The sequence below is a fragment of the Pseudomonas sp. PDM28 genome (genome assembly GCF_019219115.1).
GTDB lineage: Bacteria > Pseudomonadota > Gammaproteobacteria > Pseudomonadales > Pseudomonadaceae > Aquipseudomonas > Aquipseudomonas laurylsulfatiphila.
This window is the reverse complement of record NZ_JAHUWG010000002.1, coordinates 459,689-690,374: the sequence shown is the minus strand read 5'-3', so window position 1 is coordinate 690,374 and position 230,686 is coordinate 459,689. Positions and strand designations below refer to the sequence as shown.

The following is a 230,686-nucleotide window of genomic DNA, read 5'->3' as shown; positions in this document are numbered from 1 at the left end:
CGGGCTGGTGTATTCGTTGGCGACCTGGCGGTCGATGTACAGCAGCACGTGGCCCTGATCGTCGAGGGCGCAGACGGTGTGACTGTCGATATGTTTCTGGTAGAGCGTTCTGGGGTTGTGCATGGTGTGGGCTCTTGTTGTCATGCGAGATCACGGAAACGTACCCACAGCATATTCGTCGCGATTCCTGCATCAAGCGTCATTAAGTGAAGGCATTGAACACGTTATGTGAATGATTGATGGCTGCCCGGGGTAAAGAAATCACCTGGAACACTGGGGGAAATGCCGTAATCGATGGGGTTCGTCTCAATACCCCGTCCACAGGGGCTGCCTTAGGCTGTGGGCTTTTGGCAATCAAGTCGGCGGAGTCGTTATGCGTTTATTTGAACTGATCACTTTTACCGTGCGGGTGCGCACGGTGGCCGATGCACTGGCACGTATCGAGAATGAGTTGGCGAAGCCGGAAGTCGGCGGGGTGTTGATGGGTTGCTGGGCTTCGGAGATCGGCCCGTTGAACCAGATCGCCGTGCTGCGTGGCTATGCCGACGAGCACTCAAGGCAGGCAGAGCGCGAGCGCTTCCTGCTGGGGGGCGGGGCGTTTGGCGTCAACGAGTTCATCACCGACCTGCGCATCGAAAACTACACGCTGTTTCCCTTCCTCGAACCCTTGAGTGCCGGCCAGCACGGTCCCTTCTATGAGTTGCGCGTCTACGACCTGGTCAGCAGCGGCTTGCAGCCGACACTCGACGGCTGGAGCAACGCCATTGAAGCGCGGACCGCCGAGCAGTATTCGCCGGTGTACGCGGCGTTTTACGCCACCGACGGCGCGCTGCCGCGCTATCTGCACATCTGGCCGTGGGCCAGCCTTGAGCAGCGCTTGCAGGTGCGCACCCAGGCGGTCGCCGACGGCGTCTGGCCGCCGGAAAACTCCGGCCCGCAACTGCGCGACATGCGCTCGACGATCTACCTGCCGGCGAAGTTTTCGCCCTTGCAATGACGACGGCTCGGCTCATGCGCAGTCGAGCGCTGCGGATTAGCGACGCGCCGGGAATGGCCCTGTAAACTGGCGGCGCAAAAGGCGCTCGCCTTACCCATTCAAGCAAGAGAACTTCCAATGGCAAACCACGACCTGACCTTTACACCTGACCTCGATGCCGACTCGATTTCCTCCGACGTCGTCGGCTTCGGCGGTGTGCTGGTCTCCACCCAGATCCCCACCCGTGCCGACGGCAGTCTGGAGCTGGGCGACATCACCCTGCAAAGCGAATGCACCCTGCAAGCGCTGAAGGTTGCACTGGAACGTGCCGGCAGCTCCATGGACCGCGTGATGCACCTGACCATCTACCTCACCGACATGGCCGACCGCGCCGCGTTCAACGAGGTCTACAAGCGCTACTTCGCCAAGCCGTGGCCGGTGCGCGCCGCTGTCGGGGTTGCCTCGTTGGCGGTGGAAGGCATGCGCGTGGAAGTGACCGCAATGGCGGCCAAAGCCTGATCGCTGCGATGCGCACAAAACCCCTTGTGGGAGCGAGCCTGCTCGCGAAGGCGGAGTGTCAGCTTGCACAAGTGTTGACTGACCCAGCGCTTTCGCGGGCAAGCCCGCTCCCACAGTTGAATGTTGTTGTGCACAAATTCTGAGTACGACATGAAATCCCCTGTGGGAGCGGGCTTGCCCGCGATGGCGGCGTGTCAGTCGACATCAATTTTGGCTGTCACACCGCTTTCGCGAGCAGGCTCGCTCCCACAGGGGATGTTGGGCGTGGGCTAGATTTTTGGTCTACGCCGATCGAATGTAGGAGCGAGCTTGCTCGCGATGAACACAAGGGCGATGCGTGCATGCAGAATGCCCGCGTCATCGTTAACGTCCATCGCGAGCAAGCTCGCTCCTACAGGGATTGAGGCGGGCCAGGTTTGCCCGAAACGCCACCGGGCAGCATACGGGTGCCGGTCGGGCGTTTCGCCGCTACAATGCACGCCTCGACCGTGAAAAGCCTGACTAAAAAAACTATGTCTTTGCCCAAACATCACCTGGAATTGCTCAGCCCTGCCCGCGATGTCGCCATCGCCCGCGAGGCTATCCTGCATGGTGCCGATGCCGTGTACATCGGCGGCCCGAGCTTCGGTGCCCGCCACAACGCCTGCAACGAGGTGAGCGAGATTGCCGAACTGGTGGAATTCGCCCGTCGTTATCACGCGCGGATCTTCACCACCATCAACACGATCCTGCACGACAACGAACTGGAGCCGGCCCGCCAGCTGATCCACCAGTTGTACGACGCCGGCGTCGATGCGCTGATCGTCCAGGATCTGGGGGTGATGGAGCTGGACATCCCGCCGATCGAACTGCACGCCAGTACCCAGACGGACATCCGCACCCTGGAGCGGGCGAAGTTCCTCGATCAGGCCGGTTTCTCGCAACTGGTGCTGGCCCGCGAGCTGAACCTCAAGGAAATCCGCGCCATCGCCGACGAAACCGACGCGGCCATCGAGTTCTTTATCCATGGCGCGTTGTGCGTGGCGTTTTCCGGCCAGTGCAACATTTCCCACGCGCAGACCGGGCGCAGCGCCAACCGTGGCGACTGCTCCCAGGCTTGCCGCCTGCCGTACACCCTCAAGGATGAAAAGGGTGGCGTGATCGCTTACGAAAAGCACCTGCTGTCGATGAAGGACAACAACCAGAGCGCCAACATCCGCGCGCTGGTCGAGGCGGGCGTGCGCTCGTTCAAGATCGAGGGCCGCTACAAGGATATGGGCTATGTGAAGAACATCACGGCCTACTATCGCCAGCGTCTCGACGACGTCCTCGAAGACCGCCCGGACCTGGCCCGCGCTTCCAGCGGCCGCACCGCGCACTTCTTCCTGCCTGACCCGGAAAAAACCTTCCACCGTGGCAGCACCGATTACTTCGTCACTGACCGCAAGATCGATATCGGCGCCTTTGACTCGCCGACCTTCACCGGTCTGCCGGTAGGTGTGGTCGAGAAGGTCGCCAAGCGTGACATGCAGGTCGTGACGCACGAACCGCTGTCCAACGGTGACGGCCTCAACGTGCTGGTCAAGCGTGAAGTGGTGGGTTTCCGCGCCAACATCGCCGAACCCAAAGGCGAATTCGAGGAAGACGGCGAGAAGCGTTATCGCTATCGCGTCGAGCCCAACGAGATGCCGGAGGGGATGTACAAGCTGCGCCCCAACCATCCGCTGAATCGCAATCTCGATCACAACTGGCAGCAGGCGCTGCAACGGACCTCGGCCGAGCGTCGCATCGCCCTGAGCTGGGTCGCTCGCCTGCGTGAAGAACAGCTGGAGCTGACCGCGACCAGCGAGGAGGGCATCAGCGCCAGCGTCACGCTGGCCGGCCCGTTCGGCGCGGCCAACAAGCCGGAGCAGGCGCTGGAGCAATTGCAGGATCTGCTCGGCCAGCTGGGGACCACCCAGTACCACGCGATCGACATCAAGCTGGATGCGCCGCAGGCGTACTTCATCCCGAACTCGCAGCTCAAAGCCTTGCGCCGCGAAGTGATAGAGGCTTTGACCCAGGCGCGGGTCGCCGCCCACCCGCGCGGCAGCCGTAAAGCCGAAACCACACCGCCGCCGGTGTACCCGGAGTCGCACCTGACGTTCCTGGCCAACGTGTACAACCAGAAGGCTCGCGACTTCTATCACCGCCATGGGGTCAAGCTGATCGACGCAGCCTACGAGGCCCACGAGGAAGCCGGCGAAGTGCCGGTGATGATCACCAAGCACTGCCTGCGTTTCTCCTTCAACCTGTGCCCGAAACAGGCCAAGGGCGTGACCGGCGTGCGCACCAAGGTCGCGCCGATGCAGCTGATTCACGGCGATGAAGTGCTGACGCTGAAGTTCGATTGCAAACCATGCGAAATGCACATTATCGGCAAGATGAAGGGCCACATCCTCAACCTGCCGCAACCGGGCAGCGTGGTTGGTCACATCAGCCCCGAAGATCTGCTCAAGACCATCCCCCGCGCACCGCACTGAGTGACCGGCGAGCGCGCCGCAACGGCGCGCTCACCTGTTGTTCAAAATCCCGTGTAATTGAAGTAGACGACTGCCACGGCAACCGCGAGGCCAAAGGCTGCCAGGGCTTTTGCCTGTGCGCTGGCCTGAAATTCACTCGACGCCTGCTCAAGGGGATGCGCGTACGCGGTGGGGTCCTGGCGGCGCTGCCGCATGGCCCGATAGCTGTAGCGCAAGCCGATCAGCAGGGACATGGCGATCAGGCCGAGGATCAGCCTGCGTATCGCCGGTCTTCCAGTGGCGGCCAGGCTGCCCTCGTGTTCACAGGCCGGACTCCCGAACTCCACCACGGAAACCGGCTGGTAGGCCGCCGGGGACTGCTTTGCATCTTGCAGCGCCGCCATCTGCTCCAGATCCAGTGCCTGATACTTCCACAGTGTCGACGATCCTTCCCGGCAGAAAGTGAACGCAACGGGGCTCGAGGCGCCAATGACGCACGCGTCACTGATGCCGATTTTTTTCAGGGTTTCGGTCGCAGACCGTGTGAAGTCCAGTTCGAGGACAGGAATGACGCCGTTGGCAGACACCGCGACCGACACCAGCAGGCCCGCCATGGCGCAGAGGGTTGATAGTTTCAAAGTTTGGGCGTCCTCGTTTGTAGTTATTTTTGTTTTAAACGCGGAGTCTGGTTACAGCCTGTTCTTGCTGGAGTCTAGACGCTGGCGACAGACCCGCAGCGGCAGTCGTTGCTATCCACAGGTCTCGAGGACGGCTTTTTCAGCTCGTTTGAATTCCTGTTTGATGTCGGTGGGGATGCGTTGCTTTTTGAGTTCCTGGCCGAGGAAGGGTTGATCGCTGCGGGAGTGGACTTCGGCGTCTTCGGCCGTTATCTGTGCTTCGATGGCGGCGGCGTGTTTGTCGATGACGGCATTGACCTCGGCTTCGTTCCTGGCCGTATCAAGTGCCAGGACCAACTGGCCGGCCTCGGCTTTTTCGGCCTCGGCATAGGCTTCGACCGTCAACCCGGAGGCCAGGGCCCGCGCCTGGGTTTCCAGGCCGTTGAGATGCTCCCGGGCGGCCCTGCAGACCGCTTCCTGTCGCTGGCTCTCGATGTGTTCCCAGGTGTTCAGTCCATAAATCGCGGCCCCGACCACCAGGATGGTTGCAAAAGTGCCCATCAGTTTGCCTTTCACATTTTGCGCCCTCAAATGGTAAAGGAGGGGTGTTGAGCAAACGATTTCCGATTCCATCCCCTAAAGGAAAAGCGTAGCAGACGTGATCGGGCCGAATGTGCGCCGAGCACTTCCCCGGGACTTGGCTGAACACTAAGCGTCTGTTTTAAAAAACAAATTGTTTTATTGGGGCTTCCCATACAAGGCAAAAGTTGGTAAATTGCCGCCCACTCTTGCACAGGCCCTCAGGGAGCCTGTCACGCAAGCCGGCAGCAGCGCTTGTTGCCACTCAGGAAAGCGAGTGCCTGGCACTCATCGCAACAGATACAGGGGCGTCGCCAAGCGGTAAGGCAGCAGGTTTTGATCCTGCCATGCGTTGGTTCGAATCCAGCCGCCCCTGCCATTTTTTCTTCTTGCTCAATCAGAAAATACTCGACCGACGGTTGTTATTCGTCGATTCGCCGGTTTTTTGCGCTCGTTTTTCATGTTCCGGATGTTCCCTCGCAAACCCGCGTGCAGCCAAGGCTCGCGCAAGGTCTTTGTGCGCGAGCCTCTAGCGAAAGCGCTCCGGGATGGCCTCGGCAAACGGATACCAGGCAAACCAGGGCCTTGCCTCGTCGATCACCCGCTTGACCGCGGGCCTTTCGGTCAACCTGTCGAAATAAGCGCTCAGGTGGCGCTGATCGTCGGCAAAGGGGACGAGGGTGCTGGCGTAGAGCAGCGCCGGGGCGGCGGCGCAATCGGCCATGCTGAATGCCGGGCTGGCCACCCAGGTTTTTGCCGCCAGTTGCCGTTCAAGCAGGCCGTATGCCGTTGTCAGCGCGGCGCGCTCGCGGGTCAGGTCGCCGTTGGCGGCGTTCAGGCGGTCAGCGACGATCTTCTGCATCGGCACCTGTACGTGGAGGTCGAAAAAGCGATCCCACAGCCGCACTTCCAGGGCGGCTTCCCAATCGTGCGGAATCAGGTGCGCCTGGCCGGCATGGAGCCGGTCCAGATATTCAATGATCACACTCGACTCCGGCACATTCTTTTGCCGGGTGTGATCGCGAAGCACCGGGAACTTGCCGATCGGCCACAGCGCTTGAAGTTCGGCCCGATCGGCGTCGTTGCCCAGGTCGATAACCCTTTTTTCAAACTCGATGTCCAGTTCATAGAGGGCGATCAGTGCTTTGTGGCAGAACGACGAGAGCGGGTGGAAATAAAGAGTCAGTGACATCCTTCCATTCCTCGGTGAGATGCAAACCGCTTCATTATCCGTCGCCATCGGCCAATGCGCGAGGCGCGCCATCATGATGTGCGGTGCGGGCTGTTCGGGTTAGAGTGCAGATCCTGGCCTGAATATCAGGCATGCCACGTTCAGGGTCATACCGCCATGCACCAGATCGGACTCATTGTTTATCCCGGTTTTCAGGTTCTCGGGCTGGCCATGTGTGCCGCCTTCGAATTGGCCAACAGTGCCGGTGACGAGCCGTTGTACCGCATTGCCTTGTTGTCCGAGCCGGGTGGCCTGGTGCAAACGTCCGCCGGTTTTGCTGTGCAGACCGAAGCGTTTGACCAGCGCGCGTTCGATACGCTGCTGGTCCTGGGCGACAACCTGATCCGCCCGACCACTGCGGGCATGCTGGCGTTTTTGCGCCGCGCCAGTCAGGGCACTCGACGCCTGGGCTCGATTTGCACGGGGGCGATTGCCTTGGCGGAGGCCGGTTTGCTTGATGGTCGGCGGGCGACCACCCACTGGGCGCATGTGCCGGCCTTTCGCAAGGCGTACCCGAACGTGAAGGTCGAGGAGGACCGGATCTTCGTCAATGATGGTCATCTGTGGACGGCGGCGGGCATGAGCGCGTGCGTGGACCTGGCGTTGGCGCTGGTGGAGCAGGACCTGGGCGCCGACCTTGCACGCAAGGTGGCCCGGCAATTGGTGGTGTACCACCGGCGTTCCGGCGGACAGTCGCAGTTTTCAGTGATGCTGGAACTGGCCCCCAAGACCGATCGGATTCAGGCGGCGCTGAACTACGCCCGGCAGAATCTAAAGTCCGCGCTGTCGGTCGAGGAGCTGGCCAGCGCGGCCAATCTCAGCCCCCGGCAATTCAGCCGGGTGTTTCATGCCGAAACCGGCCAGTCTCCGGCCAAGGCCATCGAACGCCTGCGGGTCGAGTCGGCCCGGTTGATGATGGAAACCGGCCGGCACTCCATTGATGTGGTGGCGACGGACACGGGGTTTGGTGACCGGGAGCGGATGCGTCGTGCTTTCATTCGTGCCTTCGGGCAGCCGCCGCAGGTGATTCAGCGCGCCAGTCGGGATTGATTTGTTGATGTCCTGAAAAGTGGTGTATACGACATTCAAGACTTAATATTATAAGCGTAATCTTGATCTCGTTGAAACCCGTCCCTCAGTGAGATCACCGCCATGACCATTGTCAAAGCCGCCGCCGTACAAATCAGTCCCGTTCTTTACAGCCGTGAAGGCACCGTCGACAAAGTGGTGCAGAAAATTCTCGAACTCGGCGAACAGGGCGTGCAATTTGCCGTGTTCCCGGAAACCGTCGTGCCGTACTACCCGTACTTTTCCTTCGTACAGTCGCCGTTCGAAATGGCCGCCGAGCACCTCAAGCTGCTGGACCAGGCTGTCACCGTGCCTTCGCCGGCCACCGATGCCATCGGCGCGGCAGCCAGGCAAGCGGGCATGGTCGTGTCCATCGGCGTCAACGAGCGTGATGGCGGCACGCTGTACAACACGCAGTTGCTGTTCGATGCCGACGGCTCGCTGATCCAGCGTCGCCGCAAGATCTCCCCGACCTACCATGAACGCATGATCTGGGGCATGGGCGACGGTTCCGGTCTGCGGGCCGTCGACAGCGCGGCAGGGCGCATCGGGCAACTGGCCTGCTGGGAGCATTTCAACCCGCTGGCCCGTTATGCCTTGATGGCCGATGGCGAACAGATCCATGCGGCGATGTACCCGGGGTCGTTTGCAGGTCCCCTGTTTGCCTCGCAAATGGAAGTCAGCATTCGCCAGCATGCCCTGGAGGCCGCGTGCTTTGTGGTCAATTCCACGGCATGGCTGTACCCCGAGCAACAGGCGCAGATCATGGCGGATACCGGCTGCGCCATCGGCCCGATCTCCGGCGGCTGCTATACCGCGATCATCAGCCCGGATGGCTCGGTGCTGGGTTCGTTGCAGGAAGGTGAGGGCGAGGTGATCGCCGACCTCGACATGGGCCTGATCGACAAGCGCAAACGCATGATGGATTCCCGCGGCCACTACAGTCGCCCGGAACTGCTGAGCCTGCTGATTGACCGTACACCGCACGCCCATGTGCATGAACGCAATGCGCATCTGACGCTGGCCGAACAGACCGGGATGGAAGAAGTGATGGGGTAGGTTGTTCAGGCAATTGCGGGGAACACCGATACCTGTAGGAGCGAGCTTGCTCGCGATGGAGGTCAACGATGACGCGGGGAGCCTGACACCCCGCGGTGCTCTCAGGTTTTTCGCGAGCAGGCTCGCCCCTACAGATATTTCGTGATCTGTGTGTCCCGGTGAAGTCCCCTTTTTTCAGCGACGCCAGAAGTAACGCGCCAGCAGTGCGTCGAGGCTGAGCTTGCCGGCACCGGACAGCAACAGCGGAGTGAGGGTCACAAGGTAGATCAAGGGCAGCTTGAAGTTGCCGTAACCCTTGTTGCTGATGGCGTAACCTTGGGCAAGTTCACTCAGGGTGTGCCAGTCGGCAGGCCAATGCACGGCGGCGGTGGCGACGAGGGTCACCACCATCAGGCTCAACGCCGAGAAGCGTGTTCCAAGGCCTACCAGCAAGGTCAAGGCGAAGATCAGTTCGGCCCACATCGACAGTTCCCAGTTCAGCGTCGCCGGAAGGTGGTCGAACGGAAACGGGAAGCGCTCCTGGATATCGGCGAACCAGTTCTGGCCGTGGAATTTTTCCAGGCCCGACTCGAGGAATTCCCAGGCAAGGAACACTCGCAGCGCCAGGGGCGCAAACCAGTTGCCGGCGCGGTCGAGGTTCAGGTTCAGGCCTTTGACGGCCGAGGAAATGGAGGTGTTCATGGACGATGATCTCCTTCAGGTCGGGGAGGCGGGGCAAGGGCAAGCCCCGTGAGTTGAGTGCTTTGATCGGCCAGGCCAATCGACCGGCGTATTTCATCAACGGGGTGTATCTGCGGTGTGTCGTTGGGGTGGGGTTTTGCGTGTGGGGTGTGTCCGGGGCGGGGCTGTACACACTGAGATACGTAAGCGCACAACCCGTGTGGGAGCGGGCTTGCTCGCGAAGGCGGTGTGTCAGTCGACATCAATTCTGACTGTCCTGCCGCTATCGCGAGCAAGCTCGCTCCCACAGTGGATGTTGGTCGTGGGCTGGATTTGGTCGACGCCAAATAAATGGGGAGCGAGCTTGCTCGCGATAGCGGAGTGTCAGGCGCTATTGATGTTGGATGGAATGGCCTCTTCGCGAGCAGGCTCGCTCCCACAGGGAAATTGCTATACATTTTCCGGCCGCCCCCTGCATGGTGAAACCGCTTCATGTCTCTCGCGCTCGAACGTCTAGTCGCTGGTACGCCCATCCCTTTCGCCGGCAATCGTGTCACTGTCGTCAGCCCCGAACTGGCGCAACGCTTCCAGCCCGGTGATCACCTGCTGGTGGAGCAGGTCAGCGGCGAGTTGTTGTTAATCCCCGTGGCGGACCAGCAAGCGGCCAACGTCGCGATCGAGCGCGCCCAAGCGGCGTTTACCGCGCTGTCGGCGGTGTCCGATCAAGCGATCAGCGCCTTCTTCGACCTGTTTGCCCAACGCCTGGAAACCCCGGAATGCTGGACCTTGATCGAGGCCGCCAACCTGGCCGACATCGAGCGGGCCAAGGCGCGCGGTCGCTCGACCACCCGGTTGCTGGCCGATGAGCGCATGCGTCGCGACATGATCGCCGGCCTGCGCGCGTGGCGTGATGCGGCGGCCAGTCGGGGCAAGGTGATCAGCTGCGTCGAGCACGATGGCTGGAAAGTCGAGCAAGTGGTCTCGCCGTTGGGCATTGTCGCGTTCGTCTTCGAAGGCCGGCCGAATGTGTTTGCCGATGCGGCCGGTGTGTTGCGCACTGGCAACACCGCCGTGCTGCGCATCGGCAGCGATGCGTTGGGCACCGCCCAGGCGATCGTTACCCATGCACTGAACCCTGCATTGAGCGACGCCGGCTTGCCGGCCGGTGCGGTGTCGCTGGTGGAAAGCGTCAACCACGCCGCCGGTTGGGCGATGTTCGCTGACCGGCGCCTGTCACTGGCGGTAGCCCGTGGTTCGGGGCGCGCCGTCAGCCAGTTGGGCAGCATCGCGCAGCAGGCCGGCACGGCGGTCAGCCTGCACGGCACCGGTGGCGCCTGGCTGATCGCCACCGCCGATGCCGACGCCCAGCGCTTTGCTGCAGTGGTGCGCAACTCCCTGGACCGCAAAGTCTGCAACACCCTGAACGTCTGCCTGATCCACCGCGACCGCGCCGCTGAACTGGTGCCGCTGTTCCTCGACGCACTCAAGCAGGCCGGCACCGCGCGGGGGCAGGGCTGCAAGCTGCACATCGTCGAAGGCAGCGAGTCGCATCTGCCGCAAGACTGGCTGGCTGCCACGGTGGAGGTGTACCGCGCCGAGGGCTATCAGACCGAAGCCCAGGCCGAGCCGTTGCCGGAAGATCAATTGGGCCGCGAATGGGAGTGGGAAGAAACCCCGGAAGTCAGCCTGAAAATCGTCGACGACCTGGACAGTGCCATCGCCTTGTTCAATCGCTACAGCCCGCAGTTCACCGTGTCCTTGATCAGTGAAAGTGCCGAGGCCCAGGAGCGTTTCTACAACGCGGTCAACGCGCCTTTTGTCGGCAATGGCATCACCCGTTGGGTCGACGGCCAGTACGCGTTGAACAAGCCGGAACTGGGCCTTTCGAACTGGGAGAGTGGGCGCCTGTTTGCGCGCAGCGCGATTCTCTCGGGTGATGGCGTGTTCACCATCCGTAGCCGCATGACCCAGATCGATCTGGGCGTCAAACGCTGAGGCAGCGGAACCAGTGACCGCTGCAAGGGCGGTCACTTTTTTCAACAACCGGTGGTTCCGGTCAAGCGGCTTTGATCGCCTTGGCCGATACCGCACAAGTGCCCGGATGCTCGACCAGCGACACAAAGCTGCGACTGTCGGCATCCAGCGCGTCGATCGAGCCGGTCTCGATGTCGTACACCCAGCCATGCAGGTTCAACAGGCCTTTTTCCTGGGCCAGTCGCACGCTCGGGTGCGTCTGGATGTTGGCCAATTGGGCGATGACATTCTCCCGCACCATCGAACTGACCTTGGCCGCTTCACTGGCGTGTGGCCGGGCTTCGTTGATCACTTTCGCCGACTCGGCGTGTTGCAGCCAGCCGCTGACGGCGGGCAGGTGATCCATGCAGGTGCACTTGGCCACCGCGGTCATGGCGCCGCAGTCCGAATGACCGCAGATCACGATGTCGGTGACGCCGAGCACCGCGACGGCGTATTCGACCGTGGCCGATACGCCACCGGGGTGCGGGCTATAGGACGGCACGATGTTGCCGGCGTTGCGGATCACGAACAGTTCACCGGGCTCTTGCTGGGTCAACAGTTCCGGCACGACACGACTGTCGGAGCAGGTGATGAACAGCGTGCCTGGATGCTGGGTGGTGGCCAGGTGTTTGAACAGGTCGGTGCGTTGCGGAAAGGCTTCTTTCTGGAACTTCAGGAAACCGTCGATGAGCGCTTTCATGATCGCGTCCTCATGGGTGGGCAGGGTTCGGCCCGCACGGTGCGTGCGGGCCGGTATCAACTTAGAAAGGACGCAGCGGCAGGAACTTGCCGTCGAGGGTGATGACGGCGCGGGAGCCGCCTTCCGGATCTTCGACTTTCTTCATGTCGAGCTTGAAGTTGATCGCGCTGATGATGCCGTCGCCGAACTGCTCATGAACCAGGGCTTTGAGGGTGGTGCCGTAGATCTGGATCATTTCGTAGAAGCGGTAGATGGTCGGGTCGGTCGGCACACCCGAGAGGCTGCCGCGCAGCGGGATGATCTGCAATCGGGCCACGGCGTCGGCGTCCAGTTCGAGTTTGTCGCCGACCACTTTGGCGGCGCTTTCCGGCAGCGGGTGTTGACCGAGCAGGGCGGCGGTGACGTAGGCCAGGCTCAAGCCGGTGCCATCGGCGAGGTCCTGCCACGACAGGTTCTTGCGCGCCTTGGCATCAAGGACAGCAGTGGTCAGGGCCAGGCTTGGGTCGTTGTAGGCGTGGGACTGTTGCATGGTGATTCTCCTATCGGGAGTGGCATTGCTTGGGTGTGGGGCCATCTTCTGCCGATCCATCCATAGCGTCCAAGACCGATATACAATGCAATGCATAAGCACTGCCTATAGATGGAGAGTCCGATGTTGCTTCGCCATTTGCGTTACCTGCTGGCGGTGGCCGACCAGGGCGGTTTCACGCGCGCCGCCGAAGTGCTGCATGTGTCCCAGCCGACCTTGTCGCAGCAGATCCGCCAACTGGAGGAATCACTGGGTGTGAGCCTGTTCGACCGCACCTCGCGCACGGTCAGGCCCACCGATGCCGGCCAGGCTTACATTGAATGCGCGCGGCGGGTACTGGTGGAGCTGGAGGCGGGCAAGCGTGCGTTGCATGACGTTAAGGATTTGTCCCGTGGCACTTTGCGCCTGGCCATGACACCGACCTTCATGGCTTATCTGGTAGGGCCGCTGGTGCGCGACTACGTGGCGCGCTACCCGAACATCCACCTGGAGATTTTCGAGTTGTCGATGGACGAAATCGAGGCCGGGTTGGCGGATGATTCGCTGGACGTCGCGATTGCGTTTGATCAGGTGCGCAGCGCCGAGATCGAATCGATCCCGGCGTTTACCGAAACCCTGGGGCTGATGGTCGGATGCGATCATCCGCTTTACGAGCATCAGGACGCGTTGTCCGCGCAAGAGGTGGCTCAACTTGAGTTTGCGCTGTTGACCCCGGACTACATCACCCGCACCTGCATCGATGAGTATTTTGCAGAGGCACGCATCACGCCCAAAGTGGTGATTGAAGTGAACTCGGTCAACACGCTGCTGGAAGTCATCCGGCATTCCGCCATCGCCACCATCCTGCCGGAACCCATCGCCACGCAGGATCGGGCACTGCACAAATTGTCCATGCTGGGAGCCGCGCCTGAACGCGGGGCTGCGTTATTGCGGCGCAAGAACAACTACCACAGTGCGGCGTCGGTGGCGTTTGTGGAGCTGGTGTTGGGGACCGGTTTTTCATAACCACTACAAAACCCTGTGGGAGCGGGCTTGCTCCGGGCGGCGTTCCGACGAAGGCGGTGTATCAGTTGACATAGTGTTATCTGGCACACCGCCTTCGCGAGCAAGCCCGCTCCCACATTTGAACTGTGGTGAGTCGGAATTTCCAGCATAAAAAAAGGCCTGCTCCTTATTGGGAGCAGGCCCTGTTTTTCAATAAGTCAGTGACGACTCATTCAATTAGTAGAACCGGTCAATCACCCGAACTTCGTTCTGATTCTGCATCGAGGCCCAGGCCTGTTTCAGGGTTTGCAGAACATTACCGATGAAGTCCTTGTCGGCCGCGGCCTTCTTGCCAACATAGCCCTGGCCGCGACGGTACATCTTCAGTCGGGCCAGCAGGTTCTGGTTGTTCTGGTCGAACTCTGCTTCGTGGGCGTGCGGCGACAGGCAGTCGATATGAACCTGGCCACACTTGCTGATCCAGAGAATATGGCTGTCGTGGCTGTCTTTCTTTGCAGCGAACATACGAGCCAGTTCATCGATAGTTGGTTGATTGTTCAGATTCATCATAAAGCCCCTTGACCAATTGGTGATCTTTCAAAGTTGATTCGCTAATACAGGTAGCCCATCGGTTAGTTGATCCCTGGCACCGAAACCAGGACGTCAGCGTTCGACCGCCTTATCGGGCGGGGTCCTGCGTCTGTTGCATGTAGTCTTGTTGAATAACTGCTACGCAATAGCGTCACAACGAAGAGAAGCGGCGAAAACCTTAAGGCCACTGCCGACATTTTCAGGGTCGGCCACAAGCATCATGAGGATTGCTCGCCAAGACTTCTCGCCCTTGTACTGGACGTTCAGGCCAGGTCAGCTTCTTCAATCTGCCTTGTGGGCAGCGTGTATCCGGGAAAAACAGCTCGGCGGTCAGACGAGCTTGCTCAAACGTGTTGCCTGTACTCCCGATCGGGGAGACGTCTGCATCATGCAAGGGCAAAACGGAGGCGTCAACGGTTTTGTAGTGATTATTTTCAGTCACTACATATTGTCGGACAAAGCTGTTCGGAATTAGCGGGGGGAGACGAGGGTGTGTCGATCAGGACGACAAAGGCGGACACTCAAAGCGGTAAAAAGTGCAGGGATGACCGTCTACCACCTGCTGATGCAAGTTGAGCCCGCCAACGCCGAGCCCCGGCATCACGGTGGCCCAGAACAGGCGCGCCGGCTGATTCGCCTCGAGATGGAAAATCTGCCATTGACCGGGTAATTGGCTCAAGAGGGTGGAAACGACAAATCGCGCGACACCCCGGCCACGAAAGCGTCGACTGACAAACAGATAACCGATGTTGTAGTCGGCACCGGGGAGATGAGTCCGGTTATCCACGGTCACGAAGCCGGCCAGTTCCCCGTCGACCTTGATCAGATAAGGGCGGGTGGCCGGGTGTCGCCAATACTCCGGCATGGGCAGGATGTTAAAGAATCCGGATTCACCCAGCTTTAGCGGTAGCCATTCGCTGAAGTCGTAGGTGTAGAACTGCATCAGGTTTTCGATGGTTTCCAGTTCGTCGCGTTGGGCGGCGTGCAGTTCTATTGAAGACATACGTAGTGGCTCCTGACCGGTCAAGGGACACCATAGATTATGGCCGGCGTCGCACGATCCGTGGCGAGGGAGCTTGCTCCCGTTGGACCGGTCCGCGTTCGGGCGCAGCAGGCCCATTCATTTTGTTAGGGAATGGGGCCGCTCTGCGGCCCAACGGGAGCAAGCTCCCTCGCCACAAAGGCTCAGTGTCAGGTCTATGTTTTGCTTGCCGGTTTTGACTTGCGCCGGGTGCCGCTCGCGGGTTTGCGCGGGGCGCTCTTGCGCTTTTTCTTCCAGGGGGCTGCGGCGGACCCGCTGGGCGGTGGACCGCTGATGGTCAGGCTCAGTCCGGCGCAACGGCTGACCTGCTTGCTCATCCACGTCGCCTGTTTGGTGACGAACTCCTCAAGGCTCATTTCCCCGCTTTGCACCATGTCCAGGGCCTGTTCCCAGATCGCCGTGGTGCCCGGGTCGGCGATGGCCCGCGGCACGGCGTCGATCAGGCTGAACGCGGCCGGCGTGGCGGCCAGGGCCTTGCCGTTCTTGACCAGATAACCACGGTCGAGCAGGCCCTGGATGATCGACGCACGGGTCGCTTCGGTGCCGATGCCGGTGGTGTCCTTGAGCTTTTGCTTGAGCAGCGGGTCTTCCACCAGTTTGGCGACGTTCTTCATGGCCTTGATCAGATCGCCTTCGGTGAACGGCTTTGGCGGTTGCGTCCAGAGGTCCTTGAGTTGCACGCCGGCCACTGCGCAATCGATGCCTTCGGCCAGGTTGGGCAGTGTCTGTGGCGCTGGAGCTTCGCGTCCCTTGGTCGCAGCCAGTGCCTCGGGCAGGGCGCGTTTCCAGCCCGGCTCGATGATCTGCTTGCCGACAGCGCGCAAGGCTTCACCGGCACAATCGAAGTCGGCCTGGGTGCGGTCGTATTCGTGATTGGGCAGGAACTGCGCCAGGTATCGCGCGCGGATCAGCTCGTAGACCGCGCGCTGCTTGCCTGCCAGCTTGTCGAGGTTCTTCGCTGCAGCGGTGGGGATGATGCCGTGGTGAGCGCTGACCTTGGCATCGTTCCAGGCCCGTGAGCGCCGTTGCGGATCAAGGTGATCGTGCAAGGCGTTCAACGCCGGGTCGGCCTGGCGCAACGCCGCCAGAATGGCCGGTGCCTCGCTGTGCTGGCTGAGGGGCAAGTAGCCGCAATCGCTGCGCGGATAGGTGATGACCTTGTAGGTTTCGTACAGCGCCTGGGCGATGTCGAGGGTTTCCTGGGCGCCCAGGCCGAGCTTCTTTGAGCAGACCTCCTGCAGGGTGCCCAGGTCGAACGGCAGCGGGGCCAGTTCGCGCATCCGTTCGGTGCGCAACTTGATCACCCGCGCACTGGCCGCGCCGCGCATGGCGTCTGCCGCTTGTTGTGCCAGCGCCTGGTTCAGGCAGCGGTCCTGATCGTCGCAAACATCGGATGCCGCTCGCCATTGCGCGGTGAACGGGGTGCCGTTGTGCAGCAGTTGCACATCGATGGCCCAATAGGGGACGGGCACAAAGTCGGCAATGCTGCGATCGCGATCCACCACCAGGCGCAAGGTCGGCGTTTGCACCCGGCCCACCGGCAGCACGCCTTGATAGCCGGACTGGCGCCCCAGCAAGGTGAACAGCCGGCTCATGTTCATGCCGATCAGCCAGTCGGCCCGGGAACGCCCCAGGGCCGAGTGATAGAGGCTGAACGTCTCGTTGCCCGGTTTCAATGCCGCGAGGGCCTTGCGGATGGACGCATCGTCCAGGGCCGACAACCAGAGGCGGCGGATCGGCCCGCGATAGCGGCAATGCTCCACCAGTTCCCGGGCGATCATCTCGCCCTCACGGTCGGCGTCCGTGGCAATGATCAGTTCGCTCGCCTCACCGAGCAGGCGCTTGACCGCCTTGTACTGGCTGGCGGTACGCGGCTTGACGGTCATTTTCCACTTTTCGGGAATGATCGGCAGGTCGGCCAGCACCCAGCGCTTGTAGCGCGCGTCGTAGGCATCCGGTGGTGCGGTTTCCAGAAGATGGCCGATGCACCAGGTCACCGTGACATCCGTTCCCAGCCAGCAGCCATCGCCCCGGCGCCGGGCGCCGAGGACTGCCGCAATGTCTTTGGCCTGGGAAGGTTTTTCACAGAGGTACAGCCGCATAACCACCATCGTCGATCTATGTGTCAGGGGTGCACAGAATGGCGCTTGATGGACGATGGAGCAATCTTTATCTGTATGGATGTACAGCCTGGTGTGTAGCTCCCGTTCGGCTGCGAAGCCGTCGCGAGGGTAAAACTTGGGTTATACCTGATAAACCGTGGTCTCAGGTTTTGGGGCTGCTGCGCAGCCCATCGCGGGCAAGCCACGCTCCCACATCATCGATTTGCAGGTCCATCACCGTCATGAGGAACGTATTCCATGAAAAGCTCCGGTCCTAGTCCTGTCATCACCATCGCCGAGCAGCCTGGCTGTCTGCTGGTGAGGTTTCACGGTATTCAAGTAGCCGCCTCGGCGCGGGCCCTGGTGTTGCTGGAGGCCAACTACCCGCCGGTGTACTACGTGCCGCGAGAGGATATCGACGAGAAATATTTCGCCCGCACCGACCACACCAGCTATTGCCCGTACAAGGGCGATGCGAGTTATTTCAGTCTGCAGGTGCCGGGGCATGAGAGTGCCAATGCGGTGTGGAGTTATGAGAACCCCAAGATATCGGTGGAGCAGATACGCGAATACGTGGCGTTCTACCCGGATCAGGTGAAGTTCGAGTTGCTTGACTCCGAGGTCTGATCGAGGGGATCGCCGCGACGAGGGAGTCAGCTCCCTCGTCGGCAGGCATAACCTCAGTTCTTGTCGAGATCCACGTTACGCGTCTCACGCAGGCATATCATCCCCACCACCAGGCTCACCCCGGTGATCACCACCGGATACCACAGCCCGTAGAAGATGTCCCCGGTGTACACCACCAGCGCGAACGACACCGTCGGCAGGAAGCCGCCGAACCAGCCGTTGCCGATGTGGTAGGGCAGGGACATCGAGGTGTAGCGGATGCGGGTCGGGAACAGCTCGACCATCAACGCCGCCAGCGGGCCGTAGCACATGGCCGAGATGATGATCAGCGCGACAATCAGCGCCACGATCATCGGTTTGTTGATCTGCTGCATGTCCGCCTGTTGCGGGTAGCCGGCGAGGGTCACGGCACCGCGCAGGGCGGCTTCGTCGAAACCATCGATCTTCACGTCGCCGACGCTCACCTGCACGTCACTGCCGGCCGGGGCCGCTGCGCTCTGGTACGGCAGGCCCTGCTTGACCAGGAAGGTCTTGACCTTGTCGCAGGGGCTGTCGAATTTCGCCTTGCCCACCGGGTCGAACTGGAAGGTGCAGGTGGCCGGGTCGGCCATCACGGTGATCGGTGCCTGGCGGCTGGCCTGGTCGATGGCCGGGTTGGCGTAGTGGGCCAGGGTCTTGAAGATCGGAAAGTACAGCGCGGTGGCCAGCAGCAGGCCGATCATCAGCACCGGTTTGCGCCCGACCTTGTCCGACAGCCAGCCAAAGAAAATGAAGAAGGGGGCGCCAATGGTCACGCTGACAATCAGCAAGCCGTTGGCCACGGCCGGGTCCATTTTCAGGAACTGGGTGAGGAAGAACAGCACATAGAATTGCGCGGCGTAGAAGGTCACCGCTTGCCCGGCATTGATGCTGAACAGCGCGATCAACACCACCTTGAGGTTTTCCCATTTGCCGAAGGAATCGCGAATCGGCTGTTTGCACAGCTTGCCTTCCTCTTTCATTTTCACGAAGGCCGGCGACTCGTGCAGGCTCAGGCGAATCCAGGTGGAGATGCCCAGCAGCACGATGGAAAACAGGAACGGAATGCGCCAGCCCCAGACTTCGAACTGGTCACCGGTGAAGTAGCGGCAGCCCAGCACCACCAGCAGCGAGAGCAGCAGGCCCAGGGTCGCGGTGGATTGAATCCAGCTGGTGTGGAAGCCGCGCTTGCCCATGGGCGCGTGCTCGGCGACATAGGTCGCGGCGCCACCGTATTCACCGCCCAGGGCCAGGCCCTGGAGCATGCGCAGTACCACCAGGATGATCGGCGCGGCGATGCCGATGCTGGCGTAGGTCGGCAGCAGCCCGACACAGAACGTCGCCAGGCCCATGAGGATGATGGTGGCGAGGAAGGTGTACTTGCGCCCGATCATGTCCCCCAACCGGCCGAACACCAGCGCGCCGAACGGTCGGACGATGAAGCCGGCGGCGAAGGCCATCAGCGCAAAGATGAACGCCGTGGTGTCGTTGACCCCGGCGAAGAACTGCTTGCTGATGACCGCCGCGAGGGCGCCATAGAGGAAAAAGTCGTACCACTCGAAGACGGTCCCGAGGGACGAGGCGAAGATGACTTTCTGGGTTTCCTGGCTGGTGCCCGCGCTGCGCACGGCTTCCAGGGTTTGAACATTTTCTGACATACCGGTATCCCTCACAGTGATTGTTTTTGTTGTTCCACTGTCGGCGCCAGTCTTGAGGGCTGGTGCCGCTGTTGCGATGTATCGGGCGTACTCGTTACTTGTAGGAGCGAGCTTGCTCGCGATGAACCTGAGAGCGCACGTGGGTGTCAGGTTTACAGCGTTATCGTTGACGACCATCGCGAGCAAGCTCGCTCCTACAGGGGGCGCGCAGGATTCAGAGGTGTGCGATCAGTTCCATTGTCGGTGTGGTGCTCCTTGTGGCGGGGTTGAGGATCAGCTGCGCAGCCTTCTCTGCAATCATCAGCGTCGGCGAGCAGGTGTTGCCCGAGGTGATGCGCGGCATGATCGAGGCATCGGCTATGCGCAGGCCGGGGATGCCATGGACCTTGAGTTGCGCATCGATCACGGCCTCGGCGTCGTTGCCCATGCGGCAGGTGCCCACGGGGTGGAAAATCGTGGTGCCGATGCGCGCGGCGGCTTCGTGCAGTTGTTCCTCGCTTTGCAGGCTGGCGCCGGGCAGGTATTCCACCGGATTGAAGGCGCGCAGGGCCGGCGCGGCGACGATGCGCCGGGTCAGGCGAATGGCGTCGGCGGCGACCCGCAGGTCTTCCGGGTGGCTCAGGTAATTGGGCTGGATCAGCGGTGCTTGTTGCGGGTCAGCCGAGCGGATATCCACCCGGCCACGGCTTTGCGGGCGTAGATCGCAGACCGATGCGGTGAACGCCGGGAACGCATGCAGTGGTTCGCCAAAGCGCTCCAGCGACAGCGGCTGCACGTGGTATTCGAGGTTGGCTGAAGTCTGTTCCGGCCCCGAGCGGGCGAAGGCGCCCAACTGGCTCGGCGCCATGGACAGCGGGCCGCTGCGGTCATACAGGTAGCGCAGGCCCATGCCCAATTTGCCCCACAGGCTGCCGGCCATCTGGTTCAGGGTGCGGGCATTTTCCAGCTTGTAGATCAGGCGCAGTTGCAGGTGATCCTGCAGATTGCCGCCGACACCGGGCAGTTCATGGGCGACGCCAATGCCCAGCCGTTCCAGCAGTGGACGCGGGCCGATGCCGGAGCGTTGCAGGATGCCTGGCGATCCGACCGAGCCGGCACAGAGGACGATTTCCTTGCGTGCCTTGAAGGCCTTCACCTCGCCTTGCCAGCGGGCGCTGACTGCAGAGGCACGGCCATTGTCCAGCAGCACGCGGTCGACTTCGACACCGGTCAGCACCGTGAGATTGGGGCGTTGGCGAATCGGTTTGAGAAACGCCTTGGCCGCGTTCCAGCGGATGCCGGCCTTCTGATTGACCTGGAAATAGCCGCAACCTTCGTTGTCGCCCTGGTTGAAGTCATCGACGCTGGCGATGCCGCTTTGTTCGGCGGCACTGCGGAAGGCGTCGAGAATCGGCCATGACAGGCGCTGGCGTTCGACTCGCCATTCACCCGCGTCGCCGTGAAATTCGGCGGCGCCGGCGAAGTGGTTTTCACTCTGCTTGAACAGCGGCAACACGTCTTGCCAGCTCCAGCCGGGGTTGCCGTCGGCGGCCCAGCGGTCGTAGTCACCTGCCTGGCCGCGCATGTAGATCATGCCGTTGATGGATGAGCAGCCGCCCAGTACCTTGCCGCGCGGATAGCTCAGGGCGCGACCTTGCAGGCCCGGTTGCGCTTCGGTCTTGAAGCACCAGTCGGTGCGCGGGTTGCCGATGCAGTACAGGTAACCCACGGGGATGTGAATCCACGCATAGTTGTCGCGGCCGCCGGCTTCGAGCAACAACACGCGATGTTGAGGATTGGCCGACAGTCGATTGACCAGCAGACACCCGGCCGGCCCGGCCCCGACCACGATGTAATCGTATTCATCAAGGGAAGCCTGCATCCCTGACCTCGTTTTGTTGTTCTTGTTGTCTGTCATCCTAGTTGTTAGCTTTCGTCAAAAGAATGTTAGTTTTTGCGCAGCCGCTGTGCGTTTTTAAACAGCATCCCGAACGGCAACGAACAAGGACGCTTCATGTTCGATTGGAATGACCTGCGGTTTTTTCTCGAATTGCAGCGCAGCGGGCGTTTGCTCACGGCTGCCCGGCGCTTGAACACCACCCATGCCACCGTGGCGCGACACATCGAGGCCATCGAAAAGAGCCTGGGTACGGCATTGTTCGTTCAGCATGCCCAGGGTTATGAGATGACCCCGGCGGGCGAGGCGTTGCTTAAACACGCCGAGGCGATGGAGAACGTGGCGCTGCTGGCCCAGGAGGAAATCACCCAATCCACCGCGCCCCTGGGCAAGATCCGCGTCGGGGTGACCGAAGGCCTGGGCATTATGTTCCTGGCCAGTCGCATGAACGGCTTGTTCGAACGCTATCCGGGGCTGGAAGTGGAACTGGTGGCGGTGCCTCGGTTTGTCAGCATCCTCAACCGCGAGGCGGAAATCAGCATCCACCTCGAACGCCCGGCCGCCGACATGCTGGTCACCCGCAAACTCACGGACTATCGCCTGGCGTTGTATGCCAGCCAGGAGTACCTCGATCGTTCGCCGCCGTTGCGCAGTCGCGAGGACCTGGGGCGTCATGCGTGGATCGGCTACGTCGATGATTTGCTGTTCAGCCAGGAATTGATGTTCCTCAACAGCTTCTGCCGCAACCCGCAGGTGGTGTTTCACAGCACGAGCGTGATCGCCCAGCAACAGGCTGCGCGCTCGGGTCTGGGGATTGCGGTGTTGCCGTGTTACATGGCCAGTGCCGATCCGGGACTGGTGCCGCTGTTGCCGGACGAAAGCATCCAGCGCAGTTACTGGATCAGCACTCGCCGGGAGTTGCACAAGTCGGTGCGGTTGCGGGTGTTGTGGGATTATGTGGTGGAGTTGTGTGAGCGGGAGCAGGGGTTGCTAATGGGTGGCTGACCTGATGCCTTCGCGGGCAAGCCCGCTCCCACAGGTTTTTGTGTTGTTCACACCCACTGTGTAACGCAGCAGATCCCTGTGGGAGCGGGCTTGCTCGCGAAGGCGGCGGAACATCCAATATCCATCGTGAGGTTTAAGCAAGAATCTCGAACGCCGTGCTGGCCAACCGCTCTCCATTGACCATGACATGCACCGCATGGCGCCCCGCATAATGCCGGCGGGTGGTGAGTTCCTTGATGTGCTGCCCACGGCTGACGGCTTCGCTGGCGTTGCCGGGCAGCGTCAGCGCCTTGAGCTTGAAGACCTTCGCCGAGGTGCTGCCGTTGGCCTTGACGTAATCGATGGCGTAGTCGATCACCAGGCGCTGGCTGCTTTCAACGGTGGATCTGATGGCAAACGACAGGGTGATCTTTTCCCCCAGGCCAATCACCGGCGGTTCGACTTTCACATCGACGATCTCGACTTCAGGCTTGCCGCCCGCGCCGATAATTGCCAGTGCCCGCTGGTTGCCCTGTTTGATCAGGCTGCGCAGGGCGTGCCTGGCGATCCATGCGGTGTGCCGGTTGTCCAGCGACCAGCCTTCGATCAGGTCCAGCACCCAGTCGGGGTGGTCCTTGGTGATGTCGTTGAGGTGGTTGGCCACGGATTTGCGCACGTACAGGCTGGTGTCGGCCTTGAGGTTGTCGAGGATCTTCGCGGCGAGTGTCGGGTCGGCCTGGACGGGTTCCAGGCGGAATGACCAGGGCAGGCGTGGCCGGCAACCTTCACTGGCCAGGCGGCGTACGTGTTCGTTGTCATCCAGTGACCAGTCGTGCATCAGCTCGAGCGAACGTTCGAGGTCGCTGCGCAGAAAGTGGCGGATCGCGAATTCCGAAGAGCCGAAAGCGGTGAAGTACTTCAGCGCATCCATCGACTGCTCGAACGCATGGGCGCCGTAACTGGCGACGTAGTGCGGCAGGCACATGCTGACGAAGCCGCTGTTCAGGCGCGGGGCGAGGGCGCGCAGCACCTGCAGCGATGCTTCATAGTCCAGCGGCAACACCGCGTGCAGGCATTCGCTGACCCGGGCCATGCGCTGCATGACGCTGAGGTCTGCCAGGTCGGACTGGGCTAGCTTCAGGAAGCGCCTGGCCTCGAATGGCGGATAGACCGCCGTCATTTCTGTGGCGATGTGCTGGAGGCGCTCGGTGTTGAAGATTTCCTTGAGGGCGGGGGAGGATTCGTCAGCCATGGTGGATTCCTTTGAAATGATTGTTTATCCAATGCACCGCGTCATCGTTCATCGCGGGCAAGCCCGCTCCCACAGGATTAATGGATGTACGCAAAATCAAGGACACCCGAAATAACTGTGGGAGCGGGCTTGCCCGCGATGAGGCCCGAATAGTCACCTCATTTCTTGCCCGCCTGCTCCTGCAGTTGATCCGACTCGAACAACCTGGCCAGTTCCGCCCGCGCTTCCTGCGCCGTCTGCATCACTTTCACCGCGTCGTCATACACCGCGTGCTGGGCTTCCAGCACCTCTTCGTCGTGCTGCTTGAAACGCTTGATCCGTGCATCGGCCTGGGCCTGGGTCAATCCCAACCCGATCAGGGTTTGCCGGCTCATTTCCAGGCTGGAAAAAAAGGTCTCGCGCACAGCGTGAGCATCGACGTCCATCAGCCGGTGCACATGCTGACGGTTACGGGCGCGGGCGATGATTTTCATATGCGGATAGAGCTTGCGCACCAGCTCGGCGGTCTTGATGTTGGTGTCCGGGTCGTCTGTGGCGATCACAAAAAACTCGGCTTCGCCGACCTTGGCCGCGCTGAGGATTTCCGGGCGCATCGGGTCGCCGTAGAACACCGGCACGCCACCGAAGCTGCGGGACAGTTCGATGGTTTCCACCGAGGTGTCCAGGGCCACGAACTTGATGTTCTGCGCGCGCAAAATCCGCGCAACGATCTGGCCCATGCGGCCCATCCCGGCGATCACCACCCGTGGTGCGTCGGTGTCGATTTCACGGAACTTCTCCGGTACTTCCACCGGTTGCACTTTAGGGCTGACCAGGCGTGCGCAAATCAGCAACAATAGCGGCGTCACGGCCATGGACAGGGTGATGGTCAACACCAGCAAGTCATACAGCCCGGCGGCGAACAGCCCATGGTCGCGACCGATCTTGAACACCACAAAGGCAAATTCACCACCGGCCGCCAACACGATACCCAGGCGGATCGCACTGACGTTCTTCAACCCTCCGGCCAGGCGGCCAACAATAAACAGCAGCGGCAGTTTGATCGCGATCAGCAGCAGGGTCAGGCCCAGCACCGCGACCGGCGTGCTCAGCAACAGGCTCAGGTTCGCGCCCATGCCGACGCTGATGAAAAACAGCCCCAGCAGCAGGCCCTTGAACGGTTCGATCTGGGCTTCCAGTTCATGGCGATACTCGGAGTCTGCCAGCAGCAGGCCGGCGAGGAAGGCGCCAAGGGCCATGGAAATACCGACCAGCTCCATCAACCAGGCCGTGCCAATCACCACCAGCAACGCCGTGGCGGTGGAGACCTCCGGCAATGCGGTCTTGGCCACCACGCGGAACACCGGTCGCAGCAGATAACGCCCGCCGATCACCACCACGGCGATGCTGGCCAGCACTTGCAGGCCGTGGTTCAGGTTTTCGCTGGCGCTGGTGCTGTGATCGCCACCGGCCAGCAACGGCACCATGGCGATCAACGGGATTGCGGCGATGTCCTGAAACAACAGGATCGCGAACGCCAATCGCCCGTGGGGGCTGGTCAGTTCCTTGCGTTCAGCCAGGCTTTGCAGGCCGAACGCCGTGGACGACAGCGCCAGGCCCAGGCCGAGGACGATCGCGGTGTTCAACGGCTGGCCAAACAACCACAAAGCCACCACGCCAATCACCGTGCCGGTCAGCAGTACTTGCGCCAGTCCCACGCCGAACACTGATTTGCGCATCACCCACAAGCGTCGCGGCGACAGCTCCAGGCCGATGATGAACAGCAGCAACACCACGCCGAGTTCGGAAATGTTCGCGACGCTTTGCGGGTTGTCGATCAACCCCAGCACCGACGGGCCGATGATCACCCCGGCAAACAGATAGCCCAGGACCGCCCCCAGCTGCAGGCGCTTGGCCAATGGAACGATGAGCACGGCCGCCATCAGGAACACGACAGCGGCTTGTAGCAGGTTGCCTTCATGGGGCATGGGCGAAACTCCAGGACTCGGGACAGCGGGGGGCGTCAAGGATAAGGTCGGGTTCTGTGAAGATCCACTGCGGGAGTGGTCTGTCATGTCGATTGATGGCGAATCTTGCCGGCCTCGCAGGAGATGGGAGGGGTAGATCGGGTTCTCGATAAATCCGGAAAGAATCGGCGAATGACCTGCGCTGGCGTTTCGGGACAAGGTCAGACAGCGGCAATACGCCCGGCGTGTTGCCGCTGTCCTCAGTCGCCTGTGGACAGCCCATGCTTGTGTGCGTAGGCGTACAGATCTACGCGGTTCGTCAGGCCCAGCTTGCTGTAGATCGATGTCAAATGATTGCGCAGTGTGTGCTCGCTGATGTGCAGCTTTTCGGCCACCAACTTGCCAGGCGCTGAGGGGTCGCGGGCCAGCGACGCAATGGTTTGCTGCTCGCGGCGCGTCAGCCTGGCGATTTTTTGTTGCTCCGGGTCTATATCGCGCTCGGCTTTATTGCGTGCCAGTTCAAGAAAGATACGGCTGGTCGCGTTGCGGTCAATCCAGAGTTCGCCTTCATGCACTTTTTCTATTGCTTTGAGCAATGTTGATGCGGATGCCGAATCCCGCTTATCCACCACGCCACGTGCGCCCGCCAGCACCGCACTGTCATGCAGTGCCACGTCGCTCGACCCGGTCACGACCAGAATCCTGGCTTTGGTCTGGCTGTGCAAGTCGGCGAGCGACTCGATACAGTCCTCGCTGTCCAGGTCCAGCACCACCACATCCGGCGCGTATTGGTGCGGCGAAAGCAGGTATTGCGCCACCGACGACACCGAACCCGCCAGCGCCAACTTTGGTCGAGCACTTTCCACCAGACGCTCAAGGCCCCAGGCCACGAGCGGTAGAGCTACTAACAGGACTTGAATTGGCATGCGTGTCGCTGCCCCTTTAGGCGGGTTGTGTTAGCTGATCATGATAGCAATCGTTGCAGTCCGTAGCTTTTTCCATAGCGCTTGACTCCCCCCTCCCATGACATTTGTCCCGTAAAACACTGTTTTGATGGGTGATTGACTCCCAGAAAAAAGGGGATATCGCGCTCATGTAATAAACAGCGGTGGTTTTTAGACTGCCGACATGAAAGACACACTCCGCATTGAGCCCCGTGAACACGTCACCCTGTCGCTGCAACTGATCGGCGGGGGCAACGGTGTCACCCGTGACATCAGCGCCTCCGGTTTGTATTTCGAAACCGATAGCGAGCAGCAGGTGGGTAGCTTGATTGACTTCGAGATCGAACTCGACACTCCCGGCGGCCCCATGAAGTTCAAGGCGCGAGGACAAATCGTGCGCATTGAGTCGCTGGGCGGCAGGGCCGGGGTGGGCGTGAAGCTACTGGCCAGCCGGCTGGTACCGGTGGAGTGAAGTGTTTGTGGGTTGAGCGAGGATCGGCTTGCGGCTGTTGGCGGCCCACAGCGGTTTTTTGCTCTGAGTGACATTCTTGGGAGAAAGACATGGCTAGCACCACCACTACCAGCGGCGGAACCGTTACCTCGTTTTCCAACACGCCGCAGGCGAAGGATGACGTCTTTACCACCACTGAAAATCTGCTGGGGGTTATGTATTGGGACGTCATGTCCAATGACCTCGGCGGTAACGCGAAGACACTTTGGTCACTCGACAACGCGGACAGTCTTTCTACTGCCACCAAGGCTTACGCTCCGGCCGACCTCCTGACCCAGGATACGGCGAGGGCTGAGGCGATGAGTTCTGACACCAGTAAGAATGGTGCAAAGATCTGGATCACCCCGGACGGTAAGGTCGGCTACGACGCCGCTACTTTCTCCTCTGATTTCAAGGCACAACTCCAGTCGCTTGCTGCGGGCGAGGTCCTGACGGACAGTTTTACCTATGCGATTCGTCTGGGCAACGGAACGCTCAGTTGGGCCACCGCGACAGTGCAGTTCTCGGGCGTGAATGATGGTGTGACGATCAGCCTCGGCGCGCAGGCCGGCACGGTGACCGAAGACGCCGCCACCACTGCGAGCGCGACCGACTCGCTGACGGCCAGCGGCACGATTGTGTTTACCGACGTCGACCTGAGTGACACGCACATGGCGACGTTCGCACCGGTGGCGGGCAACGCTACTCATCTTGGTACGTTCGAGCTCTCGCCGGTGAGCGAAGCTGCGAACGCGGCCGACGGTTCGGTGCAATGGACGTACAACCTGAGCAATGTGGCGGCGCAGTACCTGGCTCAGGGACAGACAGTTACCGAAACCTACGTGGTCACCATCAGCGATGGTCATGGTTCGTCGGCAACGCAGAATGTGACTATCACCATCACCGGCACCAACGACGGGCCGACGGTGACGGCAGCAGAAGTCGAAAGCGCTGCGGTGACCGAAGACGGCACCACGCTGGCCAGTGGCAGCTTCGCCTTCGGCGACGTGGACCTGGCCGACGACGCCCATGTGGCCAGCGTGAGCACGCCGTCCGGTGCGCTGGGTACGTTGGTGGCCACTGTGAGCGACGAGAGCACGGGCGACGCGGCGGGCAGCGTGGGCTGGACCTATACGCTGAACAACAGCGCGGCGCAGTACCTGGCCGAGGGGCAGACCAAGACCGAAGTGTTCACGGTGACGCTGACCGACGACTTCGGGGCGACGGTGACCAAGGATGTGACGATCACCCTGACCGGCAGCAATGACCAGCCGACGCTGACCATCGACGACACGACAGGGGCGATGAACGAAGGCAATGGCGCAGCCACGCTGAGCGACAGCGGGGCGCTGAGTTTTGCTGATCTGGACAGCAACGACGTCGTGACGGTCAGCCAGACCGCCAACAATGACATCGCCTGGAGCGGCGGCACCCTCGGTGCGGCACAGGCCGCGGCGCTGGTGGCCGGCTTCTCGGTCGATCAGGCCGGCTGGAACTACAGCAGCAGCGAGAACCTGGACTTCCTGAGTGCTGATGAAACCATCAGCTTCTCCTACACCGTGGTGGCGACCGACGACAGCGGTACGGGCAACGCCGCTTCGGCGCCCCAGACGGTGACGATCACCCTGACCGGCACCAACGACCGGCCGACGCTGAGCATCGACGACACGACCGGGGCGATGACCGAAGGCAATGGCGCAGCCACGCTGAGCGACAGCGGGGCGCTGAGTTTTGCTGATCTGGACAGCAACGACGTCGTGACGGTCAGCCAGACCGCCAACAACGACCTCGCCTGGAGCGGCGGCACCCTCGGTGCGGCGCAGGCCGCGGCGCTGGTCGCAGGCTTCTCGGTCGATCAAACCGGCTGGAATTACAGCAGCAGCGAGAACCTGGACTTCCTGAGTGCTGGTGAAACCATCAGCTTCTCCTACACCGTGGTGGCGACCGACGACAGCGGTACGGGCAACGCCGCTTCGGCGCCCCAGACGGTGACGATCACCCTGACCGGGACCAACGACCGGCCGACGCTGAGCATCGTCGACACGACCGGGGCGATGAACGAAGGCAATGGCGCAGCCACGCTGAGCGACAGCGGGGCGCTGAGTTTTGCTGATCTGGACAGCAACGACGTCGTGACGGTCAGCCAGACCGCCAACAATGACATCGCCTGGAGCGGCGGCACCCTCGGTGCGGCACAGGCCGCGGCGCTGGTGGCCGGCTTCTCGGTCGATCAGGCCGGCTGGAACTACAGCAGCAGCGAGAACCTGGACTTCCTGAGCGCCGGTGAAACCATCAGCTTCTCCTACACCGTGGTGGCGACCGACGACAGCGGTACGGGCAACGCGACCTCGGCACCGCAGACGGTGACGATCACCCTGACCGGCACCAACGACGCACCCGTGCTCAGTTTCGCAACGGGCAATGATGCCGGCTTGGTGCAGGAAGACACCACGCTCAGCCTGACCGGCCAGTTCAACTCGACCGACGTCGATCACGACGCCACGGCGACCTGGAGCATCAATGGCTCGCCAACCGGCACCTACGGCTCGATCGCCGTGGACAACAGCGGCCAGTGGACCTACACCCTGGCCAACGGCACCGATGGGGTGGCCAGTGCGGTGCAGTCACTGAAGGCGGGCGAGAGCCATGATGAGGTGTTTACCGTGCAAGTCAGCGACGGCCTCGGCGGCGTCGACACCCAGCTGGTGACCGTCACCATTACCGGCAGCAACGACGCACCCGTGCTCAGTTTCGCAACGGGCAATGATGCGGGCGCGGTGCAGGAAGACACCACGCTCAGCGTGACCGGCCAGTTCAACTCGACCGACATCGATCACGACGCCACGGCGACCTGGAGCATCAATGGCTCGCCAACCGGCACCTACGGCTCGATCGCCGTGGACAACAGCGGCCAGTGGACCTACACCCTGGCCAACGGCACCGATGGGGTGGTCAGTGCGGTGCAGTCGCTGAAGGCGGGCGAGAGTCATGAAGACGTGTTTACCGTGCAAGTCAGCGACGGCTTGGGCGGCCTCGACACCCAACTGGTGACCGTCACCATCACCGGCAGCAACGACGCGCCCGTGCTCAGTTTCGCAACGGGCAACGATGCCGGCGCGGTGCAGGAAGACACCACGCTCAGCGTGACCGGCCAGTTCAACTCGACCGACATCGATCACGACGCCACGGCGACCTGGAGCATCAATGGCTCGCCAACCGGCACCTACGGCTCGATCGCAGTGGACAACAGCGGCCAGTGGACCTACACCCTGGCCAACGGCACCGATGGCGTTGCCAGTGCGGTGCAGTCACTGAAGGCGGGAGAAAGTCACAACGAAGTGTTCAGCGTGCAGGTCAGCGACGGCCTCGGCGGCCTCGACACCCAGCAGGTGACCATCACCATCACCGGCAGCAACGATGCACCCGTGCTCAGTTTCGCAGCGGGCAATGATGCGGGCGCGGTGCAGGAAGACACCACGCTCAGCGTGACCGGCCAGTTCAACTCGACCGACATCGATCACGACGCCACGGCGACCTGGAGCATCAATGGCTCGCCAACCGGCACCTACGGCTCGATCGCAGTGGACAACAGCGGCCAGTGGACCTACACCCTGGCCAACGGCACCGATGGTGTCGCCAGTGCGGTGCAGTCACTGAAGGCGGGCGAAAGTCACAACGAAGTGTTCAGCGTGCAGGTCAGCGATGGCCTGGGCGGCGTCGACACCCAACTGGTGAATATCACCGTCACCGGCAGCAACGATGCCGCCGTGCTGTCCTCCGCCAGCGTTACGCTGAGCGAAACCAATGCTCCGCTGACCACCGGCGGCAGCCTGACCATTAGCGATATCGACAGCCCGGAAAGCTTCCAGGCCCAGTCCAACACCGCCGGCAGCTACGGCCAGTTCTCCATTGGCACCGGCGGTGCCTGGACCTACGTCGCCAACTCCGCCCACAACGAGTTCGCCGCCGGCACCACCTACACCGACACCTTCGCGGTGAGCAGTGCCGACGGCACCCTCACTTCGGTCGCCGTGCATATCCTCGGCACCAACGATGCGGCCGTGCTGTCCGCCGACATCGCCCACCTCACCGAGACTAATGCCGCCGTCGACATTTCTACCACCGGCACCCTGACCATCAGCGACGTCGACAGCGCCGCAACCTTCGTCGCCCAAACCAACACCGCCGGCAGCTATGGCCAGTTCTCCATCGGCACCGGCGGTGCCTGGACCTACGTCGCCAGCTCCGCGCACAACGAATTCGCCGCCGGCACCACCTACACCGACACCTTCGCGGTGAGCAGTGCCGACGGCACCCTCACTTCGGTCACCGTGAATATCCTTGGCACCAACGATGCGGCCGTGCTGTCCGCCGACATCGCCCACCTCACCGAGACTAATGCCGCCGTCGACATTTCCACCACCGGCACCCTGACCATCAGCGACGTCGACAGCGCCGCAACCTTCGTCGCCCAAACCAACACCGCCGGCAGCTACGGCCAGTTCTCCATCGGCACCGGCGGTGCCTGGACCTACGTCGCCAGCTCCGCGCACAACGAATTCGCCGCCGGCACTACCTACACCGACACCTTCGCGGTGAGCAGTGCCGACGGCACCCTCACTTCGGTCACCGTGAATATCCTTGGCACCAACGATGCGGCCGTGCTGTCCGCCGACATCGCCCACCTCACCGAGACCAATGCCGCCGTCGACATTTCCACCACCGGCACCCTGACCATCAGCGACGTCGACAGCGCCGCAACCTTCGTCGCCCAAACCAACACCGCCGGCAGCTACGGCCAGTTCTCCGTCGGCACCGGCGGTGCCTGGACCTACGTCGCCAGCTCCGCGCACAACGAATTCGCCGCCGGCACTACCTACACCGACACCTTCGCGGTGAGCAGTGCCGACGGCACCCTCACTTCGGTCGCCGTGAATATCCTCGGCACCAACGATGCGGCCGTGCTGTCCGCCGACATCGCCCACCTCACCGAGACCAATGCCGCCGTCGACATTTCCACCACCGGCACCCTGACCATCAGCGACGTCGACAGCGCCACAACCTTCGTCGCCCAAACCAACACCGCCGGCAGCTACGGCCAGTTCTCCATCGGCACCGACGGTGCCTGGACCTACGTCGCCAATTCCGCCCACAACGAGTTCGCCGCGGGCACCACCTACACCGACACCTTCGCGGTGAGCAGTGCCGACGGCACCCTCACTTCGGTCGCCGTGAATATCCTCGGCACCAACGATGCGGCCGTGCTGTCCGCCGACATCGCCCACCTCACCGAGACCAATGCCGCCGTCGACATTTCCACCGCCGGCACCCTGACCATCAGCGACGTCGACAGCGCCGCAACCTTCGTCGCCCAAACCAACACCGCCGGCAGCTACGGCCAGTTCTCCATCGGCACCGACGGTGCCTGGACCTACGTCGCCAATTCCGCCCACAACGAGTTCGCCGCGGGCACCACCTACACCGACACCTTCGCGGTGAGCAGTGCCGACGGCACCCTCACTTCGGTCGCCGTGCATATCCTCGGCAGCAACGACTCACCGACGATCACGTCCAACGGTGGCGGTGCGACGGCTTCGATCAATGTGGCGGAGAACACCACGGCGGTCTCGACAGTGGCGGCAACAGATGTTGATCTGCCGGCACAAACGCTGAGCTACAGCATCGTCGGCGGAGCGGATGCCGCGAAGTTCTCGATCGTTTCAGGCACAGGCGTGCTGAGCTTCATCTCTGCACCCAACTTTGAAGCACCGACTGATTCGGGACCGAACAACGTTTATGACGTGATTGTGCGGGCGTCGGACGGTACGCTGTTTGACGACCAGGCAATCGCGGTAAGCGTGACGGGCGTCAACGACAACTCCCCGGTGATCAGCTCCAACGGTGGTGGTACGACGGCTTCGGTCAATGTGGTGGAGAACACCACGGCGGTTACGACAGTGCTGGCGACCGATGCCGATCTGCCGGCGCAGACGCTGAGCTACTCGCTCCTGAATACGGCCGGGACGGACTTCAGCAAGTTCTCGATCAGTTCGAGCGGGGTGCTGACGTTCAACTCGGCGCCCGATTACGAGAATGCCCAGGATGTCGGTGGTACTGACGGCGACAACGCCTACGTTGTGGACGTTCAGGTGTCCGACGGCAATGGCGGAGTCGACACGCAGACGATTACGGTGAACGTGCAGAACGTCGTTGAAACGCCAGTTGATACCGTGGCGCCAACGGTGACAGTGACAGGGACTGCCTTAGGCAGTTCGATGGGTTCAACGTCGACGGTCACATTCCAGTTCAGTGAGACGGTGAGCGGTTTCAACCTGTCTGATGTAGCCGTGACGACAACGAGCGGAACGCCACGCGGAACCTTCAGTAACTTTACCCAGGTTGACGGCGATACCTACACGGCAACGCTGACCAGAACGCTGGGCGGCAGCATAAAAGTCGACGTTGCCGCGAACAGCTACACCGACCTGGCGGGTAATCCTGGTGCGGCCGGGAGCAGTGCAAACCTTCCGGCAGGCGTTGCCGGCGAACCCGTCAATCTGGCTCTTAACGTTCCACTGGCCGATATCAGCGGCCCCGTGACGGTGACCATCGGCGGTGTTCCTTCGGGGTGGGTGTTCAATGCAGGAACCGACAATGGCGATGGCACCTGGACCGTGCAGACCTGCGATCCCGGCGCATTGACTGTGACAACGCCAAGCGAATTTGCCGGTGCGTTGGTGCTCGATGTCAACCTGTACTGGAACAACAGCGACGGCAGCACCGCAAGCGCCTACGTGTTCAACAACGTCGAAATCTATGCCCCGGACGCACCGATCTTCGCCTTGTCCACCGACGACAACCTGACCGGCTCGTCCGGTGCCGACACTTTCGTATTCGCCCGGCCGATCGGCAACAACGTCATTTACAGCTTCGATGCGGCGGCGGACAAGATCGACTTGATCGGCTTCACCGGCGTCAACGATTTTGCGGATGTGAGTATCGTCAACGACGCGAGCGGTAATGCCGTGCTCAGCATCAGCGCCGACCAGACGATCACCATCAACGGTGTGGATGCGGCAGCGTTGAGCGGGGCCAACCTGCAGTTCGATGTGGACCCGGTCACGACCAATACGGGCACCCTCACCATTGCCGACGGTGCGATCATGCCGTTCGGTGGCAGCATCGACAACAGCGGCACCATAGCGCTCGGCTCCACCGGCAGCGAGGCCGAACTCGAGATTCTGTTCCGTGGTGCGACGTTGACCGGTGGCGGGCAGGTGGTTCTGTCCGACAGCGCGCACAACGTGATCTTCGGCGGCAGCGCCGACACGGTACTCACCAATGCCGACAACACCATCTCGGGTGCCGGCCAGTTGGGCGCGGGGCAGATGATGCTGGTCAACTCGGGCCTGATCCTTGCCAGCGGCGTCAATGCGCTGGTGATCGATACCGGCAGTAGCGCCGTCACCAACACGGGGGTGCTGCAAGCCAGCGGCAGCGGCGGATTGGTGATTGAAAGTGCGCTCGTCAACAGCGGTAGCCTGTGGGCGAACGATGGCAATATCACCATCCACGGAGAGGCCGCAGGCGCGGGAAGCGCGACTATCAGCGGTTCGGCGATGCTGGAATTCGGTGCGGCCTCCGATCAGCATGTGACGTTCGACAGCGGCGCGGCAGGCACGCTCAAGCTCGATGTGTCGACGGCGTTCAGTGGCAGCGTCAGCGGTTTTGCCGCAGGTGACAAGCTGGACTTTGGCGATGTGGCGTTCGGCGCCGATACGCAGATCACTTATGCAGCGAATGACACAGGCACCGGCGGCCTGCTGATGGTGAGCGACGGCGCGCATGCGGCGCAGATCGCGCTGAATGGCCAATACGCGGCGGCGGGTTTGCAGGCGAACGCCGAGGGCAGTGGCAGTGAGCTGGCCTACGATGCAGCGGCGGCAAACCACAGGATGCTGGGCGGTCTGGCCAACGACACGCTGGTCGGCGGTGCGGGTGACGATCTGTTCCTCGGCGGGCAGGGCGACGACACGTTCTATGGCGGTCTCGGCAACGATACCTTCATGTTTGCTGCGGCAGGCTTCGGCAACGACTCGATCCAGGACTTCGACATCAATCCGAGCGGAGGGCAGGACTTGCTCAATATTGCGGGGACGGGGATCAACAGCGAGTCGTTCGCTGCCAACGTGAGCATTGCGGCTGACGGGGCGGACACGGTGATCGGGATCGGCGTGGACTCTATTCGCCTTGTCGGGGTCAGCAGTGCAGGTATCGATCAGGCGGACTTTATCCTGGCGGTTTGATGCTTTTGCTGCCAGCCGCTCGTTGCTGTGCGGTGGCAGACCCCATCGCGGATAAATCCACGACGGGATCTGTGGGAGGTATTTTCAAGAACTTCGATGTGGGTTGACTGACTTGCTCAGCGCGTCAAGCGGTCATCCCATCGAAGTCAGCAAAGGGGTTTCGATAACCACCTCACTCAGTAGTCTGAATAAGGCTGTGATCCGGGGGCACGCTTGGCGATTACCCGGTCCTACAGACAGTACTGGCTGGTAGGCAGCACGTCGATCTTGTCGAAATCGATGAATCGGCTGCAGCTGTCCATCATCGTCGCCAGGTTACGCTGGAATTTCGCCCCGTTGGCACTGTCCAGCCACAGCGACAGGCTGGCATCGGGCAGTGGTCGGTTGTTTTCCTGGCGCAGTCCGGCTGCGGGCTGCACATCGGCATCGGACAGGTTCAATTGCACACCACAGGCACCGAGTGCCAGCAATTGCCCGGCGACTTCACTGCGCAGGCGATGGCTGAAGGTATCAGGACTGACTTGAGTATCACGCCACAGCAGATAGATGACTTTTTCCATAGCTATCAAGCGCCTCGTTGTGATTGTTGGATGAAGCAACCGTGCAGACACGTGGGAAAATACGGGCGTCATGGTTGATCAAACTCAGCCCTCGGTAATACCTCAAACAGACTATTCAACAAAAAAACAGGCGGGGAGATGCCGGCGTTTTGGGTTCGGGCGCACGTTCGACTGTCCGCTTCTGGCTGTGGATTCAACCGGTCGAGCTTCTGCTGCGCGTCATGTGTATGAGGGCCGATCGGCCGTTTCTCAACTGATCTGAAAAAAATCAAATCCCAGTGAAAATGATCGGCCCAACCCACAGCGCTTTGCATCAATTGGTTACACTCATAGAATAAGCTGATCAATCTGCCTCGTTTCCGGGTAACGCCATGGCGATCAACTTCGACCTCAATGACCTGCAAGCTTTCCGTGCCGTGGTCGAGCAGGGTAGCTTTCGCAAGGCCGCCGATACGGTGCGCATTTCCCAGCCCGCGTTGAGCCGACGGATCGAAAAACTCGAAGATGCCCTTGGCGTGCGCCTGTTCGAGCGCACCACGCGCAAGGTCAGCCTGACCCAGGCCGGACGGGGTTTCATGCCCAGCGTCGAGCGCCTGCTGGACGATCTGGACGTGGCATTGCTGGGCATCAGCGAAGTTGCTTCGACCCGGCTCGGCCACGTCACGGTCGCCTGTGTACCCTCGGCGGCTTACTACTTCATGCCGCGGGTGATCGCGCACTATCACCGGCAGTTTCCGCGGATCAAGGTCAAGGTGCTGGACTCCAGCGCCCACGACGTCTTGAGCGCGGTGGTCAATGGCGAAGCGGATTTCGGCCTGAGCTTCATGGGCACGCTGGAAGCGGAAGTGGATTTCGAGCCCCTGGTGCAGGAAGGGTATGTCGTGGCGTGCCGGCGCGATCATCCGCTGGCGGGGCGCAGCAGTGTCACCTGGGACGAGTTCTATCGGCAGGATTACATCTCGCTGGATAAAACCTCGGGCAACCGCTTTCTGCTGGATCAGGCACTGACTGGTGTGGTGCCGCAGCGGTCGAGTATTTGTGAAACCCGCCATGTGACCACCATGATTGGTCTGGTGGAGGCCGGGTTGGGCGTGGCGGCGGTGCCGTTGATGGCGATGCCGGCGGCGGATCATCCGATCCTGACGCGGGTGCCGCTGACCGATCCGCAAGTGATGCGCAGCGTCGGTCTGATCAAGCGCCGGGGTCGAACCCTGACCCCGGCGGCATTGGAGCTGGAACGGCTGGTGGTGGAGATGAAAGTCCTGCAGCCGTCGGTCAGCGACTGACCGAGTCCAGTCCGGTCGCTTTCACGTCCGGTTGGGCCTGGGTCGAGGCCAGGTATTCCAGCAAGGCCTTGGCTTCGGCCGGGTGCTGTGCCCCTACCGGGATGCCGGCGGCAAACCGGGTCACCGATTGCACGGACTCCGGAATCTTCGCCACGAAACTGACCCCCGGCACCGGCAACAATTCGCTGACCTGCTGAAAGCCCAACTGATAGTCGCCGGTGGCAACCACGGAGCCCACGGGGATTTTCGGCACCATGGTCGATTTGCGCTTGAGCTGGTCTTCGATCCCCAGGCGCTTGAACAACTGCTGCTCGATGTACACGCCGCTGGCACTGTCGGAGTAGGCCACCGATTTCGCCTCGAGCAATGTCTTTTTCAGGCCCTCGACATTGCCGATGTCCGGCTTCGGTGCACCTTCGCGCACCACCAGGCCAATGCGCGAATCCGCCAGTTCGACCCGTGAAGCAGGGTCGACCTTGCCTTGTTTGATCAGATCGTCTAGTGCGTAGCCGACCATGATCACCACGTCGGCTTGCTCACCGCGGGCCAGGCGATTGGGAATCGCTTCCGGCGCCTTGCCCATGGAGGGACCGAGTGCGGTGTCGAGGGTGTTGCCGGTGGCGGCGGCGAACTTCGGGCCGAGGATCTTGTAGGCCGCCGTGAAGCCGCCGGAGGTCATCACACGGATCTCTTCAGCCTGGGCAATACCGCTCAATCCAAGGCTGGCCACCAACGCGATGGCGGCAAAACCGAACTGTTTTTTCATGATTGTGTTCTCGATCAAGGGCAGGTTCACGACGCCACCGGTTGCAGATGATTCGAAGCGCGGCGATAGAGCATGAGCGTCGCGCACAACGCGCACAGTGCTGCAAAACTCATCCAGTAGCCTGGCGCCGCCTTGTCTCCGGTGTACTGGATCAGCAAGGTCGACATCGCCGGGGTGAACCCGCCGAACACGGCCGTGGCCAGGCTGTAGGCGAGGGAGAAACCGGCCACCCGGACTTCCACGGGCATGATCTCTGTCAGCGCCGGGATCATCGCGCCGTTGTACAGGCCGTAGATGAACGACAGCCACAACAGCACCAGCAGCATGTGGATGAAACTGGGCGCGTTCACCAGGTAGGTCAGCACCGGGTAAGTGGTGGCGATGGCCAGCAAGGCCATGGCGATCAACACCGGGCGTCGACCGATACGGTCCGAAAGTGCACCGCCAATCGGCAGCCAGATGAAGTTCGAAACACCCACCAGTAATGTCACCAGCAGCGCATCGGACGTGCTCAGGTGCAGGACGGTTTTACCGAAGGTCGGTGCGTACACCGTAATCAGGTAGAAGGCGGTGGTGGTCAGGGCGACCATCATCATGCCAGCGAATACGACCAGCCAGTTTTGCCCCAGGGTGCGGAACACCTCACCCATGCTCGGGCGGTGTTTACGGGTGGCGAACTCTTCGGTTTCTTCCAGGTTGCGGCGCAGCAGGAAGATGAAGGGCACGATCATGCAGCCGACGAAGAACGGAATCCGCCAGCCCCAGTCGGTAATCACACTCGGCGCCATCCACTGGTTCAAGGCGTAACCCAGTGCGGCGGCGACGATGATCGCCACTTGCTGGCTGCCCGACTGCCAACTGGTGAAAAAACCCTTGTGGCCGGGTGTGGCGATTTCGGCGAGATACACCGACACGCCACCCAGTTCCGCACCGGCGGAAAAGCCCTGCAACAGCCGCCCGATCAGCACCAGGGCCGGGGCGAACAAACCGATGGTTTCGTAACCGGGCACCAGCACAATCAGGACCGTACCGCTGGCCATGATCGACAGGGTCACGATCAACCCTTTACGTCGACCCACGTCATCGATATAGGCACCCAGCACCACGGCGCCCAACGGACGCATCAGAAAGCCTGCGCCGAACACGGCAAAGGTCATCATCAGCGAGGCGAATTCGCTGCTGGCCGGAAAGAACACGGCAGCGATCTGCGTGGCATAGAAACCAAAAAGAAAGAAGTCGAACTGTTCGAGGAAGTTGCCCGAGGTGACCCGGAAGATTGCGCTGGCCCGGGAGCGACCGGCAGTCGCGGGCCGTTGGATTGATGCTGTCATTGATCTGTACTCCACCGCTTTTATGACGTGCGCCGGCTGGACGCGGCGCACGGTTCTTATTGGGGCGGATAGTGGAGCAGGGGCATCGATATGTTAATTGCATTGTTGACATGCATTGATGTGCAAAGCGGATCAATGCGCGTGCTCACATAAAACAGGATATTCCGTTAACATCCTGCGCAATATTCCCGCCGCGTGAACAAGGACATCACACCATGAGTACCAACGGCATCATCCTGCTGGTCATTTTGGCCGTTCTGACTCTCTGCATTCTGTATGCGATCGGGCTCTACAACGGTTTGGTCGCCCGTCGCAACGAAATCAAAAATGCCTTCGCGCAGGTTGAGGTTCAACTCAAGCGGCGCTACGACCTGATCCCTAACCTGGTAGCAACCGCCAAGGGCTATCTGGCCCACGAGCGCGAAACCCTTGAGGCCGTCATTACCGCACGCAATACCGCGTTGGCCGGGCTCAAGGCGGCTCAGGCACAACCGGGTGATGCGCGCAATATTGCACAACTGAGTCTGGCTGATGGCGCACTCAACAGCGCCATGGGGCGACTGAACGTCACCCTGGAAGCCTACCCCGAACTCCAGGCTTCGCAGAACATGCAGCAACTGAGTGAAGAGATCAGCAGCACCGAAAACAAAGTGACGTTCGCGCGTCAGTTGTACAACGATGCCGTGCTGGCTTACAACAATCTCAAGCAGAGCTTCCCCGCCGTGCTGTTGGCAGCCCGCTTCGGCCATTCCGCCGACGCTACACCGCTGGAGTTTTCCGACACCGCGTCCATTCAACAAGCCCCCCAGGTTTCCTTCTGACGCAATTTGCCCACGGACGGTCCGATGAACTTTTTTGAACAACAGCGTCAGTCCAGACACCGAACGGCGCTACTCGTGATATTGATGATCCTGGCGGTGCTGAGCCTGATCACCATGACTTCCCTCGTTTTCAGCCTCAAACATGCCGACGATGGCAGCGGTGCTCTGGCGATCAACTGGGAAGCGGTGCAGATTACGGCATCGGTCATCACCGCCGTCGTACTGATGGGCAGTTTGTTCAAATACGCAGAACTACGGCACGGAGGCAAAGTCATCGCCGAAAGCCTGGGCGGGCGTCTGATCAATCAAGGCGCACGAACGCTCGAAGAGCAGCGCCTGATCAACGTCGTCGAAGAAATGGCTCTCGCCTCGGGCATGACCGTACCGCCAATCTATCTGCTACCGGATGAGAGCATCAACGCCTTCGCCGCCGGGTTCACTCCACAGGACGCAGTGATCGGCGTGACGCAGGGAGCGATATCGCTGCTCACACGCGAAGAACTGCAAGGGGTGATTGCCCATGAGTTCAGCCACATCTTCAACGGCGATATGCGCCTGAACATGCACATGCTGGCGACCGTCAACGGCTTGCTGGTGCTTGGCCTGGCGGGCAGTCTGATACTGCTGAGAGTGAGTCGAGTCAGTAACCGTGAGAACGGTGACAACCGTCTTAAGCTGGTGGCCCTGCTGGTCGGCGTGGTTTTGTGCATCGCCGGGTTTGCCGGGAGTTTTATGGCCAGCCTGATCAAGGCCGCCGTAAGTCGGCAACGGGAGTTTCTGGCTGATGCCACCGCGGTGCAGTACACCCGTAACCCACACAGTATTGCCGGCGCATTGAAAAAAATTGGCGGCCATGCGCAAGGCTCGCACATGAGCGCAGACCGGGCAGACGAGTTCAGTCACCTGTACTTCTGTGCGGGCGGGACTTCGTCCCTGGACCGTTTGCTGGCCAGTCATCCTGATTTGAGTGAGCGAATCTGGCGCATCGATGCGCAGTGGGATGGCGTGTTTCCTGCCGTCAAGGTGCCAGGGTTCCAGCGTAGAAAGAAGAAAGTGAGCGTTTAGCAGGAACAACGATCGGCACCGCTCGAGTGTCTCCAGTCGTGGAGGGTGTTGGGCTGTCTGTTTGCCGGGGTGATCATTGACCCTTCGGTACCGTGCCTGATCTACAAACCGCAAAGAGTCGCGAATCTTTCCGGAACTGGCGTAGTCGGACGACGCAGCCTTATTGGCTATACAACCGCACCACGCTCTCGGTGCCCAGTCGATACTGATTGTTCCCGCTGCGCTTGGCCTCGTACATCGCCAGGTCGGCAATGTGCAGCAGGCGATCAATGCTCGGCGCATGATCGGGGAACACGGCGACGCCCAGGCTGGTGCCGATGTGGCGCTGGTCGTTGCCGATGGTGATGGGCGGGGAGAGCTCGGCGAAGATGTTCTGGCAGATGCTGCGCGCTTCGTCCTGCAGGCTGTTGCCTTGGGGCAAGTCCTGGAGGATGACCACGAATTCGTCGCCACCGATCCGCGCGACGGTGTCGGAGCCGCGCAGAATGCGCTTGAGCCGTGTGGCGGTAGTGACCAGCACGCGGTCGCCGGCCGCATGGCCATAGCGGTCATTGATCGCCTTGAAACCATTGAGATCGACAAACACCAGCGCCACCCGCGTTGCGCTGGCGCGCGCCTGCTCCAGCGCCTCGGACAGGCGCTCTTCGAGCACCAGGCGATTGGGCAGGCCGGTCAGCGGGTCGAAATGGGCCAGGTGCTTGAGGTAGTTGGCCGAGGCCTTTTCTTCGGTGATGTCGCGTACCACGCCCATCATCTTGATCGTTTCGTCGTGGTCATTCTTGACCACGTTGCCGGTTTCCCGCAGCCAGCGGATCGTTCCGTCGGGCCAGACCACGCGGTATTCCTCATCATGGTTCTCGCCGGTTTCCAGGCAACGCAGTTCGCCGGCCCGGACCCTCAGCCGGTCGTCAGGATGCACGCAGGAGCAGAACAGGGCGTAGGAGGGCGTCACTTCACCGATCTTGAACCCGAACATGCCGAAAATCGCGTCGGACCAGTACAGGCGGTCGGTGTCGACATCCCAATCCCAGGTGCCGATGCGAGCGAAATACTGGCTGCGCTTGAAGCGCTCTACGTCGCCATCCTGGTGGATGTTCCGGCCTTCGGACAGGCTGTTGATGATTTCGCGGTACTGCGCCAGTTGCTTGTGCAGCGAGCGCTCGCGCCAGACCAGCGCGACGATCAGGGTGAGCGTCATTGAACCAAGGATGACGCTGGTCCAGAGCAGGATCATTCGGGCATGGCCATCAGGGCGTTGAACCGTACGGGTAATAGTTGATTATTTTAGTTCAGCCAACAGCTTTGAACGCAGCGCGAGCAGACGGCAATGGTTGCCAATCGCGGGCAAATCTGGGAAAACGGCGCCCATCAGGCCCTTGAGGGCGAGTGAGCATACGAGTGAATTCAATGAATGACGAGCTTCAGGTAATCGATCTGCAGTTGGGTGACGGAAAAGCCGCGGTAAAAGGCGCGCTGATCACCACCCAGTACCGTGGCTGGCTGGAGGACGGGACCGAATTCGATTCTTCCTACAGCCGGGGCAAACCCTTCCAGTGCGTGATCGGCACCGGGCGGGTCATCAAGGGCTGGGACCAGGGCATCCTGGGCATGCAGGTCGGTGGCAAGCGCAAGTTGCTGGTGCCGGCGCACCTGGCCTATGGCGAACGCACCATGGGCAAGATCACGCCGAATTCGAACCTGATCTTCGAAATTGAATTGCTGGAAGTGCTGACGCGGGATGATTGACCGGTCGGGGCGGGGAGAGCTACAGCAACTGCCCCGTGTCCCAAAGATGGACCAGCTCTCCCGGTGCCTGGTCCTCCGGCACTTTAAGCACCATCCGGTCTTCCTGTTCGCCTGACCGATAGTTCACCTCTATCTGGTAAAAGCGCTGGTCGCCACGCCCGGATACCGTGCTGTCCAGGGTCAGGCAACCCTCCAGTACCGAGCAGATGCGGGTGCGCTGGCTGATGTCGCATTGCGCAAACTCAATCTCCCGAGGGCGGCTCAAGGCGTGAATCGCCGCGAAACCACCCTGGCGGGAGAGGCGAACCCGGGCGTCGTCGCCCAATGCAGGCAGGGTTTTCATAGGGTCTCCGTGATTTCGATGCCCGTTTGAGCCCAGCCCTGGCGCACGGCCTCGACTTCTCGCGCACCGAAGCGTTGGGCGGCATGGTCGACGGTCAGCCGGGCGAAGGCATCGAAATCGGCGTCCGGATTCAGGCGTTTGTCGCACAGGGCGTCGTACCAGATCACCCCGGCTTTCTTCCAGGCGAACCCGCCAAGCGCTCTGGCCGCCAGATAAAACGCGCGATTGGGGATGCCGGAATTAATGTGCACACCGCCATTGTCCTCCTGAGTGATGACGAATTCACGCATGTGATCCGGTTGCGGATCCTTGCCCAACAGCGGGTCGTCGTAGGCCGTGCCCGGATGGGACATCGAGCGCAGCCCTCTGCCATTGATCTTTGGCGTCAGCAAGTCAGCCCCGATCAGCCAGTCCGCCTGCTCGACGGTGTGGCCAAGGACGAATTGCTTGGTGAGGATGCCAAACACGTCCGACAGCGACTCGTTCAAGGCGCCGGACTGGTTGGCGTAGATCAGCCCGGCCGTGCTTTCGGTCACGCCATGGGCCAGTTCATGGGCGACCACATCCAGCGAGCGGGTGAAGCGCTGGAAAATTTCCCCGTCACCGTCGCCGAAGACCATTTGCGCACCATTCCAGAAGGCGTTTTCGTATCCCTGGCCATAATGCACGCTGCCGACCAAGGCAAATCCCTTGTTATCGATCGAGTCGCGGCGCAGCACCTTCCAGAAGAAATCATAGCTGGCACCCAGTGCATCGTAGGCTTCATCGACGGCCGCATCGCCTGTGGCCGGCTGGCCTTCCATTCGCACCGGCATACCCGGCAAGAGCATTTTGTTCTGGGCGTCGTGCAGGCTGCGCTGGGCCACTCCCGGCTTTCCGGGCGGCGGCAGAATCGCCCGCTCCGGCGGCCGCGAAGGTGGCCCGGGATTGGGCAGCAGGTTTTGCACATGATGCAGGGTGAACATCGCCGCCGTGCGCTGCGGCTCTGAACCGTGGGCGATGATGCGGTTGAGAATGTAGGGCGGGATAAAACTGCGCAGTGCTGGTGAGTCGGTCATCAGTGCATCCCTGGCGTGACAGCGGTCGATACTGATGTGATCCGGGCACCCCGCGTTCGGTTCCGTACAGGGTCCTTGGGCGGGCTTGTTCGCGATATCGACAGGTCGGTCAACAATGATGTTGAATATCACGCCACCGTCGCGAGCCCGCTCGCTCCCACAGGTGTTGTGTTTGAACTCACCCGCCTTACAGGAAGCCCATGTCGCCAACCAATGAATTTCTGGAGATGGTTCAACTGCTGGATGTCGCTTACCGGCACTGGACCGGTGGGCGCTTGCCGGCTCCGCAATCGCTGAGCGAAGACGAGCGCCTGGCCTGGCTGCATGCTCGCGCGCCTTTCGCTTTGCTGGCCCATGGCACCGAGGCCGATCCGCTGTTTTATTACGCCAACGAGCAGGCCCTCGCCAGTTTCAAGTACCCGCGCGAGCAGTTCATCGGCATGCCTTCACGTTTCAGTGCATCACCGCTGGACCGTGACCTGCGCCAGACGCTTCTGGAGCAGGTCACGGCCCATGGCATTGCTCATGGCTACAGTGGTTATCGGGTGGATCGGCAGGGCAGTGCCTTCATGATTCATGAAGGCAAGGTGTGGACGCTGGTTGATCAGCAGGGTGTGCGTTTGGGGCAGGCGGCGTTGTTCTGGCCGGATGCTGCACGGGTTGGGCAGTTGGACTGAGCGTCGATCAAGCGACCGGCCAATCCCTGAACAGCGGAGTTCGTCCATTCGCGGACGGGCGATAATCCCAGGTCAGGCGATCCAGTCCCGGCTTCAGCGCCAGAATGTGCCGGACGGTAGCGCCGGCAATGCTCAACGCCAGTGTCTGCCCCGGACATTGATGGCGCCCCGCACCGAAAGTGAAACTGCGCCGGTTCGGGCGGTCGAGCAGGAGCGCGTCGGGGTTGTCGTTGAGCTGTGGGTCGCGATTGGCCGAGGCCAGCAGCACCAGGATGATGTCCCCGGCATTCAGCCTTGTGCCGTCAATCTCGCAGGGGGCGGCGACGAAGCGGCGGGTGTTCTGTACCGGCGGGTCAAAGCGCTGCACTTCGGCCAGCAGATCGTCGACATGGGGTGACTCGCTGAGTAACGACGGGTGTTGAGTCAACGCCAGCACAGTGTTGCCGATCAGCCCGGCCGTGGCGTCGAACGTCTGGGAAAACAGGCCGATCAGGTTGGCGATCAGCGTTTGCGGTACGCCGCCGGTGAAGCGCTGGCGGATGCCTGCAAGCAGACGGCTGTGGTTGTCCGGGTCGGCCAATAGCTCGACACAGTAACCGCTCAGTTGTTCGGCGGCGGCATGGGCGGCGGATAGCTGTGCCGAGGTGCTCAAGGGCGACAGGCAAGCCACGAAGTCCGCCGTCAGTTCGCTGATGATTCGGCCCTGAGCCGGGGTGAATCCCAGCAACGCCGCCAGCACGCACACCGGCCCACGGAACATGGCGTTGTACAGGCCGACGGCGTCGGCGCAGATCAACCGGGCGCTGACCAGGCTCTCGACTTCCCGCGTATCGATCACATCCAGCCCCGGCGCAATCGCCGACCGTGGGCATTGCTGGCGCTCACCCTCGTTCATGCGCATCAACTGGCCGAACACCTGGCCGGCCATGCCATCGGCAATCGCCCTGGGGACGGGCTCCTGCGCGGGGCGAACCTGGCAATCGGCATGCGCCAGCACGGCGGCCACCGCCCGGGCGCTGCTGGCCACCCACATGTTCAGCCCCGGATGAAAAACCAGCCCGCCCTCGGCACGCAGTTGTGCGTAGTAGGGATAAGGATCGGCATGGGTCGCAGCGATGATCGGGTCCATGGGTCACAGCCTTTTGTTGTTGGAAAGTGTTGCTACTATCTCCAGTCCGAAAGGGCGTTGATTCGTCCGGGAGCGAAATATGAGCGCAGAACAACACGACATGGGCGTCTCGCAGGTGGCGGCGGCCATCGCCGAGCCGGCGCGGACGAAAATCCTCTGTTCGCTGATGGACGGCCATGCCCGCACCAGCACCGAACTGGCGGCGGTGGCCGAAGTCAGCGCGTCGACCGCCAGTGCCCACCTGGCCAGGCTCAAGGAGCTGGCGCTGGTACGGCTGCACGTCCAGGGACGTCACCGCTATTACAGCCTGGCGGACAAACGCGTCGCCCAGGCCCTGGAAGCGTTGATGGTGATCGGCCAGAACACGGCGCCGCGCTTCCAGGCGCGGACCCCGGATCGCCTGCAGTTTGCCCGCACCTGCTATGACCATATGGCGGGCACCCTGGCGGTACTGTTGCATGACCGGATGCTCGAGGCGGGCTGGCTGAAGGAAACCGACGAACAGGCCTATCGCTTGAGTGACAGTGGTTCGGCAATGTTTCAGGGGCTAGGGATTGAAGTGCAGGATCTGAGCACGCTGCGCCGCCGTTTTGCCTGCCCGTGCCTGGACTGGAGCATGCGTCGGCCGCATCTGGGCGGGTCGCTGGGGGCGGCGTTGCTGCAAACGGCGCTGAAGCGCCAGTGGGTGACCCAGGATCTGGACAGTCGGGCGTTGGCGCTGACGGCGTTGGGGCGCAAGGAGATGGCGGGGCGGTTCGGGCTTGAGTTGCCGCTGCTGGTTGAAGGCAATGGCAAAGGATTACCAATCGCGGTAGCGCTGACAACACCAGGTGCATCCATTAACGATCAATAGCATTTTTCCGGTTGCTTCTGTGGTGACTGACATGCTGCCTTCGCGGGCAAGCCCGCTCCCACAGGGATTTTCAGTGTGCACAAGATCTGCGAACGACACAAAACCAGTGTGGGAGCGGGCTTGCTCGCGAAAGCGGTGTGTCAGGCAATGATGATGTCGAATCTGACGGCCCCTTCGCGAGCAAGCCCGCTCCCACAGGGGGGGACTCGTCAGTACGATGCAAACAAAAAGCCCCCCACCGGTCACCCGATGGGGGGGCTTTTGTGCGTCTGGCGTCAGGTCAGACCTTGACGATCCAGCCCGCTGGCGCTTCGATGTCGCCGGTTTGCACGCCGGTCAGCTCTTTGTAGAGCTTCTGGGTGACCGGGCCGACTTCGGTTTCGCTGTGGAACACGTGCAGGTGGTCGTTGTAGTCGATGCCGCCAATCGGTGTGATCACCGCCGCAGTACCGCAAGCACCGGCTTCCTTGAAGTCGGAGAGCTTGTCGATGAACACGTCGCCTTCAACCACTTCCAGGCCCAGACGGGTCCTGGCCAGCTCGATCAGCGACAGACGGGTGATGCCCGGCAGTACCGATGGCGAGTTCGGGGTCACGAACTTGTTGTCGTGGGTGATCCCGAAGAAGTTGGCCGAACCGACTTCCTCGATCTTGGTGTGGGTCATCGGATCCAGGTAGATGGCGTCGGCGAAGTGGGCTTTCTTGGCCTTGGAGCCCGGCATCAGGCTGGCGGCGTAGTTGCCACCGACCTTGGCCGCACCGGTGCCTTGTGGCGCAGCGCGGTCGTAGCTGGAGATCTGGAAGTTGTGCGGGGTCAGGCCACCCTTGAAGTAGGCGCCGACCGGGATGCAGAAGATCGAGAAGATGAACTCGGGGGCGGTACGCACGCCGATGTTGTCACCCACGCCGATCACGAACGGGCGCAGGTACAGCGCGCCGCCGGTGCCGTAGGGCGGAATGAAACGCTCGTTGGCACGGACCACGGCCTTGCAGGCTTCGATGAATTGCTCGGTGTCGACTTGCGGCATCAGCAGGCGGGCGCAGCTGCGCTGCATGCGCAGGGCGTTCTGGTCCGGGCGGAACAGGTTGATCGAGCCGTCCTTGCAACGATAGGCCTTCATGCCTTCGAAGCATTGCTGGCCATAGTGAAGGGCCGTGGAGCCTTCGCTGATGTGCAGCACGTTATCTTCGGTCAGGGTGCCCTTGTCCCATTCGCCATTGCGAAAGTACGACAGATAGCGCTTGTCGGTCTTGATGTAGTCAAAACCCAGCTTGTCCCAATTGATGCTTTCGTTACCCATGACACCCTCTATCACTTAACAACCGCCGAAACGGTTCAAGGCTTCTGACGTTTTTTGGATGGGGACAACAATACTTCATTCCGGGCCAATTTCGCAGCCCGGACTATCGGCTGATCGGCAGATAAATGATGTCGCCCTTGAAAATTCGCGAGCAAGCCCGCTCCCACATTGGATTCTTGGTATGCCATAGATCTTGCAAGCACCACAATCACTGTGGGAGCGGGCTTGCCCGCGAAGAGGCCAACAGTCAAGCCACCAATCGTTCTGAATCACAGATGCAGCGCATGCCCCAGCGCACGCAACGCCGCTTCCTGCACCGCCTCGCCGAGCGTCGGATGCGCATGGATGGTGCCGCCGATGTCTTCCAGCCGCGCACCCATCTCCAGGCTTTGCGCGAACGCCGTGGACAATTCGGACACGCCAACCCCCACCGCCTGCCAACCGACAATCACATGATTGTCCCGACGGGCGACCACACGCACGAAGCCGCTTTTCGACTCCAGGGTCATCGCCCGGCCATTGGCGGCGAACGGGAAGCTCGACACGATGCAGTCCAGACCTGCAGTCCTGGCCTCATCCGGGGTCTTGCCGACCACCACCAGTTCCGGGTCGGTGAAGCACACGGCGGCGATGGCGGTCGGGTTGAACTCGCGGGATTTACCGCTGATCAGCTCAGCGACCATCTCGCCCTGGGCCATGGCCCGGTGCGCGAGCATCGGTTCGCCGCTCAGGTCGCCGATGGCATAGACGTTGCGCATGCTGGTCTGGCAACGGTTGTCGATCTTGATCGACGAACCGTTCATGTCCAGGTTCAGCGCTTCGAGGTTCCAGCCCTGGGTATTCGGCTTGCGACCGACGGCCACCAGCACCTGGTCGGTTTCCAGGTTCAGGGTCGCGCCGTTCGGGGCCAGTACTTGCAATGTATTTTCTTTTGAATCAAAGCCTTGAACGCTATGTTTCAAGTAAAGCTTCACGCCGAGTTTTCTCAATTCGTCGTGCACAGGCTGGGTCAGTTCGGCGTCGTAGGCCGGCAGGATGCGCTCCTGCGCTTCCACCACGCTGACCTCGACACCGAGCTTGCGATAGGCAATGCCCAGCTCCAGACCGATGTAGCCACCGCCGACCACAATCAAGCGCTTGGGCACGGATGTCGGCGCCAGGGCTTCGGTGGACGAGATGATCGGCCCGCCAATCGGCAGCATCGGCAAGTTCACGCTTTTCGAACCGGTGGCCAGCACCAGGTGCTCGCACAGGATGCGTGTGTCGCCGACCTCGACGGTTTTACCGTCAACCACTTTGGCCCAGCCTTGAACGACCTGGACCTTGTTCTTTTTCAGCAGCGCGGCAACGCCGGTGGTCAGGCGATCGACGATGCCGTCTTTCCATTCGACGCTCTTGGTGATGTCCAGGGTCGGTGTCGAAACGCTGATGCCCAGGGCCGAAAGCTGATGGTGCTGCTGCGTCTGATGAAACTGCTCGGCGACGTGAATCAGTGCCTTGGACGGAATGCAGCCGATGTTCAGGCAGGTGCCGCCCAGGGATTGGCCTTCCACCAGGATAGTCGGGATGCCCAGCTGGCCGGCGCGGATCGCCGTCACATAACCGCCGGGACCGCCGCCGATGATCAGCAGCGTGGTGTTCAGTGTCTGCATGACTTTCTCCACAAATGCTTAATCGACAAAGAGCGTGGCGGGTTGTTCGAGCAGGCCACGAATGGCCTGGATGAAGAGCGCCGCGTCCATGCCGTCGACCACGCGGTGATCGAAGGAGCTGGAGAGGTTCATCATCTTGCGGACCACGATCTGGCCTTTGATCACCATCGGCCGTTCGACGATCTTGTTCACGCCGACAATCGCCACTTCCGGCAGGTTCAGCACCGGCGTGCTGACGATGCCGCCCAGGGCGCCGAGGCTGGTCAGGGTGATGCTCGAGCCGGACAGCTCATCGCGGCTGGCCTTGCCGTTGCGCGCGGCGGTGGCCAAACGCGAGATTTCCGCTGCGCTGTCCCACAGGCTGCGGGCTTCGGCGTGACGTACCACCGGCACCATCAGGCCAATATCGGCTTGCGTGGCAATGCCGACATGCACGGCGCCGAGGCGGGTGATGACCTGGGCTTCGTCGTCGTAGCGGGCGTTGATCTGCGGAAAGTCACGCAGGGCGACGACCATGGCGCGGACCAGGAACGGCAGCAAGGTCAGCTTGCCGCGAGTCGCACCGTGTTTTTCGTTGAGGTGCACGCGCAGCTCTTCGACGGCGGTGACGTCGATTTCCTCGACGTAGCTGAAGTGGGCGGCGCGCTGGGTGGCGTCCTGCATGCGCTGGGCGATCTTGCGGCGCATGCCGATCACCGGGATCTGCTGTTCGTCGGTGCGCTGGGTGTAAGCACTGCTGACCGTCGATGCATTCGACTGACCCTGAGCCAGGTAGGCATCCAGGTCTTCATGCAGCACACGGCCGGCCGGGCCGCTGCCACGTACCAGGCGCAGCTGAATGCCCAGGTCCAGCGCATGCTTGCGCACGGCCGGGGACGCCAGCGGACGTTCATCGGCTGCGCGAGCAACCATCGGGCCCTGGCATACAGCCGCTTTCGGCGCTGGGGCCGCGACCGGTTTGCTTTCAACCACGGCTTCGACTTTAGGTGCTGCCACTGGCGCTTCTTTCGCAGGAGCCGGTTGCGCCGACTCCTTAACGTTGCCCGCGCCTTCGACTTCAATGCTGATCAGCACACTGCCAACCGCCATGACTTCGCCCGGCTGGCCACCGAGGGCAATCACCTTGCCATGCACCGGCGACGGGATATCGACCATCGCCTTGTCGGTCATGACATCGGCCAGCACCTGATCTTCGACGACCATGTCGCCGACCTTGACGTGCCAGACCGACAATTCAACTTCTGCAATGCCTTCACCAATGTCCGGCATTTTAATGACGTGCGTGCCCATTCAGACCTCCATGACCCGTTTCAACGCCGCGCCCACTCGGGACGGCCCTGGGAAATACGCCCACTCTTGCGCGTGCGGGTAAGGGGTGTCCCAACCGGTGACGCGTTCGATCGGCGCTTCCAGGTGGTGGAAGCAATGCTCTTGCACCAGCGACACAAGTTCGGCACCGAAACCGCAGGTACGGGTCGCTTCGTGCACCACCACGCAACGGCCGGTCTTTTTCACCGATTTGACGATGGTTTCCAGATCCAGCGGCCACAGGCTGCGCAGGTCGATGACTTCGGCGTCAACGCCGCTTTCTTCAGCAGCGACTTGCGATACGTACACGGTGGTGCCGTAGGTCAGCACGGTGACGTCCTTGCCCGGACGGGTGATCGCAGCGACGTCCAGCGGCACGGTGTAGTAACCGTCCGGGACTTGCGCGGCAGGGTGTTTCGACCACGGGGTTACCGGGCGGTCGTGGTGGCCGTCGAACGGGCCGTTGTACAGGCGTTTGGGCTCGAGGAAGATCACCGGGTCATCGTTTTCGATGGAGGCGATCAACAGGCCCTTGGCGTCGTACGGGTTGGACGGCATCACCGTGCGCAAACCGCAGACCTGGGTGAACATCGCCTCGATGCTCTGGCTGTGGGTCTGGCCGCCGTAGATACCGCCGCCGCACGGCATGCGCAGGGTCATCGGAGCGGTGAACTCGCCTGCCGAGCGATAACGCAGGCGGGCGGCTTCGGAAATGATCTGGTCGGAGGCCGGGTAGACATAGTCGGCGAACTGGATCTCGGCCACCGGACGCAGGCCGTAGGCGCCCATGCCCACGGCGACACCGACGATGCCGCTTTCGGAGATCGGCGCGTCGAACACCCGGGAGGTGCCGTATTTGTTCTGCAGGCCTTCGGTGCAGCGGAACACGCCGCCGAAGTAGCCCACGTCCTGGCCGAAGACCACGACGTTGTCGTCACGTTCAAGCATCACATCCATGGCCGAGCGCAGGGCCTGGATCATGGTCATGGTGGTCGTGGTCATGGCGGTTTCCAGCTCGATATTGTTGTTGTGATCGTTCATGTCAGATCCCCAACTCTTGACGCTGGCGCTTCAGGTGCTCCGGCATCTCTTTGTAGACGTCTTCGAACATGGTCGCCGCGCTTGGAATCTGGCCGCCGGCGAGGGTGCCGTACTGTTCGGCTTCTTTCTGAGCGGCGATCACTTGGGCTTCGAGTTCGGCGCTGACCGCGGCGTGTTCCTCTTCGGACCACTGGCCGACCTTGATCAGGTGCTGCTTGAGGCGCGCAATCGGATCGCCGAGCGGGAAGTGGCTCCAGTCATCGGCAGGGCGGTATTTCGACGGGTCATCGGAGGTCGAGTGCGGGCCGGCGCGGTAGGTGACCCATTCGATCATCGTCGGGCCGAGGCCGCGGCGCGCACGTTCGGCGGCCCAGGCGGAGGCGGCGTACACGGCGTAGAAATCGTTGCCGTCGACCCGCAGGGAGGCAATGCCGCAACCAACGCCGCGACCGGCGAAGGTGGTGGCTTCACCACCGGCGATCGCCTGGAAGGTGGAGATTGCCCACTGGTTGTTGACCACGTTGAGGATCACCGGCGCGCGGTACACGTGGGCGAAGGTCAGGGCGGTGTGGAAGTCCGACTCGGCGGTGGCGCCGTCGCCGATCCAGGCCGAAGCGATTTTGGTGTCGCCCTTGATCGCCGAGGCCATGCCCCAGCCCACGCCCTGGATGAACTGGGTGGCGAGGTTGCCGGAGATGGTGAAGAAACCGGACTCCTTGACCGAGTACATGATCGGCAATTGCCGGCCCTTGAGCGGATCGCGCTCGTTGGACAGCAGCTGGCAGATCAGGTCGACCAGCGGCACGTCGCGGGCCATCAGGATGCTTTGCTGGCGGTAGGTCGGGAAGCACATGTCGTCGATGTTCAAGGCCAGGGCCTGGGCGCTGCCGATGGCTTCCTCGCCGAGGCTCTGCATGTAGAACGACATTTTTTTCTGACGCTGGGCGACCACCATGCGGTTGTCGTAGATGCGGGTCTTGAGCATGGCGCGCATGCCCTTGCGCAGGATCTCCACCGGCACGTTTTCGGCCCACGGCCCCAGGGCATTGCCCTGGTCGTCGAGCACACGGATCAGGCCACGAGCCAGGTCAGCCGTGTCAGCCGGTTCAACGTCGATTGGGGGTTTGCGCACCGTGCCGGCATCGGTCAGATGCAGGTAGGAGAAGTCGGTTTTACAGCCGGGACGGCCCGAGGGTTCGGGGACGTGCAGGCGCAGCGGTTCATACGCTTGGGTCATGGCTTCTACGCTCGATCTTGTGAGTTTCTTGTAGTGAGCTGACAGATTTCGTTCGGTAGAAGAAATCTTGTCCTACAACAATCATAGGCCCGCCCAAGAAGAATATTTCTCTCTGTTTCGTTGCGCCAAAGATCATTTGCAGATAAAAAACCTGCATAAACAAAAAAAACAGGTGGTTTTGTCTCATGCGCAAACTGGACCGTACCGACATCGGCATTCTCAACAGCCTTCAGGAGAATGCGCGCATCACCAACGCCGACCTCGCACGCTCGGTGAACCTCTCGCCGACGCCGTGTTTCAACCGGGTCAAGGCCATGGAAGAACTGGGGGTGATCCGCGAGCAAGTGACGCTGCTCGATGCCGACCTGCTGGGGTTGCACGTGAACGTGTTCATTCACGTCAGCCTGGAGAAGCAGGTGGAAGAGGCGTTGCAGCATTTCGAAGAAGCGATTTCCGACCGCCCCGAGGTGATGGAGTGCTACCTGATGGCCGGCGACCCGGACTACCTGATCCGGGTGCTGGTGCCGACCATCCAGTCGCTGGAGCGTTTCATGATGGATTTCCTGACCAAGGTGCCTGGGGTGGCGAACATACGTTCGAGCTTTGCGCTCAAGCAGGTGCGCTATAAGACCGCGCTGCCGTTGCCGGCGAATGGCCTGACCCTCGGCAATTGAGTATCAGGTGCCGTCATAGGTAGTCATATCGATAATCGAGATTAGAAGTAAAGAACGTTTGTTCAACTGTATAGGTTTGTTCCCAGGGAGCAGGTTCGTTGTCTGGATGAAAAATCAGCGTTGATCCCTCTACCCCATTGGGAGCGTTGTCTCGAGGCGAAAAGCCAGGAACATTCGGGTGCTGGTGTTTCCAGCGCTCCCATAACAGATCGAGATAGCAATGATGCAAGAAAAATATTGGGTCGTTGGACGAGGACGCTTCAGCCATATTGCCCCCTATCCAGGCATGTACCGAATTGTGCAGTTCAACTTCTGAATAGTTTTCCCAACCGCTCTGCTCCATCCAGTAGGGCGTTCTATTGAGAGCGGACACGACGGCTTCGGCCGACGGCAACACACCGATCTGCCCAAAATTGCGGCGTAAGCCTGGGTTGCCTGCTTCCGCGTCCCATACCCTTACCTCGAATTGAGAGTGTTCCCTGGAAAATGGTCCGCTTGTAACGCGATTGTCTTGTGTATTGTCACCGTTCCCGCCCATGAAGTTTGATGTGAATGGGTTGTCTGCTCCGGTGATTTTCCAGTTCCAGTAGGGCAGGGTAATGCTCGTGTCGTTGGCGGCGCCCTGCAGGGCGAGTTCGAATTGGCGAATCAAAATGCGATGCCAAGGGTAAAACAACGGGCTGCGATGCGGGCTGGGAATAAGTGGGTTGCCCAGACCCATAGAGTTTTTGTGAATCTGCACAAAGTCATCGTAGCGATTTTGTTGCCCGGGCCGCAGCACGCTGTCGACGTTGTTTTTCAGCATCAGGATGGCCCCGATGAAGGCGTCTTTCTGTTGTTGCGTCATGTCACGGTGGTTGCGACGGATATCCATATTGCAAAATCTCCATTGGTTATTTGCCCAATGAAGTCTGAGTTCCTGACGAAAGATATGCCAGTTCACCCCTATCGCCAGAGCCTGTAGGTAAACGCATTCGTGCCGAGCCGTTCGGTGCCTTTTCTTATAGGGTATTTAGCGGAATTTTTAGATAAACCACGCCGTTTTCCTCCGCCGGAGGTAAATTCCCCGCCCGCACATTCACCTGGATCGCCGGCAGTAACAGTGTCGGCATCCCCAACCCCGAATCGCGCCGGGTGCGCATTTCCACGAAGGCGTTTTCGTCGATACCGTCGCGCACGTGAATGTTGTTTTTGCGTTGTTCACCGACGGTGGTCATGCATTCGGGGGCGCGTCCTTCCGGTGGGTAGTCGTGGCAGACGTACAGGCGCACGCTGGCGGGGAAGGCCAGCAGCTTGCGGATCGAGGCAAACATCTGGTTGGCATTGCCACCGGGGAAATCACAACGGGCAGAGCCGACATCGGGCATGAACATCGTATCGCCCACCAGAATCACATCTGCGTCGATCAGGTAGGCCATGTCCGCCGGCGTATGACCGGGCACGTGCAGGGCGGTCGCCTTGAGGTTGCCGATCATGAACGATTCGTCGGGGGCGAACAGGTGATCGAACTGCGAACCGTCGACGCGAAATGATGGCTCCAGATTGAACAGTGCCTTGAACACGTCCTGGACCTTGCTGATCGACTCACCAATGGCGATTTTGCCGCCCAGTTGCTCGCGCAGATAGGGCGCGGCGGACAGGTGATCGGCGTGGGCGTGGGTTTCCAGCAGCCATTGCACTTGCAGTGTGTGGGCTCGGACGAAGGCGATGATTTTGTCAGCCTGGGTGGTCGCGGTACGCCCGGCCGCACCGTCGTAGTCGAGCACGGGGTCGACAATCGCACACTGCCCGCCATCAGCCTCGTAGACCACGTAGCTGTAGGTCGAGGAGGCGGGGTCGAGGAACGCTTCAATCAGTGCCGGCATGGACATGAACCTGAGCAAGAGGACGAAATTTCGATCACGGGTTGCAACAATATATGTTTAAACATAATGTTTACAGCTTAAGTGACGTTGAAGGCATCCTGCAAATGCAATCCAGTCTGACCGAATGTGAAGTCGCCCAACTGCGCGCCTCGGCCTCCAAGGCCTGTGCGCTGCTCAAGGCCCTGGCCAATGAGGATCGCCTGTTGATCCTGTGCCAGTTGACCCAGGGCGAGCGCAACGTAGGCGAGCTGGAAAAAATGACCGGCGTGCGCCAACCGACCCTGTCCCAGCAACTGGGGATCCTGCGCGATGAAGGACTGGTCGCGACCCGTCGTGAAGGCAAGTACATTTTTTACGGTCTCGCCAGTCACGAGGTGATCCAGGTGATGAAAACCCTCTCCGGGCTGTATTGCGGGGCGGTGCTTAAAAGCTGGGTTCAACCTTGATCTTGTTCAACACACCGAACCTGTGGGAGCGGGCTTGCTCGCGAAGGCGGTGTGTCAGTAGACATAAACGTTGGCTGACACACCGCCTTCGCGAGCAAGCCCGCTCCCACAGTAGTTTTGTGTGTTGACTGGAAAAATCCTTGCGTGCAGCAAAAGGAACAAGCAATGAACGATCAACACTGGGGCCCATCCATCAGTGCAGATATCGTGGTGATCGGCGGCGGCACGGCGGGCATAGGCCTTGTCGCCAGCCTGCTCAAGCGTAACCCGCAGCTGAACATCACCCTGATCGAACCCGACTCCCGGCACTTCTATCAACCGGCCTGGACGCTGGTCGGCGGTGGAGCCTACAACGTGGAAAACACCGTGCGGCCGATGGCGTCGGTGATGCCGCGCGGGGTCAATTGGGTGCAGGCTGCCGTGACCGGCATCGACCCTGACCATGGCCGGCTCATCCTCAGTGACGCACGCAGGGTCAGCTATCAGAACCTGGTGGTCTGCCCCGGCCTGCGCCTGGCCTGGGAGAAAATCGAAGGCCTGGAGCAGACCCTCGGCCAGCACGGCGTGACCTCCAACTACAGCTACCGGCACGCGACCTACACCTGGGACCAGGTGCAGAAACTGCGCGGCGGCAAGGTGCTGTTCACCCAGCCGGCCATGCCGATCAAATGTGCGGGGGCGCCTCAGAAAGCGCTGTACCTGTCCTGTGATCACTGGAACAGGAGCGGTGTGCTGAACAACATTGACGTCGAGTTCAATCTCGCGGGCGCTGCATTGTTCGGCGTGGCGACCTTTGTCCCGCCGCTGATGAAGTACATTGAGAAGTACAACGCCCGGCTGGCATTCAATTCGAATCTGGTCAAGGTCGACGGCCCGGCGAAAACCGCGTGGTTCGAGGTCAAGGACGCCGAGGGCAATGTCACCCGCGAGGCAAAAACCTTTGACCTGCTGCATGTCGTTCCGCCTCAGGTGGCCCCGGATTTCGTCGCCCGGAGTCCGCTGGCCGACGCCGCCGGCTGGTGTGAAGTCGATCCCCACAGCCTGCAGCATCCGCGTTATCCAGGCGTCTTCGCGCTGGGGGATATCTGCGGCACCACCAATGCAAAAACCGCCGCGGCGGTGCGCAAGCAGATAGTGGTCGTGGCCGAAAACCTGCTGGCTTTGCGCAAGCAACAACCATTGCCGCTGAAGTACGACGGCTATGGCTCCTGCCCGCTGACGGTGGAGAAGGGCAAGGTGATCCTTGCCGAGTTCGGTTATGCGGGCAAATTGCTGCCGACCTTTCCCCTTGACCCGACGACGCCGCGCCGCTCGGCGTGGTGGCTCAAGGCAACACTGCTACCGTGGTTCTATTGGAACGGTATGCTCAAGGGTCGCGAGTGGCTGACGCGTCTGTCCAGGGTCGACTGAGAACTCCCTATGTTGCTGGCAAGTCTGTTTGGCGTGGTAATGGGGTTGGTATTGGGGTTGACTGGAGCGGGCGGCGGGATTCTCGCGGTGCCGGCTCTGGTATTGGGATTGGGCTGGAGCATGACCCAGGCCGCTCCAGTGGCGTTGTTTGCGGTGGGCAGTGCGGCAGCGGTCGGCGCCATCGATGGATTGCGCCATGGCCTGGTGCGGTATCGCGCGGCGTTGCTGATCGCCGCGCTCGGTGCGGTGTTTTCGCCGGTGGGCATCTACTTCGCCCATCAGTTGCCGGAAAAAATCCTGATGATCCTGTTCAGCCTGCTGATGGTCATGGTGGCCTGGCGGATGTTGCGCCGTGAACGCAAGGACGAAGGCCCGAGCGACCACGGGCACGCCAACTGGGGCCAGAAAAACTGCATGCTCGATCAACAGACCGGGCGCTTCTCCTGGACCGCCAAATGCACCGCGACCCTCGCCGCGCTCGGAGCGGTCACGGGTGTGGTCTCGGGATTGCTGGGGGTGGGCGGCGGCTTCCTGATTGTCCCGGCGTTCAAGCAACTGACTGATGTGCAGATGCGCGGAATCATTGCCACCTCGCTGATGGTGATCAGCCTGATTTCGGCCATCGGCGTGATCGGCGCGTTCCATGCCGGCGTGCGCATCGACAGTGTGGGGGCCACCTTCATTGGCGCGAGCATTTTCGGCATGATCATCGGCCGCAAGCTGTGCGCCCGGGTGCCGGCGCGGGCGTTGCAGGTCGGGTTCGCCAGCATCTGCGTGGTGGTCGCCGCCTACATGTTGCTCAAGGCCAACGCCTAGGCGGTACCGGTTCCTGTGGATGCCAGTCGGGTCCACAGGCCTACGCCCTAAGTGGCGAGCCTCGCCGACGAGCGGTCTTACGCCATAGCGGTCACGCGCCGCCAGCCAATCCAAAGCACCTCAAAACCAGCCCCAAGGCAGCGTATGGCGCCGCCCGTCAGGTTTCGATAATCGCCTCCGACACTCAGTCCCCCCGTTTCGGAGCGCGCCATGCACAACAATAAGAACGTCACGCATCGTTTTCTGCCAGCCTTTATCGCCAGCCTGTCTGCCCTGGGCCTGGGCCTGAGCCAGGTGGCTGAGGCGGATATCATGCTGTACGACAAGGACCAGACCACGTTCTCCACCGACGGCTACATCAACGCCTTCTACGTAAACAGCGATGTCGACCGCGCCGGCGATCAGTACGACCGTCGGCAGTCGCGGGTCAAGATGGGCTTTTTGCCCAACTACCTGGGGTTCAACATGGGCAAGCAGGTGGACGATCTCAAGCTCGGCGCTCGTGCCTCGTTCTGGGTCACCATCAACGACAGCCAAACCAACGGCACCGACACCGCCATCGATGTGCGGCAGTTCTTCGGCACCGTGGCCAACCCGGAGTGGGGCGAGGTGCTGATCGGCAAGGACTTCGGGTTGTTCGCCCGTTCCAACATCCTGCTCGACGAAATGCTCGCCGGTTACGGCCAGGTCAGCGATACGTTGGGGCTGGTGGATGGCGGCGGGGTGTCGTTCGGCAACATCGGCACCGGTTACCCGTATCCGTTCCCGACCTCGCAGATCACCTATCGCACCCCGGTGATGGACGGTCTGCGCGTGGCGGTCGGCATCATGGACCCGGTGGACACCAACGACAGCAGCCCGACGGGCAAGGCCTATCAGGAAAACCCGCGTACCGAGAGTGAAGTCACCTATCAGTTCGACCTGGCCGGGGCAAAGATCTACAGCTGGGTCAATGGCAGCTACCAGACCTCGGACAACACCGATTCGACGGTCGAGACCGTCACCTCCAAGGGGGTCGGTTATGGCGTGCAGGCTAAGATGGGCGGCTTGTCCCTCACCGGGTCCGGCTTCCAGGCCAAGGGCATCAACCCGTTTTTCACCAACAATGCCGGCGAGCCGACCCTGCGCAACGTCGACAGCGACGGCTACCTGATGCAGGGCTCCTACAAACTGGGCAAGAACCGCCTGGCCTTGTCCTACGGCAAGACCAATGACGACGGCAACGGCGTGGTCGGCAGCGGTGCGGATTACGAGACCCGCGGCATCGCGTTGTTCCATGACGTGAACGACAACCTCAAGCTGGTGGCCGAGTACAACCAGTTCGAAATCAACGGCCACGACACCGATGAGCAGAACGAAGACACCGACACCTTTGCCGTGGGCGCGGTGCTGACCTGGTAGCAGGCTGGAATGCAAATAATTGTGGGAGCGAGCTTGCTCGCGATGGCTGAGTGTCAGGCGACATGGATGTTGGCTGTGATGGCCCCATCGCGAGCAAGCTCGCTCCCACAGGGTTACCGGGTGTACGCAACACCTGCGGATAACCAACACTAGTGTGGGAGCTTTATCTGTCTCATCCCATCGAAGCGGCTACCCGCTACCCAAGTAGCATTCGTCGCCCCCCACAGACTTCGTACACTCGTGCCTCATATACACGCACCCGCGGGAGGTAAGGATGCAGCAGAGCGAAGGCGTCGTCAGTGCAATGTCCCAGGCCACCGATGCCCGACAGGTCGCGCAGGAACTGGCACGACAGTTGTTGCACCCGCACCTGGGGTTCGTGCTGTTCTTCTGTTCCGCCGAATACGACTTGCAGGCGCTGGGCCAGGCCTTGCAGCAAAGCTTCGGTGGCATTCGCCTGGCGGGCTGCACCAGCGCCGGGGAAATCACCCCGCTGGGCTATGGACGCAATTGCGTGACGGCGGTGGGTTTCGACCACCGGCACTTTTCCATCTCGATCGAGCTGATCGACCAGATGGAGCACTTCAGCCTGATCGACGCCCAGCAAATGGTCGAGCGCCTGGTCAGTGGCTGTCGCAGCAACACCCTGGCCCCGATCAAGGGCAACAGCTTTGCCCTGACCCTGCTTGATGGCCTGTCCAGCCGTGAAGAAATGGTCCTGGCAGCCTTGAGTGCGGCCTTGGGCGACATTCCGCATTTCGGCGGTTCGGCCGGCGACGATAACTACCTGACCCATACCCATGTGTACTTCGATGGCGAGTTCCACAGCGGCGCGGCCGTGGTGGTGCTGGTCAATACCTGGCTGGATTTCGAAGTGTTCACCACCCACCACGTGCTGCCCCGCGCCGAAAAGCTGGTGGTCACCGGGGCCGACAGCACCTTGCGCCGGGTCTTCGAACTCAATGCCGAGCCTGCCGCCGAGGAGTACGCCCGGCACATCGGCGTACCGGTGGCGCAGCTCGATCACCGGGTCTTCGCCGCGCACCCGTTGGCAGTGCGGATCAACCAGCAATACTACGTGCGGGCCATCCAGCAGGTGCATCCGGACCTGAGCCTGAGTTTCTACTGCGCCGTGGAAAACGGCATCGTCCTCACCGCCATGACTCCGGGGCCGATGCTGCCGAACCTGCAGAGCCTGTTCGAGGGATTGCAGGAGCGCCTGGGCGATTTGCTGCTGACCATCGGTTGCGACTGTTTCCTGCGGCGTCTGGAACTCGAAGACGACGGCAGTCTTGATCAGATCGGCGGTTTTTTGCGTGAGCAACGGGTGATGGGTTTCAACACCTATGGAGAACAGTTCAATGGCATGCACATCAACCAGACCTTCACCGGCGTTGCCATTGCCCGTGGCCGTGCCCCAGGACATCGCTGAGCTGCAGGCCGAGCTGGCCGGGCTGCGCCTGGAAAACCACAAACTGCAGCGCATCAATGGCGCGCTGATCGAGCGGGTCGAGTCCGGGGGAACCCGCGGCAACGATCCGTACGCGGCATTCCAGCATTCGGTGGTGCTGGCCGAGCAAGTGCGCGAACGCACCGATGCCCTGAACCAGGCCATGGCCGAACTCAAGGCCGGTAATCATTTGCTCAGCGAAGCCCGCCTGCGTGCGGAAACGGCGCACCAACACCTGATCGATGCCATCGAAAGCATTTCCGACGCCTTCGTGCTGTTCGACGCCGAGCAGCGCATCGTGCTGTTCAACAGTCGCTTCAAGGCGTTCTGGAGCAACAGCCGGGTGCGGATCAACGCCGGCATGCGCCTGACCGAGGTCAAGCGACTGATGATGAACAACGCCCTGTTCACCGAAGAGCCGCGCGGGCATGCCGACGAAAACCTGCTTTACCGCCTGCAGAATGGGCGCTGGCTGCAAGTCAGCGAGCGGCCGACCCAGGAAGGGGGGCGGGTGATCCTGTTCACCGACATCACCGACGTCAAACTCAGCGAAACCGTACGCCGTGAACAGGCGGTGGCGCAGAAGTCGCATCTGTTGCAACGGGCGGTCGACAACCTGTCCCAAGGGGTGGCGATGGTCAGCGCCGAGGGCATCCTTGAGTTGTGGAACCGGCGTTTCCTGGAGTTGAGTGGCCTGGCGCCGGTGGCGGCCCATCGCCCGTTTGCCGAAGTGATCGCCGACAGCGAGCTGAACCTGCTGACCCCGGCCAGCCGCGATGGCAACGGACGACCGGTGCGCGAATGCGAGCAGCGCCTGTACGATGGCCGGGTCCTGGAAATCCGCACCCATCCGTTGCCCACCGGCGGTTTCGTCAACACCTTCACCGACATCACCGAGCGCTACCAGCACGCCGAGGCGCTGAGTGAAAGCGAACACTGGATTCGCCTGATCACCGATCACGTACCGGCATTGATTGCCTACCTCAATGCCGACCTGGTCTACGAGTTCACCAACAAGGTCTACGAAGAGTGGTACTGCTGGCCCCGCGGCGTGATGCTCGGCCAGAGTCTGCGCGAAGTGCACAGCGAACAGCATTACCAGCGGCTGGAGCCCTACGTGGCCAGGGCACTGGCCGGCGAGAGCGTGACGTTCGAGTTCGCCGAAACCAACGTCAACAACCAGGAGCGCTACATGCTGCGCTCCTATGTGCCCAACCGTCTGGCCAGTGGCGAGGTGGTGGGAATCTTCGTGCTGATCCGCGACATCACCGAACGCCGCCGCACTGCCGAGGCGCTGCATCAGGCGTATCAGAACCTGGAGCTGCGGGTACGCGAGCGCACGGCGGAATTGACCACCCTCAACGACCAGTTGCTGCGCGAGATCGATGAGCGTCGCCTGGTCGAGTCACGCTTGCGCGAGGCCAAGCAGGAAGCCGAGCAGGCCAACCTGTCGAAGACCAAGTTTCTCGCCGCCGTCAGTCATGACCTGCTGCAACCGTTGAATGCCGCGCGCCTGTTTACCAGTGCCTTGCTGGAAAGGCGCGAGCCGATGTCCAGCGAGACGCTGGTGCGCAACGTGAGCAATTCTCTGGAAGACGTGGAGAACCTGCTCGGCACCCTGGTGGATATTTCCAAGCTCGATGCGGGGGTGATCAAGGCCGACATTGCGCCGTTCGCCCTCAGTGAACTGCTGGACAACCTGGCCGCCGAATACACCCAGGTGGCGCGCAGTGAAGGCCTGCAATTGCACTTCATCGGCTGTTCGGCGCTGGTGCGCAGTGACATCCAGCTGCTGGCGCGGATCCTGCGCAACCTGCTGAGCAATGCGATTCGCTATACCTACAGTGGTCGCGTGGTGCTCGGTTGCCGGCGGCATCATCAGTGCCTGACGATCGAAGTCTGGGACAGCGGCATGGGCATTGCCGAGCATCGTCTGGAGGAGATTTTCCAGGAATTCAAACGCGGGGATGTGCAGCGACCCGATCAGGATCGCGGCCTGGGCCTGGGCCTGGCGATCGTAGAGAAGATTGCCGGCATCCTTGGGCATCCCATTCATGTGCGTTCATGGCCGGGCCGGGGGTCGATGTTCTCGGTCGAAGTGCCGTTGAGCGCCACCGCGCCGAAGCCGCAGCCTGCGTTGCAGATGAGCGAGCCGATGCTCGAGCGCCTGCGGGGGGCGCGGATATGGGTGCTGGACAACGACGCGACCATCTGTGCCGGCATGCGCACCTTGCTGGAGGGGTGGGGGTGTCGGGTGGTGACGGCGCTGTCGGAGGAGGACCTGGCGCGGCAAGTGGACAATTTCCACGCCGAGGCCGACCTGCTGATTGCCGATTATCACCTGGACAACGATCGCAACGGTGTCGACGCCGTGGCGCGCATCAATGCCCGGCGCGCGTCACCGGTGCCGGCGATGATGATCACGGCCAACTACAGCAATGAACTCAAGCAGCAGATCCGCGAACTGGGCCACACCCTGATGCACAAGCCGGTGCGGCCGATGAAGCTGAAGACGGCGATGAGTCATTTGCTTGCAAGGCCATGAACCTGTCGGTGTTTGTGAGGGCCTCATCGCTGGCAAGCCAGCTCCCACAGTGGATGTGGGCTGTTCACAAAACCCTGTGGGAGCTGGCTTGCCAGCGATGGAAGCGACGCGATCTTCAGTTTCAACGCCGCAAATAAGACCCGAAATCAATATCCCCGGCACTCAGGATCGCCTGCACCCGGTTGTGCACGTTGAGCTTGCGCAGGATCGCCGAGACGTGGGCCTTGACCGTGGTCTCGGCGATTTCCAGGGTGTAGGCGATCTGTTTGTTCGATTCGCCCTTGGTCATGCGTTCCAGCACCTGCAGTTGCTTGCGGGTCAGGGCCTGGAGCAGTTCGGGCGGGAAGCTCGGGGTGTCGTTCATGCGCCGGTGGGTGCTGCTTTTGGCGGTGCGGATGATGTCCGGGGGCAGGTAGACATTGCCATTGAGAATCTGCTGGATGGCATCGGTCATCTGGGCACGGGGTGAAGACTTGGTGATGAAACCCACCGCGCCGTAGGTAATGGCCTGCAGCACGATCTGCTTGTCCTGTTCGGCGGAGACAATCACCACCGGAATGGTCGGCGCTTCGTTACGCAGGTTGATCAGGCCGTTGAGCCCGTGCATGCCGGGCATGTTCAGGTCCAGCAGGATCAGGTCCAGGTCGTCGTGTTCCTGGGTCAGGGCCAGGGCGCTGTCCAGGTCGGCGGTTTCCATCACTTCGCTGCCGGCAAAACCGTCGCTGATGACGTTGTGGATGGCTTCGCGAAACAGCGGGTGATCGTCGGCTATCAGAATTTTGTACATGGCCTTTCACCTCATTATTTTGATTATGGTGTGGCAACAACACGCACGCGTAAAGCTCAGGGAAAGGGTTCGGGCCTTGCTGGCGAAACCGGCAGGTTGGCCGCTTGCCAGGCGTCCAGGCCATCGCGATACCAATACAGGGTCTTATAGCCCATGGTGGCTGCGCGCTTGACCGCATTCCAGCTCAACCAGCAGTCGGAGCGGCAATAGAAGACCAGCGGTTGCGTCGGGTCGCCGGCGGTCAGCTTTTTCAGGTTGGCGGCGAAATAGTCCTGCCATTGCGGCGTCAGCTCACCGTCACCGGTATTGGCCAGCCAATGGCTGCCGGGCAGGTTTTCATGGGGCTGGTCTTCGATGAATTGCCCCTGCAGCCACTGGCGGCGGTAGACGTCGATCAGCAGCGGGCGCGGGGTTTGGTCGAGCAGGGCTTGCAGGGCGTGGGTATCGACGATGGTTGCGCCTTGCAGTTGGTCTGGCGTCGGGCTGCGGTACAGGCCGATGCGATAGCCGTCGCTGGAGAACAGTGCGGTGTCGGCCTGCGCGGTGCTCAGCAGCAGGCCCAGCGACAGGGCGGCGAGAGTAGGGCGCAACAGGCAACGTCGGGCACGCGGCATGGGGTCAGTCCTTATAGTTATGGACCTATTACATGCCAGTCGGGGGGCGTTGGGAATGCGACGATAGACAGGGAAACCAGTACTAAAGTAGTAATTTCACCCTGCTTAATGAAGATCCCCTGTGGGAGCGAGCTTGCTCGCGATAGCGTTATGTCAGTCAATTCATTTATTGAATGTGCCGCCGCTATCGCGAGCAAGCTCGCTCCCACAGGGAATGTATTTACCCAGCCTTGCGCAAGGCCGCATGCTGCGGGTTGAAGGTCAGTACGGCGAGCAACGCGAACAGCAGCGTCAGCCCCATGCACACTGCCAGCGCCAGCGGATTGAAGCGTTCGTACAGGGCAAAACGCACCAGCTCCACCGCATGGGTGAACGGATTCACCGCGCACAGCCAGTACAACCATTCGCTGGCCTCGCGCATCTTCCACAGCGGATACAGTGCCGATGACAGGAAAAACAGCGGGAAGATCACGAAATTCATCACCCCGGCAAAGTTCTCCAGCTGGCGGATCGCGTTCGACAGCAACAGGCCCAGTGCGCTGAGCATCAACGCCACCAGCAGCAGCGCCGGCAACGCCAGTAACAGGCCCATGGCCGGTGGCCGCACGCCGTAGACCCAGGCAATCGCCAGGAACGCATACACCTGCAACAACGAAATCAGTGAGGTGGCCAGCAGCTTGCTGCACAGCAGGAAGGTACGCGGCAGAGGGCTGGTCAGCAGCACGCGCATGCTGCCCATCTCGCGGTCGTAGACCATCGACAGAGACCCCTGCATGCCATTGAACAGCAGGATCATGCAGGCCAGGCCGGGAATGATGTAGACCTCGTAGGGGATATAGGTGTCGTAGGGCTCGATGATCGCGATCCCCAGCGCCGCGCGAAAACCGGCGGCAAACACCAGCAACCACAGCAGCGGCCGCACCAGGGCGCTGAGAAATCGCGTGCGTTGCAGCACAAAGCGCAGCCACTCGCGCAGCACGATACCGCTGAAACATTGCCAGTAAGCGTTCATTGGGCAGCTCCCGATGTAGTCAGGCGGGTGAAGGCCGAACCGAGGTCACCGCCGTGCTCCAGGCTCAGCGCATCGGCCTGTCCGCTGGCCACCAGCCGGCCTTGATGCAGGATCAGCAAGTCATCGCTGGGTTGCACTTCGTCGAGCAGGTGGGTGGTCCAGAGCACGCTGATGTGCTCCTCGCGACACAGGCTGCGGATGTGCTGGTTGAGCGCCAGGCGACTCGCCGGGTCGAGGCCGACACTGGCTTCATCGAGCAGCAGCAGGCGCGGCTCATGCAACAGGGCGCGGGCAATTTCCACCCGGCGACGATGGCCGCCATTGAGTTCGCGCACCCGTTCGCGGCGGCGCTCGGTCAGGGCCTGGCGGGCCAGTTCGGCGTCGACCCGAAGGTCGGTCTGGCGCCGGGACAGGCCATGCAATGCCGCGTGATAACGCAGGTTCTGCTCGACGCTGAGGTCCAGGTCCAGGGTGCTTTGCTGGAACACCACGCCCAATTGCCTGAGCGCTGGGCGTGCCGCGCTGCGCAATGAACAGCCACCGACGCGGATCTCGCCGTGCTGCAGATCATAGAGCCGGGTCAGCAGGGCAATCAGGGTCGACTTGCCGGCGCCGTTGGGCCCCAGCAGCGCGGCGAAACGCCCGGGTTCCAGGCTGAAACTCACTTTGCGCAAGGCCTCCCGGGCGCCGTAGGCAAAGCTCAGGTCGCTGACTTCAAGGGCGTTCATGGCGTCACCACCACGCCCCAGGGATAGCGCCCGACCTTCACCGATTTGCTGACCTTGAGGCTGTCGACATCGATCACCGAGACATCGCCGCTGACGCCGTTGGTGGCCAGCAACTGTTTCTGATCCGGGGTGAACGCCATCTGCCAGACCCGTCGACCCACCAGCAGATAATCGAGAATCTCGAAGGTCTTGGCATCGATCACCGCCACATGGTTGGCCGGGCCGAGGGCGACGAAGCCGTACTTGCCATCGGCGCTGAGCTTGATGCCGACCGGCTGGACCTTGTCCGGGTGCACGCCCTTGATCTGGAAGTTCAGGGTCTTGAGCGCGGTGCGGCTGGCTACATCGAGAATGGTCACGGTGCCGCCGATTTCCGCCGAGGCCCAGAGCCTGGCGCCATCGGGGGAGAACTCGACAAAGCGCGGACGCTGGTCCACCAGGGTGCTGTCGGCCAGGGTCTGGGTGCTGGTGTCGATCCAGTGCAGCATGTTGGTGGTTTCGCTGGTGTTGACCGCCCACTTACCGTCAGGGCTGACGGCCATGCCCTCGGGCTCGACGCCGACATCGATCTGGCCGAGCACCTTGGAGGTCTCGGTGTCGATCACCGTGACCAGCGCATCGTCTTCATTGGAGACGTACAACCAGCGGTTGTTCGGGTGCAGGGCGAATTGCTCGGGGTCTTTGCCCGAGGGCAGTTCCTTGATGATCTTGCGTGTGGCCACGTCCATCACCTGGACCCGGTCCGAGTCGCTGGCGCAGATGTACAACAGCTTGTTGTCATGGGACAGCAGCAGGCCCCGGGGGCGCTGGCCGACGGGCAGGGTGTCGGTGACTTGCAGGGTCTGCATGTCGATCAGGCTCAGGCTGTTGTCCTTTTCGTTGGAGACCCAGGCAGTGCTGGCAACGGCATGGCCGGCGGCGAGCAGCAAGGTGCACGAGAGCAGGGTGCGGCGCATGGCGGATTCCTTGTTGTTGTGATGTTCGGATCAGGGAAAGCGGCAGCTGACTTCGGGTTTGTCGTAGCCCAGGCTGTCCATCTCGTTGAACGGGTGCAGAAAGCCGTCCTGGGGTGAAGTGCTGACCAGCGCCCGGGGCTGGACGATAGGAATCGGCTGGCGCAACTGGCCGTTCCACGGCCGGTAGCTGAGCTTGCGGCCCTTGAATCCGTCGAGCGGCAATTGATCACTGATTTCAAGCGTACGGATCGCCATCGGCTCGGCCTGGCGCAGTTTGCTCACGGCGCTGGCGATGCTGCGCACGGCCATCCAGGCGGCGAAATCGCGGTCATTCATCCAGCGCCCGGTCAGGGCTTCAAAGCGTTTTTGCAGCTGCGCGGCGCCGTAGGTTTCCACGGTCTTGTGCCAGCCCACCGGGGTCAGGCCCTGGGTGCCGGCGACCGGGCGTGGGTACCAGGTCTGGTAGGGCACGTATTCACCGAAATCGCCGCGTTCATCGGCCACCAGTACCACGTCGTACTCGGCTGTCTGGGTGAACAGCGGCATGTCGGCCTGGGCGCTGCGGCGTTGGTCGTTATCGAAGCTCCAGGTTTTTTCCGCCACCAGTTGCAAGCCGAAACGCTTGGCCCCGCGGCGCAGGGCGGCGGCATAGGCTTGATCGTCCGGCGTCGGGCCGACAATCAGCAGCGCCCGCTGCCATTTGCGCAACACCAGAAACTGCGCCAGTGCATCGGCGAGCATCGCCCGGCTCGGCAAGGTGTGCAGCACGTTCGGCAGGCAATCGGTGGTGCGCAGGCTGTCATCGGCACTGCCGGCGTTGAACAGCAAACTGTCGGGCAGTGCCGCACTCAATTGGCGCAGGCTGGTCGCGGGGGCATTCACCACAAACAGGCGCAGGCCTTGTTCGTGCTGAGCCTTCGCCGCTTCGAGCAAGGCTTCGGGGCTGTCGACGCTGGCGCTGACCAGGCTGTAGCCGTGGTTGAGAAAACGCCCGGTGCTGTTGCTGTCGGTGATCGCCAGTTCGGCGCCGCGCAGCCCGGCATCGGTGGGTTCGGGAATGACGTTGGACAGCAACGGGCCGGGGTCGGGGCGATAACCCAGGTAGCCGATCCGCACCTGCAAGGGCGCATCGGCAGCCTGGCTTTGGGTGGCCAGGCCGGCGGCGCAGGCAATCGCCAGCAGGTAGATCAGGGCGTAAGGGGCAAGCTGGCGCATAAGGCTCTCCATGACCGTTAGCGCCAGCATAGGAAGCCTGGGGGGCGGTGAAAATATGCAGAAAGTACCGAAGGGCCAGTACCAAGGTAGTAGCCCGCCACACACGGCGCGGTTCTAGCATGGGTAACCACGGCCACTGATCTGGAGGGGATTGACCATGCGTATCGTCAAAGCACTGCTCCTGCCGTTTCTGCTGATCCTGACCCTGATCGGCGTCGACCGGCTCCAGGGCCCGCGTCCGGTGTCCAACGATCGCCTTACGACCAAGGGAGTAGGTGGCGACCACCAAAGCAGCATGGGGTCTGGGCGCAGGGCTTTCTAAGATGGCTGCCATAGCCTCTGCCAAGAGGTTTTGCGTGCAATCCAGAGGGCATGACAATGACAACAAAATGCAACGCCTTGCTCGTGACCGGTCTATTGGCCAGTTTGATCAGCGCAGGTTCGGTCTGGGCCCACGGCAACGTGGTGCCACAGGCTGTCGCCACCCAGGGCCTGACCCCGATAAAAGATGCCGGTGTGCAGCTCGATGCCGATGGCTGGGCCGCGGTGAACCCGTATCGCACCGCCCCGGAACACGACAAGGCAGTGGAAATCGGCGCTTCGGCCTATACCCAGAACTGCGCGGCCTGTCATGGCCTGGAGGCCAAGTCCGGCGGCATCGCCCCCGACCTGCGCATGCTTGATGTCGGCGAGGCGGGCGATGAATGGTTCGTCGAAAGGGTGCGCCATGGCGCGGTACGCGACGGTCGCGTGTACATGCCGAAGATGGCCGACTACCTGAGCCAGGAAGCCCTGTGGGCGGTGCGCACTTATCTGGACACTGTGCACGTCGAGGAGTGACCCATGCGCCTGTTCGCGGTGTTGATCAGCGCTCTGTGGCTGTGCTGCCAGGCGGCGCAGGCGCAGGTTCGCAACTACGACGAAATGATCGCCGCCGGGGAGCTGAAGGTGGCGGTCTACAAGGACTTCGCCCCCTACAGCTTTGAACGTGCCGGCAAACCCCAGGGTGTCGATGTCGAGCTGGCCGAAGCCCTGGCCAAGGCGCTCGGCGTGCGCCTGACGCTGATCTGGGCGCCGGCCGGGGAAAAGCTCGATGACGACCTGCGCGATTACATCTGGCGTGCCAGTGCCTTGCACAACCAGCAACTGGCCGACCTGATGATGCGCGTGCCCTACGACCACGACTACGCGCAGAGGCGCAACGAAGTCGGTGAGCTGGTCAACGGCCATGTGGTGATGTTCGGTCCGTACCAGAACGAACAATGGCAGGTGGCCTATGACCGCCGAAGGCTGGACAAGGTCGCCAGCGTCGCGGTGTTCGAGCAGCACCCGATTGGTGTCGAAGTCGACAGCGTGCCGTCGTTCTACCTGACTTCGGTGTTCAACGGCATGCTCGCCGGCAAGACCCATCACTACCCCGGCGTGCCCCAGGCGTTTGCCGCGATGAAGGCCGGTGAGGTCGACGCGGTGATGGCCATGCGCGGCGAAATCGACTGGCAAGTGCACGAAGCGGCCGACCCGCAGCTGGCGCTGGCAGAAAATGCCTACCCGAACATGGGCAAGCAGCTCTGGGAAATCGGCATGGCGGTGCACGAAAGCAACCGGCAACTGGCCTATGCCGTGGAAGAGGCGCTCGAAGGCCTGATCCGCGAGGGCGCGGTGAAGACCATCTACGGCCGTTACGGCCTGCAATACGACGTGCCCGAGATGTATCAATAAGGAGCAGGCGATGAAATGGCGAGGGAGTTGTCTGTTGGCCTGCTGGTTGAGCCTGGCGGCACAGGCTGGCGCTATCGATCCCGGCAAAGACCCAGTGCCATCGGTGATGTGGGCTTTCTATCAACAGCAGTTTCTGGGTAATGCGCCGTTCGTTTTCGATGAGCGGGTCAAGTTGCTGGCACCGCCGTTTGCCGAAGACGCCCGGCAGGTGCCGCTGGAAATCGACGCCCGGGCGCTCAAGGGCGAGGTGGTGAGAATCCTTGCCTGGGCAGAACTGAATCCGTTGCCGAAAATCGTCGATTTCCAGCCGCTGGATTCGGTTTTGCCCTGGCTGTCGTTGCGCATTCGCATCGAACAGGCCACACCCCTGCGCGCGGCGGTGTTGACCCGCGACGGGCTGTGGCATGTCGGCTCGACCCTGATTGACGCCGCAGGTGGCGGTTGCACCGCGCCGAGTGTGGTGCGCACCCAGCCGGGCTGGGAGGAACACATCGGCGAAGTGCTCGGCGGGCGCTATCCCCGGGGCGGATTCAGCCGTTTGCGTATGCAGGTGGCCCATCCCATGGACAACGGCATGGTCAGCGGCATTCCGGAGTTCTTCATCAACCATGCCGAGCTGCGCGACCACAACGAGCACGTGCTGGCCCGGCTGGAGCTGTTCCCCGCGGTCAGCGAAAACCCCAACCTGGCCTTTGACATCGAGGGGGCAGGGCAAACGCGTCTGTTGCTACGGGACAACAGCGGCAATGAGTTCGATGCGTCGATCCCCTGACCCCAAGGAGCGTGGCATGCGCTGGATCCTGTTGATGGTGTTAAGCGTCAGTCTGCCGGCCCTGGCCGATCTCGACTACTCACTCAAGCCCCGGCAGATCGCCCGGGACACCTGGCTGCTGGAAGGCAGCACCGATAATTTCGCCAAGGCCAACGGCGGCAACATCGTCAACACCGCGTTTATCGTCACTGAACGCGGTGTGGTGGTGATCGACACCGGGCCGTCCCGGCGTTACGGCGAAGCGATGCGCAAGGCCATTGCCGCCACCACCGACAAGCCGGTGATCGAGGTCTTGCTGACCCATCACCACCCGGACCATGTGCTGGGCAATCAAGCCTTCACCGACGTGCCGATCGGCGCCCTGGCCGGCACCACCGAACTGTTGCACCGGCAAGGCGATGCCATGGCCGAGAATATGTACCGGATGGTCGGCGACTGGATGCGCGGCACCGAAGTGGTGTTGCCGACGCAGACGCTGACACCCGGCGTGAAAAGTTTTGGGAATCACGATCTGCGTCTGCTGAGCCTGGGTGGGCATACGGGCGCGGATCTGGCTATTCTCGACCAGCAAACCGGCGTGCTGTATGCCGGGGACCTGGTGTTTTATCAGCGGGCGCTGACCACGCCCAACAGTCCGGGGTTGTCAGTGTGGCTGGCGGACATCGCGACCCTGCAAGCTTTGCCCTGGACGCAGGTCGTGCCGGGCCATGGGCCGGTGGCCAGTGATCGGCAACCCTTCGAGCAGATGCGCGATTACCTGAGCTGGCTCGATCAGCTCATGCGCGACGGCGCGGCCAATGGCAGTGATATGGCCGAGATGATCCGCAGCCCCATCCCCGAACGCTTCGCCGGGATCAACCTGAGCCGTTATGAACTGATCCGCAGCGTCAGCCATCTGTACCCGCGCTATGAGCGCGAGCGGATGATGCGGGTGGATTCTGCCAGCAAATAGGCGACCACAAATCTTCTGTAGGAGCGAGCCTGCTCGCGATGGACGTTAACGATAACGCTGGCAGCCTGACACCCTGCGGTGTCCTTGAGTCCATCGCGAGCAGGCTCGCTCCTACAAAGAGGCCGGTGCCGTTCACAAAATTTCGTGTCCATCTCCTCCCACCCTGTACCAAGGAACTAGCAATCTCCTCATTGCGGGCAATTGTTGTCAGGGCGGCGGCGCCCAAGAATCTGCACCAGACCGGGAAAATTTCCGGACATAACAAAAATCCGCAGAGGAAGCCGTCATGACTCAACCCGCACGTCGCCAGCCCTTCGTCCTGAGCTTGCTGCTCAGTGCCATGCTGTTGTCCGGCCAGGCATTGGCCGGGGTTTCCGACCAGGACATTCTCCAGGACCCGAAGAACCCGGAACAGGTCGTGACCAACGGCCTTGGCGTTCAAGGGCAGCGCTACAGCCCGCTGGATATTCTCAACGTCGACAACGTCAAGGAGCTGCGCCCGGCCTGGGCGTTTTCCTTTGGCGGTGAAAAACAGCGGGGCCAGCAGGCGCAGCCGATGGTCAAGGACGGCGTGATGTACATGACCGGTTCCTACTCCCGGGTCTTCGCCGTGGATGCGCGTACCGGCAAGAAACTCTGGCAATACGATGCGCGCCTGCCCGATGACATCCGCCCTTGCTGCGACGTGATCAACCGTGGCGTCGCGCTGTATGGCGACCTGGTGATTTTCGGCACCCTCGACGCCAAACTCGTGGCGCTGAACAAGGACACCGGCAAGGTGGTGTGGAGCAAGAAAGTCGCCGACCACAAGGAAGGCTACTCGATCAGCGCCGCGCCGCTGGTGATCAACGGCAAGTTGATTACCGGCGTGGCCGGTGGCGAGTTCGGGGTGGTGGGCAAGATCGAGGCCTACGACCCGAAAAACGGTGATCTGCTGTGGACCCGGCCGACGGTCGAAGGCCATATGGGCTACGTCTACAAGGACGGCAAAGCCGTGGAGAACGGCATCTCCGGTGGCGAGGCGGGCAAGACCTGGCCGGGCGATCTGTGGAAAACCGGCGGTGCGGCCCCTTGGCTTGGCGGTTATTACGATCCGGAAACCAACCTGCTGCTGTTCGGTACCGGCAACCCGGCGCCGTGGAACTCGCACCTGCGCCCTGGCGACAACCTCTACTCCTCGTCGCGCCTGGCGCTCAACCCGGACGACGGCACCATCAAATGGCACTTCCAGAGCACACCCCACGACGGTTGGGACTACGACGGCGTGAACGAGCTGGTGTCGTTCAACTACAGCGAAGGCGGCAAGGAAATCAAGGCGGCGGCCACGGCCGACCGTAACGGTTTCTTCTACGTGCTGGATCGCACCAACGGCAAATTCATCCGTGGCTTCCCGTTCGTGGACAAGATCACCTGGGCCACCGGCCTGGATAAGGACGGCCGGCCGATCTACAACGAAGCCAGCCGTCCCGGCGCCCCGGGTTCGGAAGTCAAGGGCAGCTCGGTATTCGTGGCGCCGGCGTTCCTCGGTGCGAAAAACTGGATGCCGATGGCCTACAACCGGGACACCGGGTTGTTCTATGTGCCGTCCAACGAATGGGGCATGGACATCTGGAACGAAGGCATCGCCTACAAGAAAGGCGCGGCGTTCCTCGGTGCCGGCTTCACCATCAAACCGTTGAACGAAGACTACATCGGCGTGCTGCGGGCCATCGATCCGAAAACCGGCAAGGAAGTCTGGCGTCACAAGAACTACGCGCCGCTGTGGGGCGGAGTGCTGACCACCAAGGGCAACCTGGTGTTCACCGGCACGCCTGAAGGCTTCCTGCAGGCGTTCAACGCCAAGACCGGCGAAAAGGTCTGGGAATTCCAGACCGGCTCCGGCGTGCTCGGCTCGCCCATCACCTGGGAAATGGACGGCGAACAGTACGTCTCGGTGCTCTCCGGCTGGGGCGGCGCGGTACCGCTGTGGGGCGGCGAAGTGGCCAAGCGGGTGAAGGACTTCAACCAGGGCGGCATGCTCTGGACCTTCAAGCTGCCCAAGGATCTTGTGGCCAAGCACTGATCCCTTGTGGGAGCGAGCTTGCTCGCGATGTTCGTCAACGATAACGCTGGAAACCTGATACCCCGCGGCGTTCTCGGGTTCATCGCGAGCAGGCTCGCTCCTACAGTGATCGGTGTGAAACCTACGACCAAATAACGAGAGCCCCTCCTGCCAACGACGCATTCGTCTGGCACGCGGGGCTCTCTAGTATCGGCTCATCGCCTGTCAATACGACAGGCATCGACCCAGACAGAGGCCCACCATGATCTACGCACAACCCGGAACCCCAGGCGCCGTTATTACCTTCAAGCCGCGCTACGGCAACTTCATCGGTGGCGAGTTCGTTGCCCCGATCAATGGCGAGTACTTCACCAACACCTCGCCGGTCAATGGTGAAGTGATCGCCGAGTTCCCGCGCTCCAGCGCCGCCGACATCGACAAGGCCCTCGACGCCGCCCATGCCGCTGCCGACGCCTGGGGCAAGACCTCGGCCCAGGACCGCTCCCTGGTGCTGCTGAAAATCGCCGACCGCATCGAGCAGAACCTTGAGGTCCTGGCCGTCACCGAAACCTGGGACAACGGCAAGGCCGTGCGCGAAACCCTGAACGCCGACGTACCGCTGGCGGCCGACCACTTCCGTTACTTCGCCGGCTGCATCCGTGCCCAGGAAGGCGGGGCTGCCGAGATCAACGAGTTGACCACGGCCTATCACTTCCATGAGCCCCTGGGCGTGGTCGGGCAGATCATTCCGTGGAACTTCCCGCTGCTGATGGCCGCCTGGAAACTCGCCCCGGCGCTCGCCGCCGGCAACTGCATCGTGCTCAAGCCTGCCGAGCAAACGCCGCTGTCGATCATGGTCTTTGCCGAGTTGATCGCCGACCTGCTGCCGGCGGGCGTGCTGAACATCGTCCAGGGCTTCGGTCGCGAAGCCGGCGAGGCCCTGGCCACCAGCAAGCGCATCGCCAAGATCGCCTTCACCGGTTCGACCCCGGTGGGCGCGCACATCATGCATTGCGCCGCCGAGAACATCATCCCGAGCACCGTCGAACTGGGCGGCAAGTCGCCGAACATCTTCTTCGAGGACATCATGAACGCGGAACCGGCTTTCATCGAAAAAGCCGCCGAAGGCCTGGTGCTGGCGTTCTTCAACCAGGGCGAAGTCTGCACCTGCCCGTCCCGGGCGCTGGTGCAGGAGTCGATCTACGAGCCGTTCATGGCCGAGGTGATGAAGAAGATCGCCAGGATCAAGCGCGGCAACCCGCTGGACACCGAGACCATGGTCGGCGCCCAGGCGTCCGAGCAGCAGTACGACAAAATCCTCTCGTACCTGACCATTGCCCAGGAGGAGGGCGCCGAACTGCTCACCGGCGGCGCGGCCGAACGCCTGGAGGGCGACCTGTCCAGCGGTTACTACATCCAGCCGACCCTGCTCAAGGGCCACAACAAGATGCGCGTGTTCCAGGAAGAAATCTTTGGCCCGGTGGTGGGTGTCACCACCTTCAAGGACGAAGCCGAAGCCCTGGCGATTGCCAACGACAGCGAGTTCGGCCTCGGCGCCGGCCTCTGGACCCGCGACATCAACCGCGCCTATCGCATGGGCCGGGCGATCAAGGCCGGACGGGTGTGGACCAACTGCTACCACCTGTACCCGGCGCATGCGGCGTTCGGCGGGTACAAGAAGTCCGGCGTTGGCCGGGAAAACCACAAGATGATGCTCGACCACTATCAGCAGACCAAAAACCTGCTGGTGAGCTACGACATCAATCCGCTGGGGTTCTTCTGATAACTCAAGAACACTGAAAAACCTGTGGGAGCGAGCCTGCTCGCGATGAGGTCAGCACATTCGCCGTTGATGTCGACTGTCAGACCGCTTTCGCGAGCAGGCTCGCTCCCACATGGGGATCTGGGGTTCTGGAAATTTGCTCGGCACCCCCTACCAAATCACCCCGCCAACTCCTTCGAAAGTAGCATTCGGGCACTCAACGCCCCGTGCATTAATGGCTCTACCGGAATCACCCGGCACAAGAAGAGGAATGACCCATGTGGACTAAACCCGCGTTTACCGATCTGCGCATTGGCTTCGAAGTGACGATGTATTTCGCCAACCGTTGATTGATCACCCGGCCAGCCGATGGGTTGGCCGGGCCTGCCTCCTGGAGCATCCGTCATGCACATCCGCGTTCTCGGTTCCGCCGCTGGCGGTGGTTTTCCGCAATGGAACTGCAACTGCCGCCAATGCGCCGGTGTGCGCAATGGCAGCCTGCGGGCCCAGCGCCGTACGCAGTCGTCGATTGCCCTGAGTGACGACGGTGTGGAGTGGGTGCTGTGCAACGCGTCACCGGACATTCGCGCGCAACTCGAGCGTTTTGCACCACTGCAACCGGCGCGGCGCCTGCGTGACAGCGCCATCGCCGGCATCGTGCTGCTGGACAGCCAGATTGACCATTGCACCGGTTTGCTCAGCTTGCGCGAAGGCTGCCCCCATGACGTTTGGTGCACCGAGCGTGTGCATCAGGATCTGAGCAGCGGTTTCCCGTTGTTCAACATGCTCGGACACTGGAACGGCGGACTGCACTGGCAACCGGTCGGCCTCGATCGCCAGCCGTTCGGCATCCCGGCCTGCGGGCATTTGCAATTTCGCGCGATTCCCCTGGTGAGCAACGCGCCGCCGTATTCGCCCAATCGCGGCAACCCGCAACCGGGCGACACCATTGGCCTGTTCGTTGAAGACCTGCGCAGCGGCGCGTCGCTGTTCTATGCGCCGGGCCTTGGCCGAATCGACGATGAAGTGCTGGGCTGGATGCAGCGTGCCGATTGCCTGCTGCTGGACGGCACCCTGTGGCGCGACGACGAGATGCGTATCTGCGAAGTCGGCCAGAGCCTGGGCAGCGAAATGGGGCACCTCCCACAAAGCGGCCCCGGCGGGATGCTGGACGTGCTGGAGGGTTTCAACCGCCAGCGCAAGGTGCTGATCCACATCAACAACACCAATCCCATTCTCGATGAAGACTCGGCCGAGCGGGCTTTGCTGGAGCGGCGGGGGATCGAAGTGGCTTATGACGGCATGAGTATTGAGCTGTAGCGGCTGGCCCCTTCGCGAGCAGGCTCGCTCCCACAGGGTTTGGCAGTGTCCACAAAACCTGTGGGAGCGGGCTTGCCCGCGAAGAGGCCGGAACAGACACCGAAGATTCCCCGGAGACCCGCAATGACCGACACACCCCTGTCCCCCAGCGAATTCGAAGCCGCCCTGCGCGCCAAGGGCGCCTACTACCACATCCACCATCCTTTCCATCAAGCCATGTACGCCGGCCGCGCCAGCCGCGAGCAGATCCAGGGCTGGGTCGCCAATCGCTTTTACTATCAGATCAACATTCCCCTGAAGGACGCCGCGATTCTCGCCAACTGCCCGGACCGCGACGTGCGCCGCGAGTGGCTGCAACGGATTCTCGACCACGACGGCGCTCCCGGCAGCGAGGGCGGAATCGAAGCCTGGCTGCGCCTGGGCGAAGCCGTGGGCTTGGATCGCGAGCAGATCCTCTCTCAGGAGCTGGTGCTGCCTGGTGTGCGTTTTGCCGTGGACGCCTACGTCAATTTCGCCCGTCGCGCCTGCTGGCAGGAAGCGGCCAGCAGCTCGCTGACCGAACTCTTTGCCCCACAGATCCATCAGTCTCGACTCGACGCCTGGCCGACCCATTACCCGTGGATCGACGCCGCCGGCTACGACTATTTCCGCACGCGTCTGAGCCAGGCGCGGCGCGATGTCGAGCATGGGTTGCGCATCACCCTGGCGCACTACGTGACGGCCGAGGGGCAACAACGCATGCTGGAGATCCTGCAGTTCAAGCTCGACGTGCTGTGGAGCATGCTCGATGCCATGAGCATGGCCTACGAACTTGCGCGCCCGCCGTATCACACGGTTACCGGCGACAATGTCTGGCACCGGGGGATCGCCCTGTGAGCCTGATCGACCGCCAGCAGTCACCGGCCTTGCGTCGCGGTTTTCGTCTGCAATGGGAACCCCGCCAGGACTGCCACGTGCTGCTGTACCCCGAAGGCATGATCAAGCTCAACGCCAGTGCCGGGCAGATTCTCGACCTGGTGGACGGCCAGCGCAGTGTGGCGGCGATCATCGAGCGATTGAGCGCGAATTTCCCCGGCGTACCCGGGATCGACGAAGACGTGCTGGCGTTTCTGGAGGTGGCCCATGCGCAATTCTGGATCGAGTGAGACGCTGCCCGGACCGCCGTTGTGGCTGCTCGCCGAGCTGACTTACCGCTGCCCGTTGCAGTGCCCCTATTGCTCCAATCCGTTGGACTTTGCCCGGCACGGCGAGGAACTGAGCACGCAAGAATGGATTCGCGTATTCCGCGAGGCGCGGGACATGGGCGCCGCGCAATTGGGCTTTTCCGGTGGTGAGCCGCTGGTGCGACAGGACCTCGCCGAACTGATCAAGGCCGCCCGGGACATGGGCTACTACACCAATCTGATCACCTCCGGCATCGGCCTGACCGAGCAGAAGGTGCGCGACTTCAAGGTGGCCGGGCTGGACCATATCCAGATCAGCTTCCAGGCCGCCGACGAAGCGGTGAACAACATGCTCGCCGGCTCGCGCAAGGCCTTTGCCCAGAAACTCGCCATGGCCCGTGCGGTGAAAGCCCAGGGCTATCCGATGGTGCTGAACTTCGTCACCCATCGGCACAACATCGACCGCATCGCGCAGATCATCGAGCTGTGCCTGGAACTGGAGGCGGACTTTGTCGAATTGGCCACCTGCCAGTTCTATGGCTGGGCTGAACTCAACCGCGTCGGCCTGCTGCCCACCCGCGAGCAATTGCAGCGCGCCGAGCGCATCACTAACCAATACCGCGAACGCCTTGAAGCCCAGGGCCACCCGTGCAAGTTGATCTTCGTCACCCCTGACTACTACGAGGAACGCCCCAAGACCTGCATGAACGGCTGGGCCAACCTGTTTCTCGATATCACCCCCGACGGCACGGCCTTGCCTTGCCACAGCGCCCGACAGTTGCCGGTAGCGTTTCCCAACGTGCGCGAGCACAGTCTCTCGCACATCTGGAACGACTCGTTCGGCTTCAATCGTTTTCGCGGCGACGACTGGATGAAGGAGCCGTGCCGCTCCTGCGACGAAAAGCACAAGGACCTGGGCGGGTGCCGCTGCCAGGCCTTCATGCTGACCGGCGATGCCGCCAATGCCGACCCGGTGTGCAGCAAGTCGCCGCACCACGGGGTGATCCTCAAGGCCCGTGAGGAAGCCAAGGCGCCGGGGCTGGGGATCGAACACCTGACGTTGCGCAACGCGAAGGCTTCGCAGCTGATCTATCGCGGCTAGTCCAGTGACACTGATCCCTGTGGGAGCGAGCTTGCTCGCGATGAGGGCGGCACATTCAACATTGATGTCGACTGTGAGGCAGCTATCGCGGGCAAGCCCGCTCCCACAGGGGGGCTGCGGTGAATTCGAATGTGAGTACACCCCAGGCAGTGCTACCCATTGGTCTGATTGCATTCACAGCAGGATGGTTTAGTGTGGTTTCTACCTTCCAAAACAATAAAAACAGGCTTTCCAATGAGCCAGAGTCTCAACCAGCTGCGCAAGTTCGTTTCCCCTGAAATCATCTTCGGTGCCGGTAGCCGGCACAGTGTCGGCAATTACGCCAAGACCTTTGGTGCACGCAAGGTCCTGGTGGTCAGTGACCCCGGCGTGATCGCCGCCGGTTGGGTCGCCGATGTCGAGGCCAGCCTGCAGGCGCTGGGCATCGAATACTGCCTGTACAGCGATGTCTCGCCCAACCCTCGGGTTGAAGAGGTGATGCTCGGTGCCGAGATGTACCGGGAAAACCACTGCGACGTGATCGTCGCCGTGGGTGGCGGCAGCCCGATGGACTGCGGCAAAGGCATCGGCATTGTCGTCGCCCATGGCCGCAGCATTCTCGATTTCGAGGGCGTGGACACCATCCGCGTGCCCAGCCCGCCGCTGATCCTGATTCCGACCACCGCCGGCACCTCGGCCGATGTCTCGCAATTCGTGATCATTTCCAATCAGCAGGAGCGCATGAAGTTCTCCATCGTCAGCAAGGCCGTGGTGCCGGACGTTTCGCTGATCGACCCGGAAACCACCCTGAGCATGGATCCGTTCCTGTCGGCCTGTACCGGCATCGACGCCTTGGTGCATGCCATCGAGGCCTTCGTGTCCACCGGCCACGGGCCGCTGACCGACCCCCACGCGCTGGAGGCGATGCGCCTGATCAATGGCAACCTGGTGCAGATGATCGCCAACCCGAGCGACATTGCCCTGCGCGAGAAGATCATGCTCGGCAGCATGCAGGCCGGGCTGGCGTTTTCCAACGCCATCCTGGGCGCCGTGCATGCCATGTCCCACAGCCTCGGCGGTTTTCTCGACCTGCCCCACGGCCTGTGCAACGCGGTGCTGGTCGAGCATGTGGTGGCCTTCAATTACAACTCGGCACCAGAGCGTTTCAAGGTAATCGCCGAGACGTTCGGCATCGACTGCCGGGGCCTGAATCACCGGCAGATCTGCGGGCGCCTGGTCGAACACCTGATCGCCCTCAAGCATGCCATAGGCTTTCACGAAACCCTCGGTTTGCATGGCGTCAGGACCTCGGACATTCCGTTCCTGTCGCAGCATGCGATGCACGATCCGTGCATCCTGACCAACCCGCGCGAATCCAGCCAGCGTGATGTCGAGGTCGTCTATGGCGAAGCCCTCTGACGAGCAACAACGGGCCCTGACCGGGCTGCTGGGGCTGGGCAGCCATTCGGCGCGCAAGAGTCATTACCCGGAACTGGCCGCGCGCCTGGATGATCTGGAAGCCGAGCGCAACCGCTACAAGTGGCTGTTCGAAAACGCGGTGCACGGGATCTTCCAGGCCAGCCTGCACGACGGCATGCGCGCCGCCAACCCGGCGCTGGCACACATGCTCGGCTACCAGGACCCGCAGGAGGTGCTGTTCTCCCTGACCGACCTTGCCAGCACCCTGTTCGTCGACGGCGCGCAGGAACTGGAAGCCATCGGCGAAATCCTCAGGCACCAGCGCAGCCTGCACGGCTATGAAACCCGCTTGCGGCGCAAGGACGGCAGTCACCTGGATGTATTGATGAACCTGCTGCTCAAGCCCGGCCAGGAAGGCCTGGTGGAAGGGTTCGTCTCCGATATCACCGAGCGCAAGCTGGCCCAGCGACGCCTGCAGCAACTCAATGACGAACTGGAGCAGCGCGTCGTCGCGCGCACCGATGAATTGCTCGAAGCCAACCGTAACCTTCAGCAGCAGATCACCCAGCGTAAACAGATTGCCAAGGCCTTGCGCGATGCCCGCGATGCCGCCGAGGCCGCCAACCACAGCAAGGACAAATACCTCGCCGCCGCCAGCCACGACCTGCTGCAACCGCTGAACGCCGCGCGGTTGCTGATTTCGACTTTGCGCGAACGCAAGTTGCCGGAAGCCGAGCAGGTGCTGGTGGAACGCACTCACCAGGCCCTGGAAGGGGCCGAAGACCTGCTGACGGATCTGCTGGACATTTCCCGGCTCGATCAGGCCGCGGTCAAGCCGGACATCGCGTTGTACCGCCTCGACGAACTGCTGGGGCCTCTGGTGTCGGAGTTCCAGTCCGTCGCCCAGGCAGCCGGCTTGAACCTGCGGGTGCACATGGCCGATTACGCCATCAGCACCGACTTGCGCCTGATGACGCGGATCCTGCGCAACTTCCTCAGCAATGCCTGCCGCTACACCGATGAAGGCAGCATCCTGCTGGCGGCAAGGCGTCGGGGCGAGATGTTGCGCCTGGAGGTCTGGGACACCGGGCGTGGCATCGCCGCCGACCGGCTCGATTCGATCTTCCTCGAGTTCAACCAACTGGATGTCGGCCGAGCCGCCGACCGCAAGGGGGTGGGCCTGGGGTTGGCGATTGTCGAGCGCATCGCCAAGATCCTTGGCTACAGGATTGGCGTTCACTCGTTGCCGGGGCGGGGTTCGATGTTCAGCATCGAGGTGCCGTTATCCGATGAGGTTCCATTGCCCGTGAGCCAGGCGGTGCCACAGCCGGGCACCGGCAACCCGTTGCCGGGACGCCGTTTACTGGTGATCGACAACGAAGTGAGCATTCTCCAGAGCATGGGCGCGTTGCTCGGGCAGTGGGGCTGCGAGGTTCTGGTCGCCACCGATGAAGCGGGTGCGCTGGCGGCGTTAGGCGGGCAGGCGCCGGAACTGATTCTCGCGGACTACCACCTCGATCACGGGGTGGTCGGCTGTGATGTGGTGCGACATTTGCGCGAACATTTCCACCAGGACATTCCCGCGGTGATCATTACTGCCGACCGCACCGACCATTGTCGGCGTGCGTTGCAGCGGCTCAACGCGCCCTTGTTGAACAAACCGGTGAAGCCCGGCAAGTTGCGAGCGGTGTTGAGTCAACTGTTGGGGGCATCTGCCTGAAACGGCCGATACTGCAGGGTCAAGCCCAGTTCGATGGCTTGACCTTGCTCCAGCAAACGCAACCCCGGCCGACCGGGCAGGTGGTGCGCGTTGACCGGGTGGCTCACCGGTTCGATGCAGAAAAACTCCAGGCCCACGGGGCAGTAGAGCAGGTAGTAATCGCTGCCGGTGGCCTGACAGTCCAGTTCGTATCCGAGGTCGGGCTGGCGGATCAGGCAATGGCCGTTCCATTCGCAGAAGCCGTTGTCCACGAGCGATTCGGGCAATGGCTTGAGCTGCTGGAAATCCCATTCGACCGGCAATGCGCTGAGTTGCGTCGGTAGTTTTTTTTCGTTGCACAACCATACCTCGCGGGCCGCGGCCTGCAGTCGGGTGTTGGCGGTGCGCGGCAGATACGGATGCAGTCCCAGTCCATGCCAGGCGGCGTGTTCGGCCAGATGCGTAACGCTCAATTCGATGCTCAGCTTGCCCGCGTTCAAATGGAAACGTTGCCGGGCGCGATAAGCGAAGGGGGTTGTGCTGTCGAGTTGCAGGACCACTTCATTTTCCGACCGGGAAACCACATCCCACGCCTGCTGCCAGGCGCTGCCGTGTATCGGCAGCGGATCGGTGAGGCTGTTGGGTGTCAGTGCCAGCCAGCCATCGGGGCAGTCGAAACCGCCTTCGGCGATGCGGTTGGACCAGGGGATCAAGGGAAAGCAGCCGAGCTTGCCGGGCAGGCCGGTGTTCAGGGCGTGCTCATCGGCGTGGCGCAGTAAGGGCTGTCCGCTGTTGCGCACGGTCCAGTTGACGATGCTGGCGCCGAGTTCGGGGGCGAGTGTCAGGTGAGTGTATTCGTCTTCGAGTTCGAGAAGTGCGGGCGTCATTGTCATCACTGATCCTGAAATCGCGGTTCCGGCAAGCCCTTCACGCCAGGGTAGAGTGCGAACACGCCCCCGGCCAATGATTGCGGGTCATGGTCGTCGCCGGGGCGAATCGAGGTCACGAACAGCGTGTCCAGTCGAGGGCCACCGAAGGCGCACATGGTGGGTTTCTTCACCGGTACGGCGAGGGAACGGTCAAGCCGGCCGTCGGGGGTAAAACGGTGGATCAAGCCGGCGTCGTTGGCGCAAATCCAGTAGCAGCCATCGGCGTCCACCGCCGCACCGTCGGGTCGACCTTCGTGCTCGTTCATGTCAACAAACACGCGGCGGTTGGAAGGGGTGCCGGTTTCGATGTCGTAGTCGAAGGCCCAGATCTGCTGGACCTGCGGATGGGAGTCGGACAGGTACATCGTGCGCCCGTCCGGGCTGAAGCCCAGGCCGTTGGGCACGATGAACCCGCTCAGCCGGGAATCGAGGGGCCCGCGTTGCCCGGCGCTGTAGCGGTACAACGTGCCGTTGGCGGCGTTGGCGCCCATGTTCAGCACCATGCTGCCGGCCCAGAAGCGTCCTTGGCGATCGCAGCGGCCGTCGTTCAGGCGCATGTCGGCGCGGGCATGGTCGACGTGGGCCAAGGGTTCACTGTCGAGGCTGCCGTCGTTGCGCGGATGCAGGCGGAAGAACCCGCTTTCCATGCCGGCGACCCAGCCGCCGTCGGCATGACGCGCGATGCAAGCGAGCATCTCTGGGGTTTTCCAGGTATCCACCTGCCCGGTGTCGGCACTCCAGCGCTGTAAACCGCCGGCGGGAATATCGACCCAGTACAGAGCGCTTTCTTCAGGCACCCAGACCGGGCTTTCACCGACTGCGTTACGGGCGTCGACAATCAATTCGGCTTGCATGGCAACTCATTCCCTTGGCTTTTGTTGTGGGGATCAAGCGGGGCGCGAAGGTTCAGTCACCGAACGGGCCGGCTACGCAAAAGGCGCCGCCCTGGTACAGCCGCGCCGGGTCATCGGCGGCAGGCATCGGCTGGGCTTCGATTTTTTCGCGGAACTGTTCGGAGCTGTCCTGCGGGACAAAACCCAGGGCTGTAGCGTAGCGGTTGTCCCACCAGACGTCCTTGTTGTCGGACACGCCGTAGACCACGGTGTGGCCGACGTTCGGGGTGTACAAGGCGCGTTCGAGCAGTTGCGTCAGGTCGCCGAAACTCAGCCAGGTGCTCATCATCCGTCGGTTGTGCGGCTCGGGGAACGAGGAGCCGATGCGCACGCTGACGGTCTCGATGCCATAGCGGTCGAAGTAGAACGTGGCCATGTCTTCGCCGTAGGACTTGGACAGGCCGTAGTAGCTGTCGGGGCGGCGAGGGGAGTGGGCGTCGATGACTTCGTCCTGCCGGTAGAAGCCGATCACGTGGTTGGAACTGGCGAAGATCACCCGCTTCACCCCGTGGCGGCGCGCGGCTTCGTAGATGTGGAACACGCCGCAGATGTTGGCGCCGAGGATCTCTTCGAACGAGTGCTCGGTCGACACGCCGCCGAAGTGCAGGATCGCGTCCACGCCTTCGACCAGTTGATGCACCGCTTGCTTGTCGGCGAGGTCGCACGGCATCACTTCTTCGCGATCATCGATGGCGGGCGCAATGTCGGCGATGTCCGACAGGCGAATGACATTGGCGTAAGGGCGCAGGCTTTCGCGCAGGACTTTGCCGAGGCCACCGGCGGCGCCGGTCAGCAGCAGGCGGTTGAAAGGGGGGCGGGCGGTTGCTGTGGTCGTCATGGGAATCCTGGGTGCGCGGTTGTTGTTTTTGATTTGTTGTAGGTTGTCGTATGACTTAGGTGAAGTATCGTTAGGGTCTCCGCTGCTTGTCAACGCGGCATGGGTGGAAATTGACGGAGGGTCGTTCCTATTCGCTGAACTGAAATACCCTCCTGTGGGAGCGGGCTTGCTCGCGAAGGCGGAGTGTCAGTTAACAACATATCGACTGACACTCCGCCTTCGCGAGCAAGCCCGCTCCCACAGTGGTTCTGTGTTTACAGGAGGCTGATCGGATAGCTGATGAAAATGCGGTTTTCATCGAATTCGTTGGTGCTGAAACTCTTGCGGATACTCGCGTTACGCCATTTCACGTTGAGGTTTTTCAGCACACCGCTCTGCACCGTGTAGGCCAGTTCGGATTCGCGACCCCATTCCTTGCCGTCGGTGATGGCGCCTGTGTGCACGTTGTCACCACTGATGTAGCGGTTCATCAGGGTCAGGCCGGGAATGCCGAGGGCGACGAAGTTGTAGTCGTGGCGCACCTGCCAGGATTTCTCCCGGGCGTTGTCATAGCTGGAGTTGTAGCTGTCGTTGGCCAAGGTGCCGCCGCTGGTGCCATTGACCCGCATCCACACGTCGTCGCCGCTGAGTTTTTGCAGGCCGACATAGAAGGTGTTGCCGCCATATTTGGCCGAGAGCAGGGCAAACGCGGTCTTGTTGTCGAGGTCACCGGCCTTGGCGCTGCCGTCTTCCTTGCCGATGAAGTAGCCCAGGTTGGCGCCCAGGGTCCAGTCGCCGACGGGCTGGCTGTGGGTCAGGTTGAAGTATTGCTGCTGGTAAATGTCGCTGAGTTCCGAGTACCAGACGCCGACCTGCGTGCGCTTTTCATTGAATGCGTATTCACCGCCGCCGAAGTTGAAACGGTCTGAGGTGAACGCCGTTTTTCCGTTCATGAACATGTCTTCCATGCTCGCGTCATTGCGCGGGCTGTTTTTCCGGAATTGACCGCCATACAGCGTCAGGCCGCTGATTTCGGTGGACGTCACCTGGGCGCCCTGGAAGGTCTGCGGCAGTGAGCGGCCATCGTCGGAACGCAGGATCGGCAGCACCGGCATCCATTCGCCGACCTTCAATTCGGTTTTTGAAATCTTGCCTTTGAGCGCCACGCCCAGGCGGCCGAAATTGTCGGCCGGGCGGCCGTCGTCGTGGATCGGCAACAGTTGCGTGCCGCCAGTGCCCTTGCCGCCATCGAGCTTCTGCGAATACAGGCCCAGTACATCGACACCGAAACCCACGGTACCCTGGGTGAACCCGGACCTGGTATCGAGGATGAAGTTTTGCGTCCACTCTTCAGCCTTGCCCTGGGGGTAGGCCGGGTTGATGTAATTGCGGTTGAAGTAGGCGTTGCGCAGGTTCAGCGTGGCCTTGGCGTCGTCGGTGAAACCTGCGGCCTGGCCGGTGATGGGCAAGACGAGGGCCAGCCCGCTGCAGCCGATCAGGCTCAGGGTATGACGGCGAGAAAGGTTTAAACGCGAAGAACGGGCGGACGAATTGCGGACGAGCTTGCTCACTGTGACGCTCCCTTGTTTCTTGTTTTTATTGTTGTCATACGTCGTCGTACAACAGTGGGGGCGATATTTGCGGGATTTTTGGGGGTTGTCAATCGGAAGTTATACGATGACTTGTGGCGGGGTGGATTGGACTTTCAGCTTTCCGACAGCGGCTGTACGAAGATTCGTTTTCCCCTGTCGCCGCAGTCCAGAGCGGATGCTAGTCTTGCTCAATGCTGTTGTCGGGGACCCGCATGGGCAATCACAAGATCGAGATTCGTCGCAGTAACGTCGAAAAAATCCTGCTGGGGGCGGAAAAGGTCTTCGCTGAAAAGGGCTTCGGCAGCACGGCCATGGCCGACATCGCCGCTGAAGTGCAACTGCCGCGTTCCAACCTGCATTACTACTTCAGCACCAAGACCGAATTGTACAGCGCGGTGCTGTTCGATTTGCTGGAAGTCTGGAAGCAGGACGCGCTGTGCTTCGAGATGTTCGACGACCCGCGCGTGGTGCTCAGCAGCTACATCCGCGCCAAGATGAACCATTCCCGCAGCCGGCCTTATGGTTCGAAAGTCTGGGCCAACGAAATCATCCACGGCGCGCCGACCCTCGGCGCAGCGCTGGATGCAAGCCTGTACGACTGGGCCAAGATGAAGGAAGCGAAAATCCGCCAGTGGGTGGACGACAAACGTATCCTGCCGGTGGAGCCGTCGAGCCTGCTGTACATGATCTGGGCCTCGACTCAGCACTATGCCGACTTCGATCACCAGGTGAATATTCTCAACGACCACCAGCCGCTGTCGGACATGCAGTTTGAAAAGGCAGTGCAGACGGTGACCCGTGTGATTTTGCGGGGGATCGGGTTGGAGCCTTGAGGTTGGGTGGTGTGGCTGCTGGCCTCTTCGCGGGCAAGCCCGCTCCCACAGGGGATCTCGGTGTTTATGCGATCCCTGTGGGAGCGGGCTTGCCCGCGAAGGCGTCAGCTCAGGCGCCGCTGGCCTCAAGGGCTGACGTGATACGGATTCCTCGGATCATGATTCCAGTCCAGGAACGGCTTGCCAGTCTCCACCGGCACCATCTCGATACAGTCCTGCACCGGGCAGGTGATCTGGCACAGGTTGCAGCCCACGCACTCCTCATCGATCACCTGGTACTTGTGCGTGCCGTCCGCTTGCTTGAGGCTGGCCACGGCCTGGTGCGAGGTGTCCTCGCAGGCAATGTGGCAACGACCACAGCCGATGCACGCCTCCTGATCGATTTTCGCGATCACCTGGTAGTTGATGTCCAGGTACTTCCAGTCCGTGGTGTTGCCCACCGCGCGCCCGGAAAATTCCGCGATGCTGGCGTAGCCCTGACTGTCCATCCAGCGTGACAAGCCGTCCTTCATGTCTTCGACAATCCGGAAGCCATGCAGCATCGCCGCCGTGCACACCTGTACCGCGCCGCTGCCCAACGCGATGAATTCCGCGGCGTCGCGCCAGTTGCCGATGCCGCCGATGCCGCTGATTGGCAGGCCTTGGGTCTGCGGGTCACGGGCGATTTCGGCGACCATGTTCAAGGCAATCGGCTTGACGGCCGAGCCACAGTAGCCGCCGTGGGTGCTTTGGCTGCCGACCATGGGGTTGGCGACCATGCGCTCGAGGTTGACGCTGGTGATCGAGTTGATGGTGTTGATCAGCGACACCGCATCGGCGCCGCCACGGTGGGCTGCGCGGGCGGCGACGCGGATGTCGGTGATGTTCGGCGTGAGCTTGACGATCACCGGCAGCGAGCAATAGGTCTTGCACCAGCGGGTGACCTGTTCCACGTATTCCGGCACCTGGCCGACCGCGGCGCCCATGCCGCGTTCCGGCATGCCGTGGGGGCAACCGAAGTTCAGTTCGATGCCGTCGGCGCCAGTGGCTTCGACCAGTGGCAGGATATGTTTCCAGGACTCTTCGACGCAGGGCACCATCAAGGACACGATCAGCGCACGGTCCGGCCAGTCCTTTTTGACCTGGGTGATTTCCCGCAGGTTGATCTCCAGCGAGCGGTCGGTGATCAGTTCGATGTTGTTAAAGCCCAGCACCTCCCTGTTCGCCCCGAAGTGTGCCGAGTAGCGCGACGACACGTTGACCGCCGCCGGATCTTCCCCCAGGGTTTTCCAGACCACGCCGCCCCAGCCGGCCTCGAAGGCGCGGACCACGTTATAGGCTTTGTCGGTGGGTGGCGCGGAGGCCAGCCAGAACGGATTGGGTGCCTTGATGCCGGCGAAGACAATCGACAGATCGGCCATTTATGCAGCCTCCACGTTGAGCATCAGTTGAGTGTTGATCGCCTCGGCGGCGCGCTTGCCGTGTTGCACTGCTTGCACGGTGAGATCTTGATCGAGGCTGGTGCAGTCGCCGCCGGCATACACGCCGGGGATGCTGGTGCGCAGTTGTTCATCGACGGCGATGCGCTCGCCCTGGCGCTTGAGTTCGCGTGCCAGCGGATCGGCGAGGGCGTCGCTGTCGAAGGCCTGGCCGATGGCCTTGAAGATCGCGTCGGCGGCCAGTTCGAAGGTCTCACCGGTGGTTTGCAGGTGCCCTTCGACCAGGTGGGTGCGGGCGAAACGCATGCCGCGCACCCGGCCGTGATCATCGAGCAGCACCTCTTCAGGTTGCGCCCAGGTCATCAGCCGCACCTGATTGGCTTTGGCAATCTCCTGTTCGTGATGGGTGGCGCCCATGTCTTCGACGCCGCGCCGGTACACCAGGTTCACGTCACGGGCGCCAAGACGGGCCATTTGCACGGCCATGTCGATGGCGGTGTTGCCCGCGCCGAGGACGATGCAATGGTCAGCCAGGGGCAATTGGCTCAGGTCATCGGCCTGGCGCAGTTCGCGGATGTAGTCGGTGGCGGCGAGCAGGCCGGGCGCGTCTTCGTGGGCCAGGCCCAGTTGCTTGCTGGCGTTGAGCCCGAGGCCGAGGAACACCGCATCGAACTGTTGATGCAGGTCGCTGAGGGTCAGGTTGTCCCCGAGTTTTTGCCCATGGCGAATTTCGATTCCGCCGATTTCCAGCAGGAACTCAAGCTCCCGTTGCGCGTAGTCGTCCACCAGTTTGTATTTGGCGATCCCGTATTCGTTGAGGCCGCCAGCCTTTTCCCGCGCCTCGAAGATCACCACGTCATGCCCGTGCATGGCGCTGCGGTGGGCGCAGGACAGTCCGGCCGGACCGGCGCCCACCACGGCGATGCGTTTGCCGGTGGCGGCAGCACGCTGGAAGGGGTGCGTGCTGAAATGGGCGTTGTCCACGGCGTAGCGCTGCAACAGGCCGATCATGACCGGCGCGCATTCGTGGGCGTTGTTGCGCACGCAGGCTTGCTGGCAAAGGATTTCCGTCGGGCACACCCGGGCGCAACTGCCGCCGAGGATGTTGGCCGAGAGGATCTTCTGCGCGGCGCCTTGCACGTTGTCCTGCTGGATATTGCGGATGAACGAGGGAATGTCGATTTCGCTCGGACAGGCATTCACGCAGGGCGCGTCATAGCAATACAGGCAGCGCGAAGCTTCGAGCTGAGCCTGGCGCTCGTTGAGCGGTGGTGCCAGATCGGTGAAATGGCCGGCGAGGGCGGCCGCATTCTCGATGGGATGCGGGAGGTGGTCCAGGGTCTTGATCACGGTGTTGGCCTCACGGTTATTTGAGGTGCTGCCTCTGATGGGCATTGTTTTTTGTGTTGTCTGTGCGGGCCTCATCGCGAGCAAGCTTGCTCCCACAGGATCTCGGGTGTTCACAAAACCTGTGGGAGCGAGCTTGCTCGCGATAGGCCGCAGGCCGCTTTCAGCGTTTCACAGCAACCGGCTGATTCAACTCGGCTCGCTTGCTCAGCAAGTCAAACACCGCCGGGTACGCCGGTCGTTCGATGTAGCGCCCGGCGCCACGCTCGGCCCGCAGGTCGCCGTCGGCCCAGACCACGCGGCCCTGGCTGATGGTGTGGCTGGGCACGCCGCGCACGGTCTTGCCTTCGAAGATGTTGAAGTCCACCTGCTGATGGTGGGTCTTGGCGGAAATGGTTCGCGTGCCTTGCGGGTTCCACAGCACCAGGTCGGCATCGGCCCCCACACGAATCGCGCCTTTGCGTGGGTAGAGGTTGAAGATCTTCGCCGTGTTGGTGGACGTCAGCGCGACGAATTGCTGCATCGAAAAGCGTCCGCTGTTCACCCCTTCATCCCACAACACCGCCATGCGGTCTTCGATGCCGGCGGTACCGTTGGGGATCTTGCTGAAGTCGTCGCGGCCGGCGGCTTTTTGCTCGGCGCAGAAGCAGCAGTGGTCGGTGGCGGTGGTGTGCAGGTTGCCCGATTGCAGGCCATGCCAGAGCGCCTCTTGATGGCCGCGAGGACGGAACGGCGGGCTCATCACGTAACCGGCGGCGGTCTGCCAGTCCGGATCACGGTAGACGCTGTCGTCCAACAGCAGGTGCCCGGCCAGCACTTCGCCGTAGACCGGCTGGCCCTTGCCCCGGGCGTAGGTGATTTCGTCGAGGGCTTCCTTGGTCGAGACATGGACCAGATACAGCGGCGTACCCAGGGTTTCGGCGATGCGGATAGCCCGGCTCGCGGCCTCGCCTTCAACTTGTGACGGTCGCGACAACGGATGCGCTTCCGGCCCGGTAATGCCCTGGGCCATCAGCTTGCGTTGCAGGTGATAGACCAGTTCGCCGTTTTCCGCATGCACGGTCGGCACCGCGCCCAGTTCCAGGCAGCGTTCGAAGCTCGCCACCAGGGTGTCATCGGCGGCCATGATCGCGTTCTTGTAGGCCATGAAGTGCTTGAAGCTGTTGACGCCATGCTGGCTAACCAGTTCGGCCATTTCCTCGCGGACCTGGTCGCTCCACCAGGTGATGGCAACGTGAAAGCCGTAGTCCGACGCCGACTTCTCGGCCCAGCCGCGCCACTGATGGAAGGCTTCGAGCAAGGATTGCTGCGGGTTGGGAATCACGAAGTCGATGATCGAGGTGGTGCCGCCGGCCAGTCCCGCCGCCGTGCCACTGTAGAAGTCTTCGCTGGCCACGGTGCCCATGAAGGGCAGTTGCATGTGGGTGTGCGGGTCGATGCCGCCGGGCATCAGGTACTGGCCGCTGCCGTCGAGCACTTCGGCGCCTGCGGGGATATCGAGGTTTTCGCCGATGGCCTTGATCACGCCGTCTGCGCAATACACATCGGCGCGATAACTTTCATCATGGGTAATAACGGTGGCGCCACGGATCAACAGAGACATTCCGAGTTCCTCGCAGGCAATGACCGGCTTGTGCCGGTTCTAGATGTTTTATATGACGCCAGCGTCAACAGGTGTATTCCTGTCAGTGCTGTCAGGATTAAACGCTAGCTGCAGTTATTCGAATCGGCAAGAATATTTTTTATAAGCTTATGCAGTTATTAACTGATTGATATTTAACGATTAAATACAAGAATCACCAAAATGGTGAGCGACCTCACCATTTTGACGCACTTGACAGGATCGAAAAATAGTCAAGATTTCTTATGTGAAATCAGCTGTTTGAGTATGGTCTATGGTTGATGCGCAGCCATTGAAAAAAGATCAACGCACCAGTTTGAGTCCTGACTGTCCGGACAACTTGCCTGGCATTTGGCCTGATTGGCCTGACAATTAGTCGAGTCAGCGAATAAAACTGATAAACATCAGTGGGTTGCAATGTGTTTATGGAACTGCCCGATGCGTAATCGGGGTACCCGGCACGTTTATTGATGCCGCCAGCCCCCGATGAGCAAAAAAATAATTCAAAGAACAGTGGAGCGGCCATGCAACAGATCAGATCGCAAGTGACCGAGCGCGACGGCTTGTTCGAGCTGGAAGCCGGCAGCGATGTCCTCGACAGTCCCCGTTACAACCATGACATTGCACCGACCAAGGTGCGCGAACGCACCTGGAACAAATGGCACATCACCGCGCTGTGGGTGGGCATGGCGATCTGCGTGCCGACCTACACCCTCGGTGGCGTGTTGACCGCGTACTTCGGCCTGACCGTCGGTGAAGCGCTGCTGGCGATTCTGTTTGCCAACATCATCGTGCTGATTCCCCTGACCTTGAACGCCTTTCCCGGCACCAAGTACGGTATTCCCTTTCCGGTGTTGCTGCGCTCGTCCTTCGGCGTGCTCGGTTCCAACATTCCGTGCCTGATCCGCGCCCTGGTGGCGTGCGGCTGGTTCGGCATCCAGACCATGTTCGGCGGGCTGGCGATTCATCTGTTCCTCGGCTCGGTGTTCGAGGGCTGGAAATCCCTGGGTGGCACCGGCGAGGTCATCGGCTTCATGGTGTTCTGGGCGCTGAACCTGTGGGTGGTGATACGTGGCGCCGAGTCGATCAAATGGCTGGAAACCTTGTCTGCACCGCTGTTGGTACTGGTGGGTGTAGGGCTGCTGGTCTGGGCCATGCCGAACGTGTCGATGACCGAGTTGCTGGCGATTCCGGCCAAGCGTCCCGAAGGCGCCGGGGTGGCCAGTTATTTCGCCGCCGGGCTGACCGCGATGGTCGGCTTCTGGGCCACGCTGTCACTGAACATTCCCGACTTCAGCCGCTACGCGAAAAGCCAGAAGGATCAGATTGTCGGGCAGATTATCGGCCTGCCGCTGACCATGTTCCTGTTTGCTTCCCTGGGTGTGGTGATGACTGCGGCCTCGGTGAAGCTGGTGGGCGTGACGGTTTCCGATCCGGTGACCCTGATCGGCCATATCCAGAGCCCGGTGTGGGTGGCGCTGGCCATGGCGCTGATCATCATCGCCACGCTGTCGACCAATACCGCGGCCAATATCGTGTCGCCGACCAATGACTTCCAGAACATCGCCCCCAAGGTGATCAACCGCACCAACGCCGTGCTGCTGACCGGCTTCGTCGGCTTGGCGTTGATGGCCCATGAGCTGCTGAAAAAGCTTGGCCTGATTGTCTCTGATCTCAGCCTGGAAACCGTTTATTCCAACTGGTTGCTCGGCTATTCCAGCCTGCTCGGGCCGATCGCCGGGATCATGGTGGTGGACTATTTCCTGATCAAGAAGCAGCAACTGGACCTTGCCGGCCTGTACCGCGATGACGTGTATCCGGCGTGGAACTGGAGCGGTTTCATGGCCTTCGGCGTGCCGGTGGTGTTGACGCTGGCGTCCCTGGGCAGCGATGCCTTCAGCTGGTTCTACAGCTACGGCTGGTTCACCGGCTCGATCCTGGGCGGGGTGATTTATTACGGGTTGAGTGTGATGTGGCCGAGTCCGTCCGTCGCGAAATCTGCGGTGTGAGCACTGGCCCTATCGCGAGCAAGCTCGCTCCCACAGGGGATCTGTAAACACTGGAGATCTAATGTGGGAGCGAGCTTGCTCGCGATGAGGGCTTTGAGTCCACCGAAGAAACACCTGAAGGAATCCACAAGAACAGCCAGAGGAGATCATCATGAACGCGGCCGTCGACGTTCTGCAGTCCAGCCATCAACACATCAACCGCGACCGCCTGTGGCAGTCGCTCATGGAACTGGCCAAACTCGGCGCCACGGTCAAGGGTGGCGTGTGTCGCCTGGCCCTGACCGATCTCGATCGCCAGGCTCGGGACATCTTCGTCAAATGGTGTGTCGATGCCGGCTGCACGGTCAGCATCGACGCCGTCGGCAACATCTTCGCCCGTCGCCCCGGGCGCAATCCCGACCTGCCACCGGTGATGACCGGCAGTCACATCGACACCCAGCCCACGGGCGGCAAGTTCGATGGCTGCTTCGGTGTCTTGGCAGGCGTCGAGGTCCTGCGCACCCTCAATGACCTGAACATCGAAACTGAAGCACCGCTGGAGGTGGTGGTCTGGACCAACGAAGAAGGCTCGCGTTTTGCCCCGTGCATGATGGGCTCCGGCGTGTTCGCGGAAAAATTCACCCTCGAGGAAACCCTGGCCAAGGTCGATGCCGATGGCGTGACCGTGGGTGAGGCGCTGAATGCCATTGGCTACGCCGGCCCGCGTAAAGTCAGTGGCCATAAAGTCGGGGCCTATTTCGAAGCCCACATCGAGCAAGGCCCGATCCTGGAAGACGAACGCAAGACCATAGGGGTGGTCATGGGCGCTCTCGGGCAGAAATGGTTCGACCTGAAACTGCGTGGCGTCGAAGCCCACGCCGGCCCGACTCCGATGCACCTGCGCAAGGACGCCCTGGTCGGCGCCGCGGTGATCGTCGGTGCGCTCAACCGCGCCGCCCTCAGCCATCAACCCCATGCCTGTGGCACCGTCGGTTGTCTGCAAGCCTATCCCGGCTCGCGCAACGTCATTCCCGGCGAAGTGCGCATGACCCTGGACTTCCGCCACCTGGAACCGGCGCGCCTGGACTCGATGATCGCCGAAGTGCGCGAAGTCATCGAAACCACCTGCGACGAACATGGCCTGACCTACGAACTCACCCCGACCGCGGACTTCCCGCCGCTGTACTTCGACAAGGGCTGCGTCGAGGCTGTGCGCGGTGCCGCCCAAGGTTTGGGCCTGTCGCACATGGACATCGTCAGCGGAGCAGGGCACGACGCGATCTTCCTCGCTGAGCTCGGCCCGGCGGGGATGATCTTTGTGCCGTGCGAGGGCGGCATCAGCCACAACGAAATCGAAAACGCCGCGCCGGAAGATCTGGCGGCCGGGTGTGCGGTGTTGTTGCGGGCGATGCTGGCGGCTTCGGCGGCGGTGGCCAGCGGTGAATTGGCGGCTTGAAGATTAAAAGATCGCAGCCTGCGGCAGCTCCTACAGGGGAATGCGTTCTCATGTAGGAGCTGCGCAGGCTGCGATCTTTGCTTTTATGTCACAAAGCCTGCTCCCACAAGGTTTCTTTGCACTATTGCAAGCCCGGGCGGTCGTATTCTCACAGGGTCGCCATTCTTGTGGAGATGCAATGAGCCAGGACGTCCTGACCACGGAAACCAATCGCCGCCAGTTGCAGCAGATCATCGCCGGTCTGTCCGACGGGGTGATTCTGCTCGATCCCGACCAGAGCATTCTGTGGGCCAATGAAGCAGCGCTGGCCATGCACGGTGTTTCGCAAGTCAGCGACCTGGGTGCCAACGCCAGGGCGTATGCCAAACGCTTCGCCTTGCGCTATCGCAACAATCACGGGGTGGCAATCGACAGCTACCCGATCAACCGGGTCGCGCGCGGCGAGACGTTCAGCGATGTGTTGGTGGAAGTGACGCCGGCGGCGGACGAAGCGCGTACCTGGGTCCATCGCGTGCGCAGCCTGGTATTGGCCGACAGCCGTGGCGACCCGGAATCTCTGGTGTTGATCATGGACGATGTCACCGAGTGGGCCAGTGCCGAGCAGCGGTTTGAAAGAACTTTCACGGCCAATCCGGCACCGGCGGTGATTTGTCGGCTCAGTGATTTGCGCTACATCAAGGTCAACCCGGGGTTCCTCGAAATGACCGGTTACTCCCGTGACCAGGTGATCGGCACTTCGACCTATGAGCTGGACGTACTGGAACAGGCCGAGCACAAAGAACTGGCCAGGCAGCGTCTGTGCGAAGGTGCGACCATTCCCCAAATGCAGGCCGAGTTGCGCCTGGCCGACGGTGGCAGCAAGCAAGTGATCGTGGCCGGCCAGCCCCTGGAGCTCAACGACGAAGCCTGCATGCTGTTTTCCTTTGTCGACATGGAGCCCCGGCACAAGGCTGAAATCGCCCTGCGCCAAAGCGAAGAACGTTTCGCCAAGGCCTTTCGCCTGTCGCCGGTGCCGATACTGGTGTGCGGCGCGGCGGATCAGTTGGTGCTGGATGTCAACGAAGCGTTCCTGGATACCCTGGGTTATTCCGGTGAAGAGGTGCGTGGGATCGGCATAACGCAGATCGACTTCTTCGAAGACCGGCATGCACGCATCCAGCTGTTCGCCGCCCTGGAGAAAACCGGCAGCCTGGACCGCATCGATGTGCGTGTGCGTAGAAAAGACGCCGGGCTGATCGATTGCACAGTGTCGGCGGACACCGTGAACATTCAGGGCACACCCTGTTATCTGCTGGTGTTGATGGACATCACCGAGCGTAAGCGCACCGAGCTGGAACTGGTGGCGGCCATCGAGGAAGTGATGAAGGACGCCTCCTGGTTCAGCCGCACGCTGATCGAAAAACTGGCCAACGTAAAAAGCGTGAATTCGCCGAAGTTGCCCAGCGCGGCCCTCACCGAGCTGACCGCCCGTGAGCGCGATGTGCTGGGCCTGATCTGCGAAGGTCTGGCCGACAAGGAAATCGCCGCGCGCCTGAAACTGGCGCCGAACACGGTGCGCAACCATGTGGCTGCGGTGTATTCCAAGCTCGCCATACACAGCCGCAGCGAGGCGATCGTCTGGGCGCGGGAGCGGGGACTGTTCTCCAGCGCGTGGCGACCCAAGGGGCAGCGTTAAGGTGCAATTGCACTAAGTCGCAGGGTGCAAATTCATGTGTCGGCCTGCTGTGGTGGCTCTTAGGCTGGTGATGCAGCAGGCGACGTGAAGTCACCTGCGCGCCCCCTGCGTAAACCGCCAACAGGAAAAGCCCCATGAATCCGATACACCCTGCATCAATCCGCCAGGGCCCATCGCAATGATTACGCTGGCGCAGTTGAGGCTGCTGATCGAAGGCAGTTTTTCACCCTTGGCCTGTGAATGCAGTATCACCGGCGAACACTGGCTGACCGTGAAGCTCTATCACCCGGTATCGGGCCAGGTGGACCTGGTGGTCAGTGGCCTGAACATGAGCACGCTACAAACAGCAGAGTCGGTCGCCGCGCTGATCGAAGAATTGCGTTATGAACTGCAGTGCAATTCCCTGCAACGCCCTGACCCGGTGATGTAAGAACTGCCAGCTTTTACTGGCGTTGGCCACTGGCTGGGCTATGAGTGATTCGCAGATATTTATTTTTGTGACAGGTGTATGGACTTTACGCGCCGGTTTTGTTGTCACAAAAATGTGTCTATCACTTATCGCGGGTCAACCTATGAAAACTCTTGGGAAACGCGTTATCTCATCCTTTTCGCTGGCATTGTGCGTAGCGATTCTCGGCGGCTGCTCCAGCCCGCCACCCCCTCCAGCGGTCACGCCACCCCCACCTGTACGCACCTGCCAGGCCATGGATAAAACCGATGTACTGGGTGATGTGCGGGCTGAAAACGGCGAGGTGACCCGAACCACCACCACGACTCGCTGCGTTACGCAATAAACCCGGGCGCTGCCTTCGTTGAAGCCCCCGTGTCGAGTGCACCGTACTGATCGCCGACCTTGCCGGTACGGCGGAACTCGCCATTGAAGGCGCGATCAGGGCGACGCGCAGCAACCTTGACCTGCTCGGGGTGATGGTGATTGCCTTCATCGTCGCCTTGGGCGACGGGGTGATCCGGGACTTACTGGTCGGTGTCATCTCAAAAAACTTGAATGATTTGTAAGTCATCATCGGTTTTTTATCGCAATTTGTTCTACTTGATCTGTCATTTATGACAGTTCCCAGTGTGTCGATTTTTCCTGATAGTTAAAGGACTGTTTTTAGGTCCTTCGCTGAAAAGGAAACGTCGTCATGACCGCCAAACTGAAAGCTGCAACCGTTGCACGAAGCTCGTGGGATCAAGCCACATTGTTGATCAACGGCACCAAAGTGGACAGGGGAGCGAAAGTCGTTTTGCGACGTGAGCAGGATAACGTTGTGACGGTGGAGGCCCCACTCGCGATCGCCAGAAAGCTCAACCTGGGGTTGGTGAATGGTGGCGATTTGAACATCGTTACATCGCCGAAAGTTGGCGATTGGGTGCTTCCCGACTCAGGCACGTTCAAATGGACGATTACGCCGGCCGCGCTCAAGAGCGGCCCTGTCACCCTAGTTTTTTTCAGTAGGGAAGTGGCGGTGCCGTGGGCACATCAAAGTGCGGTGATTTCGAGCAATCTCGCCAATGAGGCCACAGTTTATCTCGGCGGTATTGAAATACCGGCAGACGGTGTGAATCTTATCGGCGGCGAAACAAAAAAAATCACTTTGGTTGAAAAGAAAGGGAATCTTTTGGACGGTATTCCCCTGGCTCTCGATTGGGCTCCTGGCCGAGGGCTTGAACATAAAGATCTTGTTAGTGAACCACCTCTTCAAGAGTTTTCCAGGGTGCACGAGTGGGCTATCACCGGTGCTGAGAAGGAGGGAACATTCAGGCTGAAAATTTTCAATGAAGGAGAACAGACGGCACTGCAGACGCCGACTAATCGATTGGTGTCTGCTTACAGGCTAAGGTACCTGGCGTGGATGGGGGACGGCTATGCAGAGCTACCTCAACCTCCGACTGAGGTGGGCGTAGTCACAGGTATCTACTTCATGGTTGTTCGGGTAAGAAGGCTTGATAATTCTCCGGTAGAGGGTGCCCCTGTGACATTCAATACCCAGGGCTTCGACCCTATAACGAAAACTACCGATTCTAAAGGGGTCGCGCTTCATGCATTTCCTTTCTGGACAGTGGGCAAACGAGAATGTTCTGCGGTAATGACAAACGATGGCCGAGATTATGTGACGAAGTTGCTTTTGGATGTTCAACCACTGAGTTAAAAACGGATCAAAAAATAATCGTCTCACCCGATAAGTTAAATAGAGTGAATTTTTATCATCGGAATGAAGAAAGGCAGTCAATCGACTGCCTTTCTTCATTCTGTACACGGCGTTGAAACGCAAGTCTAGAGTTTTTATCGCGTCTTATTCTAGATAATCTATCATTTATGACGGTTTTCAACTTGTCGATTTGTCCTGATAGTTAACGGACTGTTTTTTATGTCTATTACTGAGAAGGAACGCCTCGTCATGATCACCGAACTAAAAGCTGCAGCCGCTGCAACAAGCCCTTGGAAACAAGCCACGTTGTTGATCAACGGCAAGAAAGTGGAATGGGGAGCGAAACTCGTTTTGCTCCTCGGGCAGGAGAACGTCGTGACAGTGGAAGCCCCACCCGCGATCGCCAGGGCTCTGAACCTGGGGTTGGTGAATGGTGGCGATTTGAACATCATTGCATCGCCGAAAGTTGGCGATTGGGTGCCTCCCGTCCTTGGCAAGTTCGAATGGACGATTACGCCGGACGCTGCCAAGAGCGGCCGTATCACCCTGGTGTTTTACAGTCGGGAAGTGGTGGTGCCGTGGGTACATCAAAGTGCGGTGATTTCGAGCAATCTGGCGGAGGAGGTAACGGTTCTGCTCAATGGCGAGGCGATGCCGTCGCGCGGGGCAAACTTCATTGCCGGGCAGCCCAACCTACTGACGCTGGAGTACAAGAATGGAGATTTGCTGGCGGGTGCACCGTTGGCGATTGACGTGGAGCCACTATCCGGGGTTGTTCCCAGTGACTTTATTTGTGTGCCAGAGCTTCGGGAGCTATCCACGAAGCATGAATGGACGTTAACCGGCAAACAGCTGCAATCCGGAATCTTCAAGTTGAAGTTGTATAGCGAAGGTGAAGGGGCGTCACTTTCAACGCCGGCGAATCGGTTGAGTCGAGAGATTTTCCGATTCCTTGATCTGCTCAATTTCGACTTGCCGTTGCCTCCTGGACAAGTCGTGTTGCCGCGTAATCTTTGGCTTGTTTTCAGGGTGAGACTCATGAATTCAGATGGCTCTCCTGCAGTGGGAGTGGATGTGACGTTTACGGCCCCTGAGCACGAGCCATCCCAGTATAAAACTGACGCCAACGGGATAGCCCTTTCGACCGGCTTGCGCTTCAGTACTCCTGGCGTGCGTTTAATCAAAGCGGTAGCAGCGCTTCCTGTGGGGGCAACACAGCTCGACCTGCTGGTGAGGATTACAGGAGGCGAGAGCTAAGCAACAGAAAGGCTGCCCTATCGGCTCCACGGGCTGCCTTTTCATTCCCCATTCAACGAAACCCGAGTCATTGATGTTGTTTTAATCAAAGTTGATATCAAAGACGTGCTGTTTATCGCCGAACGATCTTTCGCTCTGTCATTTCTGACAGTAGGCGCCAGCCGACATTTTTCAGATAGTGAAAACACATGGTTTTTCACGCTGTGCCAATGATCGGGAGATGTCGCTATGGCGGGTAATCGTAATTCTGGGGTGATGGCTATTGAACCGCTGCTTATCTGCCATGGTGCTGAACATGACTTGAAGCTCGCGGCAGTCGAGGGCAGTCCCTGGATCAACCAGGGCGCCAGCGTCAATCCGATTCCCGGAGAAACATCCCCCATCAGTAGCGAACCTGAAATCGGTCGCTATCAGCCACTGCTGGCAGACGGGGCCGAGTGGAAGCTCAAATGCCCGCCTGAAGGAACGGACATCGATTTCAATCTTCAGGTGCAGAGTGAATTTACCGCCGTGCCTTACCCACTTTCTTTCAAACTGGGGGATTACCGGCGAAAAATTCTGAATGAGCGAGATCCTATCAGTGCGCCGGTGGTGGGCGATGAAGTAACAGCTGAGATTCAGGTCGGTTCGTTTTATACCGATAAGGAACTGGAAGGTGTGGATGTCGACTGGTACTTCGACGGGACAATCGTGTGTACTGTACAAACAACAGGTTTGGGGTGGAGCAAGTTCGACCATGCAGTTACCGAAGTGGGGGAGCATACGATTACGGCCAAGGTCTACAGCCCGTATGACGACACCACGTCGGAGCATACCTTTACGCTCAACGTGTATCTGGAAAGCCCTTGGGAGCAGGCCACACTGCTGATCAACGGTGAGCTTGTTGCCTGGAATTCACCGGGCGTCTTTTTTTTTCGTGGACAGCCCATTGATGTGAAAGTCGAAGCGCCATTCCTGAGGGGGAAGGAAGTCGCTCTTGATTTGATCAATCTGGACGATTTGGATATTGAAGCCTCTCCGAAATTTAATGTGTGGGTGCCGACATCCGATGCCAAGGCAAGCTGGACACTTGCGGCGAATGGTACAAAAAGTGGTCGTATCAAGCTGAAGTTGCTCAGTAACGATGTCCAGGCTTGGGAAATCCCTTGTGCTGTGTTGTCAGCCAATTTGGCGGAAGAGGCTGACGTCGAGATTGAATGTGCTCCTGTTCCCAACGACGGCAATTGGTTTATCCGGGATAAGCCGCAAACCGTTACGCTCAAACTAAAACCAGGCAGTCCACTCACGGGGCTGCCTGTAACCTTGAGTCTGGAAGTCATAAACGGTCTTGATCGTGAAAACGTGAGGAGTGAACCGGATTTTGGCTGTGAGGACACAAGTTATAGCTGGGCAGTGACGGGGAATACCAAAAGCGGCGAATTCCAGCTATCGCTGAAAGGTACGGGCATGACTGCGGCGATTACTGTGGCGGTCAGCAAGTTGATATCGAACGATCTGGCCGAAGAAGTAACGGTCAAGATCGGAGGGCAAGACGTTCCTTCCGGTGGTAACGTGTTCTTCAGGGGGCAGTCCAAGGACGTTGTGGTGACCCCCAAGCCTGGCAGCCCAATCGCTGGTTACCCGATAGCACTGGCATGCACGGTCAACGAGCCTCTTCAACTGACGGATTTGAGCAGTAGACCGTCATTCAATGATTCTAATCCAACCTATGAATGGGATGTCACTGGGGCGAACAACAGCGGCTTCTTTCAATTGCAGATAGTTGCCAAGGATATGACCCCGATTAACGTAACAGCCAGTAAGTTGCTGTCGACCGACCTGAACGATGAAGGAGAGGTCTGGATTGGAAGGGAAAACGTTTCTTCTGGCGGTAGCGTGTTCTTCAGGGGGCAGCCTAGGGACGTGGAGTTGAAGCCCAGACCCGGCAGCCCGATCGAGGGGCACCCGATATCGCTGACACGCAAGGTCAACCATCCTCTTGAAGACAATGACTTGAGCAGTTCACCGCGATTCGATCCGTTTGAACCAACCCTTAAGTGGAGTGTTACCGGAGCGAACAGAAGCGGCTTCTTTCAATTGGAGCTGACTGCTGAGGGTATGGCTACGCCGATTACCGTAACTGGTAACAAGTTGTTGTCGACCAGACTGGCCGATGAGGTAGACGTCAAGATTGGAGAGAAAGAAGTTACTTTCGGTGGTGGCGTGTTCTTCAAGGGGCGGGCCAAGGTCGTTGAGTTGCTCCCTATACTCGGGAGCCCGATCGAAGGTCACCCAATAGCGCTGACGCGCACTACCGTGATCCCTCTTTATGCTAGCGATTTGAGTAGCATTCCACCATTCGATCCTTTTGAACCAACCCTGGAATGGAGTGTCACCGGGGCAAATAAAAGCGGCATCTTTCATTTGCAAGTGACGGGTGAGGGTATGGCCACACGGATTGACATAACTCCCAACAAATTGCTATCCACCAACCTGACCGAGGAAGCTACACCTTTATTCAATGGGAGAGCTATTCCTGACGGCGAAGTATTTGGTGGGGGAGTGACCAAAGTGTTGACTCTTGACTATAAAAGCAGTCTCTTGTCTGATGTCCCTTTGCGCTTGAATTGGGTACCGAAAGGCGGCCTTGTAATGAATGATGTGTCTTCCACGCCTCCACGAAATTCTGATACGACAACTCACAGTTGGGACATCGTTTGTGCTGAGAAAAAGACGGGTACATTTGATCTGGAACTGGTTGCCGGTGATAACGACGAGGCCAAACTTGTAATTCCAGGTAATAGACTATTTCCTAAGGCCGTCAATTTCAGGTTCGTAAAAAATACCGACGGTGAGTATCATCCCCTCCCTCCAGAGACAGTTGTCGCGATTAGACATGCTCCATACGCTATTTCTGCGCGCCTACTTACGATGGACGGTGAGCCGTTACAGGATAAAAAGGTAACGTTTCGAGTTCCTGGGCATCCACTGGTTGAAAGTATAACTAATGAAAATGGATTCACATTTCCGCTAGAGTTGGTGGTTTTTTCGGATCTAGGAGTTAATGAGGTTTATGCAGACGTCGACATTGAAGAGAGGGTAGAGCGTGTGACAATGTTGGTGGAAGTTAAAAATCTATCGATCTCGGAGTGAAGTAGCGCAGTCCTATTAGTTCGCATCCGCTACACGTTTCGCGATGCGGATATGGGGGAAAGCAATATCTTCCCCCCTATGCGTTTTCAGGGATTGATCAGTCAGTTGCCTTGTTCCGTTCAAATCCCCCCATCAAGACAAGAACCCGCCATCCACATTCAACGAAACCCCAGTCGTATAACTGGAAGCATCACTCGCCAAATACAGCACCGCCCCCGCCATCTCACTCGGATCTGCCACGCGCTTTAACGGAATCTGCTGCAGCGCCGTGTTCAAGATCGCCTCATTCTTCACCAGCGCCGAAGCAAATTTGGTGTCGGTCAGGCCCGGTAGCAGGGCATTGCAACGAATCCCGAATTGCGCGCATTCCTTGGCGAATACTTTGGTCATGTTAATCACCGCCGCCTTGGTCACCGAGTAGATGCCCTGGAAGATCCCCGGCGAAACGCCGTTGATCGAGGCGACGTTGATGATGCTGCCACCACCGTTTTCGCGCATCAGCTTGCCGGCTTCGACCGACATGAAGAAGTAGCCGCGGATGTTGACGTCGACGGTTTTCTGGAAGGCGCCGAGGTCGGTGTCCAGGACGTTGCAGAATTGCGGGTTGGTCGCGGCGTTGTTGACCAGGATGTCGAGGCGGCCGAACTGTTCCTTGATGCCGGCGAAGACCTGGCTGATCTGTTCCATTTCGCCGATGTGGCAGGCGATGGCGGTGGCCTTGCCGCCGGCAGCGATGATGGCGTCGGCGACGTGCTGGCAGCCTTCAAGCTTGCGGCTGGAGACGATCACGTGGGCACCTTGCTGGGCCAACAGTTTGGCGATGGCTTCACCGATGCCACGGCTGGCGCCGGAGACGAAAGCGATCTTGCCGTCGAGGTCGAACAACTGAGTCTTGGACATGGGATTCCCTTATGAAAAGTCTTGTTATCGAGTCAAATGCCGTGTGCGGCCAATGCTGTTCAGTCGAGGCCAGTCAGTGCGCGTTATCGTTCACGATCATCGCGAGCAGGCTCGCTCCTACAGGCTGGATTTCTGGATCACCTGCAGGCTCATCTGCTCCAGCAGCTTGTTCATGTGAATGAATTGCGCGAAGCGTTTGTCCTGGGTCTGACCATGGTAGAAGCGGTAGTAGATCTGCTGCACGATGCCGGCCAGGCGGAACAGGCCGTAGGTGTAGTAGAAATCGAAATTGTCGATCTGGATGCCTGAGCGTTGGGCGTAGTAATCGACGAACTCGCGGCGGGTCAACATGCCCGGCGCGTGGCTTGGCTGGCGGCGCATCATCTGCACCGGTGCCGGATCATCGGCTTCGATCCAGTAGGCGAGGGTGTTGCCCAGGTCCATCAGCGGATCGCCGAGGGTGGTCAGCTCCCAGTCGAGCACGCCGATGATCTGCATCGGGTTGGCCGGGTCGAGGATCACGTTGTCGAAGCGGTAGTCGTTGTGCACGATGCTGGAGGTCGGATGATCGGCCGGCATCTTGTCGTTGAGCCAGGCTTTCACCTTTTCCCATTGTGGCGCGTCCGGGGTCAGGGCCTTCTCGTAGCGATCGCTCCAGCCTTTGATCTGGCGCGCCACGTAGCCTTCTGGCTTGCCGAGGTCACCCAGGCCATAGGCGTTGTAGTCGACCTGGTGCAGTTCGACGAACTTGTCGATGAAGCTCTTGCACAGGGCTTCGGTTTTCGCCGAATCCAGCCCCAGCTCCGACGGCAGGTGGGAACGCAGGATGATGCCGTTGACCCGTTCCATCACATAGAACTCGGCACCGATCACCGATTCGTCGGTGCAGTGCACGTAGGCTTTGGGGCAGTACGGAAATCCGTCGCGCAGTTGATTGAGGATGCGGAATTCACGGCCCATGTCGTGAGCCGACTTGGCCTTGTGGCCGAAGGGCGGGCGACGCAGGACGAACTCCTGTTCGGGGTATTCCAGCAAGTAGGTGAGGTTTGAAGCGCCGCCCGGGAACTGGCTGATCTTCGGCAAACCGCTGAGCCCCGGTATATGGGCCTTGAGGTAGGGATCGATCAGGCTGGCATCGAGCTCTTCGCCGGTGCGGATACGGGTGGACTGGTCAGTAAGCGCCATGCTTATCCCTTCTGCTTATTCTGGAGGCCTGAAACTATTGGCTAATCTAATGCGCACACCCCGCAGCCACAACCGCGATCGGCTCTTATAGGTGAGCGTGTTGCCGGCCAATCATTGTTTTTGATACAGCTGTTTGAATTGCCGTCAATGAACGACCCGGCTCATGGCCGGTGGCAAGTCGATCGGCGTCAGCACCGGTTGGCTGGAGAAAAACGCCACGAGGTTCTTGCCCACCAGTTCGACGGTGCCCTGGGTGGCTTCCGGGGACAGTCCGGCGACATGGGGCGTGAGGATCACGTTGTTCAGGGTCTTGAGCGCATCCGGCACCTTCGGTTCGGCGTCGAACACATCCAGCGCGGCGCCGGCGATCCGGCGTTGCTCCAGGGCGGTGACCAGGTCGGCGGTGGCAATCACGCTGGCCCGGGCGATGTTGACGATAAATCCCTGGGGCCCCAAGGCGTCGAGCACCTGGCGATTGATCAGGTGCTTGGTGCCCAGGCCGCCGGGCGTGGCGACGATCAGGAAGTCCGAGGCGCGCGCCAGTTCGGTCGGGGTCGAACAGAACGAGTAGGGCACATCGCTGCGACGTTGCCGATTGTGGTAGCAGATGCTCATGTCGAAGCCGGCACCGGCACGTTTGGCGATGGCCATGCCGACCGCGCCGAGGCCGAGGATGCCCAGGCGTTTGCCGGCTAGGGAAGGGCGCATGATCTTCGGCCACTCGCCGCGCCGAACGGCGGCATCACAGCGGGGCACGTCGCGTACCAGCGACAGCAGCAGCGCCATGGCATGGTCGGCGACGGACGAGGCGTTGACCCCGGCACCATTGGTGACGGTGATGCCCCGGTCGGCGGCGGCCTGCAGGTCGACGTGTTCATAGCCGGCGCCGATCACACAGATGATCTTGAGTTTGGGCAGCGCGGCGATTTCATCGGCATACAGCCCCAATGGACCACGGGTCAGGACGGCGTCGATCTGCCCGGCGTGGCGGGCAATGGCTTCGGCACGCTCGGCGGGCGTCGGGGCCAGTATCAGGTGGAAGCCCTGATGTTCGAGGATAGGCAGGTAATCATTGATGGTTTCAACCAGTACCAGAACGGTTACAGGCATGCTTGGCTCCCTGTGGGCATCGGAAAATCGGCTCGAACGTCGCTTGAGATTGCTGATTTCAGGATAGCTTGGCAACCGCCGGCGATCGCGGCCTGCGCCATTTCATGCGGAACTGCGTGTGTAGGAGCTGGCTTGCCAGCGATGGTCGTTAACGATAACGCGTGTGAGCTGGATGAACGCGGCGCGCTTGAGTCCATCGCCAGCAGGCTGGCTCCTACAGTTTCAGCGTGGGCACGGTCCTTTGTGGGAGCTGGCTTGCCAGCGATGGTCGTTAACGATAACGCGTGTGAACTGGATAAACGCGGCGCGCTTGAGTCCATCGCCAGCAGGCTGGCTCCTACAGTTTTTCTGTGTGGATGCGGTCCCCTGTGGGAGCTGGCTTGCCAGCGATGGTCGTTAACGATAACGCGGGTGACCTGGATGAACGCGGCGCGCTTGAGTCCATCGCCAGCAGGCTGGCTCCTACAGTTTTAGCGTGGGCACGGTCCTTTGTGGGAGCTGGCCTGCCAGCGATGGTCGTTAACGATAACGCGTGTGGGCTGGATGAGCGCGGCGCACTGGAGTCCATCGCCAGCAGGCTGGCTCCTACAGTTTTTCTGTGTGGACGCGGTCCCCTGTGGGAGCTGGCTTGCCAGCGATGGTCGTTAACGATAACGCGTGTGAATTGGATATACGCGGCGCGCTTGAGTCCATCGCCAGCAGGCTGGCTCCTACAGTTTTTCTGTGTGGACGCGGTCCCCTGTGGGAGCTGGCTTGCCAGCGATGGTCGTTAACGATAACGCGGGTGAGCTGGATGAACGCGGCGCGCTTGAGTCCATCGCCAGCAGGCTGGCTCCTACAGTTTTTTGTGTGGACGCGGTCCCCTGTGGGAGCTGGCTTGCCAGCGATGGTCGTTAACGATAACGCGGGTGGCCTGGATGAGCGCGGCGCACTGGAGTCCATCGCCAGCAGGCTGGCTCCTACCGTTTCCCGGGATTGCGTGAAGAACCTTTTATTTTGAAGCCGAGAGTGCTGCCCGTGCAGCCTCGAGAATTTCATCCGACAGTGGATCGCCGCGGGTTGCCCGGGACAACATCAGCGCGCCGAACATCAGTGAATACTGCACCAACGCCTGCTGCCGTTTGTCGGCTTCGTCTTCGGTGTCGAGCAGTGAGCCCAGGGAGTCGAGCAGGTTGTTCAGGCCATGCAGATAGGTTTGACGCAAACCGCTCTCGGCGGCCTCATGGCACATGTCCCCGGCAAAGGCCACTACCGGGCAGCTGTCACCCGGATTGTCCCGGCTTTCGTTGGACAGGTACGTTTCGACCACGGCGCGGCGGGCGGTGTCCTTGCTCTCTTGAGCTGCAACCCGCGCTTGCCAGCGTTGCGCGGCCTGCTCGAAGGCCCGGCCACTGGCCTCTTGCGCCAGCGCTTCGCGGGATTCGAAGTGCCCGTAGAAGCCGCCGTGGGTCAGGCCCGCGGCGGCCATCACATCGACCACGCTGATTCCGTGCAAACCGCGTTCGCGGAACAGCCGCGTGGCGGCTTCGACGATGGTCTCGCGGTTGAGGTCGGCTTGTTTGCGGGAAACACGGGGCATGGGTCTTTCTCGGTTGCAGGTTGAATATCAGAGGGCGTATTGGGCAATTCCGTTGCCGAACGACCAGTTCTCTTTTTTGACTTCCACCAGATTGATGAAAACGTCCTCCGGACGCACGCCCAGCTCTGTGTGAAGGCTTTCGGCGATGGTTTTGTAGAGGTTTTTTTTCTGCTCGACGGTTCGCCCCTCGCTCATGGTGATCTGGATCACCACCAACTGGTCCGTGCGGTCGATACCCAGGTAACCGGGATCAAAGATGAAATGCTGTTCATCGTGTTCGGCGAGTATCTGAAAATTATCGTTCTCCGGCACGCCGATGGTGCTGTGCATGGCGGCGTAGATCAGTTGGCCGATGCGTTTGGCGTGGGTGGGGTCCTGATGTTTTTTGATGTCGACGCGAACCAGTGGCATGGGAAGACTCCAGGAGGAATGCAGGTTGTTTAAAAATACATGATGGTGGACCTTTATCAAGTGGCAAACGCCATCTTGCGATCAAGCGCGGGATCTGAAAACCGCCAAGTCCCTGTGGGAGCGGGCTTGCTCGCGAAGACGGCGGCACATTCAGCATTGACGTGTCTGACACACCGCTTTCGCGAGCAAGCCCGCTCCCACAGGGGGATTTTTCGTCAATCTGGTACCACCGTTCCTCACCTAAGTCTTTGCTTCTGTTCACTAATCCTCCAGAATCGCGCCCCTGTTCCGGTCAGGGCGCTGCCTGTCGGGTATTCCGACGCGTTCTGACCGGGTGGCAAGTGACCGGAATGTGGAGATCCCACCGGATGAATGATCAGGCCAATAGCGTCAACAAACGCTATGTAGCAGCAACACCCGCAACGCTTTCGAGCTGGAATCGCCAGGACACCACGTGGATGCTGGGCCTGTTTGGCACGGCGATTGGTGCGGGCACCCTGTTTTTGCCGATCAATGCGGGTCTCGGCGGTTTCTGGCCGCTGCTGATCCTGGCGTTGCTGGCGTTCCCGATGACGTTCTACGCGCACCGCGGGCTGACTCGTTTTGTGTTGTCCGGTCGCGAAGGCGCCGACATCACTGAAGTGGTGGAAGAACATTTCGGCATCAAGGCCGGTGCGCTGATCACCTTGCTGTACTTCTTCGCCATTTTCCCGATCCTGCTGATCTACAGCGTGGCCCTGACCAACACCGTGGGCAGCTTCCTCGAGCATCAACTGCACATCACGCCGCCACCGCGCGCCGTGCTGTCGCTGGTGCTGATCCTCGGCCTGCTGGCGGTGGTGCGTTGCGGTGAGCAACTGATCGTCAAGGCCATGAGCCTGATGGTCTATCCGTTCATCGTCGCCTTGCTGTTCCTGGCGGTGTACCTGGTTCCGCACTGGAACGGCGGCATCCTGACCACCGCCAGCAGCGTGCCGGCACCGTCGGCGCTGTTGCACACCCTGTGGCTGGCGATTCCGGTGATGGTGTTCTCGTTCAACCATTCGCCGATCATCTCGGCCTTCGCCGTGGACCAGAAGCGTCGCTACGGCGATCACGCCGAGGAGCGCAGCTCGCAGATCCTGTCCCGGGCGCACCTGTTGATGGTGGTGATGGTGCTGTTCTTCGTCTTCAGTTGCGTGCTGACCCTGTCGCCAGCGCAACTGGCTGAAGCCAAGGCGCAGAACCTGTCGATCCTGTCGTACCTGGCCAACCACTTCAGCAACCCGACCATCGCCTTCGCGGCGCCGTTGATTGCCTTCGTGGCCATCTCCAAGTCGTTCCTGGGGCACTACATCGGCGCCAGCGAAGGTCTCAAGGGGCTGATCGTCAAGAGCGGCAAGCGTCCGTCCGCCAAGGCCCTGGACCGCATGACCGCCGCGTTCATGCTGGTGGTGTGCTGGATCGTCGCCACGCTGAACCCGAGCATCCTGGGCATGATCGAAACCCTCGGTGGCCCGGTGATCGCGGCGATCCTGTTCCTGATGCCGATGTACGCCATTCGCAAGGTGCCGGCGATGGCACGCTATCGCGGTCAGGCGTCCAACGTCTTCGTGACGGCGGTGGGCCTGGTGGCGATCACTGCGTTGATTTATTCGTTGAGCGCGTAAGATCAAGAGATCGCAGCCTTCGGCAGCTCCTACGGTAGGCCGCGTTCCCCTGTAGGAGCTGCCGCAGGCTGCGATCTTCTGATTTTCAGCTACAGTGGCCGCTGCACGTGATACGTGCAGCGGCTTTTTTTCGCCTGGAGACATTGGATTGTCGAGCACCCCCAACGCCAACCCCACCGAGCAACCCAATCGCTGGCAGGACCTGTTGGCCGGGTTGTCGATAGCCGGCCTTTTGTTGCCCGAAGCCGTCGCCTATTCAAGCATCGCCGCAGTGGCGCCCCAGGCCGGGGTGATCGCCTTGTTTGCCGGGTTGTTGTGCTATGGCCTGTTCGGCACCAGCCGTTTTGCCATTGTTTCGGCCACTTCATCCTCCGCCGCCGTGCTGGCCGCCGCGACCGCCACCTTGGCCAATGGCGACTCTGAGCTTCGCTCGACGCTGGCCATCGGCCTGGTACTGATGACCGGGGCGTTTTTCTTGCTGGCCGGGCTGTTCAAGCTCGGCAGCGTGACGTCGTTCATCGCCAAGCCGGTGCTGCGTGGCTTTGCCTTTGGCCTGGCGTTGACCATCATTCTCAAGCAGGTCGCCAGCGTGGTTGGCGTGCATTTGACCGAAGCCAACCTGGTGGGTTTTCTGCCGCAATTGCTGGCACAACTGCCGCAATGGAACTGGGCCGCAGCCATGGTTGGTGCCGTGGCATTGGCCTTGTTATGGCTGTTCGCGCGGTTCCGGCGCCTGCCGGGTGGTTTGCTGGTGGTGGTGATCGGCATCGCGGCGGGGCAGTGGCTGGACCTGCCGGCCTATGGCGTGAAGCTGATCGGCTTGATCGACCTGAGCCTGGAGGTGCCGAAGCTGCCGGTATTGCCGTTTACCGACTGGCTGCGTGTGGGTGAGCTGGCGTTCGCCATGGTGATGATTCTGTATGCCGAGTCGTATGGCTCGATCAGTGCCTATGCGCTCAAGCACGGTGATCGCGTCACCTCGAACCGCGACCTGCTGGCACTGGGGGCTTCCAACCTGCTGTCCGGTCTGTTCCACGGAATGCCGGCGGGCGCAGGGTATTCGGCGACGTCGGCCAATGAGGCCGCCGGTGCCACTTCACGCCTGGCCGGGATCGTGGCGGCGCTGGTGGTGCTGCTCATTGTCCTGACGGTGCTGCCGTATATCGCCCTGACGCCGGAACCGATTCTCGCCGCCATCGTTATCCATGCGTTGGCGCGTGGCTTGAGCCTGCAGCCGCTGGGACGCTATTTCATCTGGCGCCGTGACCGCTTGCTGGTGATCTGCGCCGTGGGTGCGGTATTGCTACTGGGTGTGCTGGACGGCTTGCTGGTGGCGGTGGCGATCAGTGTGTTGCTGATGCTCAAGCAACTGTCGGCGGCGGATATCCAGATTCTCGGGCGCATCGATGGCGGTCACGACTTTGTCGACCTGCAACGCCATCCAACGGCGCAAGCCGTGCCTGGCGTGTTGATTGTGCGGCCGGGTGAAGCGTTGTTCTTTGCCAATGTCGAGCGGATTCTCGGCGCTGCCTTGCACTTGATCCGACATTCGCAAACGCCGATTCATACGGTGATTCTCAGCCTGGAGGAGTCGCCGGATCTGGATGGCACCAGCATTGAGGCGTTGCAGGCGTTTTTCGTGCATGTGCATCAGGAAGGCCAGTGCCTGATCCTGGCTCGCCTCAAGGACGATGCACAAACGGCGTTGGCGGCGTTGCCGCAGGTGCAATCAAGCGGTGTGATTCTGAGTGGTTTGAGTGTAGATGGGGCGGTGCAGCAGGCGCTCAAGCTGAACAAATGACTCTGCTGAATGTGCTGGCCTCATCGCGGGCAAGCCCGCTCCCACAGGTTTTGTGAACGACATTAATCACTGTGGGAGCGGGCTTGCCCGCGATGAGGCCGGAACAGGCGGTGACTTTTCATCGGCATAAAAAAACGCCGCTCATCTCACGATGGGCGGCGTTTTTCATTGCGTTGCAACGTTAGGCTTGAACGACCGGGATGTTGGCGTTCGCAGCAGCTTCACGGAACTCGGCGATCTGGTCGAAGGACAGGTAGCGGTAGACATCGGCCGCCATGCTGTCGATCTTGCCAGCGTATTCCATGTACTCCTCGACGGTCGGCAGGCGACCCAGGATGGAAGCCACGGATGCCAGCTCAGCCGAAGCCAGGTAGACGTTCGCGCCGTCACCCAGGCGGTTCGGGAAGTTACGGGTCGAAGTCGACACGACAGTCGAGTTCGGCTCTACACGTGCCTGGTTACCCATGCACAGCGAGCAGCCCGGCATTTCCATGCGCGCGCCGGCCTTGCCGTAGATGCCGTAGTAGCCTTCTTCGGTCAGTTGGTGAGCGTCCATCTTGGTCGGCGGCGACAGCCACAGACGGGTTGGCAGCTGACCCTTGACCTGTTCCAGCAACTTGCCGGCAGCGCGGAAGTGACCGATGTTGGTCATGCACGAACCGATGAACACTTCGTCGATCTTCTCGCCAGCAACGCTGGAGAGCAGGCGAGCGTCGTCCGGGTCGTTCGGAGCGCACAGTACAGGCTCCTTGATGTCGGCCAGGTCGATCTCGATGATTTCGGCGTACTCGGCGTCCTTGTCCGCTTCCATCAGCTCAGGGTTGGCCAGCCAGGCTTCCATCGCCTGGGCACGACGCTCCAGGGTACGGGCATCGCCGTAGCCTTCGCCGATCATCCAGCGCAGCAGGGTGATGTTGGACTGCAGGTATTCGGCGATCGACTCTTTGGACAGCTGGATGGTGCAACCGGCAGCCGAACGTTCAGCCGAGGCGTCGGACAGTTCGAACGCTTGCTCGACGGTCAGCTTAGGCAGGCCTTCGATCTCCAGGATGCGACCGGAGAAGGCGTTCTTCTTGCCTTTCTTCTCTACGGTCAGCAGGCCAGCCTGGATCGCGTAGTAAGGAATGGCGTGAACCAGGTCACGCAGGGTGACGCCTGGCTGCAGTTCGCCCTTGAAGCGAACCAGGACCGACTCAGGCATGTCCAGCGGCATGACGCCAGTGGCTGCGGCGAACGCAACCAGACCGGAACCGGCCGGGAACGAGATGCCGATCGGGAAACGGGTGTGGGAGTCACCACCGGTACCGACGGTATCTGGCAGCAGCATGCGGTTCAGCCACGAGTGGATGATGCCGTCGCCCGGACGCAGGGAAACACCGCCGCGGGTCATGATGAAGTCAGGCAGGGTGTGGTGGGTGGTCACGTCGATCGGCTTTGGATAAGCCGCGGTGTGGCAGAAGGACTGCATCACCAGGTCGGTCGAGAAGCCCAGGCACGCGAGGTCTTTCAGTTCGTCACGGGTCATTGGACCGGTGGTGTCCTGGGAGCCCACGGTGGTCATCTTCGGTTCGCAGTAGGTGCCCGGACGAACGCCGGTCACGCCGCAAGCCTTGCCGACCATTTTCTGCGCCAGGGTGAAACCCTTGGTGCTTTCAGCCGGTGCTTCAGGCTTCTTGAACAGGGTCGAAGGTGGCAGACCCAGCTCGGCGCGAGCCTTCTCGGTCAGGCCACGGCCGATGATCAGCGGAATACGGCCGCCGGCACGAACTTCGTCCAACAGGACCGGGGTCTTCATTTCGAAGGTGGTCAGGACTTCGTCGGTGCCGTGTTTGCAGACTTTGCCAGCATGCGGGTACAGGTCGATCACGTCGCCCATGTTCATGTTGGAAACGTCGAATTCGATTGGCAGTGCGCCAGCATCTTCCATGGTGTTGTAGAAGATCGGAGCGATCTTGTTGCCGAAGCAGAAACCGCCGGCACGCTTGTTCGGCACGTAAGGAACGTCGTCGCCGAAGAACCACAGCACCGAGTTGGTTGCCGATTTACGCGAAGAACCGGTACCGACCACGTCGCCGACGTAGGCGATCGGGAAGCCGGCGTTGCGCATTTCTTCGATCTGCTTCATCGGACCGGTGACGCCTTGTGCGTCCGGCACGATGCCGTCGCGCGCCATTTTCAGCATGGCCAGGGCGTGCAGCGGGATGTCCGGGCGGGACCAGGCATCCGGAGCAGGGGACAGGTCGTCGGTGTTGGTTTCGCCGGAGACCTTGAACACGCGCAGGCTGATCTTGTCGGCCAGGGTAGGGCGCTTGACGAACCACTCGCCGTCAGCCCAGGACTGCAGCACGCCTTTGGCGTGAACGTTGCCGTTCTTGGCTTTTTCCGCGACGTCGTGGAAGGCATCGAACATCAGCAGGGTGTGCTTGAGTTCTTCGGCAGCTACTGGCGCCAGTTCGGCATCGTCCAGCAGGTTTACCAGGGTCACGATGTTGTAGCCGCCCTGCATGGTGCCGAGCAGTTCAACAGCGCGCTTCTTGTCGATCAGGGGGGAGTTGGCTTCGCCCTTGGCGATGGCGGACAGGAAACCGGCCTTGACATAGGCTGCTTCGTCCACTCCAGGCGGAACGCGATTGGTGATCAGGTCAACGAGGAATGCTTCTTCGCCAGCCGGGGGATTTTTCAGCAGCTCGACCAGGCCTGCAGTTTGTTCGGCGTTTAGCGGCTGGGGAACGATACCCAGTGCTGCGCGCTCTTCGATATGTTTGCGGTAGGCTTCAAGCACAGTTATTACCCTCATCAGTGGTCCCAAATGGGTGTCCGGGACGCTCATCCCGAAATTGCCGTACTCATGCGCTGCATGGCGTTGTGAGCCACTTAGCCAGAATTACCGACAATTCCTTACAGAAGCTGCTTTCAAAGTTTTACGCCTGCAGAACGGGAGCTGATGAGGGTTGGCGTTGGGCTTTTCCCCGCTGGAAAAACCCCTCGCCAACACCGCTCTGAAGGAACGACTGTGCTCGTGACGCTTTGAAAACAGCTTCTAACGGACATTGGCGCCTAAAAAGGCAGGCTGATTCTACGGCAAAAAAAAATTTAAGGTAAGTCAGGTTTTATTGGACTTTGGTGGCGGCCGCTAAACGCCGATTTAGCCATGGCCCTGAACTTTGAGGGGTGATCAATGGTGGACAAAGGTCTAACATGCCGGCCTGTTCTGCTTTTTCGCGTTTTGCCTACCTATGCCCAATCAGACCATCAAGACGCCGTGCGTCGGCCTTTGCTCCACTGTTTACGGTGACCTGGTGTGCCGTGGCTGCAAGCGTTTCCACCACGAAGTGATCCACTGGAACGGTTACAACGAGGAGGAAAAGCGCGCTGTATGGCTGCGTCTTGAGCAATTGCTGTCGCAGGTGATGGCCGCCAAGGTGGAAATTTTCGATCCGGCGCAGCTGCGGATGCAGCTGGAGCAACGCAAGATCCGTTTCGTACCCCATCAGTCGGAATATTGCTGGGCCTACCAGTTGATCGCCCGGGGCGCGCGGGTGATCAACAACCTGGAAGCCTACGGGATGGTGTTGCTGCCGGAGTTTCGCGACTGGAACCTGCCGGAACTGCGCGATGCCATTGATCGGGAGTTTTTCCTGCTCTCCGAGGCGCACTACCAGCGCTACATAGCGCCGGGGTTCCTCAAGGACGCGTTTGAAGGCTGATTTTTAAAAGCTTCGCGAGCAAGCCCGCTCCCACAGGGGATTTGCGTCGTTCACAAATCCTCTGTGGGAGCGGGCTTGCTCGCGAAGACGGCCTTTCAATCACCACCTATCTCAATGCTTGCCGGCAATCTCCTCAAGATGATCCTCGATCTCCGTCGGCTTGAGCACCAGCACATCGCTCTCGACCGCATCGAGTACCACTTCCGCCGTATTGCCGATCAACGCGCCTGACAACCCGCTACGGGCCACGGTGCCGATGACGGTCACGGCCGCCTGCAGCTTGTGCACCATGAACGGAATCAACACGTCCGCCGGACCTTCCTCGATGTGCAGGTGATCATCGTCGATGTCGAACTCGGCCTGGAACGACTTGCACTGCTCGCGGTAGCGCGCCTGGATGGTTTCGCTGAGTTGAAATGTCGGGTCGGCCGACGACAGCATCGGCGACGGGTGGGCGCTGATCACGTGCAAACGGGCCTTGGCCAGGGTTGCGATGTCATAGCCATGATCAATGATGGTGTTGTGCAGGTGGCGGTGTTCGAGGTCGGTGTTGCCGACGTCGATGGCTGCCAGGATCACTTTGTCTTTCCATGAGCCAGCGGTTTTCACCAGCAGTACCGGGGAAGGGCATTGGCGCAGCAATTTCCAGTCCTCGGGTGTCAGCAGGGCCTTTTTCAGGGCGCTGTCGGGAAAGTGCTGCTTCACCACCAGACCGCAGCCTTCGGCTTGCTGCACCTCGACGATGGTTTGATGCAGGCTCTGGTTCCAGGCCTGCTCGGTGGTGACGCTGAAGCCATCCTCCGTCAAAGCGACCTTGAGCACACTCAACATGGCACTGTGATCATGTTTGGGGTCGCACACCAGCAGATGCAACTGCGCCTGGGTCACGCCGGCGATCAGCTTCGCCCGTTTGAGCGCCAGGCTTTCGGAGTGTTCGGGGTCGATGACCACCAGAATGCTGCGTACGGCTTGCATGAGTGCGATCTCCTGAAAATTAAAAAGCACGGCGTTGCACAACTATAGTTGCTGCCTGCGATTCGGGGACTTGATGCATATCAACGGTTGGCGACTGGTGGTCTGCGGGCAGGCCGGTATAATCGGCGCCCTTCGTTTTGAACCTATTTGTCCGTGAGCCCCATGATCCTTCCCGAAATTCACGAGTTCCTTGGCTGCCGCACCCCCGACGGCTGGGTTCAAGCCGCGCTGGTCGATCAGGAAACCTTGCTGATCGACCACAAGAACTGCGAATTCAAGGCCGCCAGCACTGCGTTGAGCCTGATCGCCAAGTACCATTCCCACGTCGACCTGATCAACATGATGTCGCGCCTGGCCCGTGAAGAACTGGTGCACCACGAGCAGGTCATGCGCCTGATGAAGCGCCGCAAGATTGCGCTGCGCCAGTTGTCCGCCGGGCGTTATGCGTCGGGCCTGCGCAAGGTGGTGCGCAGTCACGAGCCGGTGAAACTGGTGGACACCTTGGTGGTGGGCGCCTTCATCGAGGCCCGCAGTTGCGAGCGTTTCGAAGCGCTGGTGCCGCATCTGGACGAAGAACTGGGCAAGTTCTATTTCGGCCTGCTCAAGAGCGAGGCCCGGCATTTCCAGGGTTACCTGAAACTGGCCTACCAGTATGGCGACGCCAGGGACATCGCCCAGGTGATCGACAAGGTCCGCGCCGCCGAACAGGAACTGATCGAATCCCCGGATGTGGAATTCCGTTTCCATAGCGGCGTACCGGTCGCGGCATAATCACGTAAACCCGGGAAACTGTAGGAGCCAGCTTGCTGGCGATGGACTCAAATGCGCCGCGTTCATCCAGTGCACACGCGTTTTCGTTAACGACCATCGCAGGCAAGCCAGCTCCCACAAGGGATCGTGACCTTCAAACCAGTGAAATTCCCAAAAAAACCGGCAAAAAAAGGCCGGTTTTTTGTCAGGTACCCAGCTTCAGAAATCCCACGTGGTGGTCAACATCACATTGCGTGGTTCGCCGTAGTACGTGGTGTCGAAGTTGCCCAGGCCTGTCAGGTAACGTTTGTCGAAGACGTTGTTGGCATTGACGGTGAAGCTCAGGTGCTCGTTGAACTGGTAGCGGCTCATCAGGTCGACGAGGGTGTAACCGCCTTGCTTGATGCGGGTGTAGTCGCCCACGGTCGGGCTGTAGATCTTGCCGTAGAACGCGCTCTGCCAGCTGATGCCGCCTCCGATGGTCACCTTGTCCAGTGCGCCGGGCAGGCGGTAGGTGGTGAACGTACGCACGACGTGTTCCGGTTTGCTGGTGGACAGCGGGAAGCCGAAGATGCGCTGTTCATCAGCGTCACGGGTGCGGGCGTAGGTGTAGCCGGCCGACACGTTCCAGCCTTCGGCCAGTTCACCGGCCAATTCCAGCTCCACGCCTTTGGTGGTCGCGCCGTCGACGGCTTTGTAGATGCCTTCGTTGGTCACCGCGTTGGTGCCGATCGATTCAGCGAGGTTGTCTTGCTCGATGCGGAAGAAGGCCAGGCTGGCATTCAGGCGCCCGTCGAAGTAGGCGGCTTTCAGGCCGGCTTCGTAGCTGTCGCCTTCGACCGGTGCCAGGGTCGAGCCGTTGATGTCCTTGTAGGTTTGCGGCTGGTAGATGCTGGTGTAGCTGGCGTAGGCCGAGTAGGTGTCGTCCAGGTCATAGACCACACCGGCATAAGGCGTGACCACGCCATGTTCCTTGTAGCTGGCATGGGTGTCATCGAGTCCCGCACCCGGGTAGTACGAATAGTCTTCGTTGTACTTGAAGGTGCTCAAGCGGCTGCCGAGGATGATCGACAGGTCATCGGTCGCGTGCAGGCGCGTGGCCAGGTACAGGCCGTTCTGGCTTTGGGTGCGTTCGTACTTGCCGTTCTTCGGGAAGTCCTGTTCCGGCAGATCGCCATTCCAGTCGTAAATGCTCCCCGGGACCATGGCGAAGGCACTGGTGTCGAAGGTCGCGCCGGTCTGGCGCGAGTGGGAGGCCATGAAACCGGCCACCAGTTCATGCTCGCGGCCACCCAGGGAGAAGGGGCCGGTGACGTTCACGTCAGCGGTGTTTTGCACCCGATGACCTTCCCAGCGACCCCAGTACAGGAACATGCCTTCACCGGTGGCACGGTCCGGGTTGCCGCCACTGGCCGAGGCCAGGCGAGTGTCGTGATCGGTGGTTTTCTGGTCGAAAGTGGCCTTGAACTTCCAGTCGTTGGCCAAAGCCTGTTCCAGGGAGGCGAAGTAGGTGATGTCGTCGAAGTCGCGACGACTCCAGTCGGCGCCCGGGTTGAAGTGACGCGGGAAGTCGGTACGGCCGCCGTCCGAAAAGTACACCGGGTTGCCGGTCCAGGACGAGCCGCGCGGAGTGGCGCTGGACTTGTCGACGCCGAAGGTCAGCAGGGTGTCGGGCGTCAGGTCGGCTTCGAGGACGCCGTAGAACAGGTCCTTCTTCTGGCTGTAGTGATCCTGGTAGGAGTTCTTGTCGGAATAAGCGCCGACAAAGCGGCCACGTACGCTGCCGGCATCGTTCAGTGAACCGGAAATGTCGCCGACGCTGCGATAGGCATCCCACGAACCGACGGTGCCGCTGATCGACGCCTTGAATTCCTTGGTCGGCTTCTTGCGGATCAGGTTGACGGTGGCAGCCGGGTCGCCCGAACCGGTCATCAGGCCGGTCGCACCCTTGACGATTTCGATGTGGTCCAGGCTGGAGGCGTCGTCGCTGTTGCTGGGGTTTTCACCGTAGACGCCGTCATACGGGATGTTGATGCCGTCGTACTGGAAGTTGGTGATGGCAAAACCACGGGCGGAAAACTCGGTGCGGTCACTGTCGTACTTCTGCGTCGAAATGCCGGGGGTGTTGCGCAGCGCGTCGCCGACGGTCTGCACGCCGCGGTCGTCCATCTGCTGACGGGTGATGACGGTCACCGATTGCGGCGTTTCGCGGATCGACAGGGGCAGGCCGGTGGCCGAAGACGTTGAACCGGTGGTGTAGGAGTGGGTGCCTTCGGTGGTGGCGCCCAGCGCCTGGGCGGAAATGGTCGTTGCGCCCAGTTGCAGTACGCCGTCGTCCTTTGCCGGTTTCTTCTCGGCATCGGTTTCAGCGGCGTGGGCAGTGAGGCTCAGCAGGGCGGCGGGCAGGGCCAGCGCCAGAGGGCACAAGGCAAAACGGAAACGGGCGACAAGCGGGTGCGACATGGGGATCCCTTTGCATCGAATCGATCGGTAGTTGAAGTGCTTCTGAGGGGTTAACCGAACGAAACATGCAAAGGGGAACTGCCGCCTGAAAAAAAATTGATAATTATTCTCAGCGAGCCAGGCCGAGACGTTCATGCCAATGGGCGATGGATTCTTCAGGGTACAGATCGAACTGCTGATCCCCGGGCTGCGCCTGGACCTCCACCCACGGCGCTTTCGAGCCGAGCATCAGGTGCGTGTGCTCCGGTGGCACCGGCAGTTGCGTGTCGATGGCCGAGGCGAATGGATGAATCAATTCCGGCCACTGCGGGCTGAACAGCCACAGGCCCGAGCCGCAGACCGCACAGAAATGCCGCTCGGCGCTGCTGCTGTGGGCGCGTTTATCGCCCTCTTCCTTGAGCCGCGCATGGTAAATCGCGATGTGCTTGCGCCCGCGCACCTTGAGGCTGGCGGCATCGCCACCGAGGTTGATCGCATAGCCGCCACCGCCCTGGGTCTTGCGGCAGATCGAGCAGTAGCAACGCTGGTACGGGTAGGGGTGGGCGCAGGTCAGGCTGAACGACACCGCGCCGCAATGGCAGGAACCTTCGAGTTGCATGGGAGCCTCCGGCTGTCTTGAGCGTACCCGGGACAGCCTAGACCGTTAGCGTGACTCGGCAGGCGCGAAAAGCCAGGGTGAGTTCGGCTTCGCCGCTTTGTGCGCGGGTCACGTCCAGCATGTGCCGGGTGCGGGTGGATGTCATGATCCATAAGGGAAGGTGATGGGCGGGTGGATTTGTGGTGAGTGGGCCGGCCTCATCGCTGGCAAGCCAGCTCCCACAGTGGATCGAAGTGCACAAAAATCCGTATTTGCCACGGCCCCCTGTGGGAGCTGGCTTGCCAGCGATGAACGATAACGCGGTGATACTGGACGCCTGCCAAAGGCCAAGTCAGCATGTCCCCCTCGAAACCGGGACACGACCTGATGCGACGATTACCTTCCCTGGCAGCCCTGCGAACCTTCGAATGCGCCGCCCGCCATGCCCATTTCGGCCGGGCGGCGGCCGAGTTGTGTGTCACCGACAGCGCGGTCAGCCACCAGATTCGCCAGCTCGAGGAGCAGCTCGGTGTGCCGCTGTTCGTGCGCGAAGGCCGGCAGATTCGCCCGACCCTGGCCGCCGGGCGCCTGATGCAGAGTTTGCAGCAGGCGTTCGAACTGATTGGCGATGCCTGCGATGAACTGCGCGATCCTTCATCGCTCGCGGTGCTGCGCCTGGCGGTGACCGCCGAGCTGGCGCAAAAGTGGCTGATGAGCCGTCTCACGGATTTCTATGCGCGCTATCCGCACATCACCCTGCACCTGTACGAACAACCGATCGACGCCACGGCACCGGGGGAAGACATCGACCTGGCGATCACCTACGGCACCGGCCCGGTGGACAGCAGCGCGTATTTCGTCCGACCGCTGCCGGCGCTGCAGTTCTTCCCCGTGTGCAGTCCCGGCCTGTTCAACCAGGGCACGCTGAAAACCCCGAAGGACCTGGCCCGCCATTGCCTGCTGCACGACGACCAGGACGGCAAGACCTGGACCGCATGGCTCACCAGCCATGCCGGTGACCAGCGCCCCGACCGCCAGCTGTATTTCGCCCATGCCGGGCTGGCGCTGGAGGCGGCGGCGCAAGGGCAGGGCGTGGCCATGGGCGACAACCTGACGGCCCAGGAAGATTTGCTCAGCGGCCGTCTGGTACGGCCGTTCACGTCGAGCATGACTGCCCTGGGCCAATACGCGCTGGTGTGCGAACGGGTGCGGCTGGAGCGTCCGGCCGTGGCGCAGATGCTGGAATGGTTCAATGATCAGTTGCTCGATTGATGAGTTGAATTCAAGTATTCCGAAATAATCATCGTTGGCGGGCCAGTCGCCAACGCCCTTAGCCTGTGGTCATTCCAATCCCTGCTGAAGAGGTTTGACCATGGCCCGTTTGCTCGACACCACTCCCAAACAGGACGGTTTCCGTCTGCCCGGCGAATTCGAAGCCAAGTCCGGTTGCTGGCTCGGCTGGCCGGAGCGCACCGACGTCTGGCGCAACGGTGCCAAGCCTGCGCAGAAAGTCTGGGTGCAGATCGTCACCGCCATTTCCATGAGCGAACCGGTCACCGTGTGCGCCTCGGCGGCACAGTTCGCCACCGCGCGCCGGCAGTTGCCACCGCAGGTGCGTGTGGTGGAAATGACCTGCAACGACACCTGGTTCCGCGACAGCGGCCCGTGCTTCGTGGTCAATGACCAGAGCGGCGAAGTGCGCGGCGTCGACTTCGAATTCAATGCCTACGGCGGACTCGACGGCGGCCTGTACTACCCGTGGGACAAGGACGATCAAATCGCGAGCAAGATCCTCGAAATCGAACGCTTCGACCGCTATCGCGCCCCCTTGATTGCCGAACTGGGCGGCATCCAGAGCGACGGCCAGGGCAGCATCCTCACCACCGAGCAATGCCTGCTCAATCGCAACCGCAACCAGCATCTGGGCAAGGATGAAGTCACCCGTCGCCTGACCGACTACCTCGGCGCCGAGCAGGTGATCTGGCTGCCGCGGGGCTGCAAGTTCGACGAAACCGATGGCCACGTCGACGACCTCGCCTGCTTCGTGCGCCCCGGTGAAGTGGTGCTGCAATGGACCGACAACCGCGACGACCCGCAGTGGGAAATCTATCAGGAAGCCTACGACATCCTGCGCAGCACCCGCGACAGTCGCGGCCGCGAGTTGATCGTGCACAAGCTGCCGCAACCCGATGTGCTGGAATGGACGGCCGAAGAAGCCGAAGGGCTGGACCAGCAGGACAGCACCCATACCCGCCAGGCCGGGACCAAGATTTGCGCGTCGTACATCAACTACTACGCCGGCAACAGCGCCATCGTGGTGCCGCTGTTTGGTGATCGCAACGACAAGGTGGCGCTGGCGACCCTGGCCGAGCTGTTTCCGAAACACAGCATCGTCGGCATCGAAAACTCCCGGGAAATCCTCCTCGGCGGCGGCAACGTCGCGTGCATCACCATGCCGCAGTACGCCGGCACTGCTTGCAACAAAAAGGGAGTGTGACCATGGGCCTGCACAAACTGACTCAAGCAATACTGCTGGTGCTTGCACCCCTGTGTGTGCAGGCCGCCGACAGCGTCAGACCGGTAGTCAACCTGTATATCTGGGGCGAGTACCTGGCCCCGGATACCCTGAAAAACTTCGAGGAAAAAACCGGCATTCATGTGGTGGTCGACCACTTCGATTCCCTGGAAACCGTCGAGACCAAGCTGCTCACCGGTCGCAGTGGCTACGACCTGGTGTTGACGGCGGGGCAGCACCTGTCGCGCGCCATCGAGAGTGGTGCGGTGCAGACGGTCGACAAGCAGCAACTGCCGCATTTCGCTGGCGTCGGCGAGGAGTTCCGCCAGCACATGGCGGTGTTCGATCCGGGCAACCGCTATGCCGGGATCTACGCCTGGGGCACCACGGGCGTGGGTTATCAGGAACAGGCCGTGAAACAGCGCCTGCCCGACGCGCCGACCGACAGTTGGGCGATGCTGTTCGACCCGGCCGTGGTCTCGAAATTCGCCGATTGCGGGGTCAGCCTGCTCAATGATCCCAATGAAGTGTTCGCGGCGGTCATGAAGTACATGGGGCTGGACATCAATCGCCAGAACCTCGACGACCTGAAACTCGCCGAGCAGCAACTGGCGAAGATCCGGCCGTACATCCGCTACTTCGACAACGACCTGAACATCAGCGACCTGGCCAACGGCAACACCTGCGTGGCGATGTCGTGGAACGGCAACGTGGGCATCGCGGCGGGCCAGGCCGAGGCGGCGGGCAAACCCTATTCGCTCCAGTACCGGATTCCGAAGGAGGGCACGTTGATCTGGTTCGATGCCATGGTCATTCCCAAGGATGCGCCGCATCCGAAGGCCGGCCTGGCCTTGATGGACTACCTGATGACCCCGCAAGTGATTGCGCCGATCACCGACACCATCCATTACGCCAATGCGATCACGGCGGCGGATGGCTTGATCGACCCGGCGATCCGCAATGATCCGGGGACGTATCCACCGGCCGCGGTCAAGGCTTCGTTGTACAGCAAGAATGACAATGGCAAGGCGTTCAACCGGGCGTTGATCCGGGCGTTCAGCCGGTTGAAGTCGGGGTTGTGATGCTGTGTTGACTGGACTGACGTCTTCGCGGGCAAGCCCGCTCCCACAGGTTTAGCGGTATACATATTTTTTGTGTACGACTCGGACACTGTGGGAGCGGGCTTGCCCGCGAAGAACGATAACGCGGTCTACCGCCCGGGCACCCGCCACAAATACCAGGCCGCCACCGTCCGGTAAGGGCTCCAAGCCGAGCCGATCTCGATCATCTGCTTGCGTGTCGGCTGCACCTGGAGCCCCTTGAGCCGGCGATAACCCTCACGCACGCCAAAGTCGTCGGCCGGCAGGATGTCCGGGCGTTCCAGGCTGTAGATCAGCAGCATCTCCACGGTCCAGCGCCCGACGCCGCGCAACGTGATCAACCGCTCGATCAGTGCTTCATCGTCCATGGCCAGCGCCGTGGCGTAATCCGGCACCACACCGTCCAGCGCTGCCTGGGCGATACCCTGGATGGTCGCGATCTTGCTCGCGGAAAACCCGCAACTGCGCAATCGGTCGAAGTCCGTGGCGACGATCTGTTCAGGCCGGGGAAAGGCACCCGAACCGAACAGCGCCAGCAGCCGCCCGACAATCGCATCGCCGGCCTTGGCGTGCAGTTGCTGATAGGCAATTGCCCGCACCAGTGACTCATAGGGATCACGCGCCGCATGCGGCTGGTGCAGGCACGGGCCGATGGCATCGATGTGGCGGCGCCAGTCGTCATCGATGGCGGCCAGGAACTCACTGGCAGCCTGATAACTGTCGGTCATGGACTCAGGCTTTCCCGGACGGTTTCAACAGGGCGTTGATTTCGCCATAGGTGAAGGCCTTCAGGTTGTGGCTATCGAACTTGCCGGTTTGCAGAAAGCTTTGGGCAATACCGGCCATGGCACCGTAGAGGAATTCGGCGATGCCGGAACCGGCGCTCAGACGGCGTACGCCGAGCGCTTCAAGCGCTTCGGGCGACGGCAGGCCCGGGAACCCCAGCACATTCAATGGCAACGAGGTGCCGTGGCACAGCGCCTTGATCTCGTACTCGGCGGTAACGCCCGCCGCAAACAGGCCATTGGCACCGGCCGCCTGATACAGCGCGGCGCGCCTGAGGGTTTCGGCGACGCGGTCTTCGGCAGGCACCAGGCCGCGCAGGTAGACATCGGTGCGCGCATTGATGAACAGGTTCACGTTACGTCGATCGGCCACCTGGCGCGCGGTTTCAATCTTGCGTACCAGCAACTGCGGCGGCGAGGAACCGTCTTCGATATTGATCCCCACCGCGCCGGCGGCGATCACCGCGTCAACCACCTGTGCCACCCGTTCCAGGTCATCGGAGTAACCGGCCTCGATGTCCACGGTCAGCGGCACCGAAATGACCCGGGCAATCGACTCGACGGTCGAGACCAGGCGCTCAAGGGGCAGGGTGTTACCGTCCGGATAGCCATGCACCCAGGCCACCGCGGCGCTGCTGGTGGCCACCGCCTTGTTGCCCAGTTGCTCCACCAGTCGCGCCCCGGCGGCATCGGCGACGTTGGTGAGGATCAGCAGACCCTCGTGATGCAGTTGGTGCAGTTGATTGTCGAGCCTGTCCATCGAGTTTTCTTCCTTATGAAAAGCCTGTGGGGGGATCAGAGCGTCAACTGCTCCGTGAGCTGCACCGCAGCGTTTTCCAGCCTGAGCAGAAACGCCTTGCGCGGCTGGCCTCCAGCGTAGCCGGTCAGCGAGCCGTCGGCGCCGATCACGCGGTGGCACGGCACGACAATCGATAAGCGGTTATGCCCGTTGGCCAGGCCTACCGCCCGACTGGCACCGGGCTTGCCCAACGTCGCCGCAAGGGTGCCGTAGGTGGTGGTCTGGCCGTAGGGGATCTTCGCCAGTTCCGCCCAGACGCGGCGGGAGAACTCGCTGCCGGGCATGTGCAGTGCAACGCTGAACTCAGTCAGCGTCCCGGCGAAATACGCCGACAATTGCGCTTCGATCTGCTGCAAATGGGTGTTGTGCCCCGGGGCCACGGCATAACCGAAACGGTTTTGCAGCGCTTCGATCGACGGGGTCAGTGAGGCCTGATCGAGAAACTCCAGCAGCACCAGGCCGCGCCGTTCGGCCATGGCGATCATCGGCCCCAGCGGGGTGGTCAGGCGGGTGAACAGCAGCGGCTCGCTGTTGGCCGCGCGACCCGGGGTGATGTGAAACGACTTTTGAAAGGCATCGCGAAAGCCGCTCAGGGACTCGTAACCGGAATCGAAAGCGACGGCGTCGATGGAGTCGCCCTGTTTGATCCCGCCCAACGCAGTGCCCAGGCGCCGGGCGCGTAGCCACGCGTGGAAGGTCATGCCGAAATGCTGCTTGAACCAGCGACGCAGTTTCAGCGGCTCGATGCCTGCGGTCAGTAGCTGGGTGTCGGTCCAGCGTTGCTCCGGGTTGGCGTCTACCGATTTGAACAGCTTCTGCACCCAGTCCGGTGCGCTGGCGGCAGTGTCCAGCGGCTTGCAGCGCAGGCAGGCGCGGTAGCCCGCCGCCAGGCATTGCTCGGCGTTGGCAAAGAACTCGACGTTCTCCGGCTTCGGGCTGCGGGCGGTGCAGCCGGGGCGGCAGAAGATGCCGGTGGTCTTGACCGCCGTGAAGAACACGCCCTCGTAGGAGGTGTCTCGTTCGAGCATGGCGCGAACCATCTCGGTGCGGGGCGGGAGCAGCGTTTTTTGTAGGTTCATGGGCGCAGCATAGAGGGCGTCATGGGGGACCTCCACCGGAAAATCGACAGCGAATTCGGGACTGGAAATTGATCTCACTCTGTGGGAGCGGCGGTGCGGCGATCCGACTTGCTCGCGAAGGCGTAGTGTCAGTCACCTCAATGTCGAATGACACGACGCCTTCGCGAGCAAGCCCGCTCCCACATTAAGCAAGTGCAAATCCTTCAGGCGCGGCGCGCCATCAGGAGTACCGAAGCCGCCGCCGACAGCAACCCGGCGCAGCAGCGGTTGAACAGGCGCTTGCCGGACGGCCGGGCGAACCAGCGGCGCATGTGCAGGCCCATGTAGGCATAGGCGCCGATGGCGATCCATTCCAGCACCAGGAACAGCGCGCCCAACACCATGAACTGCGGCGCAATGGCCTGGGTCGAGTCGACGAATTGCGGCAGGAACGCGGTGAAGATCAGGATCGCCTTGGGGTTGCCGGCCGCCACCAGGAACTCCTGCCGGGCCAGTGCCAAGGTGCCCGCTGGCGCGGTGGTGAGTTCGTTCTCGACACCGGGATCGGCACGCCACAATTGCCAGGCGAGGTAGAACAGGTACGCCGCACCCAGGATCTTGATGGCGTAGAACAACAGCTCGGAGGTTTGCAGCACCACCGCCAACCCCGCCGAGGCCAGGGTGATCATCCCGGCGAACGCCAGCAACCGGCCGATGCCGGCCACGCACGCGGTGCGGTAGCCATAGCGGGTCGAATTGCTGACCGACAGCAGGTTGTTCGGGCCGGGTGCCATGTTGAGGGCGAAGCAGGCCGGCAGAAACAGGGTGAGGGTGGCGAGGTCCATGGTCGGCTCCTGAAGCAAGAGCGCTATTTTTATCACAGCCCGGCGGTGGTCAGACCCATACAGTGATGGGCGTAAACCACCGTATCAGGGCTATTTGGCGAATTTTTTCGCCCCGGCGACGCACAGGATCACCGCGACGGTCACACCCAGCATGCCGAGGCTGACCTGTTCATGCAGCAGGGTCGCCGCCAGGGTCAACCCGAAAAACGGCTGCAGCAACTGCAATTGTCCAACGGCGGCGATGCCCCCTTGCGCCAGGCCGCGATACCAGAACACGAAACCGATCAGCATGCTGAACAGCGAGACGTAAGCCAGGCTGAACCAGGCCGGCGTGCTGATGCCGCTGAACGAAACCGGCATGCGCATCCAGCTGAGCAGCGCCACGACCGGCAGCGACAGCACCAGCGCCCAGGAAATCACCTGCCAGCCACCGAGGGTGCGCGACAGCTTCGCGCCTTCGGCATATCCCAGGCCACAGGCAAGGATCGCCAGCAGCATCAGGATGTCGCCCTGCGGGGAGGCGCTCAGCCCTTGGGACAGGGCAAAGCCGACCACCAACAGGCTGCCCAGCACCGAGAAAATCCAGAACGCCGCCCTTGGCCGTTCGCCGCCGCGCAGCACGCCAAACACCGCCGTCGCCAGGGGCAACAGGCCGACGAAGACGATGGAGTGCGCGGACGTCACGTATTGCAGCGCCAAGGCCGTCAGCAGGGGGAAACCGATGACCACGCCGAGGGCGACTATGATCAGCGGGACCAGTTGCTGGCGCGCCGGGCGTTTTTCCTTGAATACCCCCAGCAGGCACAGCGCCAGGACCGCCGCGATGGTCGCCCGCGCAACCGTCAGGAACACCGGGTCGAATTCCAGCACCGCCACCCTGGTCGCCGGCAGCGAGCCGCTGAAAATCACCACACCGATCAGTCCGTTGATCCAGCCGCTGGTACTGTTTTCCAGCGTCCGGTGTTGCAGGTTCGAAGTCCGTTCCATTTGGCTCACGCTCATTGTCTGATTGCACGAAACCCATCGTATGAGCGAGTATCGATACAATCAAAAAATTGTCATGGATACATCTCGACATGCCTCGATCCCGTTATAAAACGCTGGTGGATGCCTTTGCCGCCGACATCCGTTCCGGGTGTTTGCCGCCGGGCACGCGCCTGCCGACGCACCGGCAACTGGCAACCGAGCACGGCCTGGCGCTGGTCACCGCCAGCCGGGTCTATGCCGAGCTGGAAGGCATGGGCCTGGTCAGTGGCGAAACCGGTCGCGGGACCTTTGTCAGGGAGACCTCGCTGCCGCCGGGGCAGGGCATTTCGCAGCACGTGGTGGCGGCGGGGATGATTGACCTCAATTTCAACTATCCGTCATTGCCCGGCCAGGCCGACCTGCTGCGCCATGCCTTGCGTCAACTGGCGTTGTCCGGTGACCTGGAGGCGCTCCTGCGTTACCAGCCCCACGCGGGGCGCCTGCATGAGCGGGCTTCGGTCGCCCGTCATCTGGCCGAGCGCGGGCTGAACGTGCCGGCCGAACAGGTGTTGATCGTCAGCGGTGCCCAGCATGGCCTGGCGGTGACGCTGATGACGCTGCTCAAGCCCGGCGATGTCATCGCCGCTGATGCGCTGACCTACCCCGGTTTCAAGACGCTGGCCGAAACCCTGCATCTGGAAGTCTTGCCCATTCCGGTCACGGATACCGGGCCTGATCTGCCGGCCTTGGCAAAACTCTGTCGCAGCCGATCGGTGCGCGCCGTTTATTCGATGCCGACCTTGCATAACCCGCTGGGCTGGGTGATGGACGCCGATCAGCGCGAGCAACTGGTGGCGATAGCGCGCCAGCACGACCTGACGATCATCGAGGACGCCGCCTACGCGTTCCTGGCCGAAAACGTACCGCCACCCCTGGCCGAACTGGCGCCGGAGAGAACGGTGTACGTGTCCGGTCTGTCGAAGAATATCGCCACCGGCTTGCGCGTCGGCTTTATTGCCGCGCCCGTGCAATGGATCGCCGCCTTCGAACGCACCATCATGGCGACCACCTGGAACACCCCCGGCGTGATGACCGCCATCGCCACGGCCTGGCTCGACGATGACACCGTCCTCCAGCTGGAAGCGCAAAAACGTGCGGACGCCCGGGCCAGGCAAACCCTGGCCCGTGAGGTGTTGGCGGGACTCAGGACCGTCAGTCACCCGAATTCCTACTTCATCTGGTTGCCGTTGGCGGAAGACGCCCGGGCCGACCAGATCGCCATGGCGCTGATGCGCGAGCAAGTGTCGGTGTCGCCGGCCGAGCCCTTTGCGATTTCAGCCCACGTGCCCCACGCGATACGCCTGGCGTTGGGCTCGGTGGACATGGACTCGCTGCGCATTGCCCTGGGCAAAGTGAAAAGCGTCGTCGGTTATTACTCATAGCGCTGCAGGGCAGTTTTGTTCAATACGCGAGCCGCTCGGCTCTTTACCTTGAGGGCCTTGTTCAACTCGATGGAAGAAGGTGTGCAATGAGTCTGATGATGTCCATGGCGGCGTTTGCGCTGGTCGCGTCCATCACCCCGGGGCCGGTCAATATCGTGGCGTTGAGTTCCGGCGCGCGGTTTGGCTTCCGGGCCAGCCAGCGTCACGTGGCCGGAGCCACGCTGGGGTTTGTCCTGTTGTTGGTGCTGATGGGGCTGGGCCTGCATGAATTGTTGCAACAGTGGCCGGCGTTGACCCAGGGAGTGCAATGGGCCGGCGTAGCCTTTCTGTTGTACATGGCCTTCAAGCTGGCGGCTGACAATGGGCAGGTGCAAGCCAGTGAATCGCCAAAGGCCCCGTCGATGCTCTATGGCGCGATCATGCAATGGCTCAACCCCAAGGCCTGGTTGGCCTGCGTGGCCGGCATGGGCGCGTTTGTCGCCGATGGCGAGGCACGTCTGGTCTGGCAGTTTGCCGCGATTTATCTGGTGATCTGTTATGTGTCGGTCGGTTGCTGGGCGTATGCCGGGACGTTTTTGCGCGGCTTCCTGAACAACCCGGTGGGGATGCGGTTGTTCAATCGGGTCATGGCGGCGTTGTTGGTGGTGAGTGCGGTGTATCTGGTGTTGCCATAGCTGCAATCAACACCGGTTTTGTGGCAAGAAAGTACTTTGTGGCGAGGGGGCTCGCCCCCGTTCGGCGGCGTAGCCGTCGTAAATCCTGCATGCAGAGTATGTCTGAAAGAGCGCCGAGGGCCGCTTCGCAGCCCAACGGGGGCAAGCCCCCTCGCCACAGGGGAGAGTCAGGTTCAAGAGCATCTTTGCCAAGAGGTATTGTGCTGCCTCACCCCCGATACTGCCCCGGTGTCGCCGCCAGATGCTGTTTGAACGCCCGTTGAAAATGCGCCTGATCGGCGAACCCCGCTTCCAGTGCCACGTCCGCGATCAGCTTGCCGCTGCGCAATTGATCCCGGGCGAACTGGATGCGCCGGTTCACCAGGAATGCGTGGGGTGTCATGCCGTAATGCTGTTTGAAGGCGCGTATCAGGTAGGACGGTGACAATTGCGCGGCCTCGCAAATGTCTTCGAGCCTGAGGGTTTGGGTGCAGTGGTCGCGGATGTAATCGGCGGCACGCTCGAGCTTGAAATTGGGTTCGCGCAGCGGCTGATCGACCGGGTTGAGTCGTAGCTGCACGTCAGTGAAAAACTCCACGGCCACGCTGTGCTTGCGCAGGACATCCTGCTGTGGGTCGACCAGCACTTCATACAAGCCTGCGAGGCCGGCAAACAGGTTGGCATCGCGCGTATGGGTCGCGGAAAAACGGCGAAACGCCGCGTTATCGCTGAACCCGAGCTGGTGCTGCAAATCGGTCAGCCACGGCGTATCGACGTACAGCATCAGGTACGACCAGGGCTGGTCTTCGATCGGGTTGCAGGCGTGGACGTCGCCGGGGTTCATCAGCACCACCGTGCCGGCGCTGACCTCGAATGCTGACTGCTCATGGAGATAGGTGCTGCGCCCGGCGGTGATCGCACCGATGGAAAAGTGCTCGTGGGCGTGCCGGGTGTAGCAGACCTCGCGCCCGTCGGCGATTGCGCGGGCTTCGATGAAGGGCAGGGCGTCATCGCGCCAGAAGCGCGGGGCCTTGTCGGCGTTCTTGGCAACGGCGTGCTTCATGCTCACTCCTCGGCAGGTCAGCGTCCGAGTGTATTAGCTCTCGCCGTCAAAGGCTCGTTGCAGTGTGGCGATATCGAGTTTTTTCATTTGCATCATCGCCTGCATGGCCCGTTGGGACTTTTTCGTGTCGGGGTCTTTGAGCATGTCCATCATCGCGACGGGGACGATCTGCCACGACAGCCCGAACTTGTCTTTCAGCCAGCCACATTGCTGGGCCTCGGGCGCGCCACCGGCCGACAGGTTGCCCCAGTAATGGTCGACTTCTTCCTGGCTCAGGCAATTGACCTGAAACGAAACCGCCTCAGTGAACTTGAACAGGGGGCCGCCGTTGAGGCCGGTGAAACTCTGGCCGTCGAGTTCGAAGCTGACGGTCATGACCGAGCCTTCGGGCCGGCCGTGGAATTCGAAACCGGCGTGGCCGTAATGGGTGACGGCGGTGATTTTCGAATGGTCGAAGATCGAACAATAGAACTTCGCCGCTGCTTCGGCCTGATCGTCGAACCACAGGCAGGGCGTGAGTTTTTGTACGCGTTGCATGGCGGGCACTCCTCGGCAGGTTATGCATGCAGGAATACAGCGTAGCCAGCCTGAGTGGGGTCGGCAGTACCGTAGATCGCCAAACAGCCGTTTCAGGGCGCGATCAGAACGCCCATCGGGTGGTGAGTTGCACGGTGCGCGGTTCGCCATAAAACCCGGTGCCGAAGTTGCCCAGCCCGGTGTAGTAGGTTTTGTCGAACAGGTTCTTCACGTTCAGCGTAGCGCTCAGGTGCTCGTTGAAGCGATAGCGCGCCATCGCGTCCACCAGGGCGTAGCCCGGTTGGGTGATCGTCGTGTACTGACCGAAGTTCACCGTATCGGCGGGGTCGGGACGGAACACCTTGCCGAAGAATTCGCTTTGCCAGTTCACGCCGGCGCCGACGGTGAGCCTGTCCCACGCACCTGGCAGGCGGTAGGTGCTGAAGACCCGCACCAGCTGTTCCGGTGCCGTGGTTTGCAGCACCGAACCGTAGACGTAATCACCCTGGGCATCGCGGGTGTGGTTGTAGGTGTAGCCGGCCGACAGGTTCCAGCCGTCGCGCAACTCGCCGGCCAGTTCGAACTCGAAGCCTTGGGTGGTGGCGCCCTGGACGGCGCGGTACACCGACTCGGTATCAACGCCGCTGACATATTCGGCGATGTTGTCCTGTTCGATGCGGTACAGGGCGAAGCTGGCGTTCAGGCGTCCGCCAAAGTATTCGGCCTTGATGCCCGCTTCAAGACTTTTGCCCTGTACCGGATCGAGCAGTTGCCGGTTGGCGTCCTTGCACATTTGCGGCTGATAGATGCTGGTGTAGCTGGTGTACACCGACCAGGTGTCGTCGAGATCATAGACAAGCCCGGCGTAAGGCGTGACGACACCGCTCTGGCGATAGCTGTCGCGCAGGTCGGCGCTGTGCGGATCGCTGTAGTCCAGGTCGTCGTGTCCGCTGAAGTTACTGACGCGCGCGCCGAGGATCAGCGCCAGGTCGTCGACGGGTTTGAGTCGGGCGGCCAGGTAGGCACCGGTCTGGCGCTGGACGATGTCGTCGGTGCCCACCCGCGGGATCTCGGGTTTGGCAAACTCGCCGCGCCAATCGAAGATGCTGCCGTCCACCGGCGGGTACACCGAACCGTACACCGGGATGTCCTGGCGCGTGTTCATCGACATGAACCCGGCGATCAGTTCGTGCTCGCGACCTGCCAGGGTGAACGGACCGCTCAGGTTGACGTCGATGTTGTCCTGCACCTGGTCGCCCTTGAACTTGCCCATGTACATGAACATGCCGTCACCGCTGACCGGGTCCGGGTTGCCGCCACTGGCGGAGGCGAGGAAGGTATCGTGCTGGCGGTGCTTGCGGTCGTAGCTGACCTTGAGTGTCCAGTCATTGGCCAGTTGTTGCTGCACGTTGGCGAACAGCGTCTGGTTGGTGAAATCGCGACGGCTCCAGTCGGTGGCCGGGTTGAAGGAACGGGAGAAATCGGTGCGCGAGCCGTCGCTGTAGTACATCGGGAAGCCGGTCCAGCTGGCGCCCCGGGAGCGGGTGTCTTGCTGGTCGATACCGAGGGTAACCAGGGTATCCGGGGTCAAGTCGGCTTCGACAATGCCGTAGGCGATGGCCCTGGTGTTGCGGTAGTGATCGACGTAGGCGCTGCGGTCCTGATAGACCCCGACCAGACGCCCGCGCACATTTTCGCTGGCGCTCAGCGGACCGGAAATATCGCCTTCGTTGCGATAGGTGTCCCAGGAACCGACGGTGCCGCTGACCGAGGCTTTGAATGCCGGGGTCGGGCGCTTGCGAATCAGGTTGACGGTCGCCGAGGGATCACCCGCCCCGGTCATCAGGCCGGTCGCGCCCTTGATGATTTCGACGCGGTCATAGGGGGCCATGTCGGTGCTGGTGGTGCCGTAGTCGTAGACACCGTCGTAGTCGGTATTGACGCCGTCGTACTGGAAGTTGGTGATCGGCAGGCCACGACTGGAAAACTCCCAGCGCTCGCTGTCGTAGTTTTGCACGCTGATGCCGGGCGCGCGGCGCAGGGCGTCGACGATGCTGGTGGCGCCCTGGTCGTCCATGAGTTGGCGGGTGATAACCGTGACCGATTGCGGTGTTTCGCGCAGGGACAGCGGCAGGCCCGTGGCTGAAGACGTCGAGCCGACGGTGTAGGAATGAGAGTCTTCGCTGATGGTCCCGGGTGCCTGCCCGGAAATGTTGGTCGCCCCCAGTTCCAGCGCTTCGGGTGCCATAGGGGCGGCGTGCAACACATACCCGCCGTTCCCCTGGCGTTGTGCTTGCAGGCCGCTGTCTTGCAGCAGTCGTTGCAACGCTTGCTGCTGACTGTAGACACCGTTGAGGCCAGGGCTGCGTTTGCCGGCAGCGAGTTCATTGTGTCCGGCGAGAAAGATCCCGGCCTGTTCGGCAAAGCGGTTGAGTACGCTCACCAGCGATCCGCCGGCGATTGCGTAATGGCGTGTCTGGCTGCCGGGTTGTTCGCTATCGACCAGAGGGGCGGCTTGACTGCGGGACACGTCCAGACCCGGCAGGAGCACCGCCAGCGCCAGCACCAGCGGATGCAAGGCGAAGCGCTGGCGAGTAAGGGTGGCGCGCGGCATGGTGTTCCCGGAAGTCGGATCAATCTGCATTCGTAGTGCTTGAAGGATTAACCGAGCGAAAAAGGCAAAAGGGAACCGACGCGCCGGAAAAAAACCTCATCAGGTTTTCGGGCCTACGTTGACCCACCACTCCAGCGGCTTCTGCACCCGTACCGGCAATGCCGCTTCCAGTAGGCGCAAGGCCTGGTCGGTGTCCTTGAGCGGGAACGCACCCATCACCGGCAGCCCGGCCACCGCCGGGTCACAGCCCAGATGCCCGGGGCGATAGCGGCTCAGTTCTTCGAGCAACTGCCCCAGCGGCAGGTTGTCCGCCAGCAACAGGCCGCGGCGCCAGGCTTCGCGGCCGGCCGACGCAGCGGTCGGTGTCGGCGTGTGGTCTTGTGTAAAACACAGCTGCTGTCCGGCCTTGACCACCTGCACCTGACCCTGGGTGGTGCGGACTTCAACGGCGCCTTCGTAGACATTCAACAGCGTTTGCCGGTCTTCCTGGCGCACGCTGAAACGCGTACCCAGCGCGCGCAGGCGGCCCTCGACGGTTTGCACCAGCAGCGGGCGACTGGTGTCGCTGGCGGTGTCGATCAACACCTCTCCGGCCTGCAACAGCAATAACCGTTGTGCGGTGTCGAAACGTACATCCAGCGCACTGAGGGCGTTGAGCCAGATCCGACTGCCGTCGCTGAGGCGGGCTTCCCGGGTTTCGCCGGTGCCGGTGGAGAGGTCGGCGGTCCATCGGGTCAGGGTCAGCGGCAGGGCGCCTTGCCGCCATGCGCTCCAGCCGAGCCAACTGCCCGACACCAGGACCAGCAGGCTCTTGACCGTCTGGCGGCGGCTGATGGAAGCGCGGCCGCTGTTGCGTAACACCTGGCCGGCCGCTTGTTGATGAGTGTCCTGCAGCGCGGCAAAGCGCTGGCTCACACGCTCGACATAGTGCCACGCGGCCTGATGCTCGCCGCTTTGCGCCAACCAGGCTTGCCAATGCTCGCGTTCCTGTTCGCTGGCGTGGTGATCGTTGAGTTGCACGTACCAGCTTGCCGCCTGTTCGAGGCTGGCGTGGCTGATGGCGCTAGTGGCGGCGCGGGTCATTGAATCAGCAGGCCGTCGAGTTCGGCTTCGAGCATTGCGCAATGCATCAGCGCCTGGGCCAGGTACTTTTTCACCATGCGCTCGCTCACGCCGATTTCTTCGGCAATGTTTCGGTAGGGCAGCCCATGCACCTGCGCCAGAACGAACGCATCACGCACCCGCTGGGGCAAGCGCTGCAACATGGCATCCACTTCGTACAGGGTTTCGACGATGATCGCCCGCTGCTCCGGCGAAGGCTGGACGGCCTGGGGCTGCGCGGCCAGGGTCTCGAGCCAGGCCTGTTCCAGCTGGCGACGACGCCAGTGGTCAATGCACAGGCCTCGGGCGATGGTCGCCAGGTAAGAGCGTTCGTGGGTTTCCCCGTCAAACACCTGAGGACGGTTGAGCACCCGGATGAAGGTGTCTTGGGCCAGGTCTGCGGCATCGAACGCATTGTTCAAGCGTCGGCGCAGCAACGCGTGCAGCCAGTGGTGGTGGCTGGCGTAGAGGTTCTGGACGCAGGAGGAGTCGGCAACCGTCATCGTGAGCACATGTCCATGGGCGATCCGCACAATTGTGTAAATAAGAATTGATCGCGATTAAAGCAAAAGGCTTATGACTGTGCAAATGATATTGGTTTGCTTTTATCAGGGTTGACCCGGGTTAGAATGAGCTTGCAGTCGATATGACTCATGTGTGAGTCATAAGGACTATTTTTTCTATGAGTCAAATTGACTGCGATATTCTTATATTATTGATTTACAGGGGTATTTATCGTTGGCACGAAACATGATGTAGGTTGCGTATAACTGAACGCCTTCAGGAAAACGCAAAATGTCCGACTTCTTAAGCAACCTTCATGGATATTGCCAGAGCCCAAGCCTGCTTCAGGTGGTGGCTTGATGCGTAAGCTTGGCGCTGCAGCGCTTTTCAGTGTTGGTTTTCGCCCGTTCTTTCTGGCCGGAGCCGGGTTCGCCACCCTCGCCGTGGCGGTCTGGGCACTGTGGCTGTACGGCCGTTTACCCGAAGCGCAACCCGTGGGTGGCATGCTGGCCTGGCATCGACATGAAATGCCGTTCGGATTTGCCGCGGCTATCATTGCCGGGTTCCTCCTGACCGCGGTGCCGAACTGGACAGGTCGGCCGGGGCTCAAGGGCTGGCCGCTGATCGGCCTGGTGCTGGTGTGGCTGCTGGCGAGACTGGCCTGGTGGCTGCCGATGCCTGCGTTCTTGCTGCTGGCCTTGCAGGTGCCTTTTCTGCCGCTGCTGGCGTGGGCGTTGGGGCGCGACCTGGTGGCTGCGGGCAAGCGCGAGAATTATCCGATTCTGTTGATGGTCTCGCTGCTGGCCGGGTGTCAGGCGTTGACGTTGCTGGGGATTGCCATTGATGACGGCAACCTGCAGCGGCATGGCGTGCTGGCCGCCCTTTGGCTGGTCGGTGCGCTGATGAGCGTGATTGGCGGGCGGGTGATTCCGTTCTTTATCCAGCGCGGCTTGAACCGCCCGGCAACGGCTGTGGCCCATCCGTTGCCGGGCAAGGTGCTGCTGGTCAGCGCCATGCTGGCGGCGGCGTCCTTTGCCGCCGGTTTGAATGACGTGCCCCGTGTGTGGCTGGCACTGCTGTTTGCGTTGATCAGCGCTTTGCATCTGCTGCGCCTGTGGCGTTGGCGTGACCGCGGCCTGTGGCGCGTGCCGCTGCTGTGGTCGCTGTACCTGGCTTACGCCTGGCTCGCCGTGGCGACGCTGGCCATGGCGCTGTGGCACCTGGGCTGGCTGGCGCAACAAAGCCTGGCCACCCACGCGCTGGCCGTCGGCGGTATCGGCGGGTTGATTCTGGCGATGATCGCGCGGGTCAGCCTGGGGCATACCGGGCGTTTGCTGCAGCCGTCCGGGGCAGTAGTTGCGGGGTTTGTCCTGGTGTTGCTGGCGGGGGCGTGCCGGGTAGGGCTGGTGCCTTTTTCCAGTCTCGGATTGGCGCTGTCGGCGTTGCTGTGGTGTAGCGCTTTTGCGCTGTTCGTCTGGCGCTACACCGGGATTTTATTGGGGCCAAGGCTCTAGCGAAGGGTTCCAGGGCCGCCCATCGAGGCGGCCTTTGCATGACCGGTGGTCGATGCACCAAGGTCTGGCGGCAAATCTGCGCTTAGCTGAAGGGATAACCCGAGGCGCGCGCAGGTTGTAAAAGGCTGCAGCGACGCCCCTTCAGATCACCGTGAGTCTGAGGAACCGCGCCATGCTCACCCTGAACATCAATGGCCAGGATCAGGAGCTGGATGTCCCCGCTGACATGCCGTTGCTCTGGGTCTTGCGCGATGTCGCTCACCTCACCGGCACCAAGTTCGGTTGCGGCATGGCCCAATGCGGCGCCTGCACGGTGCACGTTGACGGCGCGCCGCTACGCGCCTGCATCACACCGGCCACCGCCGTCGCCCATGGACAAAAGATTCTCACCATCGAGGGCCTGTCGGCGGACGGCTCGCATCCGGTGCAACAGGCCTGGGCGGAACTCGACGTGGTCCAGTGCGGCTACTGTCAGTCCGGGCAGATCATGTCGGCGGCAGCATTGCTGGCGAAAATTCCCAAACCGACCGACAGCGACATCGATCAGGCGCTGTCCGGCAACATCTGCCGCTGCGGCACTTACCCGCGGATTCGCGCGGCGGTCAAGCGCGCCGCCGAGCTGGGTTGAGGTGGCCATGAACAGCATCAACGGGTTATCGCGCCGTGGTTTTCTCAAGGGCAGTGCTGTGCTGGGCGGAGGGCTGGTGGTGGCGTTTGTCATGCCCGGCGCCCACCGGTTCGCCATGGGCGCGGAGAATCAGGGCAACGTGTTTGCCCCCAACGCTTTCCTGCGTATTGGCAATGACAACAGCGTCACCGTGTTGCTCGGCCATTCGGAAATGGGCCAGGGCATCTGGACCGGCCTGACCATGCTGATTGCCGAAGAACTGGACGCCGACTGGTCGAAGATCCGCGTCGAACATTCCCCGGCATCGGCCGCCGACTACGGTATGCCCGGGTTTGGCGGGATGCAGATCACCGGCGGCTCGACCTCGACCTGGATGGAATTCGATCGCTATCGTCAGGCCGGCGCGGCGGCGCGCTTGATGTTGATCGATGCCGCAGCCAAGCGTTTCAACGTCGCTACATCGCAGATTCATACAGAGTCGGGCGTGGTGGTTGCCGGTGAGCATCGCGCCACCTACGGCGAGTTGGCCGATGACGCCGGACAGCTGCCACCGCCGGACCCGGCCTCGATCAAACTCAAGGACGCGAAAGACTGGCGGCTGATCGGTAAACCCACAAAACGTCTGGACACACCGGAGAAAATCACCGGCCGGGCGAAATTCGGCATGGACGTGCAGTTCGATGGGCTGATGACGGCGATGGTCGCCCGTTCGCCCACCTTCGGCGGCAGTGTCAAATCCTTTGAAGGCGCCGAGGCGCTGGCGATTCCCGGCGTGCACAAAGTGGTGCAAGTGCCGACGGGCATTGCGGTGATTGCCGATCATTACTGGGCGGCGAAGCTGGGGCGCGATGCGCTGAAAGTCGAGTGGAACCCGGGGCCGAACGCGGGGCTCAATAGCCGGGCGCTGCTGGAAAGCTTCCGCAAGCTCGCCGCCACCCCCGGCCTGAACGCTGGCAAGGCGGGCGATACCCCGGCTGCGCTGGCGAAAGCGGCCAAGACCATCGACGCCGAATACAGTGTGCCTTACCTGGCCCATGCGCCGATGGAACCGCTCAACTGCACCGTGAGCATCAGCAAGGACAAGTGCGAAATCTGGACCGGCACCCAGTTCCAGACCCTGGACCAGATGGTCGCCGGGCAAATCACCGGGCTCAAACCCGAACAGGTCGAGATCCATACCGAGTTTCTCGGCGGCGGCTTCGGGCGCCGGGCCAATCCGACCTCGGACTTCGTCAGCGAAGCGGTGCATGTCGCCAAGGCAGCCGGTATGCCGGTGAAAACCGTGTGGGCGCGGGAGGACGACATCCGCGGCGGCTATTACCGTTCGGCGTTCCTGCACCATGCGCGTATCGGGCTGGGCGCTGACGGCCTGCCGCTGGCCTGGAAGCATGTGATGGTCGGGCAGTCGATCATGGCCGGGACCTCGCTTGAAGCGAGCATGGTCAAGGACGGGATCGACAAGACCTCGGTCGAGGGCGTGGCCGACAGCCCCTACATTGGAGGGCTGGCCAATCACCAGATCGAACTGCACTCGCCGAAAACCGGGATCAGCGTGCTGTGGCTGCGTTCGGTGGGACACACCCACACCGCGTTTGTCATGGAGTCGCTGATCGATGAACTGGCCACGGCGGCCGGGAAGGATCCGGTGGAGTACCGGCGCACCTTGCTCAAGGACCATCCGCGTCACCTTGGAGTGTTGAACCTGGCGGTGGAGAAGGCCAACTGGAAGGCGCCGCTGCCCGATGGCCATGCCCTGGGTGTGGCGGTGCATGAATCCTTCGGCAGCTACGTGGCCCAGGTGGCCGAGGTGTCCCAGGACAATCTCGCCATCCGCGTGCACCGGGTGGTGTGTGCGGTGGATTGCGGCATTGCGGTCAATCCGCAGAGCATCGCCGCGCAGATGGAGTCGTGCATCACCTTTGGCCTGAGCTTCGCCTTGCACAGCAAGCTGACGCTCAAGGACGGGCAGGTGGTGCAGTCCAACTATCACGACTATCAGGTGCTGCGGCTCAACGAAATGCCGGTGGTCGAAGTGCATATCGTGCCCAGCAATGAGAAACCCGGCGGTATCGGCGAAACCGGTGTGCCACCCACGGCGCCGGCGGTGGCCAACGCGGTGTTTGCCCTGACCGGGCAGCGCCTGCGCGAGCTGCCCTTGCAGCTGTCTGGGGTGTGAGATGAAACGTCATCACTGGTTGCTTGGGGCGGTGATTCTGATCTGTCTTGCAGCCTACGCGTCGCACGTGTTCGCCGATGACCGCGAGGCCTTGCAGGCGTTCGACACCGTGCAGAAGGTCTTCCAGAGCTCGCGTTGCCAGAACTGCCACATTCCCGGAGATTCGCCGCTGCAATTCGATGCCGGTGTGCCTCACGCCATGAATGTCGTGCGTGGCATGGACGGCAAGGGCGCGGCCGGGTTGCCCTGTGCAACCTGCCATGGGCAAAGCAATCCACCTGCCAGTTATGGTCCTCATGCGCCACCCGGGGCGCCACACTGGAGCCTGCCGCCGGCAGCGCAGCGGATGGCCTGGATCGGCCTGCCGGCCGACCGTCTGTGCGCGATGATCAAGGATCGCGCCAGCAACGGCGACCGGGATTTCGCCGCGCTGATCAAGCACGTCAGCGACGACAAGCTAGTGCTGTGGGGCTGGAATCCGGGCGGCAATCGCGCGCCGGTGCCGGTGCCGCACGACATCTTCGTCAGCCAATTCAAACGCTGGGCCGACGCCGGAGGGCCGTGCCCGGTGGCGGGTAGCTGACCAACGGCACGCTTGCAGGGAGTCAATGCGGGTATGGGCGACTCTAACGTGCATACCTGCAATGGGAGTGAACGATGTTGATCTCAGGCAAAACGGGCAAATCGGGTCGTTCCGCGAGCCCGTTGCTCACGCCACAGCAAGAACGGGAGCGGCTGCGTGAAATGGCGCGCCAGGCCGAGCGAGAGCTGGCAGGCGTGCAAATGGCAAGCATGGATGAGCTGACGCTGCTGTCCAATCGCCATGGCTTCACCGCGCTGGCCCGGCTCGGGCTGGAGGCTTGCCGGGCGCTGGAGACGCCGGCGACGCTGCTGTACTTCTCCCTCGATGAGTTCAAGCGCATCAGCTATCTGTATGGCCGGGCCAAAGGTGACGATGCGCTCAAGACCTTCGCCGATGTCCTGCGCATCGGGTTTCGAGAAAACGATGTGGTCGGTCGGCTCGAAGGCGACCGGTTCGTGGCGCTGCTGACCGGGTCCGGCGCCGTGGAGACTGCGGCGATCAAGGCACGACTCAATGAGATACTCGACGAGCGCAACGCTGCGGCGCATCGCAGTTATGACATTCACTTCAGCGTTGTGCAGGTCGAATATGACCCGGTTGTTCATGGCTCGATCGAGGAACTGCTGGAGGAGGCCGAAAGTGTGATGAGCCGTTAGGGTTGGACTGTGTACATATCCGTTTCTTCGGTAACGGCGGCTTATGGTTTCGCCCTTACGGCGAGTTACTTTTGGCAAACGCCCCAAAAGTAACCAAAAGGTCTCGCCCCTTACGTACGGCCCCTCGCTGAGGCTCGGTGTTCCTTCGCTCCGGTATTCATCCGGGGGCATTGCCCTCCGGTCGGCTTCGCTTCGACCTACATGCAATGAGTTCGACTGCGTCGAACGGCGCTGCGCGCCTATCCCCGGATGAACACCTCCACTCAGCCTGCCGAGGGGGCGGGTAGATCAAGAGCGGCAGGCGAGCTAACGCTCGGCCTGTAGGAGCTGCCGAAGGCTGCGATCTTTTGATCTTGATCTTGATCTTGATCTTGATCTTGATTTTCCGCCCTTTCGACATTGTCAAAAATCAAACGCTGAAACTGGCTTGCCCGCGAAGGCGGCCTGACAGGCACCGCATATCCTCACTTGGCAAACAACTGCCCGATATCCTTGAATGCCTTGAACTCCAGCGCATTCCCGCAAGGATCGAACAGAAACATCGTCGCCTGTTCGCCCACCAGCCCCTGAAAACGAATCCCCGGCTCAATCACGAAGCGAGTTCCCTGTGACTTCAGCCGCTCGGCCAGTGCTTCCCACTCCGCCATCCCGAGTACCACGCCAAAGTGCGGCACCGGCACATCGTGGCCATCGACGGCATTGGTGTGGGCTGCTTCTTGCGAAGGGTTTTTCGGCGCCAGGTGAATCACCAGTTGATGGCCGAAAAAGTTGAAATCGACCCAATGGTCGCTCGACCGACCTTCTTCCAGGCCAAACACCGTGCCATAAAAGTGCCGGGCGGCGGGCAAGTCGTAGACCGGAATGGCCAGGTGAAAAGGGGACAGTTGCATCGGGCGAACCTCGGTAGTGGGGTGGGCGTGTGTTGAGTTTAGTCCTGTGCTTTTTGATTGAAAGACGATAATTTTTGCGTCGAGCTCAAATTATTTCGATCAATCGAGGCCGCCATGCTGCGAGAACTGAAAACCTTTGTTGCCGTGGCGCGTCACGGCACTTTCGCCGCGGCCGGCATGCACATCGGCCTGACGCAGTCGGCCGTAAGCGCGCAGATTCGCAACCTGGAACAGGCCCTGGGCTTCCGTCTGTTCGATCGCACCGGCCGTCAGGCGCTGCTCAATGCGGCGGGGCAGCGTGCGTTGCCGATGGCCAGGGAAATGCTCGAAACCTTCAACCGCATGGCGGTCAGTGACGATGTCAGCGCGTACCGTGGCGAGTTGAAAATCGGCGCGGTGGCGACCGTCCAGACCGGGTTGCTGCCTCAGGCGCTGCTGCGATTACGCCAGCAGGCACCCTTGCTGGAGCCCAGGCTGGTGCCGGGTGTGTCACTGAACCTGTTGAGTCAGGTGGACACCGGGGAAGTGGACCTGGCGATCCTGATCAAGCCGCCATTCGAACTGCCCAAGGAGTTGTCCGCGCAGGTGATACGCCGGGAGCCGTTCGTGCTGATCGTACCGGCGGACCTGGACGGTGATGATCCGTTGCAACTGCTCGCCGAGCACCCGCATGTGCGCTACGACCGCAATTCGTTTGGCGGGCGACTGGTGACGCGTTTTTTGCGCGAACAGCAGATCGAAGTGCACGGGGCACTGGAGCTGGATGAACTGGAGGCCATTGTCAAAATGGTTGAGTGTGGGTTGGGGATTTCGTTGTTGCCGCAGGCGGGGTTGTGGCTGGAGCATGGGGCGAAGGTCAGGGTGATCCGCTTAGGCGAGCTGACCTTCTATCGAGAAATTGTCTTGTTGCAGCGCTACAGCCAGCGTAATCAGGCGATTCAGCGGTTGTTTGCCCAATGCCTGACGCCGGTAGCTGACTGAACATAACCCCCTGTGGGAGCGAGCTTGCTCGCGATGGCGGAATGACATTCACCATTGATGTCGACTGACAGATTGCTATCGCGAGCAAGCTCGCTCCCACAGGGGATTGCATCAGGCCTGAAATTACGGGCATAAAAAACCCGCCAAAAAGAGGCGGGTTTTTTATGCTGACCGAAGATTACTCTTCGAGGCTGCCCATGGCCGTGGTGTTGAAGCCACCGTCCACGTACATGATTTCACCGCTGATGCCGGACGCCAGGTCCGAGCACAGGAAGGCGCCGGCGTTGCCGACTTCTTCGATGGTGACGTTGCGGCGCAGCGGAGTTTGCGCTTCGTTGGCGGCCAGCATCTTGCGGAAGTTCTTGATGCCGGAAGCGGCGAGGGTGCGGATCGGGCCTGCCGATACGCAGTTGACGCGAGTACCGTCCGGGCCCAGGGAGCCGGCCAGGTAACGTACGCCGGCTTCCAGGGAAGCCTTGGCCATGCCCATCACGTTGTAGTTCGGCATGGTGCGCTCGGCGCCCAGGTACGACAGGGTCAGCAGGCTGCCGTTGCGGCCTTTCATCATTTCGCGGCCGGCCTTGGCCAGGGCCACGAAGCTGTAGGCGCTGATGTCGTGAGCGATGCGGAAACCTTCACGGGTGGTGGCTTCGGTGAAGTCGCCGTCCAGTTGGTCGCCCGGGGCGAAGCCCACGGAGTGCACGATGCAGTCCAGGCCGTCCCACTTTTTGCCCAGTTCAACGAAGACCTTGGCGATTTCTTCATCGCTGGCCACGTCGCACGGGAAGCACAGGTCAGGGTTGGAGCCCCAGCTCTGTGCGAACTCTTCGACACGACCCTTGAGTTTGTCGTTCTGATAAGTGAAGGCAAGCTCAGCGCCCTCGCGATGCATGGCGGCAGCAATGCCGGATGCGATGGACAGCTTGCTGGCGACACCGACGATCAGTACGCGCTTACCGGCGAGAAAACCCATGTGTTGCTCCTCTTTCAGGTTATTGCGCAGTGGCCGGAGCCAAAAAAGCGGCTTCCAGCAACTGCTGTGTATACGGATGTTGGGGGGCGGCAAAAATGCTTTGCGCGTCTCCCTGTTCGACCACTTGGCCATGCTTGACCACCATCAACTGGTGGCTCAGCGCTTTCACCACAGCCAGGTCATGGCTGATAAACAGATACGTCAGGTTGTACTTGGTTTGCAGCGAACGCAAAAGCTCCACTACCTGGCGTTGTACCGTGCGGTCGAGGGCCGAAGTCGGCTCGTCCAGCAAAATCAACGCCGGTTTTAACACCAATGCCCGGGCAATGGCGATTCTCTGCCGTTGCCCGCCGGAAAATTCGTGGGGGTAGCGGTGCCGGGTTTCCGGATCCAGGCCTACCTCCTTGAGTGCTGCAATGATCGCTTGTTCCTGTTCCGACTCGGTGCCCATCTTGTGAATCCGCAGGCCTTCGCCAACGATGTCGTTCACGCACATCCGCGGGCTCAGGCTGCCGTACGGGTCCTGAAACACCACTTGCATCTGCCGCCGCAGCGGCCGGACCTGTTGCTGTGTCAGGCTGTCCAGCGCCTGGCCTTCAAAGCGAATGGCGCCTTTGCTGGCGATCAGCCGCAAAATCGCCAGGCCCAGGGTCGATTTGCCGGAACCGCTTTCACCCACTATCCCCAGGGTCTGGCCCTGGGGCAGGCTGAAATTGATGCCGTCGACCGCCTTGACGTAATCCACCGTGCGCTTGAGCAAGCCTTTCTTGATCGGAAACCAGACTTTCAGGTCCTCGACCGCCAGCAAGGGCGGGCCGATCACGTTGCTTGCGGGCTTGCCGCCAGGCTCCGCTGCCAGCAGTTCCCGAGTGTACGGATGCTGCGGCGCGCGGAACAATTCTTCGCACGATGCCTGTTCGACGATGCAACCTTGCTGCATGACACATACGCGATGCGCAATTCTTCGCACAAGGTTCAAATCGTGGCTGATCAGCAGCAGCGCCATGCCCAGTCGCGCCTGCAATTCCTTGAGCAATTCGAGGATTTTCAGCTGAACGGTCACGTCCAGCGCGGTGGTCGGCTCGTCGGCGATCAGCAGTTCCGGTTCGTTGGCCAGGGCCATGGCGATCATCACCCGCTGACGCTGGCCGCCGGACAATTCGTGGGGCAGGGCCTTGAGGCGCTTGTGTGGCTCGGGGATGCCGACCATCTCCAGCAACTCCAGGGTGCGTTTGGTCGCGACCTTGCCGCTCAGGCCCTTGTGGATGCCCAGCACTTCGTTGATCTGCTTTTCGATCGAGTGCAGAGGGTTGAGCGAGGTCATCGGCTCCTGGAAGATCATCGCAATCCGGTTGCCACGAATGTGGCGGATGGTTTTTTCCTTCAGGTCCAGCAGGTTCTGCCCGGAATATTCGATGGTGCCGGAGGGATGGCGGGCGAGCGGGTAGGGCAGCAGGCGCAGGATCGAATGCGCGGTCACCGATTTACCGGAACCGCTCTCGCCGACCAGGGCCAGGGTTTCGCCGCGCTTGATGTCGAAGCTGACGCCTTCGACGGCCCGCTGACAACGATTGCCGACGACAAATTCGACGGACAGGTTGCGCACTTCGATCAGATTGTCCTGATTCATTTCACTTCCTCGGGTCGAAGGCATCGCGAGCGGATTCGCCGATGAACACCAGCAGGCTCAACATCAGGGCCAGCACCGCAAAGGCGCTGATGCCCAGCCACGGCGCCTGCAGGTTGGATTTGCCCTGGGCCACCAGTTCACCCAGCGACGGGCTGCCCGCTGGCAGACCGAAACCGAGGAAGTCCAGGGCGGTTAGTGTGCCGATGGCGCCGGTGAGGATGAACGGCATGAAGGTCATGGTCGAGACCATCGCGTTGGGCAGGATATGGCGGAACATGATCGCGCCGTTCTGCATGCCCAGGGCGCGGGCGGCGCGCACGTATTCCAGATTGCGCCCGCGCAGGAATTCGGCGCGCACCACGTCCACCAGGCTCATCCACGAGAACAGCAGCATGATCCCCAGCAGCCACCAGAAGTTGGGTTGCACGAAGCTGGCGAGGATGATCAGCAGGTACAGCACCGGCAGCCCGGACCAGATCTCCAGGAAGCGCTGCCCGGCCAGGTCCACCCAGCCGCCGTAGAAACCCTGCAAGGCCCCGGCGATCACACCGATGATCGAGCTGAGTACGGTCAGGGTCAGGGCGAAAAGCACCGAAATGCGGAAACCGTAGATCACCCGGGCCAGCACGTCGCGGCCCTGGTCGTCGGTGCCCAGCAGGTTGTCCGTCGAGGGCGGGGCCGGGGCCGGGACTTTCAGGTCGTAGTTGATGCTCTGGTAGCTGTAGGGAATCGGCGCCCACAGCACCCAGGCGTCCTTGGCCTTGAGCAGTTCGCGGATGTACGGGCTCTTGTAGTTGGCTTCCAGCGGGAATTCGCCGCCGAAGGTGGTTTCCGGGTAGCGCTTGAGCGCCGGGAAGTACCAGTTGTCGTCGTAATGCACCGCCAGCGGCTTGTCGTTGGCGATCAGCTCAGCGCCCAGGCTGGCGCCGAACAGGATCAGGAACAGCCACAGCGACCACCAGCCACGCTTGTTGGCCTTGAACAGTTCGAAGCGTCGGCGATTGAGAGGGGACAGGTTCATCTCAATGCTCCCGGCTTTCGAAGTCGATACGCGGATCGACAAAGGTGTAGGTGAGGTCGCCGATCAGTTTCACCACCAGCCCCAGCAACGTGAAGATGAACAGCGTGCCGAACACCACCGGGTAATCGCGGTTGATCGCCGCTTCGAAACTCATCAGGCCCAGGCCGTCGAGGGAGAAGATCACCTCCACCAGCAGCGAGCCGGTGAAGAAGATACCGATGAAGGCTGAAGGGAAACCGGCGATCACCAGCAGCATGGCGTTGCGGAACACGTGGCCGTACAGCACGCGGTGGTTGGTCAGGCCCTTGGCCCTGGCAGTGATCACGTACTGCTTGTTGATCTCGTCGAGGAAGCTGTTTTTGGTCAGCAGGGTCATGGTTGCGAAGTTGCCGATCACCAGCGCGGTCACCGGCAGCGCCAGGTGCCAGAAGTAGTCGAGGATCTTGCCGCCCATACTCAGTTCATCGAAGTTGTTCGAGGTCAGCCCGCGCAACGGGAACCAGTCCAGATAACTGCCGCCGGCGAACACCACGATCAACAGGATGGCGAACAGGAACGCCGGGATCGCGTAGCCGACAATGATCGCCGAGCTGGTCCAGACGTCGAAATGGCTGCCGTGTCGCGTGGCCTTGGCGATCCCCAGCGGGATCGACACCAGGTACATGATCAGGGTGCTCCACAGCCCGAGGGAGATCGAGACCGGCATCTTTTCCTTGATCAGGTCGATGACCTTGGCGTCGCGAAAGAAGCTGTCGCCGAAATCCAGCGACGCATAGTTCTTGACCATGATCCACAAGCGTTCCGGCGCCGATTTGTCGAAGCCGTACATGTGCTCGATTTCCTTGATCAGCGCCGGGTCCAGGCCCTGGGCGCCGCGATAGGCGGAACCTGCCACCGAGACTTCGGCACCGCCGCCGGCGATGCGGCTGGTGGCGCCTTCGAAGCCTTCGAGCTTGGCGATCATCTGTTCCACCGGCCCCCCCGGAGCGGCCTGGATGATCACGAAGTTGATCAGCAGGATGCCGAACAGGGTCGGAATGATCAGCAACAGTCGACGAAAAATGTACGCCAGCATCTGATTACTCCGTGCCCGCAGGATCGGCCTGCAGTATGGTTTCGACTTCTATCGCCGGCTTGATGTCAGGCTTGACCCACCAGGTGGACGTGCCGATGTCGTACTTGGGCGAGACCTTCGGGTGGCCGATGTGGTTCCAGTACGCCACGCGCCAGGTCTTGATGTGCCAGTTGGGTATTACGTAATAGCCCCATTGCAGAACGCGGTCCAGCGCGCGGGCATGGGCCACCAGGCTTTTGCGCGAATCGGCGTTGATCAGTCGCTCGACCAGTTGATCGACCACCGGATCCTTGAGCCCCATGGAATTGCGGCTGCCGGGTTTGTCGGCGGCGGCCGACATCCAGAATTCCCGTTGTTCGTTACCCGGTGAGTTGGACTGCGGGAAGCTGCCGACGATCATGTCGAAGTCCCGGGAGCGCACGCGGTTGATGTACTGCGAGACGTCGACCCGGCGGATCACCAAGTCGATGCCCAGATCGCTGAGGTTGCGCTTGAACGGCAGCAGCACCCGTTCGAATTCGGTCTGGGCCAACAGGAACTCGATGACCACCGGCTTGCCGGTGGCGTCGACCATTTTGTCATCGACGATGCGCCAGCCGGCTTCCTGCAGCAGTTGATAGGCTTGCCGTTGCTGGGCGCGGATCATGCCGCTGCCGTCGGTGCTCGGGTTCTGGAAGGCTTCGCTGAACACTTGCGGTGGCAGCTTGGCGCGGAACGACTCGAGGATCGCCACCTGCTCGGCGTCAGGCAGGCCGGTGGCAGCCATTTCCGAGTTCTCGAAGTAACTGCGGGTACGCACATAGGCCCCGTTGAACAGTTGCTTGTTGGTCCATTCGAAATCCAGCAACAGCGACAGGGCCTGGCGCACACGCACATCCTGGAACACCGGGCGACGCATATTGAACACGAAGCCTTGCATGCCGGTCGGGTTGCCGTTGGGAATTTGCTCCTTGACCAGCCGGCCTTCGGTGACCGCCGGGATGTTGTAGGCATTGGCCCAGTTCTTCGCGGTCATTTCCAGCCAGTAGTCGAATTGCCCGGCCTTGAGTGCTTCCAGGGCGACGGTGTTGTCGCGGTAGTAATCGGTGGTCATCACGTCGAAGTTATAGAAACCCCGATTGACCGGCAGGTCCTTGCCCCAGTAATCCTTGACTCGCTCGTAGCGCACCGAGCGCCCGGCCTTCACTTCGCCGACCTTGTACGGGCCGCTGCCCAACGGGATCTCCAGGTTGCCCTTGTTGAAGTCGCGGTCGGCCCACCAATGCTTGGGCAGCACCGGCAACTGGCCGAGGATCAGCGGCAGCTCGCGGTTGTTGGTGTGCTTGAACTTGAACAGCACGGTCAGCGGGTCTTCAGCGATTACTTCGGCCACGTCGTTGTAGTAGCCGCGGTACATCGGTGCGCCGTCCTTGGTCAGCATCTGGAAGCTGAACACCACGTCTTCGGCGCGTACCGGATGACCGTCATGGAAGCGAGCTTCGGGGCGCAGGTAGAAGCGCACCCAGCCGTTGTCCGGGGCTTTCTCGATCAGCCGGGCGATCAGGCCGTACTCGGTGAACGGCTCGTCCAGGCCTTGCTTGGCCAGGGTGTCGTAGATGTTGCCGATATCATCCGCCGGCACGCCTTTGCTGATGAACGGGTTGAGGCTGTCGAAGCCACCGAACCCGGCCTGGCGGAAGATCCCGCCCTTGGGGGCGTCTGGATTGACGTAGTCGAAGTGCTTGAAGTCGGCCGGGTATTTCGGCGGCTCGTTGTACAGGGTCACGGCGTGTTGCGGGGCGGCGCAGGCCAGCCCGGCGAACAACAGGCCGCTCGCCTGCAGGAGCAGGGTGCGGATGGGGTTCATTGATCTTTCTCCGAAGATTTCAGCCACCACGCATTCAAGCCCAGGGTGTAAGGCGGCGTGGTGACAAAGGCGAGCCGGTTGCGGTACGCCAGGCGGTGATAATTGAGGTACCAGTTGGGGACGATGTAGTGCTGCCATAGCAGCACGCGGTCAAGGGCCTTGCCGGCGGCGACTTGCTGGTCACGGGTCTGGGCGGCCAGCAACTGTTCGAGCAGATGGTCGACCACCGGGTTGGCAATGCCGGCGTAGTTCTTGCTGCCCTTGACCCCGGCCTGGCTGGAGTGAAAGTACTGCCATTGTTCCAGGCCCGGGCTGAGGGTCTGGTTGAGGGTCATCAGGATCATGTCGAAATCGAACTGGTCGAGGCGCTGCTTGTATTGCGCGCGATCGACCGTGCGCAGCTGCGCCTCGATGCCGATGCTGGCGAGGTTCTCGACGTAGGGCTGGAGGATGCGTTCCAGGTTCGGGTTGACCAGCAACAGCTCCAGGCGCAAGGGTTGGCCTGCGGCGTTTTGCAGGTGCTGGCCATTGAGCTTCCAGCCGGCTTCGGCGAGCAGGCCGAGGGCTTTGCGCAAGGTCTCCCTGGGGATGCCGCGGCCATCGGTCTGCGGCAGGCTGAACGGATCGGTAAAGAGCCTGGCTGGCAGCTGTTCACGGTAGGGCTTGAGCAACAGCCATTCATGCCCGACCGGCAAGCCGCTGGCCGAGAACTCGCTGTTGGGGTAATAGCTCATGGCGCGTTTGTAGGCACCGCTGAACAGCGCGCGGTTGGTCCATTCAAAGTTGAACATCAGCCCCAGTGCTTCACGGACCCTGGCGTCCGAGAACGTCGGCCGGCGGCCGTTCATGAACAGGCCCTGGGTCTGGGTCGGGATCTGGTGGGGGATCTGTGCCTTTATCACGTCACCGCGGCGTAGGGCGGGAAAGTTGTAGCCGGTGTCCCAGTTCTTTGCCTGATGCTCGATATAGATGTCGAATTCACCGGCCTTGAACGCCTCGAACGCGACGTCGCTGTCGCGGTAGAACTCGACTTCCATGCGGTCGACGTTGTACTTGCCGCGATTGACCGACAGGTCCTTGCCCCAGTAATCCTTGACCCGCTCGAAGACGATCTGGCGTCCAGGCGTGACCGCCGTGATGCGATACGGTCCGCTGCCCAGCGGCGGTTCGAACGTGGTGGCCTTGAAGTCACGGCCCTTCCAGTAGTGCTGTGGCAACACCGGCATTTCGCCCAGGCGCAGGATCAGCAGCGGATTGCCGGCGCGCTTGAACACGAAACGGATGCGCTGCGGGTTGAGGATGTCGACCCGCAGCACCTCCTGAAGGTTGGTGCGGTACAGCGGATGCCCTTCCTTGAGCAGCGTGCGGTAGGAGAACGCAACGTCGAAGGCGGTAATCGGCGTACCGTCATGGAAGCGTGCTTCAGGGCGCAGGTTGAACACCACCCAACTGCGGTCCTCGCTGTACTCCACCGACTGGGCGATCAGGCCATAGCTGGACGCGGGCTCGTCACCCGAAGGCGCGTACTGCCCGGTGCCGACCATCAGCGGTTCGTTGAGTTCGTTGATGCCGTATTGCAGGAAGTTCGGTGTGGTGACCGGGCTGGTGCCCTTGAAGGTGTACGGGTTGAGCGTATCGAAGGTGCCAAACGCCATCACCCGCAATGTACCGCCTTTGGGCGCTTGCGGGTTGACCCAGTCGAAGTGGGTAAATCGGGCCGGGTACTTGAGCGTGCCGAACTGCGCATAACCATGGCTTTCGCTGATCGTCGCGCTTGCGGTGGAGCTCAAGGCCAGGCTGATCAGGAGCAGGGGCAGGGGACGCTTCAAATAGGAGATCCGATCCAGGCGGCTTGGGCTTTGTGGATCGTACAGTAACAGCTTGTATGGACAGGAAAAAGACGGGGGGTAAATGCGTAATATCGGCCGGGCCACAATCCCTGTGGGAGCGAGCTTGCTCGCGATGGCGGCGCTCAGTCGCCATCAATGCAAACTGATACGCCGTCATCGCGAGCAAGCTCGCTCCCACAGGTTTTTGCACTGCCCACAAAAACTGAGCAGGCATAAAAAAGCCCCTGGAATCAGGGGCTCTTTTTAATGCGGATTGGCTACCGTCAACATCTGGCCGGGTTTCAGCGCCTGGCCGACACGAGGATTCCAGCGCTTGAGGTGCTGCATCTCGACGTTGAAGCGCTTGGCCACGAGGGCCAGCGAATCGCCTCGCTGGACCTTGTACTTGGTCTGCTGCTTTTTGGAGTTGGCGGCAATCACGGTGTTGACGCGCCCCGAGCTGCGTTTGCTGTTGTCCTGCATGACCAGGGTCTGGCCGGGCTTGAGATTCTTGCCGGTCAGTTTGTTCCAGCGTTGCAGGTCCTTCACGTCAACGTTGTTGGCCTTGGCGATGGAGCCGAGGTTGTCACCCCGTTTGACCCGGTAGGAGCGCCTGGCGCTGGCGACCTGGGTGTCGTCGGCGCCTTCGAAGACCGGCTTGAGCGATTTCTTGCTGATCAGCTCTTCAGGGCGCATGGTCTGCAGGCTGCTGGTCAGCAGTTGCGCCTTGGAGGTCGGCACCAGCAGGTGCTGCGGGCCGTCGATGGTGGTGCGCTGCTTGAAAGCCGGGTTGAGCTGGAACAGTTCGTCTTCGTCGATATTGGCGACTTCAGCGACCTTGGACAGGTCCATGCGCTGGTTGATTTCGACGACCTGGAAATAGGGTTGGTTGGCGATCGGGTTGAGGTTCACGCCGTAGGCTTCCGGCGCCATCACCACTTGCGACAGCGCCAGCAGCTTCGGCACATAGGCCTGGGTTTCCGAGGGCAGCGGCAGGTTCCAGTAGTCGGTTGGCAGGCCGAGGCGCTCGTTGCGCTCGATGGCCCGGCTGACGGTGCCTTCGCCGGCGTTGTACGCCGCCAGGGCCAGCATCCAGTCGCCGTTGAACATGTCGTGCAGGCGGGTCAGGTAATCCAACGCGGCGGTGGTCGACGCGGTGATGTCGCGACGGCCATCATAGAAACGGGTCTGGCGCAGGTTGAAGTAACGCCCGGTGGACGGGATGAATTGCCAAAGACCCACCGCGTCGGCCCGGGAGTAGGCCATCGGGTTGTAGGCACTTTCAATCACTGGCAGCAGGGCCAGTTCCAGCGGCATGTTGCGCTCTTCAAGGCGTTCGACGATGTAGTGAATGTAGAGGCTGCCACGTTCGCCGGCGTTTTCGAGGAACGACGGATTGCTGGCGAACCACAGGCGCTGCTGCTCGATGCGTGGGTTGACACCCAGCCCGTCCTGCAACTGGAAGCCCTGGCGCATACGCTCCCAGACGTCCTGTGGAATTTGCGGGCTGGGCTTTTCGCTGAGCCAGATCGGCTTCTGCTTGGCGCGCGCGGCGATGTTCTGCGTGTGCGCCGCATCGGTCTGCGGCGCATGGCTGGAACAGCCCGCCAGGGTGGCGGACACAGCCACCGCAATGGCTTGAGCCAGGCGGGTCAATGCGTCGGAACTGATGGCTTTGCGAATAGGTGACGACATTGGCTGGAAGTAAGTTCCGGGCAAAAATGTCGGGCGATTCTAGAAAGCGCACCCTGCGCGGTCAACCTTTCAGAGTTGTTACAGCCTTGGGGGACCCCTTTAGAACGTGTCTTTCCACGCTCGCAGCGCAGCAAAAACCATATCGGGCGCCGAGTTATCGGTGCCGGTCCGTTCGTCCGCTTTTTCTTTAACGGATGTTTCAGCAGCGCGCAAAAACGGGTTTGTGAGCTTTTCCAGTGCCAGTGTCGACGGCAGCGTCATGATCCCGGATTCCCGTTGGCGGGTGACTTTGGCCAGGCGTTCGGCCGTATCCGGATTGTTCGGTTCGACGGCTGCGGCAAACTTCAGATTGCTCAGGGTGTATTCGTGGGTGCAGTAGACCAGCGTGTCTTCCGGCAGCGCAGCGAGGCGTGTCAGCGAGCTGTGCATTTGCTGTGGCGTGCCTTCGAACAACCGCCCGCAGCCGGCCGCAAACAGGGTGTCGCCGCAGAACAGCAAACCGTGATGGTAATAGGCGATATGCCCCAGGGTGTGCCCGGGGACCGCGAAGATATCGAAGTCCAGCCCCAGCACGCTGATGCGGTCGTTGTCCTTGAGCGCAACGTCCCGCGCCGGGATCGTTTCGCTGGCCGGACCATAGACTTTCGCGTCCGTCGCTTTTTTCAGCTGTTCGACGCCGCCGACGTGGTCATGATGGTGGTGAGTGATCAAAATATCACTCAGTACCCAGCCCGGATTTGCAGTGAGCCAGGCGTGTACCGGGGCGGCATCACCCGGGTCGACCACTGCGCAGCGTTTGCTGCCGTGGTCTTGTAACAACCAGATGTAGTTGTCGGTGAAGGCGGGCAGGGCTGTGATCTGTATCATCGTCGGATTCGCCAAGCGGAAAACAATGGCGCATCTTAGAACTTCCTGGCGCGTTGGAGAATGCAATGACTGATAAAGCGTTCGCACAGGCTGATCCTGACTGGCTGGCGTTGATCAGCGCCGCCCGCGAGTGGCTGGAAGGTCCGATCGGGCAATTCCTGCTGGACGAAGAGCGTCGCATGCTCGAAGACGAGCTCGGGCGGTTCTTTGGTGGCTATCTGGTGCATTACGGTCCCTCGGCCCAGACCCCGCCGTCAGCGCCGCAGGTGCAGCGCAACGTACGCCTTGGCGCGCCGTTGCCGGGGGTCGAGATCGCCTGTGAAGAACAGGCCTGGCCGCTCAGCGAGCACGCCGCCGATGTGGTGGTGCTGCAACATGGCCTCGATTTCTGCCTGTCGCCCCACGGTTTGCTGCGCGAGGCGGCAAGCAGCGTGCGGCCCGGTGGGCATTTGCTGATTATCGGCATCAATCCCTGGAGCAGTTGGGGCCTGCGGCATGTGTTTGCCCAGGATGGGCTGCGCAAGGCGCGTTGCATTTCGCCGTCACGGGTCGCGGACTGGCTGAACCTGCTGGGCTTCGCGCTGGAGAAACGCCGCTTCGGGTGCTATCGTCCGCCGCTTGCGTCACCGGCGTGGCAGGCCCGCCTGGCCGGTTGGGAGCGCAAGGCCGGAGACTGGCAACTGTCGGGCGGCGGCTTCTATTTATTGGTGGCACGCAAGATCGTGGTGGGCCTGCGGCCGGTCCGTCAGGAGCGGCGCGAGCCGATGGGCAAGTTGATTCCTTTGCCGATGGCCAAGGTCAACCGTCGCAACATCGAACCGTAATACACACTTTTCATTTGCGGCCGGGCCTGTCCCGGCTTCGGGCGTCGTCGATCTGCGATCGGCGGGCCGGCGCATTTTCTGGATAGATTGGCATGAGCGATAGCGTAGAACTGTTCACCGACGGCGCCTGCAAGGGCAACCCTGGCCCTGGCGGCTGGGGCGCACTGCTGGTGTGCAAGGGCGTTGAAAAGGAACTCTGGGGCGGCGAAGCCAATACCACCAACAACCGCATGGAGCTGATGGGCGCGATCCGTGGCCTGGAAGAGCTCAAGCGTCCCTGCGAGGTGCTGCTGGTGACCGACTCCCAGTACGTGATGAAAGGCATCAACGAGTGGATGGACAACTGGAAGAAGCGCGGCTGGAAAACCGCGGCGAAGGAGCCGGTGAAAAACGCTGACCTGTGGAAGTTGCTCGACGAGCAGGTCAACCGCCACAAGGTCACCTGGAAATGGGTGCGCGGGCACATTGGCCATCACGGCAACGAACGCGCCGACCAGTTGGCCAACCGTGGCGTCGACGAAGTGCGCGGGTACAAGCAGGGCTGATTCCGGTACTACCGATGCACCGCGCCGCGAAGGTGGCGACTCGGTATATCTGAAAGCCCCTGCAAGCGTGATAACATCGCTGCTTTTGCACGATTGACCGATTGAGAGCTGAGCACTGATGGCCACCAGATCCGTTGTACTCGACACCGAAACCACCGGCATGCCGGTGACCGACGGCCACCGGATTATCGAAATCGGTTGTGTCGAGTTGATCGGCCGCCGCCTGACGGGCCGGCACTTTCACGTCTACCTGCAGCCCGATCGCGAAAGTGACGAGGGCGCCATCGGCGTTCACGGCATCACCAACGAATTCCTCGTCGGCAAGCCGCGTTTTGCCGAGGTGGCCGAAGAGTTCTTCGAGTTCATCAAGGGCGCGCAGCTGATCATCCATAACGCGGCGTTCGACGTTGGCTTCATCAACAACGAATTCGCCCTGATGGGGCAGCAGGACCGCGCGGACATCACGCAGCACTGCTCGATCCTCGACACCCTGATGATGGCCCGGGAACGTCACCCGGGGCAGCGCAACAGCCTCGACGCCTTGTGCAAACGTTATGGCGTCGACAACTCCGGCCGTGAACTGCACGGCGCCTTGCTCGACTCCGAGATTCTCGCCGACGTCTACCTGACCATGACCGGCGGGCAGACCAGCCTGTCCCTGGCCGGTAACGCCTCCGATGGCAATGGCTCCGGTGAAGGGGCGGACAATTCGGCCACCGAAATCCGTCGTTTGCCGGCGGATCGCCAGCCGACGCGCATCATCCGCGCCAGCGAAGACGACCTGGCCCGCCACGCGGCACGCCTGGAAATCATCGGCAAATCCGCTGGTGCCCCGGCGTTGTGGGTGCAGTTGGCAGAGGCTGAGGCGCAGGCGTAATTCCCCCCATTTTGCAACCACTGCTTTTGTGGCGAGGGGGCTTGCCCCCGTTCGGCTGCGAAGCAGACGTAATTCCATTCTCTGCGGTTTATCCGAAAGATTGTTGGGGGTCGCTTCGCGACCCAACGGGGGCAAGCCCCCTCGCCACAGGGAAGCGCTCTCGTCGCCACAAAGTGGTGCGTCCCGCTCGCCACTTGCGCTGCAACACTCTACCCTGAGGTGATTGGCAGGCTCTGGTCTGCCGCCTCAGGACACTGAGCCTCATGTATAAAGATTTGAAATTCCCGGTCCTGATTGTCCATCGCGACATCAAGGCCGACAGCGTCGCCGGCGACCGCGTGCGGGGGATTGCCCGGGAGCTGGAGCAGGAAGGCTTCAGCGTCGTTTCGGCGGTGGACTACACCGAAGGACGACTGGTGGCATCGACCTACCATGGCCTGTCCTGCATGTTGATAGCGTCGGAGGACGCCAGCACCCATTCGCATTTGTTGCAAAACATGGCCGAACTGATCGGTCTGGCGCGAGTGCGTGCGCCGGATCTGCCGATCTTCGCCCTGGGCGAAAAAGTGACCCTGGAAAACGCGCCCGCCGATGCCATGGCCGAGCTCAACCAGTTGCGCGGTATTCTTTACCTGTTTGAAGACACCGTGCCCTTTCTTGCCCGACAGGTGGCCCGTGCTGCGCGCAAATACCTGGATGGCCTGTTGCCGCCGTTCTTCAAGGCCCTGGTGCAGCACACCGCGGATTCCAACTATTCCTGGCACACCCCCGGTCACGGCGGTGGCGTGGCGTATCACAAAAGCCCGGTCGGGCAGGCGTTTCACCAGTTTTTCGGGGAAAACACCCTGCGCTCGGATCTTTCGGTGTCGGTGCCGGAGCTCGGTTCCTTGCTCGATCACACCGGCCCCCTGGCCGAAGCCGAGGCCCGCGCAGCCCGTAATTTCGGCGCCGATCACACCTTTTTCGTAATCAATGGCACGTCCACGGCCAACAAGATTGTCTGGCACTCGGTGGTCGCTCGCGATGACCTGGTGCTGGTGGATCGCAATTGCCACAAGTCGGTGCTGCACTCGATCATCATGACCGGCGCGATCCCGCTGTACTTGTGTCCGGAGCGTAATGAACTGGGGATCATCGGCCCGATTCCCCTGAGCGAGTTCAGCCGCGAATCGATCCAGGCCAAGATCGACGCCAGCCCGCTGACCAAGGGGCGTGCACCGAAGGTCAAGCTCGCCGTAGTGACCAATTCGACCTATGACGGCCTCTGCTACAACGCCGAACTGATCAGGCAGCAACTGGGCAATAGCGTCGAGGTGCTGCACTTCGACGAGGCCTGGTACGCCTATGCGGCGTTCCATGAGTTTTTTGCCGGGCGCTACGGCATGGGCACGTCCCGTGATGAAGACAGTCCGTTGGTGTTCACCACCCATTCCACCCACAAGTTGCTGGCGGCCTTCAGTCAGGCGTCGATGATTCACGTACGTGATGGCGGCGCGCGGCAACTGGACCGGGATCGCTTCAACGAAGCGTTCATGATGCACATCTCGACCTCGCCGCAGTACGGCATCATCGCCTCGCTGGATGTGGCTTCGGCGATGATGGAAGGGCCGGCCGGGCGTTCGCTGCTGCAGGAAATGTTCGACGAAGCCCTGAGTTTTCGCCGGGCGCTGGCTAACTTGCGCCAGCATATTGCCGCTGATGACTGGTGGTTTTCGATCTGGCAACCGCCGTCGGCACAAGGCATCGAGCGGGTCGTCACCGAGGACTGGTTGCTGCAGCCGGACGCCGACTGGCACGGCTTTGGCGGCGTGACCGAGGATTATGTGCTGCTCGACCCGATCAAGGTCACGCTGGTGATGCCGGGGCTGACGGCCGGTGGCGCCCTCAGCGAGCGCGGGATTCCGGCGGCGGTGGTCAGCAAGTTCCTTTGGGAGCGTGGCCTGGTGGTAGAGAAGACCGGGCTGTATTCGTTCCTGGTGTTGTTCTCCATGGGCATCACCAAGGGCAAGTGGAGCACGCTGCTCACCGAATTGCTGGAGTTCAAGCGCAGCTATGACGCCAACGTCAGTCTGGCCAGTTGCCTGCCTTGCGTGGCGCAGGAGAATGTCGCGCGGTATCAGGGCATGGGCCTGCGTGATCTATGCGATCAGTTGCATGCCTGTTATCGCAGCAATGCCACCGCCAGGCACCTCAAGCGCATGTACACGGTACTGCCGGAAGTCGCGATGAAGCCGGCGGACGCCTATGATCAATTGGTGCGCGGTGAAGTCGAAGCCGTATCGATCGATGCGCTGGACGGACGGATCGCCGCGGTGATGCTGGTGCCGTACCCACCCGGCATTCCGTTGATCATGCCGGGTGAACGCTTTACCGAGTCGACCCGCTCGATCATCGATTACCTGGCGTTTGCCCGCACGTTCGATAGCAATTTCCCGGGGTTCGTTGCTGATGTGCACGGATTGCAACACGAAGATCAGAGCAGTGGGCGGTGCTACACCGTCGATTGCATCAAGGAGTGAGGACCTTTCCCAGTATGCAGCCGGTTATAAATCCGAATTATCCAGGGTTGTCGGTACGGGTTGCCGATGAAGGTTTTGCCGCCTACATCTGGGGCAGTGATTTCAGTTTTGAAGTCGCGGCCTATGGTGCGGCCGAAATCGGCAAACCGGTCGCACAGTGGCCGGTGACGCCGATCACGCCTTACCGCAAGTGCTACGGCATCGACCCGGAGGAGTTCAGCAGCTTTCGCGATGCCGCCGACAGCGCGATTTTCATGGCCTATCTGGATGACGAGCCCGTGGGGCACCTGGTGGTCAGCACCAACTGGAACGGCTTTGCCCATATCGACGAACTGGCGGTGCATGCGCCGGCCCGGCGGCACGGCGTGGCCAAGGCTCTGCTGGATGTGGCGCAGTTCTGGAGCCGCAAGAAGAAACTCCCGGGCATCATGCTCGAAACCCAGAACAACAACCTGGGAGCCTGCCGGCTCTATGAACGCTGCGGTTACATGATCGGCGGGGTCGATCACCTGCGCTATCGCGGCATCGATCCGAACACCGCTGAAGTGGCGCTGTTCTGGTATCGAATATTCGAAAACCCGCTGGAAAACCCGCTCAGTTCGTCAGCATCGCCGCGGCTTGTTCCGTGATGATGGCCAACAGGGTCTGAACCGCCGGAGACGCTTCGGCGTTTTTCAAGGACAGGGCGTAGAGGCTGACCGGGATGGCGGGTGCCAGCGGGCAGCTGTCCAGTCCCGAGGCTTTGGCGCCGAGGGCGGTGAAGGGGTCGACGATGGCCAGGCCTTCGCCGGCCTCGACCATGCTGCGCATCATCTGGTGCGTCTGCACCCGGGTCTGGATCACCGGGGCAGGGCGCAAGCCGTGCAGTTTGTTTTCCAGTGCCGGGCTCAGCGGGTCGTGCCCCTCCAGGCCGATCATCGATTGGCCGGCCAGGTCCTGCAGTGAAATGTATTTCTGTTTCGGTTGCAGCCAGCCATGGGGGGCGAGCAACTGAAGTTTGCCCTGGGCAATCACCTGGCAATCGAGGTCGGCGTGATCGGGATCGTGCAGGCTCAGCCCCAGATCGCTTTCACGCAGCAGCAGGCTTCTGACGATGTCGCGGGTCGGCTGGCTCAGCAGTGTGCAAGGCGCGTCGGGCAGGCGTCGACGCAGGGCCGCGATGCTGTGAGGCAACAATTGGTTGGCCAGGGGCGGTGTGCAGATGATGCGCAGCGGCGGCGCCAGGTATTGCCTGAGGCTGTTGGCCAGACGCTGCACCGGTTCGAGCGCGTCGTAGACCCGGGCAATTTCCACCTGCAATTGCTGCGCTTCGCGGGTGGCCTGCAATCGTCCGCGAACGCTGGCGAACAGCATGAACCCCAACTGATCCTCGGCGTCGCGCAGCAAGCGCTCGACTTCGGCCACTGGCAACTGCAGCCATTCGGCGGCGGTGCCCAGGTGACCGGTCTGCAGGAGCGCCTGGATCACTTCGATATGGCGTAAGCGCATGCGTGAAGTCCATGTTCAGCAGGTGGAGGAGTCAGTGGCTGAATCCTACCCCAAGTCCGCGCATATGACTTCTGCTCATAACGACGGGTTATGAAACGCTGACGGTATGCGGTTCGCGGGTAATGGTCACGCCGGTTTGCACCAGCATGAATTCATTGTCGTCGACCTTGTTGACACGGTCGCCAATGGCCAGTTTATAGGTAGTGACAGGCCCTGAACCGTCTACCGCCGGGGTGGATTCCTGGAACTCGTGCACCGAATAAATACGGCCTTCCGCGTCTCTTGCATGGAACTGACCGACGAGTACTGCTGCCATCTGCTTAGAACCTCTGGAGATAAATCACTCAATTTGCGGCTCTGTAGACCGTGCCTGGGTGAGGTAAGTTTTCCTACAGGAAAAAAATAGTCAGGGACGGCGTTTTCAGTCGCCCGCTGCTTGAATCGTCATCTATAACTACAAGCTCTTCATATCGGACAGTCGAGACATTCCCATGAGCAACGTCTATTCGGTCGCCGTCGTGGTCGGCAGCTTGAGAAAGGAATCGATCAACCGCAAGGTCGCACGGGCCCTGGCTGAACTGGCACCGGCCAATCTCAAGCTCAACATCGTCGAAATTGGCGACCTGCCGCTCTACAACGAAGACATCGATGGCGCTTCACCGCCGGCAGCCTACAGCACTTTCCGACAACAAGTGAGTTCATCCGACGCGGTGCTGTTCGTGACCCCGGAATACAACCGCTCGGTGCCGGCACCGTTGAAAAACGCGATTGACGTGGGTTCGCGTCCCTATGGGAAAAGTGCCTGGAACGGCAAACCAGGCGCGATTATCAGCGTTTCGCCGGGGGCCGTCGGCGGGTTTGGTGCCAACCACAACCTGCGTCAATCCATGGTTTTTCTCAATGTGCCGCTGATGCAGCAACCTGAGGCCTATCTGGGGAACGCCGGTTCGGCGTTCGACGAGGCGGGCAAGCTGTCCGAGTCGGTCAAGCCGTTCCTGCAAAGTTTCATCAATGCCTATGGGCAATGGGTCGAGCAGCACAAGAAAGTCTGATGTTCGTTTGCCAGCGCTCAGTCCCGCGACGCGCTGGCCAATCGGCTGCAAACCAGTGCTTCCATTTCCGACAGCCAGGCGGCGGTTTGTTCCGCCGCCGGTTGTGCCGTGATGCAGTAGCGACGACCGCCCCAGGCCATGATGACCCAGGCTTCAATAGTCGGCGCTGACGGCTGCGTCGGCAAATCGCCGCAGGCCGCGAAGGCTTCCCGCCATTTTTGCGACAGTTCTTCGTACACCCTTCGGTGATGCTTGGGTTCGGCGATCTGATGCTCGATGAGCGACACGGCATGGTTGAACAGGGGTTGTCGGGGATCGTCAGGGTCGCAGGTCAGGCGTATCAGTCGCTTGATGCGCGCCAGCCAGTCGAGGTCGTTTGCCTGGATGACGTCTTGATCCATTTGCGCCAGCAGTACATCCAGGCGATACCGAATGTAACCCGACAGCAGGGCTTTCTTGCTCGGGAAATAGTCATACAGCGTGCCAACCGCTACGCCGGCTTCGAGTGCCACGTCCCGGGTGGTCAGTCTTGACCAACCGTTGCGCTGCCAAATCCGAACAAAAGCCTCGTAAATCGCCTCGACGGTGAAAATCGCCCGAGCCTGGCTGGGTCGTTTCAGCGGCTTGGCGCGGGAATTGAGGGGGGGCGAGTCGCCCCTGGTGTTTCCGAACCCACTCTTCATCGGCAGTCATTACTCTTGTGTGACCCGCCACCGTGTCGCAGCAGGAGACCGAACATGCAGGATTTCACCACGGTAACACGCCTGATTACCCGTAAAAATGCTCTGGACCAGAGCCGCATAGAGCAGGAACGACGTAGCCTGGTTCCGGCAGTCGGCGAGGTAATCCTGAAGATTGATCGTTGCGCACTGACTACCAACAACATTACGTACGCGGCTTACGGCAATTCAATGAACTACTGGGGCTTCTTTCCGGCATTCGAGGAGGGCTGGGGCCACATTCCGGCCTGGGGGTTCGCGGACGTCATTGCGTCAACCGTGACCGGCATCGAAGTGGGCGAGCGCTTCTACGGTTACTTTCCGCTGGCCAGCCACCTGTGGATGCGCCCGGAACGGGTCACCGAACGTGGGTTCTACGATGGGGCTGAACACCGATTGGGGCTGACCTCGGCGTACAACCAATACACGCGCTGCGGTTGGGATGCGTTCTACAGGCCTGAAACCGAAAACCTGCAGATTCTGCTCAAGCCGTTGTTTCTGACTTCATCGATGCTGGCGGATTTCCTGCACGACAATCGGTTTTTCGAAGCGACCCGCCTGGTGTTCTCCAGCGCTTCCAGCAAAACCGCCTACGGCACGGCCGTGTGTCTGGAGAATCATCCGCAATTGGAACGTGTGGCGCTGACATCTGCCGGCAACAAAGCGTTTGTCGAAAACCTCGGGTGTTACGAGCGCGTGGTGTCCTATGCCGAGTTGGCGGCCCTGGCCGGTGACCGTCCTACGTTGTATGTGGATTTTTCCGGCGACCTGGATCTACGTGATCGGGTGCACCAGCACTTTGCCGGGCAACTGGTCTACAGCTGCTTCGCCGGTTCTGCGCAAAGTACCGATGAGGCACGGTTGACGGCTATCGAAGGGCCACAACCGGTGTTCTTTTTTGCGCCGATCCAGATCCGCAAGCGCAATGCCGAATGGGGGCCGGAAGGGGTCAGCCAGCATATTGGCGAAGGGTTGCTGCGGTTTATTCGGCAGGTGACAGCTCGGGAAAAACCCTTGCTGGAAGTCATTGAAAGTCGAGGTTACGAGGCCGCGCAAAGTGTCATTTCCCGCTTGTTCCATGGCCAGGTCCCACCTGTCGAGGGGCATGTGATTCGGTTGTGAAGTGATTCGCGGTTGTCCGTTCAGTCCTGGCTGGCCCCATCGCGAGCAGGCTCGCTCCCACAGGGATCTTCAGTGACCAATGTGGGAGCGAGCCTGCTCGCGATGGGGCCAGTCCACACATAGAAAGCATCAGGCATTGCCCGGCACATTCGGCCAAAGATCCGCCACCAGAAACAATCGCTCGGCCTCTTCCCAGTCACCGTTGGCATTCTCCGTCAGGCGCACCAGCAGTTGTGCCGGCGCCAACGGGTCCAGGTCATTGAGCCATGCCCGCATCTGTTCAGGGGTCCAGGTGTGCTCCGCCGCATAGTGCGCCGGTGCCAGCCAGGCATGGCGGGGCAAGGGTTGCCAGCGACCGGGCGCGCTCTGGGCAACCAAAGCCGGCCAATCCTTTTGATGCAGCCAGCGACCGCGCAAATGCTGCGGATGGGCACCCGACGGCGGGGCGGCCTGTCCGGGCCAGGGGTAGAGCAAATAACCCCCCAGCCACAAATGGGCACTGAAGGCCTGGATATCCAGCGCCGCCAGTACTTCACGGCTCTCGGGGCGTGCGGAAATCGGCAGTTGATGCTGGCTCAGGTGCGCCAGTTTGCGGTCGAGCCGATCGTGGCAGCCCGGGCCCAGCCACTGGGCGGTGTCGTGCCCGTCGCCGGATTGCGGGCCGAGGTAGAGCTTGATCGCCAGTTCCAGGTGATGCACACCGTCGCGGTCGCGCAGCAGCATGTCCAGCTCACCCAGGGTGTGCCCTTCACGGCGAATCGGCATGTTGGCGGCAATCAGCTCAATGCCCGGCGCATGCTGCACGGCGAATTGCCAGAGGCGTTCGTAGTACAGGCCCAGGCGGCGGGTGCGGGCCTGGGCCAGCCAGTGCAGCAAGCCATAACTGTCCCGGTCCAGCTGTCGCAGCCACTGCTCCAATCGATCCGGTGCCTGCACCCAGTCGCTGCCGGCCAACGGGTGACGTTGCGGCCACGGGGTATCGTCCAGCATGGGCGGGGCGAGGATGACCCACGCCAGGTCACGCACTTCGGGATGGCGTAATTGATGGGGCAGGTGGAGCAAATCCGGAAATAGCATCATCTTGCGAGCATAGCCCGAAACCCGGGCACACCCTTGAAGCTGAAAGGATTTTGTCTACGGGCGGCTTTCGCCCATAATCGTGGTTTTCGCCGCCACACAGATCCCCGCAGGAGCCCCATGGAGCAATTTCGCAATATCGGCATCATCGGTCGCCTGGGCAGTTCCCAGGTGCTGGATACCGTCCGCCGACTGAAACGGTTTCTGCTCGATCGTCACCTGCACGTGATCCTCGAAGACACCATCGCCGAAGTGCTGCCAGGGCACGGCCTGCAAACCTCGTCGCGCAAGATGCTCGGCGAAGTCTGCGACATGGTCATCGTGGTCGGTGGTGACGGCAGCCTGCTTGGCGCTGCCCGGGCGCTGGCCAAGCACAATATTCCGGTGCTCGGCATCAACCGGGGCAGCCTGGGGTTCCTCACCGACATCCGTCCCGACGAGCTCGAGGCCAAGGTCGCCGAAGTGCTGGATGGCCACTATCTGGTGGAAAACCGCTTCCTGTTGCAGGCCGAAGTCCGCCGCCATGGTGAGGCCATCGGCCAGGGCGATGCCCTGAACGATGTCGTGCTGCACCCTGGCAAATCCACGCGAATGATCGAATTCGAGCTGTACATCGACGGCCAGTTCGTCTGCAGCCAGAAGGCCGATGGCCTGATCGTCGCCACGCCGACCGGTTCCACCGCGTACGCGCTGTCTGCCGGCGGGCCGATCATGCACCCCAAGCTCGACGCTATTGTTATTGTGCCGATGTACCCCCATACCTTGTCGGGCAGACCGATCGTGGTCGATGGCAACAGTGAGCTGAAAATCGTCGTGTCCAAGGATATGCAGATTTACCCGCAAGTCTCGTGTGACGGGCAGAACCACTTCACCTGCGCGCCAGGCGACACCATTACCGTCAGCAAAAAAGCCCAGAAACTGCGGCTGATTCACCCGCTCGACCACAACTACTACGAAGTCTGCCGGACCAAGCTCGGCTGGGGCAGCAAGTTGGGGGGTGGAGGCGACTGATGCTCGATCCCGCGCGTAGCTACGACCTGATCGGTGACGTGCACGGTTGCGCTCTGACCCTGGAGCACTTGCTCGACCGACTCGGTTATCACAAACAGGGTGGCGTCTGGCGGCACGCGTCGCGCATGGCGGTGTTCGTCGGCGATATCATCGACCGCGGCCCGCGGATTCGCGAGGCGCTGCACATCGTCCACGACATGGTCGAGGCCGGTCAGGCGCTGTGCATCATGGGCAACCATGAGTTCAATGCGCTGGGCTGGAGCACGCCGGCGCTGCCCGGCAGCGGCAAGCAGTTCGTGCGCGAGCACACGCCGCGCCATGCCCGCCTGCTGCACGAAACCCTGACTCAGTTCGAAGGCCATCCGGCTGACTGGCACGACTTCCAGCAATGGTTCTATGAGCTGCCGCTGTTCGTCGATGCCGGGCGTTTTCGTGTGGTCCACGCCTGCTGGGATGCCGGGCTGATCGAGCCGCTGCGGGCGTTGTTCCCCAACGGTTGTATCGACGAGCATTTTCTCCAGGCGTCGGCGGAGTCGGGTTCGTTTGCCTGCACCGTGTTCGATCGCCTGTTGCGCGGCACCGATATGCGCTTGCCCCATGGCCTGACCATGACCAGCGGCGACGGCCTGGTGCGTTCGTTCTTCCGCACCAAGTTCTGGGAAGACGATCCGAAAACCTACGGCGACATCGTGTTCCAGCCGGACGCGCTGCCTGAGCCCGTGGCCCGGACGCCGCTGACGTCCACTGAAAAGAACAGCTTGCTGCGCTATGGCATCGATGAGCCGTTGTTGTTCGTCGGCCATTACTGGCGCAGCGGCAAGCCGGCACCGATCCGCCCGAACCTGGCCTGCCTGGATTACAGCGCAGTGCTCTACGGCAAATTGGTTGCCTATCGACTGGATCAGGAAACCCGCCTCGATCCGGATAAATTCGTCTGGGTCGATGTCGAGCGGCCGGAGGTGCTGCAATGAGTGCTGTAGCGGTTTTGCGTCTGCCCCTGGCGGTGGACTTGAGCGGGTTCGTCACTTTGCTCAAACGCATGCAAGTGCCCCATCGGGTCAGCGAAGAAGCGGGCGAGCAGGTGCTGTGGGTGCCGGACAACATCAGTGAAGACGTGCGTGCTCTGTACGAACGGTTTCCGGCGGGCGATCCCGACCAGCAACTGGACATTCCGGTGGCGCAGACCATCAAGCGTCCGGGCTTTGTCGAACAGCTGAAATACGCCAGGGCCACTGCGTTGGTGTTGCTGCTGAGCCTCATCGTCGGTGCGATCACCTTGCTCGGTGACAACCTGGAAACGATGCGCTGGCTGACCTTCCTCGAATTTCGCGTAGTCGGCGAATACCTCCACTTCACACCGCTGGCCGACAGCCTGGCGGCGGGGCAGTGGTGGCGCCTGTTCACGCCGATGTTGATCCACTTCGGCATCCTGCACCTGGCGATGAACGGCATGTGGTACTGGGAGTTGGGGCGGCGCATCGAGTCGCGCCAGGGCAGCATCAACCTGATCGGCCTGACCCTGGTGTTCAGCCTGGTTTCCAACTACGCCCAGTACTACTTCAGCGGCCCGACCTTGTTCGGTGGCCTGTCCGGCGTACTGTACGGCCTGCTCGGGCATTGCTGGATCTTCCAGCTGCTGGCGCCGAACCCGGCTTATCGCCTGCCGCGCGGCGTGCTGGTGATGATGCTGGTGTGGTTGCTGCTGTGCCTGTCCGGGCTGGTCTCGATGATCGGCTTCGGCGAAATCGCCAACGCGGCCCACGTCAGCGGGTTACTCATCGGATGCTTCACCGGTTTGTTGGGCGGTTTGTATAACCGCCGTAAACTGGCCGCCTAATTTCAGAACATGCAATAAAGAGACGGAGACCCAATGTCCTCTTTTAACGAAATGATCCAGAACATCACCCCCGATATCTACGAGAGCCTGAAACTGGCCGTGGAAATCGGCAAATGGTCCGACGGTGGCAAACTCACCGCCGAACAACGCGAACTGTCGCTGCAGGCGATGATCGCCTGGGAAATCCAGAACCTGCCCGAGGACCAGCGTACCGGCTACATGGGGCCGCAGGAATGCGCCTCGAAGTCGATCGAAGTGCCGAATATCCTGTTCAAGTCGGATGCCATCCATTGATCGAGATTGGCCGCGGTGCAATCAGCAAAATGTCGGCACGCCTTGACGGGCCGAACGTGCAATACGCTTTCCGTCTGGGCGAAACCGAGATCCCGGTCAATCCGTTGATCGGGACCACGGTGCGCCTGGAATACCTGGGGGCGATCCACTGCACCCATTGCGGGCGCAAGACCAAGACCAGCTTCAGCCAGGGTTACTGCTACCCGTGCATGACCAAGCTGGCCCAGTGCGACGTGTGCATCATGAGCCCGGAGCGCTGCCACTTCGACGCCGGCACCTGTCGTGAGCCGGAGTGGGGCGAGAAGTTCTGCATGACCGATCACGTGGTGTACCTGGCCAACTCGTCGGGGATCAAAGTCGGGATTACCCGCGCCACCCAGTTGCCGACCCGCTGGCTCGACCAGGGCGCGAGCCAGGCCTTGCCGATCGTGCGCGTATCGACCCGGCAACAGTCGGGTTTCGTCGAGGATCTGTTTCGCAGCCAGGTGGCGGACAAGACCAACTGGCGTGCTTTACTCAAGGGCGACGCGGCGGCGGTGAACCTGGCCGAGGTTCGCGATCAACTGTTCGACAGCTGCGCCGAAGGCTTGCAAGGGTTGCAGGAACGATTCGGCTTGCAGGCGATCCAGACGGTTACCGGCGTCGAACCGCTGGAAATCCGCTACCCGGTCGAGCAATACCCGACGAAGATTGTCAGCTTCAACCTGGACAAGAACCCGATTGCCGAAGGCACGCTGATGGGGGTCAAGGGCCAATACCTGATCTTCGACACCGGCGTGATCAACATTCGTAAATACACGGCTTACCAGCTCGCCGTGCATCAGTAAGGACTCCAGCATGCGCACCGAACAACCGAAGATGATCTACCTCAAGGACTATCAGGCGCCCGAGTACCTGATCGACGAAACACACCTGACCTTCGAGTTGTACGAGGACCACAGCCTGGTCCATGCGCAACTGGTGATGCGCCGCAACCCCGAGCGAGGCCCGGGGCTGCCGCCGCTGGTGCTGGACGGCCAGCAACTGGAACTGCTGTCGGTCACCCTGGCCGACCAGGAGCTTTCTGCTGCGCAGTATCAACTGACCGAGAATCACCTGACCCTGCAGCCGACCAGCGCTACCTTCACGGTCGATACCAGCGTCAGGATCCACCCGGAAACCAACACCGCGCTGGAAGGCCTGTACAAGTCCGGCACGATGTTCTGCACCCAGTGCGAGGCCGAAGGCTTCCGCAAGATTACCTATTATCTCGACCGCCCGGACGTGATGAGCACCTTCACCACCACGGTGGTCGCCGAGCAGCACAGCTATCCGGTGCTGCTGTCCAACGGCAACCCGATCGCTTCCGGCCCTGGCGAAGATGGCCGGCACTGGGCGACCTGGGAAGACCCGTTCAAGAAACCGGCGTACCTGTTTGCGCTGGTGGCCGGTGATCTGTGGTGCGTCGAAGACAGCTTCACCACCCTGAGCGAGCGCAATGTGGCGCTGCGCATCTACGTCGAGCCGGAAAACATCGACAAGTGCCAGCACGCCATGAACAGCCTGAAGAAGTCCATGCGCTGGGATGAAGAGGTCTACGGTCGCGAGTACGACCTGGACATCTTCATGATCGTCGCCGTCAACGACTTCAACATGGGCGCCATGGAGAACAAGGGCCTCAACATCTTCAACTCCAGCGCCGTGCTGGCCAAGGCCGAAACCGCCACCGACGCCGCGCACCAGCGGGTCGAGGCGATCGTCGCCCACGAATACTTCCACAACTGGTCGGGCAACCGCGTGACCTGCCGCGACTGGTTCCAGCTATCGCTCAAGGAAGGCTTCACCGTGTTCCGCGATGCCGGTTTCTCCTCGGACATGAACTCGGCCACGGTCAAGCGCATCCAGGATGTGGCTTACCTGCGCACCCACCAGTTCGCCGAAGACGCCGGCCCCATGGCCCACGCCGTGCGCCCGGACAGCTTCATCGAGATTTCCAACTTCTACACCCTGACCGTGTACGAAAAGGGCTCGGAAGTGGTCGGCATGATCCACACCCTGCTCGGCGCCGAAGGCTTCCGCAAAGGCAGCGACCTGTACTTCGAACGCCATGACGGCCAGGCCGTGACCTGCGATGACTTCATCAAGGCCATGGAAGATGCCAATGGTGTCGACCTGACCCAGTTCAAGCGCTGGTACAGCCAGGCCGGTACACCGCGTCTGGCGGTGAGCGAGTCCTTTGATGCCGCGGCGAAAACCTACAGCCTGACCTTCCGCCAGAGCTGTCCGGAAACCCCGGACAAGGTTGAAAAACTGCCGTTCGTGATTCCGGTCGAGCTGGGGCTGCTCGATAGCAAGGGTGGCGAGATTGCCCTGCGTCTTGCCGGTGAGGCGTCGGCCCAAGGCACTTCCCGAGTGATCTCGGTGACCGAAGCCGAGCAGACCTTTACCTTCGTCGACATCGCCGAACAGCCGCTGCCTTCGCTGCTGCGTGGTTTCTCGGCGCCGGTGAAACTGAGCTTCCCGTACAACCGCGACCAGTTGATGTTCCTGATGCAGCACGACAGCGACGGTTTCAACCGCTGGGATGCCGGCCAGCAACTGTCGGTGCAGGTGCTGCAGGAATTGATCGCCCAGCAGCAGAAGGGCGAAGCGCTGGTGCTCGATCAGCGTCTGGTGTCGGCGCTGCGCACGGTGCTCTCGGACGCGTCGCTGGATCAGGCCATGGTCGCCGAAATGCTCTCGCTGCCAAGCGAAGCGTACCTGACCGAAATCAGCGAAGTGGCGGATGTCGAGGCGATTCACAGCGCCCGCGAGTTTGCCCGCAAGCAACTGGCTGACGCGTTGTTCGATGGTTTGTGGCTGCGTTATCAGGCCAACCGCGAGCTTTCCAGGCAAACTCCGTATGTGGCTGAGGCGGAACATTTTGCCCGCCGTGCCTTGCAGAACATCGCGCTGTCGTACCTGATGCTCAGCGGCAAGCCGGAGGTTCTGGCGGCGACGCTGGAGCAGTTCGACGCCTGCGACAACATGACCGAGCGCCTGACGGCACTCGCCGTGTTGGTCAATTCGCCGTTCGAAGCCGAGAAGGCCAAGGCGCTGGCCAGTTTCGCCGAGCACTTCAAGGACAACCCGCTGGTCATGGACCAGTGGTTCAGTGTCCAGGCCGGCAGCGTGTTGCCGGGCGGACTGGCAAGGGTGAAGGCGTTGATGCAGCACCCGGCGTTCAACATCAAGAACCCGAACAAGGTGCGGGCGTTGGTCGGTGCGTTTGCCGGGCAGAACCTGATCAACTTCCATGCGGCGGATGGTTCCGGGTATCGCTTCCTGGCGGATCTGGTGATCGAGCTGAACGGGTTCAATCCGCAGATTGCTTCTCGGCAGTTGGCGCCTTTGACGCGCTGGCGCAAGTATGACGGTGCTCGGCAGGCTTTGATGAAGGGGGAGCTGGAGCGGATTCGGGCTTCGGGGCAGTTGTCCAGTGATGTGTTTGAGGTGGTCAGCAAGAGTTTGGCTTGAGTCTGCTGTTGACCTTGGCGGCCTTCGGGCCGACCAGGTTCTTGGGTGATTGAGTACATATCCGTTTTTTGGGTAACGGCGGCTGGCGGTTTCGCCCTTACGGCGACTCCCTTTTTTACAAGCGCCTAAAAAAGGAAGCAAAAAACGCTCGCCCCTTACGTACGGCACCTCGCTGAGGCTCGGGGTACCTTCGCTCCGGTATTCATCCGGGGGCATTGCCCTCCGGTCGGCTTCGCTTCGACCTACATGCAATGAGTTCGACTGCGTCGAACGGCGCTGCGCGCCCATCCCCGGATGAACACCTGCGCTCAGCCTGCCGAGGGGGCGGGTGGATCAAGATCAAGAGCTGCAGGCGAGCTAACGCTCGGCCTGATGAGTGGTGAAAAGCGGGGTGTACGCCGCTCTGCCTTTGCTCTTCTGTGGGCGCGGCGGTGCGGCGATCCGACTTGCTCGCGAAGGCGGCCTGCCAGCCGACCTGAATCTGGCGGATGTACTTTGACCCTGTGGGAGCTGGCTTGCCTGCGATGGCGGTCTGTCAGCCAGCATCAATGTCAGATGTGCCGGCCTCTTCGCGGGCAAGCCCGCTCCCACAGGTTTGGTGTCGTTCGAATAATTGGTGTTCGCCGTAAATACTGTGGGAGCGGGCTTGCACGCGATAGCGGCCTGCCAGTCGACCAGGAACATCACAGACGAACGCACCCAGCAACCAGGCCGGCCGGTAGGCCGCCTCGGACGCTGTTGCGGTGTACGCCCCCTCGTGAGGCCGAGCGCAGGTTCTGCGCAGTGGGCAACCCGGCATGGATGCCGGGTTAGCCGCCCCCGGCCATGGATGGCCGATGGCGGCGGGCCCACGGAGCAGGACCGGAGCGAGGGCATGCCGAGCCACGGCGAGGCACCGAATGTCAGGGGCAAGAGCGTTTGGTTACTTTGCGCTTTTCAAAGTGACCCGCCGTAAGGGCGGAACCCTAAGCGGCCGTTACCGAAGAAATGGATATGTACACCGAACACCGAACACAACCACCAATCACCCCACCGAATACCCAACCATTCAGACCAGGCCCCCATCCCCCTCGGTTAACAAAACATAACGTGGCGTCGATTGTCAGACATTAAAAAACACCGATAGGATAGGCCAGCTTCCGAAGGGGCTCTGGATTGCGGGTTTCAGGACTATGCTCTGAAACAGCCGGTCCAGACACGCATCCTTGCGGCGCCCAGAAAGGTTGAACGACCTAACAATAATAATGGGAGAAGGTCTATGAGTGAGCCTGTCATGGGTGTGGGTATCTGCCGCCCGCCGGCACTGCGCAAATTAGCGTTGCTGGCTACAGCGCTCTCGCTGTTGGGCTCTGCCATGCTGTCGGCACCTGTGCTGGCCGCGGCGGCGCCAGCATCCGATGTTGTTTATTCCATTGAATCGGCCAAGGCTGCCAAAAGCCTGATGCTCGATGTCGTCCACGCCGGCAAGCGCCTGGTGGCGGTCGGGGATCGTGGGCACATCCTGTATTCCGATGACCAGGGCGCGACCTGGACCCAGGCCAAGGTGCCGACCCGGGCCCTGCTGACGTCGGTGTTTTTTGTCGATGACAAGCACGGCTGGGCCGTCGGCCATGACGCGCAGATCCTCGCCAGCGAGGACGGCGGCGCGACCTGGACCAAGCAATTCGAAGATCTGAATCGTGAATCGCCGCTGCTCGATGTCTGGTTCAAGGACGTCGACAGCGGCTTTGCCGTGGGCGCTTATGGCTCGCTGATGGAAACCACCGACGGTGGCAAGCATTGGGAGGACGCCAGCGACCGCCTGGACAACGAAGACCAGTACCACCTGAACGCGATCGCCGCGGTCAAGGATGCCGGGCTGTTCATCGTCGGCGAGCAGGGCAGCATGTTCCGCTCCGCTGATTGGGGCCAGACCTGGGAGAAACTCGAAGGTCCGTACGAAGGTTCGCTGTTTGGCGTGATCGGCACGGCGCAGGCCAATACGCTGCTGGCCTACGGCCTGCGCGGCAACCTTTACCGCTCCACGGATTTCGGCAGCACCTGGGAGCAAGTCGAGCTCAAGGCTGAGCGCGGCGACCTGGAGTTCGGGCTGTCCGGCGGCACGCTGCTCGACGACGGTTCGATCGTGATCGTCGGCAACGGCGGTTCGGTGATTCGCAGCAGTGACAATGGCGAAACCTTCAAGGTGGTCAACCGTGCGGACCGTATTTCGGTCTCGGCAGTGACGGCGGCAGGCAATGGCAATCTGGTTCTGGCCGGGCAGGGCGGCGTTCGCGTCACCTCGCCAAACGGCACCGAGTCGGGCAAATGAGCCGGGTTAATAATAAGAAGGCGGAGCTATGACTTCCTTGAGTACGCATCACCAGGACAAGGCGACGTTCCTCGAGCGCCTGATCTTCAACAACCGTCCGGCAGTGATCACGATCTGCCTGCTGGTCAGTATTTTCCTGTTCTGGCAGGCGACGCTGATCCGTCCGTCCACCAGCTTCGAAAAGATGATCCCGCTGGAGCATCCCTTCATCCAGAAGATGATGGAGCACCGCAACGATCTGGCGAACCTGGGCAACACCGTGCGGATCTCGGTGGAAGCCACCGATGGCGACATCTTCTCCAAGGAGTACATGGAGACCCTGCGTCAGATCAACGACGAAGTGTTCTACATCTCCGGTGTCGACCGTTCCGGTCTGAAGTCGCTGTGGAGCCCCAGTATTCGCTGGACCGAAGTGACGGAAGAGGGCTTCGCCGGCGGGGAAGTGATCCCGCAGAGCTACAACGGCTCCCAGGCCAGTCTCGATCTGTTGCGCAACAACGTGCTCAAGTCCGGTCAGGTCGGGCGCCTGGTGTCCAACGATTTCAAGTCGAGCATCGTCGACATTCCGTTGCTGGAGTCCTACCCGGACCCGCAGGACCAGGGCAAGCTGCTGGCGCTGGACTATCGCAAGTTCTCCCACGAGCTTGAAGACAAGATCCGCACCAAGTTCGAAGCGCAGAACCCGAATGTGAAGATCCACATCGTCGGTTTCGCCAAGAAGGTCGGTGACCTGATCGATGGCCTGGTGATGGTCGTGATGTTCTTCGGCATCGCCTTCGTCATCACCCTGATCCTCCTGCTGTGGTTCACCAACTGCCTGCGCAGTACCGTCGCCGTGTTGAGCACGACGCTGGTGGCCGTGATCTGGCAGCTGGGCCTGATGCACTTCTTCGGCTTCGGGCTCGACCCCTATTCGATGCTGGTGCCGTTCCTGATCTTCGCCATCGGTATTTCCCACGGCGTGCAGAAGATCAACGGGATCGCCCTGCAATCGAGTGAAGCGGAAAACGCCCTGACGGCGGCGCGTCGCACCTTCCGTCAATTGTTCCTGCCGGGGATGATCGCGATCCTCGCCGATGCCGTGGGTTTCATCACGCTGCTGATCATCGATATCGGCGTGATCCGCGAGCTGGCCATCGGCGCATCCATCGGTGTGGCGGTGATCGTGTTCACCAACCTGATCCTGCTGCCGGTGGCGATTTCCTATGTCGGCATCAGCAAGCGTGCCGTGGCCCGCAGCAAGAAAGACGCCACCCGCGAGCATCCGTTCTGGCGCCTGCTGGCGAATTTCGCCAGCGCCAAAGTCGCACCGGTTTCCATTCTGCTGGCGCTGATCGCCTTCGGCGGCGGCCTGTGGTACAGCCAGAACCTGAAAATCGGCGACCTCGACCAGGGTGCCCCGGAGCTGCGTCCGGACTCGCGCTACAACAAGGACAACAACTTCATCATCAACAACTATTCCACCAGTTCCGACGTGCTGGTGGTGATGGTCAAGACCAAGTCCGAAGGCTGCTCGCGCTATGAAGCCATGGCGCCGATCGACGAGCTGATGTGGAAGATGCAGAACACCGAGGGCGTGCAGTCGGCGATCTCCCTGGTGACCGTGTCCAAGCAAATGATCAAGGGCATGAACGAAGGCAACCTGAAATGGGAAACCCTGTCGCGTAACCCTGATGTGCTGAACAACTCCATTGCCCGCGCCGACGGCCTGTACAACAACAGCTGCTCCCTGGCGCCGGTGCTGGTGTTCCTCAACGATCACAAGGCCGAGACCCTGGATCGTGCGGTGCATGCGGTGCAGGAGTTCGCCAAGGAAAACAACAAGGAAGGCCTGGAGTTCATCCTCGCTGCCGGTAACGCCGGGATCGAGGCGGCCACCAACGAGGTGATCAAGAAGTCCGAGCTGACCATCCTGATCCTGGTGTACATCTGTGTGGCGGTCATGTGCATGATCACCTTCCGCTCCTGGGCGGCGACCTTGTGCATCGTGCTGCCGCTGGTGCTGACCTCGGTACTCGGCAACGCCCTGATGGCCTTCATGGGCATCGGCGTGAAAGTGGCGACCCTGCCGGTCGTGGCGCTCGGGGTGGGGATTGGCGTGGACTACGGCATCTACATCTACAGCCGCCTGGAAAGCTTCCTGCGTGCCGGCCTGCCGCTGCAAGAGGCGTACTACCAGACGCTGAAGTCCACCGGCAAGGCCGTGCTGTTCACCGGTCTGTGCCTGGCGATCGGCGTGTGCACCTGGATCTTCTCGGCCATCAAGTTCCAGGCCGACATGGGCCTGATGCTGACCTTCATGCTGCTGTGGAACATGTTCGGTGCGCTGTGGCTGTTGCCGGCACTGGCGCGTTTCCTGATCAAGCCGGAGAAACTGGCGGGGCAGAAGGGTAATTCGTTGTTTGCTCACTGATCCATGTTGCAAATGAAAAAGCCGCAACCTCAGGGTTGCGGCTTTTTTTTATCTCAAATTCGCACCAGTCCCTGTAGGAGCGAGCTTGCTCGCGATGGTCGTCAACGAAAACGCTGGTTGGCAGGTGCCCCGCGGTGCTCTGCGGTTTATCGCGAGCAAGCTCGCTCCTACAAGGGGACGGTGATCAGGCAGGATCGCTACCCAGCACCACATTCAACGCACTACGCGCATCATCCAGCTGCACCAGCGTTGCATGCCGTGCGCCCAGAGCATCACGGTTTTCAATGGCGGTCAGGATTGCCTTGTGCCGCGGCAGCGCCAGTTCATGCAGGTTCGGTCGCTGGTTCGAATGCTTCAAGGCTTCGGCTATCGCCACCGAGAGCATGTTGCACAGGTTGGCCAGCAAGTCGTTGTGCGTGGCGTCGGCGATGCGACTGTGGAAGTCCAGGTCCGGCTGCAACAGCGCCTCCGGTGTCGGCGCGGCTTCCATGCGCTGGTAGGCCTCACCGATGGACGCGATGTCCGCTTCGGTGGCGAATTGTGCGGCGAGGGCGGCAGCGGCCGGTTCGATGATGCTGCGCACACTGGTCAGAAGGTCGAAAAACTGGTTTTGCGGACTGCTTTGCATCAGCCAGTGCAGCACGTCCGGATCGAGCATGTGCCAGTCCTTGCGCGGCTTGACCACAGTCCCGACGCGCGGGCGGGAATACACCAGGCCCTTGGCAACCAATACTCGGGTGGCTTCGCGCAGCACCGGTCGGCTGACCGCATATTCTTCACACAACAGCGCTTCGGCGGGCAGTTTGTCGTCCGGCAGGAAACGTCCCGAGACGATCTGCATGCCCAGTTCCTGGACGATGCGCGAGTGCATGCTTTTGCGGTCGGAGGGTTTGCGGTAATCCATGGGGAGCGGCGCGATCCTGTGCGAATAGGTGTCGCGCATGATAGCAGGCGCGGTGAATGAAGGTCGTTAGCACTGGATACTGAACGGTAAATAGAACCCATGTGGGAGCGGGCTTGCCCGCGATGAGGCCATCACATCCAACATCGGCGGCGACTGATCCACCGCTATCGCGGGCAAGCCCGCTCCCACAGGTTTTGCGTGATCAGTGGGAGTGACGCGGCACTTCAGCCCCACGGCAACCAACCAGGAAGTCGAAGTCGCAACCCTGGTCCGCTTGCAGCACATGGTCGATGTACAGCTGACGATACCCACCGACGATCAGGTTCTGCGGCGGTTGCAGGTCGGCCATGCGCGCGGCCAGTTCGGCGTCTGGAATATCCAGGTGTAAACGGCCGCTGGCGCAATCGAGTTCGATCCAGTCGCCTTCTTTCACTGCGGCCAGCGGTCCACCGGCAGCAGCTTCGGGGGCGACGTGGAGGACAACAGTGCCGTACGCGGTGCCGCTCATGCGCGCATCGGAAATGCGCACCATGTCGGTCACACCCTGGGCCAGCAGCTTGGCTGGCAAACCCATGTTGCCCACTTCGGCCATGCCCGGATAACCCTTCGGCCCGCAGTTCTTCATCACCAGGATCGAGTTGGCATCCACGTCCAGTTCCGGGTCGTTGATCCGCGCCTTGTACATGTCGAAGTTCTCGAACACCACCGCACGTCCGCGATGCTGCATCAGTGCCGGCGTGGCGGCGGACGGCTTGAGCACGGCGCCCAGCGGTGCCAGGTTGCCGCGCAAGACACAGATGCCGCCATCGGAGCGGATCGGGTTGTCGAGGGTGCGGATCACTTCGTCCTCGCCATAAATCGGCGCGTCTTGGGTGTTCTCGCCGATGGATTTACCGTTGACGGTCAGGGCATTCGGGTTCGGGATCAGGTTGGCTTCGCCGAGGCGACGCAGCACCGCCGGCAAGCCACCGGCGTAATAGAACTCTTCCATCAGGAAGCGTCCCGACGGTTGCAGGTCGACGATGGTCGGCATGCCGCGACCGATGCGGGTCCAGTCGTCGAGGTCCAGTTCCACGCCAATGCGCCCGGCGATGGCTTTGAGGTGAATCACCGCGTTGGTCGAGCCGCCAATGGCGGCGTTGACGCGAATGGCGTTTTCGAAGGCTTCCCTGGTGAGGATTTTCGACAGTTTCAGGTCTTCGCGCACCATCTCCACGGCACGCATGCCGGACATGTGCGCCAACACATAACGGCGCGCATCCACGGCCGGGATCGCGGCGTTGTGGGGCAGGGAAGTGCCCAGTGCTTCGGCCATGCAGGCCATGGTCGAGGCCGTGCCCATGGTGTTGCAGGTGCCGGCCGAGCGGGACATGCCGCCCTCGGCTGCGAGGAAGTCGTCGATACTGATGGTGCCGGCCTTGACCTGTTCGCTGAGTTGCCAGACCACGGTGCCGGAGCCGATGTCCTTGCCCTTGTGCTTGCCGTTGAGCATCGGCCCGCCGGTGACGACGATGGCCGGCACGTCGCAACTGGCGGCGCCCATCAGCAGTGCCGGGGTGGTTTTGTCGCAACCGGTCAGCAGCACCACGCCATCGATCGGGTTGCCGCGAATGGCTTCTTCGACATCCATGCTTGCCAGGTTACGGGTGAGCATGGCGGTAGGACGCAGGTTGGATTCGCCGTTGGAGAACACCGGGAACTCCACCGGGAAGCCGCCGGCCTCGATCACGCCGCGTTTGACATGCTCGGCAATCTGGCGGAAATGCGCGTTGCACGGAGTCAGTTCCGACCAGGTATTGCAGATGCCGATGATCGGCTTGCCATGGAACTGGTGGTCGGCGATGCCCTGATTCTTCATCCAGCTGCGGTACATGAAGCCGTTCTTGTCGGCCGTGCCAAACCATTGGGCGGAGCGCAGGGTGGGTTTCTTATCAGACATGATCGGTTCTCTTATTGTATGACTATATTGTTCGAGCTGAGGCGTAACATAAGCTCAAATTGCGACATTTGGAAGTGTTGTTGAGTAAATAGTATTACTATATAGTCCGCTCAAACGGAGGGATGGCCCTGGCGAATTTTTCGCGAGAGGCGTCCCCCGAGGTTCCATAACAACAACAATCGGAGACCGATCTCATGAGCCAGGAACTGCGGCTTATCCGTCGCATCACGCTGAAACTGATTCCCTTCCTGATCCTGCTGTACCTGATCGCCTACGTGGACCGCTCCGCAGTGGGCTTCGCCAAACTGCACATGGGCGCCGACATCGGTCTGGGCGATGCGGCCTACGGACTTGGCGCCGGGCTGTTCTTCATCGGCTACTTCCTGCTGGAAATCCCCAGCAACCTGATGCTCGACCGCTTTGGCGCGAGGCGCTGGTTCGCGCGGATCATGCTCACCTGGGGCGCCATCACCATCGGCATGGCCTTCGTCCAGGGGCCGAACAGCTTCTATGTGATGCGCTTTTTGCTTGGCGCCGCCGAGGCCGGATTCTTCCCGGGCGTCCTGTACTACATCACCCAATGGTTCCCGGTGCGTCATCGCGGCAAGATCCTCGGGCTGTTCATCCTCTCGCAACCCATTGCGATGATGATCACAGGCCCCGTGTCCGGCGGCCTGTTGGGTATGGATGGCGTGCTCGGGCTGCACGGCTGGCAGTGGCTGTTCATTGTCATTGGCACCCCGGCGATCCTGCTGACCTGGCCTGTGCTGCGCTGGTTGCCGGACGGCCCGCAGCAAGTGAAGTGGATGGACCAGGCGGAAAAAGACTGGCTGAGCGGCGAGCTGAAAAAGGACCTGGACGCGTACGGCCAAACCCGACACGGCAATCCGCTGCACGCCCTCAAGGACAAGCGCGTTCTGCTGCTGGCGCTGTTCTACCTGCCGGTGACCCTGAGCATCTATGGCCTCGGCTTGTGGTTGCCGACCCTGATCAAACAGTTCGGCGGCAGCGACCTGGTGACGGGTTTCGTTTCCGCGGTGCCGTACATCTTCGGCATCGTCGGCCTGCTGATCATCCCGCGCAGTTCCGACCGCCTGAATGACCGCTACGGCCACCTCGCCGTGCTGTACGTGCTGGGCGCGATCGGTCTGTTTCTCAGCGCCTGGCTGTCGGTGCCGGTGCTGCAACTGGCGGCGTTGTGTCTGGTGGCGTTCGCGTTGTTCTCCTGCACGGCGGTGTTCTGGACGTTGCCGGGCCGCTTCTTTGCCGGCGCCAGTGCGGCGGCGGGGATCGCCTTGATCAACTCGGTGGGCAACCTCGGCGGCTACCTCGGTCCGTTCGTGATCGGCGCACTCAAGGAATACACCGGCAACCTGGCTTCGGGCCTGTATTTCCTGTCGGGCGTGATGGTGTTCGGGCTGGTGTTGACCGGTGTGGTGTATCGCTTGCTGGAGCGCAAGCACGTGTTGCCGGCCGATGAGTTTGCGGCGAGTGCGCGTGGGGCCACCCGTACCTGACAGGAAACAATCATTCACCACGGACTCTGTGGGAGCGGGCTTGCCCGCGATAGCAATCTGTCTGGCACATCAATGTTGAATGTGCCGCCGTCATCGCGGGCAAGCCCGCTCCCACAGGGGGGGCGTGTTTGCCCGGGTTCTGGGTTAACAGGAGAAAATTCATGCGTTTGGTTCAATTCGAATTGAGTAACGGCGAACGCCGCGTCGGCGTGGTCGACAACGGCCTGGTCCGTGAAGTGCAAGACGCGCGCGCTGTTCGCGACCTGGCACTGGCGGCGATCGAGGCAGGTGCGAGCCTTGAGCAACAAGTGCAGAGCCTGGGGCTGGGCATCAGCCATGACTATGCCGAACTGCTGAAGCAACAGCGCATCCTGCCGCCGCTGGATCATGCGGACCCGGCGCACATGTTGGTCAGCGGTACGGGCCTGACCCATCTGGGCAGCGCGTCGGCCCGGGACAAGATGCACCAGCAAAGCGGCGACGAAACCGCGATGACCGACACCATGCGCATATTCAAATGGGGCGTGGAGGGCGGCAAGCCGGCGGCGGACCTAGCCGGTGTGCAACCGGAATGGTTCTACAAAGGCGATGGCAGCATCGTCGTCAGGCCGGGCCAGCCGTTTCCATTGCCGCCATTTGCCGAAGATGCCGGTGAAGAACCGGAGATCGCCGGCCTGTACGTGATCGGTCACGACGGCAAGCCGTATCGCCTGGGTTTTGCCGTGGGCAACGAGTTCTCCGACCACGTCATGGAGCGCAAGAACTACCTGTACCTGGCCCATTCGAAATTGCGTAGCTGCAGTTATGGCCCGGAACTGCGGGTCGGTGAATTGCCACAGCATCTGGCGGGTACCAGCCGCATCCTGCGCAACGGCGAAGTGCTGTGGCAGAACGAGTTCCTCAGTGGCGAGGCGAACATGTGCCACAGCCTTGCCAACCTGGAATTCCATCATTTCAAGTACAGCCAGTTCCTGCGCCCGGGGGATGTGCACATTCACTTCTTCGGCACCGCGACCCTGTCCTTTGCCGACGGTATTCGCACCCGACCGGGTGACGTGTTCGAGATCACCCAGGCCGAGTTCGGCGCACCATTGATCAACGGCATCGCCCCGGTCCCGGCGGCTTTCGAGCCCGGCACCGTCGGCACACTTTGAGGACTTTCCCATGACCCGGATTCTTGGTCACAACTACATCGGCGGCCAACGCAGCGCCGCCGGCAGCATCAAGTTGCAGAGTGTCGATGCGAGCACCGGTGAGGCCTTGCCCCACGATTTTTTTCAGGCGACACCGCAGGAGGTCGATGCGGCGGCCCACGCTGCAGCGCTCGCCTATCCGGCCTATCGCAGCCTGAGCGCGGAGCGACGGGCGCAGTTTCTCGATACCATCGCCGATGAACTGGACGCCCTCGGTGACGACTTTGTCGCTGTCGTCTGCCGGGAAACGGCGTTGCCCGCAGGCCGGATTCAAGGCGAGCGTGGGCGTACCAGCGGGCAGATGCGCCTGTTCGCCAAAGTGCTGCGTCGCGGTGATTTCTACGGCGCGCGAATCGACCGGGCATTGCCGGAGCGTCAGCCGTTGCCGCGTCCGGACCTGCGTCAGTACCGCATCGGTCTGGGACCTGTGGCGGTGTTTGGTGCCAGCAACTTTCCGCTGGCGTTCTCCACCGCCGGCGGCGATACCGCCTCGGCGCTGGCCGCCGGGTGCCCGGTGGTGTTCAAGGCCCATAGCGGCCACATGGCCACGGCCGAGCAGGTGGCGGATGCGATCATTCGCGCTGCGGAAAAAACGGGTATGCCGGCCGGTGTGTTCAACATGATCTACGGCGGCGGTGTCGGCGAAGCGCTGGTCAAGCATCCGGCCATCCGGGCCGTGGGGTTCACCGGTTCGCTCAAGGGTGGTCGAGCCCTGTGCGACATGGCCGCGGCACGTGCGCAACCGATTCCGGTGTTCGCCGAGATGTCGAGCATCAACCCGGTGATTGTCTTGCCCCAGGCATTGCAGGTGCGGGCCGACACTGTTGCCCGGGACCTCACGGCCTCGGTGGTGCAGGGCTGCGGGCAGTTCTGCACTAATCCGGGTCTGGTGATCGGCATTCGCTCGGCGTCGTTCAGCGCCTTTGTGCAGCAAGTGGCCGGGTTGATGGGCGACCAGCCGGCGCAAACCATGCTCAATGCCGGTACCCTGGGCAGCTACGGTCAAGGCTTGCAAAAACTGCTGGCCCATCCGGGAATTGAACACCTGGCCGGCGATCTGCAGCAGGGCAATCAGGCCCAGCCGCAGCTGTTCAAGGCCGATGCGCGCCTGCTGATCGATGGCGATGAAGTCCTGCAAGAGGAAGTGTTCGGGCCGACCACCGTGGTGGTCGAGGTCGCGGATCAGGCGCAACTGACGGCGGCCCTGAACGGCCTGCACGGCCAATTGACCGCCACCGTCATTGGTGAGCCGCAAGACCTCGAGCAGTTCGCCGGGCTGACGGGATTGCTGGAGCAGAAGGTCGGGCGAATCCTGCTCAATGGCTATCCGACTGGCGTGGAAGTCTGCGACTCGATGGTCCACGGCGGACCTTACCCGGCAACCTCCGATGCGCGCGGTACATCGGTGGGCACACTGGCCATCGATCGTTTCCTGCGCCCGGTGTGTTTCCAGAACTACCCGGACAGCTTGCTACCGGACGCGCTGAAGAACGGCAATCCGCTGCGCATCCAGCGACTGGTGGATGGCCAACCATCGCGCGACGCCCTCTAACGGCTGACCACAATCCCTGTGGGAGCGGGCTTGCCCGCGATAGCGGAGGGTCAGGCAACATCGTTGTCGACTGATTGACCGCCATCGCGGGCAAGCCCGCTCCCACAGGTTTGTGTGAAACTTTGGTCGGGTGCTTGAGCTATCATTGCGTCTTTCTCATTCAAAGACTGATTGCCATGACTGCCCCAACCGACACCCTGCTCAATGCCCTCGAACACTGTGGAATGGTGGAAATCGACGGGCTGCATGCCTTCGAATTCGCCCTCGACGAGTTCGACAACCTGCACATTGAATGCATGGATGGCCGTGTGGCCAAACACTGGGAGTTCACCCCGGCGCAGGTTCAGTCCGCGACCTTCGACACCACGCTGCAAAGCTGGTTGATCACCGGTGACTCGGGCGAACACCGTTTGGTGTGCCTGGGCGATATCGTCAGCGGTGACAACGAAGATGATGACCAGGATGATGCGTAACCTCTGGCCGCTGTTGATGGCCGGCAGCATCGGCGCGATGGGCGTCCAGGCCGCATCCGCCGAGGACGATCAACTGCTGGTGGGCTCCTACACCGCCGGTCAAAGCCAGGGGATCTATCGCCTGGCTTTCGACAGCACCACCGGGCAGATCAACGCCACGCCCTTGCAAGTGGTCAAGAGCGAAAATCCATCGTGGTTGACCCTCTCGAAAGACCAGCGCCACCTGTTCGTGGTCAACGAAAATGGCCCGGGCCAGGCTGATCCGGTCGGGCGCGTCAGCAGTTACGCGATTGATCCCAAGACCCATGCGCTAAACCTGATCAGCCAGGTGCAAAGCCTGGGCAACGAGCCGACCCATTCCAGTCTCAGCGTCGATGGCAGCCATTTGTTTGTCAGCAATTACTCGGTGGCCGAAGACCCCGGCGGCGCCCTCGCGGTGGTGCCGGTGGCGGCCGATGGCAAGCTAAAACCGGTGGTGCAGATGAGCAGCCACCCGGCGAGCCGGGTCAATCCCGAGCGCCAGGCCTCGGCCCACGTGCACTCGACCGTCTCGTCGCCGGACGGTAAATACGTGTTCGCCAACGACCTGGGTGCCGACAAGGTGTTTGCCTACCGTTTCGACCCCAAGGCCAATCCGCAGCTGCCATTGACCCCGGCCAACCCGGCATTCGTGCAACTGCCGCCCGGTAGCGGGCCGCGTCATTTGCTGTTCAGCGCCGATGGCAAACATGCCTGGCTGACCATGGAAATGAGCGCCCAGGTGGCGGTGTTCGATTACCACGACGGCACGCTCGAGCAGACGCAGATGGTCGACCTGGCTGCCGGGCAACCCGTCTCGGACAAGGCGGCCGCAGCGCTGCATGCCTCGGCCGATGGCAAGTTCCTCTACGCCAGCAACCGTGGTACGGCCAATCAACTGCTGGTGTTTGCCATTGATCCGCTAACCGGACGCCTAACCGAGCTGCAACGCCGGGCGGTAGAAGGCGATCATCCGCGGGAGTTCAGCCTCGACCCGAGCGGCAAATTCCTGTTGATCGCCAACCAGAAGAGCAACCAGATTGTCGTCGTCGAACGCGACGCCAAGAGCGGTCTGTTGGGTAAAACCGTGCAAAAACTGCCGATGGACGCCCCGAGCGACCTGAAGTTTCTGCTGCGTCAATAAGCCGCAGGCCCCGGTTGATGGGGCCTGCCTGCTTTTATCAATGTCGCTGATATCTGGTACTGCTACAAAGCATTTCAAGGCATGAACCCTCGAGGGTTAAGTTTGCTTCACGGCCCCACCGGGCAAGCAAGCCAACTGAATCCGAGGAATACCGCCATGAACTTCAACATCTTCTCTGTCATCGCCGCTTCCGCCATTTCTGCCACCGTTGCGCTGCCAGCCAGTGCCAACGTTGAAATCAGCGACAAAAAAGCCCACACCCAGAGCTACACCCAGAAATACCTGCAACAGAGCGCCAACTTCTACGCCGCGCTGGATCACAAGACCCAAGCCTGAACTTCCTCTCTGCCTTTATGCAGGAGCGAAGTCACTGATGATCGAAGAGCCTGATGCTGAAAGCAGGTGTCGAAAACGATCAGAGTGATGTCGCTCCTGCATAACGCATTTGCGACAGCATCAGTTTGCTATCAATGTCGCGCTTGATATCACATGGCCATACGTTTAAATTGACGCTGATTTTTTGACTCCTCCTCACGGCAAGGATCGGCAGCATGGTGACGCGTCTGGCATTGGTTCTTCTGTTTCTCTATTCCACCCCTATTTTATCGGCATCCGACGCTGTTCCCGGTGAGCCGGATGCGGCGCGCGAGCGCTTGATGAGTTTTATTGAAGACTGAAATAGTCTGGCTTGATGATCAACGAAGCTGATGATCACTATGGATAACCCTGAGTGGTGACCCAGGCTTTTTTGATCGATTCTGTGGGCATTGAAACATGCCTGCGGAGAACATCATGGCCAGCGCAATTCTCACTTCTGCCAAACACGGCGCTTATGTAGCGATCGGCCTGTACCTTGCCATGGTGCTGTTGGTCAGCCTGTCAGCCCAGTCACAATCCAGCTTCGAAGCACCGATCCAGGTCGCTCATCCCGGCATCCAGTTTGACCACCGTGCGCAAAACGCCAGCGTTGATCAGGCTGAACTCGCAGGAGTCGCCGGCGCATGAAAGGGCACAGACTTTGGGTCATCGCCTTCCTGGCGTTCATGACCAACGGAGCCTCCCTGCTGGGGATCGGACAGGGCTCGGCGGGCTCGGTGGCGCGCACCATCGAAGCCAATCACAACATTGCCCGGAACATCGAAAATGCCAACGCGCAGGGCATGCTGGCCGGCAATCCGCCGATCAGGAGCGAAGGGGTGGTTTTCGGCCCGTTCCAGGTGGATTGCTCGGCGATCGGGATGTGTGAGGTGTTGGCTTGAACTCTGCTGGTCACTGAATCCTTTGTGGCGAGGGAGCTTGTCTGTGGCGAGGGGGCTTGCCCCCGTTCGGTCGCGAAGCGGCCGTAAATCCGGATGACCAGAAAAAGCTTGGGGCTGCTTCGCAGCCCAACGGGGGCAAGCCCCCTCGCCACAGGAGCTGCGTTTACTTTTTCATCACACCGGTAAACAACTCCGACTCCAGAAACCGCTGCAACCAGTCCTGCAACCGCCGATACGGCGTCTGCGCAAACCATTCACGGTCGACGTGGGCGAACTGCCGCACGAAGGGCATCAGCGCTACGTCGGCCAGGCTTGCATGGTCGGCCAGCAAATAGTCGCGTCCCTCCAGCAACTCATCCAGCCTTTGCAAAAACACCTCGCCCTCCGCGCGATACGCCTCCATCGGCTGCTCGGGATAACGCTCGGCGTACTTGTAGCGGTTCAAGTGCACCTTGAACACCTGATCGTTCTGTTCGATCAGGCTGGCGATTTGCGCCGCTGCGTCAGGATCATCCTTGAGCAACCAGTCTTGCGGATCGTTCTGTGCCAGGGCCCAGCGCATGATGTCGAGGCTTTCGTCGATCACCCGGCCGTCGGCGCTCAGCACCGGCACCGTGCCTTTGCCCGACAGCGCGAGCATCTCGGCGGGTTTGGCCTTCAGGCTGACTTCGACGATGTCCACGGCCACTGCCGAATAACGCAGGGCCATGCGTGCGCGCATGGCGTACGGGCAGCGGCGGAAGGAATACAGCGTGTTCATTTCACCTCCAGGGTGCTCAGGCCGTTGCCCTGGCGGCGGACCTGAATCTGCACCGGAATCCGTTCATGCATTTCCTGTACGTGGGAAATCACCGCGACCTTGCGGCCTTGGGCCTGCAAGCCGTCGAGGGCGTCCATGGCCAGTTGCAGGGACTCCGGATCGAGGCTGCCGAAGCCTTCGTCGATGAACAGCGACTCGATTTTCAGCGTGCTCGATGCCATCGACGCCAGGCCGAGGGCCAGTGCCAGCGATACCAGGAAGGTCTCGCCACCGGACAGCGAATGCACTGAACGCAGTTCGTCACCCATTTCGGTGTCCATCACCAGCAACCCGAGCATGCTGCCGCCGCGCTTGAGGCGATAACGGCGCACCAGTTGGCGCAATTGCACGTTGGCGTGATGCACCAGCAGGTCGAGGTTGTAGGCCTGGGCGATCTTGCGGAAGGTGTCGCCGGTGGCGGAACCGATCAACGCATTCAGGCGTGCCCAGCGTTGATACTCGTTGTAGGCGTCGGCAATCTGTTGGGCCAGGGCCTGATTGGCGTTCTGCCGGCGCTGGTCCTCGACCTGCTCGGCGCGCAGTTCGGCGCAGTGCTGCTCGCTGACGGCGAACTGATGTTGCAGGTCGGTGAGGGCGGTGGCGAGTTGCTCGGCATCGAGATGGCCGTTGTGCTGGGCTTGATGATCGAGCAAGCGCTGATCACGCTCTTGCAGCAGCACCTTGGCCTGTTCGATGGCTTTTTCGTTGTGTTGCAAGCGTTGGCGCAGTTCGCTGACTTGCGTGTCGTCGACCCGCAGCAAGTCTTCGAGGCCATCGTCATCCAGCTCAGGATGTCGGGCGCGCCAGTCGGCGATTTTGTCGGTGAGATCGCGATCTTCGTTTTCCAGCGCTTGCAAACGCTCCTGCTGCGCCTTGAGTTCGGCGGCGATCTGCACCTGTTGCGTACGTACCTGCTGCAGCTCCTGCGCCGTTGTTGCCTGGGTACTGCGTGCTTGCTCTACAGCGTTTTCCAGCCCTTTCTGCCACTGCTCGGCGCTGCTGTGCTCGCCCAGCAGTTGTGTAAGTTGGTGCTGGCAAGCCGTTTGCTGTTCGGCCAGTGCACTGAACTGCTGCTCGGCGATTTGCAGTTGTTGTACGCGGGTTTGCTGGCGATCCTGTTCTTTCTCTAGCGTTTGTTGACGCTGTTGCTGCTCGGCAAGTTCTTCTTTCTGCTGATCGAGCTGTGTGAGGCGTTCGGCGATCTGCCGATCCAGCTGCATGAACGTTGCAGCAGGCTCCACCCGTAGCGCTTCGAGGGTTTCGCCCGGCAGCAGACTGCCGAACGCGGTGAGCTCCTCGTCGAGCCGCTGACGGTCGCTGCTCAGTTCGCGCTGCTGGTTGCTCAGGTGCTGGGCCGCTTGCTGATGCGCGGTTTCGGCGTGGCGCAATTGCTGGGTCAGGCGCGCGGCGTCCTGCTGCAGGGTGAGCAGGGCGCGCTGACGTTGTTCGTCCTGAGCGATGCTCTGGTTCAACTGATCGTTCTGTCGGGTCAGCCAGGCGTCGCGCTTTTCGGCGTCCTGATCCAGAAGTTGTGCGGCCAGTGGGTGAGCGTCGAGACTCGGTGCCAAGGCTTGTTGTTGGGCGCCCAGTTGTTCCTGTTGTTGCAGCAGCTCCTTTTGCTGGGCGATGACGCCCACCACCTCGGCGCGCAATTCGGTGAGCTTTTCCTTGAGCTGGTCGACCGCTTGCTGCGCGCGGGCCTGTTCGTTTTCATCGTGGCGACCGAGGCTTTGCAGCAGCGCTTCGGGCTGATGGTAAGGATGCTCGTGACTGCCGCAGACCGGGCACGGCTGGTCGTCCTGCAACTGCGTGCGCAACTCTTCGACACTCGCGCTGCGGGCCAGACGTTGGCGTTCCAGCAGTTCCCGGGTGACGTTGAAGGTTTGTTCGGCGACCGTCAGTTCGGCTTTGGTTTTCACCCCGTCCTGAGTCAGGCGCTCACGTTCCTGTTGCGCGGCAAGCTGACGTTGTTGCAGTTCGGCGTCGCGCTTGTCCAGTTCCTGCTGGCTGGCCCACAGCCGCGTCAGGTCTTCGATGGCGCGCAGCTGTTTACGGTTGTCCTGCAACAGGTTGCCGAGGATGCCGATCTGCTCGGCCACGGCGTCCGGCTCCGCGCCGGCCTCCTTGAACAACACTTCAAGTTGCTGCTTTTGCAAGGCGAGCTCTTCGCCGCAGCGGGTGGCGGTTTGTTCGAGGGTCGCCAGCTCGGCCTGGCCTTTGTTCAAGCGGTTGCCGATCAACATCAACTGTTGCAGGCGATCCCGATAGGCATTCCACGCGTCGCTCAGCGGTGCCAGATGGCCGCTTTGCTCAAGCTCGGTGGCGATACGCTGCAAACGTTCGGCAACCTGGTTCTGCTTTTCCAGCAAGGCTTGGATGGCGCTTTGGCCCTGGATGCAGGCTTGTTCTGCGGTGTGCTTCGCGTCGGCGCTGAGGGCAGTGTCTTTGGCCAGGCGGGCGAGGGTGCTTTGTTCCTCGAAGGCCTGACGCAGTAGCGGCGCACTGTCGGTTTGTCGTTGCAGGGCTTCGCTGAGGGCGATTTGTGTGGCAGAGAGGTTCTGCTCCAGCAACGTCTGGCGTTCAGTCAGCTCGTGCTGCTGCCGGGTATGAGTAGCAACCTGTGCGGCCAGTGGCGTCAGCAGTGCATCGAGTTCGGTTTTGCGGGCGAACTGGTGCCGTTGCGGGCCGAGTTGTTCCAGCCGTGTCAGCTTCAAGCGTTCGTCGGCCAATCCTTCCCACTGCTGTTGGGCACTGTGAAGTTGCTCGGTCGCGGCGAGTTGAGTGTCCTGCAACTGACGCAGCTCCTTGAGCCAGGTGTGCTGCTGCTCAAGCTGTTTGAGTTGTGCCTGCTGCAACTTCAGTTGTTGCTGCGCGGCATTGAAGCGCTCATCCAGTTCCGCACGGGCCTGCGGCGCCAGCGGCGTCACTCCGCTGGCCTGATCCTGCAGCAGCTTGTGAACCTCGCGAGCCTCCTTGGTCTTGTCGAAGGCGCGACGACCGAGGCGGGTGTAAAGCGCCGTGTCGGTGAGTTTCTCCAGCAGTTCGCTGCGGTCGTTGTCGTCGGCCTTGAGGAAGGCGCTGAACTCGCTTTGCGCCAGCAGCACGGCGCGGGTGAACTGTTCGAAGTTCAGCCCCAGCGCGGCTTCGAGCTGAGCCTTGTATTCGCCTTTCTGGCTGGCCAGCAACTGGTCCTGATCGATGTCACGCAAACTCTGGCGGCTGGCCTGCAGTTTGCCGGCGGCCTTGTCCCGAGCGCGATTGGCTTCCCAGCGGGCGCGGTAACGGCGGCCGTCGACTCCGACGAAATCCACTTCCGCATAGCCTTCACCGGTGCCGCGACGCAGCAGGGTGCGTGGGTCGCCGGTGCCGATTTCGCCGTCGGCGTCCGGTACTTTGGCGTCGCGGCCGGTGTTGTTCAGGCGTGGTACGGCGCCAAACAGCGCCAGGCACAAAGCATCGAGCAACGTACTTTTACCGGCGCCGGTGGGGCCGGTGATGGCGAACAACCCGGCACTGGCCAAGGGTTCGGCGGTGAAGTCGATTTCAAACGGCCCGGCCAGGGAGGCGAGGTTTTTCAGGCGGATCGCGAGAATCTTCATGGCTGTTCGCTCTCCATCTGCACGTCCTGCAACAGCTCGGCAAAGTCCTTGAGGGTCTGCTCGTCGACCTCGCTGCCGTAGTTGTCCTGCCAGGCGCGGCTGAACAGCTCCTGGGGCGTGAGCTGGTCCAGTTCGATCAGCGTGCTGCCCTCATCGGCACCGTCACGGCCGCCGTTGCCAGCGTACTCGGCGGCAATGCGCACCAGGCGCACGGCCTTGCCTTGCAGGGCGGTTTCCACTTGATTGCGCAGGTCGGGCTGCGGTTCATCGAGGCGCACCCGCACCTCCAGCCAGGGTTGGCGCTGGATGTCGGCCAACAGGTCGATGTCCGGCAGGTCCGCCAGCTGCAGCAGGATCTCGCTCAAGGGCGCCGGGCCGATGCGTTGCAGGTTGACCGCGCGGGGAATCAGTTTCGGCTCGACGCTGACCAGGGTTTCGCCGTCGAGCTTGATGTCGAGAATCTGGTGCTGATAGCTGATCTCGGAGAACGACAGCGGAATCGGCGAGCCGCTGTAGCGGATGCGCTCCTCGCCGTTGACCTTCTGCGGTTTGTGCAGGTGGCCCAGGGCAACGTAGCTGATGCTCGGCCCGAACAGACTGGCGGGCAGGGCTTCGGCGTTGCCGATGATCAGGCTGCGCTCGGAGTCTTCCGACACCGAACCGCCCGCCATGTGCGCGTGGCTGATGGCGATCAGTGCCTGGCCTGGCGTGCGCCTGGCGTTGGCCGCTTCGATCAGCCACTCGTGCACCTGACCGATCCCGCGCAGGTAGTTGTCGCCCAAATGCGCGCCGGTGACTTCCGCCGGGCGCAGGAACGGCAAAGCCAGGCACCAGGCGGCGATCGCACCACTGGAGTCAGGCAACGGCAACAACAGGCGCTCGGCATCCAGCTGCCCGTCGTCCAGCCACAGCACACGGCCGAGCGCATGGGTGCGCAAGCGGCGCATCAATGGCGCGGGCAGTTCGATTCGCGAGCCGGAATCGTGGTTGCCGGCAATCATCACGATGGTCAGCGACGGCTGCTGCTCGTGGGCGCTGACGATGAAGTCGTAGAGACGCTCCTGGGCTTTGACGGGCGGGTTGACCGTGTCGAAGATGTCGCCGGCGATCAACAGCACATCCGGCTGATCCAGTTTCAGCTGGCGCAACAGCCACTCAAGAAAACAGCCATGTTCGAAATCGCGATCCTGGCCGTGCAGGTTTTGCCCCAGGTGCCAGTCGGAGGTGTGAAACAAGCGCAAGGCGGACTCCGGTACAAAAATAGGTGATGGCCGCGTGAAAAATGAAGGCGGCGAAAGGGGGGAGAGTTTACTGGTAAAAATGCCCGGTCGCGCGATGGAATGCTCTGTGGCGAGGGGGCTTGCCCCCGTTCGGTCGCGAAGCGGCCGTAAATCCGGGCAGCTCGGTGTGCCGGAAAAACTTGGGGCCGCTTCGCAGCCCAACGGGGGCAAGCCCCCTCACCACAGGCAAGCCTCCTCACCACAAATGCATCCTTGTCGGCGAAGGGTTCTATTTCGGATAAAGCGGCGGCAACCCACTGTCGCCGACCACATCCTGCACCCGTTCGGCCATCGGGATCGCCTTGATCGCCCGCCACAACTCGTCACCTTGCCAGTACTGGCCGGTTTCGCTGTAGAGCGCGCCGTTCAAGCCGTCGAGGGCGTTGGACAGGGGCACGAAGCGGGCAGCCATGTCGGCCAGGGTTTCCGGTTGTTGCCGGGCCCAGGCGTCGAGGGCCTGGCGGGTGGCGTGGGAGTCATTGGCCAGGCAGGCGCGCTTGAGGTCGTCGAGTACGGTGCGCGGGCTCGGGCCGGTTTGGGCAGTGCGCGCCACCGCCGGTTGCCAGCGGCCACGCCACCAGAGGCCGAAGCCGAGCAGGGTGGTGCAGGCCAGGAACAGGGTGCTGAGCTTCCAGCGCCGAAGGGCTTCGCTGTCGGCGCTGGCTTCGACCGCAGACGCGCCGGCCGGGGTGTCGACCACCAGGCTCGGGTTGGCCGCCACGTGCAGCGTGCGGGCAGGCAGGCTGCTGTGTTCCAGATGGTCTTCGAAGGTGTTCCACCAGACCACGTCGACGGTGGGCAGTTCGATGGCGCCGGTGCGTGTCGGCACCAAGGCCTCGCGGTCTTCACGGCTGCCAACCAGGCCGCGTTCGCTGTTCTGGTTGCCGAGCACCGGTTGATCCGGGTAGCGGCGCAGCCCGCCGACATCGGTGCCGGGCAGCGGTGGCAGTTGGGTGCTGGACAAGCCCTCGGCTGTCACCGTCAGGCTGCGGGTCAGTGAATCGCCGACCTGGGCGTGGTCCGGCTCCGGGTTCCAGCTTTCGCTCAGGGTCAGGCTGCGCGCAGGCAGCCAGGGGGCATCGGCCGGCCAGGTGAGGGGTTTGGCCTTGACCGTCAACAGCAGTTCGGCCGAGGTGACGCGCATCAGCTTGCCGGATTTCGGTCCCTGGGTGGCGCTGTCCTGTACCGGTTGTGCGTCGACCAGCGCCGCGTTGAAGACCTGTGCCGGAATGATCAGTTCGCCACTGTGTTGCGGGTAGATCGCGTAGCGCATTTCGATCACACCGTGGCGCAGCCCATCGATGTCTTTTTCGTAGGTGCGTGAGTCGCCCAATTGTTCGATGCGTGCGTCAGGTATCTGCAAGGGTGGCAGGCTGCTGTCGTCGTACAGCGACACCGAGTGGTAGATGCGCAGGGTCAGGACTGCCTGGGCCTGAACGTACACGCTGGTTTGATCGAGGCTGGCATCGATGAACACCGGGGCGCGTTTGTTCGGGTTGTCCGGTGTTTCGCTCTCGACCACTTGCAGGGTGATCGGCTGGCTCTGCAGTTCGCCCAGTTGCAGGGGCGGAATCACGACGCTGCCGTTTTGCCGGGGCAAGAGGGTGATGATCCAGCGCGTGGCGGCCTGGTTTTCACCGCTGAGGGTGTTCAACTGGTTGACCTGGCGGGTGCCGCGCACTTCGAACAACGGCTCCAGCGGTGTCAGGTCGGGTTTGCCGAACTGAGTCACGTCGGTGGACTCCAGGGTCAGCTCGACCGTCTCGCCTGAGCTCAGGCGACTGCGGTCCACACTGGCGGCCAGCTCTGCAGCCTGTGCCTGGACAGAGCAGAACAACAGGCCGTGCATCAGTGCGAGCAATAAAACGGTGAAGCGGGTCATCGAGTTTTTTCCTGATCCTGATGTTGTTGCTGTTCGTACCAGAATTTTCGCCGCAGCAGCTCACCGGGGTCATCCGGGATCTGCCGCAACCACTGCTCCAGTGCCTGACGCTGTTCACCCTCGATACTGTCGGTGGCAGGGCGCAAGGGCGGCGTGGTGTGCTGTTCGTCACCCAACTCGCTGCCGGGCACTTCATTGGCACCCGGTCTGGGCGGCGACGCCGGCGGTTGCGCGGTGTTGGAGTCGGCCGGCGGTTCTTGCGCCTGCGGCTCGCCGCTGTCCGAAGACTGCGTTGAGACGCCGGGTGGAGTCTGTTGTTGCATGTCCAGGGGTTCGTCGCTGGCGGAAGGGTCCGGTTCCGGGGCGGGTAGGCTGTTTTTCTGCTTGAGCAGCTCTTCCACCAGCGCCTTGTTGGTCAGCGCCGGGCGCAAGTCCGGTTGACGTTCCAGAGCCTGTTCGTACGCGTCCAGGGCCGCCTCCAGCTCACCGCTTTTGGCCAGGGCATTGCCTCGATTGTAGTGGGCGTGGGCATCGTTGCCTTCTGCGAACCGCTTGGCGGCGCGGGCGTAATCTCCGGCCTCGTAGAGCGCCACGCCTTGCCATTGGTGGTCTTCAAAGCGCCGGGCGGCTTCGGCCGGGCGCTTTTGTTTGAGCAGGTGCACGCCTTGTTGATCAGGACGCAACCACAGGTCGGCGAGGTCGAAGGCGTAGCTCGGTTGAGGCAACGCCAATAGCAGCGGCAGGCACAGCAGCCAGCCGCGACGCCCCGCGCAGGCCGCCAGGAACAGCAGCGGTAGCAAAAGCCAGTAACCTTGATCGGCCCAGGTGTCCAGGCGCAGGGTCTGACCGTCGTTGCGCAGGTTGCGCGGGCCGTCGAACAGGCCAAGGGCATGCAGGTCACTGTCGTCCAGGCGTGCCTGGCGAAAGCGTCCATCCAGGTCGTTGGCAAAAGCTTTCAAGCCTGGCTCGTCCAGGCGCGGCACGAGAATGGCCCCTTGTTCATCCTTGAGGAAACTGCCGTCCTCCTGGGTGATGGGCGAGCCTTCGGCGGTGCCGATGCCAAGCATCAGAAATTGAGTCGATTTGCCGTTGAGCGCGTGACGGATGCCCAGCCGCTCCTGTTCGGTCAAGGACGAACCGATCAGCAGGATCCGGCCGTCGCCCAGCGCCGCTTGTTCGAGCAGCGCCAGGGCCTTGACCACCGCGAGATCGGCGCGATGCCCGGCCTCTGGCATCAACGACGGCTTCAGTGCGTCCAGCAGATTGCGGCTGGTGGACAGATCATCCGACAGCGGTACCAGCGTATGGGCACTGCCGGCGTAGACGACGATGGCGGTTTGCGCGTCGCTGCGAATCTGCAGCAGATCGAACAGCTTGCGTCGAGCCTGTTCAAGCCGGTTGGGCATGACGTCGGTGGCGAGCATTTCCGGGGTCAGTTCGAGCACCACCACCAGCGGGTCGGCGGGCTTTTGACTGGTCTGCTCGACACGCTGCCAGCCCGGACCGAGCAGGGCGAGCAGGGTCAACAGCCACGCGAGACCGAGGGCGATCCAGGGCAGTTTACTGTCACGGCCACTGCCGCCACTGAGCAGTGCGGCGTGAAAGGCCGGTGGCAGAATCATTTGCCAGCGCCCGGCGCGCTTCTTGCGGTGCCAGAGTTGCCAGAGCAACCAGCCAAGCACCGGCAGCAACAGCAGCCACCAGGGGCGGAACCAGTACGGCCACAGCACACTCATCGACGCCTCCGCAGGCGCAGGCGTTTGAGACGCTGGCGCCAGTCAGGCAGCAGTTGGGTTTGCAAGAACAGATCCTTGGTGAACAGGCGTTGCAAGGGGTTGTCCGGCCAGAGCACGGGGGCCACCAGCAGCATGCTCAACCACAGCGCCAGGGCCAGTGGCCAGTGGTACAACGCTTGGGTCGGGCGGGCCTGGGTGGGTTGCTGGGCCACGGGCTCCAGTTGATCCAGTACGTCCTTGATCGCCTGCAGCTCTTTGCCGTCGCGAGCCCGGAAATACTGGCCACCCGTGGCCTCGGCGATGGCCTTGAGGGACGGTTCGTCCAGGTCCAGGCTCGGATTGACGCCGAGAAAGCCGACCGTGCCACTTTGCTCCGGATCGGCACCGATGCCGATCGGGTAGATTTTCACGCCTTCCTTGGCGGCGAGTCGCGCAGCGGTGAGCGGGTCGATTTCACCGCCATTGTTGGCGCCGTCGGTCACCAGGATCAGCACGCGGCTGGTTGCCGGGCGCAAGAGCAGGCGCTTGAGGGCCAGACCGATGGCATCGCCGATGGCGGTGTTTTTGCCGGCGATGCCGATGCGCGCCTCATCGAGCCAGACGCGCACGGTGTGGCGGTCGAAGGTCAACGGTGCCTGCAGATAGGCCTGGCTGCCGAACAGGATCAGCCCGACCCGGTCACCTTCGCGGCTTTCGAGAAAGTCGCCGAGCAAATGCTGGACCAGTGACAGGCGACTGATGTCTTCGTCCTGCCATTGCATGTCAGGGAAATCCATGGACCCGGAAACGTCCACGGCCACCAGCAAGTCACGGCCGCTGGCGGCAATCGGCAGGGGTTCACCGAGCCATTGCGGGCGAGCCGCCGCGACCAGCAGCAACAGCCACAGCAGGATGAACGGTGCCTGCTGGCGCCAGGCTGGCAGGTTGGCCCGGGCGCGTCGCCCGGCGAGGCCTTCCAGGTCGCTGAGGAAGCTGACCTTGAGTGCCGGTTCACCACTGTCGGCCACCGGCAATACGATGCGCATCAGCCACGGCAGCGGCGCAAGGGCAAAAATCCACGGCCAGGCGAATTCAAACATGTTTGCGAATCCACGTATCGACGGCTTGGGTCAGGCCGGCAATGGCCTTGTCGTCGAGTTTGCATTCGGGTTTGTAGGCGCCTTCCACGAGCACCATCCATCGGGTCAGGCCGGCCGCCGGGCAGCGATTGTCGAGGAACGCCAGCCATTTGCGGCCGTTGAGGGTGTGGCTCTGGCTGTAGGGATAGTGGTTGCGGCACAGGCGCTTGAGCAGGCCGTTGAGTTGCTGCAGCCAGGCACCGGCCGGCGCACCGTCGTAAGGCTTGGGCATCAGTGCCAGCTCGGCCAGAGCCGCAAGGCGTACCGGGTCAAGCGGCTGTTCGGCACGGACCACGGGGCGTTTTTGCGGAATGAAGCGACGCAGCTTCCACAGGCCCAGACCGATCAGCGGCACCACGAGCAGCAGCAGCCACCAACCCGGTGCCGGAGGCCAGAATTCCACCGGTGGCGGGGATATCAGCGGTTGCAGTTGATCAAGGCTGCTCATCGGCCTTTCCCCGGTTTCTGTGGGTTCAGGTATTCGCGCAGTTGCTCGACCATCTCGCTCTGAGTGCTCAACGGCATCATCAGTACCCTTAGCTTCTGCGCGAGCAGTTCCCAGCGGGCGATACGTGCTTCGGCCTGGGCCCGGTAAGTCTGGCGCAGGTCGAAATTCAGCGTGTCGAGTTCCAGTTGCGCGCCGCGTTCGGCGAAACGCAAAAGACCCGCGGCGGGCAGGGCATGGTCCAGCGGATCGGACAACGGCAGCAGCAACAGGTCGCAGTGGCGCGATAACAGGCTCAGCTGTTGCTCGGCGCTGTCCGAAAGGGCGCGTTCGTCACAGATCACGATCACCAGGCTGCCAGGGCGCGACACTTCCCGGGCGCGGCGCAGGGCAATGCCAAAGGCGTCGCGGTCCGGCTCGCTTTCGCTGTTGAGCGACTGATTGACCCGCACCAGCCGGTTGAGCAACTGCAGCAGGCTTTGCTTGCTGCGCCGGGGCTTGATTTCGTAGTGCTCATTGTCGCCATACACCAGCCCGCCGACCCGGTCGTTGTGCCCCAGGGCGGCCCAACCGATCAGGCTCGCGGCCTGGGCGGCGAGCACCGACTTGAACATCAGGCCCGAGCCGAAAAACAGCCGGCGACTCTGTTCGACCATGATGAAGATCGGTCGCTCACGTTCTTCGTGGAACAGCTTGGTGTGAGGCTCCTGGGTACGGGCAGTCACGCGCCAGTCAATGGTGCGCACATCGTCGCCGGCCTGATAGACCCGCACCTGATCGAAGTCGACGCCACGTCCGCGCAGTTTGGAGTGGTGCAGGCCGATCAGCGGGCTGCGCTGGCTCGGCGTGGAAAACAATTGCACTTCACGCACGCGATGGCGCATCTCGATCAGGTCGGCGAGGCTGACACGGATGCCCGGCTCGGGCGGCAGGCTGGCGTTCATCGGGGTCAAGCGACGGCTACGACGTCGAGAATCCGCTGGACCACCCGGTCCTGATCGATGCCGGCGGCTTCGGCTTCAAAGGAAAGAATGATGCGATGGCGCAACACGTCGAACAGCACGGCCTGGATGTCTTCCGGGCTGACGAAGTCGCGGCCGGCCAGCCAGGCGTGGGCGCGGGCGCAGCGGTCCAGGGCAATCGAACCGCGAGGGCTGGCGCCATAGGCGATCCACTCGGCCATCTCCGGGTCGAACTTGGCCGGGATGCGGGTGGCCATGACCAGCTGCACCAGGTATTCCTCCACGGCGTCGGCCATGTACAAACCGAGGATTTCCTTGCGCGCGGCAAAAATGGCCTGCTGGCTGACCCGGCGTTCGGGCTTGGTTTCGCCGTTGAGGGCCTCGCCACGGGCCTGTTGCAGAATCTTGCGTTCAACGGTTGCGTCCGGGAAGCCGATTTTCACGTGCATCAGGAAGCGGTCGAGCTGGGCTTCAGGCAGCGGGTAAGTGCCTTCCTGCTCGATCGGGTTCTGCGTGGCCATCACCAGAAACAGGGGCGATAGCTCGTAGGTGCTGCGCCCCACACTGACCTGGCGCTCGGCCATGGCTTCGAGCAGCGCCGACTGGACCTTGGCCGGGGCGCGGTTGATTTCGTCCGCCAGAACCAGGTTGTGGAAGATCGGGCCTTGCTGGAACACGAAACTGCCGGTTTCCGGGCGGTAGATTTCCGTACCGGTAATATCGGCCGGCAACAGGTCGGGGGTGAACTGGATGCGGTGGAACTGGGCTTCGATGCCTTCGGCGAGTTCTTTGATGGCCTTGGTCTTGGCCAGGCCAGGGGCGCCTTCGACCAGCATGTGGCCGTCGGCGAGCAGGGCGATGAGCAAGCGCTCGATGAGTTTTTCCTGGCCGAGAATCTGCGTTGAAAGAAAGGTTCGCAGCGCGAGCAGCGCTTCACGATGTTCCATCGATGACTGTTCCTGCAAAAGGGTGGCCGAGGACGTTCGACATACGCCAGGGCTGGGGGCGTTACTTTAATCCATCGCGGGGGGCGGCGACTAACGGCATTTTGCGCAAAGTGCAGGAAATGGTTGGCAATCGTTGTAGGAATTTTCTACAGGTTGCAGGCTGGTGGTGTTCTCTCGGGCCTCTTCGCGAGCAAGCCCGCTCCCACAGTCGACCGCGTTATTCCGGCAAGAATGCGATCAAATGTGGGAGCGGGCTTGCTCGCGAAGGCGCCCGCTCAGGCACCATCAAATCTGGCTGATAAAGGTGCCAGTACCATCAAGAATATTCTTCAAGGTCAGCTCCACTTCAGCCAGATCCGTCATGTCGGCATCAAAGGTGATTTCCAGCACATCATCCCCATTGAGCGCATCGGCATCTGCCGCCGCAATTTCAATCTTCAGCAGGGAAGGGCTCAGGGTGACTTTTACGCCATCCAGCGTCGAAGGCTCGCCGTCGAGGGTGATTTCCAGTTCGTCCTCGTCGGGGTAGCGGCTCATGAGGAACATTTCGCCCTGTTCGCTGTGGCAGCAGAGCATGGCCATGTTGTCTTCTTCGTCGTCGCAAGGGTTGACGATCAAGAGGGCGGTTTTCATTTTCATGGGAAATTCCTGGCTCGACGGGCGTGGTAAACGCAACAAAGGGCGATTCTGCCAGCCCGCGCACATTTCTGCTCGTTCGCGTAGCAGTGACCGGGTCGTGAACGGGCAGAGTGTTACTGGTCATTTCTGGTACGGATGTCCCGTAAAAGCGGATGGATAACCGTCATTTTTCTGTACGAATGCTAGTGTTGTTCGATGCGCATGCCTTGAGCAGCGTGCCGATGACCGAATATGTCGCAGCACCGCAAGCATGGGCCTTGCCGCACTCGTTAAGCTGCGCAACGGATGAGCACCCGTAAAGACATTGCGCTGCACCCGGCCCAGTCGTTTTTGCAGATGCCCATTCATGGAAGGTGAATGTGACCTGAGTGTCTCGTCCAGCTTCACCCACCTGTCACCCTGTTTCCTCTGCCCGAGAATCAGGAACCGGGTGACGGCTAGCTTTGAAACGTAGCCCCGAAAGGGGTTTCGCGCGACGCTTTCATCAATAACAAGCCCAAGCGGAGTACCACAGATGGCGTTCTTCACCGCAGCCAGCAAAGCCGACTTCCAGCACCAACTGCAAGCGGCACTGGCGCAGCACATCAGTGAACAGGCACTGCCACAAGTGGCGCTGTTCGCTGAACAATTCTTCGGCATCATTTCCCTTGACGAGCTGACCCAGCGTCGGTTGTCCGACCTTGCTGGCTGCACCCTTTCTGCATGGCGCCTGCTTGAGCGCTTCGATCACGCGCAACCGCAAGTGCGCGTCTTCAACCCCGATTACGAACGCCACGGCTGGCAATCGACCCACACGGCGGTCGAAGTGCTGCACCACGACCTGCCATTCCTGGTGGACTCGGTGCGTACCGAGCTGAACCGCCGCGGCTACAGCATCCATACCCTGCAAACCACCGTGCTGAGCGTGCGTCGTGGCAGCAAGGGCGAGTTGCTGGAAATCCTGCCTAAAGGCACCCAGGGCGACGACATTCAGCAAGAATCGCTGATGTACCTGGAAATCGACCGCTGCGCCAACACCGCCGAGCTCAATGTCCTGAGCAAAGAGCTGGAGCAGGTGCTCGGTGAAGTCCGCGTGGCCGTCGGCGATTTCGAGCCGATGAAGGCCAAGGTCCAGGAGATCCTGGCCAAACTGGACAACAGCCAGTTCGCCGTCGATGGCGACGAGAAGAACGAAATCAAGAGCTTCCTGGAATGGCTGGTGGGCAACCACTTCACCTTCCTCGGTTATGAAGAGTTCGTGGTCAGCGACGAAGCCGATGGCGGCCATATCGTCTACGACAAGGACTCCTTCCTCGGCCTGACCAAGCTGCTGCGTGCCGGCCTGACCTACGATGACCTGCGCATCGAAGACTACGCCGTCAACTACCTGCGCGAACCGACCCTGCTGTCGTTCGCCAAGGCCGCGCACCCAAGCCGTGTACACCGCCCGGCTTACCCGGACTACGTGTCGATCCGCGAAATCGACGCCAACGGCAAGGTCATCAAGGAATGCCGTTTCATGGGCCTGTACACCTCGTCGGTGTATGGCGAGAGCGTGCGGGTGATCCCGTACATCCGCCGCAAGGTCGAGGAAATCGAACACCGCTCCGGCTTCCAGGCCAAGGCTCACCTGGGCAAGGAACTGGCGCAGGTGCTCGAAGTGCTGCCGCGCGACGATCTGTTCCAGACCCCGGTGGACGAGCTGTTCAGCACCGTGATGTCGATCGTGCAGATCCAGGAACGCAACAAGATTCGCGTGTTCCTGCGCAAAGACCCGTACGGCCGCTTCTGCTACTGCCTGGCCTACGTGCCGCGCGACATCTACTCCACTGAAGTGCGCCAGAAGATCCAGCAAGTGCTGATGGATCGCCTGAAAGCCACCGACTGCGAGTTCTGGACCTTCTTCTCCGAGTCCGTGCTGGCCCGCGTGCAGTTGATTCTGCGCGTCGACCCGAAAAACCGCCTCGACATCGACCCGCTGCTGCTGGAAAAAGAAGTGGTGCAGGCCTGCCGCAGCTGGCAGGACGACTACGCCGCACTGACCGTCGAGAGCTTCGGTGAAGCCCAGGGCACCAACGTGCTGGCCGATTTCCCGAAAGGCTTCCCGGCCGGTTACCGCGAGCGTTTCGCCGCGCATTCCGCTGTGGTCGACATGCAGCATCTGCTTAGCCTGAGCGACAAAAACCCGCTGGTGATGAGTTTCTATCAGCCGCTGGGCCAGGTCGCCGGTCAGCGCCAGCTGCATTGCAAGCTGTACCACGCCGATACGCCGCTGGCACTGTCCGACGTCCTGCCGATCCTGGAAAACCTCGGTCTGCGTGTGCTGGGCGAGTTCCCGTATCACCTGCGTCACAGCAATGGCCGCGAATTCTGGATTCATGACTTCGCGTTCACTGCCGCCGAAGGCCTGGAACTCGACATCCAGCAGCTCAACGACACGCTGCAGGACGCGTTCGTCCACATCGTGCGTGGCGATGCCGAGAACGACGCATTCAACCGTCTGGTACTGACCGCCGGCCTGCCATGGCGTGACGTGGCGCTGCTGCGTGCCTACGCCCGTTACCTGAAGCAGATCCGCCTGGGCTTCGACCTGGGTTACATCGCCAGCACCCTGAACAACCACACCGACATCGCTCGTGAGCTGACCCGGTTGTTCAAGACCCGCTTCTACCTGGCGCGCAAGCTGACCGGCGATGACCTGGACGACAAGCAACAGCGTCTGGAGCACGCGATTCTCAGCGCCCTGGACGACGTCCAGGTACTGAACGAAGACCGCATCCTGCGTCGTTACCTGGACCTGATCAAGGCCACCCTGCGCACCAACTTCTACCAGACCGATGCCAACGGCCATAACAAGTCGTACTTCAGCTTCAAGTTCAACCCGCACTTGATTCCCGAGCTGCCCAAGCCGGTACCGAAGTTCGAAATCTTCGTGTACTCGCCGCGCGTCGAAGGCGTGCACCTGCGCTTCGGCAACGTTGCCCGTGGCGGCCTGCGCTGGTCCGACCGTGAAGAAGACTTCCGTACTGAAGTGCTCGGCCTGGTAAAAGCCCAGCAAGTGAAGAACTCGGTGATCGTGCCGGTGGGTGCGAAGGGCGGCTTCCTGCCGCGTCGCCTGCCACTGGGCGGCAGCCGTGACGAGATCGCGGCCGAGGGCATCGCCTGCTACCGCATCTTCATTTCGGGTCTGCTGGACATCACCGACAACCTGAAGGACGGCGCGCTGGTACCGCCAGCCAACGTCGTGCGTCATGACGACGATGACCCGTACCTGGTCGTGGCGGCGGACAAAGGCACCGCGACCTTCTCCGACATCGCCAACGGCATTGCCATCGACTACGGCTTCTGGCTGGGTGACGCGTTTGCGTCCGGTGGTTCGGCCGGTTACGACCACAAGAAGATGGGCATCACCGCCAAGGGCGCGTGGGTCGGCGTACAGCGCCACTTCCGCGAGCGCGGCATCAATGTCCAGGAAGACAGCATTACCGTGGTCGGTGTCGGCGACATGGCCGGTGACGTGTTCGGCAACGGCTTGCTGATGTCCGACAAGCTGAAGCTGGTCGCGGCGTTCAACCACCTGCACATCTTCATCGATCCGAACCCTGAGCCGGCGTCGAGCTTCGCCGAGCGTCAGCGCCTGTTCGACCTGCCGCGTTCGGCCTGGTCGGACTACGACACCAGCATCATGTCCGAAGGCGGCGGCATCTTCTCGCGCAGCGCGAAGAGCATCGCGATTTCCCCGCAGATGAAAGAGCGCTTCGACATCGAGGCCGACAAGCTGACCCCGACCGAACTGCTGAACGCCTTGCTCAAGGCGCCGGTGGATCTGCTGTGGAACGGCGGTATCGGTACCTACGTCAAGGCCAGCAGCGAAAGCCACGCCGATGTCGGCGACAAGGCCAACGATGCACTGCGCGTGAACGGCAACGAACTGCGCTGCAAAGTCGTGGGCGAGGGCGGTAACCTGGGCATGACCCAGCTGGGTCGTGTGGAGTTCGGCCTCAATGGCGGCGGCTCCAACACCGACTTCATCGACAACGCCGGTGGCGTGGACTGCTCCGACCACGAAGTGAACATCAAGATCCTGCTGAACGAAGTGGTTCAGGCCGGCGACATGACCGACAAGCAACGTAACCAGTTGCTGGCGAGCATGACCGACGAAGTCGGTGGTCTGGTGCTGGGCAACAACTACAAGCAGACCCAGGCCCTGTCCCTGGCAGCCCGTCGCGCCTTGCCGCGGATTGCCGAGTACAAGCGCCTGATGAACGACCTGGAAGGCCGTGGCAAGCTGGATCGTGCCATCGAGTTCCTGCCGTCGGAAGAAGCCATCAACGAGCGTGTCGCGGAAGGCCATGGCCTGACCCGTGCCGAGCTGTCGGTGCTGATCTCCTACAGCAAGATCGACCTCAAGGAGCAACTGCTGGGCTCCCTGGTGCCGGACGACGACTACCTGACCCGCGACATGGAAACCGCTTTCCCACCAACCTTGGTGAGCAAGTTCTCCGTGGCCATGCGCCGTCACCGCCTGAAGCGCGAAATCGTCAGCACCCAGATCGCCAACGATCTGGTCAACCACATGGGCATCACCTTCGTTCAACGACTCAAAGAGTCGACCGGGATGAGCCCGGCGAACGTGGCCGGCGCCTACGTGATCGTGCGTGACATCTTCCACCTCCCGCACTGGTTCCGTCAGATCGAAAACCTGGATTACCAGGTTTCGGCCGACGTTCAACTGGAGCTGATGGACGAGCTGATGCGCCTGGGCCGTCGCGCCACGCGCTGGTTCCTGCGTGCCCGTCGCAACGAGCAGAACGCTGCCCGTGACGTCGCGCACTTTGGTCCGCACTTGAAAGAGTTGGGCCTGAAGCTCGACGAGCTGCTCAGTGGCGAGATCCGTGAAACCTGGCAGCGCCGTTATCAGGCCTACGTCGAAGCCGGTGTGCCGGAGTTGCTGGCGCGTATGGTGGCTGGCACTTCGCACCTGTACACCCTGCTGCCGATCATCGAGGCTTCCGACGTGACCGGCCAGGATCCGGCCGAGGTGGCCAAGGCTTACTTCGCCGTGGGCAGCGCGCTGGACATCACCTGGTACATGCAACAGATCAGCGCTCTGCCGGTTGAAAACAACTGGCAGGCCCTTGCCCGTGAAGCGTTCCGCGATGACGTCGACTGGCAGCAACGCGCGATCACCATCTCGGTCCTGCAACAGGGCGACGGCACCCAGGACGTGGAAACACGGCTCTCCCTGTGGATGGCGCAGCACGAAGGCATGATCGAACGCTGGCGCGCCATGCTGGTGGAAATCCGTGCCGCCAGCGGCACCGACTACGCCATGTACGCGGTGGCCAACCGCGAACTGCTGGACCTGGCGTTGAGCGGTCAAGCGGTAGTGCCTGCCGCTGTCGCCGCCGAGCTGGAACCGGCGGCCTGATCAGGCGTTGAATGAAAAAGCCCCGCATCGAGAGATGCGGGGCTTTTTTTATCTCGCGCTGCCAGTATTGCCTTTTGGATGTGGCTCACTAAGGTGAGTGTTATCTATTGTTCAGGCGTAATCTGCCGGACTTTTCGGCGTTGCGACCTCTCTTTCAAGGATCGTCAGCTGAAATGCAGAGATATCTCCGCTCTTGTCAGTAAATATTGCTTTATTGATCGGCTTACCCCAGATGCTCTTTTTGATAATTTCTCCGCTCCGTGCCTTAAGATAAATGGTCGCCTCGTTTGAAGCTAAATCATCCAATGTAATGATGTTGTGGTTGTCGTCCAACAAATTGAATGATGTTGTTTCTCCCCCCGCTGCAGGGAAAGCCCCGAGGATACCTTGACTGTCTTTACTGAAGTATTTTAGGGAGTACGGCTCGTTGAGGATTTGCAGGTTGTAGTAATCGTCATAACACCGGAAATGTACAATAAGTTTAGGCGTGCGCCGGTCGTTTGCCACCGGGAATAGTTTGCCATCAAGGACAAACTCGTTTGTTGTGATGATGTTTGGTGGATACGGAGAGGAAAATCCGGAAGAGTTAAACAGGCTGGAGTCCAACTGTTGGTCAAAAAAGCTCATATTGCTGAAATCGCTAGACAGGCGAGCAACGAAGGACCGTTCTTGGTCTTTGTTCATAAATATTCCTTTATTTCGAATTAAGTTGAAGTGGCTTTTGTGCCAGTTCAAAGTAATGGTATCCAAACTGTGAGTGAAGTGCTCGATGATTTCTTGATGTGACTGAATAGCCCCTTGATCCAGGTTCTGACGTTTGTGGGCGGCACAGGTGACCGAATTCTTCCAGGCGAGTTCGATCACCTGTGGTAGGGAACTTGCTCGCGACAAGTTTTCAGTGTTAATAAAATTTTTTCTCTGTTTTAGAGTCGAGTTTTGATATTTCCTTTGAGGGGGTTGTCAATAAGTCGCTGAGCGACTGGTCAAACTTCTGCAGTGCCCTGATTTGCACATTCTGTTGTTCATTGATGTCGGCAACGATCTCCTCGCTACGTTTGTAGTCGGCCCACACGGGGCTGAGTGCTTTGGCGTCATGCCCTTGTGCAGTACCGATGTAGTTGAAGTTCTTGTCGTAAAAGTCCGCACTGACATCCGACTGGATATCTGAACTGCGCGATGTAATCAGTTGGCTGCGGGTGTCGACCACCGCCATCACGTCCGGCTTCGCCGCCCTGAGGCTCTGCATGTCCGGATACACCGTTACCGAACCGAATTGCCGCTGCAGGGAGGCCTTGACCCAATCCACGGCCAGGTCTGGCTTGGAAGTGGCTACATAGGCGTCATGAATTGGCTGCACCAGCAGGCTCTGGCCGAAACCAGTGCCTGCGTTGGCCTGGTAGTCCCGCAGATAGGCACGGTTCGTCTGGGTATTCTGGCTGTAGACGATGCCCAACGAGACCTGGCTGCCGTTGTTAATCAGGGTGGCACCGCTGCGGCCTACCGGTTCGGTGAAAATGCCATTGAGTGAAGAGACCGCCGTGGGCGCAGTAGGGATCGAGCAACCGGTTAAAACAATCGTTAATGTCAATGTACTGGCAAGGGCAAGTTTCATGGTGTTTCTCCAGTGAAACAGCTTGGTCGGAAGTTTAAGTTGCCGGTGCTGTGCCGGCGGTGACTCAAGACTAAACCCTGGCTGTTTTATTTAAATAGCCAATGTCCGAACTTATCCGTTGCCCAATAGTTTTGTTTGGCTTAACAGTCTTCGGTTAATTGCCTCGAGAAATAAAAAGGCCCGAATTCGCAATTCGAGCCTTTTTATTTATGGCTGTACGTTCAGCCATCAGTTTTCCAATGGGATCAACACTTTCTCGTCTGGGGCCAATACCATGAACACCAACAGCTTCGCCGGCTTGGTTGTACTGGCGTTTTTCGAGACCAGGTGTTCCGAACCCGCGGGTTCGTACCAATACTCACCAGCCTTGTAGGTGACCGCTTTTTCGCCTTTCACCTGAGACGTGATCGACCCCGAAAGCACATAGGCCATGGCCGTGCCGTCGTGCTTGTGGGCGATGGACGATTGGCCTGGCTGGTAGTCAACCTCGATCATCAAAGCCTTTTTGCCCGGAGCATTTTTCAGCATCTGGTCCTGCAAAACGGTGACTTTTTCCGAAGGGTCATGGGCAAAGGCCGATGCGGACACAATCAGGGCCAGGGCGGCGAGGGAGGCAGCACGCAAACGCAACATGTTCATGGTTCTTTACCTGTGGTGGTTAGTTGTTGCAATCCACAGTAGTGCGCAAGCGGTATAGGTTAAACAGCCAATATTCCGGAAGGCGAGGGGACCAAAGCAAAGATCGCAGCCTATGTAGGAGCTGCCGCAGGCTGCGATCTTTAGATCTTGTTTTCAGACGATCGGAAAACTGTTGAAGTCCACGGCATTGGCCAGTTGGCTATCGATCAGGCCGATGAAACCCTGGACTTCGGGGCAGTTGAAATGCGATTTCATGGCCGCTTCCGATTGCCAGCGGGCGCTGACGGTCCAGCGATTGCTGTCCTCTGGGCAGCGGTCGACCATATAGGATTCGCAGCCCGGTAGTTCACGCAGGGTTTCGACAATCTTTTGCAGTTGCTTACCCAGTTCATCCGAGCGGCCGGCGACGGCCTGTACCTGTACGGTATTGATCACTTCATGGGACATTGCTCACACTCCTGAATCAGGCCGGACGAATCCTGCTCATTGAGGGATAACGCCTATGCAGGATAGGCCTGACCCTGAGGACCGCCAATAGCCAATCGCCGGATAAAACCCCAGGCCAATCCGTCAGGCCACCTGCTGCAAAATGTCGCGCACACGGTCCAGGGCGGTGTCGATGTCCAGTGTCTCGATGGCGCCAAAACCGAGGAAAAACCCGGCCTTGGGCGCTTGCTGATAGAAAAAGCCGTCGATGGCATAGAGTCCGACTTCGACTTTTTTCGCCAGTTCGATCACCAATGGAATATCCATGGGCACTTTGCACATCACCACCATGTGGAAGCCGGCGGTGGAGGGCACCGCCTCCAGCCAGGGTGAGAGGTCACCGGCCATGCGCGTCAGGATCCGTTCACGGCGCCCGGCATAGACCGTATGGCAGCGGCGGATGTGCTTGAGCAGGCAGCCTTCGGCGATGAACTTGGCCAGCGCCCATTGCGGCAGGGTCGAGGTGTGCAGGTCGGTGAGCTGTTTGGCGCGCACCACGGCTTCCAGGATCGCTGGCGGCAGGATCGCATAGCCAAGCCGCAGTTCCGGCAGCAGGGTTTTGGAAAAGGTCCCGACGTAAGCGACGATCCCCTGTTCATCCATGCTTTGCAGGGAATCGGTGGGGCGTCCTTCGTAGCGGAATTCGCTGTCGTAGTCGTCCTCGATGATGATCGCGCCCAGCTCATGGGCCTTGGCCAGCAGTGCTTGCCGGCGCGCCTGGCTCATCGGCATGCCCAGCGGGAACTGGTGCGACGGGGTGACGTAGATCAGGCGCGTGCCGCGAGGAATCTGCTCCACCACAATGCCTTCGGCGTCCACCGGCACGCCAATCACCGTGGCACCATGGGTGCCGAACAGCAGCCGCGCCGGCGGGTAGCCGGGGTCCTCCATGGCGACCAGGCTGCCCGGACTGATCAGCACCCGCGCAATCAGGTCCAGGGCCTGCTGCGCGCCGTTGCACACCACCACATCCTCATCCTGGCAATTGACCCCGCGGGAGAACGCGATGTGCCGCGCAATGGCGTTGCGCAGGGCGGGCAAGCCCTCAGGCTGGCTGTACAAGCCCTTGGAGCCGGCAATCTGGCGCAGCGCGTGGGAGGTGCAGCGTCGCCAGTCATCCTGGGGAAACTGGCCCTTGCTGGTGGCGCCACCGATGAAATCGTAGCGCAGCGAGCCTTCCAGGGTCGGATGACGCAGGAATACCGGCAGGTTGCGCCAGGATTCGATCACCTCAAAGCCGCCAAGCTCTGTGTAGTTCTGTTTACGCTGCACCTTCGACGAGCGCGCATTGACGTAGGTGCCTTTGCCGACCACGCCGGTGAGGAAGTTTTCGTAGGTCAACTGGGCGTAGGTATCGGAAATGGTCTTGCGTGAAATGCCCAATTGTTCGGCCAGCAAACGGCTGGGCGGCAGTTGCGTCCCGGCGGCCAGGCGTCCGGACTCGATGGCGCTGCGCAGTTGGTTATACAACTGGCCGGTCAGGTCCTTGCGGCCGTTGATGACAACATGTAGTTCCATGCCGGCAAGACTCCGGGGCTGTTGAGGCGCGTGTGCGTCGCGCAAGATTACCCTTATCCGCTCGGTCGGCAGAAGTTGCGCGGTGGAAAAACCGTTAATTGGTCTGCAGGCCGTGGTCCACGGGGAAATCGCGAAATTGGATCTGTCATGCTCGCGCGCCAGCGCTTACCGTGAAAATCAACTCAAGGCCGCACGAGAACGTCATGAAGCCCCGCCTGGATTACTACAGCGCGTCCCCCAAAGCGATGAAGGCCATGATCGCCATGGAGGCCCTGACCAGCAGCCTGAGCATCGAGCAGGGCCTGCTGCACCTGGTCAAGATTCGCGCCTCGCAACTTAACGGCTGTGCCTTCTGCACCGACATGCACTCGGTGGATGCAAGGCGCCTCGGCGAAAGCGACCGCCGCCTGTATTCCATCGTGGTCTGGCGCGACAGCAACTTTTTCAATCCGCGGGAAAGAGCCGCGCTGGCCTGGACCGAAGCCGTCACCTTGCTCTCGCAAAGCCACGTCCCGGACGATGTTTACGCGCTGGCCAGGGAGCAGTTCAGTGAAAGCGAAATGGTCGACCTGACCATCGCCGTCACCACCATCAACAGCTGGAATCGCCTGGCCGTGAGCTTTCGCCAGACACCCAGTGCCTGAGTCATTGTCACAGCAGGTTCATCAATGATCCGCAGGATGGAGCTATCAGTGTCATGTCGACAGGGAGTCCTCGATGTCAGTCATGGAAACCAGCGCCCACCGGGGGGCTGCCGAGTATCGTGTAGCCATTGATAAAAATCCGTCCTGGCGCCAGCTGGCCGCGGGTATCGACCCCGAACTGGCGCTGTGCTTCACCGTCAGTGCCCGTTGCGGTTGCTTCATGCAGGCCGCCCGCAGCCTGAACATCAAGGCCACCCGCTTGCGCAGGCAATTGGCGCTGCTGGAGACACAGCTGCGCTGCTCGCTGTTCAACCCGTCAGACAATGGTTTGAGCCTCAGCCGCGATGGCTTGCGCCTGCACGCACAATTGATCGCCCTGGCCCATGAGCGCGATTTGCCGGTGATCGAACAGCCGTTGATTCGGCTGGCCGTGGCCGATTCGATTCTGCATGACATTCTCGGGCGTGACCTGGTGGCGTTGCTGCGGCGCAATGCCAGCGTGCGCCTGGACATCAAGACCCTCGACAGCGAACTGTCCCTGCAAGCGGTCAGCGCCGACGTGGTGGTGTGGCTGGGTGAAACCGGATCACCCTTGCCGGGGCCGAGCTTTGCCACCACCGAACCCCGGTCTCTGGCACAACTGGAGTACCTGCCGCACATTGCCAAGCGTTACTCACGGGTGGCTTCCAGGCCGGAGTGCCTGGAGGAACTGGCCGATTTCCTCCTGGTGCAATGGCAGCAGGACTGCCAGGTTGAAAGCTTCCGGCCATGGAATGCACTGGTGGACCAACGCCTGGCGGGAGCTGTGCAGTTGCAATCCTACGAACTGATGCTGGAGATGATCCGTTGCAGCGCCTGCGTCGGTCTGCTGCCGCACTACATGAGCCACTTCGACCGTGGTCTGGTGGGCTTGCCGGGCCTGTTCGAGCGGCCGATGCGGCGTCAGGTGTGGATGGCGGTCAATGCCGAATCACAGGGTGAAGCACAGGTACGGACGGTGGTCGAGTTGATCGAGAACACCTTCAGCGAGCGTCGGGAGTGGTTCGAAAGGTGAGTGCGATCAAAGTGTGGGAGCAACTGTCTTCACCATGCCACTCGTCACCGCCATCGCGGGCAAGCCCGCTCCCACAGGGTTCGTGGCTATCCGCAAAATCCCCGAGCAACCAACAAAACTGTGGGAGCGGGCTTGCTCGCGAAGGCGGTTGGCCAGTCACCTTCAATGTTGAATGTGATGACGCCTTCGCGAGCAAGTCGGATCGCCGCACCGCCGCCCCCACACCGATTCTCGCCACACGTGAAGAAAGCGTTATAGAGTGAACGGCCATGTCTGCTTCAAGGATGATTCACCCATGCCGACCACCGAACCCGTTATCACGTTCGAGCGCTTCAACGAATCCCATATCGAAGGTATTACGGCGCTGTACAACGATCCCGCCATCGCCCGGCAGACCCTGCAAATGCCGTTTCAGTCCACCGAGCTCTGGCGCAGTCGCCTGGCGCCGGATAACGAGCGCGTGGTGAAGGTAGTGGCCCTGCATCAAGGCACGGTCATCGGCAACATTGGCCTGGAGCAGTTCTCGCGCATTCGTCGCAGCCATGCCGGCAGTTTCGGCATGGGCGTTGCAGTCGAGTGGCAGGGCAAGGGCGTGGGTTCCAAGTTGCTCGCGACGGCGCTGGATATCGCCGACAACTGGATGAACCTGCAGCGCGTCGAGCTTTCGGTGTATGCCGATAATGAAGCGGCCATTGCCCTGTACCGCAAGTTCGGCTTCGAAACCGAGGGCCTGTTTCGGGATTATGCCGTTCGCGACGGCGTCCTGGTGGACACCTTGAGCATGGCGCGCCTGCGTCGCACGCCCAGGGGCGGCTGAGTCACTCGTCCAGGGCGCATGCCGTACTCCGTTTGTCAGGTAAAGTGCGCACCTGCAGTGCCCGCGTTTACGCAACGGTGCAAACTGTCGTCAGGTTTTAGTCGTACGCAGCGTGCGGGCATCTGCCATGCTCCAGGTCCGCAACACCGGTCTATTCAGGGAACACCGCTATGGACGATGTACAGCAACTGGGCGAAATGCTTCGCCACTACGCCGAAAGCGAAGCGCACAAAAAACAAGTGTTCGAGTCGCAGTCGGCCGAGTGGGCGAAGCGCATTGGTGCGCTGTTCGATGAGATCCAGCAGTGGCTCGAACCGGTCAAGACGCCTGACCTGCTCGAAGTGAACCGCGAAGTGTATGTCGCGTCGGGGCCCAGTGTTCCGGTGGAAACCTCTCCATTCAAGACTGAAAAGCTGAGCATCCTGATCGCGGGTAAACCGGTGGAATTCGTGCCGGAGGTGATGGGTGTCGGCGGGCAGATTTCCGTCGCGGTGATGGGCTTTACGGCAGCACGTTATGGCAGCGTGTCACTGGTGTGCCTGCCGCCATCCACCGGCTGGCAGTGGCGCAAGACCAATGGTTTGAAAGACCCGGACACGTTTGAGTTCGATGCGAACTTCCTGGCGCAGCAGCTACAGGTTTTGATCCCCCGGGATCGTGGCTGAGGGGATGCCGGTTTTGTGAACAAGAAAAATCTCATGTGGGAGCGGCGGTGCATCAGAAATCGGTGTTTCCCCAGCCTGGCTTCGCCTCTTCGGGCGCCACTGCATTGATGCTCTTCCCGGTAGCCGCCTCTACCCGGCGAGCCACCTCAGGGTCGTCGGCAAACGGGATCAGGCTCGCGTCGTCCAGGCTCTCGGCGGTCTGGTGGCGCAGGCAATACTCGATGGCGAACCACAAAAATGCCACCCCCGCCATGTTCAACATGACTTCAATCATCAGGCCAACTGCGCCTCGCGTTCGGCCATCGCCACGTCCGCTACCCGCACCGTGCGCCACACGTTGTAGGCCATGAGCAGCATGCCGCTGAGGAAGAACACCCCGCCGGCAAAGCGCACGACGAATCCCGGATGGCTGGCCTGCAAGCCTTCGACGAAGGAGTAGGTCAGCGTGCCGTCATCGTTGATCGCGCGCCACATCAGGCCCTGGGTGATGCCGTTGACCCACATCGAGGCGATGTACAGCACGGTGCCGATGGTCGCCAGCCAGAAGTGCAGGTTGATCAGCGGCGTGCTGTGCATCCGATCGCGTCCGAATACTTTCGGCACCATGTGATAGGTCGCGCCGAAGGTGATCATCGCCACCCAGCCGAGCGCCCCGGCGTGCACGTGGCCGATGGTCCAGTCGGTGTAGTGGGAGAGGGCGTTGACCGTCTTGATCGCCATCATCGGCCCTTCGAAGGTCGACATGCCGTAGAACGCCAGGGATAGCACGAGAAAGCGCAGGATCGGGTCGGTGCGCAGCTTATGCCAGGCGCCCGAGAGCGTCATCATCCCGTTGATCATCCCGCCCCAGCTCGGCGCCAGCAGGATCAGCGACATGGCCATGCCCAGCGACTGCGCCCAGTCCGGCAGCGCGGTGTAGTGCAAGTGGTGAGGGCCGGCCCAGATGTACAGGGTAATCAGCGCCCAGAAGTGCACGATCGACAGGCGATAGGAATACACCGGCCGGCCCACCTGTTTGGGCACGAAGTAGTACATCATCCCCAGGAAACCGGTGGTCAGGAAAAAGCCCACGGCGTTGTGGCCGTACCACCACTGGACCATGGCATCGGTAGCCCCGGAATACACCGGGTAGGACTTGAACCAGTCCACCGGAATCGACAAGTGATTGACCACGTGCAGCATGGCGATGACCACAATGAACGCACCAAAGAACCAGTTGCCGACGTAGATATGCCTGGTCTTGCGTTGCACCAGGGTAGTGAAGAACACCACGGCGTATGCAACCCAGACCACGGTCATCCACACCGCGCCGGTAAATTCGATCTCAGCGTATTCCTTGGTGGTGGTGTAGCCCAGCGGCAGGGTGATCAGCATCACCACGATCACCGATTGCCAGCCCCAGAAGGTAAATGCGGCAAGCTTGTCGGAAAACAGCCGCACCTGACAGGTGCGCTGTACCGCGTAGTAACTGGCGGCAAATTGCGCGCTGCCGGCGAAACCGAAAATCACCAGGCTGGTGTGCAACGGGCGCAAGCGGCCGAAGGTGGTCCACGGCAGGTCAAGATTCATCTGCGGCCACACCAGTTGCGAGGCGATCCACACGCCCATCGCCATCCCCACGACGCCCCAGAAGACGGTCGCTACCACGAACTGGCGCACGACCTTGTAGTTATAGGCCTGACTGATAGTAGTTGTGCTCATGCTCAATGCTTCCACGGTTGCAATGCCGTGCACTGTAGAAACCCCGATGGAAACAAAACAGGCTCAGGAATATTTCATTTAGGCGGATCAGATTTAAGTGCTGCCTGCGGCCATCTGCCGCGCTCTGATACGGTTTTTATGCAGTCAGGTGAATCTGTAATGCGCTGGGCCGCAAGTCCATAGTCGACCTCACACAACAACTGCACCCACCGACCTGTAGGAGCTGCCGAAGGCTGCGATCTTTTGCTCTTGAAAAGATCGCAGCCTTCGGCAGCTCCTACACAGGGGAATGCGGTGAATCCTGATGAGGTTGCGATATGTATCAGTACGATGATTACGACCGGGCACTGGTGTTCGAACGGGTTACGCAGTTTCGCGATCAGGTCGAGCGCTTCATGGCCGGTGAGCTGAGCGAAGAAGAGTTCCTGCCATTGCGCCTGCAGAACGGCCTGTACCTGCAAAAGTACGCCTACATGCTGCGGGTGGCGATTCCCTACGGCACGCTGAGCGCCCGGCAGATGCGTACGTTGGCGAGCATCGCCCGGGATTACGATCGCGGCTACGGCCATTTCACCACCCGGCAGAACATGCAGTTCAACTGGATCGAACTGGCCCAGGTGCCGGACATCCTCGAACGCCTGGCCGAGGTGGAAATGCATGCGATCCAGACCTCCGGCAACTGCGTGCGCAACATCACCACCGAAGCCTTTGCCGGGGTGGCGGCCGACGAAATGATCGACCCGCGACCGTTGGCGGAAATTCTGCGGCAGTGGTCGACCATCAACCCGGAGTTCCTGTTCCTGCCGCGCAAGTTCAAGATCGCCATCTGCTCGGCCGAGCAGGACCGCGCGGCGATCATGATGCATGACATCGGCCTATATCTTTACCCGGGGTCCGACGGGCACATGCTCCTGCGAGTCATGGTCGGCGGCGGCCTGGGGCGCACGCCGATCCTCGGCTTGCAGATCCGCGAAGGCTTGCCGTGGCAGCACCTGCTGTCTTACGTAGAGGCGGTGCTGCGGGTGTATAACCGCCATGGCCGGCGGGACAACAAGTACAAGGCGCGAATCAAGATTCTGGTCAAGGCCCTGGGCATCGAGGCCTTCGCCCGGGAAGTGGAGCAAGAGTGGCTGTACCTCAAGGACGGCCCGGCGCAACTGACCCTCGACGAGTTCGAGCGTGTGGCCAGTGCGTTCGTCGCACCGCCTTATCGTCATCTGTCCGACACCCATCTCGATTTCGGCACGCACCTGGCCGAAAACCCGACGTTCGCTCGTTGGGTGCAGCGTAACGTGCAGCCGCACAAAGTATCGGGCTATGCCAGCGTGGTGTTGTCGACCAAGCCGGGCGCCGCTGCGCCACCGGGCGATGTCACTGCCGAACAGATGGAGGCGGTGGCCGAGTGGTCCGAACGCTTGGGCTTCGGTGAAATCCGCATTGCCCATGAGCAGAATATCGTCCTTCCGGACGTGTCCAAGGCCGATCTGTTCACCCTGTGGCGCCTGGCCTGCGGACACAATCTGGGCAGCGCCAACGCCGGATTGCTCACCGACATCATCGCCTGCCCCGGTGGCGACTTCTGCGCGCTGGCCAACGCCAAGTCGATCCCCATCGCCAAGGCCATTGCCGCACGCTTCGAAGACCTCGACTACCTGCACGACCTGGGCGACATCAGCCTCAATATCTCCGGCTGCATGAATGCCTGCGGTCATCACCACATCGGCAACATCGGCATTCTGGGCGTCGATAAGAACGGCGCCGAGTGGTACCAGATCACCCTGGGTGGCGCCCAGGGCAAGAACAGTGCGCTAGGCAAGGTCATGGGCCCGTCCTTCAGTGCCGCGCAAGTACCCGGGGTGATCGAGCGCATCGTCGACACCTTCGTGCGCTATCGCGAGAGCGAAGAACTGTTCGTCGACGCCTTCCAGCGGATCGGGCTGGAGCCGTTCAAGGAGGCGGTCTACGGGAAAGTGCCGCAGGTGTCGGCATGAACAATCTGTTGCGGCTGGAAGAGGGCGTGGCGCGGATTGTCGCGGATGATCCGTGGCAGCTCGTGCGCGACCCACAAGCACCGCTGCCCATGGGGGCCGCGATTCTGCCGCTGAGCCGCTGGCGGGAAGACCCGTCGCAAAACGGCGTGTGGCTGGGGCCGGACGATGAAGTGGAAAGCCTGCAGCCATGGTTTGCCCAACTACCCTTGATCGCCCTGGATTTTCCGAGCTTTCGCGATGGCCGCGGGTACAGCCAGGCGTATCTGCTGCGCACGCGATTGGGCTGGGCCGGCGAGTTGCGCGCCATCGGCGATGTCTTGCGCGATCAACTGAGCCACATGCGCCAATGCGGTTTCGACAGCTTTGCCGTGCGTGAAGACAAATCCGCGGAAGATGCATTGAAGGGATTGGCGGGGATGAGCGTGTTGTACGGGCGTTCAGTGATTGAGCCGCGGCCGTTGTTCAGGCGCCGTGTAGGAGCGAGCCTGCTCGCGATGGACGTCAACGAAAACGCGAACATTCTGGATAAACGCGTCGCCTGTAACACCATCGCGAGCAAGCTCGCTCCTACAAATGCGTGAAGACAAATCCGCTGAATATGCGGTGGTGATAGAGCCAATACCTCCCCTGTAGGAGCGAGCTTGCTCGCGATGGACGTTAACGAAAACGCGAACATTCTGGATAAACGCGTCGTCTGTAACGCCATCGCGAGCAAGCTCGCTCCTACAGGAGTATTCCGTCACTTCAACGCCGGGTCCCCCATGTTCATTTTCTTCCAGCCCTGCAACAGTACCTGGGCCTTGGGCTCCTGGCCGTTGGCCAGGTAATACTGGATCAGCGACAAGCGGGCATTGCGGTTGGCCGGTTGCTCTTTCAACAGCCGTTCCAGTTCGGCGCAGGCTTCGTCAATCTTGCCGCTGTCATGCAGGGCCACTGCCAGTACGTAGCCGAATTGCCCGCTCTGCGGTTCCAGTTTCGCGGCCTGGCGCAGGTACGGCATGGCTTGAGCGGCCTGGCCGGCACGAATCAGCGCCAGGCCCTGGGTGTATTGCAGCAGGCCCGAGTCAGGATGGTCCTTGAGGCTTTGCGCCAGCAGGGCATGACCTTCCTGGCTGCGACCGTTGGCCTCCAGCCACTGCACCAGGGTGACCAGCGCCGGGAAGAAATCCGGATCGCGCTGCAGGGCCGTGCGCAGGAATCCTTCGACTTCTGCGTTGCGACCGCTGGCCTGATACAGCATCGCCAGGTTGAGGTTCGCTTCGGCGCGTTCGAGCAGGTTTTTCTGCACCGCCTCGTATTCGGCGATGGCGGCATTCCAGCTGTCCTGCGCCGTGCCGAGGCCGTTGGCCGCGACACTGAGCAGATCACGGGCGGCGGCGATGCGCACGGCTCTCACAGGGTCACTCAGCAAGGGTGTCAGCAGTGGCGCACGTTCCGCTGGCGGCAGGAAGGCGCTGAGTGCGCGGATGGCGCTCTCACGGACTTGTGGCGCCGGGTTGTTCAGGTCCCTGGTGGCCAGTTTCAACGCTTGCTCGCTCGGATACTGCGCCAATTCGCCAAGCAGCGTCGCGCGCTGGATTGCCGGCAGGTTGCTGCGTTGCAGTTGCTCGATCAAGGCCTGTGCGGCACCGGGCTGACCGTTGCGAATCAGCCACAGGCTTTCGTCGTAGCGAGGGGCTTGCACCGCGCTGGCGTTGGCCGTGTTCCACAGCTTGAACTGCTCGGTGACCTTGTCGCCGGCCTTGCCCTGGTGGCAAGTCAGGCAGGCATCAGGCGTACCGAGTTTCTTTGCCCGCTCAGGGTTGGGGATGCTGAAGCTGTGGTCATGCCGCAAGTCATTGCCCATGTAGAACTTGCCGGGCATGTGGCAATCCACGCACTGCGAACCTGGTTGGCCCATGGTGTGGCGGGTGTGTTCGATGGAGTCGTAGTTTTTCGCTTGCAGGCCTTTGCCATCGACACCTTCCACGGTGGTTTTGCCGGCTGTGTTGTGGCATTGCAGGCAGACACCGTTGCCTGGCGCTTTCAATTGCGTGCTGTGCGGGTTGTGGCAGTTGCTGCAGCGCACGCCCTTGTCGAACATCTTGCTTTGGACAAAGGAGCCGTGTTCGAACACTTCGTCCTTGATCTTGCCGTCCAGCGCGTACAGCTCGCGGGTCAGGACGCTTGGCAGGTAGTCGTCCATCAGCCGCTTGCCGACCGTGTAGCCGTCATCCAGAGGCGCGCGGCGAGAGTGGCAGCGGGCGCAGGTTTCGAGTTCGACGGTGGCGTTCTTGTCCTTGAGGTCGACGGCAAAGCCGGCATGGATCAGGTCGGTCTTCTTCGCCGTCCATTCCAGGTGATTGGACGCCGGGCCATGACAGGCCTGACAGCCGACACCCAGGCTGTTCCAGTGGCTGTCGAAGGTGTTTTTTGCCGCATCGAAATTGCGCTTGAAGCCCGTGGTATGGCATTCGACGCACATGAAGTTGGCGTTCTGGCTCGGCTTGCTCCAGTGCAGCGGGTTCTTGAAGTTCACCCCCTGGCCCGGGTAGAGGTGAAACCAGCGGTGCTTTTCGGTATCCCAGGCAATGCCAAGGGCCTGCAACCGGCCTTCGCCGACTTCGATCAGGTACTGCTGCAAGGGGGCGATGCCAAAGGCATAGGCCACCTTGAAATCGGTATTCCTGCCATCGATGCCCGGCGTGTTGACCCAGAATTCGTCGCCTTTGCGCGAGAACACCGTGGTCTCCTTTTCGGCCTTGAAGGTTACATTGTTGAAGTCGCCGAGCATCGTGTCGGCGTTGGCTTGCTGCATCGCCAACTGGTGGTGGGAGCCTTGCCAGTCCTTGACCTGCTCGCCGTGGCAACCTTGGCATTGCTGCTCGTCGACCATTTTTGCTGGCGCGATGGCGACGGGTTGCGGTTTGGCCGGTTGAACAGCAGGGGGGCTGACGGTGACCGGCTTGGGCGGCGTCGGTGTACTGCTCAGCAAAAACCAGCCAATACCCGCCACAGTCAGCAACAGGATGCCGATGGTGACGGGGAACAGATATCGGTTGATCAGGGTCGGTTGCGAATCAGGGTTTGGCTGTGCAGCTTTGTTTTTATATTTGGGCATTACGACTTCCATGGTCCAGGTGCGATTGCCGTCAGGCGCGCGTTGAAGCTTGATGCAGCTTTGCCGGATGGTCGGCGTCTGTCAAATAACGGATGTTGTGAAGCTGATGGCCCCTTCGTCGGAACGCCGCCCGGACCAAGCCCGCTCCCACACTGGATCTGTGAGCGCCACAAGTCCCCTGTGGGAGCGGGCTTGCCCGCGAAGGCGGCCGCCAAGGCGCTGCATCACTCCCCGACAAACCACCGGTAATACGGATTCCCGGCATCCCCGCGCATCACCTCGCGCATAGCCCTGGCCCAGCCCTCACGGTCACCCTCATAGGCATGCAGGCTGGCCCGGTAGAACTGCATCAGGCGTTGTTGCTGGGTGTTCATGCGCTCGATGAACCCGGCATCGGCGTTCAGCAGTGCAGGTGGCTGATGCAGGCCGAGCAGGGCGGGCAGCACTCGGGTGATCTCCCTGGCCCGCACCCACGGCGCGTATTCGATGCGCGGCTGATCGTCCGTCACCGGTTGCGCTTGACCAGCGAAGCGTTCCAGCCCCGCACGGTCAGTCACCCAGGTAGCGAGCAAAGCCGCGGCCGAGCCGATGCCGACATCCTGCAAGGTGCTGCGAACGCTGTCCTGCTGGAAGCGTGCGTTGATCTTTGCGGCATCCAGTTCAATCGGCTCCATCGAGCCCACCAGCAGCATCTCGTGGAACTCGCTGGTCCAAAGGGTCGCGTAGGGGAACACGTCGAGGAAGCTGCGCACCAATGAGCGCGAGTCGTCGATGTTCTGCGTCGGCAGCGGCAGCCATTGGGCGACCAGGCCCTGTTTCTGCAAACGGCTGGCGGCCAGTTGGTAGAAGTCCCGGGAGTACAGGTTGACCACGCCGGCAGCGGAGGGCGGTGGCGGTTCAAGGGTGATCAGGTCGTAGCGCTGCGGATTGCGCAACAGTTCCTGGCGACCGTCACGCAAGCGCACGTCGACACCCGGATCGGCCGCGGCATTGAAATTGCCCTTGAACAAGGGGGCCGCCTTGACCACCGACGGCAGCAGTTCGGCGACCACGCGATGTTCCAGGCCGGGGTAGCGGGTCAGGGCGCCGGCGGTGATGCCGGTGCCGAACCCGATCACCAGCGCAGAACGCGGTTCACCGTTGTGGATCAACAAGGGCAGCAGCGCCTGAATCCGCATGTAGCGCAACGACGGCATGGCGTCGCCGGTATTGGACACACCCTGGATGTACAAGCGCTGGAACGCCCGTTCGCCCTTGCCCTGGGTGACCACGGCGACGGTCCCGCCACGGCCTTCTTCGTAGAACGTCAGCGTGCCATTGCGCGCGCCCGGCAGCAGGCTGGCGAGCTTGTTGACCGGCGTGAACACGGCCAGTGCCAGGGACACCAGGCCAATGGCAATCACCGCCTGACGCCGGCCTTTCTTCACGCCATGGCCCTTGCGCACGGCGAGGTACGCGATACCGGCGGCGATCAGGGCCAGCAGGCCCAGGGTCCGTACCAGACCCAGCATCGGGATCAGGACAAAGCCGCAGAGCATCACGCCGATGATCCCGCCAAGGGTATTGAACGCGACGACTTCGCCGACGTTGCGCCCCACCTGTGCGCCGCCGACGCTCAAGCGCAGGGCCAACGGGAACGCCGCACCCAGCAACAGGGTCGGTACAAATACAATGCTCAAGGCAGCCACCGCAAACCGCGTGCTCATGCCCGCCAGTTCACTGCCGCCCCATGACAATACCCAGGATTCGGCCAGGGTCTGGGCGAACACCAGCCAGCGTCCGAGCAATGCCACTTCCAGCAGGGCAATTGCTCCTGCTGCGGCAATCAGCAAACCGAACACCCCCCAGGGATCGCGCAGGCGATCGACCCGACGGGCCAGCAGCATGCTGCCCAGGAACAACCCGGTGAGGTAGGTTGCCAGCACCACGGCAAAGGCGTAGGTACGGGTGCTCATGAACTGCACGATCGATTGCGACCACACCACTTCGTAGCCCAGCGCTACGCCACCGGCAATGGAGTACAGCCACAGGGCCAGGCGGTCGGGGGCTTTTTGAACGTGTTGTTTCGCCGCCGCATCGACGGGGGCCACGCGCCGGCGCTGAAACCACAGGGCCCCTGTGGCGGCCAGCAAGTTGAGCATGGCGGCGGCCAGCGCACTGCCGCGCACGCCGAGGGTGGCAATCAGCACGAACGCGGCGAGCAGGGTGCCGGCGATGGCCCCGGCGGTGTTCGCCGCATACAGTTGCCCACCGGCCTTGCCCAGGTGTTGTGGGTCAGTGGCCAGGGAGCGAACCAGCACCGGCAGGGTGCCGCCCATCAACAGCGCGGGAATGCCTACCAGCGCGAACGGCAGCACCCAGGCCAGCAAGCCCACCTGTGCTTCAAGCCAGGCAAACGGGCCGGCCGCCAGGCTCATGGCGAAGGTCGCAGCGACACCCAGCAGCGCCACCAGCACTTCCAGCACGGCGTAGAGCACAACCGGTTGCTGCATCCGGTCCGCCCAGCGGCCGAACAGCAAGCCGCCCAAGGCCAGCCCGGCAAAGAATGCGCTGATCCCGGTGGTGATGGCGTAGACCTCGACGCCCACGACCAACGACAGCTGCTTGATCCACAGCACCTGATACACCAGCGCCGCGGCGCCGGAGACAAACAGCAGCAGGGCAGGGATCAACAGCGCCGGGGAGGCGACTTGCGGGGCAGGTATGGCCGACGACTTGCTGGCGACACGTGAGGTCATGGATCTGTTGCCTTGTGCGAATTTCGAATTAGAACCAAGCCCTGTAGGAGCTGGCTTGCCAGCGATGGCTGACTTCCAGCCACCAAAGAAGTTGCCTGAGCCATCGCCATCGCTGGCAAGCCAGCTCCTACAGTTGGAATGTGTTCGCATTCCGGAAAAAAGTCCGCTCGCCGGTGAGGGCGAGCGGCGGTCTTACTGTGCAGCTTTCATTTTTTCAGCGATCTTGGCATCTACCGCAGCACGGATCTGGTCAATGCTGAAGCTGGCCGGTTTCTGGCTTGGCGGGTATTCGATGAACGTCTGCAGGAACCCGGCCGATTTTTGTACGGCTTGAGCGGCCAGGTAGACGTTTTTGGTCTGCCAATCGTAATACTGATCGGAAACCACGTCAGCGCGCTCATAGGGGTCCATCCTCAGGTTGAGGATTTTCGGTACGCGCAGGCACACGAACGGTTCGCTCCAGACTTTAAAGCCACCAGGCGCGCGTTGTTCGCAGAACACCACTTTCCAGTTATCGAAACGCATCGACACCAACACGCCGTCATCGTTGAAGTAGTAGAACTCCTTGCGCTCGCCTTTAGGTTGTTGGCCGGTCAGGTAGGGCAGTTGGTTGAAACCGTCCAGGTGCACTTTGAAGTTGTTGCCGCCCGAGGTCGGTGCCCAACCCTTGAGCAGCTTTTCCTTCACGTCGGCATCGCCAGCGGCGGCCAGCAGGGTCGGGAACCAGTCCATGCCCGAGAACATTTCGTTGGAGACTTCACCGGCCTTGATCTTGCCCGGCCAACGCACAATGGCCGGCACGCGGTAGGCGCCTTCCCAGTTGGAGTTCTTCTCGTTACGGAACGGCGTGGTCGCCGCGTCCGGCCAGGAGAACTGGTTCGGGCCGTTGTCGGTGGTGTAGACGACGATGGTGTTGTCGGCGATTTTCAGATCATCGAGGGTTTTCAGCAGTTTGCCGACGTCGCCGTCATGCTCGAGCATGCCGTCCGCATATTCGTTGCCGGGCATGCCGCTCTGGCCCTTCATCGAATCGCGTACGTGGGTGAACACGTGCATGCGCGTGGTGTTCATCCAGACGAAGAACGGTTTGTCCGCCTTGGCCTGCTTCTCGATGAACGCCTGCGCCGCAGCGGTGGTTTCATCGTCGATGGTTTCCATGCGCTTGGTGGTCAGCGCGCCGGTGTCTTCGATCTTGCCATCGGCGAAGCTGTGGATCACGCCACGTGGGGTGTTGGCCTTGACGAACTCGGCATCGTCTTTTGGCCAGTACGGGCGCTCAGGTTCTTCTTCGGCGTTGAGGTGGTACAGGTTGCCGAAGAACTCGTCGAAACCGTGGTTGGTCGGCAGGTACTCATCCTTGTCGCCCAGGTGGTTCTTGCCGAACTGACCGGTGGCGTAGCCCTGGGACTTGAGCGCCTGGGCGATAGTGATGTCACGCTTTTGCAGGCCCACCGGTGCGCCCGGGATGCCGACTTTCGACAGACCGGTACGCAAAGGCGTCTGACCAGTGATGAACGAAGACCGACCGGCGGTGCAGCTGTTCTCCGCGTAATAGTCGGTGAACATCATACCTTCTTTGGCAATGCGGTCGATGTTCGGCGTCTTGTAGCCAACCACGCCCATGGAATAGGCGCTGATGTTGGTCTGGCCGATATCGTCGCCGAAGATCACCAGAATGTTGGGTTTATCAGCGGCTCCGGCTGTTGCCGAAATCGCCATCACCGAGGTTGCCACCAGGGCGAGTTTCGGTAGCCACTTACCTATGCGAGTCATCTGACTGGCTCCTTTTCACTACGTCGCTGAGTGCGACAAACGTTTATTGCGGTCCTGCGTAACGCTTTTTTATTGCACTTGCTCAGGTGTGGCGGCGTCGTACGGATAGATCCGGCGCCATTCGGCCGCCATGTCGACGACTGTCCAGCCACGTTTGTTCGCTTCGTCCAGGGCCTTGTCCAGGCGACCGATCTGCGACTGTCGGTCATAGGCCCATTCGCGTTTGGCGTCGGTGTGATGCACCAGCCCCATGAATCGTTTGCCGGGACCGGCGGCGGTCCACTGGAGCATTTGCAGGTCACCGTCGGAGTTGCCGAACGCTAGGATCGGTCGTTTGCCGATGACGGCATTGATGCTTTCCGGTTTGCCCGGGCCATCGTCGTTGTGGGCCAGTTTCGGTGTGCGCAAGATCGACGCCTTGCCGTCCTTGTTCTGGAACGCGGTGACGAAGGTGGTGCCGATGACTTGTTCCGGTGGAACACCATAGACCTTCTCGGCAAAGGCGCGCATGAACCCGGTATCGCCACCGGAGACGATGTAGGTCTTGAAGGCGTTACCGCGCAGGTAGTCGAGCATCTCCAGCATCGGCTGGAAGATCATTTCGGTGTACGGCTTACCGGTTTTCGGATGCCTGGCCTGACTCAGCCAGGTCTTGGCGTAGTCATCGAACGCTTCGCTGGTCATGCCGGTGTGGGTCGCCCCGAAGATCTTCATCATGCCTTCCATGCCGCTGGCGGCCAGTGCCTTGTGATCGTTTTCCAGCACGGCCTGGAACGGCTGGGTGGTTTTCCATTCCGGGTGCTGCGCCGCGGTGCGCTTGACTTCTTCGAGGGCGAACAGCATTTCGAAGTACATCGGCTGCTCGCTCCACAAGGTGCCGTCGTTATCGAACACGGCAATGCGGTCTTCGGGTTTGACGAAGTCCTTGCTGTTTTGATCGGTCACCGCCTGCACGAACTCGATGATCTGTTTTTTCGACGGTCCATCGTTCCACGAGGGCAGCGGTTCGGCTGCCTGGACCAGCAGCGGCAGGCTCAAGGCCAGGGTCAGCAGGAAGCTGAATACGCGAGGATGGCGTAACGATATCGAATTCGTCATGGGAAACCCTTCTCTTGAACGGGGTTGAGCGGATGAAGAGCAGAAGAGACTGATTCTCTGTTGCACTCGGCCTGACTATGCAGCGTAGACAAGGATTCCCTGATTTGGCGCAGGGCCTGCTCTTTGTCCGGTTCGCGGCCGTAACAGGCTCGCAGGAAGCTTTGCAGGCGCGGGCCGAGACCGGTCAATTTCAGGCCCCGGCGGCTGCGTCGGGTCCACAGGTACAGGGCGCTCAATTGCGCCGGCTTGCTCTCCAGTTGTGCCGGAATCTGCTGCCACGCGTAATCGGCGGACTCGAGCCAGGCGGCGTGTCGGGCGCGGCGGCTCGCTTGCCACTTGAGGTGCGCGCGGCGTACGAGCGGGCGACTGAACCAAGCCAGGGCCACCACCGCCAACGCCAGTGCCAGTGCCAATAGTCCGAACCAGTGTCCGGAAAGGTGCAAACGATTGTGCTGGCCGAGTTTTTTCAGGTCTTCGGTGATTGAAAACACCGGCTTGTAGGCGCCGTTGGCCGCGGCGTCGAAGGTCACGCCAGGCACAGTGGCCGTGCGGGTTTGCCGGATGCTGGCATCCCACCATTTCAGTTCGATGGCTGGCAGGCTGTAGTGGCCTTCGGTGTCGATTCGATACGTCACGCTGTCGATGCGCTGGCCTCCATTGAAGTGGCCGCGACCGTCATCCAGATTGCGGATTTGTGGGGCTTTCGGGTAACGGCTCAGGCCCTTGATGGCGTCCATAGTCGGTTTCGGTAGTGACATGGCCAGGGCACCGTCGGCCTGTAGCGTAAGTTCCCGGGTGATGCTGTCGCCGACCTTCAACGGTGTCGCTGAATTGATGGTCTTCTGGGTGAAGCGCAGCCCCTGCGCCACCAGCACCGCCTCCCCGGGCTGGAGTCCCGGCGGCTGTGCGGCGTTGAAGTGCAATGGCTGACTTTGGGCGCTGAGTGCGTGGCTGGCCTGGCCCGGTGTGGCTTGTACCGTCAGTGCCGGAATGTCGAAGCCCTGGGCCAGGTTCGGCGTAATCAGGTAGCTGTAGCGCATGCCGCTGAAAGATTGGCCGTCGAAGGTCTGATTGATGTGCTCGGCATGGCCGTCCGGTGGCATCACCAGTGCGCCGGGCAACTTCAGGCCGGGCAGGGTGGGGGCGCTGGTGAACCAGGTGTCGGTGAAGACATCGAGTTGCAGTTCGACCAGGCTGCCGACCATGACGGGGTCGGCGGGTTGCAGGGTGGCGTTGACCCGCAGCTGGGGTTCGGCGGCGAGGGTGCCGGTGCTGATCAGGCAAAGGAGCAAGGTGCCGAGTTTTGTGGTGTGCGATCTGGCCCTTTCGCGGGCAAGCCCGCTCCCACAGGGGACCGGTGGCGCACACAAATCCAGTGTGGGAGCGGGCTTGTCTCCGGGCGGCGATCCGACGAAGGCAGCGACTCGGTCTTGAAGGCAGCTCATGGCTTGGCCTCCGCCTGATCCTGCAGACTGAACTTCTGCTTGAGAAACTTCGCCGGCGACGTGGTCAGGTTCTGCAGCCACTGCTCATCCGAAGCCGCTTGTTGGGTTTCCATCTTTTTGCTTTGGCCTTTACCCGGCGCCTTGTCCATTTTGATTTCGTCGGGTTTGACCTCCGGCGTGTTTTTCTCTGCGCTTTCGGTGTCTTTCTGCAAGGCGATGGCCAGGGCCAGGTTGGCCGTGGCTTCCGGGAACTGCGGTTGCAACGTCAGCGCCTGGTTATAGGCAGCGATGGCCTGATCGAACTTGAACCGGCGCACGTAGATATTACCCAGGTAGAAATACGCCTGGGGTGTATCGAGCCGCACGAAGCTGGCCAGTGCCAGGTCGAAATCGGCCGCGTTGTAGGCGGCCAGCCCTTTCCAGTACGGATCGACGAACAGCGCCGCGGCCTGAGGATAGTGCTGGTGTTCGAAGGCCCAGCGGCCTTGCTGGTCGCGGGTGAAAAAGGCATCGGTCAGCGCATTGGCCTGTGCCGGCGCCGGTGGCAGGCCCAGGCCCACCGCCAGCAGCAGTCCCGCCATCCAGTTCACGCTCCAGCCCTTGCGTACGCTGAAGAAGGCGAACAGCAACAGCGGCCAGCACAACCAGTAACCGGCGTCTTTCCAGTGCAATTCACGCTGTTGGTCGCTGGCTGACTGGTAGTGCTGCTCGGCGTGCAGTTCGATCCAGTCCAGATCGTCATCGTTGAGGGTCAGGCTGCCCAGCGGGGCATCCAGCGTTGAGGCAAGCTGCTTGAGGGCATCCGGGTCGAAACTGCCGAGTTGCGGGCGACCATTGCTGTCGATGCGCGGCTGGCCGCTGGCATCGCGGATGATCCCGCCGTCGGTGCTGCCGGCTGCCAGAATCAGCACTTGCAAGGCACTGTCCGCCAGTCGTTTGTCCAGGCCGGCCAGTGCCGAGGTGTCGGCGCCATCGGTGATCAGCAGCAGAGTGCCTGGTGTTTTCTCGGCGGCCAGCAGGCGCTTGGCCTGATCGATGACCGCAGCGAAATCTTTCCCCGGTTTGTCGATCAGGTCGGTGCTCAGGGCCTGAATGAAGGTGTCGAGCAGGGCCGGGTCATCGGTGGCAGGCAACACCAGATGCGCACTGCCGGCATAGGCAATCAAGGCGTTGCGCGAACCGGCGCGGCGCTGGATCAGGTCGTGGAGCTTGTGCTTGACCGCTTCCAGGCGACTGGGTGGAACGTCGCTGGCGTCCATGGACGGCGACAGGTCGACGGCGATGATCAGCGGCGCGCGGTTTTCCAGAAAGTCCGGGCGATCCTGTTCCCAGGTCGGCCCGGCGGCGGCGAGGGCGCCCAGTACCAACAGCGCACACAGCAGATGCACCGGGCGCAGGCGGTGCCGGTCTTGCGGGGTGATGAGCAGATGCGGCAGCAGGTGCGCCGCGATGTTGCTGCGCCAGCGCCGTTGCAAATCCTGGCTATGTCGCCACAGCACTGGCAGCAGTGCGCCGAACACGGCGAGCAACAGCCACCCGGGGCGCAGGAAATGGAAGTCGCCGAGGTTGATGTCCATCTCAGGTCTCCTGCCGTTGACGGGCGAGCATCAGCCGTGGAAGCAGCAGGGCGCCCAGGTGATATATCGCCAGCAGCGCGAGGGTCGCGCCCAGTGGCCACCAGAACAGATCGCGTTTGGGCTGATGGCTGAGGGTTTTCACCTGATGCGGGGTGAGCTTGTCGAGGGTGCTGTAGACCTGATCCAGGGCATTGCGGTCTTCGGCGCGGAAGAAGCGTCCGCCGGTGGCCAGGGCAATGTCCTGCAAACCTTGCAGGTTGACCTTGGCTTCGCCTTCGGCGTTCGGGTCGCCGATGCCGATGGTGTGAATCACCACCCCTTTGGCGGCAGCCATGGCGGCCGCGTGATCCGGGGTGATGGCGCTGCTGGTGTCGTTGCCGTCGGTGAGCAGGATCAGCACTTTTTCCTGTTCGTGGGCCTGCTCCAGCAGTTTCAGGCTCAGGCCGATGGCGTCGCCGATGGCGGTGTTGGGGCCGGCCATGCCGATGCCGGTGTCGTCCAGCAGCAGTGACAGGCTGGCGTGATCGAGGGTCAGGGGTGCCTGCGGATAGGCGCCGGTGCCGAACACGATCAGTCCGATTCGATCGTCCTTGCGCTTGTCGATGAACCCGTGCACCACGTCCTTGACCGCGGCCAGGCGGTTGATTTTCTGGCCGTTGGCGTCGGTGAAGTCGGTGGTTTCCATCGACTGGGATATGTCGATGGCCAGCATCAGGTCACGCACCGGCTGCTGGCGTTCGATGGGCTTTTCCACCCACACCGGCCGGCTCGCCGCCACCAGCAACAGTGTCCAGACCAGCAGGTTCAGCAGCAGCTGCCAGCCGTTGCTGCGGGTACCGGCCTGGCTGGGTGCCTGGCCGACAGCACGGCTCATGGCGCCGAAAAACGGTACGCGCACGGCACTGCGCGCCTCGCGATAGTCAGGCAGGTAGCGATAACCCAACCATGGCAATGGCAGCAGGATCAGCAACCAGGGGTAATCAAGCTGCCACATGATGACGCTCCACCCAGGTTTTGCAGGTGTTGAACAACAGTTGGCGCTGCTCGTTGGGCATGGCGCGCAAGGTTGCGTCAGGCGCGTAGGCCAGCAGCGACAGTTGTTGGCTGAAGTCGGCGGGCAAGGGTTGTGAAATGTGCCGCTGCAGGAATGCCTGCCAATCCTTGTTTCCTAACGCCGCAGGACCCTGTGGGAGCGGGCTTGCTCGCGATGAGGCCATGACATTCAAAATTGATGTCGACTGACAGGACGCCTTCGCGGGCAAGCCCGCTCCCACAGGGAATGCATTCCAGTTAGAGGACGGCATGGAAAGGGCTACGCGTTTGAGCAGTTCCGGAAGTTCGCGCATTGCATTCAGGTCATCGCTGCGCTGCTGCAACTCCGCCAGCCGTGCCAGCGCCTCGCGCCGATAGCGATCGCGCCGCCATTGCCAGTAACGTCGGGCACAGACCAGCAACAGGCTGAGCACCAACAATGTCAGCAATGCCCACCAACCCCAGGTCTGCGGCGCATAGCTGACCGGAGCCGGCAGGGCCATTTCCTTGAGTTGGTCGATACTCGGGATAGCGGGGTTCATCGGCGTCTCCCGGCGAGCTTGCCCAGTTCGGCGCGCA

Annotated in this window: 194 protein-coding genes, 1 tRNA gene and 1 pseudogene (2 of these 196 cut by a window edge); 94 read left to right on the top strand and 102 right to left on the bottom strand. The window is 61.3% G+C overall.

What is annotated here, in order from left to right:
* Positions 1-123 carry the beginning of a 3-isopropylmalate dehydratase large subunit gene (leuC, locus tag KW841_RS06245; RefSeq protein ID WP_218474509.1) on the bottom strand. 1,299 nt of this gene lie to the left of the window's left edge, so 123 of the gene's 1,422 nt are visible here — the first part of the coding sequence; its start codon is at positions 121-123; its stop codon lies off the left edge, out of view.
* Positions 124-373: 250 nt separating this feature from the next.
* Between leuC and KW841_RS06240 the strand changes: the two genes are divergently transcribed.
* The 3 genes from KW841_RS06240 to KW841_RS06230 all read left to right on the top strand — a co-directional run bounded on the left by KW841_RS06240 (position 374) and on the right by KW841_RS06230 (position 3,996).
* Positions 374-997, top strand: coding sequence for an NIPSNAP family protein (locus KW841_RS06240; protein WP_218474506.1), 624 nt, complete (start codon positions 374-376; stop codon positions 995-997).
* Positions 998-1,114: 117 nt separating this feature from the next.
* The gene (locus tag KW841_RS06235; RefSeq protein ID WP_007980523.1) at positions 1,115-1,495 is read left to right on the top strand and encodes a RidA family protein; all 381 of its coding nucleotides are present in this window, start codon (positions 1,115-1,117) and stop codon (positions 1,493-1,495) included.
* 512 nt (positions 1,496-2,007) lie between these two features.
* Positions 2,008-3,996 (top strand): U32 family peptidase, encoded by a 1,989-nt coding sequence (locus KW841_RS06230; RefSeq protein ID WP_218474503.1) that lies wholly within the window; start codon positions 2,008-2,010, stop codon positions 3,994-3,996.
* Positions 3,997-4,037: 41 nt separating this feature from the next.
* Here the strand turns inward: KW841_RS06230 and KW841_RS06225 are convergent, their stop codons facing one another.
* Positions 4,038-4,613 carry a hypothetical protein gene (locus tag KW841_RS06225; RefSeq protein WP_218474501.1) on the bottom strand — a complete coding sequence of 192 codons (576 nt, stop codon included), beginning with the start codon at positions 4,611-4,613 and terminating at the stop codon, positions 4,038-4,040.
* 111 nt (positions 4,614-4,724) lie between these two features.
* Positions 4,725-5,153 carry a hypothetical protein gene (locus KW841_RS06220; RefSeq protein ID WP_007980517.1) on the bottom strand — a complete coding sequence of 143 codons (429 nt, stop codon included), beginning with the start codon at positions 5,151-5,153 and terminating at the stop codon, positions 4,725-4,727.
* A gap of 322 nt (positions 5,154-5,475) precedes the next feature.
* Between KW841_RS06220 and KW841_RS06215 the strand changes: the two genes are divergently transcribed.
* A tRNA-Gln gene (locus KW841_RS06215) sits at positions 5,476-5,550 on the top strand.
* Between the two features lie 150 nt (positions 5,551-5,700).
* Here the strand turns inward: KW841_RS06215 and KW841_RS06210 are convergent.
* On the bottom strand, positions 5,701-6,363 hold the full coding sequence (locus KW841_RS06210) for a glutathione S-transferase family protein (RefSeq protein WP_218474593.1): 663 nt from the start codon (positions 6,361-6,363) through the stop codon (positions 5,701-5,703).
* Between the two features lie 156 nt (positions 6,364-6,519).
* Between KW841_RS06210 and KW841_RS06205 the strand changes: the two genes are divergently transcribed.
* Positions 6,520-7,452, top strand: a complete 933-nt coding sequence (locus KW841_RS06205; protein WP_218474499.1) for a GlxA family transcriptional regulator — start codon at positions 6,520-6,522, stop codon at positions 7,450-7,452.
* Between the two features lie 102 nt (positions 7,453-7,554).
* Positions 7,555-8,529 carry a carbon-nitrogen hydrolase family protein gene (locus KW841_RS06200; protein ID WP_218474497.1) on the top strand — a complete coding sequence of 325 codons (975 nt, stop codon included), beginning with the start codon at positions 7,555-7,557 and terminating at the stop codon, positions 8,527-8,529.
* A gap of 174 nt (positions 8,530-8,703) precedes the next feature.
* Here KW841_RS06200 and KW841_RS06195 read toward each other — a convergent pair whose 3' ends face one another.
* Positions 8,704-9,210, bottom strand: coding sequence for a DoxX family protein (locus tag KW841_RS06195; protein ID WP_218474495.1), 507 nt, complete (start codon positions 9,208-9,210; stop codon positions 8,704-8,706).
* Positions 9,211-9,681: 471 nt separating this feature from the next.
* Between KW841_RS06195 and KW841_RS06190 the strand changes: the two genes are divergently transcribed.
* Positions 9,682-11,184, top strand: coding sequence for an aldehyde dehydrogenase family protein (locus KW841_RS06190; protein WP_218474493.1), 1,503 nt, complete (start codon positions 9,682-9,684; stop codon positions 11,182-11,184).
* A gap of 61 nt (positions 11,185-11,245) precedes the next feature.
* Here the strand turns inward: KW841_RS06190 and KW841_RS06185 are convergent, their stop codons facing one another.
* Positions 11,246-11,905, bottom strand: coding sequence for a carbonic anhydrase (locus KW841_RS06185; protein WP_095967594.1), 660 nt, complete (start codon positions 11,903-11,905; stop codon positions 11,246-11,248).
* A gap of 61 nt (positions 11,906-11,966) precedes the next feature.
* On the bottom strand, positions 11,967-12,434 hold the full coding sequence (cynS, locus tag KW841_RS06180; RefSeq protein WP_218474491.1) for a cyanase: 468 nt from the start codon (positions 12,432-12,434) through the stop codon (positions 11,967-11,969).
* A 123-nt stretch (positions 12,435-12,557) separates the two neighbouring features.
* Between cynS and cynR the strand changes: the two genes are divergently transcribed.
* Positions 12,558-13,439 (top strand): transcriptional regulator CynR, encoded by an 882-nt coding sequence (gene cynR / locus KW841_RS06175; protein WP_218474489.1) that lies wholly within the window; start codon positions 12,558-12,560, stop codon positions 13,437-13,439.
* Between the two features lie 216 nt (positions 13,440-13,655).
* On the opposite strand, the gene KW841_RS06170 is transcribed toward cynR, so the two are convergent.
* From KW841_RS06170 to KW841_RS06160, 3 genes are all read right to left on the bottom strand, one after another.
* Complete coding sequence (locus tag KW841_RS06170; protein WP_043302583.1) at positions 13,656-13,985, bottom strand: hypothetical protein; 330 nt, start codon at positions 13,983-13,985, stop codon at positions 13,656-13,658.
* A 523-nt stretch (positions 13,986-14,508) separates the two neighbouring features.
* Positions 14,509-15,012 (bottom strand): GNAT family N-acetyltransferase, encoded by a 504-nt coding sequence (locus KW841_RS06165; RefSeq protein ID WP_218474486.1) that lies wholly within the window; start codon positions 15,010-15,012, stop codon positions 14,509-14,511.
* 194 nt (positions 15,013-15,206) lie between these two features.
* Positions 15,207-17,153 (bottom strand): DNA topoisomerase III, encoded by a 1,947-nt coding sequence (locus KW841_RS06160; RefSeq protein ID WP_256357715.1) that lies wholly within the window; start codon positions 17,151-17,153, stop codon positions 15,207-15,209.
* A 258-nt stretch (positions 17,154-17,411) separates the two neighbouring features.
* Here KW841_RS06160 and KW841_RS06155 point away from each other — a divergent pair, with 258 nt between their 5' ends.
* Positions 17,412-17,780, top strand: a complete 369-nt coding sequence (locus KW841_RS06155) for a DUF427 domain-containing protein (RefSeq protein ID WP_218474482.1) — start codon at positions 17,412-17,414, stop codon at positions 17,778-17,780.
* Between the two features lie 53 nt (positions 17,781-17,833).
* Here the strand turns inward: KW841_RS06155 and KW841_RS06150 are convergent, their stop codons facing one another.
* Positions 17,834-19,456, bottom strand: a complete 1,623-nt coding sequence (locus KW841_RS06150) for an MFS transporter (RefSeq protein ID WP_218474479.1) — start codon at positions 19,454-19,456, stop codon at positions 17,834-17,836.
* Positions 19,457-19,670: 214 nt separating this feature from the next.
* On the bottom strand, positions 19,671-21,317 hold the full coding sequence (locus KW841_RS06145) for a GMC family oxidoreductase (RefSeq protein WP_218474477.1): 1,647 nt from the start codon (positions 21,315-21,317) through the stop codon (positions 19,671-19,673).
* 132 nt (positions 21,318-21,449) lie between these two features.
* On the opposite strand from KW841_RS06145, the gene KW841_RS06140 reads away from it, so the two are divergent.
* Entirely contained in the window at positions 21,450-22,337 is an 888-nt protein-coding gene (locus KW841_RS06140; protein WP_218474475.1) for a LysR family transcriptional regulator, read from the top strand.
* 133 nt (positions 22,338-22,470) lie between these two features.
* Here the strand turns inward: KW841_RS06140 and KW841_RS06135 are convergent, their stop codons facing one another.
* From KW841_RS06135 to KW841_RS06125, 3 genes are all read right to left on the bottom strand, one after another.
* Positions 22,471-23,568, bottom strand: a complete 1,098-nt coding sequence (locus tag KW841_RS06135; protein ID WP_218474473.1) for a DNA alkylation repair protein — start codon at positions 23,566-23,568, stop codon at positions 22,471-22,473.
* A 158-nt stretch (positions 23,569-23,726) separates the two neighbouring features.
* The gene (locus KW841_RS06130) at positions 23,727-25,535 is read right to left on the bottom strand and encodes a monovalent cation:proton antiporter-2 (CPA2) family protein (protein ID WP_218474470.1); all 1,809 of its coding nucleotides are present in this window, start codon (positions 25,533-25,535) and stop codon (positions 23,727-23,729) included.
* 239 nt (positions 25,536-25,774) lie between these two features.
* The gene (locus tag KW841_RS06125) at positions 25,775-26,332 is read right to left on the bottom strand and encodes a DNA-binding response regulator (RefSeq protein WP_371319492.1); all 558 of its coding nucleotides are present in this window, start codon (positions 26,330-26,332) and stop codon (positions 25,775-25,777) included.
* A 310-nt stretch (positions 26,333-26,642) separates the two neighbouring features.
* Here KW841_RS06125 and KW841_RS06120 point away from each other — a divergent pair, with 310 nt between their 5' ends.
* Both KW841_RS06120 and KW841_RS06115 read left to right on the top strand, forming a co-directional pair.
* Positions 26,643-26,930 (top strand): PilZ domain-containing protein, encoded by a 288-nt coding sequence (locus KW841_RS06120; protein WP_218474468.1) that lies wholly within the window; start codon positions 26,643-26,645, stop codon positions 26,928-26,930.
* An 89-nt stretch (positions 26,931-27,019) separates the two neighbouring features.
* Positions 27,020-35,254 carry an S-layer family protein gene (locus tag KW841_RS06115; RefSeq protein ID WP_218474465.1) on the top strand — a complete coding sequence of 2,745 codons (8,235 nt, stop codon included), beginning with the start codon at positions 27,020-27,022 and terminating at the stop codon, positions 35,252-35,254.
* A gap of 230 nt (positions 35,255-35,484) precedes the next feature.
* Here the strand turns inward: KW841_RS06115 and KW841_RS06110 are convergent, their stop codons facing one another.
* Positions 35,485-35,814, bottom strand: a complete 330-nt coding sequence (locus tag KW841_RS06110; RefSeq protein ID WP_218474463.1) for a hypothetical protein — start codon at positions 35,812-35,814, stop codon at positions 35,485-35,487.
* Positions 35,815-36,185: 371 nt separating this feature from the next.
* On the opposite strand from KW841_RS06110, the gene KW841_RS06105 reads away from it, so the two are divergent.
* On the top strand, positions 36,186-37,100 hold the full coding sequence (locus KW841_RS06105; RefSeq protein WP_102701806.1) for a LysR family transcriptional regulator: 915 nt from the start codon (positions 36,186-36,188) through the stop codon (positions 37,098-37,100).
* On the opposite strand, the gene KW841_RS06100 is transcribed toward KW841_RS06105, so the two are convergent.
* Both KW841_RS06100 and KW841_RS06095 read right to left on the bottom strand, forming a co-directional pair.
* A complete protein-coding gene (locus KW841_RS06100; protein ID WP_102701837.1) occupies positions 37,090-37,866 on the bottom strand; it encodes a substrate-binding domain-containing protein in 777 nt (258 codons plus the stop codon). The genes KW841_RS06105 and KW841_RS06100 overlap by 11 nt on opposite strands.
* A gap of 26 nt (positions 37,867-37,892) precedes the next feature.
* Positions 37,893-39,197, bottom strand: coding sequence for an MFS transporter (locus KW841_RS06095; protein WP_218474460.1), 1,305 nt, complete (start codon positions 39,195-39,197; stop codon positions 37,893-37,895).
* A gap of 215 nt (positions 39,198-39,412) precedes the next feature.
* On the opposite strand from KW841_RS06095, the gene KW841_RS06090 reads away from it, so the two are divergent.
* Both KW841_RS06090 and KW841_RS06085 read left to right on the top strand, forming a co-directional pair.
* Entirely contained in the window at positions 39,413-40,018 is a 606-nt protein-coding gene (locus tag KW841_RS06090; RefSeq protein WP_218474458.1) for a LemA family protein, read from the top strand.
* A gap of 24 nt (positions 40,019-40,042) precedes the next feature.
* Positions 40,043-41,083, top strand: a complete 1,041-nt coding sequence (locus KW841_RS06085; RefSeq protein WP_218474456.1) for a M48 family metallopeptidase — start codon at positions 40,043-40,045, stop codon at positions 41,081-41,083.
* 160 nt (positions 41,084-41,243) lie between these two features.
* Here KW841_RS06085 and KW841_RS06080 read toward each other — a convergent pair whose 3' ends face one another.
* Positions 41,244-42,317: a sensor domain-containing diguanylate cyclase gene (locus KW841_RS06080; RefSeq protein ID WP_218474453.1), complete on the bottom strand. Its 1,074-nt coding sequence runs from the start codon at positions 42,315-42,317 to the stop codon at positions 41,244-41,246.
* A 173-nt stretch (positions 42,318-42,490) separates the two neighbouring features.
* Between KW841_RS06080 and KW841_RS06075 the strand changes: the two genes are divergently transcribed.
* A complete protein-coding gene (locus KW841_RS06075) occupies positions 42,491-42,829 on the top strand; it encodes an FKBP-type peptidyl-prolyl cis-trans isomerase (RefSeq protein WP_126046106.1) in 339 nt (112 codons plus the stop codon).
* A 19-nt stretch (positions 42,830-42,848) separates the two neighbouring features.
* Here the strand turns inward: KW841_RS06075 and KW841_RS06070 are convergent, their stop codons facing one another.
* Complete coding sequence (locus KW841_RS06070) at positions 42,849-43,172, bottom strand: protealysin inhibitor emfourin (protein WP_218474451.1); 324 nt, start codon at positions 43,170-43,172, stop codon at positions 42,849-42,851.
* Positions 43,169-44,230, bottom strand: coding sequence for a M4 family metallopeptidase (locus tag KW841_RS06065; RefSeq protein WP_218474449.1), 1,062 nt, complete (start codon positions 44,228-44,230; stop codon positions 43,169-43,171). The genes KW841_RS06070 and KW841_RS06065 overlap by 4 nt, the downstream gene beginning before the upstream one ends.
* Positions 44,231-44,430: 200 nt before the next feature.
* On the opposite strand from KW841_RS06065, the gene KW841_RS06060 reads away from it, so the two are divergent.
* The gene (locus tag KW841_RS06060) at positions 44,431-44,907 is read left to right on the top strand and encodes an MEKHLA domain-containing protein (protein WP_218474447.1); all 477 of its coding nucleotides are present in this window, start codon (positions 44,431-44,433) and stop codon (positions 44,905-44,907) included.
* A 7-nt stretch (positions 44,908-44,914) separates the two neighbouring features.
* Here the strand turns inward: KW841_RS06060 and KW841_RS06055 are convergent, their stop codons facing one another.
* Positions 44,915-46,036 carry a cytochrome P450 gene (locus KW841_RS06055; RefSeq protein WP_218474445.1) on the bottom strand — a complete coding sequence of 374 codons (1,122 nt, stop codon included), beginning with the start codon at positions 46,034-46,036 and terminating at the stop codon, positions 44,915-44,917.
* Positions 46,037-46,115: 79 nt separating this feature from the next.
* Between KW841_RS06055 and KW841_RS06050 the strand changes: the two genes are divergently transcribed.
* Positions 46,116-46,889, top strand: a complete 774-nt coding sequence (locus KW841_RS06050; RefSeq protein ID WP_218474443.1) for a helix-turn-helix transcriptional regulator — start codon at positions 46,116-46,118, stop codon at positions 46,887-46,889.
* A 280-nt stretch (positions 46,890-47,169) separates the two neighbouring features.
* Here KW841_RS06050 and KW841_RS06045 read toward each other — a convergent pair whose 3' ends face one another.
* From KW841_RS06045 to KW841_RS06025, 5 genes are all read right to left on the bottom strand, one after another.
* Positions 47,170-48,189, bottom strand: a complete 1,020-nt coding sequence (locus tag KW841_RS06045) for a branched-chain amino acid aminotransferase (RefSeq protein WP_102701816.1) — start codon at positions 48,187-48,189, stop codon at positions 47,170-47,172.
* Positions 48,190-48,458: 269 nt separating this feature from the next.
* On the bottom strand, positions 48,459-49,841 hold the full coding sequence (gene lpdA / locus KW841_RS06040; protein ID WP_218474441.1) for a dihydrolipoyl dehydrogenase: 1,383 nt from the start codon (positions 49,839-49,841) through the stop codon (positions 48,459-48,461).
* An 18-nt stretch (positions 49,842-49,859) separates the two neighbouring features.
* Positions 49,860-51,131: a dihydrolipoamide acetyltransferase family protein gene (locus tag KW841_RS06035; protein WP_218474439.1), complete on the bottom strand. Its 1,272-nt coding sequence runs from the start codon at positions 51,129-51,131 to the stop codon at positions 49,860-49,862.
* Positions 51,132-52,190 carry an alpha-ketoacid dehydrogenase subunit beta gene (locus KW841_RS06030; protein WP_015095444.1) on the bottom strand — a complete coding sequence of 353 codons (1,059 nt, stop codon included), beginning with the start codon at positions 52,188-52,190 and terminating at the stop codon, positions 51,132-51,134.
* A 1-nt stretch (position 52,191) separates the two neighbouring features.
* Entirely contained in the window at positions 52,192-53,427 is a 1,236-nt protein-coding gene (locus KW841_RS06025) for a 3-methyl-2-oxobutanoate dehydrogenase (2-methylpropanoyl-transferring) subunit alpha (RefSeq protein ID WP_007976592.1), read from the bottom strand.
* Between the two features lie 185 nt (positions 53,428-53,612).
* Between KW841_RS06025 and bkdR the strand changes: the two genes are divergently transcribed.
* Positions 53,613-54,101, top strand: a complete 489-nt coding sequence (bkdR, locus tag KW841_RS06020; protein WP_007976593.1) for a Bkd operon transcriptional regulator BkdR — start codon at positions 53,613-53,615, stop codon at positions 54,099-54,101.
* 13 nt (positions 54,102-54,114) lie between these two features.
* Here bkdR and KW841_RS06015 read toward each other — a convergent pair whose 3' ends face one another.
* Together KW841_RS06015 and KW841_RS06010 are read right to left on the bottom strand one after the other, a co-directional pair.
* A complete protein-coding gene (locus KW841_RS06015) occupies positions 54,115-54,975 on the bottom strand; it encodes a tyrosinase family protein (protein WP_218474437.1) in 861 nt (286 codons plus the stop codon).
* A gap of 127 nt (positions 54,976-55,102) precedes the next feature.
* A complete protein-coding gene (locus KW841_RS06010; protein ID WP_218474435.1) occupies positions 55,103-55,966 on the bottom strand; it encodes an MBL fold metallo-hydrolase in 864 nt (287 codons plus the stop codon).
* 104 nt (positions 55,967-56,070) lie between these two features.
* Between KW841_RS06010 and KW841_RS06005 the strand changes: the two genes are divergently transcribed.
* The 6 genes from KW841_RS06005 (at position 56,071) to nahK (ending at position 64,034) form a co-directional block, all read left to right on the top strand.
* Positions 56,071-56,412, top strand: a complete 342-nt coding sequence (locus KW841_RS06005; RefSeq protein ID WP_007976596.1) for a helix-turn-helix transcriptional regulator — start codon at positions 56,071-56,073, stop codon at positions 56,410-56,412.
* A gap of 165 nt (positions 56,413-56,577) precedes the next feature.
* Entirely contained in the window at positions 56,578-57,822 is a 1,245-nt protein-coding gene (locus KW841_RS06000; protein ID WP_218474433.1) for an FAD/NAD(P)-binding oxidoreductase, read from the top strand.
* 9 nt (positions 57,823-57,831) lie between these two features.
* Entirely contained in the window at positions 57,832-58,638 is an 807-nt protein-coding gene (locus KW841_RS05995; protein WP_218474431.1) for a sulfite exporter TauE/SafE family protein, read from the top strand.
* Between the two features lie 210 nt (positions 58,639-58,848).
* Positions 58,849-60,039, top strand: coding sequence for a porin (locus tag KW841_RS05990; RefSeq protein ID WP_218474429.1), 1,191 nt, complete (start codon positions 58,849-58,851; stop codon positions 60,037-60,039).
* Positions 60,040-60,313: 274 nt separating this feature from the next.
* The gene (gene nosP / locus KW841_RS05985) at positions 60,314-61,471 is read left to right on the top strand and encodes a nitric oxide-sensing protein NosP (RefSeq protein ID WP_007976600.1); all 1,158 of its coding nucleotides are present in this window, start codon (positions 60,314-60,316) and stop codon (positions 61,469-61,471) included.
* Positions 61,401-64,034, top strand: coding sequence for a hybrid sensor histidine kinase/response regulator NahK/ErcS' (gene nahK / locus KW841_RS05980; RefSeq protein ID WP_256357714.1), 2,634 nt, complete (start codon positions 61,401-61,403; stop codon positions 64,032-64,034). The genes nosP and nahK overlap by 71 nt, the downstream gene beginning before the upstream one ends.
* 121 nt (positions 64,035-64,155) lie before the next feature.
* Here nahK and KW841_RS05975 read toward each other — a convergent pair whose 3' ends face one another.
* The 6 genes from KW841_RS05975 to KW841_RS05950 all read right to left on the bottom strand — a co-directional run bounded on the left by KW841_RS05975 (position 64,156) and on the right by KW841_RS05950 (position 69,346).
* Entirely contained in the window at positions 64,156-64,821 is a 666-nt protein-coding gene (locus KW841_RS05975; protein ID WP_007976602.1) for a response regulator transcription factor, read from the bottom strand.
* 56 nt (positions 64,822-64,877) lie between these two features.
* Positions 64,878-65,435 carry a PQQ-dependent catabolism-associated CXXCW motif protein gene (locus tag KW841_RS05970; protein ID WP_218474427.1) on the bottom strand — a complete coding sequence of 186 codons (558 nt, stop codon included), beginning with the start codon at positions 65,433-65,435 and terminating at the stop codon, positions 64,878-64,880.
* A 220-nt stretch (positions 65,436-65,655) separates the two neighbouring features.
* The gene (locus KW841_RS05965; protein WP_218474424.1) at positions 65,656-66,447 is read right to left on the bottom strand and encodes an ABC transporter permease; all 792 of its coding nucleotides are present in this window, start codon (positions 66,445-66,447) and stop codon (positions 65,656-65,658) included.
* Positions 66,444-67,175, bottom strand: a complete 732-nt coding sequence (locus KW841_RS05960) for an ABC transporter ATP-binding protein (protein WP_095967638.1) — start codon at positions 67,173-67,175, stop codon at positions 66,444-66,446. The genes KW841_RS05965 and KW841_RS05960 overlap by 4 nt, the downstream gene beginning before the upstream one ends.
* Positions 67,172-68,131, bottom strand: a complete 960-nt coding sequence (locus tag KW841_RS05955) for a YVTN family beta-propeller repeat protein (RefSeq protein ID WP_218474421.1) — start codon at positions 68,129-68,131, stop codon at positions 67,172-67,174. The genes KW841_RS05960 and KW841_RS05955 overlap by 4 nt, the downstream gene beginning before the upstream one ends.
* Before the next feature lie 30 nt (positions 68,132-68,161).
* Positions 68,162-69,346 (bottom strand): ABC transporter substrate-binding protein, encoded by a 1,185-nt coding sequence (locus tag KW841_RS05950; protein WP_218474418.1) that lies wholly within the window; start codon positions 69,344-69,346, stop codon positions 68,162-68,164.
* 157 nt (positions 69,347-69,503) lie between these two features.
* Between KW841_RS05950 and KW841_RS05945 the strand changes: the two genes are divergently transcribed.
* From KW841_RS05945 to KW841_RS05880, 14 genes are all read left to right on the top strand, one after another.
* Entirely contained in the window at positions 69,504-69,668 is a 165-nt protein-coding gene (locus KW841_RS05945) for a hypothetical protein (RefSeq protein WP_167399490.1), read from the top strand.
* A gap of 56 nt (positions 69,669-69,724) precedes the next feature.
* Positions 69,725-70,186, top strand: coding sequence for a cytochrome c-550 PedF (gene pedF, locus KW841_RS05940; RefSeq protein ID WP_218474415.1), 462 nt, complete (start codon positions 69,725-69,727; stop codon positions 70,184-70,186).
* Positions 70,187-70,189: 3 nt separating this feature from the next.
* Positions 70,190-71,065 (top strand): ABC transporter substrate-binding protein, encoded by an 876-nt coding sequence (locus KW841_RS05935; protein ID WP_218474412.1) that lies wholly within the window; start codon positions 70,190-70,192, stop codon positions 71,063-71,065.
* A 10-nt stretch (positions 71,066-71,075) separates the two neighbouring features.
* Positions 71,076-71,837: a quinoprotein dehydrogenase-associated SoxYZ-like carrier gene (locus KW841_RS05930; protein WP_218474408.1), complete on the top strand. Its 762-nt coding sequence runs from the start codon at positions 71,076-71,078 to the stop codon at positions 71,835-71,837.
* Positions 71,838-71,853: 16 nt separating this feature from the next.
* Complete coding sequence (locus KW841_RS05925; RefSeq protein ID WP_218474405.1) at positions 71,854-72,789, top strand: quinoprotein relay system zinc metallohydrolase 1; 936 nt, start codon at positions 71,854-71,856, stop codon at positions 72,787-72,789.
* A gap of 286 nt (positions 72,790-73,075) precedes the next feature.
* Positions 73,076-74,851, top strand: coding sequence for a PQQ-dependent methanol/ethanol family dehydrogenase (locus tag KW841_RS05920; RefSeq protein ID WP_104447410.1), 1,776 nt, complete (start codon positions 73,076-73,078; stop codon positions 74,849-74,851).
* A gap of 241 nt (positions 74,852-75,092) precedes the next feature.
* Positions 75,093-76,613, top strand: coding sequence for an aldehyde dehydrogenase family protein (locus tag KW841_RS05915; RefSeq protein WP_015095428.1), 1,521 nt, complete (start codon positions 75,093-75,095; stop codon positions 76,611-76,613).
* A gap of 257 nt (positions 76,614-76,870) precedes the next feature.
* Positions 76,871-76,942, top strand: coding sequence for a pyrroloquinoline quinone precursor peptide PqqA (gene pqqA / locus KW841_RS05910; protein ID WP_003253598.1), 72 nt, complete (start codon positions 76,871-76,873; stop codon positions 76,940-76,942).
* A 55-nt stretch (positions 76,943-76,997) separates the two neighbouring features.
* Complete coding sequence (pqqB, locus tag KW841_RS05905; protein WP_218474402.1) at positions 76,998-77,912, top strand: pyrroloquinoline quinone biosynthesis protein PqqB; 915 nt, start codon at positions 76,998-77,000, stop codon at positions 77,910-77,912.
* A gap of 123 nt (positions 77,913-78,035) precedes the next feature.
* The gene (pqqC, locus tag KW841_RS05900; protein WP_218474400.1) at positions 78,036-78,788 is read left to right on the top strand and encodes a pyrroloquinoline-quinone synthase PqqC; all 753 of its coding nucleotides are present in this window, start codon (positions 78,036-78,038) and stop codon (positions 78,786-78,788) included.
* Entirely contained in the window at positions 78,785-79,057 is a 273-nt protein-coding gene (gene pqqD, locus KW841_RS05895; protein WP_007972043.1) for a pyrroloquinoline quinone biosynthesis peptide chaperone PqqD, read from the top strand. Before pqqC ends, pqqD begins: the two co-directional genes overlap by 4 nt.
* Positions 79,035-80,177, top strand: a complete 1,143-nt coding sequence (gene pqqE, locus KW841_RS05890) for a pyrroloquinoline quinone biosynthesis protein PqqE (RefSeq protein WP_218474397.1) — start codon at positions 79,035-79,037, stop codon at positions 80,175-80,177. The genes pqqD and pqqE overlap by 23 nt, the downstream gene beginning before the upstream one ends.
* 234 nt (positions 80,178-80,411) lie before the next feature.
* On the top strand, positions 80,412-81,575 hold the full coding sequence (ercA, locus tag KW841_RS05885; protein WP_007972176.1) for an alcohol dehydrogenase-like regulatory protein ErcA: 1,164 nt from the start codon (positions 80,412-80,414) through the stop codon (positions 81,573-81,575).
* Entirely contained in the window at positions 81,559-83,295 is a 1,737-nt protein-coding gene (locus tag KW841_RS05880) for a NahK/ErcS family hybrid sensor histidine kinase/response regulator (protein WP_218474395.1), read from the top strand. Before ercA ends, KW841_RS05880 begins: the two co-directional genes overlap by 17 nt.
* On the opposite strand, the gene KW841_RS05875 is transcribed toward KW841_RS05880, so the two are convergent.
* From KW841_RS05875 to KW841_RS05860, 4 genes are all read right to left on the bottom strand, one after another.
* Positions 83,271-84,161 carry an aldose 1-epimerase gene (locus tag KW841_RS05875; protein WP_218474393.1) on the bottom strand — a complete coding sequence of 297 codons (891 nt, stop codon included), beginning with the start codon at positions 84,159-84,161 and terminating at the stop codon, positions 83,271-83,273. The two genes, KW841_RS05880 and KW841_RS05875, sit on opposite strands and share 25 nt — an antisense overlap.
* A gap of 5 nt (positions 84,162-84,166) precedes the next feature.
* Positions 84,167-85,057 carry an SMP-30/gluconolactonase/LRE family protein gene (locus tag KW841_RS05870; protein WP_218474390.1) on the bottom strand — a complete coding sequence of 297 codons (891 nt, stop codon included), beginning with the start codon at positions 85,055-85,057 and terminating at the stop codon, positions 84,167-84,169.
* A 52-nt stretch (positions 85,058-85,109) separates the two neighbouring features.
* On the bottom strand, positions 85,110-85,934 hold the full coding sequence (locus KW841_RS05865; protein ID WP_218474388.1) for an NAD(P)-dependent oxidoreductase: 825 nt from the start codon (positions 85,932-85,934) through the stop codon (positions 85,110-85,112).
* 254 nt (positions 85,935-86,188) lie between these two features.
* On the bottom strand, positions 86,189-87,484 hold the full coding sequence (locus KW841_RS05860) for an OprD family porin (protein ID WP_218474386.1): 1,296 nt from the start codon (positions 87,482-87,484) through the stop codon (positions 86,189-86,191).
* A gap of 233 nt (positions 87,485-87,717) precedes the next feature.
* On the opposite strand from KW841_RS05860, the gene KW841_RS05855 reads away from it, so the two are divergent.
* Positions 87,718-88,338, top strand: a complete 621-nt coding sequence (locus tag KW841_RS05855) for a TetR/AcrR family transcriptional regulator (protein WP_095967653.1) — start codon at positions 87,718-87,720, stop codon at positions 88,336-88,338.
* Positions 88,339-88,463: 125 nt separating this feature from the next.
* Here KW841_RS05855 and preA read toward each other — a convergent pair whose 3' ends face one another.
* The 3 genes from preA to hydA all read right to left on the bottom strand — a co-directional run bounded on the left by preA (position 88,464) and on the right by hydA (position 92,706).
* Entirely contained in the window at positions 88,464-89,738 is a 1,275-nt protein-coding gene (preA, locus tag KW841_RS05850) for an NAD-dependent dihydropyrimidine dehydrogenase subunit PreA (protein WP_116582825.1), read from the bottom strand.
* On the bottom strand, positions 89,739-91,106 hold the full coding sequence (locus KW841_RS05845) for an NAD(P)-dependent oxidoreductase (RefSeq protein ID WP_218474384.1): 1,368 nt from the start codon (positions 91,104-91,106) through the stop codon (positions 89,739-89,741).
* 160 nt (positions 91,107-91,266) lie between these two features.
* Positions 91,267-92,706, bottom strand: coding sequence for a dihydropyrimidinase (gene hydA, locus KW841_RS05840; protein ID WP_218474381.1), 1,440 nt, complete (start codon positions 92,704-92,706; stop codon positions 91,267-91,269).
* A gap of 542 nt (positions 92,707-93,248) precedes the next feature.
* Between hydA and KW841_RS05835 the strand changes: the two genes are divergently transcribed.
* The 8 genes from KW841_RS05835 to KW841_RS05800 all read left to right on the top strand — a co-directional run bounded on the left by KW841_RS05835 (position 93,249) and on the right by KW841_RS05800 (position 104,385).
* Entirely contained in the window at positions 93,249-94,733 is a 1,485-nt protein-coding gene (locus KW841_RS05835; protein ID WP_102702461.1) for an NCS1 family nucleobase:cation symporter-1, read from the top strand.
* 151 nt (positions 94,734-94,884) lie between these two features.
* Positions 94,885-96,168, top strand: coding sequence for a Zn-dependent hydrolase (locus KW841_RS05830; RefSeq protein WP_218474379.1), 1,284 nt, complete (start codon positions 94,885-94,887; stop codon positions 96,166-96,168).
* A gap of 178 nt (positions 96,169-96,346) precedes the next feature.
* Complete coding sequence (locus KW841_RS05825; protein WP_218474378.1) at positions 96,347-97,843, top strand: helix-turn-helix transcriptional regulator; 1,497 nt, start codon at positions 96,347-96,349, stop codon at positions 97,841-97,843.
* A 178-nt stretch (positions 97,844-98,021) separates the two neighbouring features.
* Positions 98,022-98,273: a DUF1652 domain-containing protein gene (locus KW841_RS05820; RefSeq protein WP_116582831.1), complete on the top strand. Its 252-nt coding sequence runs from the start codon at positions 98,022-98,024 to the stop codon at positions 98,271-98,273.
* Positions 98,274-98,683: 410 nt separating this feature from the next.
* On the top strand, positions 98,684-98,860 hold the full coding sequence (locus tag KW841_RS05815) for a TRIC cation channel family protein (RefSeq protein ID WP_218474589.1): 177 nt from the start codon (positions 98,684-98,686) through the stop codon (positions 98,858-98,860).
* 128 nt (positions 98,861-98,988) lie between these two features.
* Positions 98,989-99,996 carry a hypothetical protein gene (locus tag KW841_RS05810; RefSeq protein WP_218474376.1) on the top strand — a complete coding sequence of 336 codons (1,008 nt, stop codon included), beginning with the start codon at positions 98,989-98,991 and terminating at the stop codon, positions 99,994-99,996.
* 249 nt (positions 99,997-100,245) lie between these two features.
* Positions 100,246-101,253 carry a hypothetical protein gene (locus KW841_RS05805; protein WP_218474374.1) on the top strand — a complete coding sequence of 336 codons (1,008 nt, stop codon included), beginning with the start codon at positions 100,246-100,248 and terminating at the stop codon, positions 101,251-101,253.
* Between the two features lie 228 nt (positions 101,254-101,481).
* Positions 101,482-104,385 carry a hypothetical protein gene (locus KW841_RS05800; RefSeq protein WP_218474373.1) on the top strand — a complete coding sequence of 968 codons (2,904 nt, stop codon included), beginning with the start codon at positions 101,482-101,484 and terminating at the stop codon, positions 104,383-104,385.
* A gap of 132 nt (positions 104,386-104,517) precedes the next feature.
* Here the strand turns inward: KW841_RS05800 and KW841_RS05795 are convergent, their stop codons facing one another.
* The 5 genes from KW841_RS05795 to KW841_RS05775 all read right to left on the bottom strand — a co-directional run bounded on the left by KW841_RS05795 (position 104,518) and on the right by KW841_RS05775 (position 109,570).
* Positions 104,518-105,285 carry an SDR family oxidoreductase gene (locus KW841_RS05795; RefSeq protein ID WP_154860142.1) on the bottom strand — a complete coding sequence of 256 codons (768 nt, stop codon included), beginning with the start codon at positions 105,283-105,285 and terminating at the stop codon, positions 104,518-104,520.
* Between the two features lie 117 nt (positions 105,286-105,402).
* Entirely contained in the window at positions 105,403-106,470 is a 1,068-nt protein-coding gene (locus KW841_RS05790; RefSeq protein WP_218474371.1) for a phosphotransferase family protein, read from the bottom strand.
* A 144-nt stretch (positions 106,471-106,614) separates the two neighbouring features.
* The gene (locus KW841_RS05785; RefSeq protein ID WP_218474369.1) at positions 106,615-107,580 is read right to left on the bottom strand and encodes a 2-hydroxyacid dehydrogenase; all 966 of its coding nucleotides are present in this window, start codon (positions 107,578-107,580) and stop codon (positions 106,615-106,617) included.
* 991 nt (positions 107,581-108,571) lie between these two features.
* On the bottom strand, positions 108,572-109,159 hold the full coding sequence (locus KW841_RS05780) for a TetR/AcrR family transcriptional regulator (RefSeq protein WP_218474367.1): 588 nt from the start codon (positions 109,157-109,159) through the stop codon (positions 108,572-108,574).
* Between the two features lie 27 nt (positions 109,160-109,186).
* On the bottom strand, positions 109,187-109,570 hold the full coding sequence (locus tag KW841_RS05775; protein ID WP_218474365.1) for a tautomerase family protein: 384 nt from the start codon (positions 109,568-109,570) through the stop codon (positions 109,187-109,189).
* 368 nt (positions 109,571-109,938) lie between these two features.
* Between KW841_RS05775 and KW841_RS05770 the strand changes: the two genes are divergently transcribed.
* Together KW841_RS05770 and KW841_RS05765 are read left to right on the top strand one after the other, a co-directional pair.
* Positions 109,939-111,219: a serine/threonine transporter gene (locus KW841_RS05770; protein ID WP_102674538.1), complete on the top strand. Its 1,281-nt coding sequence runs from the start codon at positions 109,939-109,941 to the stop codon at positions 111,217-111,219.
* A gap of 148 nt (positions 111,220-111,367) precedes the next feature.
* Positions 111,368-113,020 carry a SulP family inorganic anion transporter gene (locus KW841_RS05765; RefSeq protein WP_218474362.1) on the top strand — a complete coding sequence of 551 codons (1,653 nt, stop codon included), beginning with the start codon at positions 111,368-111,370 and terminating at the stop codon, positions 113,018-113,020.
* 181 nt (positions 113,021-113,201) lie between these two features.
* Here the strand turns inward: KW841_RS05765 and acnB are convergent, their stop codons facing one another.
* Positions 113,202-115,802: a bifunctional aconitate hydratase 2/2-methylisocitrate dehydratase gene (gene acnB / locus KW841_RS05760; protein ID WP_218474586.1), complete on the bottom strand. Its 2,601-nt coding sequence runs from the start codon at positions 115,800-115,802 to the stop codon at positions 113,202-113,204.
* Positions 115,803-116,256: 454 nt separating this feature from the next.
* On the opposite strand from acnB, the gene KW841_RS05755 reads away from it, so the two are divergent.
* Entirely contained in the window at positions 116,257-116,727 is a 471-nt protein-coding gene (locus tag KW841_RS05755) for a DUF1289 domain-containing protein (protein ID WP_095966964.1), read from the top strand.
* A 111-nt stretch (positions 116,728-116,838) separates the two neighbouring features.
* On the opposite strand, the gene KW841_RS05750 is transcribed toward KW841_RS05755, so the two are convergent.
* Positions 116,839-117,702, bottom strand: coding sequence for a universal stress protein (locus tag KW841_RS05750; RefSeq protein WP_218474360.1), 864 nt, complete (start codon positions 117,700-117,702; stop codon positions 116,839-116,841).
* A gap of 162 nt (positions 117,703-117,864) precedes the next feature.
* Here KW841_RS05750 and KW841_RS05745 point away from each other — a divergent pair, with 162 nt between their 5' ends.
* A complete protein-coding gene (locus KW841_RS05745; RefSeq protein WP_218474358.1) occupies positions 117,865-118,473 on the top strand; it encodes a tRNA-(ms[2]io[6]A)-hydroxylase in 609 nt (202 codons plus the stop codon).
* A gap of 198 nt (positions 118,474-118,671) precedes the next feature.
* On the opposite strand, the gene KW841_RS05740 is transcribed toward KW841_RS05745, so the two are convergent.
* The gene (locus KW841_RS05740; protein WP_218474356.1) at positions 118,672-120,915 is read right to left on the bottom strand and encodes a TonB-dependent siderophore receptor; all 2,244 of its coding nucleotides are present in this window, start codon (positions 120,913-120,915) and stop codon (positions 118,672-118,674) included.
* Between the two features lie 109 nt (positions 120,916-121,024).
* Positions 121,025-121,513, bottom strand: a complete 489-nt coding sequence (locus tag KW841_RS05735; RefSeq protein ID WP_218474354.1) for a GFA family protein — start codon at positions 121,511-121,513, stop codon at positions 121,025-121,027.
* 366 nt (positions 121,514-121,879) lie between these two features.
* Between KW841_RS05735 and KW841_RS05730 the strand changes: the two genes are divergently transcribed.
* From KW841_RS05730 to KW841_RS05720, 3 genes are all read left to right on the top strand, one after another.
* The gene (locus KW841_RS05730) at positions 121,880-122,764 is read left to right on the top strand and encodes a LysR substrate-binding domain-containing protein (protein ID WP_008050806.1); all 885 of its coding nucleotides are present in this window, start codon (positions 121,880-121,882) and stop codon (positions 122,762-122,764) included.
* A gap of 100 nt (positions 122,765-122,864) precedes the next feature.
* Positions 122,865-123,989, top strand: coding sequence for an agmatine deiminase (aguA, locus tag KW841_RS05725; protein WP_007976289.1), 1,125 nt, complete (start codon positions 122,865-122,867; stop codon positions 123,987-123,989).
* 2 nt (positions 123,990-123,991) lie between these two features.
* On the top strand, positions 123,992-125,089 hold the full coding sequence (locus KW841_RS05720) for an extracellular solute-binding protein (RefSeq protein ID WP_218474352.1): 1,098 nt from the start codon (positions 123,992-123,994) through the stop codon (positions 125,087-125,089).
* Between the two features lie 128 nt (positions 125,090-125,217).
* Here the strand turns inward: KW841_RS05720 and KW841_RS05715 are convergent, their stop codons facing one another.
* From KW841_RS05715 to KW841_RS05695, 5 genes are all read right to left on the bottom strand, one after another.
* Entirely contained in the window at positions 125,218-125,835 is a 618-nt protein-coding gene (locus KW841_RS05715; protein ID WP_218474350.1) for a DNA-3-methyladenine glycosylase, read from the bottom strand.
* Positions 125,836-125,839: 4 nt separating this feature from the next.
* Complete coding sequence (locus KW841_RS05710; RefSeq protein ID WP_218474348.1) at positions 125,840-126,652, bottom strand: isocitrate lyase/phosphoenolpyruvate mutase family protein; 813 nt, start codon at positions 126,650-126,652, stop codon at positions 125,840-125,842.
* A gap of 35 nt (positions 126,653-126,687) precedes the next feature.
* The gene (locus KW841_RS05705; protein ID WP_218474346.1) at positions 126,688-127,770 is read right to left on the bottom strand and encodes a bifunctional transcriptional activator/DNA repair enzyme AdaA; all 1,083 of its coding nucleotides are present in this window, start codon (positions 127,768-127,770) and stop codon (positions 126,688-126,690) included.
* A 203-nt stretch (positions 127,771-127,973) separates the two neighbouring features.
* Positions 127,974-128,594: a LysE family translocator gene (locus tag KW841_RS05700; RefSeq protein ID WP_218474344.1), complete on the bottom strand. Its 621-nt coding sequence runs from the start codon at positions 128,592-128,594 to the stop codon at positions 127,974-127,976.
* Between the two features lie 90 nt (positions 128,595-128,684).
* Complete coding sequence (locus KW841_RS05695; RefSeq protein ID WP_218474342.1) at positions 128,685-129,581, bottom strand: DMT family transporter; 897 nt, start codon at positions 129,579-129,581, stop codon at positions 128,685-128,687.
* A gap of 89 nt (positions 129,582-129,670) precedes the next feature.
* On the opposite strand from KW841_RS05695, the gene KW841_RS05690 reads away from it, so the two are divergent.
* Positions 129,671-131,002 (top strand): PLP-dependent aminotransferase family protein, encoded by a 1,332-nt coding sequence (locus KW841_RS05690; RefSeq protein WP_218474339.1) that lies wholly within the window; start codon positions 129,671-129,673, stop codon positions 131,000-131,002.
* An 86-nt stretch (positions 131,003-131,088) separates the two neighbouring features.
* A complete protein-coding gene (locus tag KW841_RS05685) occupies positions 131,089-131,676 on the top strand; it encodes a LysE family translocator (protein ID WP_218474336.1) in 588 nt (195 codons plus the stop codon).
* A gap of 208 nt (positions 131,677-131,884) precedes the next feature.
* Here KW841_RS05685 and KW841_RS05680 read toward each other — a convergent pair whose 3' ends face one another.
* The 5 genes from KW841_RS05680 to KW841_RS05660 all read right to left on the bottom strand — a co-directional run bounded on the left by KW841_RS05680 (position 131,885) and on the right by KW841_RS05660 (position 137,452).
* Positions 131,885-132,718 (bottom strand): AraC family transcriptional regulator, encoded by an 834-nt coding sequence (locus KW841_RS05680; protein ID WP_218474334.1) that lies wholly within the window; start codon positions 132,716-132,718, stop codon positions 131,885-131,887.
* Between the two features lie 33 nt (positions 132,719-132,751).
* Positions 132,752-133,255, bottom strand: coding sequence for a VOC family protein (locus KW841_RS05675; protein ID WP_218474331.1), 504 nt, complete (start codon positions 133,253-133,255; stop codon positions 132,752-132,754).
* 103 nt (positions 133,256-133,358) lie between these two features.
* The gene (locus KW841_RS05670) at positions 133,359-135,848 is read right to left on the bottom strand and encodes a TonB-dependent siderophore receptor (RefSeq protein ID WP_218474329.1); all 2,490 of its coding nucleotides are present in this window, start codon (positions 135,846-135,848) and stop codon (positions 133,359-133,361) included.
* 99 nt (positions 135,849-135,947) lie between these two features.
* Positions 135,948-136,931 (bottom strand): FecR domain-containing protein, encoded by a 984-nt coding sequence (locus KW841_RS05665; RefSeq protein ID WP_218474327.1) that lies wholly within the window; start codon positions 136,929-136,931, stop codon positions 135,948-135,950.
* Positions 136,928-137,452 (bottom strand): sigma-70 family RNA polymerase sigma factor, encoded by a 525-nt coding sequence (locus KW841_RS05660; protein ID WP_218474325.1) that lies wholly within the window; start codon positions 137,450-137,452, stop codon positions 136,928-136,930. The genes KW841_RS05665 and KW841_RS05660 overlap by 4 nt, the downstream gene beginning before the upstream one ends.
* Before the next feature lie 360 nt (positions 137,453-137,812).
* Between KW841_RS05660 and KW841_RS05655 the strand changes: the two genes are divergently transcribed.
* The 5 genes from KW841_RS05655 (at position 137,813) to KW841_RS05635 (ending at position 143,010) form a co-directional block, all read left to right on the top strand.
* Positions 137,813-138,967: an NnrS family protein gene (locus tag KW841_RS05655; protein ID WP_218474322.1), complete on the top strand. Its 1,155-nt coding sequence runs from the start codon at positions 137,813-137,815 to the stop codon at positions 138,965-138,967.
* A gap of 172 nt (positions 138,968-139,139) precedes the next feature.
* Positions 139,140-139,595 carry a (2Fe-2S)-binding protein gene (locus tag KW841_RS05650; protein WP_007976259.1) on the top strand — a complete coding sequence of 152 codons (456 nt, stop codon included), beginning with the start codon at positions 139,140-139,142 and terminating at the stop codon, positions 139,593-139,595.
* 7 nt (positions 139,596-139,602) lie between these two features.
* The gene (locus KW841_RS05645) at positions 139,603-141,771 is read left to right on the top strand and encodes a xanthine dehydrogenase family protein molybdopterin-binding subunit (RefSeq protein ID WP_218474320.1); all 2,169 of its coding nucleotides are present in this window, start codon (positions 139,603-139,605) and stop codon (positions 141,769-141,771) included.
* Between the two features lies 1 nt (position 141,772).
* On the top strand, positions 141,773-142,354 hold the full coding sequence (locus tag KW841_RS05640; protein WP_218474317.1) for a hypothetical protein: 582 nt from the start codon (positions 141,773-141,775) through the stop codon (positions 142,352-142,354).
* A 74-nt stretch (positions 142,355-142,428) separates the two neighbouring features.
* Positions 142,429-143,010 (top strand): GGDEF domain-containing protein, encoded by a 582-nt coding sequence (locus KW841_RS05635; protein ID WP_218474315.1) that lies wholly within the window; start codon positions 142,429-142,431, stop codon positions 143,008-143,010.
* Positions 143,011-143,474: 464 nt separating this feature from the next.
* Here KW841_RS05635 and KW841_RS05630 read toward each other — a convergent pair whose 3' ends face one another.
* Complete coding sequence (locus KW841_RS05630) at positions 143,475-143,900, bottom strand: VOC family protein (RefSeq protein ID WP_218474313.1); 426 nt, start codon at positions 143,898-143,900, stop codon at positions 143,475-143,477.
* Positions 143,901-144,014: 114 nt separating this feature from the next.
* On the opposite strand from KW841_RS05630, the gene KW841_RS05625 reads away from it, so the two are divergent.
* Positions 144,015-144,881, top strand: a complete 867-nt coding sequence (locus KW841_RS05625) for a LysR family transcriptional regulator (protein ID WP_218474311.1) — start codon at positions 144,015-144,017, stop codon at positions 144,879-144,881.
* Positions 144,882-145,059: 178 nt separating this feature from the next.
* On the opposite strand, the gene fabI is transcribed toward KW841_RS05625, so the two are convergent.
* The 8 genes from fabI to gloB all read right to left on the bottom strand — a co-directional run bounded on the left by fabI (position 145,060) and on the right by gloB (position 155,817).
* Positions 145,060-145,854, bottom strand: a complete 795-nt coding sequence (fabI, locus tag KW841_RS05620; protein WP_008028639.1) for an enoyl-ACP reductase FabI — start codon at positions 145,852-145,854, stop codon at positions 145,060-145,062.
* 19 nt (positions 145,855-145,873) lie between these two features.
* The gene (locus KW841_RS05615; protein WP_218474308.1) at positions 145,874-147,484 is read right to left on the bottom strand and encodes an ABC transporter ATP-binding protein; all 1,611 of its coding nucleotides are present in this window, start codon (positions 147,482-147,484) and stop codon (positions 145,874-145,876) included.
* Between the two features lies 1 nt (position 147,485).
* Positions 147,486-148,505: an ABC transporter permease gene (locus KW841_RS05610; protein WP_218474305.1), complete on the bottom strand. Its 1,020-nt coding sequence runs from the start codon at positions 148,503-148,505 to the stop codon at positions 147,486-147,488.
* 1 nt (position 148,506) lies between these two features.
* The gene (locus KW841_RS05605; RefSeq protein ID WP_007979116.1) at positions 148,507-149,580 is read right to left on the bottom strand and encodes a microcin C ABC transporter permease YejB; all 1,074 of its coding nucleotides are present in this window, start codon (positions 149,578-149,580) and stop codon (positions 148,507-148,509) included.
* A 4-nt stretch (positions 149,581-149,584) separates the two neighbouring features.
* Positions 149,585-151,426 (bottom strand): extracellular solute-binding protein, encoded by a 1,842-nt coding sequence (locus KW841_RS05600; protein WP_218474302.1) that lies wholly within the window; start codon positions 151,424-151,426, stop codon positions 149,585-149,587.
* Positions 151,423-153,243, bottom strand: coding sequence for an extracellular solute-binding protein (locus KW841_RS05595; protein WP_371319498.1), 1,821 nt, complete (start codon positions 153,241-153,243; stop codon positions 151,423-151,425). Before KW841_RS05595 ends, KW841_RS05600 begins: the two co-directional genes overlap by 4 nt.
* A gap of 276 nt (positions 153,244-153,519) precedes the next feature.
* Positions 153,520-154,950, bottom strand: a complete 1,431-nt coding sequence (locus tag KW841_RS05590) for a transglycosylase SLT domain-containing protein (RefSeq protein ID WP_218474297.1) — start codon at positions 154,948-154,950, stop codon at positions 153,520-153,522.
* A 99-nt stretch (positions 154,951-155,049) separates the two neighbouring features.
* Positions 155,050-155,817, bottom strand: coding sequence for a hydroxyacylglutathione hydrolase (gene gloB / locus KW841_RS05585; RefSeq protein WP_218474295.1), 768 nt, complete (start codon positions 155,815-155,817; stop codon positions 155,050-155,052).
* A gap of 65 nt (positions 155,818-155,882) precedes the next feature.
* Here gloB and KW841_RS05580 point away from each other — a divergent pair, with 65 nt between their 5' ends.
* The 5 genes from KW841_RS05580 (at position 155,883) to KW841_RS05560 (ending at position 161,211) form a co-directional block, all read left to right on the top strand.
* A complete protein-coding gene (locus tag KW841_RS05580) occupies positions 155,883-156,641 on the top strand; it encodes a class I SAM-dependent methyltransferase (RefSeq protein WP_218474291.1) in 759 nt (252 codons plus the stop codon).
* 92 nt (positions 156,642-156,733) lie between these two features.
* A complete protein-coding gene (gene rnhA / locus KW841_RS05575) occupies positions 156,734-157,186 on the top strand; it encodes a ribonuclease HI (RefSeq protein WP_007979123.1) in 453 nt (150 codons plus the stop codon).
* Positions 157,187-157,304: 118 nt separating this feature from the next.
* The gene (gene dnaQ, locus KW841_RS05570; RefSeq protein ID WP_046037200.1) at positions 157,305-158,063 is read left to right on the top strand and encodes a DNA polymerase III subunit epsilon; all 759 of its coding nucleotides are present in this window, start codon (positions 157,305-157,307) and stop codon (positions 158,061-158,063) included.
* 263 nt (positions 158,064-158,326) lie between these two features.
* Entirely contained in the window at positions 158,327-160,582 is a 2,256-nt protein-coding gene (locus KW841_RS05565; protein ID WP_218474288.1) for an arginine/lysine/ornithine decarboxylase, read from the top strand.
* Between the two features lie 14 nt (positions 160,583-160,596).
* A complete protein-coding gene (locus KW841_RS05560; protein ID WP_218474286.1) occupies positions 160,597-161,211 on the top strand; it encodes a GNAT family N-acetyltransferase in 615 nt (204 codons plus the stop codon).
* Here the strand turns inward: KW841_RS05560 and KW841_RS05555 are convergent.
* Together KW841_RS05555 and KW841_RS05550 are read right to left on the bottom strand one after the other, a co-directional pair.
* Entirely contained in the window at positions 161,177-162,070 is an 894-nt protein-coding gene (locus KW841_RS05555) for a LysR substrate-binding domain-containing protein (protein ID WP_218474284.1), read from the bottom strand. The two genes, KW841_RS05560 and KW841_RS05555, sit on opposite strands and share 35 nt — an antisense overlap.
* A gap of 88 nt (positions 162,071-162,158) precedes the next feature.
* On the bottom strand, positions 162,159-162,386 hold the full coding sequence (locus tag KW841_RS05550) for a hypothetical protein (protein ID WP_218474281.1): 228 nt from the start codon (positions 162,384-162,386) through the stop codon (positions 162,159-162,161).
* 175 nt (positions 162,387-162,561) lie between these two features.
* On the opposite strand from KW841_RS05550, the gene KW841_RS05545 reads away from it, so the two are divergent.
* Positions 162,562-163,122: an NADPH-dependent FMN reductase gene (locus tag KW841_RS05545; RefSeq protein ID WP_007979138.1), complete on the top strand. Its 561-nt coding sequence runs from the start codon at positions 162,562-162,564 to the stop codon at positions 163,120-163,122.
* Between the two features lie 17 nt (positions 163,123-163,139).
* Here KW841_RS05545 and KW841_RS05540 read toward each other — a convergent pair whose 3' ends face one another.
* Complete coding sequence (locus tag KW841_RS05540; protein ID WP_218474279.1) at positions 163,140-163,805, bottom strand: TetR/AcrR family transcriptional regulator; 666 nt, start codon at positions 163,803-163,805, stop codon at positions 163,140-163,142.
* A gap of 54 nt (positions 163,806-163,859) precedes the next feature.
* On the opposite strand from KW841_RS05540, the gene KW841_RS05535 reads away from it, so the two are divergent.
* The gene (locus KW841_RS05535; RefSeq protein WP_218474276.1) at positions 163,860-164,963 is read left to right on the top strand and encodes a DUF2855 family protein; all 1,104 of its coding nucleotides are present in this window, start codon (positions 163,860-163,862) and stop codon (positions 164,961-164,963) included.
* A gap of 129 nt (positions 164,964-165,092) precedes the next feature.
* Here the strand turns inward: KW841_RS05535 and KW841_RS05530 are convergent, their stop codons facing one another.
* The gene (locus KW841_RS05530; protein WP_218474273.1) at positions 165,093-166,043 is read right to left on the bottom strand and encodes a DUF1853 family protein; all 951 of its coding nucleotides are present in this window, start codon (positions 166,041-166,043) and stop codon (positions 165,093-165,095) included.
* 117 nt (positions 166,044-166,160) lie between these two features.
* Here KW841_RS05530 and KW841_RS05525 point away from each other — a divergent pair, with 117 nt between their 5' ends.
* The 8 genes from KW841_RS05525 (at position 166,161) to KW841_RS05490 (ending at position 177,401) form a co-directional block, all read left to right on the top strand.
* The gene (locus tag KW841_RS05525; protein WP_007979142.1) at positions 166,161-167,051 is read left to right on the top strand and encodes an NAD(+) kinase; all 891 of its coding nucleotides are present in this window, start codon (positions 166,161-166,163) and stop codon (positions 167,049-167,051) included.
* Complete coding sequence (locus KW841_RS05520; RefSeq protein ID WP_371319497.1) at positions 167,048-168,022, top strand: metallophosphoesterase; 975 nt, start codon at positions 167,048-167,050, stop codon at positions 168,020-168,022. The genes KW841_RS05525 and KW841_RS05520 overlap by 4 nt, the downstream gene beginning before the upstream one ends.
* On the top strand, positions 168,019-168,888 hold the full coding sequence (locus KW841_RS05515) for a rhomboid family intramembrane serine protease (RefSeq protein WP_218474270.1): 870 nt from the start codon (positions 168,019-168,021) through the stop codon (positions 168,886-168,888). Before KW841_RS05520 ends, KW841_RS05515 begins: the two co-directional genes overlap by 4 nt.
* A 33-nt stretch (positions 168,889-168,921) precedes the next feature.
* Positions 168,922-169,182: a YeaC family protein gene (locus tag KW841_RS05510; RefSeq protein ID WP_007979148.1), complete on the top strand. Its 261-nt coding sequence runs from the start codon at positions 168,922-168,924 to the stop codon at positions 169,180-169,182.
* The gene (locus KW841_RS05505; protein ID WP_218474268.1) at positions 169,179-170,009 is read left to right on the top strand and encodes a DUF2797 domain-containing protein; all 831 of its coding nucleotides are present in this window, start codon (positions 169,179-169,181) and stop codon (positions 170,007-170,009) included. Before KW841_RS05510 ends, KW841_RS05505 begins: the two co-directional genes overlap by 4 nt.
* A 10-nt stretch (positions 170,010-170,019) precedes the next feature.
* Positions 170,020-172,677 (top strand): aminopeptidase N, encoded by a 2,658-nt coding sequence (gene pepN, locus KW841_RS05500; protein WP_218474266.1) that lies wholly within the window; start codon positions 170,020-170,022, stop codon positions 172,675-172,677.
* A 1,258-nt stretch (positions 172,678-173,935) separates the two neighbouring features.
* Positions 173,936-174,988 (top strand): YCF48-related protein, encoded by a 1,053-nt coding sequence (locus KW841_RS05495; protein ID WP_015095361.1) that lies wholly within the window; start codon positions 173,936-173,938, stop codon positions 174,986-174,988.
* 28 nt (positions 174,989-175,016) lie between these two features.
* Entirely contained in the window at positions 175,017-177,401 is a 2,385-nt protein-coding gene (locus KW841_RS05490; RefSeq protein ID WP_218474264.1) for an RND family transporter, read from the top strand.
* 184 nt (positions 177,402-177,585) lie between these two features.
* Here KW841_RS05490 and KW841_RS05485 read toward each other — a convergent pair whose 3' ends face one another.
* On the bottom strand, positions 177,586-178,305 hold the full coding sequence (locus KW841_RS05485; RefSeq protein WP_032829613.1) for a FadR/GntR family transcriptional regulator: 720 nt from the start codon (positions 178,303-178,305) through the stop codon (positions 177,586-177,588).
* Between the two features lie 202 nt (positions 178,306-178,507).
* Positions 178,508-180,244 (bottom strand): IlvD/Edd family dehydratase, encoded by a 1,737-nt coding sequence (locus KW841_RS05480; RefSeq protein ID WP_116579254.1) that lies wholly within the window; start codon positions 180,242-180,244, stop codon positions 178,508-178,510.
* A gap of 194 nt (positions 180,245-180,438) precedes the next feature.
* On the opposite strand from KW841_RS05480, the gene KW841_RS05475 reads away from it, so the two are divergent.
* From KW841_RS05475 to KW841_RS05440, 9 genes are all read left to right on the top strand, one after another.
* The gene (locus KW841_RS05475) at positions 180,439-181,761 is read left to right on the top strand and encodes an MFS transporter (RefSeq protein WP_218474261.1); all 1,323 of its coding nucleotides are present in this window, start codon (positions 180,439-180,441) and stop codon (positions 181,759-181,761) included.
* Positions 181,762-181,922: 161 nt separating this feature from the next.
* Positions 181,923-182,915, top strand: a complete 993-nt coding sequence (araD1, locus tag KW841_RS05470) for an AraD1 family protein (protein ID WP_218474259.1) — start codon at positions 181,923-181,925, stop codon at positions 182,913-182,915.
* Positions 182,916-182,925: 10 nt separating this feature from the next.
* Positions 182,926-184,506, top strand: coding sequence for an aldehyde dehydrogenase (NADP(+)) (locus KW841_RS05465; protein WP_218474257.1), 1,581 nt, complete (start codon positions 182,926-182,928; stop codon positions 184,504-184,506).
* 176 nt (positions 184,507-184,682) lie between these two features.
* Positions 184,683-184,979, top strand: coding sequence for a DUF5629 family protein (locus KW841_RS05460; RefSeq protein ID WP_218474255.1), 297 nt, complete (start codon positions 184,683-184,685; stop codon positions 184,977-184,979).
* The gene (locus KW841_RS05455; RefSeq protein WP_218474584.1) at positions 184,972-186,141 is read left to right on the top strand and encodes a lactonase family protein; all 1,170 of its coding nucleotides are present in this window, start codon (positions 184,972-184,974) and stop codon (positions 186,139-186,141) included. Before KW841_RS05460 ends, KW841_RS05455 begins: the two co-directional genes overlap by 8 nt.
* Positions 186,142-186,297: 156 nt before the next feature.
* On the top strand, positions 186,298-186,477 hold the full coding sequence (locus tag KW841_RS05450; protein WP_007979950.1) for a hypothetical protein: 180 nt from the start codon (positions 186,298-186,300) through the stop codon (positions 186,475-186,477).
* A 215-nt stretch (positions 186,478-186,692) separates the two neighbouring features.
* Complete coding sequence (locus KW841_RS29585) at positions 186,693-186,818, top strand: hypothetical protein (RefSeq protein WP_256357711.1); 126 nt, start codon at positions 186,693-186,695, stop codon at positions 186,816-186,818.
* Positions 186,819-186,933: 115 nt separating this feature from the next.
* Positions 186,934-187,146: a hypothetical protein gene (locus tag KW841_RS05445; RefSeq protein ID WP_007979947.1), complete on the top strand. Its 213-nt coding sequence runs from the start codon at positions 186,934-186,936 to the stop codon at positions 187,144-187,146.
* Positions 187,143-187,400: a hypothetical protein gene (locus KW841_RS05440; protein ID WP_218474253.1), complete on the top strand. Its 258-nt coding sequence runs from the start codon at positions 187,143-187,145 to the stop codon at positions 187,398-187,400. Before KW841_RS05445 ends, KW841_RS05440 begins: the two co-directional genes overlap by 4 nt.
* Before the next feature lie 163 nt (positions 187,401-187,563).
* Here KW841_RS05440 and KW841_RS05435 read toward each other — a convergent pair whose 3' ends face one another.
* The 10 genes from KW841_RS05435 to KW841_RS05390 all read right to left on the bottom strand — a co-directional run bounded on the left by KW841_RS05435 (position 187,564) and on the right by KW841_RS05390 (position 200,807).
* Positions 187,564-188,160, bottom strand: a complete 597-nt coding sequence (locus KW841_RS05435) for a glutathione S-transferase (RefSeq protein ID WP_218474251.1) — start codon at positions 188,158-188,160, stop codon at positions 187,564-187,566.
* The gene (locus KW841_RS05430) at positions 188,157-191,798 is read right to left on the bottom strand and encodes an AAA family ATPase (RefSeq protein ID WP_218474249.1); all 3,642 of its coding nucleotides are present in this window, start codon (positions 191,796-191,798) and stop codon (positions 188,157-188,159) included. Before KW841_RS05430 ends, KW841_RS05435 begins: the two co-directional genes overlap by 4 nt.
* Complete coding sequence (locus tag KW841_RS05425; protein WP_218474247.1) at positions 191,795-193,039, bottom strand: exonuclease SbcCD subunit D C-terminal domain-containing protein; 1,245 nt, start codon at positions 193,037-193,039, stop codon at positions 191,795-191,797. Before KW841_RS05425 ends, KW841_RS05430 begins: the two co-directional genes overlap by 4 nt.
* A 268-nt stretch (positions 193,040-193,307) precedes the next feature.
* Positions 193,308-194,960, bottom strand: coding sequence for a BatD family protein (locus tag KW841_RS05420; RefSeq protein WP_218474245.1), 1,653 nt, complete (start codon positions 194,958-194,960; stop codon positions 193,308-193,310).
* A complete protein-coding gene (locus tag KW841_RS05415) occupies positions 194,957-196,696 on the bottom strand; it encodes a tetratricopeptide repeat protein (protein ID WP_218474243.1) in 1,740 nt (579 codons plus the stop codon). The genes KW841_RS05420 and KW841_RS05415 overlap by 4 nt, the downstream gene beginning before the upstream one ends.
* On the bottom strand, positions 196,693-197,775 hold the full coding sequence (locus tag KW841_RS05410; protein ID WP_218474241.1) for a VWA domain-containing protein: 1,083 nt from the start codon (positions 197,773-197,775) through the stop codon (positions 196,693-196,695). The genes KW841_RS05415 and KW841_RS05410 overlap by 4 nt, the downstream gene beginning before the upstream one ends.
* A complete protein-coding gene (locus KW841_RS05405) occupies positions 197,768-198,262 on the bottom strand; it encodes a DUF4381 domain-containing protein (RefSeq protein WP_007979927.1) in 495 nt (164 codons plus the stop codon). Before KW841_RS05405 ends, KW841_RS05410 begins: the two co-directional genes overlap by 8 nt.
* Positions 198,259-199,203 carry a DUF58 domain-containing protein gene (locus KW841_RS05400; RefSeq protein ID WP_007979925.1) on the bottom strand — a complete coding sequence of 315 codons (945 nt, stop codon included), beginning with the start codon at positions 199,201-199,203 and terminating at the stop codon, positions 198,259-198,261. Before KW841_RS05400 ends, KW841_RS05405 begins: the two co-directional genes overlap by 4 nt.
* A 5-nt stretch (positions 199,204-199,208) precedes the next feature.
* Positions 199,209-200,168 carry a MoxR family ATPase gene (locus KW841_RS05395; RefSeq protein ID WP_007979923.1) on the bottom strand — a complete coding sequence of 320 codons (960 nt, stop codon included), beginning with the start codon at positions 200,166-200,168 and terminating at the stop codon, positions 199,209-199,211.
* Positions 200,169-200,453: 285 nt separating this feature from the next.
* Positions 200,454-200,807 carry a hypothetical protein gene (locus KW841_RS05390; protein WP_007979920.1) on the bottom strand — a complete coding sequence of 118 codons (354 nt, stop codon included), beginning with the start codon at positions 200,805-200,807 and terminating at the stop codon, positions 200,454-200,456.
* A gap of 514 nt (positions 200,808-201,321) precedes the next feature.
* On the opposite strand from KW841_RS05390, the gene KW841_RS05385 reads away from it, so the two are divergent.
* On the top strand, positions 201,322-206,217 hold the full coding sequence (locus KW841_RS05385) for an NAD-glutamate dehydrogenase (RefSeq protein WP_218474239.1): 4,896 nt from the start codon (positions 201,322-201,324) through the stop codon (positions 206,215-206,217).
* Between the two features lie 111 nt (positions 206,218-206,328).
* Here KW841_RS05385 and KW841_RS05380 read toward each other — a convergent pair whose 3' ends face one another.
* From KW841_RS05380 to KW841_RS05360, 5 genes are all read right to left on the bottom strand, one after another.
* Positions 206,329-206,901 (bottom strand): hypothetical protein, encoded by a 573-nt coding sequence (locus tag KW841_RS05380; protein ID WP_116579269.1) that lies wholly within the window; start codon positions 206,899-206,901, stop codon positions 206,329-206,331.
* Between the two features lie 217 nt (positions 206,902-207,118).
* Entirely contained in the window at positions 207,119-207,829 is a 711-nt protein-coding gene (locus tag KW841_RS05375; protein WP_218474237.1) for an ATPase, read from the bottom strand.
* A 228-nt stretch (positions 207,830-208,057) separates the two neighbouring features.
* Positions 208,058-208,468 carry a cupin domain-containing protein gene (locus KW841_RS05370; RefSeq protein ID WP_218474235.1) on the bottom strand — a complete coding sequence of 137 codons (411 nt, stop codon included), beginning with the start codon at positions 208,466-208,468 and terminating at the stop codon, positions 208,058-208,060.
* 153 nt (positions 208,469-208,621) lie between these two features.
* Positions 208,622-208,915: an antibiotic biosynthesis monooxygenase family protein gene (locus KW841_RS05365; RefSeq protein WP_015095335.1), complete on the bottom strand. Its 294-nt coding sequence runs from the start codon at positions 208,913-208,915 to the stop codon at positions 208,622-208,624.
* A 123-nt stretch (positions 208,916-209,038) separates the two neighbouring features.
* Complete coding sequence (locus KW841_RS05360; protein WP_218474232.1) at positions 209,039-210,472, bottom strand: PLP-dependent aminotransferase family protein; 1,434 nt, start codon at positions 210,470-210,472, stop codon at positions 209,039-209,041.
* Positions 210,473-210,675: 203 nt separating this feature from the next.
* Here KW841_RS05360 and KW841_RS05355 point away from each other — a divergent pair, with 203 nt between their 5' ends.
* The 4 genes from KW841_RS05355 to KW841_RS05340 all read left to right on the top strand — a co-directional run bounded on the left by KW841_RS05355 (position 210,676) and on the right by KW841_RS05340 (position 213,652).
* On the top strand, positions 210,676-211,116 hold the full coding sequence (locus KW841_RS05355; RefSeq protein WP_007979909.1) for a carboxymuconolactone decarboxylase family protein: 441 nt from the start codon (positions 210,676-210,678) through the stop codon (positions 211,114-211,116).
* Between the two features lie 73 nt (positions 211,117-211,189).
* Positions 211,190-212,170 (top strand): LysR family transcriptional regulator, encoded by a 981-nt coding sequence (locus KW841_RS05350; RefSeq protein WP_218474230.1) that lies wholly within the window; start codon positions 211,190-211,192, stop codon positions 212,168-212,170.
* A 295-nt stretch (positions 212,171-212,465) separates the two neighbouring features.
* Positions 212,466-212,987, top strand: coding sequence for a GNAT family N-acetyltransferase (locus KW841_RS05345; RefSeq protein WP_218474228.1), 522 nt, complete (start codon positions 212,466-212,468; stop codon positions 212,985-212,987).
* A 170-nt stretch (positions 212,988-213,157) separates the two neighbouring features.
* A complete protein-coding gene (locus KW841_RS05340) occupies positions 213,158-213,652 on the top strand; it encodes a hypothetical protein (RefSeq protein ID WP_218474226.1) in 495 nt (164 codons plus the stop codon).
* Between the two features lie 52 nt (positions 213,653-213,704).
* Here the strand turns inward: KW841_RS05340 and KW841_RS05335 are convergent, their stop codons facing one another.
* A complete protein-coding gene (locus tag KW841_RS05335) occupies positions 213,705-213,926 on the bottom strand; it encodes a cbb3-type cytochrome c oxidase subunit 3 (RefSeq protein ID WP_218474223.1) in 222 nt (73 codons plus the stop codon).
* Positions 213,926-215,353 (bottom strand): cytochrome-c oxidase, cbb3-type subunit I, encoded by a 1,428-nt coding sequence (gene ccoN / locus KW841_RS05330; RefSeq protein WP_218474221.1) that lies wholly within the window; start codon positions 215,351-215,353, stop codon positions 213,926-213,928. Before ccoN ends, KW841_RS05335 begins: the two co-directional genes overlap by 1 nt.
* A 317-nt stretch (positions 215,354-215,670) precedes the next feature.
* Here ccoN and KW841_RS05325 point away from each other — a divergent pair, with 317 nt between their 5' ends.
* Together KW841_RS05325 and KW841_RS05320 are read left to right on the top strand one after the other, a co-directional pair.
* A complete protein-coding gene (locus KW841_RS05325) occupies positions 215,671-217,344 on the top strand; it encodes a nitrite/sulfite reductase (protein WP_218474219.1) in 1,674 nt (557 codons plus the stop codon).
* Positions 217,341-217,817: pseudogene (locus KW841_RS05320) on the top strand (DUF934 domain-containing protein); the annotation flags it as partial. The gene KW841_RS05325 and the pseudogene KW841_RS05320, both read left to right, overlap by 4 nt.
* Positions 217,818-218,083: 266 nt before the next feature.
* Here the strand turns inward: KW841_RS05320 and KW841_RS05315 are convergent.
* The 9 genes from KW841_RS05315 to KW841_RS05275 all read right to left on the bottom strand — a co-directional run.
* Entirely contained in the window at positions 218,084-220,444 is a 2,361-nt protein-coding gene (locus KW841_RS05315; RefSeq protein ID WP_218474217.1) for a tetratricopeptide repeat protein, read from the bottom strand.
* 224 nt (positions 220,445-220,668) lie between these two features.
* A complete protein-coding gene (locus KW841_RS05310) occupies positions 220,669-223,182 on the bottom strand; it encodes a fused MFS/spermidine synthase (RefSeq protein WP_218474215.1) in 2,514 nt (837 codons plus the stop codon).
* Between the two features lie 192 nt (positions 223,183-223,374).
* Positions 223,375-224,955 (bottom strand): arylsulfatase, encoded by a 1,581-nt coding sequence (locus KW841_RS05305; RefSeq protein ID WP_104448322.1) that lies wholly within the window; start codon positions 224,953-224,955, stop codon positions 223,375-223,377.
* 69 nt (positions 224,956-225,024) lie between these two features.
* On the bottom strand, positions 225,025-226,053 hold the full coding sequence (locus KW841_RS05300; protein WP_218474213.1) for an HAD family phosphatase: 1,029 nt from the start codon (positions 226,051-226,053) through the stop codon (positions 225,025-225,027).
* Entirely contained in the window at positions 226,050-227,498 is a 1,449-nt protein-coding gene (locus KW841_RS05295) for a BatD family protein (RefSeq protein WP_218474211.1), read from the bottom strand. The genes KW841_RS05300 and KW841_RS05295 overlap by 4 nt, the downstream gene beginning before the upstream one ends.
* Positions 227,495-229,075 (bottom strand): VWA domain-containing protein, encoded by a 1,581-nt coding sequence (locus KW841_RS05290; protein WP_218474208.1) that lies wholly within the window; start codon positions 229,073-229,075, stop codon positions 227,495-227,497. The genes KW841_RS05295 and KW841_RS05290 overlap by 4 nt, the downstream gene beginning before the upstream one ends.
* Before the next feature lies 1 nt (position 229,076).
* On the bottom strand, positions 229,077-230,069 hold the full coding sequence (locus KW841_RS05285; RefSeq protein WP_218474206.1) for a VWA domain-containing protein: 993 nt from the start codon (positions 230,067-230,069) through the stop codon (positions 229,077-229,079).
* Positions 230,056-230,649 carry a DUF4381 domain-containing protein gene (locus KW841_RS05280; protein ID WP_218474204.1) on the bottom strand — a complete coding sequence of 198 codons (594 nt, stop codon included), beginning with the start codon at positions 230,647-230,649 and terminating at the stop codon, positions 230,056-230,058. Before KW841_RS05280 ends, KW841_RS05285 begins: the two co-directional genes overlap by 14 nt.
* On the bottom strand, positions 230,646-230,686 hold the 3' portion of the coding sequence (locus KW841_RS05275; protein WP_371319491.1) for a DUF58 domain-containing protein. It continues 904 nt past the right edge of the window; 41 of the gene's 945 nt are visible here — the last part of the coding sequence; its start codon lies beyond the right edge, outside the window; it ends in the stop codon at positions 230,646-230,648. The genes KW841_RS05280 and KW841_RS05275 overlap by 4 nt, the downstream gene beginning before the upstream one ends.

Bases quoted from the DNA above. Each gene is read 5' to 3' on its own strand.
- KW841_RS06240 (WP_218474506.1), top strand. From the start codon at position 374: ATGCGTTTATTTGAACTGATCACTTTTACCGTGCGGGTGCGCACGGTG.
- KW841_RS06235 (WP_007980523.1), top strand. From the start codon at position 1,115: ATGGCAAACCACGACCTGACCTTTACACCTGACCTCGATGCCGACTCG.
- KW841_RS06230 (WP_218474503.1), top strand. From the start codon at position 2,008: ATGTCTTTGCCCAAACATCACCTGGAATTGCTCAGCCCTGCCCGCGAT.
- KW841_RS06220 (WP_007980517.1), bottom strand. From the start codon at position 5,153: ATGGGCACTTTTGCAACCATCCTGGTGGTCGGGGCCGCGATTTATGGA.
- KW841_RS06210 (WP_218474593.1), bottom strand. From the start codon at position 6,363: ATGTCACTGACTCTTTATTTCCACCCGCTCTCGTCGTTCTGCCACAAA.
- KW841_RS06205 (WP_218474499.1), top strand. From the start codon at position 6,520: ATGCACCAGATCGGACTCATTGTTTATCCCGGTTTTCAGGTTCTCGGG.
- KW841_RS06200 (WP_218474497.1), top strand. From the start codon at position 7,555: ATGACCATTGTCAAAGCCGCCGCCGTACAAATCAGTCCCGTTCTTTAC.
- KW841_RS06195 (WP_218474495.1), bottom strand. From the start codon at position 9,210: ATGAACACCTCCATTTCCTCGGCCGTCAAAGGCCTGAACCTGAACCTC.
- KW841_RS06190 (WP_218474493.1), top strand. From the start codon at position 9,682: ATGTCTCTCGCGCTCGAACGTCTAGTCGCTGGTACGCCCATCCCTTTC.
- KW841_RS06185 (WP_095967594.1), bottom strand. From the start codon at position 11,905: ATGAAAGCGCTCATCGACGGTTTCCTGAAGTTCCAGAAAGAAGCCTTT.
- cynS (WP_218474491.1), bottom strand. From the start codon at position 12,434: ATGCAACAGTCCCACGCCTACAACGACCCAAGCCTGGCCCTGACCACT.
- cynR (WP_218474489.1), top strand. From the start codon at position 12,558: ATGTTGCTTCGCCATTTGCGTTACCTGCTGGCGGTGGCCGACCAGGGC.
- KW841_RS06170 (WP_043302583.1), bottom strand. From the start codon at position 13,985: ATGAATCTGAACAATCAACCAACTATCGATGAACTGGCTCGTATGTTC.
- KW841_RS06165 (WP_218474486.1), bottom strand. From the start codon at position 15,012: ATGTCTTCAATAGAACTGCACGCCGCCCAACGCGACGAACTGGAAACC.
- KW841_RS06160 (WP_256357715.1), bottom strand. From the start codon at position 17,153: ATGCGGCTGTACCTCTGTGAAAAACCTTCCCAGGCCAAAGACATTGCG.
- KW841_RS06155 (WP_218474482.1), top strand. From the start codon at position 17,412: ATGAAAAGCTCCGGTCCTAGTCCTGTCATCACCATCGCCGAGCAGCCT.
- KW841_RS06150 (WP_218474479.1), bottom strand. From the start codon at position 19,456: ATGTCAGAAAATGTTCAAACCCTGGAAGCCGTGCGCAGCGCGGGCACC.
- KW841_RS06145 (WP_218474477.1), bottom strand. From the start codon at position 21,317: ATGCAGGCTTCCCTTGATGAATACGATTACATCGTGGTCGGGGCCGGG.
- KW841_RS06140 (WP_218474475.1), top strand. From the start codon at position 21,450: ATGTTCGATTGGAATGACCTGCGGTTTTTTCTCGAATTGCAGCGCAGC.
- KW841_RS06135 (WP_218474473.1), bottom strand. From the start codon at position 23,568: ATGGCTGACGAATCCTCCCCCGCCCTCAAGGAAATCTTCAACACCGAG.
- KW841_RS06130 (WP_218474470.1), bottom strand. From the start codon at position 25,535: ATGCCCCATGAAGGCAACCTGCTACAAGCCGCTGTCGTGTTCCTGATG.
- KW841_RS06120 (WP_218474468.1), top strand. From the start codon at position 26,643: ATGAAAGACACACTCCGCATTGAGCCCCGTGAACACGTCACCCTGTCG.
- KW841_RS06115 (WP_218474465.1), top strand. From the start codon at position 27,020: ATGGCTAGCACCACCACTACCAGCGGCGGAACCGTTACCTCGTTTTCC.
- KW841_RS06110 (WP_218474463.1), bottom strand. From the start codon at position 35,814: ATGGAAAAAGTCATCTATCTGCTGTGGCGTGATACTCAAGTCAGTCCT.
- KW841_RS06105 (WP_102701806.1), top strand. From the start codon at position 36,186: ATGGCGATCAACTTCGACCTCAATGACCTGCAAGCTTTCCGTGCCGTG.
- KW841_RS06100 (WP_102701837.1), bottom strand. From the start codon at position 37,866: ATGAAAAAACAGTTCGGTTTTGCCGCCATCGCGTTGGTGGCCAGCCTT.
- KW841_RS06095 (WP_218474460.1), bottom strand. From the start codon at position 39,197: ATGACAGCATCAATCCAACGGCCCGCGACTGCCGGTCGCTCCCGGGCC.
- KW841_RS06090 (WP_218474458.1), top strand. From the start codon at position 39,413: ATGAGTACCAACGGCATCATCCTGCTGGTCATTTTGGCCGTTCTGACT.
- KW841_RS06085 (WP_218474456.1), top strand. From the start codon at position 40,043: ATGAACTTTTTTGAACAACAGCGTCAGTCCAGACACCGAACGGCGCTA.
- KW841_RS06080 (WP_218474453.1), bottom strand. From the start codon at position 42,317: ATGATCCTGCTCTGGACCAGCGTCATCCTTGGTTCAATGACGCTCACC.
- KW841_RS06075 (WP_126046106.1), top strand. From the start codon at position 42,491: ATGAATGACGAGCTTCAGGTAATCGATCTGCAGTTGGGTGACGGAAAA.
- KW841_RS06070 (WP_218474451.1), bottom strand. From the start codon at position 43,172: ATGAAAACCCTGCCTGCATTGGGCGACGACGCCCGGGTTCGCCTCTCC.
- KW841_RS06065 (WP_218474449.1), bottom strand. From the start codon at position 44,230: ATGACCGACTCACCAGCACTGCGCAGTTTTATCCCGCCCTACATTCTC.
- KW841_RS06060 (WP_218474447.1), top strand. From the start codon at position 44,431: ATGTCGCCAACCAATGAATTTCTGGAGATGGTTCAACTGCTGGATGTC.
- KW841_RS06055 (WP_218474445.1), bottom strand. From the start codon at position 46,036: ATGGACCCGATCATCGCTGCGACCCATGCCGATCCTTATCCCTACTAC.
- KW841_RS06050 (WP_218474443.1), top strand. From the start codon at position 46,116: ATGAGCGCAGAACAACACGACATGGGCGTCTCGCAGGTGGCGGCGGCC.
- KW841_RS06045 (WP_102701816.1), bottom strand. From the start codon at position 48,189: ATGGGTAACGAAAGCATCAATTGGGACAAGCTGGGTTTTGACTACATC.
- lpdA (WP_218474441.1), bottom strand. From the start codon at position 49,841: ATGCAGACACTGAACACCACGCTGCTGATCATCGGCGGCGGTCCCGGC.
- KW841_RS06035 (WP_218474439.1), bottom strand. From the start codon at position 51,131: ATGGGCACGCACGTCATTAAAATGCCGGACATTGGTGAAGGCATTGCA.
- KW841_RS06030 (WP_015095444.1), bottom strand. From the start codon at position 52,190: ATGAACGATCACAACAACAATATCGAGCTGGAAACCGCCATGACCACG.
- KW841_RS06025 (WP_007976592.1), bottom strand. From the start codon at position 53,427: ATGACCCAAGCGTATGAACCGCTGCGCCTGCACGTCCCCGAACCCTCG.
- bkdR (WP_007976593.1), top strand. From the start codon at position 53,613: ATGCGCAAACTGGACCGTACCGACATCGGCATTCTCAACAGCCTTCAG.
- KW841_RS06015 (WP_218474437.1), bottom strand. From the start codon at position 54,975: ATGGATATCCGTCGCAACCACCGTGACATGACGCAACAACAGAAAGAC.
- KW841_RS06010 (WP_218474435.1), bottom strand. From the start codon at position 55,966: ATGCCGGCACTGATTGAAGCGTTCCTCGACCCCGCCTCCTCGACCTAC.
- KW841_RS06005 (WP_007976596.1), top strand. From the start codon at position 56,071: ATGCAATCCAGTCTGACCGAATGTGAAGTCGCCCAACTGCGCGCCTCG.
- KW841_RS06000 (WP_218474433.1), top strand. From the start codon at position 56,578: ATGAACGATCAACACTGGGGCCCATCCATCAGTGCAGATATCGTGGTG.
- KW841_RS05995 (WP_218474431.1), top strand. From the start codon at position 57,832: ATGTTGCTGGCAAGTCTGTTTGGCGTGGTAATGGGGTTGGTATTGGGG.
- KW841_RS05990 (WP_218474429.1), top strand. From the start codon at position 58,849: ATGCACAACAATAAGAACGTCACGCATCGTTTTCTGCCAGCCTTTATC.
- nosP (WP_007976600.1), top strand. From the start codon at position 60,314: ATGCAGCAGAGCGAAGGCGTCGTCAGTGCAATGTCCCAGGCCACCGAT.
- nahK (WP_256357714.1), top strand. From the start codon at position 61,401: ATGGCATGCACATCAACCAGACCTTCACCGGCGTTGCCATTGCCCGTG.
- KW841_RS05975 (WP_007976602.1), bottom strand. From the start codon at position 64,821: ATGTACAAAATTCTGATAGCCGACGATCACCCGCTGTTTCGCGAAGCC.
- KW841_RS05970 (WP_218474427.1), bottom strand. From the start codon at position 65,435: ATGCCGCGTGCCCGACGTTGCCTGTTGCGCCCTACTCTCGCCGCCCTG.
- KW841_RS05965 (WP_218474424.1), bottom strand. From the start codon at position 66,447: ATGAACGCTTACTGGCAATGTTTCAGCGGTATCGTGCTGCGCGAGTGG.
- KW841_RS05960 (WP_095967638.1), bottom strand. From the start codon at position 67,175: ATGAACGCCCTTGAAGTCAGCGACCTGAGCTTTGCCTACGGCGCCCGG.
- KW841_RS05955 (WP_218474421.1), bottom strand. From the start codon at position 68,131: ATGCGCCGCACCCTGCTCTCGTGCACCTTGCTGCTCGCCGCCGGCCAT.
- KW841_RS05950 (WP_218474418.1), bottom strand. From the start codon at position 69,346: ATGCGCCAGCTTGCCCCTTACGCCCTGATCTACCTGCTGGCGATTGCC.
- KW841_RS05945 (WP_167399490.1), top strand. From the start codon at position 69,504: ATGCGTATCGTCAAAGCACTGCTCCTGCCGTTTCTGCTGATCCTGACC.
- pedF (WP_218474415.1), top strand. From the start codon at position 69,725: ATGACAACAAAATGCAACGCCTTGCTCGTGACCGGTCTATTGGCCAGT.
- KW841_RS05935 (WP_218474412.1), top strand. From the start codon at position 70,190: ATGCGCCTGTTCGCGGTGTTGATCAGCGCTCTGTGGCTGTGCTGCCAG.
- KW841_RS05930 (WP_218474408.1), top strand. From the start codon at position 71,076: ATGAAATGGCGAGGGAGTTGTCTGTTGGCCTGCTGGTTGAGCCTGGCG.
- KW841_RS05925 (WP_218474405.1), top strand. From the start codon at position 71,854: ATGCGCTGGATCCTGTTGATGGTGTTAAGCGTCAGTCTGCCGGCCCTG.
- KW841_RS05920 (WP_104447410.1), top strand. From the start codon at position 73,076: ATGACTCAACCCGCACGTCGCCAGCCCTTCGTCCTGAGCTTGCTGCTC.
- KW841_RS05915 (WP_015095428.1), top strand. From the start codon at position 75,093: ATGATCTACGCACAACCCGGAACCCCAGGCGCCGTTATTACCTTCAAG.
- pqqB (WP_218474402.1), top strand. From the start codon at position 76,998: ATGCACATCCGCGTTCTCGGTTCCGCCGCTGGCGGTGGTTTTCCGCAA.
- pqqC (WP_218474400.1), top strand. From the start codon at position 78,036: ATGACCGACACACCCCTGTCCCCCAGCGAATTCGAAGCCGCCCTGCGC.
- pqqE (WP_218474397.1), top strand. From the start codon at position 79,035: ATGCGCAATTCTGGATCGAGTGAGACGCTGCCCGGACCGCCGTTGTGG.
- ercA (WP_007972176.1), top strand. From the start codon at position 80,412: ATGAGCCAGAGTCTCAACCAGCTGCGCAAGTTCGTTTCCCCTGAAATC.
- KW841_RS05880 (WP_218474395.1), top strand. From the start codon at position 81,559: ATGGCGAAGCCCTCTGACGAGCAACAACGGGCCCTGACCGGGCTGCTG.
- KW841_RS05875 (WP_218474393.1), bottom strand. From the start codon at position 84,161: ATGACGCCCGCACTTCTCGAACTCGAAGACGAATACACTCACCTGACA.
- KW841_RS05870 (WP_218474390.1), bottom strand. From the start codon at position 85,057: ATGCAAGCCGAATTGATTGTCGACGCCCGTAACGCAGTCGGTGAAAGC.
- KW841_RS05865 (WP_218474388.1), bottom strand. From the start codon at position 85,934: ATGACGACCACAGCAACCGCCCGCCCCCCTTTCAACCGCCTGCTGCTG.
- KW841_RS05855 (WP_095967653.1), top strand. From the start codon at position 87,718: ATGGGCAATCACAAGATCGAGATTCGTCGCAGTAACGTCGAAAAAATC.
- preA (WP_116582825.1), bottom strand. From the start codon at position 89,738: ATGGCCGATCTGTCGATTGTCTTCGCCGGCATCAAGGCACCCAATCCG.
- hydA (WP_218474381.1), bottom strand. From the start codon at position 92,706: ATGTCTCTGTTGATCCGTGGCGCCACCGTTATTACCCATGATGAAAGT.
- KW841_RS05835 (WP_102702461.1), top strand. From the start codon at position 93,249: ATGCAACAGATCAGATCGCAAGTGACCGAGCGCGACGGCTTGTTCGAG.
- KW841_RS05830 (WP_218474379.1), top strand. From the start codon at position 94,885: ATGAACGCGGCCGTCGACGTTCTGCAGTCCAGCCATCAACACATCAAC.
- KW841_RS05825 (WP_218474378.1), top strand. From the start codon at position 96,347: ATGAGCCAGGACGTCCTGACCACGGAAACCAATCGCCGCCAGTTGCAG.
- KW841_RS05820 (WP_116582831.1), top strand. From the start codon at position 98,022: ATGATTACGCTGGCGCAGTTGAGGCTGCTGATCGAAGGCAGTTTTTCA.
- KW841_RS05810 (WP_218474376.1), top strand. From the start codon at position 98,989: ATGACCGCCAAACTGAAAGCTGCAACCGTTGCACGAAGCTCGTGGGAT.
- KW841_RS05805 (WP_218474374.1), top strand. From the start codon at position 100,246: ATGATCACCGAACTAAAAGCTGCAGCCGCTGCAACAAGCCCTTGGAAA.
- KW841_RS05800 (WP_218474373.1), top strand. From the start codon at position 101,482: ATGGCGGGTAATCGTAATTCTGGGGTGATGGCTATTGAACCGCTGCTT.
- KW841_RS05795 (WP_154860142.1), bottom strand. From the start codon at position 105,285: ATGTCCAAGACTCAGTTGTTCGACCTCGACGGCAAGATCGCTTTCGTC.
- KW841_RS05790 (WP_218474371.1), bottom strand. From the start codon at position 106,470: ATGGCGCTTACTGACCAGTCCACCCGTATCCGCACCGGCGAAGAGCTC.
- KW841_RS05785 (WP_218474369.1), bottom strand. From the start codon at position 107,580: ATGCCTGTAACCGTTCTGGTACTGGTTGAAACCATCAATGATTACCTG.
- KW841_RS05780 (WP_218474367.1), bottom strand. From the start codon at position 109,159: ATGCCCCGTGTTTCCCGCAAACAAGCCGACCTCAACCGCGAGACCATC.
- KW841_RS05775 (WP_218474365.1), bottom strand. From the start codon at position 109,570: ATGCCACTGGTTCGCGTCGACATCAAAAAACATCAGGACCCCACCCAC.
- KW841_RS05770 (WP_102674538.1), top strand. From the start codon at position 109,939: ATGAATGATCAGGCCAATAGCGTCAACAAACGCTATGTAGCAGCAACA.
- KW841_RS05755 (WP_095966964.1), top strand. From the start codon at position 116,257: ATGCCCAATCAGACCATCAAGACGCCGTGCGTCGGCCTTTGCTCCACT.
- KW841_RS05750 (WP_218474360.1), bottom strand. From the start codon at position 117,702: ATGCAAGCCGTACGCAGCATTCTGGTGGTCATCGACCCCGAACACTCC.
- KW841_RS05745 (WP_218474358.1), top strand. From the start codon at position 117,865: ATGATCCTTCCCGAAATTCACGAGTTCCTTGGCTGCCGCACCCCCGAC.
- KW841_RS05740 (WP_218474356.1), bottom strand. From the start codon at position 120,915: ATGTCGCACCCGCTTGTCGCCCGTTTCCGTTTTGCCTTGTGCCCTCTG.
- KW841_RS05735 (WP_218474354.1), bottom strand. From the start codon at position 121,513: ATGCAACTCGAAGGTTCCTGCCATTGCGGCGCGGTGTCGTTCAGCCTG.
- KW841_RS05730 (WP_008050806.1), top strand. From the start codon at position 121,880: ATGCGACGATTACCTTCCCTGGCAGCCCTGCGAACCTTCGAATGCGCC.
- aguA (WP_007976289.1), top strand. From the start codon at position 122,865: ATGGCCCGTTTGCTCGACACCACTCCCAAACAGGACGGTTTCCGTCTG.
- KW841_RS05720 (WP_218474352.1), top strand. From the start codon at position 123,992: ATGGGCCTGCACAAACTGACTCAAGCAATACTGCTGGTGCTTGCACCC.
- KW841_RS05715 (WP_218474350.1), bottom strand. From the start codon at position 125,835: ATGACCGACAGTTATCAGGCTGCCAGTGAGTTCCTGGCCGCCATCGAT.
- KW841_RS05710 (WP_218474348.1), bottom strand. From the start codon at position 126,652: ATGGACAGGCTCGACAATCAACTGCACCAACTGCATCACGAGGGTCTG.
- KW841_RS05705 (WP_218474346.1), bottom strand. From the start codon at position 127,770: ATGAACCTACAAAAAACGCTGCTCCCGCCCCGCACCGAGATGGTTCGC.
- KW841_RS05700 (WP_218474344.1), bottom strand. From the start codon at position 128,594: ATGGACCTCGCCACCCTCACCCTGTTTCTGCCGGCCTGCTTCGCCCTC.
- KW841_RS05695 (WP_218474342.1), bottom strand. From the start codon at position 129,581: ATGGAACGGACTTCGAACCTGCAACACCGGACGCTGGAAAACAGTACC.
- KW841_RS05690 (WP_218474339.1), top strand. From the start codon at position 129,671: ATGCCTCGATCCCGTTATAAAACGCTGGTGGATGCCTTTGCCGCCGAC.
- KW841_RS05685 (WP_218474336.1), top strand. From the start codon at position 131,089: ATGAGTCTGATGATGTCCATGGCGGCGTTTGCGCTGGTCGCGTCCATC.
- KW841_RS05680 (WP_218474334.1), bottom strand. From the start codon at position 132,718: ATGAAGCACGCCGTTGCCAAGAACGCCGACAAGGCCCCGCGCTTCTGG.
- KW841_RS05675 (WP_218474331.1), bottom strand. From the start codon at position 133,255: ATGCAACGCGTACAAAAACTCACGCCCTGCCTGTGGTTCGACGATCAG.
- KW841_RS05670 (WP_218474329.1), bottom strand. From the start codon at position 135,848: ATGCCGCGCGCCACCCTTACTCGCCAGCGCTTCGCCTTGCATCCGCTG.
- KW841_RS05665 (WP_218474327.1), bottom strand. From the start codon at position 136,931: ATGACCCGCGCCGCCACTAGCGCCATCAGCCACGCCAGCCTCGAACAG.
- KW841_RS05660 (WP_218474325.1), bottom strand. From the start codon at position 137,452: ATGACGGTTGCCGACTCCTCCTGCGTCCAGAACCTCTACGCCAGCCAC.
- KW841_RS05655 (WP_218474322.1), top strand. From the start codon at position 137,813: ATGCGTAAGCTTGGCGCTGCAGCGCTTTTCAGTGTTGGTTTTCGCCCG.
- KW841_RS05650 (WP_007976259.1), top strand. From the start codon at position 139,140: ATGCTCACCCTGAACATCAATGGCCAGGATCAGGAGCTGGATGTCCCC.
- KW841_RS05645 (WP_218474320.1), top strand. From the start codon at position 139,603: ATGAACAGCATCAACGGGTTATCGCGCCGTGGTTTTCTCAAGGGCAGT.
- KW841_RS05640 (WP_218474317.1), top strand. From the start codon at position 141,773: ATGAAACGTCATCACTGGTTGCTTGGGGCGGTGATTCTGATCTGTCTT.
- KW841_RS05635 (WP_218474315.1), top strand. From the start codon at position 142,429: ATGTTGATCTCAGGCAAAACGGGCAAATCGGGTCGTTCCGCGAGCCCG.
- KW841_RS05630 (WP_218474313.1), bottom strand. From the start codon at position 143,900: ATGCAACTGTCCCCTTTTCACCTGGCCATTCCGGTCTACGACTTGCCC.
- KW841_RS05625 (WP_218474311.1), top strand. From the start codon at position 144,015: ATGCTGCGAGAACTGAAAACCTTTGTTGCCGTGGCGCGTCACGGCACT.
- fabI (WP_008028639.1), bottom strand. From the start codon at position 145,854: ATGGGTTTTCTCGCCGGTAAGCGCGTACTGATCGTCGGTGTCGCCAGC.
- KW841_RS05615 (WP_218474308.1), bottom strand. From the start codon at position 147,484: ATGAATCAGGACAATCTGATCGAAGTGCGCAACCTGTCCGTCGAATTT.
- KW841_RS05610 (WP_218474305.1), bottom strand. From the start codon at position 148,505: ATGAACCTGTCCCCTCTCAATCGCCGACGCTTCGAACTGTTCAAGGCC.
- KW841_RS05605 (WP_007979116.1), bottom strand. From the start codon at position 149,580: ATGCTGGCGTACATTTTTCGTCGACTGTTGCTGATCATTCCGACCCTG.
- KW841_RS05600 (WP_218474302.1), bottom strand. From the start codon at position 151,426: ATGAACCCCATCCGCACCCTGCTCCTGCAGGCGAGCGGCCTGTTGTTC.
- KW841_RS05590 (WP_218474297.1), bottom strand. From the start codon at position 154,950: ATGTCGTCACCTATTCGCAAAGCCATCAGTTCCGACGCATTGACCCGC.
- gloB (WP_218474295.1), bottom strand. From the start codon at position 155,817: ATGATACAGATCACAGCCCTGCCCGCCTTCACCGACAACTACATCTGG.
- KW841_RS05580 (WP_218474291.1), top strand. From the start codon at position 155,883: ATGACTGATAAAGCGTTCGCACAGGCTGATCCTGACTGGCTGGCGTTG.
- rnhA (WP_007979123.1), top strand. From the start codon at position 156,734: ATGAGCGATAGCGTAGAACTGTTCACCGACGGCGCCTGCAAGGGCAAC.
- dnaQ (WP_046037200.1), top strand. From the start codon at position 157,305: ATGGCCACCAGATCCGTTGTACTCGACACCGAAACCACCGGCATGCCG.
- KW841_RS05565 (WP_218474288.1), top strand. From the start codon at position 158,327: ATGTATAAAGATTTGAAATTCCCGGTCCTGATTGTCCATCGCGACATC.
- KW841_RS05560 (WP_218474286.1), top strand. From the start codon at position 160,597: ATGCAGCCGGTTATAAATCCGAATTATCCAGGGTTGTCGGTACGGGTT.
- KW841_RS05555 (WP_218474284.1), bottom strand. From the start codon at position 162,070: ATGCGCTTACGCCATATCGAAGTGATCCAGGCGCTCCTGCAGACCGGT.
- KW841_RS05550 (WP_218474281.1), bottom strand. From the start codon at position 162,386: ATGGCAGCAGTACTCGTCGGTCAGTTCCATGCAAGAGACGCGGAAGGC.
- KW841_RS05545 (WP_007979138.1), top strand. From the start codon at position 162,562: ATGAGCAACGTCTATTCGGTCGCCGTCGTGGTCGGCAGCTTGAGAAAG.
- KW841_RS05540 (WP_218474279.1), bottom strand. From the start codon at position 163,805: ATGAAGAGTGGGTTCGGAAACACCAGGGGCGACTCGCCCCCCCTCAAT.
- KW841_RS05535 (WP_218474276.1), top strand. From the start codon at position 163,860: ATGCAGGATTTCACCACGGTAACACGCCTGATTACCCGTAAAAATGCT.
- KW841_RS05530 (WP_218474273.1), bottom strand. From the start codon at position 166,043: ATGATGCTATTTCCGGATTTGCTCCACCTGCCCCATCAATTACGCCAT.
- KW841_RS05525 (WP_007979142.1), top strand. From the start codon at position 166,161: ATGGAGCAATTTCGCAATATCGGCATCATCGGTCGCCTGGGCAGTTCC.
- KW841_RS05515 (WP_218474270.1), top strand. From the start codon at position 168,019: ATGAGTGCTGTAGCGGTTTTGCGTCTGCCCCTGGCGGTGGACTTGAGC.
- KW841_RS05510 (WP_007979148.1), top strand. From the start codon at position 168,922: ATGTCCTCTTTTAACGAAATGATCCAGAACATCACCCCCGATATCTAC.
- pepN (WP_218474266.1), top strand. From the start codon at position 170,020: ATGCGCACCGAACAACCGAAGATGATCTACCTCAAGGACTATCAGGCG.
- KW841_RS05495 (WP_015095361.1), top strand. From the start codon at position 173,936: ATGAGTGAGCCTGTCATGGGTGTGGGTATCTGCCGCCCGCCGGCACTG.
- KW841_RS05490 (WP_218474264.1), top strand. From the start codon at position 175,017: ATGACTTCCTTGAGTACGCATCACCAGGACAAGGCGACGTTCCTCGAG.
- KW841_RS05485 (WP_032829613.1), bottom strand. From the start codon at position 178,305: ATGGATTACCGCAAACCCTCCGACCGCAAAAGCATGCACTCGCGCATC.
- KW841_RS05480 (WP_116579254.1), bottom strand. From the start codon at position 180,244: ATGTCTGATAAGAAACCCACCCTGCGCTCCGCCCAATGGTTTGGCACG.
- KW841_RS05475 (WP_218474261.1), top strand. From the start codon at position 180,439: ATGAGCCAGGAACTGCGGCTTATCCGTCGCATCACGCTGAAACTGATT.
- araD1 (WP_218474259.1), top strand. From the start codon at position 181,923: ATGCGTTTGGTTCAATTCGAATTGAGTAACGGCGAACGCCGCGTCGGC.
- KW841_RS05465 (WP_218474257.1), top strand. From the start codon at position 182,926: ATGACCCGGATTCTTGGTCACAACTACATCGGCGGCCAACGCAGCGCC.
- KW841_RS05460 (WP_218474255.1), top strand. From the start codon at position 184,683: ATGACTGCCCCAACCGACACCCTGCTCAATGCCCTCGAACACTGTGGA.
- KW841_RS05455 (WP_218474584.1), top strand. From the start codon at position 184,972: ATGCGTAACCTCTGGCCGCTGTTGATGGCCGGCAGCATCGGCGCGATG.
- KW841_RS05450 (WP_007979950.1), top strand. From the start codon at position 186,298: ATGAACTTCAACATCTTCTCTGTCATCGCCGCTTCCGCCATTTCTGCC.
- KW841_RS29585 (WP_256357711.1), top strand. From the start codon at position 186,693: ATGGTGACGCGTCTGGCATTGGTTCTTCTGTTTCTCTATTCCACCCCT.
- KW841_RS05445 (WP_007979947.1), top strand. From the start codon at position 186,934: ATGGCCAGCGCAATTCTCACTTCTGCCAAACACGGCGCTTATGTAGCG.
- KW841_RS05440 (WP_218474253.1), top strand. From the start codon at position 187,143: ATGAAAGGGCACAGACTTTGGGTCATCGCCTTCCTGGCGTTCATGACC.
- KW841_RS05435 (WP_218474251.1), bottom strand. From the start codon at position 188,160: ATGAACACGCTGTATTCCTTCCGCCGCTGCCCGTACGCCATGCGCGCA.
- KW841_RS05430 (WP_218474249.1), bottom strand. From the start codon at position 191,798: ATGAAGATTCTCGCGATCCGCCTGAAAAACCTCGCCTCCCTGGCCGGG.
- KW841_RS05420 (WP_218474245.1), bottom strand. From the start codon at position 194,960: ATGACCCGCTTCACCGTTTTATTGCTCGCACTGATGCACGGCCTGTTG.
- KW841_RS05415 (WP_218474243.1), bottom strand. From the start codon at position 196,696: ATGAGTGTGCTGTGGCCGTACTGGTTCCGCCCCTGGTGGCTGCTGTTG.
- KW841_RS05410 (WP_218474241.1), bottom strand. From the start codon at position 197,775: ATGTTTGAATTCGCCTGGCCGTGGATTTTTGCCCTTGCGCCGCTGCCG.
- KW841_RS05405 (WP_007979927.1), bottom strand. From the start codon at position 198,262: ATGAGCAGCCTTGATCAACTGCAACCGCTGATATCCCCGCCACCGGTG.
- KW841_RS05400 (WP_007979925.1), bottom strand. From the start codon at position 199,203: ATGAACGCCAGCCTGCCGCCCGAGCCGGGCATCCGTGTCAGCCTCGCC.
- KW841_RS05395 (WP_007979923.1), bottom strand. From the start codon at position 200,168: ATGGAACATCGTGAAGCGCTGCTCGCGCTGCGAACCTTTCTTTCAACG.
- KW841_RS05390 (WP_007979920.1), bottom strand. From the start codon at position 200,807: ATGAAAATGAAAACCGCCCTCTTGATCGTCAACCCTTGCGACGACGAA.
- KW841_RS05385 (WP_218474239.1), top strand. From the start codon at position 201,322: ATGGCGTTCTTCACCGCAGCCAGCAAAGCCGACTTCCAGCACCAACTG.
- KW841_RS05380 (WP_116579269.1), bottom strand. From the start codon at position 206,901: ATGAACAAAGACCAAGAACGGTCCTTCGTTGCTCGCCTGTCTAGCGAT.
- KW841_RS05375 (WP_218474237.1), bottom strand. From the start codon at position 207,829: ATGAAACTTGCCCTTGCCAGTACATTGACATTAACGATTGTTTTAACC.
- KW841_RS05370 (WP_218474235.1), bottom strand. From the start codon at position 208,468: ATGAACATGTTGCGTTTGCGTGCTGCCTCCCTCGCCGCCCTGGCCCTG.
- KW841_RS05365 (WP_015095335.1), bottom strand. From the start codon at position 208,915: ATGTCCCATGAAGTGATCAATACCGTACAGGTACAGGCCGTCGCCGGC.
- KW841_RS05360 (WP_218474232.1), bottom strand. From the start codon at position 210,472: ATGGAACTACATGTTGTCATCAACGGCCGCAAGGACCTGACCGGCCAG.
- KW841_RS05355 (WP_007979909.1), top strand. From the start codon at position 210,676: ATGAAGCCCCGCCTGGATTACTACAGCGCGTCCCCCAAAGCGATGAAG.
- KW841_RS05350 (WP_218474230.1), top strand. From the start codon at position 211,190: ATGTCAGTCATGGAAACCAGCGCCCACCGGGGGGCTGCCGAGTATCGT.
- KW841_RS05345 (WP_218474228.1), top strand. From the start codon at position 212,466: ATGCCGACCACCGAACCCGTTATCACGTTCGAGCGCTTCAACGAATCC.
- KW841_RS05340 (WP_218474226.1), top strand. From the start codon at position 213,158: ATGGACGATGTACAGCAACTGGGCGAAATGCTTCGCCACTACGCCGAA.
- KW841_RS05335 (WP_218474223.1), bottom strand. From the start codon at position 213,926: ATGATTGAAGTCATGTTGAACATGGCGGGGGTGGCATTTTTGTGGTTC.
- ccoN (WP_218474221.1), bottom strand. From the start codon at position 215,353: ATGAGCACAACTACTATCAGTCAGGCCTATAACTACAAGGTCGTGCGC.
- KW841_RS05325 (WP_218474219.1), top strand. From the start codon at position 215,671: ATGTATCAGTACGATGATTACGACCGGGCACTGGTGTTCGAACGGGTT.
- KW841_RS05315 (WP_218474217.1), bottom strand. From the start codon at position 220,444: ATGCCCAAATATAAAAACAAAGCTGCACAGCCAAACCCTGATTCGCAA.
- KW841_RS05310 (WP_218474215.1), bottom strand. From the start codon at position 223,182: ATGACCTCACGTGTCGCCAGCAAGTCGTCGGCCATACCTGCCCCGCAA.
- KW841_RS05305 (WP_104448322.1), bottom strand. From the start codon at position 224,955: ATGACTCGCATAGGTAAGTGGCTACCGAAACTCGCCCTGGTGGCAACC.
- KW841_RS05300 (WP_218474213.1), bottom strand. From the start codon at position 226,053: ATGACGAATTCGATATCGTTACGCCATCCTCGCGTATTCAGCTTCCTG.
- KW841_RS05295 (WP_218474211.1), bottom strand. From the start codon at position 227,498: ATGAGCTGCCTTCAAGACCGAGTCGCTGCCTTCGTCGGATCGCCGCCC.
- KW841_RS05290 (WP_218474208.1), bottom strand. From the start codon at position 229,075: ATGGACATCAACCTCGGCGACTTCCATTTCCTGCGCCCCGGGTGGCTG.
- KW841_RS05285 (WP_218474206.1), bottom strand. From the start codon at position 230,069: ATGTGGCAGCTTGATTACCCCTGGTTGCTGATCCTGCTGCCATTGCCA.
- KW841_RS05280 (WP_218474204.1), bottom strand. From the start codon at position 230,649: ATGAACCCCGCTATCCCGAGTATCGACCAACTCAAGGAAATGGCCCTG.